Annotated in this window: 184 protein-coding genes, 16 tRNA genes, 2 other RNA genes, 8 pseudogenes and 1 riboswitch; of the genes and pseudogenes, 106 read left to right on the top strand and 104 right to left on the bottom strand. The window is 41.4% G+C overall.

Annotated features, from left to right (window positions below; translation table 11 throughout):
- The 3 genes and pseudogenes from E0H81_RS15990 to E0H81_RS03335 form a co-directional block, all read left to right on the top strand.
- Positions 1–191 (top strand): annotated as a pseudogene (locus E0H81_RS15990) (transposase); the annotation flags it as partial.
- Between the two features lie 175 nt (positions 192–366).
- Positions 367–528 (top strand): annotated as a pseudogene (locus E0H81_RS03340) (endonuclease domain-containing protein); the annotation flags it as partial.
- Positions 529–620: 92 nt separating this feature from the next.
- The gene (locus tag E0H81_RS03335) at positions 621–2,588 is read left to right on the top strand and encodes an ATP-dependent nuclease (RefSeq protein WP_086192577.1); all 1,968 of its coding nucleotides are present in this window, start codon (positions 621–623) and stop codon (positions 2,586–2,588) included.
- 57 nt (positions 2,589–2,645) lie between these two features.
- Here the strand turns inward: E0H81_RS03335 and E0H81_RS03330 are convergent, their stop codons facing one another.
- A complete protein-coding gene (locus E0H81_RS03330; RefSeq protein ID WP_131316490.1) occupies positions 2,646–5,537 on the bottom strand; it encodes a valine--tRNA ligase in 2,892 nt (963 codons plus the stop codon).
- 185 nt (positions 5,538–5,722) lie between these two features.
- On the opposite strand from E0H81_RS03330, the gene E0H81_RS03325 reads away from it, so the two are divergent.
- From E0H81_RS03325 to E0H81_RS03315, 3 genes and pseudogenes are all read left to right on the top strand, one after another.
- Positions 5,723–6,385, top strand: coding sequence for a hypothetical protein (locus E0H81_RS03325; RefSeq protein WP_131316488.1), 663 nt, complete (start codon positions 5,723–5,725; stop codon positions 6,383–6,385).
- Positions 6,386–6,465: 80 nt separating this feature from the next.
- Complete coding sequence (locus E0H81_RS03320; protein ID WP_131316486.1) at positions 6,466–7,272, top strand: SDR family oxidoreductase; 807 nt, start codon at positions 6,466–6,468, stop codon at positions 7,270–7,272.
- A gap of 11 nt (positions 7,273–7,283) precedes the next feature.
- Positions 7,284–7,760, top strand: a pseudogene (locus tag E0H81_RS03315) (SDR family NAD(P)-dependent oxidoreductase); the annotation flags it as partial.
- 151 nt (positions 7,761–7,911) lie between these two features.
- Here E0H81_RS03315 and E0H81_RS03310 read toward each other — a convergent pair.
- The 8 genes from E0H81_RS03310 to sdsA form a co-directional block, all read right to left on the bottom strand.
- Positions 7,912–8,346: a YbjQ family protein gene (locus tag E0H81_RS03310; RefSeq protein WP_131266922.1), complete on the bottom strand. Its 435-nt coding sequence runs from the start codon at positions 8,344–8,346 to the stop codon at positions 7,912–7,914.
- Positions 8,347–8,349: 3 nt separating this feature from the next.
- A complete protein-coding gene (locus E0H81_RS03305) occupies positions 8,350–8,706 on the bottom strand; it encodes a YbjQ family protein (protein WP_131266920.1) in 357 nt (118 codons plus the stop codon).
- A gap of 117 nt (positions 8,707–8,823) precedes the next feature.
- Positions 8,824–10,281: a multidrug efflux RND transporter AdeIJK outer membrane channel subunit AdeK gene (gene adeK / locus E0H81_RS03300; RefSeq protein WP_131267051.1), complete on the bottom strand. Its 1,458-nt coding sequence runs from the start codon at positions 10,279–10,281 to the stop codon at positions 8,824–8,826.
- Positions 10,281–13,463 carry an efflux RND transporter permease subunit gene (locus E0H81_RS03295; RefSeq protein ID WP_131316484.1) on the bottom strand — a complete coding sequence of 1,061 codons (3,183 nt, stop codon included), beginning with the start codon at positions 13,461–13,463 and terminating at the stop codon, positions 10,281–10,283. The genes adeK and E0H81_RS03295 overlap by 1 nt, the downstream gene beginning before the upstream one ends.
- Positions 13,464–13,475: 12 nt before the next feature.
- Positions 13,476–14,741 (bottom strand): efflux RND transporter periplasmic adaptor subunit, encoded by a 1,266-nt coding sequence (locus tag E0H81_RS03290; RefSeq protein WP_131266916.1) that lies wholly within the window; start codon positions 14,739–14,741, stop codon positions 13,476–13,478.
- 32 nt (positions 14,742–14,773) lie between these two features.
- Positions 14,774–15,379: a phosphatase PAP2 family protein gene (locus E0H81_RS03285; protein WP_131316482.1), complete on the bottom strand. Its 606-nt coding sequence runs from the start codon at positions 15,377–15,379 to the stop codon at positions 14,774–14,776.
- Positions 15,380–15,527: 148 nt separating this feature from the next.
- A complete protein-coding gene (locus E0H81_RS03280) occupies positions 15,528–17,582 on the bottom strand; it encodes a site-specific recombinase (protein WP_131316480.1) in 2,055 nt (684 codons plus the stop codon).
- A 34-nt stretch (positions 17,583–17,616) separates the two neighbouring features.
- Entirely contained in the window at positions 17,617–18,594 is a 978-nt protein-coding gene (gene sdsA / locus E0H81_RS03275; protein WP_131266910.1) for an All-trans-nonaprenyl-diphosphate synthase, read from the bottom strand.
- A 430-nt stretch (positions 18,595–19,024) separates the two neighbouring features.
- Here sdsA and rplU point away from each other — a divergent pair, with 430 nt between their 5' ends.
- The 9 genes from rplU (at position 19,025) to E0H81_RS03225 (ending at position 27,193) form a co-directional block, all read left to right on the top strand.
- On the top strand, positions 19,025–19,336 hold the full coding sequence (gene rplU / locus E0H81_RS03265) for a 50S ribosomal protein L21 (RefSeq protein ID WP_067723976.1): 312 nt from the start codon (positions 19,025–19,027) through the stop codon (positions 19,334–19,336).
- 18 nt (positions 19,337–19,354) lie between these two features.
- Entirely contained in the window at positions 19,355–19,609 is a 255-nt protein-coding gene (gene rpmA / locus E0H81_RS03260; protein ID WP_067723977.1) for a 50S ribosomal protein L27, read from the top strand.
- A 215-nt stretch (positions 19,610–19,824) separates the two neighbouring features.
- On the top strand, positions 19,825–20,523 hold the full coding sequence (gene lolA, locus E0H81_RS03255) for an outer membrane lipoprotein periplasmic chaperone LolA (protein WP_131266904.1): 699 nt from the start codon (positions 19,825–19,827) through the stop codon (positions 20,521–20,523).
- A gap of 293 nt (positions 20,524–20,816) precedes the next feature.
- A complete protein-coding gene (locus E0H81_RS03250; RefSeq protein ID WP_244926491.1) occupies positions 20,817–22,313 on the top strand; it encodes a carotenoid oxygenase family protein in 1,497 nt (498 codons plus the stop codon).
- A gap of 130 nt (positions 22,314–22,443) precedes the next feature.
- The gene (locus tag E0H81_RS03245) at positions 22,444–23,235 is read left to right on the top strand and encodes an RsiV family protein (protein ID WP_131316478.1); all 792 of its coding nucleotides are present in this window, start codon (positions 22,444–22,446) and stop codon (positions 23,233–23,235) included.
- A 119-nt stretch (positions 23,236–23,354) separates the two neighbouring features.
- Complete coding sequence (serS, locus tag E0H81_RS03240) at positions 23,355–24,626, top strand: serine--tRNA ligase (RefSeq protein WP_131316476.1); 1,272 nt, start codon at positions 23,355–23,357, stop codon at positions 24,624–24,626.
- A 91-nt stretch (positions 24,627–24,717) separates the two neighbouring features.
- Positions 24,718–26,094 carry a siroheme synthase CysG gene (gene cysG / locus E0H81_RS03235; protein ID WP_131316474.1) on the top strand — a complete coding sequence of 459 codons (1,377 nt, stop codon included), beginning with the start codon at positions 24,718–24,720 and terminating at the stop codon, positions 26,092–26,094.
- Positions 26,095–26,131: 37 nt separating this feature from the next.
- Positions 26,132–26,611: a tRNA (cytidine(34)-2'-O)-methyltransferase gene (locus E0H81_RS03230; protein ID WP_131316472.1), complete on the top strand. Its 480-nt coding sequence runs from the start codon at positions 26,132–26,134 to the stop codon at positions 26,609–26,611.
- 123 nt (positions 26,612–26,734) lie between these two features.
- Entirely contained in the window at positions 26,735–27,193 is a 459-nt protein-coding gene (locus tag E0H81_RS03225) for a hypothetical protein (RefSeq protein ID WP_244926490.1), read from the top strand.
- Between the two features lie 58 nt (positions 27,194–27,251).
- Here the strand turns inward: E0H81_RS03225 and E0H81_RS03220 are convergent, their stop codons facing one another.
- From E0H81_RS03220 to rpoD, 6 genes are all read right to left on the bottom strand, one after another.
- Positions 27,252–28,649, bottom strand: a complete 1,398-nt coding sequence (locus E0H81_RS03220) for an APC family permease (protein ID WP_131266894.1) — start codon at positions 28,647–28,649, stop codon at positions 27,252–27,254.
- 264 nt (positions 28,650–28,913) lie between these two features.
- Positions 28,914–30,098 carry an iron-containing alcohol dehydrogenase gene (locus E0H81_RS03215; protein ID WP_131316470.1) on the bottom strand — a complete coding sequence of 395 codons (1,185 nt, stop codon included), beginning with the start codon at positions 30,096–30,098 and terminating at the stop codon, positions 28,914–28,916.
- A 1-nt stretch (position 30,099) separates the two neighbouring features.
- Positions 30,100–30,633 carry a hypothetical protein gene (locus E0H81_RS03210; protein WP_131316468.1) on the bottom strand — a complete coding sequence of 178 codons (534 nt, stop codon included), beginning with the start codon at positions 30,631–30,633 and terminating at the stop codon, positions 30,100–30,102.
- Positions 30,634–30,710: 77 nt separating this feature from the next.
- Entirely contained in the window at positions 30,711–31,370 is a 660-nt protein-coding gene (lipB, locus tag E0H81_RS03205) for a lipoyl(octanoyl) transferase LipB (RefSeq protein WP_131316466.1), read from the bottom strand.
- A gap of 162 nt (positions 31,371–31,532) precedes the next feature.
- Positions 31,533–31,820, bottom strand: coding sequence for a YbeD family protein (locus E0H81_RS03200; protein ID WP_165492585.1), 288 nt, complete (start codon positions 31,818–31,820; stop codon positions 31,533–31,535).
- Between the two features lie 116 nt (positions 31,821–31,936).
- Positions 31,937–33,823 carry an RNA polymerase sigma factor RpoD gene (rpoD, locus tag E0H81_RS03195; RefSeq protein ID WP_131316464.1) on the bottom strand — a complete coding sequence of 629 codons (1,887 nt, stop codon included), beginning with the start codon at positions 33,821–33,823 and terminating at the stop codon, positions 31,937–31,939.
- 371 nt (positions 33,824–34,194) lie between these two features.
- Here rpoD and E0H81_RS03190 point away from each other — a divergent pair, with 371 nt between their 5' ends.
- Together E0H81_RS03190 and E0H81_RS03185 are read left to right on the top strand one after the other, a co-directional pair.
- Entirely contained in the window at positions 34,195–34,404 is a 210-nt protein-coding gene (locus E0H81_RS03190; protein ID WP_067863182.1) for a PA3496 family putative envelope integrity protein, read from the top strand.
- 69 nt (positions 34,405–34,473) lie between these two features.
- Positions 34,474–34,998 carry a YecA/YgfB family protein gene (locus E0H81_RS03185; protein ID WP_131316462.1) on the top strand — a complete coding sequence of 175 codons (525 nt, stop codon included), beginning with the start codon at positions 34,474–34,476 and terminating at the stop codon, positions 34,996–34,998.
- A 159-nt stretch (positions 34,999–35,157) separates the two neighbouring features.
- On the opposite strand, the gene E0H81_RS03180 is transcribed toward E0H81_RS03185, so the two are convergent.
- The 4 genes from E0H81_RS03180 to trhO all read right to left on the bottom strand — a co-directional run bounded on the left by E0H81_RS03180 (position 35,158) and on the right by trhO (position 37,716).
- On the bottom strand, positions 35,158–35,571 hold the full coding sequence (locus tag E0H81_RS03180; RefSeq protein WP_131316460.1) for an ABZJ_00895 family protein: 414 nt from the start codon (positions 35,569–35,571) through the stop codon (positions 35,158–35,160).
- A gap of 29 nt (positions 35,572–35,600) precedes the next feature.
- On the bottom strand, positions 35,601–36,218 hold the full coding sequence (locus E0H81_RS03175; protein ID WP_131316458.1) for a DedA family protein: 618 nt from the start codon (positions 36,216–36,218) through the stop codon (positions 35,601–35,603).
- A gap of 85 nt (positions 36,219–36,303) precedes the next feature.
- On the bottom strand, positions 36,304–36,588 hold the full coding sequence (locus tag E0H81_RS03170) for an FUSC family protein (RefSeq protein WP_131316456.1): 285 nt from the start codon (positions 36,586–36,588) through the stop codon (positions 36,304–36,306).
- Between the two features lie 195 nt (positions 36,589–36,783).
- Complete coding sequence (gene trhO, locus E0H81_RS03165; protein ID WP_131316454.1) at positions 36,784–37,716, bottom strand: oxygen-dependent tRNA uridine(34) hydroxylase TrhO; 933 nt, start codon at positions 37,714–37,716, stop codon at positions 36,784–36,786.
- A 204-nt stretch (positions 37,717–37,920) separates the two neighbouring features.
- Here trhO and E0H81_RS03160 point away from each other — a divergent pair, with 204 nt between their 5' ends.
- Both E0H81_RS03160 and E0H81_RS03155 read left to right on the top strand, forming a co-directional pair.
- Positions 37,921–38,406, top strand: a complete 486-nt coding sequence (locus tag E0H81_RS03160; protein ID WP_131316452.1) for a DUF1289 domain-containing protein — start codon at positions 37,921–37,923, stop codon at positions 38,404–38,406.
- A gap of 59 nt (positions 38,407–38,465) precedes the next feature.
- Positions 38,466–39,083 carry a LysE family translocator gene (locus E0H81_RS03155; protein WP_131316450.1) on the top strand — a complete coding sequence of 206 codons (618 nt, stop codon included), beginning with the start codon at positions 38,466–38,468 and terminating at the stop codon, positions 39,081–39,083.
- 61 nt (positions 39,084–39,144) lie between these two features.
- Here E0H81_RS03155 and ribB read toward each other — a convergent pair whose 3' ends face one another.
- From ribB to E0H81_RS03095, 12 genes are all read right to left on the bottom strand, one after another.
- The gene (gene ribB, locus E0H81_RS03150; RefSeq protein ID WP_131316448.1) at positions 39,145–39,804 is read right to left on the bottom strand and encodes a 3,4-dihydroxy-2-butanone-4-phosphate synthase; all 660 of its coding nucleotides are present in this window, start codon (positions 39,802–39,804) and stop codon (positions 39,145–39,147) included.
- Between the two features lie 94 nt (positions 39,805–39,898).
- Positions 39,899–40,060, bottom strand: a riboswitch (FMN riboswitch).
- A 147-nt stretch (positions 40,061–40,207) separates the two neighbouring features.
- The gene (gene panD / locus E0H81_RS03145; RefSeq protein WP_067723997.1) at positions 40,208–40,588 is read right to left on the bottom strand and encodes an aspartate 1-decarboxylase; all 381 of its coding nucleotides are present in this window, start codon (positions 40,586–40,588) and stop codon (positions 40,208–40,210) included.
- 145 nt (positions 40,589–40,733) lie between these two features.
- Complete coding sequence (pth, locus tag E0H81_RS03140) at positions 40,734–41,315, bottom strand: aminoacyl-tRNA hydrolase (RefSeq protein ID WP_131316446.1); 582 nt, start codon at positions 41,313–41,315, stop codon at positions 40,734–40,736.
- An 18-nt stretch (positions 41,316–41,333) separates the two neighbouring features.
- Complete coding sequence (gene rplY, locus E0H81_RS03135) at positions 41,334–41,630, bottom strand: 50S ribosomal protein L25 (RefSeq protein WP_131266865.1); 297 nt, start codon at positions 41,628–41,630, stop codon at positions 41,334–41,336.
- Between the two features lie 99 nt (positions 41,631–41,729).
- Positions 41,730–42,683 carry a ribose-phosphate pyrophosphokinase gene (locus tag E0H81_RS03130; RefSeq protein WP_067863211.1) on the bottom strand — a complete coding sequence of 318 codons (954 nt, stop codon included), beginning with the start codon at positions 42,681–42,683 and terminating at the stop codon, positions 41,730–41,732.
- 36 nt (positions 42,684–42,719) lie between these two features.
- Positions 42,720–42,794, bottom strand: a tRNA-Gln gene (locus E0H81_RS03125).
- A gap of 91 nt (positions 42,795–42,885) precedes the next feature.
- Positions 42,886–42,960 (bottom strand) — tRNA-Gln (locus tag E0H81_RS03120).
- 42 nt (positions 42,961–43,002) lie between these two features.
- Positions 43,003–43,077: transfer RNA gene (locus tag E0H81_RS03115), tRNA-Gln, on the bottom strand.
- 27 nt (positions 43,078–43,104) lie between these two features.
- Positions 43,105–43,179 (bottom strand) — tRNA-Gln (locus tag E0H81_RS03110).
- 1 nt (position 43,180) lies between these two features.
- Positions 43,181–44,011 carry a 4-(cytidine 5'-diphospho)-2-C-methyl-D-erythritol kinase gene (gene ispE, locus E0H81_RS03105; protein ID WP_131316444.1) on the bottom strand — a complete coding sequence of 277 codons (831 nt, stop codon included), beginning with the start codon at positions 44,009–44,011 and terminating at the stop codon, positions 43,181–43,183.
- A 23-nt stretch (positions 44,012–44,034) separates the two neighbouring features.
- Entirely contained in the window at positions 44,035–44,616 is a 582-nt protein-coding gene (gene lolB, locus E0H81_RS03100; protein ID WP_131316441.1) for a lipoprotein insertase outer membrane protein LolB, read from the bottom strand.
- An 8-nt stretch (positions 44,617–44,624) separates the two neighbouring features.
- The gene (locus tag E0H81_RS03095) at positions 44,625–46,337 is read right to left on the bottom strand and encodes a tetratricopeptide repeat protein (protein ID WP_131316439.1); all 1,713 of its coding nucleotides are present in this window, start codon (positions 46,335–46,337) and stop codon (positions 44,625–44,627) included.
- A gap of 78 nt (positions 46,338–46,415) precedes the next feature.
- Here E0H81_RS03095 and hemA point away from each other — a divergent pair, with 78 nt between their 5' ends.
- Positions 46,416–47,705, top strand: a complete 1,290-nt coding sequence (gene hemA / locus E0H81_RS03090) for a glutamyl-tRNA reductase (RefSeq protein WP_131316437.1) — start codon at positions 46,416–46,418, stop codon at positions 47,703–47,705.
- Positions 47,706–47,772: 67 nt separating this feature from the next.
- Here the strand turns inward: hemA and E0H81_RS03085 are convergent, their stop codons facing one another.
- Both E0H81_RS03085 and E0H81_RS03080 read right to left on the bottom strand, forming a co-directional pair.
- Positions 47,773–49,710 carry a DNA primase gene (locus E0H81_RS03085; protein WP_131316435.1) on the bottom strand — a complete coding sequence of 646 codons (1,938 nt, stop codon included), beginning with the start codon at positions 49,708–49,710 and terminating at the stop codon, positions 47,773–47,775.
- 203 nt (positions 49,711–49,913) lie between these two features.
- A complete protein-coding gene (locus tag E0H81_RS03080) occupies positions 49,914–50,945 on the bottom strand; it encodes an outer membrane protein assembly factor BamD (protein WP_131316433.1) in 1,032 nt (343 codons plus the stop codon).
- Positions 50,946–51,016: 71 nt separating this feature from the next.
- On the opposite strand from E0H81_RS03080, the gene rluD reads away from it, so the two are divergent.
- Genes rluD through E0H81_RS03065 form a run of 3 tightly spaced genes read left to right on the top strand, consistent with a single transcriptional unit; the run spans position 51,017 to position 53,440 of the window.
- On the top strand, positions 51,017–52,069 hold the full coding sequence (gene rluD, locus E0H81_RS03075) for a 23S rRNA pseudouridine(1911/1915/1917) synthase RluD (RefSeq protein ID WP_131316431.1): 1,053 nt from the start codon (positions 51,017–51,019) through the stop codon (positions 52,067–52,069).
- Between the two features lie 39 nt (positions 52,070–52,108).
- The gene (gene pgeF, locus E0H81_RS03070) at positions 52,109–52,849 is read left to right on the top strand and encodes a peptidoglycan editing factor PgeF (RefSeq protein ID WP_131316429.1); all 741 of its coding nucleotides are present in this window, start codon (positions 52,109–52,111) and stop codon (positions 52,847–52,849) included.
- 39 nt (positions 52,850–52,888) lie between these two features.
- On the top strand, positions 52,889–53,440 hold the full coding sequence (locus E0H81_RS03065; RefSeq protein ID WP_131316427.1) for a flavodoxin family protein: 552 nt from the start codon (positions 52,889–52,891) through the stop codon (positions 53,438–53,440).
- 79 nt (positions 53,441–53,519) lie between these two features.
- On the opposite strand, the gene smpB is transcribed toward E0H81_RS03065, so the two are convergent.
- Entirely contained in the window at positions 53,520–53,996 is a 477-nt protein-coding gene (gene smpB, locus E0H81_RS03060; RefSeq protein ID WP_067863237.1) for an SsrA-binding protein SmpB, read from the bottom strand.
- A gap of 141 nt (positions 53,997–54,137) precedes the next feature.
- On the opposite strand from smpB, the gene coaD reads away from it, so the two are divergent.
- The 4 genes from coaD (at position 54,138) to E0H81_RS03040 (ending at position 55,453) form a co-directional block, all read left to right on the top strand.
- Positions 54,138–54,629 (top strand): pantetheine-phosphate adenylyltransferase, encoded by a 492-nt coding sequence (gene coaD / locus E0H81_RS03055; protein ID WP_131266845.1) that lies wholly within the window; start codon positions 54,138–54,140, stop codon positions 54,627–54,629.
- 1 nt (position 54,630) lies between these two features.
- Entirely contained in the window at positions 54,631–54,894 is a 264-nt protein-coding gene (locus E0H81_RS03050; RefSeq protein WP_131266843.1) for a YfhL family 4Fe-4S dicluster ferredoxin, read from the top strand.
- Positions 54,895–54,920: 26 nt separating this feature from the next.
- Positions 54,921–55,303: RNase P RNA component class A (rnpB, locus tag E0H81_RS03045), an RNA gene on the top strand.
- A gap of 73 nt (positions 55,304–55,376) precedes the next feature.
- Positions 55,377–55,453: transfer RNA gene (locus E0H81_RS03040), tRNA-Met, on the top strand.
- 66 nt (positions 55,454–55,519) lie between these two features.
- Here E0H81_RS03040 and E0H81_RS03035 read toward each other — a convergent pair.
- Entirely contained in the window at positions 55,520–55,927 is a 408-nt protein-coding gene (locus tag E0H81_RS03035; RefSeq protein ID WP_165492582.1) for a hypothetical protein, read from the bottom strand.
- 180 nt (positions 55,928–56,107) lie between these two features.
- Here E0H81_RS03035 and E0H81_RS03030 point away from each other — a divergent pair.
- A tRNA-Met gene (locus tag E0H81_RS03030) sits at positions 56,108–56,184 on the top strand.
- A 99-nt stretch (positions 56,185–56,283) separates the two neighbouring features.
- Here E0H81_RS03030 and E0H81_RS03025 read toward each other — a convergent pair.
- Positions 56,284–57,309: a hypothetical protein gene (locus E0H81_RS03025; RefSeq protein WP_244926489.1), complete on the bottom strand. Its 1,026-nt coding sequence runs from the start codon at positions 57,307–57,309 to the stop codon at positions 56,284–56,286.
- Entirely contained in the window at positions 57,302–58,927 is a 1,626-nt protein-coding gene (locus E0H81_RS03020) for an NAD+ synthase (protein WP_131266840.1), read from the bottom strand. The genes E0H81_RS03025 and E0H81_RS03020 overlap by 8 nt, the downstream gene beginning before the upstream one ends.
- A 246-nt stretch (positions 58,928–59,173) precedes the next feature.
- Here E0H81_RS03020 and E0H81_RS03015 point away from each other — a divergent pair, with 246 nt between their 5' ends.
- On the top strand, positions 59,174–59,659 hold the full coding sequence (locus tag E0H81_RS03015; RefSeq protein WP_131316423.1) for a type IV secretion protein Rhs: 486 nt from the start codon (positions 59,174–59,176) through the stop codon (positions 59,657–59,659).
- Between the two features lie 123 nt (positions 59,660–59,782).
- On the opposite strand, the gene gltA is transcribed toward E0H81_RS03015, so the two are convergent.
- A complete protein-coding gene (gene gltA, locus E0H81_RS03010) occupies positions 59,783–61,060 on the bottom strand; it encodes a citrate synthase (RefSeq protein WP_131266836.1) in 1,278 nt (425 codons plus the stop codon).
- A 1,030-nt stretch (positions 61,061–62,090) separates the two neighbouring features.
- Here gltA and sdhC point away from each other — a divergent pair.
- From sdhC to pgaD, 13 genes are all read left to right on the top strand, one after another.
- Positions 62,091–62,489: a succinate dehydrogenase, cytochrome b556 subunit gene (gene sdhC, locus E0H81_RS03005; RefSeq protein ID WP_165492581.1), complete on the top strand. Its 399-nt coding sequence runs from the start codon at positions 62,091–62,093 to the stop codon at positions 62,487–62,489.
- Positions 62,489–62,854 carry a succinate dehydrogenase, hydrophobic membrane anchor protein gene (gene sdhD, locus E0H81_RS03000; RefSeq protein WP_131266831.1) on the top strand — a complete coding sequence of 122 codons (366 nt, stop codon included), beginning with the start codon at positions 62,489–62,491 and terminating at the stop codon, positions 62,852–62,854. The genes sdhC and sdhD overlap by 1 nt, the downstream gene beginning before the upstream one ends.
- 12 nt (positions 62,855–62,866) lie before the next feature.
- Positions 62,867–64,765 carry an FAD-binding protein gene (locus tag E0H81_RS02995; RefSeq protein ID WP_067863311.1) on the top strand — a complete coding sequence of 633 codons (1,899 nt, stop codon included), beginning with the start codon at positions 62,867–62,869 and terminating at the stop codon, positions 64,763–64,765.
- 14 nt (positions 64,766–64,779) lie between these two features.
- Positions 64,780–65,490 carry a succinate dehydrogenase iron-sulfur subunit gene (locus tag E0H81_RS02990; RefSeq protein ID WP_131266828.1) on the top strand — a complete coding sequence of 237 codons (711 nt, stop codon included), beginning with the start codon at positions 64,780–64,782 and terminating at the stop codon, positions 65,488–65,490.
- Positions 65,491–66,320: 830 nt separating this feature from the next.
- Positions 66,321–69,161 (top strand): 2-oxoglutarate dehydrogenase E1 component, encoded by a 2,841-nt coding sequence (locus tag E0H81_RS02985; protein WP_131316421.1) that lies wholly within the window; start codon positions 66,321–66,323, stop codon positions 69,159–69,161.
- On the top strand, positions 69,161–70,378 hold the full coding sequence (gene odhB / locus E0H81_RS02980; RefSeq protein WP_131316419.1) for a 2-oxoglutarate dehydrogenase complex dihydrolipoyllysine-residue succinyltransferase: 1,218 nt from the start codon (positions 69,161–69,163) through the stop codon (positions 70,376–70,378). The genes E0H81_RS02985 and odhB overlap by 1 nt, the downstream gene beginning before the upstream one ends.
- A 60-nt stretch (positions 70,379–70,438) precedes the next feature.
- Complete coding sequence (lpdA, locus tag E0H81_RS02975; RefSeq protein WP_131316417.1) at positions 70,439–71,872, top strand: dihydrolipoyl dehydrogenase; 1,434 nt, start codon at positions 70,439–70,441, stop codon at positions 71,870–71,872.
- A gap of 172 nt (positions 71,873–72,044) precedes the next feature.
- A complete protein-coding gene (gene sucC / locus E0H81_RS02970) occupies positions 72,045–73,211 on the top strand; it encodes an ADP-forming succinate--CoA ligase subunit beta (RefSeq protein ID WP_131316415.1) in 1,167 nt (388 codons plus the stop codon).
- A 13-nt stretch (positions 73,212–73,224) separates the two neighbouring features.
- Positions 73,225–74,115, top strand: a complete 891-nt coding sequence (gene sucD / locus E0H81_RS02965) for a succinate--CoA ligase subunit alpha (protein ID WP_131316413.1) — start codon at positions 73,225–73,227, stop codon at positions 74,113–74,115.
- A gap of 362 nt (positions 74,116–74,477) precedes the next feature.
- The gene (pgaA, locus tag E0H81_RS02960) at positions 74,478–76,964 is read left to right on the top strand and encodes a poly-beta-1,6 N-acetyl-D-glucosamine export porin PgaA (protein ID WP_131316411.1); all 2,487 of its coding nucleotides are present in this window, start codon (positions 74,478–74,480) and stop codon (positions 76,962–76,964) included.
- Entirely contained in the window at positions 76,964–78,820 is a 1,857-nt protein-coding gene (pgaB, locus tag E0H81_RS02955; RefSeq protein ID WP_131316408.1) for a poly-beta-1,6-N-acetyl-D-glucosamine N-deacetylase PgaB, read from the top strand. Before pgaA ends, pgaB (E0H81_RS02955) begins: the two co-directional genes overlap by 1 nt.
- Positions 78,817–80,088 (top strand): poly-beta-1,6-N-acetyl-D-glucosamine synthase, encoded by a 1,272-nt coding sequence (gene pgaC, locus E0H81_RS02950; RefSeq protein ID WP_131316406.1) that lies wholly within the window; start codon positions 78,817–78,819, stop codon positions 80,086–80,088. Before pgaB (E0H81_RS02955) ends, pgaC begins: the two co-directional genes overlap by 4 nt.
- Positions 80,081–80,587: a poly-beta-1,6-N-acetyl-D-glucosamine biosynthesis protein PgaD gene (gene pgaD, locus E0H81_RS02945; RefSeq protein ID WP_131316404.1), complete on the top strand. Its 507-nt coding sequence runs from the start codon at positions 80,081–80,083 to the stop codon at positions 80,585–80,587. Before pgaC ends, pgaD begins: the two co-directional genes overlap by 8 nt.
- Here pgaD and pgaB (E0H81_RS02940) read toward each other — a convergent pair.
- Entirely contained in the window at positions 80,553–81,779 is a 1,227-nt protein-coding gene (gene pgaB, locus E0H81_RS02940; RefSeq protein WP_131316401.1) for a poly-beta-1,6-N-acetyl-D-glucosamine N-deacetylase PgaB, read from the bottom strand. The two genes, pgaD and pgaB (E0H81_RS02940), sit on opposite strands and share 35 nt — an antisense overlap.
- 627 nt (positions 81,780–82,406) lie before the next feature.
- Positions 82,407–82,682: pseudogene (locus tag E0H81_RS02935) on the bottom strand (flotillin domain-containing protein); the annotation flags it as partial.
- On the opposite strand from E0H81_RS02935, the gene E0H81_RS02930 reads away from it, so the two are divergent.
- Positions 82,620–83,186 carry an LbetaH domain-containing protein gene (locus E0H81_RS02930; RefSeq protein ID WP_378235353.1) on the top strand — a complete coding sequence of 189 codons (567 nt, stop codon included), beginning with the start codon at positions 82,620–82,622 and terminating at the stop codon, positions 83,184–83,186. The pseudogene E0H81_RS02935 and the gene E0H81_RS02930 overlap by 63 nt on opposite strands.
- 317 nt (positions 83,187–83,503) lie before the next feature.
- On the opposite strand, the gene E0H81_RS02925 is transcribed toward E0H81_RS02930, so the two are convergent.
- Entirely contained in the window at positions 83,504–84,439 is a 936-nt protein-coding gene (locus E0H81_RS02925; RefSeq protein ID WP_131316396.1) for a LysR family transcriptional regulator, read from the bottom strand.
- Positions 84,440–84,559: 120 nt separating this feature from the next.
- Between E0H81_RS02925 and E0H81_RS02920 the strand changes: the two genes are divergently transcribed.
- The 4 genes and pseudogenes from E0H81_RS02920 to E0H81_RS02905 all read left to right on the top strand — a co-directional run.
- Positions 84,560–85,888 carry an MFS transporter gene (locus E0H81_RS02920; protein WP_131316395.1) on the top strand — a complete coding sequence of 443 codons (1,329 nt, stop codon included), beginning with the start codon at positions 84,560–84,562 and terminating at the stop codon, positions 85,886–85,888.
- A 33-nt stretch (positions 85,889–85,921) separates the two neighbouring features.
- On the top strand, positions 85,922–87,451 hold the full coding sequence (locus E0H81_RS02915; protein WP_131316393.1) for a M81 family metallopeptidase: 1,530 nt from the start codon (positions 85,922–85,924) through the stop codon (positions 87,449–87,451).
- A 172-nt stretch (positions 87,452–87,623) separates the two neighbouring features.
- Positions 87,624–87,833 (top strand): annotated as a pseudogene (locus E0H81_RS02910) (IS6 family transposase); the annotation flags it as partial.
- Between the two features lie 29 nt (positions 87,834–87,862).
- A pseudogene (locus tag E0H81_RS02905) lies at positions 87,863–88,069 on the top strand (transposase domain-containing protein); the annotation flags it as partial.
- A gap of 8 nt (positions 88,070–88,077) precedes the next feature.
- Here the strand turns inward: E0H81_RS02905 and E0H81_RS02900 are convergent.
- A complete protein-coding gene (locus tag E0H81_RS02900) occupies positions 88,078–88,722 on the bottom strand; it encodes a YqiJ family protein (protein ID WP_131316391.1) in 645 nt (214 codons plus the stop codon).
- 315 nt (positions 88,723–89,037) lie between these two features.
- A complete protein-coding gene (locus E0H81_RS02895) occupies positions 89,038–89,580 on the bottom strand; it encodes a hypothetical protein (protein WP_131316389.1) in 543 nt (180 codons plus the stop codon).
- Between the two features lie 342 nt (positions 89,581–89,922).
- On the opposite strand from E0H81_RS02895, the gene cysD reads away from it, so the two are divergent.
- Together cysD and cysN are read left to right on the top strand one after the other, a co-directional pair.
- Positions 89,923–90,831 carry a sulfate adenylyltransferase subunit CysD gene (gene cysD, locus E0H81_RS02890; RefSeq protein WP_171458564.1) on the top strand — a complete coding sequence of 303 codons (909 nt, stop codon included), beginning with the start codon at positions 89,923–89,925 and terminating at the stop codon, positions 90,829–90,831.
- A 131-nt stretch (positions 90,832–90,962) separates the two neighbouring features.
- Positions 90,963–92,579 (top strand): sulfate adenylyltransferase subunit CysN, encoded by a 1,617-nt coding sequence (gene cysN / locus E0H81_RS02885; protein ID WP_131316384.1) that lies wholly within the window; start codon positions 90,963–90,965, stop codon positions 92,577–92,579.
- Between the two features lie 47 nt (positions 92,580–92,626).
- Here cysN and E0H81_RS02880 read toward each other — a convergent pair whose 3' ends face one another.
- Both E0H81_RS02880 and E0H81_RS02875 read right to left on the bottom strand, forming a co-directional pair.
- On the bottom strand, positions 92,627–93,181 hold the full coding sequence (locus tag E0H81_RS02880; protein WP_131316500.1) for a macro domain-containing protein: 555 nt from the start codon (positions 93,179–93,181) through the stop codon (positions 92,627–92,629).
- Positions 93,181–94,287: a PD-(D/E)XK nuclease family protein gene (locus tag E0H81_RS02875; protein WP_165492579.1), complete on the bottom strand. Its 1,107-nt coding sequence runs from the start codon at positions 94,285–94,287 to the stop codon at positions 93,181–93,183. The genes E0H81_RS02880 and E0H81_RS02875 overlap by 1 nt, the downstream gene beginning before the upstream one ends.
- A gap of 306 nt (positions 94,288–94,593) precedes the next feature.
- On the opposite strand from E0H81_RS02875, the gene E0H81_RS02870 reads away from it, so the two are divergent.
- The 3 genes from E0H81_RS02870 to E0H81_RS02860 all read left to right on the top strand — a co-directional run bounded on the left by E0H81_RS02870 (position 94,594) and on the right by E0H81_RS02860 (position 97,062).
- Positions 94,594–95,586: an NAD(P)H-quinone oxidoreductase gene (locus tag E0H81_RS02870; RefSeq protein WP_131316380.1), complete on the top strand. Its 993-nt coding sequence runs from the start codon at positions 94,594–94,596 to the stop codon at positions 95,584–95,586.
- A 234-nt stretch (positions 95,587–95,820) separates the two neighbouring features.
- Positions 95,821–96,021, top strand: a complete 201-nt coding sequence (locus tag E0H81_RS02865; protein WP_131267046.1) for a hypothetical protein — start codon at positions 95,821–95,823, stop codon at positions 96,019–96,021.
- 135 nt (positions 96,022–96,156) lie between these two features.
- Positions 96,157–97,062 carry a helix-turn-helix transcriptional regulator gene (locus E0H81_RS02860; protein ID WP_131316378.1) on the top strand — a complete coding sequence of 302 codons (906 nt, stop codon included), beginning with the start codon at positions 96,157–96,159 and terminating at the stop codon, positions 97,060–97,062.
- Positions 97,063–97,170: 108 nt separating this feature from the next.
- Here E0H81_RS02860 and E0H81_RS02855 read toward each other — a convergent pair.
- Together E0H81_RS02855 and E0H81_RS02850 are read right to left on the bottom strand one after the other, a co-directional pair.
- Positions 97,171–97,256 (bottom strand) — tRNA-Leu (locus E0H81_RS02855).
- Positions 97,257–97,268: 12 nt separating this feature from the next.
- A tRNA-Cys gene (locus E0H81_RS02850) sits at positions 97,269–97,342 on the bottom strand.
- A gap of 153 nt (positions 97,343–97,495) precedes the next feature.
- Here E0H81_RS02850 and folD point away from each other — a divergent pair.
- Entirely contained in the window at positions 97,496–98,344 is an 849-nt protein-coding gene (folD, locus tag E0H81_RS02845; protein ID WP_131316376.1) for a bifunctional methylenetetrahydrofolate dehydrogenase/methenyltetrahydrofolate cyclohydrolase FolD, read from the top strand.
- 106 nt (positions 98,345–98,450) lie between these two features.
- On the opposite strand, the gene E0H81_RS02840 is transcribed toward folD, so the two are convergent.
- Positions 98,451–99,677 (bottom strand): transposase, encoded by a 1,227-nt coding sequence (locus E0H81_RS02840; protein WP_131269528.1) that lies wholly within the window; start codon positions 99,675–99,677, stop codon positions 98,451–98,453.
- A gap of 191 nt (positions 99,678–99,868) precedes the next feature.
- On the opposite strand from E0H81_RS02840, the gene E0H81_RS02835 reads away from it, so the two are divergent.
- Positions 99,869–100,537 carry a class I SAM-dependent methyltransferase gene (locus E0H81_RS02835; RefSeq protein ID WP_131316374.1) on the top strand — a complete coding sequence of 223 codons (669 nt, stop codon included), beginning with the start codon at positions 99,869–99,871 and terminating at the stop codon, positions 100,535–100,537.
- A gap of 35 nt (positions 100,538–100,572) precedes the next feature.
- Here E0H81_RS02835 and E0H81_RS02830 read toward each other — a convergent pair whose 3' ends face one another.
- The 3 genes from E0H81_RS02830 to E0H81_RS02820 form a co-directional block, all read right to left on the bottom strand.
- Positions 100,573–101,001 (bottom strand): hypothetical protein, encoded by a 429-nt coding sequence (locus E0H81_RS02830; RefSeq protein WP_131266778.1) that lies wholly within the window; start codon positions 100,999–101,001, stop codon positions 100,573–100,575.
- Positions 101,002–101,154: 153 nt separating this feature from the next.
- Entirely contained in the window at positions 101,155–102,474 is a 1,320-nt protein-coding gene (locus tag E0H81_RS02825) for an MFS transporter (RefSeq protein ID WP_131316372.1), read from the bottom strand.
- 267 nt (positions 102,475–102,741) lie between these two features.
- A complete protein-coding gene (locus tag E0H81_RS02820; protein ID WP_131316370.1) occupies positions 102,742–104,049 on the bottom strand; it encodes an MFS transporter in 1,308 nt (435 codons plus the stop codon).
- Between the two features lie 311 nt (positions 104,050–104,360).
- Here E0H81_RS02820 and glpD point away from each other — a divergent pair, with 311 nt between their 5' ends.
- Positions 104,361–105,881, top strand: a complete 1,521-nt coding sequence (glpD, locus tag E0H81_RS02815; protein WP_131316368.1) for a glycerol-3-phosphate dehydrogenase — start codon at positions 104,361–104,363, stop codon at positions 105,879–105,881.
- Positions 105,882–106,013: 132 nt separating this feature from the next.
- Here glpD and E0H81_RS02810 read toward each other — a convergent pair whose 3' ends face one another.
- Both E0H81_RS02810 and E0H81_RS02805 read right to left on the bottom strand, forming a co-directional pair.
- Entirely contained in the window at positions 106,014–106,376 is a 363-nt protein-coding gene (locus E0H81_RS02810; protein WP_131316366.1) for a hypothetical protein, read from the bottom strand.
- A 98-nt stretch (positions 106,377–106,474) separates the two neighbouring features.
- Complete coding sequence (locus E0H81_RS02805) at positions 106,475–108,307, bottom strand: phosphoenolpyruvate carboxykinase (GTP) (protein WP_131316364.1); 1,833 nt, start codon at positions 108,305–108,307, stop codon at positions 106,475–106,477.
- 417 nt (positions 108,308–108,724) lie between these two features.
- Here E0H81_RS02805 and E0H81_RS02800 point away from each other — a divergent pair, with 417 nt between their 5' ends.
- The 4 genes from E0H81_RS02800 to groL all read left to right on the top strand — a co-directional run bounded on the left by E0H81_RS02800 (position 108,725) and on the right by groL (position 112,585).
- Positions 108,725–109,663: a diacylglycerol/lipid kinase family protein gene (locus E0H81_RS02800; protein ID WP_131316362.1), complete on the top strand. Its 939-nt coding sequence runs from the start codon at positions 108,725–108,727 to the stop codon at positions 109,661–109,663.
- Positions 109,644–110,417 carry a metallophosphoesterase family protein gene (locus E0H81_RS02795; RefSeq protein WP_131316360.1) on the top strand — a complete coding sequence of 258 codons (774 nt, stop codon included), beginning with the start codon at positions 109,644–109,646 and terminating at the stop codon, positions 110,415–110,417. Before E0H81_RS02800 ends, E0H81_RS02795 begins: the two co-directional genes overlap by 20 nt.
- A gap of 186 nt (positions 110,418–110,603) precedes the next feature.
- Positions 110,604–110,894: a co-chaperone GroES gene (locus E0H81_RS02790; RefSeq protein WP_067863388.1), complete on the top strand. Its 291-nt coding sequence runs from the start codon at positions 110,604–110,606 to the stop codon at positions 110,892–110,894.
- A gap of 56 nt (positions 110,895–110,950) precedes the next feature.
- A complete protein-coding gene (gene groL, locus E0H81_RS02785; protein ID WP_131316358.1) occupies positions 110,951–112,585 on the top strand; it encodes a chaperonin GroEL in 1,635 nt (544 codons plus the stop codon).
- Positions 112,586–112,653: 68 nt separating this feature from the next.
- Here the strand turns inward: groL and E0H81_RS02780 are convergent, their stop codons facing one another.
- Positions 112,654–113,409, bottom strand: a complete 756-nt coding sequence (locus tag E0H81_RS02780; protein WP_165492578.1) for a copper resistance protein NlpE N-terminal domain-containing protein — start codon at positions 113,407–113,409, stop codon at positions 112,654–112,656.
- Positions 113,410–113,585: 176 nt separating this feature from the next.
- Positions 113,586–114,080, bottom strand: coding sequence for a copper resistance protein NlpE (locus E0H81_RS02775; protein WP_131316354.1), 495 nt, complete (start codon positions 114,078–114,080; stop codon positions 113,586–113,588).
- Between the two features lie 343 nt (positions 114,081–114,423).
- On the opposite strand from E0H81_RS02775, the gene E0H81_RS02770 reads away from it, so the two are divergent.
- Positions 114,424–115,011, top strand: coding sequence for a 1-acyl-sn-glycerol-3-phosphate acyltransferase (locus E0H81_RS02770; protein ID WP_131316352.1), 588 nt, complete (start codon positions 114,424–114,426; stop codon positions 115,009–115,011).
- Positions 115,012–115,199: 188 nt separating this feature from the next.
- Here E0H81_RS02770 and E0H81_RS02765 read toward each other — a convergent pair whose 3' ends face one another.
- Both E0H81_RS02765 and E0H81_RS02760 read right to left on the bottom strand, forming a co-directional pair.
- Positions 115,200–115,529 (bottom strand): hypothetical protein, encoded by a 330-nt coding sequence (locus E0H81_RS02765; RefSeq protein WP_131316350.1) that lies wholly within the window; start codon positions 115,527–115,529, stop codon positions 115,200–115,202.
- 186 nt (positions 115,530–115,715) lie between these two features.
- On the bottom strand, positions 115,716–116,450 hold the full coding sequence (locus tag E0H81_RS02760) for a sulfite exporter TauE/SafE family protein (protein WP_131316348.1): 735 nt from the start codon (positions 116,448–116,450) through the stop codon (positions 115,716–115,718).
- A 243-nt stretch (positions 116,451–116,693) separates the two neighbouring features.
- Here E0H81_RS02760 and E0H81_RS02755 point away from each other — a divergent pair, with 243 nt between their 5' ends.
- A complete protein-coding gene (locus E0H81_RS02755) occupies positions 116,694–116,897 on the top strand; it encodes a hypothetical protein (protein WP_131316346.1) in 204 nt (67 codons plus the stop codon).
- Positions 116,898–116,984: 87 nt separating this feature from the next.
- Here the strand turns inward: E0H81_RS02755 and rsmD are convergent, their stop codons facing one another.
- Both rsmD and mrdA read right to left on the bottom strand, forming a co-directional pair.
- Positions 116,985–117,542 carry a 16S rRNA (guanine(966)-N(2))-methyltransferase RsmD gene (gene rsmD, locus E0H81_RS02750; RefSeq protein WP_131316344.1) on the bottom strand — a complete coding sequence of 186 codons (558 nt, stop codon included), beginning with the start codon at positions 117,540–117,542 and terminating at the stop codon, positions 116,985–116,987.
- A gap of 3 nt (positions 117,543–117,545) precedes the next feature.
- Complete coding sequence (gene mrdA, locus E0H81_RS02745; RefSeq protein ID WP_131316342.1) at positions 117,546–119,579, bottom strand: penicillin-binding protein 2; 2,034 nt, start codon at positions 119,577–119,579, stop codon at positions 117,546–117,548.
- Positions 119,580–119,813: 234 nt separating this feature from the next.
- Between mrdA and E0H81_RS02740 the strand changes: the two genes are divergently transcribed.
- The 4 genes from E0H81_RS02740 (at position 119,814) to E0H81_RS02725 (ending at position 122,734) form a co-directional block, all read left to right on the top strand.
- Positions 119,814–120,332 carry a hypothetical protein gene (locus tag E0H81_RS02740; protein ID WP_131267043.1) on the top strand — a complete coding sequence of 173 codons (519 nt, stop codon included), beginning with the start codon at positions 119,814–119,816 and terminating at the stop codon, positions 120,330–120,332.
- 63 nt (positions 120,333–120,395) lie between these two features.
- On the top strand, positions 120,396–121,712 hold the full coding sequence (locus E0H81_RS02735) for a DUF445 domain-containing protein (RefSeq protein WP_131266750.1): 1,317 nt from the start codon (positions 120,396–120,398) through the stop codon (positions 121,710–121,712).
- An 83-nt stretch (positions 121,713–121,795) separates the two neighbouring features.
- On the top strand, positions 121,796–122,455 hold the full coding sequence (gene adk / locus E0H81_RS02730; protein WP_131266748.1) for an adenylate kinase: 660 nt from the start codon (positions 121,796–121,798) through the stop codon (positions 122,453–122,455).
- A 96-nt stretch (positions 122,456–122,551) separates the two neighbouring features.
- On the top strand, positions 122,552–122,734 hold the full coding sequence (locus tag E0H81_RS02725) for a hypothetical protein (RefSeq protein WP_131316340.1): 183 nt from the start codon (positions 122,552–122,554) through the stop codon (positions 122,732–122,734).
- A gap of 2 nt (positions 122,735–122,736) precedes the next feature.
- Here E0H81_RS02725 and nth read toward each other — a convergent pair whose 3' ends face one another.
- The gene (gene nth / locus E0H81_RS02720) at positions 122,737–123,432 is read right to left on the bottom strand and encodes an endonuclease III (RefSeq protein WP_131316338.1); all 696 of its coding nucleotides are present in this window, start codon (positions 123,430–123,432) and stop codon (positions 122,737–122,739) included.
- 3 nt (positions 123,433–123,435) lie between these two features.
- The gene (locus E0H81_RS02715; RefSeq protein ID WP_131316336.1) at positions 123,436–124,230 is read right to left on the bottom strand and encodes an RnfABCDGE type electron transport complex subunit B; all 795 of its coding nucleotides are present in this window, start codon (positions 124,228–124,230) and stop codon (positions 123,436–123,438) included.
- A gap of 346 nt (positions 124,231–124,576) precedes the next feature.
- Here E0H81_RS02715 and gdhA point away from each other — a divergent pair, with 346 nt between their 5' ends.
- Positions 124,577–125,923, top strand: coding sequence for an NADP-specific glutamate dehydrogenase (gene gdhA, locus E0H81_RS02710; protein ID WP_244926488.1), 1,347 nt, complete (start codon positions 124,577–124,579; stop codon positions 125,921–125,923).
- A 72-nt stretch (positions 125,924–125,995) separates the two neighbouring features.
- Here the strand turns inward: gdhA and E0H81_RS02705 are convergent, their stop codons facing one another.
- From E0H81_RS02705 to rlmH, 3 genes are all read right to left on the bottom strand, one after another.
- Positions 125,996–126,763, bottom strand: coding sequence for an META and DUF4377 domain-containing protein (locus E0H81_RS02705; RefSeq protein WP_131316332.1), 768 nt, complete (start codon positions 126,761–126,763; stop codon positions 125,996–125,998).
- A 139-nt stretch (positions 126,764–126,902) separates the two neighbouring features.
- Complete coding sequence (locus tag E0H81_RS02700) at positions 126,903–127,679, bottom strand: dioxygenase family protein (RefSeq protein WP_131316330.1); 777 nt, start codon at positions 127,677–127,679, stop codon at positions 126,903–126,905.
- Between the two features lie 215 nt (positions 127,680–127,894).
- On the bottom strand, positions 127,895–128,377 hold the full coding sequence (gene rlmH, locus E0H81_RS02695) for a 23S rRNA (pseudouridine(1915)-N(3))-methyltransferase RlmH (protein WP_131266736.1): 483 nt from the start codon (positions 128,375–128,377) through the stop codon (positions 127,895–127,897).
- 156 nt (positions 128,378–128,533) lie between these two features.
- Here rlmH and E0H81_RS02690 point away from each other — a divergent pair, with 156 nt between their 5' ends.
- The gene (locus E0H81_RS02690; protein WP_131316328.1) at positions 128,534–129,490 is read left to right on the top strand and encodes a M28 family peptidase; all 957 of its coding nucleotides are present in this window, start codon (positions 128,534–128,536) and stop codon (positions 129,488–129,490) included.
- 236 nt (positions 129,491–129,726) lie between these two features.
- Here the strand turns inward: E0H81_RS02690 and lon are convergent, their stop codons facing one another.
- The 3 genes from lon to E0H81_RS02675 form a co-directional block, all read right to left on the bottom strand.
- Entirely contained in the window at positions 129,727–132,153 is a 2,427-nt protein-coding gene (gene lon, locus E0H81_RS02685; protein ID WP_131316327.1) for an endopeptidase La, read from the bottom strand.
- Between the two features lie 146 nt (positions 132,154–132,299).
- Positions 132,300–132,887, bottom strand: a complete 588-nt coding sequence (locus tag E0H81_RS02680; protein ID WP_131316323.1) for a 5-formyltetrahydrofolate cyclo-ligase — start codon at positions 132,885–132,887, stop codon at positions 132,300–132,302.
- A 48-nt stretch (positions 132,888–132,935) separates the two neighbouring features.
- Positions 132,936–133,316 (bottom strand): MerR family transcriptional regulator, encoded by a 381-nt coding sequence (locus tag E0H81_RS02675; protein WP_131316321.1) that lies wholly within the window; start codon positions 133,314–133,316, stop codon positions 132,936–132,938.
- Between the two features lie 83 nt (positions 133,317–133,399).
- On the opposite strand from E0H81_RS02675, the gene E0H81_RS02670 reads away from it, so the two are divergent.
- From E0H81_RS02670 to E0H81_RS15885, 3 genes are all read left to right on the top strand, one after another.
- A complete protein-coding gene (locus E0H81_RS02670; RefSeq protein ID WP_244926487.1) occupies positions 133,400–136,441 on the top strand; it encodes a heavy metal translocating P-type ATPase in 3,042 nt (1,013 codons plus the stop codon).
- 134 nt (positions 136,442–136,575) lie between these two features.
- Positions 136,576–136,854, top strand: coding sequence for a hypothetical protein (locus E0H81_RS02665; RefSeq protein ID WP_131316319.1), 279 nt, complete (start codon positions 136,576–136,578; stop codon positions 136,852–136,854).
- A gap of 317 nt (positions 136,855–137,171) precedes the next feature.
- Positions 137,172–137,312 carry a hypothetical protein gene (locus E0H81_RS15885; protein WP_165492577.1) on the top strand — a complete coding sequence of 47 codons (141 nt, stop codon included), beginning with the start codon at positions 137,172–137,174 and terminating at the stop codon, positions 137,310–137,312.
- A gap of 356 nt (positions 137,313–137,668) precedes the next feature.
- On the opposite strand, the gene ssrS is transcribed toward E0H81_RS15885, so the two are convergent.
- The 3 genes from ssrS to E0H81_RS02650 form a co-directional block, all read right to left on the bottom strand.
- Positions 137,669–137,852: non-coding RNA, 6S RNA (gene ssrS, locus E0H81_RS02660), on the bottom strand.
- A 100-nt stretch (positions 137,853–137,952) separates the two neighbouring features.
- Complete coding sequence (locus tag E0H81_RS02655) at positions 137,953–138,237, bottom strand: cell division protein ZapA (RefSeq protein ID WP_131266722.1); 285 nt, start codon at positions 138,235–138,237, stop codon at positions 137,953–137,955.
- 2 nt (positions 138,238–138,239) lie between these two features.
- A complete protein-coding gene (locus E0H81_RS02650; protein WP_131316317.1) occupies positions 138,240–138,791 on the bottom strand; it encodes a hypothetical protein in 552 nt (183 codons plus the stop codon).
- Positions 138,792–138,855: 64 nt separating this feature from the next.
- On the opposite strand from E0H81_RS02650, the gene E0H81_RS02645 reads away from it, so the two are divergent.
- The 7 genes from E0H81_RS02645 (at position 138,856) to E0H81_RS02615 (ending at position 145,865) form a co-directional block, all read left to right on the top strand.
- On the top strand, positions 138,856–139,485 hold the full coding sequence (locus E0H81_RS02645; protein ID WP_131316315.1) for a UPF0149 family protein: 630 nt from the start codon (positions 138,856–138,858) through the stop codon (positions 139,483–139,485).
- A 79-nt stretch (positions 139,486–139,564) separates the two neighbouring features.
- The gene (pepP, locus tag E0H81_RS02640; RefSeq protein WP_165492583.1) at positions 139,565–140,896 is read left to right on the top strand and encodes a Xaa-Pro aminopeptidase; all 1,332 of its coding nucleotides are present in this window, start codon (positions 139,565–139,567) and stop codon (positions 140,894–140,896) included.
- Between the two features lie 216 nt (positions 140,897–141,112).
- A complete protein-coding gene (locus E0H81_RS02635; protein WP_131316311.1) occupies positions 141,113–142,063 on the top strand; it encodes a GGDEF domain-containing protein in 951 nt (316 codons plus the stop codon).
- A gap of 240 nt (positions 142,064–142,303) precedes the next feature.
- The gene (locus tag E0H81_RS02630) at positions 142,304–142,540 is read left to right on the top strand and encodes a DUF378 domain-containing protein (protein WP_131266712.1); all 237 of its coding nucleotides are present in this window, start codon (positions 142,304–142,306) and stop codon (positions 142,538–142,540) included.
- A 453-nt stretch (positions 142,541–142,993) separates the two neighbouring features.
- Positions 142,994–144,202: a 2-octaprenyl-6-methoxyphenyl hydroxylase gene (gene ubiH, locus E0H81_RS02625; RefSeq protein ID WP_131316309.1), complete on the top strand. Its 1,209-nt coding sequence runs from the start codon at positions 142,994–142,996 to the stop codon at positions 144,200–144,202.
- A complete protein-coding gene (locus E0H81_RS02620) occupies positions 144,199–145,440 on the top strand; it encodes an FAD-dependent monooxygenase (RefSeq protein WP_131316307.1) in 1,242 nt (413 codons plus the stop codon). Before ubiH ends, E0H81_RS02620 begins: the two co-directional genes overlap by 4 nt.
- Positions 145,441–145,616: 176 nt before the next feature.
- Positions 145,617–145,865 carry a hypothetical protein gene (locus E0H81_RS02615; protein WP_131266706.1) on the top strand — a complete coding sequence of 83 codons (249 nt, stop codon included), beginning with the start codon at positions 145,617–145,619 and terminating at the stop codon, positions 145,863–145,865.
- 80 nt (positions 145,866–145,945) lie between these two features.
- On the opposite strand, the gene rsmI is transcribed toward E0H81_RS02615, so the two are convergent.
- Positions 145,946–146,785 (bottom strand): 16S rRNA (cytidine(1402)-2'-O)-methyltransferase, encoded by an 840-nt coding sequence (rsmI, locus tag E0H81_RS02610; RefSeq protein ID WP_131316305.1) that lies wholly within the window; start codon positions 146,783–146,785, stop codon positions 145,946–145,948.
- 12 nt (positions 146,786–146,797) lie between these two features.
- On the opposite strand from rsmI, the gene E0H81_RS02605 reads away from it, so the two are divergent.
- From E0H81_RS02605 to E0H81_RS02590, 4 genes are all read left to right on the top strand, one after another.
- Positions 146,798–147,733, top strand: coding sequence for a penicillin-binding protein activator (locus tag E0H81_RS02605; RefSeq protein ID WP_131316303.1), 936 nt, complete (start codon positions 146,798–146,800; stop codon positions 147,731–147,733).
- An 11-nt stretch (positions 147,734–147,744) separates the two neighbouring features.
- Positions 147,745–148,164, top strand: a complete 420-nt coding sequence (locus E0H81_RS02600) for a YraN family protein (protein ID WP_131316301.1) — start codon at positions 147,745–147,747, stop codon at positions 148,162–148,164.
- 65 nt (positions 148,165–148,229) lie between these two features.
- Positions 148,230–148,913: a BON domain-containing protein gene (locus E0H81_RS02595; RefSeq protein ID WP_131316299.1), complete on the top strand. Its 684-nt coding sequence runs from the start codon at positions 148,230–148,232 to the stop codon at positions 148,911–148,913.
- On the top strand, positions 148,903–149,790 hold the full coding sequence (locus E0H81_RS02590) for an alpha/beta hydrolase (protein WP_131316297.1): 888 nt from the start codon (positions 148,903–148,905) through the stop codon (positions 149,788–149,790). Before E0H81_RS02595 ends, E0H81_RS02590 begins: the two co-directional genes overlap by 11 nt.
- A 1-nt stretch (position 149,791) precedes the next feature.
- Here the strand turns inward: E0H81_RS02590 and nudC are convergent, their stop codons facing one another.
- The 3 genes from nudC to dnaQ form a co-directional block, all read right to left on the bottom strand.
- The gene (gene nudC / locus E0H81_RS02585) at positions 149,792–150,565 is read right to left on the bottom strand and encodes an NAD(+) diphosphatase (protein WP_131316295.1); all 774 of its coding nucleotides are present in this window, start codon (positions 150,563–150,565) and stop codon (positions 149,792–149,794) included.
- Complete coding sequence (locus E0H81_RS02580) at positions 150,565–152,208, bottom strand: chemotaxis protein (RefSeq protein WP_131316293.1); 1,644 nt, start codon at positions 152,206–152,208, stop codon at positions 150,565–150,567. Before E0H81_RS02580 ends, nudC begins: the two co-directional genes overlap by 1 nt.
- 127 nt (positions 152,209–152,335) lie before the next feature.
- Positions 152,336–153,748 (bottom strand): DNA polymerase III subunit epsilon, encoded by a 1,413-nt coding sequence (gene dnaQ / locus E0H81_RS02575; RefSeq protein ID WP_131316291.1) that lies wholly within the window; start codon positions 153,746–153,748, stop codon positions 152,336–152,338.
- 219 nt (positions 153,749–153,967) lie between these two features.
- Between dnaQ and E0H81_RS02570 the strand changes: the two genes are divergently transcribed.
- The 6 genes from E0H81_RS02570 to E0H81_RS02545 all read left to right on the top strand — a co-directional run bounded on the left by E0H81_RS02570 (position 153,968) and on the right by E0H81_RS02545 (position 164,151).
- Positions 153,968–157,264 carry a LysM peptidoglycan-binding domain-containing protein gene (locus E0H81_RS02570; protein WP_131316288.1) on the top strand — a complete coding sequence of 1,099 codons (3,297 nt, stop codon included), beginning with the start codon at positions 153,968–153,970 and terminating at the stop codon, positions 157,262–157,264.
- Positions 157,265–157,293: 29 nt separating this feature from the next.
- On the top strand, positions 157,294–159,132 hold the full coding sequence (locus tag E0H81_RS02565; protein WP_131316286.1) for an extracellular solute-binding protein: 1,839 nt from the start codon (positions 157,294–157,296) through the stop codon (positions 159,130–159,132).
- Between the two features lie 32 nt (positions 159,133–159,164).
- Positions 159,165–160,229 carry a microcin C ABC transporter permease YejB gene (locus E0H81_RS02560; protein WP_131316284.1) on the top strand — a complete coding sequence of 355 codons (1,065 nt, stop codon included), beginning with the start codon at positions 159,165–159,167 and terminating at the stop codon, positions 160,227–160,229.
- On the top strand, positions 160,229–161,242 hold the full coding sequence (locus tag E0H81_RS02555; RefSeq protein WP_131316282.1) for an ABC transporter permease: 1,014 nt from the start codon (positions 160,229–160,231) through the stop codon (positions 161,240–161,242). Before E0H81_RS02560 ends, E0H81_RS02555 begins: the two co-directional genes overlap by 1 nt.
- Entirely contained in the window at positions 161,217–162,806 is a 1,590-nt protein-coding gene (locus E0H81_RS02550) for an ABC transporter ATP-binding protein (protein WP_131316496.1), read from the top strand. Before E0H81_RS02555 ends, E0H81_RS02550 begins: the two co-directional genes overlap by 26 nt.
- Before the next feature lie 100 nt (positions 162,807–162,906).
- Positions 162,907–164,151 (top strand): NADH:flavin oxidoreductase/NADH oxidase family protein, encoded by a 1,245-nt coding sequence (locus tag E0H81_RS02545; RefSeq protein WP_131316280.1) that lies wholly within the window; start codon positions 162,907–162,909, stop codon positions 164,149–164,151.
- A 5-nt stretch (positions 164,152–164,156) separates the two neighbouring features.
- On the opposite strand, the pseudogene E0H81_RS16375 reads toward E0H81_RS02545, so the two are convergent.
- The 12 genes and pseudogenes from E0H81_RS16375 to pyrC form a co-directional block, all read right to left on the bottom strand.
- Positions 164,157–164,417, bottom strand: a pseudogene (locus E0H81_RS16375) (glutathione binding-like protein); the annotation flags it as partial.
- Between the two features lie 66 nt (positions 164,418–164,483).
- Positions 164,484–164,867: a glutathione S-transferase N-terminal domain-containing protein gene (locus tag E0H81_RS02535; protein WP_131316278.1), complete on the bottom strand. Its 384-nt coding sequence runs from the start codon at positions 164,865–164,867 to the stop codon at positions 164,484–164,486.
- A 132-nt stretch (positions 164,868–164,999) separates the two neighbouring features.
- Positions 165,000–165,075: transfer RNA gene (locus E0H81_RS02530), tRNA-Glu, on the bottom strand.
- A gap of 12 nt (positions 165,076–165,087) precedes the next feature.
- Positions 165,088–165,163 (bottom strand) — tRNA-Glu (locus tag E0H81_RS02525).
- A gap of 127 nt (positions 165,164–165,290) precedes the next feature.
- Positions 165,291–166,184 (bottom strand): alpha/beta fold hydrolase domain-containing protein, encoded by an 894-nt coding sequence (locus tag E0H81_RS02520; protein WP_131316276.1) that lies wholly within the window; start codon positions 166,182–166,184, stop codon positions 165,291–165,293.
- Positions 166,185–166,265: 81 nt separating this feature from the next.
- On the bottom strand, positions 166,266–167,684 hold the full coding sequence (locus E0H81_RS02515) for an amino acid permease (RefSeq protein WP_131316274.1): 1,419 nt from the start codon (positions 167,682–167,684) through the stop codon (positions 166,266–166,268).
- A gap of 111 nt (positions 167,685–167,795) precedes the next feature.
- Positions 167,796–167,871 (bottom strand) — tRNA-Glu (locus E0H81_RS02510).
- A gap of 156 nt (positions 167,872–168,027) precedes the next feature.
- Complete coding sequence (locus E0H81_RS02505; RefSeq protein WP_131316272.1) at positions 168,028–169,452, bottom strand: amino acid permease; 1,425 nt, start codon at positions 169,450–169,452, stop codon at positions 168,028–168,030.
- A gap of 134 nt (positions 169,453–169,586) precedes the next feature.
- Entirely contained in the window at positions 169,587–169,748 is a 162-nt protein-coding gene (locus E0H81_RS15880) for a hypothetical protein (RefSeq protein ID WP_165492576.1), read from the bottom strand.
- A gap of 402 nt (positions 169,749–170,150) precedes the next feature.
- Positions 170,151–170,226: transfer RNA gene (locus E0H81_RS02500), tRNA-Glu, on the bottom strand.
- A 20-nt stretch (positions 170,227–170,246) separates the two neighbouring features.
- The gene (gene rnt, locus E0H81_RS02495; RefSeq protein ID WP_067724098.1) at positions 170,247–170,906 is read right to left on the bottom strand and encodes a ribonuclease T; all 660 of its coding nucleotides are present in this window, start codon (positions 170,904–170,906) and stop codon (positions 170,247–170,249) included.
- Positions 170,891–171,925 (bottom strand): dihydroorotase, encoded by a 1,035-nt coding sequence (gene pyrC / locus E0H81_RS02490; RefSeq protein ID WP_131316270.1) that lies wholly within the window; start codon positions 171,923–171,925, stop codon positions 170,891–170,893. The genes rnt and pyrC overlap by 16 nt, the downstream gene beginning before the upstream one ends.
- Before the next feature lie 154 nt (positions 171,926–172,079).
- On the opposite strand from pyrC, the gene E0H81_RS02485 reads away from it, so the two are divergent.
- Positions 172,080–173,339, top strand: coding sequence for a GGDEF domain-containing protein (locus E0H81_RS02485; protein WP_131316268.1), 1,260 nt, complete (start codon positions 172,080–172,082; stop codon positions 173,337–173,339).
- Positions 173,340–173,400: 61 nt separating this feature from the next.
- On the opposite strand, the gene argG is transcribed toward E0H81_RS02485, so the two are convergent.
- The gene (argG, locus tag E0H81_RS02480; RefSeq protein WP_131266664.1) at positions 173,401–174,744 is read right to left on the bottom strand and encodes an argininosuccinate synthase; all 1,344 of its coding nucleotides are present in this window, start codon (positions 174,742–174,744) and stop codon (positions 173,401–173,403) included.
- Positions 174,745–175,526: 782 nt separating this feature from the next.
- Here argG and lldP point away from each other — a divergent pair.
- The 6 genes from lldP to E0H81_RS02450 all read left to right on the top strand — a co-directional run bounded on the left by lldP (position 175,527) and on the right by E0H81_RS02450 (position 183,773).
- Positions 175,527–177,191, top strand: a complete 1,665-nt coding sequence (gene lldP, locus E0H81_RS02475) for an L-lactate permease (protein WP_131316266.1) — start codon at positions 175,527–175,529, stop codon at positions 177,189–177,191.
- A gap of 20 nt (positions 177,192–177,211) precedes the next feature.
- Entirely contained in the window at positions 177,212–177,955 is a 744-nt protein-coding gene (lldR, locus tag E0H81_RS02470) for a transcriptional regulator LldR (RefSeq protein WP_131316264.1), read from the top strand.
- Positions 177,956–177,957: 2 nt separating this feature from the next.
- The gene (gene lldD, locus E0H81_RS02465; protein ID WP_131316262.1) at positions 177,958–179,112 is read left to right on the top strand and encodes an FMN-dependent L-lactate dehydrogenase LldD; all 1,155 of its coding nucleotides are present in this window, start codon (positions 177,958–177,960) and stop codon (positions 179,110–179,112) included.
- A 529-nt stretch (positions 179,113–179,641) separates the two neighbouring features.
- On the top strand, positions 179,642–181,339 hold the full coding sequence (gene dld, locus E0H81_RS02460; protein ID WP_131316260.1) for a D-lactate dehydrogenase: 1,698 nt from the start codon (positions 179,642–179,644) through the stop codon (positions 181,337–181,339).
- Between the two features lie 213 nt (positions 181,340–181,552).
- Entirely contained in the window at positions 181,553–183,586 is a 2,034-nt protein-coding gene (locus E0H81_RS02455; RefSeq protein WP_131316258.1) for an NADPH-dependent 2,4-dienoyl-CoA reductase, read from the top strand.
- Positions 183,587–183,683: 97 nt separating this feature from the next.
- Positions 183,684–183,773, top strand: a tRNA-Ser gene (locus E0H81_RS02450).
- Positions 183,774–184,078: 305 nt separating this feature from the next.
- On the opposite strand, the gene E0H81_RS02445 is transcribed toward E0H81_RS02450, so the two are convergent.
- From E0H81_RS02445 to E0H81_RS02435, 3 genes are all read right to left on the bottom strand, one after another.
- A complete protein-coding gene (locus E0H81_RS02445) occupies positions 184,079–185,050 on the bottom strand; it encodes a methyltransferase (RefSeq protein ID WP_131316256.1) in 972 nt (323 codons plus the stop codon).
- Positions 185,051–185,417: 367 nt separating this feature from the next.
- Positions 185,418–186,116 (bottom strand): pirin family protein, encoded by a 699-nt coding sequence (locus E0H81_RS02440; RefSeq protein ID WP_131316254.1) that lies wholly within the window; start codon positions 186,114–186,116, stop codon positions 185,418–185,420.
- 232 nt (positions 186,117–186,348) lie between these two features.
- A complete protein-coding gene (locus E0H81_RS02435) occupies positions 186,349–187,581 on the bottom strand; it encodes a L,D-transpeptidase family protein (protein ID WP_131316252.1) in 1,233 nt (410 codons plus the stop codon).
- Between the two features lie 203 nt (positions 187,582–187,784).
- Here E0H81_RS02435 and hemE point away from each other — a divergent pair, with 203 nt between their 5' ends.
- The 6 genes from hemE (at position 187,785) to E0H81_RS16070 (ending at position 194,693) form a co-directional block, all read left to right on the top strand.
- Positions 187,785–188,855 (top strand): uroporphyrinogen decarboxylase, encoded by a 1,071-nt coding sequence (gene hemE, locus E0H81_RS02430; protein WP_131316250.1) that lies wholly within the window; start codon positions 187,785–187,787, stop codon positions 188,853–188,855.
- Between the two features lie 39 nt (positions 188,856–188,894).
- A complete protein-coding gene (locus E0H81_RS02425; RefSeq protein ID WP_171458563.1) occupies positions 188,895–189,695 on the top strand; it encodes a DUF817 domain-containing protein in 801 nt (266 codons plus the stop codon).
- A gap of 143 nt (positions 189,696–189,838) precedes the next feature.
- Positions 189,839–190,309 carry a DUF3015 family protein gene (locus tag E0H81_RS02420; RefSeq protein ID WP_131316246.1) on the top strand — a complete coding sequence of 157 codons (471 nt, stop codon included), beginning with the start codon at positions 189,839–189,841 and terminating at the stop codon, positions 190,307–190,309.
- A 76-nt stretch (positions 190,310–190,385) separates the two neighbouring features.
- Complete coding sequence (locus tag E0H81_RS02415) at positions 190,386–192,272, top strand: Lnb N-terminal periplasmic domain-containing protein (RefSeq protein ID WP_131316244.1); 1,887 nt, start codon at positions 190,386–190,388, stop codon at positions 192,270–192,272.
- Positions 192,273–192,414: 142 nt separating this feature from the next.
- On the top strand, positions 192,415–193,818 hold the full coding sequence (locus E0H81_RS02410) for a diguanylate cyclase (RefSeq protein ID WP_131316242.1): 1,404 nt from the start codon (positions 192,415–192,417) through the stop codon (positions 193,816–193,818).
- Positions 193,819–194,285: 467 nt separating this feature from the next.
- Positions 194,286–194,693 (top strand): hypothetical protein, encoded by a 408-nt coding sequence (locus E0H81_RS16070; protein WP_131316240.1) that lies wholly within the window; start codon positions 194,286–194,288, stop codon positions 194,691–194,693.
- Positions 194,694–194,778: 85 nt separating this feature from the next.
- On the opposite strand, the gene E0H81_RS02400 is transcribed toward E0H81_RS16070, so the two are convergent.
- The 6 genes from E0H81_RS02400 to E0H81_RS02375 form a co-directional block, all read right to left on the bottom strand.
- On the bottom strand, positions 194,779–195,138 hold the full coding sequence (locus E0H81_RS02400; RefSeq protein WP_131316238.1) for a cupin domain-containing protein: 360 nt from the start codon (positions 195,136–195,138) through the stop codon (positions 194,779–194,781).
- Positions 195,139–195,235: 97 nt separating this feature from the next.
- A complete protein-coding gene (gene folE / locus E0H81_RS02395) occupies positions 195,236–195,784 on the bottom strand; it encodes a GTP cyclohydrolase I FolE (RefSeq protein WP_171458472.1) in 549 nt (182 codons plus the stop codon).
- A gap of 94 nt (positions 195,785–195,878) precedes the next feature.
- Positions 195,879–196,565 (bottom strand): Smr/MutS family protein, encoded by a 687-nt coding sequence (locus E0H81_RS02390; protein WP_131316236.1) that lies wholly within the window; start codon positions 196,563–196,565, stop codon positions 195,879–195,881.
- A 15-nt stretch (positions 196,566–196,580) separates the two neighbouring features.
- Positions 196,581–197,387 carry an indole-3-glycerol phosphate synthase TrpC gene (gene trpC, locus E0H81_RS02385; protein WP_131316234.1) on the bottom strand — a complete coding sequence of 269 codons (807 nt, stop codon included), beginning with the start codon at positions 197,385–197,387 and terminating at the stop codon, positions 196,581–196,583.
- 21 nt (positions 197,388–197,408) lie between these two features.
- On the bottom strand, positions 197,409–198,455 hold the full coding sequence (trpD, locus tag E0H81_RS02380) for an anthranilate phosphoribosyltransferase (protein WP_131316232.1): 1,047 nt from the start codon (positions 198,453–198,455) through the stop codon (positions 197,409–197,411).
- Positions 198,456–198,463: 8 nt separating this feature from the next.
- Positions 198,464–199,048, bottom strand: a complete 585-nt coding sequence (locus E0H81_RS02375; protein ID WP_131316230.1) for an anthranilate synthase component II — start codon at positions 199,046–199,048, stop codon at positions 198,464–198,466.
- A gap of 963 nt (positions 199,049–200,011) precedes the next feature.
- Here E0H81_RS02375 and glnA point away from each other — a divergent pair.
- From glnA to E0H81_RS16065, 5 genes and pseudogenes are all read left to right on the top strand, one after another.
- Entirely contained in the window at positions 200,012–201,427 is a 1,416-nt protein-coding gene (glnA, locus tag E0H81_RS02370) for a type I glutamate--ammonia ligase (RefSeq protein ID WP_171458561.1), read from the top strand.
- 88 nt (positions 201,428–201,515) lie between these two features.
- Positions 201,516–201,791, top strand: a complete 276-nt coding sequence (locus E0H81_RS02365) for a hypothetical protein (RefSeq protein WP_131316227.1) — start codon at positions 201,516–201,518, stop codon at positions 201,789–201,791.
- Positions 201,792–201,904: 113 nt separating this feature from the next.
- Positions 201,905–202,405: a chorismate--pyruvate lyase family protein gene (locus tag E0H81_RS02360; RefSeq protein ID WP_131316225.1), complete on the top strand. Its 501-nt coding sequence runs from the start codon at positions 201,905–201,907 to the stop codon at positions 202,403–202,405.
- Positions 202,406–202,438: 33 nt separating this feature from the next.
- Positions 202,439–203,317: a 4-hydroxybenzoate octaprenyltransferase gene (ubiA, locus tag E0H81_RS02355; protein WP_131316222.1), complete on the top strand. Its 879-nt coding sequence runs from the start codon at positions 202,439–202,441 to the stop codon at positions 203,315–203,317.
- A gap of 189 nt (positions 203,318–203,506) precedes the next feature.
- Positions 203,507–203,623: pseudogene (locus tag E0H81_RS16065) on the top strand (ABC transporter permease); the annotation flags it as partial.
- A gap of 8 nt (positions 203,624–203,631) precedes the next feature.
- Here E0H81_RS16065 and E0H81_RS02350 read toward each other — a convergent pair.
- The 7 genes from E0H81_RS02350 to E0H81_RS02320 all read right to left on the bottom strand — a co-directional run bounded on the left by E0H81_RS02350 (position 203,632) and on the right by E0H81_RS02320 (position 206,935).
- Complete coding sequence (locus E0H81_RS02350; RefSeq protein WP_131316220.1) at positions 203,632–204,075, bottom strand: DUF2726 domain-containing protein; 444 nt, start codon at positions 204,073–204,075, stop codon at positions 203,632–203,634.
- Between the two features lie 55 nt (positions 204,076–204,130).
- A tRNA-Asn gene (locus E0H81_RS02345) sits at positions 204,131–204,206 on the bottom strand.
- A 103-nt stretch (positions 204,207–204,309) separates the two neighbouring features.
- Entirely contained in the window at positions 204,310–204,561 is a 252-nt protein-coding gene (locus E0H81_RS02340) for a hypothetical protein (protein WP_228139732.1), read from the bottom strand.
- 254 nt (positions 204,562–204,815) lie between these two features.
- Positions 204,816–204,891: transfer RNA gene (locus tag E0H81_RS02335), tRNA-Asn, on the bottom strand.
- A gap of 5 nt (positions 204,892–204,896) precedes the next feature.
- A tRNA-Asn gene (locus tag E0H81_RS02330) sits at positions 204,897–204,972 on the bottom strand.
- Positions 204,973–205,129: 157 nt separating this feature from the next.
- Positions 205,130–205,756, bottom strand: a complete 627-nt coding sequence (locus tag E0H81_RS02325; protein ID WP_131316218.1) for a superoxide dismutase SodB — start codon at positions 205,754–205,756, stop codon at positions 205,130–205,132.
- A 420-nt stretch (positions 205,757–206,176) separates the two neighbouring features.
- Positions 206,177–206,935, bottom strand: a complete 759-nt coding sequence (locus tag E0H81_RS02320) for a Nif3-like dinuclear metal center hexameric protein (RefSeq protein WP_131316216.1) — start codon at positions 206,933–206,935, stop codon at positions 206,177–206,179.
- A gap of 171 nt (positions 206,936–207,106) precedes the next feature.
- Between E0H81_RS02320 and E0H81_RS02315 the strand changes: the two genes are divergently transcribed.
- Positions 207,107–208,288, top strand: a complete 1,182-nt coding sequence (locus E0H81_RS02315) for a trypsin-like peptidase domain-containing protein (RefSeq protein WP_131316214.1) — start codon at positions 207,107–207,109, stop codon at positions 208,286–208,288.
- Between the two features lie 198 nt (positions 208,289–208,486).
- Here the strand turns inward: E0H81_RS02315 and E0H81_RS02310 are convergent, their stop codons facing one another.
- Complete coding sequence (locus E0H81_RS02310) at positions 208,487–209,161, bottom strand: hypothetical protein (RefSeq protein ID WP_165492575.1); 675 nt, start codon at positions 209,159–209,161, stop codon at positions 208,487–208,489.
- Positions 209,162–209,380 lie beyond the last annotated feature (219 nt).

The raw sequence follows: 209,380 nt of genomic DNA, 5'->3' as shown, positions 1-209,380 counted from the left end.
AAGATGAACAAAATCAGAAAATTCGTATATTTCTGGCCCGTCTTTCAGGCCGACAGCAGAAGAGAGGTAAGTTGGAAAGTGCACCTGCAATATTGGCAGGACTTTCGATTTTACTGAACACTCTTCAACTGCTCTCAGAATATTCAATAGATGAACTGAATGAAATCGCAACAATTGCATTAGGTACCTAAAGATGTGTAGATACCTATGCCCTTTGGTAGAGGGTCGGGGTGAGGGTTATTTTCTAGCTTCACCTCTCCCTAGCCCTCACTTGCGCTTCGTTTTAAAGCAGTGCTTTAAAACTTGCTCAGGAGAGGGAACTCCATTGTGTATCGTATAATATGAATAAAATTAAGAAAAAATAAAATGAAAATAGATCCCAAACTTTTAATCTTCGCCAAATCCATGCGCCATTCCTCCACAAATGCAGAACAGCACATGTGGCAAGTTCTTAGAGCAAAGCATTTCATGAACTTAAAATTTTGCCGTCAGCATATAGTTGCGCCGTATATTGTGGACTTTTTCTGTATTTATATATCTATAGACATTTAGTTTACTAGTTTTACACTATTAGTTATGTTAACTTTATAATAATTATACAAATTTTATTTTGGGGAATTATGTTAGTTGGTGTCTTTCTTCGTCACTTTAAAATTTATAAGGGGGCTAGATATATTCCATTTGGCTTAAATGAATTAGAAAATTTTAATTTATTTATCGGTCAGAATGGTGCTGGTAAAAGTTCAATTTTGGAATCATTAGACTGTTTCTTTAACAGTAGTGAGTTTATTGTACATTTCTCAGAAAAAAAGAGTGAAGCTTTTGTAGCACCTTGTTTTTTAATTAAAAAAGAAGATTTAAATAAGTTTGATAAAAATGTTCAAAAAATTATTCCTATAATAAGTGAGCTATTTTTTAATGTCGATCAAACAAAATCGGTCAATTATAATTCGTACAATAATTTTTTTGATCAAAGAGATAATTTTCTAAAGCATAGGGAAACTCATTATTTTATTACTTATGCTTTTTTCCCATTTCCTGAGCGTGATACCAATAGCATTTTTTTTACGTTTGATAGCTATATTAAAAAAGGTTTAAAAGAAAGTCAGATTTTAAAAGATGAAAGAGAGCTTAATAAAGTTTTAATGACTTTGAAAGTTGATCTTTTAAAAAATTATTCATTCCAATATATACCTGTTGAAACTTCATTAAATGACTTTTTGAGGCTTGAATCGAAAGGTATGCAGGACTTAATGAGTGAAAATATTAAAAAAAGAATTGAAGAAATGCTCAACTCGAAATTACAGATTAAAGGTGAGAGGACAGTCAACAAAAGTACTTTAGATCTCTTAAATTCAAATCTTGAAAAATTTGTTGAAGAAGTTCAAGAAACTATTAAAAAAATTGATAGGAATTATTCTTTTGCTAGAGAATACAAGTCAAAATCAAATCTTACTGCAAATCATTTAACAGATATTATTATTGAAACATTTTTTGATAAAAGAAGGCTTAAAATCGATAAAAAGCCTATAGAGCACTTATCTGCGGGTGAGAGAAAAAAAGCTTTGATTGATATAGCATATGCTTTTTTAACTCAAGAACGTGATACGTCACAAAATATTATCCTAGCAATTGATGAGCCTGAGGCATCTTTACATATATCAATGTGTTATGGCCAATTTAGTAGGTTGCATGAATTGGCAAAAAAATTTAATGTTCAGATGCTAGTAAGTACACATTGGTATGGTGCATTACCAATATTAGATAAAGGAAACTTATTTCATATACATGATAAGAATAATTCTGTGCAAATTAATCAATATTCATTTAAGAATTATTTTCAAGAAAATGGAAGTCATCCAGATGACATACATTTTAAAAGCTTTTTTGATTTAGTTTCTTCAATTGTAAGTTCATTAAGGCTACATAGAAAACATTGGTTAATAGTAGAAGGTGAAGAAGATAAAAATTATATTTTAAATTATATAAGTAAAGATAAAGCTGAAAATTTGATAGTTTTACCAGTTGGTGGCTGTGCAATTATTTTGAATTTATATAATTATTTGTATGCACCGCTTTCACAAAATAATGAATCTAAAGAAATTAATAGTAAGGTTTTTTGTTTAGTTGATACTGATTTTCAGGCGCTTAAAATTGATGATAGTTTTAGATCTCAAACAAAGAAAAATGAATTAGTGATCCGAAGACTACAATTTAATAGAGATAAAATTGAATTATGCAAATTAGAAAATAATAATAGATCACCAACCGAAATTGAGGAGTGTTTAAATGCTTCTACTTTTTATAAGGCATTAAGCCAAGCTATTGATTCTGTTGGTGATGAGAGTATTCAAAAAATATTTAGTAATTTTGAATTTGATGAGCAAAAGACATATAGCTTTATACAAGGTGATAACTCAATAATTTATCCCAAAAGAGACTTTGACCTAGAAGGAAATCCATCTAATTATAAGGATTTAATTTTCAATTTTGTTGATAAGAATAAAGAGTTAATTTGTAATCTTTATTGTAAGCAAGAAAATGAAACTACTCCTCCATGGATTTCTGAGTTAGAAAGTTTTTTATAGAATGTCTTATAAAAAATCCCCTCACTAAGAGGGGATTTTTTAAATCAAATTACAGCATTAAAGCGCTGCAATCTGATCCATATTCGCTTGAATTTTCACTAACTGGTCCGCAAATTCAGCCAATTTCACTTTCTCGCCTTCAACGACAGCAGCAGGTGCTTTTGCCACGAAACCTTCATTGGCAAGTTTTCCTGCAATCTGGTCATGTTGCTTTTGAACTTTATCAAAGTCTTTCTGCAAACGGCCCAATTCCGCTTTAGGGTCAATTAAACCCTTCATTGGAACGAATACAGAGGCATGACCGACTACAGAAGATGATGACAATGGAGGTTGTTCACCATCTGCCAGGTAAGTGATGCTTTCCACTTTCGCCAATGCTTTAAACAAAGGCTCGATACGTGAAATTTGCGCAACTTCAGCATCAGTAATGTTTTGCATCAACACTGGAAGTAAACGTGCATTACCTAAGCCCATTTCACCACGAATGTTACGTACAGCACCAATCAAACCTTGCAGCCATTGCATATCTGCTTCAGCTTGGTCATTGATGAGCGCTTGATCCGCAACAGGATAAGCCGCAGTCATAATGGTTTCACCGCCTAGACCAATCATCGGCGCAAGGGTTTGCCAAATTTCTTCAGTCAAGTACGGCATGATTGGGTGTGCAAGACGTAAAGATGCTTCCATTACCGCAAGAAGAACACGACGAACTTCCGCTTTACGTTCTTCAGAAACATTTTCATCATTCAGAACTGGTTTGGTTAATTCTACATACCAGTCACAGTATTCATTCCAGATGAACTCGTAAATCGCTTGTGCAGCCAAGTCTAAACGGTAGGTTGCAAATGCTTGATGAACCGCTTGTTCCGCTTTTTGTAAACGGCTCACGATCCATTGTTCAGGCAATTCCCAAAGATCAGGACGTGCAGTTTGACCTACAGTTTGACCTTCAACGTTCATTAGAACGAAACGGGTACCATTCCAGATTTTGTTACAGAAGTTACGGTAGCCTTCAACACGTTTCATATCGAACTTGATGTCACGACCGGTGTTCGCTAAAGCACAGAAGGTGAAACGAACTGCATCTGTACCGTAAGACTGAATGCCTTCCGGGAATTCTTTACGGGTTGATTTTTCAATCTTCGCCGCCTGTTTCGGGTTCATCAAGCCTGTAGTACGTTTTTGTACCAAAGTCTCTAAATCTACACCATCAATCAGGTCTAAAGGATCAAGCACGTTGCCTTTAGATTTAGACATTTTCTGACCTTCGCCATCACGTACCAAACCATGTACATACACAGTTTTGAAAGGTACTTGTGGCGTGCCGTCTTCATTTTTCATGAAGTGCATGGTCATCATGATCATGCGGGCAACCCAGAAGAAGATTATGTCAAAACCAGTCACCAACACATCAGTCGGGTGGAAGGTATTTAGGAAGTAGTTTTCTGCATCTTTTTTCGCGTCGCCAGTCCAACCTAAAGTTGAGAATGTCCAAAGACCAGACGAGAACCAGGTATCCAAAACGTCTTCGTCTTGATTCAGTTCTACATCAGCCGCAATGCCATTTTCTTCGCGTACTTCAGCTTCAGAACGACCCACGTAAATGTTGCCATCTACATCGTACCAAGCCGGAATGCGGTGACCCCACCACAATTGACGTGAAATACACCAGTCTTGAATGTTGTTCATCCACGCCATGTACATGTTGCTGTACTGTTCTGGAACAAATTTGATGTCGCCGTCTTTCACCGCTTTAATTGCAGGTTCAGCTAGGGGTGCAATTTTCACGTACCACTGGTCAGTCAATAACGGTTCAACGATTACGCCTGAACGGTCACCGCGAGGTGCTTTCAAGTCGTACGGTTGAATTTGATCTAGCCAGCCTTCAGCTTCAGCTTGTTCAACCAGTTTTTTACGTGCAGCAAAACGCTCTAAACCAATGTAGTCCGCAGGGGCAGCAATGGTTTTAGAAATCTGTTCGCCAGCTTTGGCAATGTATTCAAACTCAGCCAACACTTCAGCGTTTTTGTTGAAGATGTTAATGATTGGCAAGTTGCAACGTTTACCTACTTCATAGTCATTAAAGTCGTGTGCAGGAGTGATTTTTACACAGCCTGTACCGAAGTCTTTTTCAACATATTCATCGGCAACAACAGGGACCAAACGGCCTGAAATTGGCAGAACGATGTTTTTACCGACAAGATGTGCATAGCGTTCATCTTCAGGGTGTACTGCAACAGCCGAGTCACCAAGCAACGTTTCAGGACGCGTTGTAGCAACAACCAAGAAGTCATTGCCATCTTTGGTACGAAGGTCTTTATCTTCAAAGAAATATTTGAAATGCCAAAGTGAACCTTTTTCTTCTACTGATTCAACTTCAAGGTCAGACAGGGCAGTTTGCAGTTTCGGATCCCAGTTCACCAGGCGTTTACCACGGTAAATCAAGCCTTCTTTATGTAAGCGTACGAAGACTTCTTTTACTGCGTTGGAAAGACCATCATCCATGGTGAAGCGTTCACGTGACCAGTCTACAGACGAACCGAGGCGACGGATTTGACGGGTGATGTTACCGCCAGACTGTTCTTTCCATTCCCATACTTTTTCAATGAACTTTTCACGGCCCAAGTCATGACGGCTGATTTCTTGTGCTGCCAATTGACGTTCAACCACCATCTGGGTTGCGATACCGGCATGGTCAGTCCCCGGTTGCCACAAAGTGTTTTTGCCAGACATACGGTTGTAACGGGTCAAGGCATCCATAATGGCATTGTTAAAACCATGACCCATGTGCAAGTTACCAGTGACGTTTGGTGGCGGAATCATGATACAGAAGGAGTCGCCTTTTTGAGACGGCTTAAAGTAGCCGTTCTCTTCCCAGGTCTTGTACCATTTTTTCTCGATCTCGGTAGGATCGTAGGTCGTAGCAATATTTTGCGCAGAATCAGTCATAGTCAGAACAGATCAAAAGTGAATAAAAAATTAGGACTATTGTAGCAAAAAAATTACCGAATGAGGCAGCTTCACCAAATGCAAACTTTATGCAATTGGCATACACTGAATAAGAACTTATGATAAGAGTTAAATAAAAACAGCGCGAATGATCGCAATACAATTCTAAAAAGGATGTTATCGCTATGAGCTATTTAATTTCTTTAAAACTAACCCGAGAAACCCATCAGCGCTTTCAGCAGATTCATCAGCAATTGAATCAGGGTGAAACTCAAAGTTTAGCCAAGCCTTTAGGCGAGGTGCTGGCAGATATTTCCTGTGAAGTTGTCGATCAGGTTTTTGGTGAAATTGCGCGATTGTCGACTACAGCCGATCGGGAATCTGAAAAAATGGTGCAGCAAATTTTAGATACCGTACGCAAATATATGCCATGGTCGGTTTCTTTCTTTGGCAATGATCGTTTGATCCCGATGGTGAATTATCTGAAAGACAAGGCCTATGAGGAACATGGTCAGAATTATATTTCTTATAGTGTCGATCATGTCTTGGTGGTGGAATTGCTGGAATGTGTCGAGCAACTCAAAAACGGCAATACGCATTATGTTTCGCCAGGCTTGAAAGCATTTACCCAGATGATCGATCAAGGGGTGACCAGTCTGGTCCGTGAACCCAAAAGCATATTGAAATTCAATGTGGTGGTGGATAAAACTTTAAATGGCGTGATTCATTTGACCACCCAGATGGGCTATAAGCGTTTAGAAAGACTGGGTACCCAGTATGATTCGCAAATGACCCATCGTTATTTTGACCATTTTTTGAGGTTTTTGAATCATGAGCAAAAACATTAATAAGGTATTCATGCATTAAGATATCCATGCATTAAGGTCTCAACGCATTATTAATCGTAAGTGTAATTAGGAACAACAATATGGCGAAGCAGGACAGTTTAAACAATAAAGTGGTATGGATTACAGGGGCATCTTCAGGCTTGGGTAAGGCACTTGCGCAAGAATGTGCCTTACAAGGCGCACAGATTGTACTGACTGCCCGTCGTAAGGATGAACTGGAAAATGTCCGCCAAAGTTTAGCCAATCCCGATCAGCATATTTCTGTTGTTGCCGACATTACCGATGAAACTCAAGTTCGCCATGCTTATGAACAGGTTTTAAATGAGAAAGGGCGTATTGATTGGCTGATCAATAATGCCGGTTTAAGCCAGCGTGCATTGATTGCCGATACCACCATGCAAACTGAACGCGCCATTATGGAAGTGGATTATTTTTCACAGGTGTTCCTCACCAAAACCGTATTACCCACTTTCTTAAAACAAAAATCAGGACGAATTGCCTTTGTTTCCAGTGTTGCAGGGTTATTGGGTACGCAATACCGTGCATCGTATTCGGCAGCGAAAGCCGCAATTCACATGTGGGCCAACAGCTTACGTGCTGAAGTGGCGGATGAAGGTGTAGGCGTTTCGGTCATTTTCCCGGGCTTTGTCAAAACCAATGTTTCATTTAATGCTTTAAATGGCGAAGGCAAAGCACAGGGTCATCAAGATGAAGCGATTGAAAACGGCTTGCAGCCGGAGGAATTCGCGAAAACTGTAGTCAAGTCTCTGCTAGCAGATGAAGAATATATTGTGGTTGGTGGTACTAAAGAAAAACTGGGCGTTTTAGTTTCGCGTTTGTCACCATCTACACTGTATAAAATGATCCGCAAGATGAAGGTGAAGTAAGCAAAGCTCCATCCTTTATGGAAGTGGATTATTTTTCTCAGGTGTTCCTCACCAAAACCGTATTACCCACTTTCTTAAAACAAAAATCAGGTCGAATTGCCTTTGTTTCCAGCATCGCAGGGTTATTGGGTACACAATACCGAGCATCGTATTCGGCAGCCAAAGCCGCAATTCACATGTGGGCCAACAGCTTAAGGGCAGAAGTGGCGGATGAAGGCGTGGGTGTTTCGGTCATTTTTCCGGGCTTTGTCAAAACCAATGTTTCATTTAATGCTTTAAATGGCGAAGGCAAAGCACAGGGTCATCAAGATGAAGCGATTGAAAATGGCTTGCAGCCAGAGGAATTTGCCAAAATTGTAGTCAGATCTCTGCTTGCAGATGAAGAATATATTGTGGTTGGTGGGCGTAAAGAAAAACTGGGCGTTTTAGTTTCGCGTTTATCGCCACCTACACTGTATAAAATGATTCGCAAGATAAAGGTGAAGTAAGCAAAGCTCCATCGTTTTTTAAAGATGAATACACTCGCAATATATTTTGAGTATAGAAGGGGAAAGTGACAAACAATCTCCCTAAATCCCTCTTTATTAAAGAGGGACTATGCTTTTCTCCCTCCTTTATAAAAGGAGGGCTGGGGAGGATTTACGATTGAATCGCTGTGCCATACGCAAACACTTCAACCATCCCGCCTTGCATTCCCAGTTCAGTGGTACTTAAACGCAAGCCCATAATATGGGTTGCGCCCATTTTTTCCGCTTCCAGTTTTAAACGCACAATGGCTTCACGCCTGGCACGTTCAACCACACTTTCATATCGGGTCAAACGCCCACCAAAAAAGTTTTCGATATTGGCAATCACATATTTGAAGTAATCATGTGAAATGACCACATTGCTACTGATCATTTGCCCCAAATGTGGAGAGGTCTTAAAACGGCTATTATCCAGTGTGATATAAGCCAGACGCTGTTCCTGTTCATCCAGTTCATTTAAATGCTTTCTTTCGGTATATCGGCCAAAGCCCCAGCCCACCGCAAATAAAATCACAAAGATGGCTATTTTAAATATCAAGGCATCCATAGCTTAGCCTTGAGTCGGGAAGGGATCAGGCAGTTTTTGTGTATTTGCTTCAACCACCACGGCAGTGCCATAAACAAAAAGTTCAGAAGCGCCTTGGGCAATATTTGAAGTTGAAAAACGAATACCCACTACAGCATTTGCACCCATAGATTGGGCTTTTTCAATCATGCGGCTCATGGCTTCCTGACGTGACTCTTCAAGCAATTCTGTATAGGCCGTCAGTTCACCACCGACTATATTTTTCAGGCCTGCAAGCAGATCACGTCCAACATGTTTGCTGCGCACGGTGCTGCCATACACCACATCAATTTGACGGAGAATAGTATGTCCCGGCACAGATTCTAGATTACTTAAAAGCATGTTTTGAGATTCAAATAAAGGTACTTGTACTGAAGATAGGAAATCGAGCCTTAAAAAGCAATAAAAAAGCCTGCATAGAGCAGGCTTTTTAACAACGCTTAAAATTAATGCTTAAAATTATTGAGCGCTGTTTGCAGCTTTTTGTTCAGCAGTAGACGCTGGCTGTAGAACGGCATCACTGGTGTTGGCTTTAATACCTCCACCGAGTGTTTTATAGACTTCAACCTGGTTATTCATGTTGGCTTGTTCAAGCAACAATAAACCTTGTTCAGCCGCATAAGATGCACGTTGCGCATCCAGTACCGTCAAGTAACTGTCAATACCGGCACGGAAGCGGGCATTAGAAAGTCGGTAGGTGGTATTGGTTGCATCAACCAGACGGCGCTGCGCCGCTAAACGGTCGCCAATATTTTGACGTACTGCCAAGGCATCATTCACTTCGCGGAAAGCGGACTGAATCGATTTTTCATAGTCAGATAACGCAATTTGCTGATCTGTTTCTGAAATCTTGATGTTGGCTTGACGTGTTCCCCAATCGAAAATTGGAAGATCAATACTTGGACCAATAGACCAGACAAATCCACCTGATTTAAACAGGTCACTTAAGCTGGTTGACGCATAGCCTGCATTACCGGTCAAACTGATGGTCGGGAACAAGCGTGCCTTAGCCGCCGCAATATTGGCACCTGCAGCAGACAATTGGTATTCCGCAGCACGTACATCAGGACGATTGGTGAGCAAGTCACTTGGTAAGCCTGCAGTAAGTGCATTGTTGGTGGTAATACGCGTTACACGTTGAGTTGGCAGCAAGTTTGCAGGAACCGCTTGCCCTACAAGCAGATTAAGCAAGTTCTGTGCTTGAGCAATCTGGGTCTTGTAATTGGCAACATCGTTACGCGCAGTTTCTACAGAGATCTGTGCCTGACGAACAGGAAGTTCACTGTCGATCCCGACATCAAAACGTTTCTTGTTGAGGTTATAAGACTCAAGCTGAGCTTTCAGTGTTTGATCTGCAAGTCTTAAATTTGCATTGGCGAACGAGTAGTTCAACCATGCTTGAGCAACCTGACCCACTAATGCAATTTGAGTAGCATCACGTGCGCTTGACGTTGCTAAATAAGTATCTAAAGCATTGTCTTTTAAGCTGCGTACACGACCCCAAAAATCCAGCTCATAGGCAGTGACGCCTAAGCCAACATTATAGCTGGTCATGGCACCGGTGTTGAGCGTGTCTTGACGCAGCACACTACCGCTAGCACCAATAGTTGGCAGCTGGTTGTTCTGGGTAATTTGATACTGTTGCTGCGCACGTTGAATATTCAATGTCGAAGTACGCAAATCACGGTTATTGGCTAATGCCAGATCAAGCACTTGCAATAAGCGTTGATCGGCAAAAAAGTCTTTATAACCTTGTTCAGCAATTGAAGGACCAGAACTGGCAGTTAAATAACCTTGTTCTGGAATATTCGCTTGAGCTACGGGCTCTGGGCCACGCATGCTTTGACAAGCTGTCAAAGCAAGCGCAAGTGCAGATACCGCAATGCTACGACCTGAAATAGACCATACCTTTTGCATCACGATGCTTGCTCCTGATTATTTGGTTTTTTAGGTTTAAATTTAAAGATACTTCGAATCCAGACATAGAACACAGGAATAAAGAAGATACCCAATAAAGTCGAACTGATTACGCCACCGAGTACACCATAACCGACCGAGTGCTGGCTACCTGCGCCGGCACCTGATGAAAGGGCAAGCGGAAGTACACCGAAACCGAAGGCTAAAGTGGTCATAATGATTGGACGTAAACGCATTTTTGCTGCATGAAGGGTTGCTTCAAGTAAAGGCTCGCCTTTATCTTCTTGCAGTTCCTTGGCGAATTCTACAATCAGGATCGCATTTTTTGCAGCCAAACCAATGACGGCAATAATCGCCACCTGGAAGTAAATATTATTTGACAGGTTTGGATCTTTCAGAAGCACCATGCCCAAGAAAGTCAGACCTACTGCACCGACAATACCCAGTGGAATCACCAGCATGACAGAGAATGGAATTGACCAGCTTTCATACAATGCAGCAAGACACAGGAATACGATCAGCATTGAAAGTGCATACAGGCCAAGCGTTTGCGAGCCAGATTCACGTTCTTCTAAAGATAAACCTGTCCACTCGTAGTCAAAGCCCTGCATACCCATTTCAGGCAATTTGGCAATGATTTCTTCCATGGCAAGCATCGCATCACCCGAGCTGACACCCGGAGCAGGCGTACCCTGAATGTTGACTGATGAAATACCGTTATAACGTTCAAGACGTGGTGAACCGTAAGTCCATTCACCTGTAGCAAAAGCAGAGAATGGAACCATTTGACCAGCGTTGCTGCGTACGTACCACTTGTTGAGATCTTCCGGCATCATACGTGCATCAGGAACGGCTTGAACATAAACTTTCTTAATACGACCACGGTCGACGAAGTCATTAATGTATGAACCACCCCAAGCAATACTCATGGTGCTGTTGATTTCTGCAATGCTGACGCCCATAGCACTGGCTTTTTCGTTATCTACATAGATCTTGTACTGTGGCGTATCTTCCTGACCATTCGGACGGACACCAGCAAGACGTTTATCTTGTGCAGCCATACCCAAGATCATGTTACGCGCAGTCAGCATTTTCTCATGACCATTACCCGCAGCATCTTTCAACATCAAGTTGAAGCCTGCAGAAACACCCAGTTCAGGCATTGCAGGAAGCTGTAAAGGCATGACATAAGAGGCATCTTTGGCAATCACGTTAAGCGCCATACCACGTTGAATAATGGCACCCACAGTAGATTCTTTAGTGGTACGTTCTTCCCAGTCTTTCAGCTTAATGAAAGCTAGACCGGCATTTTGACCGACACCGGTAAATGAGAAACCAGCGACACTAAATACCGAGTCGACATTGGCTTTTTCACCTTCCATAAAGAAGCCAGTCATTTGATCAATAACTTTTTCAGTACGGTTCAGGGTGGCATTCGGTGGAAGCTGAACCAGGGTCATGACTACGCCTTGGTCTTCATCCGGCAAGAATGAACTTGGCAAGCTTTTGAACAAGAACAATAGACCGACAATCACGACCGCATAAATCGCGCCGGCAATGAATTTATGAATCAGCAGTTTTCCAACCCAGTTTTGGTAGCCTTGGGCCATACGGTCGAAACGACTGTTAAACCCACGGAAGAAACGGGCAAAGAAACCATTGCTCTGATCTTTGTCTTTATCATGCTGCTTTAATAAAGTCGCACACAGTGCGGGGGTGAATGTTAATGCCACAATCAGTGACAGAACCATTGCGGTCACCAGGGTAATCGAGAACTGGCGGTAAATCACTCCGGTGGTTCCGCTAAAGAACGCCATTGGGACGAATACTGCAGACAATACCGTGGTAATACCAATCAGTGCACCAGAGATCTGAGTCATCGACTTTTCAGTCGCTTCAACAGGCTCCAGATGTTCTTCTACCATAATACGTTCAACGTTTTCGACCACCACAATCGCATCATCGACCAGTAGACCAATGGCAAGAACCATGGCAAACATCGTCAGCGTATTAATCGAGAAACCAAACAGGTTGATAATCGCGAATGTACCCAATACCACCACAGGCACGGCCATGGTTGGAATAATGGTTGCGCGCCAGTTCTGCAAGAACAGGAACATCACCAGGAACACAAGAATAATCGCTTCAACTAAAGTGTGAACTACACTTTCAATTGAAAGTTTAATAAATGGGGTTGTATCAAACGCCAGCTGATCTTTTAAACCAGTTGGATAATTTTTACGTAACTGTACTAAACGTTCTTCTACAGCAGTTGCTGTATCTAATGCATTTGCACCAGTGGCCAGTTTAATCGCTACACCGCCCGCAGGCTTGCTATTAAATTTAGAGGTAAACTGATAGTTGTCCGAGCCTAATTCAACTTTGGCAACATCACCCAAAGTGACTTTTGCTCCAGTTCCAGCACTCTTTAGATAAATTCCGCGGAACTGATCTACTGTTTGTAATAAGCTTTGCGCATTTACGGTCGCATTTAAAACCTGACCTTCAACGGCAGGAGCACCACCCAATTGTCCCACAGCAACTTGCGCATTTTGGGTACGTAAGGCAGCCACGACATCACTTGGAGAAAGTTGGTAGCTGGCTAGTTTGGCAGGATCAAGCCAAATACGCATTGCATATGAACCACCAAAGACCTGAACTTCACCGACACCGGCAACGCGGCTAAGTGGTTCAGAAATATTCGAGTTCACATAGTCTTTAATGTCGGCATCGGTCAATTCACCATTCGGTGAGTAGAAAGCCAAAACCTGCAAGAAGCTTGCACCAGATTTGGTGACTCGAAGTCCTTGACGTTGCACATCTTCAGGGAGTAGCGCCGTTGCTGACTGTAATTTGTTTTGGACTTGAACTTGGGCAATATCAGGATCGATACCTTGTTCAAAGTTCAATGAAATGGAGGCTTGACCATTACCCGCACTATTTGAAGAAATATAGCGTAAACCATCAAGGCCATTCATTTGCTGCTCGATGATCTGGGTCACTGTATTTTCTACAGTTTCGGCAGATGCACCTGGATAAGTCGCAGAAATGCTGACTGTTGGCGGAGCAATGGTCGGATATTGCGCAATCGGCATTTTGCTGATGGTTAAAATACCCGCCAGCATGATCACCAATGCAATCACCCATGCAAAAATCGGGCGATGAATAAAAAATTGAGCCATCTAGTCTACCCCTTATGTATTTGAAGTAGATTTTTGTTCAGTTTTGGGTTGTGCTTGCTGCGCAGGCTGAGCTGCTTTATTGGCTTGTGCGGCAGGTTGACCGGCACCCTGAGGCGCAGCTTGAGGCTGGTAAGGCTTGGCAACGACAGTTGCGCCTTCTTTCACCTTGGCAATACCATCAACAATCACTTTTTCACCTGTCTGTAAACCTTTGGTCACAATCCAGTCTTTACCTTGAACACCAGCAGTTTCCACCGGGCGTGTTTCAACAGCGCCTTTGGCATTCACGATCATCGCAATCGCCTGACCGGTTGGAGTACGGGTAATCGCTGCTTGAGGAATCAAGATGGCATTTGGAATCACACCTTGTACAATTTTAGCAGTGGCATACATGCCCGGAAGCAACAAATGATTCGGGTTCGGGAACACAGCACGTAAAGTTACAGTACCGGTTTCCGGATTAACACTGGCATCAGAGAATGCAAGACGGCCTTCCACAGGGTAGTCGCTACCATCTTCAAGCTTAAGTTTGACTTTGGTATTGTTACTGCTGTCTAAACTGCCTTGGCTCAATTGCTGACGTAAACGTAATAATTCAGCACTGGACTGGTTAATGTCGATATAGATTGGATCCAGACGCTGAACAGTCACTAAAGGTTCTGCCTGGCTTGCAGTCACTAAAGCACCGACAGTCACTGTTGAACGGTTAGTCTGACCAGAAATTGGCGCGCGTACAGTTGAGTAGCCCAAATTAATTTCGGCATTTTTCAAGACTGCACGGTTCGCACTCAAAGTGGCTTCAGCCAATTTTACTTGCGCAGCGATGTCGTCATATTCTTGTTTTGAAATGGCGTTTGAACCGACCAATTGACGGTAACGACCTTCTTTCACACGCAAAACATTCAGGTTTGCTTCAGCGCTTGCAATCGCAGCGCGGGCATTATCGACATTCGCACGGTTGGTGCTGGAATCAATTTGATAAAGCGCCTGACCTTCACGGACATAACTGCCTTCAGTGAATAGACGTTTTTGAATCACACCACTGGTTTGTGGACGGACTTCAGAAATTTCAAATGCCGTGGTACGGCCTGAAAGTTCAACCGATTGCTCTACGCTTTGTGGTTGAGCAACAATGACACCGACTTCAGTCGGTGGCATTTGTTGGGCTGCTGCAGCTTGCTGCGCATCCTTAGGATCTTTGCTACAACCAACAAGTGCAATACTTGTTGCTAATGCGCAAGCGGTAAGGGCGGGTGCCCATAGCTTTGCAGACATCATTGTTCCACCTCGATTAGATTTTTATCTAAAAATTAATTTGTTTTCGCCCTACTGAATTTGGCATACAGCATATAAAGTAGTGTGATCCAAATAAAACTTATGCTCCAACCAGCCAAGACATCAGAGGGGAAATGTACACCAAGGTAAACCCTTGAAATTCCCATAATTAACAACCATATAAAAGCACACAGACAAATCAGTGTGTGCTGTGGATGTTTTTGACTGAGGTAAATTGCAAGACAGCCCAGGGTGGCGGCATAAATACTATGCGCACTGGGAAATGAAGCACCATAGCTGTTGACCAGATGATACATTTCGGGTGGACGGGGTCTTGAAATTATATATTTGAGCAGCCAAACCGTGGCAATGCTTCCTATAAGCCCTAAACTTGTAAAAACAATATTTGTATATTTTTTACACCATGCTTGGTGTAAACACCAGATTGTGGTTAAAAATAGCACAAATGGCATGCCGCCCATAACAGAAAGTGTGATAGATATCGTATTTAATTGCACTGTACGATGCTGGCTCATCCATTCAACCATCACCAGATCGAAGTGATGAAGTGATGGGATAAAAAGCATTAATACACTGAAAATAAATAAGAAAAATCCTACGCCAAGCAATAGGTACGGCATGTAAGGAACCTTTGTTATCTTAGCCGATTGGAGCATGACTATTAATGGTTAAAGTGTACTCATCAGTACACTTTATTTCAAGTATGTGTAAATTATGCTAATTTCTTTTTACCGATTTTTTAACATGAAGTAAAACAAAAATAACCAATTACTTATAAGCCGATTTTTGTGATGTTGATGATTCATCCACCTCTAATGGAATTTTCGGCGGCCAAAAAAAGTCACTTGGACGGGTTAAGAAATGGGTGAGCACCAGTTTGGCCAACGGCTTCCACTGTTCAAAGCGAACCCTGCGCGCGCGCAGTGCTACAATAATGGTCAGACTAAAACTCACAAACAAGTTGGTCAGGCCAATTAACAACACCCCTAAAAAGGATACAAAAATCAGACCAATTTCAGCGCTGCCATTAATATCGATCAAGCCTTGAATAAAATTGGCTGAGGCAAAGGCAATATGCCGGATATCCAGCGGAAGACCCAAAATAAAACCAATGGTTCCCATGCTTCCAAGCATAATCCCAAATAAGAAGTTCCCTGCCAAAGCCCCTAAATTCCGCTCAATATATGCAGCAAAATGATTTAAGCGTTCCTGACCCAATAACAGTTTTAAGTGAGCATGCGCTTTCAGACGCGGACCGACCTTACGGTATACCGCCATATTATCGAAATAACCCGCAATCAGCCCCGAGAAAAACAGGCAAACCCCAGCAATTGCAGCATGGGGAATGGCCAGTGAAGTAAACGGATTGAGTGAGTTTAGGGTCGTGGTCGCCTTGGCATGGGTCAGCAATGGCTCACCCATTCCGTATTGCCAGAGCAGGGTGATGATTGCAGCGGTAGGAATGGCAATGGAGATATTGCCGAGGATGGCAATAAACTGGGTCCGGATAATATTAATGATCAGGGCGGCAAGTTCCGCAATTTGTGCAGTTTTAGAACCTTTTTGATGCTGTACCGTAGCTGCAAGCGCGGCTGCCGTCATGGCTGGCTGTTTGGTCGCGACAGTAAAATGCAGCACGTGAATCAGCATGAAACCGAGTGAATAGTTCATGCTAAACATAAATGCCTGCATCAAGGGGGCCATGACCAGACGTGCTGTCAATATTTTCAAGGTCGACATGGTGGCAATAATGACGCCAGCACCTGCTGCTGCCTTGTACATCGACCAAAAACCTTTTTTGTCGGTACTTACATAATGCTCGCCGGTTTTACTGGCATTTTCGGTTACTTGTAAGGCAACTAATTCACTGTTATTGGCCAGTAAAGAACGAACACTGCGTTCGCTATAAATGGCGGAGGTAATATCGACCAGTAACGCACTGAGCGATTCATAACGAATTTTGTCTTGTTCAACAATTAAATTAATTAACAGCTCGATCCGATCGAGACACTGTTCCAGAAGCGATAATAAATAATTCAGGCTGATACTTACGCCAATGCGCTTGATGGCACGACGAATTTTTAAAACGACATTTCGGCATTGCTCGATCATCACCAAGGCTTGCGAAGCATCGGGTGGGACCATGACTGCCAGAGGGTCGGTATTTTGATGCAGTTTTTTATAATGCTGAATGAATTCGACAATTTCCCGGTTCTGTACCAGAAAAGGCGATTCGTATTCGGTTAAGTCGGGCTGTGCATTGATAAATTCCGGATACAGTCCAATCCCGCTAATCCGGTAAGACAGAACGGTAATGGCTTTAATCAGCTCACTGTTAATTTTAAGTTTTTCAGCCTGATTGCTATGACCTTGATTAAGCAGGGCAAATAGCTTTTGCCAATCCTCACTGGAAATGCTGTCCAACCAGTACTTATCACTGCGTTGATAAAACACGCGACGCACTAAATCTTGCAGTTGGCTTTTGTCATTAATCAGGGGTAAAAAATGCGCGCCTACACGTTGTGCAAGCTGATTCCAAAAACCATCGAGGGATAAAATGCCGGTATCGGCATACAGACTGGTCTGTTTATATTGGCTAATCAGTTTTAAGACAAAATTTTGTAAAGTAGATACAGCATTGGGGGTAATCAGCAGAGCTTGTATGAGTGCACGAAATTTACAGTTGATTTCTTCAGTATTGGTTGAGTCATCTGGTCGAATCCGGTTAACCAGTTCAATTAACAGTGAATCATCAAAAACAGCTTGATTCGATTCAAGCTGTTCCTGCATTTTTAAAAATAGATCATTAAAATTTATATGCATAGGCGAGGGTTAAGTCTATTTTTTTCAGAATCCATTATTGAATCCGATTTAAGGCAAGTTGGGTCAGGTTAATCAGGGCTTGGCGATATTCACTATGAGGAAGCGCATCTAGAGCTTGCAGCGCAGATTCAGTTTCTTCTGTTGCACGTTGGCGGCAATAATCCAGCGCGCCACTATTTTGCACAATGGCAATGACACGTTCTAATTGTGCTGTACCACCAGTTGCAATGCTGCGGCGAACAATTTCATGTTCTTCATCGGTGGTTTTTTGCAGTGCAGAGATTAATGGCAAAGTGGGTTTCCCTTCCATTAAATCATCACCAATATTTTTACCTAATGTTTCAGCATCAGAGGTGTAGTCTAAAATATCATCAATAATTTGAAAGGCATTACCAAAGTGACCAGCAAAAATGCGCAGGGGTTCACGGTATTGCGGGGTGCCGGATAAAATGGCAGCACCTTCAGTCGCCAGTTCAAATAAACGTGAGGTTTTACCATGAATAATATCAAGATAAGTCTGTTCTGAAGTTTCAGGCTGATGCTGTGCTTGCAGTTGTAGAACTTCACCTTCAGCAATTTCACAGGTTCCGGTCGAGAAATCTTTAAGCAAGGTCATATCGTTTAAATCGACCAGTAAATCGAAAGCACGTGAAATCAGAAAATCACCGACCAGAACGGCAGTTTGATTATTCCAGGTCGCATTGGCGGTTGGACGACCACGACGCAAGCCTGATTCATCGACCACATCATCATGTACCAGCGTCGCAGTGTGCAGCATTTCAATAATGGCTGCGAGTTTACGATGACTTTCCAGATCGGTTGCGCCGCAGGCTTTTGCCGCCAATAAACACATAATCGGGCGCATACGTTTACCGCCTGCTTCGACCACGTGTTTACTTACTGCCATGACTAAGGCAACTTTCGAAGTAATCCCTTCATTAATAAACGTGTCCATCGCAGCAAAGTCTGAAGCAACTGGAGCGAGAATATCTTGCTTAAAGTCGATGGCCATGTGAAGAGAAACCTCTAAAAATTGAATTGCTTATTCTATAGTGTAACAACTATATCGGATGATATAGCTAAGATATTAATATAGTTGCTTAAATCCTGACTAGGCAAATGGTTTTAAGCGAGCGCCTGTGCTAACAACTCATCTCATAGGTGACTGAGCGGACATTGCGTAGTCTATAGTAGCGAATTGATTTTAAAAATCTATTTGATTTTATAAAATGTAAAATTGCGATGTAAAAGTCATTTATTTTCTAGATTTTGATCGTTTATAAAATAAACATTCGATCAGCGCAAAAAAACACTGAAATGGCTTGTCGTTTGATTTATTATCACTTAATATGTTTGCCCTAATATATACCCCAGTGGCGCTCGTATTAAGATCGGTATATTCCTTTATCGGCACGACGACACGGGCATGTTTGGAGTACATTATGTACGCAGTAATCCAAAGCGGTGGTAAACAGCACCGTGTTATTGAGGGTGAAACCCTTAAAGTAGAATTGTTGAAAGCTGAAACTGGTACAACTATTACGTTTGATGACGTATTAATGCTTGTAAACGGCGAAAGCATTCAAATTGGTGCTCCAGTTGTTGCTGGTGCTACAGTAACTGCTGAAGTAGTTAGCCACGGTCGTCACGACAAAATCCGTATTGTTAAAATGCGTCGTCGTAAACATTACCGTAAACAACAAGGTCACCGTCAATGGTTTACCGAGTTGAAAATTACTGCTATTTCAGGCTAATTACGAGGATTATGAAACATGGCTACTAAAAAAGCTGGTGGTTCGACACGTAACGGTCGTGACTCGAACCCTAAAATGTTAGGTGTTAAAATGTACGGTGGTCAATCTGTGACTGCTGGTAACATTATTGTTCGTCAACGTGGTACAGAATTCCACGCTGGTACAAACGTAGGTATGGGCCGTGACCATACTTTATTTGCTACCGCTGACGGCGTGATCAAATTCGAAGTGAAAGGCCAATTCGGTCGTCGCTACGTATCTGTTGAAGCGTAAGCTTAAATAGAAAAAAGCCCACATTTGATGTGGGTTTTTTTATGCCTGTAAATTCGTCAAAAACAATCTGGGTTCTTCATCATGATGTAGAAAAATCTACATTGAGCATTAATAACAATACAAAACTTCTTATTTTCTCAATTATTAGCTATAAAAATTGGTTTAAGATGGGGACATTGAAGAAATTGCGATACAGCAAATAAAAAGGTGATGAGATGAAAATGCTTCGTAAAACCCTATGTGCTATGACATTCGGTGCCGCAACGCTTGCACCGGTAATAAGTACTACTGTTTTTGCTGCGCCTGTTGCAGCGTCGGAGCAACAAGCAACCAATAATTTGGTCAAACAGTTAACTAATATCCGAAGTTTGTCAGCAAATTTTGAGCAAACTACAAAAGCCACTTCTGGCAGTAAAGCTCCACAGAAAAAAGGCCTCACTGGACAACATATGAATCAGACCTTTAAAGGTGTGATGAAAGTTGCCCGTCCTGGTAAATTTTTCTGGGAAACTACGACTCCTTCAAAACAAACCATTGTGACTTCGGGTAAAACCGTCTGGATTTATGATCCTGACTTGCAACAGGCGGTCCGTCAGAGCCTGGATGATCAAGTGGCAAATACGCCAGCTTTGTTATTGTCGGGAAATACCAGTCAGATCATGAAGTCATATCGTGTGACTCAACCGGATAAAGGCAAGACCTATTACACCTTGCTGCCTAAAGACCGTGATGGGGCATTCCAAAGCTTGACGATTAGTTTTGGGGTAAACAAGGCACCAAGTTTGATGATCTTGGAAGATTCACTCGGTCAAACTACTTATGTTCGATTCAATAACGTGAAAGTGAATCCTTCAATTCCAGCCTCTACCTTTAATTTTACTCCGCCTAAAGGCACCGATATTATTGATCAATAATGAATTGATTTATAATTAATTAAATCATAAAGTTTATTTAAAAGCAGTCATACGTGGCTGCTTTTTTCGTTTATATTCTGCTAAAAATATAGCGATGCTTTGAGAGGGAAAGTACCACTATGCAAAAATAGCGCTAAGCTGCAGAATAAGTGCTACAGCTCACAATACATAAAGATAAGAATTTAGTGATCAAAAGTGAGTGGCAAAATAACCAAGATCCATGCCCCCTAAGACATAGAAAAAATAACAAAGACTAAAGCAACAAAGAAAAAAGCTCAGGAGAATTAAAAAAAGTGGAAAATAACAATATAGTGACCTTATCCGTGGATTATCCGCGGTTCACACGATTTAAATCAAAATTTAATACTTATCGTCAAAAAGTCATGGGCTTGGGGGTGAATTGGCTGCAAAGAAGATCAAAAGATTCAGCTAAAAACCTCTCTAAAGCCAAGGCAGAAAATCCTTATCTACATGGGATATTTGGTCCGGTCGATGAGGTGGAAAAGCGCGAATTTAAAGTCATTGGGGAAATTCCGCAGCACCTCACCGGACTATTGTTAAGAATAGGGCCAAATCCGATTTATGTTGAAAATCCGGATTGCTATCATTGGTTCACCGGCGATGGAATGCTGCATGCTCTAAAAATTGAACAGGGCCAAGCCGTGTGGTTTAAAAGTCATTATATTGAAACGGATGCGGTACAGAAGCAAAAGAACAAGGCGGTCAAAGCGGGATTTCGCCGTGGTCCTGGTGATGTAGTGAATACCAATGCTTTTTATCATGCCAATAAAATTTGGGCGAGTGTGGAAGCGGGCACTTTGCCGGCACGTTTAGACTTAAACCTGAACACGGAAGAACACTGCCTTTTTAATACAGATGCCGACCTGCCTTTTACTGCACATCCGCATAAGGACAATAACACAGGGCATCTACATGCGGTTTGCTATGATGCGCTGGATATCAAACATGCCTATTATGAAGTGATTGATGAGCAAGGACAGTTACTACATTGGGCTAAAATTCCTGTACAGCATGGCCCGATGATTCATGACTGTGCCATTACCGAGCAAGACGTTTTAATTTTTGATTTGCCTGTCACGTTTTCTTTTAAGCAGCTCCTTAAAGGTAATCTATTGCCTTATGAATGGAATGAAAAGCATGCGGCACGTATCGGGATTTTACCCAAATATGGCCATGCCGATGAAGTACAGTGGATTGGGATAGACCCTTGTTTTATTTTTCATGCTGCAAATGCTTATCGAAATGATCAACAGCAAATTATTCTGGATGTCGTGGTTCATCGCCACATGTTTAAAAAATCCCATCAAGGTCCATTTGAACAGCAAAATACACAATTGCAACGCTGGACAATTGATCCGAAGAAAAATACCGTGGACCGACAAGTGTTAGATACACAGGCACAAGAATTTCCAAGAATTGATGAGCGATATACTGCTGAGCAGCATCGTTATATTTATAGTGTCAGTTTTGATCCTGTGACTATGAACAAAGCCAATCACTTGATTTGTCACGACCTGCAAACGCGTGAAAAAACCACATATGAATTTGGTGATCAATGGGTGACGGGAGAAGTGGTCTTTATCCCTGAATCAGCGGATGCCGCTGAGGGGAATGGCTACTTGTTATGCTATGTACATCACATCCATCAAGAAAGTTCGAAAGTGGTGATTTTAAAAGCTCAAGGTTTAAATATTCAGCCTCAAGCTGAAGTTTTACTTGGTGTGCATGTGCCATTGGGCTTTCATGGAAATTGGGTCGATTTATCTTAAAATCATGAGGTCTTTGATTCATATCTATAAGACTAAATATTTTTAAAGATACATATTTAAAATTTCATTCAGTGAGCGAGCTTTGTATAGTGCAGGGGCATTATAAAAGGTCTTAGGTTGTAAAAATAAAATGGAAATACGCAAGAATAAACAATGGCTCTGGGCACTTCCTGTTTCTTTGGCGGCACTGGTCACGACGGGTTGTCAGGAGCGGGCTGTACCGAAAAGTGAACAGACAACAACGACGCAGCAGCAGGAAAAGTCTGAGTCCATTGCATTAATTCAAGCCAAGGTTGTTCCGGTCAAACTGACCAAGCCAGAAGCTTGCGATGCAAATGGCTGTATGCAATATGATATTCAGAGCGTAAAGACCAATCTGAAATGGATTGATGATTATTTTATCGATCGAATTAAAAAAGCCGATCCGATTGCATTTTCAACTGCACCCAATCAAAAAATTAATACTGCTGAGGGCGCTGAGCCGAACTTAAGTCAAAGTTCGACCTATGTGCGTTTTATTGCTCAGCAATATGACCAGGCGACATTTGCCATTCAGACTTACAATTATTCATCTGGTGCAGCACATGGCATGCACCATCAGGAATTTGTGAATTTTGATTTGAAAAACAAAAAACGTTTGGCGCTACAAGACATTCTGGTGAAAGGTACAGAACAGCAAGTATTGAATGCTTTGTATGACTCAAATAGCATCTGGTTAGATCAACATACTATTGAGCGCAGCCAGCTCAAGTTAAGTGATAATTTTTACTATGGCGCGAACGGCATTGTGTTTGTTTATCCTTTATATGAACTGGCTTCATATGCAGAAGGCATGACTGAACTCACCTTACCGTATGTTGCACTCAGTAAACTGGTTAAATCGCAATATCTGCCAAGTTTGCCGCACTATCCGACACCTTGATTTTGAGTTAATTTGGTTGAATTTGCTTTAATAAGGCACAGCTGTAAGCTCGGTCACTGTCTTTTTTAGCGTTTAGCGCTTACACTATAGCCAGTTTTTTTCTTTGCAAAAGATTGGCTATGATCGACCCGAAATTAATCAGAAATAATATTGAGGCTGTAAATTTAGCCTTAGCAAAACGTGGTGTACAGCTGAATGTAGAAGAGTGGGCTTCACTTGAAGCTCGCCGTAAAGAGCTTCAATCGAAAACTGAAGCTTTACAAGCAGAGCGTAATTCGGGTGCTAAACAAGTTGGCCAAATTAAAAAATCTGGTGGCGATGCATCTGAAATCATGACGCGTATGGCTGCGATTGGTGATGAAATCAAGGCAGCAGAAGTTGCGCTTGCTGAATTGCAAAATGAAATTGAAACCAAGTCTCTCAGCATTCCAAACATGCCGCACGAATCTGTACCTGAAGGTAAAGATGAAGACGATAACGTTGAAATTTTAAAATGGGGTACACCGCGTCAATTTGATTTTGAAATCAAAGATCATACTGACTTGGGTGAATGGATGGGCGGTTTGGAGTTTGAAACTGCGACCAAATTGACCGGTACGCGTTTTAGTGTTCTTAAAGGACCATTGGCGCGTCTGCAACGTGCGCTTACCCAATTCATGCTCGATACCCATACCTTGAAAAATGGTTATACCGAAGCTTATGTACCGTATTTGGTCAATGCAGATTCTTTACGTGGTACAGGTCAGTTGCCTAAATTTGAAGAAGACTTGTTCAAGCTTCAAGGCGAAAAAGAACTTTATCTCATTCCGACTGCGGAAGTGCCTGTGACCAATTTCGTGCGTGATGAAATTGTTGATCCAGACCGTTTGCCGCTGAAATATGCAGCGCATACGCCATGTTTCCGTAGTGAAGCCGGTTCGTATGGCCGTGATACCCGTGGTCTGATTCGTCAACACCAGTTCGACAAAGTTGAGATGGTGCAAATTGTTAAACCTGAAAATTCTATGCAGGCTTTAGAAGAATTGACGGGTCATGCAGAAGGTATTTTGCAAGCCTTGGGTCTTCCATATCGTAAAATCATCCTGTGTGGTGGCGATATGGGCTTTGGCGCAATCAAGACTTACGATTTAGAAGTTTGGGTTCCAAGCCAAAATACTTATCGTGAAATTTCAAGCTGTTCATGCATGGGCGACTTCCAGGCACGCCGTATGAAAGCACGTTACCGTGTAGACCAAAAGAAAACTGAATTTGTCCATACCTTGAACGGTTCTGGTTTGGCAGTCGGTCGTACCTTGCTTGCGGTAATGGAAAATTATCAACGTGCAGACGGTTCTATTGAAGTTCCTGAAGTGCTTCGTCCATATATGGGTGGTGCAGAATTTATTGATTAATCTCCGGATTGATCAATAAATCATCAAATAGCACAATTTTGTGCATGAAAATTGCTTAAGACAGTCAGATTTAAAAATACTGAGGTAATTCGTGGATATCTTTCCAATCTCTTTAAAGTTGCAACAGCAACCTTGTCTGATTGTCGGTGGTGGACATATTGCTTATCGTAAAGCGGTACTTTTGGCAAAAGCGGGTGCAGTCATTCATGTGATCGCACCGGAAATTGAAGCCAATCTTCTAGAGATTGTTAAAGCTTGCCAAGGGCAATATGTCCAAGCACCTTTTAGTCCAGATATTCCGTTACGAAATTATCGTTTAGTCATTGCTGCAACCAATGATAAAGCCACCAATATCCAAGTTTTTGAAGCCTGTGAAGCTGAAAAAATATTGGTGAATAGTGTGGATGATCCACCGCATTGCCGTTTTATGGTTCCCGCGATTATTGACCGTTCACCACTGGTGGTTTCGATTGCCACCAATGGCACATCACCGGTTTTATCCCGTCAAATCCGGACTCAGCTTGAAGCAAGCATTCCACATGGGATGGGCAAGCTGGCAGATTTTTCCGGAAAATGGCGTGCTGCAGTTAAAGCTAAAATTGAAAATCCAGATGAGCGCCGTATTTTTTGGGAAGACTTATATGCAAGTCCACTCAAGGAACAGGTGTTTAATGACAATATTGCAGAAGCTAACCGTTTAATTGAACAAGCGTTAATTGAATGGAAAAAACCGAAAGGTGAGGTTTATCTGGTCGGTGCAGGTCCGGGTGATCCGGAATTGTTGACCTTGAAAGCTTTACGCCTGATGCAACAAGCCGATGTGATCATTTACGACCGTCTGGTATCGCCACCGATTTTGGATTTGTGTCGCCGTGATGCAGAAAAAATCTATGTCGGTAAGGCGCGTTCCAATCATAGTGTTCCTCAAGATGGCATTAATGCTTTGTTGGTGGAATACGCCGCGCAAGGTAAGCGAGTTTGCCGTTTAAAAGGCGGTGATCCATTTATCTTTGGTCGTGGTGGTGAAGAGATTCAAGAACTTTTTGCTGCGGGTGTAGCTTTTCAGGTGGTGCCAGGAATTACCGCAGCATCGGGCTGTTCAGCTTATGCCGGTATTCCTTTAACGCACCGTGATTATGCGCAAAGTGTCCGTTTCCTGACTGGACATTTGAAAGAAGGTTCACCTGAATTACCATGGAATGAACTGGTCTATGAAAACCAGACCCTGGTGTTGTATATGGGCTTGGTCGGACTGGAAAAAATATGTGCACAACTGATTGCACATGGCCAGCGTCCTAATATGCCGGTGGCACTTATTTCTAAAGGCACCACGCCAGACCAGAAAGTGGTGGTGGGAACTTTGGCAGACATTGCATCGAAAGTGACAGAACATCAAATTCAAGCGCCTACCCTGACTATTATTGGTGAAGTGGTAAGTTTGCGCGATCAGTTACAGTGGCAAGGCTAATTCAAGCCGTGTTGCATTGAAAGAGTAGAGAAATCCTGTGATTCATGTTGTTTTATATGAGCCTGAAATTCCTGCAAATACCGGGAATATCATTCGTTTATGTGCCAATACCGGTGCACAATTGCACTTGGTAAAACCGCTGGGTTTTGAGCTGGATGACAAAAAGCTCAGACGTGCAGGTTTGGATTATCATGAATGGGCACATATGAAAGTTTGGGAAAACTTTGAACAATGCGTTGCTCATTTAAAAGAGCAGGGCATTGAAAATGATGCGATTTATCCATTAACCACCAAAGGTTTTGAAACCCCGCATACGTCAAATTTAAACCGTCCGGTCGCATTGTTGATGGGACCTGAAACACGTGGTTTGCCTGAAAATGTGCGGATGATGTTCCCTCAAGAACACTGGATTCGTTTGCCAATGGCAGCGACTTCACGCAGTTTAAACTTGTCTAATGCGACAGCGGTGATCTTGTATGAAGCATGGCGTCAGCAAGACTTTCAGGAATTAAACTAAGTCGTTCAAGATGTATGAAAACCACCGTCAGGTGGTTTTTTTATGTAAGTTCGATTGATTTTTCCTTCATAAATTGACGAATTTTAGTTATAAAAAGTAAAACATAGAAATAAGATCAGCAATATGTCGAACTTGATAAAAACAGTAAAACTTCAAAGTATCTTGAGTGGCTTAATTAAGATTGTGGCAGTGACTGCTTCTGTATCGATTTTTGCCAATCCGACAGTAGAGAGCGTGCCTGAAAAAGTAGAACCGCTGACCCAAGCGGAAATTCAACAAGGCTTAAAAAATATGCAGCAACGTATGAACCTGCAGATTGAAGCGTGGGGCAAGACCTTAAAAGCGGATGATTTTGAGCGAAGCTGGACTGGACGAACGTTGAAAAAGACCAAGCGTCAGGAAGTGTGTGGAATTTACCAAAATATCATTAATGATATCTATCGGATGGCGGTTGATAATAAGGCGCGCTTAACAGAGCAGGATCAAAAACTGCTGCAGGACCGAAACGCTTTTATTCAGAGCTTGGGTTATAAGGACAATATTGTAGAGACCCAGATGGATTTTAACTGTCGGATTAAATAAGAACTATATAAATAAAAAAGACGCATAAAGCGTCTTTTTTATTGAGTGTATGAACCTATTAATGAGAATCATCAAACTCGTTATGTTGTGGAGCAGGGTGTTTAAAACCTTTGGTTTTATAACCCAGGTATAAAATACCGAACATCGCCCACCATAAGCCATATTTCAATGATGTTTCTTCAATTTCTAACCACAGTGCAAACACACTAACGAAACCGAGTAAGGGCACAATCACAAAGTTTAAAATATCTTTAAAGTCTTTGGTTCGTCCATCACGCAAGGCATAGCGTGAAATGACTGACAGGTTGACAAAGGTAAATGCAGTTAAAGCACCGAAACTGATCAGTGAAATCACTGTATCAAGATTCATAAAGCCAGCAGTTAAAGCCACAGCACCGACAATTAAAATATTGTATGAAGGTGTGTAGTTCTTTGGACTAATATGACCGAAAATCTTCTTGTTGATCACGCCATCACGACCCATGGCAAACATCAAGCGTGATACGCCAGCATGTGCTGAAATACCTGATGCCAACACCGTCACAATCGCAAAACCAAGAACATAAGATTGGAATAGTGAGCCACCCACAAGCATTAAAATATCTGGCTGAGTCGCTGCAATATCCTCAAAGTATGTTTTCGGATCGTTCGGGAAGTAAATTTGCATGAAGTAGGTGCTGATAATAAAAATCACACCGGCAATCAACGCAGTCAAGAAAATTGCTTTAGGCAATGTCTTTTCAGTATCTTTGGTTTCTTCAGCAAGCGAACTCAGTGAGTCAAAACCCGTGAATGAGAAGCACAGTAAAGTTGCACCGGTAATCAGTGCACCGACTGAAGTCAGCTCGTTCCAAAACGGTTCCAGGCTCCAAAGCTGATAGCGCTGCTCTGCAGAGATTGGACCATCTGCATTAAAGCCCGCTTGCAGCTTGGTGTAAACCAAATAGGTAAATACGGCAATTACAACCAGCTGTATCAACACAATCATACTGTTGAAGTTCGCAACAAAGCGCGCACCACGTAAGTTAACACCCGTCATGAATGCCGTAAGTACAACCACCCAAACCCAGTGGTTTACATCCGGGAAGAGTGCTTCAAGGTAAATCACGGCAAGAATGATATTGACCATTGGTGATAATAGATAATCTAACCAGGATGACCAGCCCACCATAAAGCCGACATTGGGGTGAATCGATTTTTGAGCATAGGTATAAGCCGAACCCGAAGAAGGGTAGCGACGAATCATATGACCATAACTCAGGGATGTTAATAAAATTGCAACGAGTGCAAATATGTAGGATGTCGGTACGTGAAAATGACTTTCTTCCGATACTAGGCCGAAAGTGTCAAATAACGTCATGGGCTGTATATAAGCTAAACCGATAATAATGATGTGCCAGAGTCCCAGCGTTTTTTGCAGTTTAGCTGCCGATGGAGTCCCAGAGATATTTGTCAACGGCGTTATCCTCTTAATCGTTGATCAAGGATCAGTCATGTTTTAAGGACCGTTTGAGACGAACGATCCCCCCTATACGAATAAAACAAAAGTGCGCCAATCTACTCTAGTTTGGTACCTTTTGCCAGTATCTTTATGAATTTTTAATGCAGAAAATATGCCATTCGATATAAAAATTTAGCTTTAACTTTCCACAAAGCAAAAGCCCGATGCTTAAAAAAACATCAGGCTAATTTTTAGCTATATTCGCTTACTTTTCAATATTTACCAAGCTTTTTTTAGAATCGCTTTTAAATCGCTTAAGCTGGCTTCTTTAGGGTTGTAAATAATAGAACCATCATTTAACGCTTTTTCTGCCACTTCATCTAGCTGTGCTTCAGATACCTTACCTGTTTCACGTAATGTACGCGGCAACTTGGTGAGGGTATTCAAGCGATCACGCATGGTCAGAATGGTTGCAATGGCTTTATCTGCACGTAAGTGAGCAGGTGTTTGGGCGTAAATATCGGCACCCGCTAAAGGAAGCAATAATTCTGCAATTTTGTCGCCATTCACTTCTTTGTTGTATTCGAGTACATAAGGCAGGAACAGGTTCATGCACAACCCATGCGGCAGGTGCGCAACCGCCCCTAATGCATGGCCTAATGAATGCACCAAGCCCACCATTGAGTTAGAGAAGGCGATACCTGCCATGGTGGAGGCTTGAGCCAATTCAAGACGACCAAACTCATCAGTTGGGTTATCCAGTACATGGAACAAACAGTTGCTGACTTTTTTGATCGCAGCAGTAGCATAAGCATCACTAATTGGATTTGCAGCCATACAGGTATAAGCTTCAACCGCATGGGTCAATGCATCCATTGCCGTCATTGCGGTTAAGTGTGGCGGCAGTGTCTGTGTCATACGCGGATCAAGAATCGCTGCATGCGGCATCAGGTAATAAGATGCAAATGGCATTTTGACATTTTTTTCAAGGTCAGAAACCACGGCAACCATGGTGACTTCAGAACCTGTGCCTGAAGTCGTTGGAATTACGAAAAATGGTTTTAACGGTTTTGGAAGATTATGCGCACCTGAATATTTCAGTAAGTCATCACCGCCTTCAGTCACCAAAATATTGGTCGCTTTGGAAGTATCAATCACTGAACCGCCACCTACCGCAATAATCGCATCACAATTATTGTCGCGATACGCTTTTGCTGCATTTCGAACGGTTTGTACGCTTGAATCGGGGGGAACATCATCAAAAATATAACCAATCACGGCATCGGTAGATTCAAATGCAGCTTCGATCGGAGCCAGTAAATGATTTGCGCGTACGCCTTTATCGGTAATGATCAGCGGGCGTTTTGCACCCAAGGTCGCAAGTTCAAAGGGAATGTGTTCTAACGCGGCATGACCTGCGATGACTTTTACTGGACAGAAAAATTCGTAATAAGGCTTAGCCATGTTATGCACTCCGTTTAAAATAGGATTGAGCTAGTTTCAAATAAATATTTGCAGCTCCGGTGAGTTTTTGTTTTAGGCTCAATTCAGTTGGATATTGTTTTACAGCAAGCTCGGCCAGGAGTTTAGGTAAAATCAGCGATTCCATTTTATTTAAGCAACGGACCAGACGAATGGCGTTTGACACATCACCATCTGCAATCATGCGGTCGTGAGCAAAGGCTTGTGCAGTACTTTCCTGGAAAGAAAAGACTAAAAAAGCATGGGTTAAATGCTTAAAAGTAATGGTTAGATCAGGCTTGATGTCTACTGATTTTAGTAATTTTAATTGATGGTCCTCCGTGACTTTCGCAATAAAAGCCGGGCCATGGGGAAATACTTTCATCGATAGAACAAAACCGACAGGGAAGCTAGCGACTTCCTGTTTTACTTCGTCATCGACTTGACTCGCCATTACCAGACCTCTGCCAATCACATCCATCATGAGTTTGACATAGGTCAGTTGTAAAGCGGGCTTTACGGATTTGGTTGAAATCACTCGCGCATCCCTTATCTAAAAAATATTTTATTAGTTTAGAGTAAATACTCTAATTTATTTTTATGTCAAAAGCAAAGTTATTGTTGCATGACTTGAACTTGATTAAAGTAACCGCTGTTGTTTAAAGTTTCAATGATATCGACGCACAAGTTATCGAATTTTGGATAGTCCGGAACCAGGTCCATGACACGAACCATTTCCAGCCCTGCATAACCGCACGGGTTAATGGTATGGAAGCCAAACAGATCGCAATCAATATTTAGAGCCAAGCCGTGATAGCTACGTCCTTTACGAATTTTAAAGCCTAAAGAGCCAATTTTACGTTCTGCGACATATACACCCGGTGCATCCGGTTTGGCATAGGCTTCAATGCCGTATTTTTTCAGCAGTTCAATCATGAGGTTTTCGGCATAAGACACCAAAGTACGCACATTCCAGCCTAAACGGTTTAAGTCAAACATGAAGTAAGCCACCAGTTGACCCGGACCATGCCAGGTGACTTGTCCACCACGATCAGTTTGCACTACGGGAATGTTGCTGGGCATCAGAATATGTTCAGGTTTTCCGGCTTGACCTTGCGTTAAAACCTCATGATGCTGCAAAATCCACAGTTCATCGGGAGTGTTTTCATCCCGGCTCTCCGTCAGGTTTTTCATGTCCTGAAAACGATCGAGATAGGGGGTGAGCTGGTTGAACTGACGAATAATCAGGGTTGGTTTTAGAACAGCAGCAGTCACGTAAAGTGCGTCCTTAAAAATTGAAAATATTATAAATGATTATAATGAAATCATGCTGGGATAGGGGTAATACCCAGATGATTTGCCATTTTTATTGAAAAGGATTCCATGATTTTTTGTAGATATAAAAAACACGCCTCGAAGCGTGTTTTTTAATTTGTCTTAAAGCGCTGTTTTAATCAATGGACAAGCGGCTAAATCGGCATAAAGCGCATGAACTTGTTCAAGCTCCAAGAAAAGCAGTTGTGCAGTTAAAGAGTGATATTTACCTGTGCGAGATACTTGAATTTTAATACTCGTGCTATCAAAGTCAGGAAAGTGTTTCACTAAAATCTCTACAACAGCGACATGTAAATCATCACTTGCTTCACCAATCAGTTTGATTGGATAATCCATAGGGAAAACCCATAGATCTTCTTGAAGTTCGCGAGATGGCGTACGGTCTAACATGGTCATAGTCGTCCCCTTATATCAAACGCCTGCATAAATGCAGGCGTTATATGTCTTATGAATACTAGATGGAGATACTCGATTATTTTTCAAGTCTCCATCCGTATCATCAAGAATTAGTCATTTTCTAGGAATGAACGTAAGTGTTCAGAACGAGATGGATGACGTAATTTACGTAATGCTTTGGCTTCAATCTGACGAATACGCTCACGTGTTACGTCAAACTGTTTACCGACTTCTTCCAAAGTGTGGTCAGTTGGCATATCAATACCAAAACGCATTTTCAAGACTTTGGCTTCACGTTCAGTCAAGTTCTCAAGCACTTCACGAGTCGCTTCTTTTAAGCCTTCTGAAGTTGCAGCATCAATTGGAGATGTGATGTTGCCATCTTCAATGAAGTCACCCAAATGCGAATCTTCATCATCACCAATCGGCGTTTCCATGGAAATCGGCTCTTTGGCAATTTTGAGTACTTTACGCACTTTAACTTCATCCATTTCCAGACGTTCGCCCAATTCTTCAGGAGTCGGTTCACGACCCATTTCTTGAAGAAGCTGACGTGATACACGGTTGATCTTGTTAATGGTTTCGATCATGTGTACTGGAATACGAATGGTACGTGCCTGGTCGGCAATCGAACGGGTAATCGCCTGACGAATCCACCAAGTTGCATAGGTCGAGAATTTATAACCGCGACGGTATTCAAACTTGTCTACGGCTTTCATCAAACCGATGTTACCTTCTTGAATCAAGTCAAGGAATTGCAAGCCGCGGTTGGTGTATTTTTTCGCAATCGAAATTACCAGACGCAAGTTTGCTTCAACCATTTCTTTTTTCGCGCGGCGTGCTTTGGCTTCACCAATCGACATACGTTTAGAAATGTCTTTAATGCCTTTAACATCAAGACCCAGTTCTTTTTCGATGTCTGCAATCTTTTGTTGGAATGCAAGCACATCTGGACGTACTTTTTCTAAATAAGCTTTTTGATCAGCAGGCGCTTTGGTAATTTGTTCATCTAACCAGGCTGGATTTGATTCCTGACCCGGGAACGACGTACGGAAGTGGTCGCGGTCCATACGACCACGACGTACTGCGTAACGCATAACTTCACGTTCAGAAGTACGAATTTGTTCATGCGTACCCCGAATCATTTCTGAAATGATGTCAAATAAACGTGGGGTAAATTTAAACATCATAAACACAGTTGCAAGTGCTTGCTGTGCTTCTTCAGCCTGTTTGCTGCCACGACCATACTTTTCAATCGCGATTTTGGTTAATTTCCAGGCATCTTCCAATTCGGTGAAACGAATGCGGGCAATTTCTGGATCTGGACCTGACTCAACTTCAGAATCATCATCACTTTCAGCTTCTTCATCCTCGTCATCATCCAGTTTTACATCTTTGGTTGTTTTAGTTGCAGCTTCAGGTTTTTCAACAACAATTTCAGCTTCTTCTATAACTTCTGGAATTTCTTCATTAGATTCTGGGTCTAAATAACCAGATAAAATATCAGCAAGACGACGTTCGCCTTCGGCAACATCGCTATATTCTTTTAATACAACTTCAACCGCATTTGGCCAGTACGCAATAGAGTGAAGAACGTCACGAATACCTTCTTCAATACGTTTAGCAATGCTAATTTCGCCTTCACGGGTTAAAAGTTCAACCGTTCCCATTTCACGCATGTACATACGTACTGGATCCGTGGTACGACCAGGTTCGCTTTCAACTGAAGCAAGAACAGCTGCCGCTTCTTCTTCAGCGACTTCATCGGTTGCTTCTGTATTGTTACCGTCGAACATGGTGTCATCAGATTCAGGAGCACGTTCATGCACAGGAATACCAACGTCTTGAAGCATTTGAATAATGTCTTCAATCTGTTCGCTTTCCGTAATCGAGGCTGGGAGATGATCGTTAACTTCAGCGTAAGTTAAGTAACCTTGCTCTTTGCCTCGCTTAATCAGAGCCGCTACTTGCGAAGTAGGGGAAGTTATATCGCTCATCTTTGCTTACTCTTCATTGAATCTGTGGCGGTGAAAAACCATGCATGATAGCACAATTCGCTTTAAATAGTTCTGAATTGATTGCTCAAGTCTCATTCGGAAAGATGACTTTGATTTAACAATTGTTTTCAATATTGGGTTGGAATTTTATTTTTCAAGTCTGTTTGCTGGAATGTATTCAAAATATAATACGTTTCTGCATGTGTCATGAATAAAATTCTACATCTTTATGAATACACAATTTTAGGGTCAAAAAACAAGATTAAATTGAGTTTGTTATATAAAAAATTAAAAAAAACTTGACAATAATTCGGAACAAAGATAAATAGCGCCTAGACCCATTCACTTTTTTTCACCATGAGGTAGTTTTAGTGTCTTCTACAGATTTTGAACTAGATGATAGCTTCAGTGAAGATGATGTTAGCTTTGATGAAGCCTCAAGCAAAATTAGTGCTAAAGAGTCTTTGGAGAAACGTCGTCTCATTGATGACCTGCTCGCACAACGTCGTTTGGAGCGTGAACTGAAAGATTTTGATTATGATCTGGATGATGATGACGACTTTGACGATGAAGAAGACTAAATTGTGATTTAGCATAGCCGGCTAAAATGCTATGCTATGCGCAGTTATTTTACTGAACTTGGATTTTAAATGAGTGCTTTAGATTTAGACCTATTGAGCGAATATCTAGATGGCGACCAAAATGAACATGGTCTAGATTTTGCGGCAACTCATGGTTTTTTATGTGCAACGGCTGTTGGACCAACTTTTGATAAATGGCTCGATGAACTTTTCGATAACAATCAAAAGAAAGTTCCTGCTGAAATGATTGCACAGGTAAAAGCATGGTTAGAAGCAATTCGTCAAAACTTGGCCAATGAAGAAGGGATTACATTCCCATTTGAAATTGAAGAAGCTGATGTTGAATCAAGTTTAGGCGACTGGAGTGTTGGCTTCGTTGACGCAATGTTCTTAAATGAAGATGCTTGGTTCACACCTGAACATGAAGAACAGGTGGTCGATTTAACTTTACCAATGATGGTCTTTAGTGGTGTGGATGACGAAGACCCACAAATGGAATCTTTCCGTCGCAATGGTCAGCTTATGGACGAAATTGCTGAAGAAATTCCAGAAAACTTAAATGAAATTTATTTGATGTATCACACTCCCGCGTGATGTGAGCTCTTGTGCCGCTATAATCGCGGCTCATGGATCACATATCAAACTCGTTTAAAAAGTTTTAAAAAAGCACCTTTTTAGGTGCTTTTTTTTATGTGCAGATTTTTCATTTCTATACTGAGAATAGAGAGTTGTATACTGAGAATAGAGAATTCATCATGAAAATTTATTTAAAGTATATCGGGCATAGCCATTATAGGCGATATGAAAGATCAGCCCATGTAAAGCAATGACGCCCGCCACCAGGAAGGAATTTCCTGCTCTCCCTGCATAGCCCATGGTCATCAAAACTTCCTCAGTATGTGGATGCATAAAAATCAGCACAAATATCACGATAAAGCCCATGCCCATGGCAATGACTGTTGATCCCCAAACCAGTGTGTTTTTTTCTTTTTTGGTGGGTAAGCGCTGTTCTCTTTTGATAAAATGTCTGGCACTTAGAAAGGCCGAAGCAATCAGGCCGGGCAGCAAGGTAATGGCACCGAGCTTTAGCCCATAAATCAATATACTGACCAGCAGGATCAGGGCAATACTATAAACGGCTGCAAAATATTTAAGATAATGCGACATCGTCTTAGTCTCCTGGTGAGGACCTGTCATCAGGATGGACGATTTTTACGTTTATGTCTACGGTATAGAATCCAGATGATAATGGCGATTACGATGATGATAATAAAATAGCTGACTTGGCTAAAAATATTCTGCATCAAAGCTTGGTTTTCGCCAAAATAAAAACCGACACAGGCTAGGAAAGTGGTCCAGATAATTGTACCTAGACTACTGAAAAACATAAATTTCCAGAAGGGCATATGGCTCATGCCAGCAGGAATACTAATCAGTGAGCGAACTGCTGGAATCATGCGACCGAAGAAAACAATCCGGTGACCATATTGCTCAAACCAGTCGAGTGATTTTTTGACATCTGGAGATTTGATAAAAAGATATTTGCCGTAGCGATCTACGAAACGGAAAATACTGTCGTGATTAAACTTATAGCCAATCCAATAGAGTATAGCGGCAGCGAGCAGAGAGCCTATACAACCCGCGATAATCACGCCAACAAGAAGTAGCTGACCTTGTGATGCAGAATAGCCAGCGGACGGCATAATGATTTCAGAGGGAATGGGAGGGAAAATATTGTCGAGGAACATGAGCAGGGCAATGCCCCAATAGCCCAATTGTTCCATAATGGAAATAATCCATTCAGTCAGATTCATAAGCTTATAAAAATAATAATGATATCTGAACTATCCTAAAGTTTATTTATTGCAGGGTAAAGTATAGCCAAGTAATCAAATTGGTTTATTCCTGGCTATGTACCAATGTGTGAATGTAAACCTTTCTTAAGCTGTACGACAGTGCAAAAGGAATCACACTCAGTACTGCATACTCCAGCAGGTTAGGTTCTAGGTGATACGCAATAAAGATAGATAAAATGCTTCCAATGACAGCACCCAGGATCACAATAAAAAGATGTGATTCTTGTTCTAAAGCCATTTTTATTTCTGCTAGTTTTTGATGGTTTTTTTCACGAATAGTGTGAAAACGTCTCGCATAATTGGCTGAACGGCTAATCGATCTTGGCATAATTTAATTCCTTTTCACGTTATAAATGAATAAGTTAGCTATTTATTTTACCTTGAATACCAGATTATCAAATATTGAGTGACTTAATAAGCATTAATGGTGAAACTTGGTGATCTTTTCTTATCTATTGTTTATTTTAGGTAAATAAAAAGCCCTCGAACGAGAGCTTTTATATATAACTTTACAAATTAGAAATTACAGACGTTTACGTTTAGCCGCTGCAATTTGAGACTGACGCATGCGGAAACCGGCTTTTTGTTGCTCTGTGGTTTTTTCGATGCAGTATTTACAAGATACCCCATGCTCATAACTTGGCAGTTCAGCTTCTTCGGGAAGTAAAGGCCATCCACATGCATGACATTTAATGTTCTGACCTTCTTCAACACCATGGGTCACGGCAGTACGGCCATCAAATACGAAACATTCGCCTTCCCACATGCTTTCTTCAACTGGGGTTTCTTCGAGGTATTTTAAAATACCGCCTTTCAGGTGATACACCTCATTAAAGCCTTCTTGAAGCAATAACGAAGTTGATTTTTCACAACGAATCCCACCAGTACAGAACATCGCAATTTTCTTGTCTTTATGTTGGGCAAGGTTCTGTTTTACGTATTCTGGAAATTCACGGAAGGTTTCTGTTTTAGGATCAACTGCGCCTTTGAATGTACCGGCTTTATATTCGTAGTCATTACGCGTATCTACCAAAATTACATCATCACGTGCAATCAGTTCGTTCCATTCTTTAGGATCGAGGTAGTGACCCACTAAGTCGCGTGGTTTAACTTCCACACCTAAAGTCACAATCTCTTTTTTGAGCTTGATTTTCATTTTACGGAAAGGTTTTTCATCGCTATGAGATTCTTTGTATTCCATAGCGTTAAAGCCTTCATTCAGAAGAAAGGCATGAATTTGATCAACCGCTTCCCGATCCCCAGCCACAGTACCGTTAATCCCTTCACCAGCTACAATTAGAGTTCCACACAAGTTAATGCTGTTGACTAGGTCTAAAAGACGTTGCTGAAGATCGGCAGGATCTTGAACTTCTTTAAATTGATATAGTGCTGCAACAACCCAACTTGTGGTCGCTTGCTGTTCTACAGGTGCAAGCTGTTCTACAGTAGCGTTCATGGATAACTCCAAATGTATTATGATAGGACAAAATTCAAGGCGCGTATTTTAACGTGAATTGTATGAATAAGCGAGAAAACCATAACTAAAATATGGTTATTAAGCGAAAGATGCCGCTATAGGTTGTCCTTTATCAAATCGATCTTGAATTAAAAGCGTTTGATAAATGATTTTATTGATTTCTCAGTTGTGTAGGAGTGTGTTTTGAGTACTGACCGTCGAATTGCTTCTTTGACCCCATGTGCAGGGCGTTGTTCTACGGTATTCGGTGATTCGGTATGCCGTGGCTGCCGTCGCTTTAACCATGAAGTGATTCAGTGGAATACCTACACACCTGAACAGCACACTGCGGTATGGAAGCGTCTGGATGCGCAACTGGATCAAATTTTAGTACCGATGTTGCCGCATGCAGATTTGCGTCATGTGGAAGGATTTGTCTTATCTAAACGCGTTCGTTTACGTGATGATGCCTCCAAAGGGCGCAAGCTTTATCACGCACTTAAAATCTGTGAGAAAAATAAAAATTTAGCTGAAGACAGTGGTTTAGGCATTCAAGATAAACAGGTAAAACCACTCTGGCAGGAATTTGAACGTCGGGTACTGGCTTTGGCTACAGCAAGTTACGATTTCGCTTTTTTACGTGCAGATGGCATTAGCCATAATTTATTACAACTGGTGGAAGAAGATTAAATACATTATTTATATTTGAAATTTAAAAAAATAAATATAATTGCTAGAGAACTGGAAAAGTGAATATCGCAGAATACTTGTTGTATTGCATGGCTGTCGTCATCATGATTGCGACACCTGGACCCGTGATGATGCTGGTCGCCAGTGCAGGGCTTAAAGGTGGTTATCGTAAAGCTTTACAAACGATATTTGGCACCAACTTTGCCTCACTCATTTTAATTACTGTTTCCATTTTGGTTCTGAAAGGTTTTCTGGATATTGCTGAGCAGTGGTTTAACAGCATTAAAATTCTAGGCTGTTTGTATATTGCCTATTTGGGCGTTCAGATTTTAAAAGAAGTATTGCTTTCTAAACAAGATGAATCGCCTTCACAATTAAACTCCAAGTCAATGAATGGTGGTTTTAAACAGGGATTTTTGGTCGGTATTTCCAATCCTAAAGATATTATTTTCTTTGCTTCATTTTTCCCGCAGTTTGTGCAAATCACACCTGATTTGAATATCAGTCTCGGGATTTTGACCTTAAGTTGGATTGTTTTGGACTTTGCCACTTTATCAATGGTTTATTTAAGTTTTAATCATTTATCCAAATCTAGGCTTTACAATAAATTGCTCGGGGCTTGTGGCGCAGTTCTTATTTTAATTGCTGGATATAGTTTGTATTCGACCTTATTCTAAATATTTCATTCAAAGTGTTTCGAAGAATAAAAGCCCTAGATTAGGGCTTTTATTTTTTAACTTAAAGATTATGCGCTAAGCGATACTGTGCAATTTCTTCAATGGTAATCACGGTTAAATGATGGGTTTGTGCATAAGATAGAACTTGAATGCCTGATGCCATGGTGCCGTCAGGATTGGTCAATTCACACAAAACACCTGCAGGTTTTAAACCGGCTAGACGTGCTAAATCAATCGTACCTTCAGTATGTCCACGACGGGTAAGTACTCCGCCATTACGGGCGCGTAAAGGAAAGACATGACCGGGACGATTCAGGTCACTTGCAACTGCGCCATCTTTAATTGCAGCTTTAATTGTGGTGGTGCGGTCTTTGGCTGAAACACCTGTGGTTACGCCTATCGCTGCTTCGATGGTTACGGTAAATGCAGTTTTAAACTGGCTTGAGTTATCCGCCACCATCGGTGGAAGTTGCAAATGATTGGCCAGTTCATCGGTTAGGCATAAGCAGACAATACCTGAACCATCACGAATCATACGTGCCATGGTTTCAACGTTTAGTGTCTCTGCAGCAACAATGAGATCGGCTTCATTTTCACGGTCAAAATCATCCATCACCAAAACTGGTTTGCCTTGGCGGATATCTTCTAATGCTTTTTGAATACGTTGTTCAGCTGGAGGAAGGGCTGAAAAGAAAATTTCGGGTTGAATCAAACTAGACATTGAAACGCTCTCGTAAAATAAAAATACGGTTGAACATTTCAGGACTGATGCAGAAATGGGGTCGCAGCGATATATCAAATCTAAATATCCGTTACGTCGTCTTCTTTCATCCGGACTATACCGTCGGCTTTGGTTTCTCACCAAATCTGCGAGTCAATCTTAAACATTGACAGGCTCGTGGGCTGATTAAATCTTAGCATTTTTGCTCAGTCTAACTTACCACCGGTGGGGAATTTCGCCCCGCCCTGAAGCGATGTGTAATGATTATAGACCTGTTTTTAATCTCGGGCGCAGCTTTCTATAGATCAATCAGTCATATGGATATTATTTATGTGAATAATAAAGTGAAAATTGGCAGGCAATAAAAAAGCCCGCATATGGCGAGCTTTTAATATTTTTAACTTTAAGCCACTTGAACAGGAATACAGTTCGCAGTGTGATTAACAGTATTGTTTGGATTGGCATAAACCAGACGTGGTTTGTGGGCATTGGCTTCAGCTTCAGTAAAATCGCCAAATGTTGCGATAATCATCAGATCACCAACATCAGCTTGAAGGGCAGCACCGCCATTGACTGAAATAATGCCTGAGTTTTCTTCACCACGAATTGCATAAGTGGTAAAACGCTTACCATTAGTCACGTTCCACATATGAATTTCTTCATATTCGCGGATACCGGCTAAATCCAATAATACGCCGTCAATTGCACAAGAACCTTCATAATGTAATTCTGCTTGTGTAACGACACAACGGTGAATTTTAGCTTTTAATAAACGAGATAGCATGGCTAGCGTCTCCTTAGTGGGCCTAAGATTTTATCTTATGGTTAAATCAAATCACTTCTTACTGGATCAGTAATCCGCAGAAAGCGCATTTTGCTCCGAAAAAAGCAACATGGCAAGCAGGATTTTTCAACAATTTATGGAATGATCAGTTTGGTTTATAAGCATTGATTTGATTCATGGCTTGCTGTATGTCACCGTTTACCAGCAATTGAATGCGAGATAAAGCATGTGCAATGGCATCATCCATTAAATCCTGTTCGCTGCTCGGCGCTTTGCTGAGGACATGTCCGGATACACGTTCTTTTGCACCAGGATGACCAATACCAATACGCAGGCGATGGAAATTAGAACCTAGATGTGGAACGATATCGCGTAAACCATTATGACCACCGTGACCGCCGCCTGTTTTTAGGCGAATGACACCAGGATTCATATCCAGCTCATCATGCGCAATCAGCATCGTTTCTGGGGCAACTTGATAGAATTTTGCGAAGGGCACAACACTTTTGCCAGAGGCATTCATAAAGGTTGTGGGTAAAAGCAGACGAACGTCTTGACCTTCAATATTACCGCGACCGCTGATTCCGTAGAATTTAGGATCGGCTTTGAGGGAAATGCCATAAGCTTCAGCAAGGCGTTCAACAAACCAGAAGCCTGCATTATGGCGGGTTTGGGCGTATTCCTTACCAGGATTGCCCAAACCGACAATTAGCGAAAGTTTTGACACTAATTATACCGTTAACACTTATGCGCGTTTAAAGTCAGCGTGCATAGGCGTGTTTTTAGCTGGGTGACGTTGTAAAGCTTGGATTTTAACGCTTTCAACTTTGTCGCCCACTTGAATTTCAATTACTTCTTCAAAGAAAGAATTGTCTTCAAGAAATTTAACAAGTTGACGAAGTTCTAAACTAACAGTTACAGGAGCAGCTTCGCCACCGTAAATGATTGCTGGAACTTTGTTTTCTAGACGAAGGCGGCGGCTCGAACCTTTCCCTTGTACTGATTCGTCACGAGCTACTGCATTTAATACGAAGTTTGCCATGATGACATTTCCTCATTGAGTTTAATGGACTGAACCTTCGACCAGTTCAGTGATAGAAAGCCCTACCATAGGGCAGGGCTTTTAAAATTTAGCGCTGTATTATAGATAACTATCGAACATTGCGCTAATAGATTCTTCGTTGTTAATACGACGAATTGTTTCAGCAACCATACCAGCGACTGAAACTTGGCGAATCTTACCAATTTCTAATGCTTCTTGAGATAAAGGAATCGTATCTGTGACGACGAGTTCGTCGAGTACAGAATTCTTCAAATTCTCAAGCGCTTTACCAGAAAGTACAGGGTGTGTTGCATAAGCAACCACACGGCGAGCACCGAATTGTTTCAATGCTTCAGCAGCTTTACACAAAGTACCGGCAGTATCCACCATGTCATCCACGATTACGCAGTCACGATCTCGCACATCACCAATCAAATGCATCACTTGTGATTCATTTGCTTTTTGACGACGTTTATCAATGATTGCCAGATCGATATCACCCATTTGCTTAGCTACAGCACGCGCACGGACTACACCGCCAACGTCTGGAGAAACAACCATAAGATTATGGTGTTGCTGTTGACGAAGATCAGCAAGTAATGCAGGAGTACCGTAGATATTGTCTACAGGGATGTCGAAGAAACCTTGAATCTGGTCGGCATGAAGGTCGATCATTACAACGCGGTCAATACCTACAGTTGTCAGCATGTCTGCTACAACTTTTGCAGTGATTGGCACACGGCTTGAACGAGGACGACGATCTTGACGAGCATATCCGAAGTAAGGGATGACAGCAGTAATACGACCTGCGCTTGCACGACGTAAAGCATCGGCCATCACGAGGACTTCCATAAGGTTGTCATTCGTTGGGGCACAAGTAGGCTGTACGAGAAATACGTCTTTACCACGAACATTTTCAGTAATTTCGACAGCAATTTCACCGTCAGAAAAATGACCTACAGATGCTGCACCTAAAGGAATGTGCAGGTGGCTTACGACTTTTTGGGCGAATTGTGGATGTGCAGTTCCACTAAAAACGACAAGATTGGGCATGAAGCACCCTTGGCGGTTGGAATGTTTGAAAATAGATGGCAGGGGTAGCTGGATTCGAACCAACGGATGCCGAGATCAAAACCCGGTGCCTTACCACTTGGCGATACCCCTAATGCGGCAGAACTTTAATATTTTTGCGGGTCTATGTCAAGGTAAATTAACAAATGAACCGGCAAACTCTGTTCTGTCTTTTTTGAGAAAATGGCAGGGGTAGCTGGATTCGAACCAACGGATGCCGAGATCAAAACCCGGTGCCTTACCACTTGGCGATACCCCTAAATTTGATCACTGTAAGGTTTATTTAAACGATGGGTTTAAATGGCAGGGGCGGCTGGATTCGAACCAACGGATGCCGAGATCAAAACCCGGTGCCTTACCACTTGGCGACGCCCCTAATACAGCAATCTACAGATGAAATGAATGGCAGGGGTAGCTGGATTCGAACCAACGGATGCCGAGATCAAAACCCGGTGCCTTACCACTTGGCGATACCCCTATCATATAACCTTGAAATGACGTAATGGTGATTCATTTAAACTATTGACCAAGTAAGCTTTACAAGGTGAATGCGCTAAAATCTCATCAATATTCATATCAGGAGTTACTTCAGTAAAAACACAAGCACCTGTACCTGTAAGTTTTGCAATACCGAACTGGTCTAAATACTGCATCGCTTCATTCACTTCAGGATATAGGCTTCTTGCCAAAGGCTCAAAGTTATTTCCAAAGTTAAATGGCGTTAACTGATAGGCGCAAAATTTAGTAGGCTTCGTGTCTCTTGTCAACGTTTTTTGTGAAAAAAGCAGTTGAGTGCTGATAAAACAGTCAGGTTTTAACACAATGTACTGTTTTTGATCTAAGTCTATGAATGTTAAGTGTTCGCCAATGCCTTCAGCCCATGCATTACGACCATGTACAAAAATTGGAACATCGGCACCGAGTTTTACCCCCAGCTCAGCCAGTTGTTCAATATTTAGACCGCATTGCCACAATTGGTTCACCACAATCAGGGTGGTGGCAGCATTGGAAGAACCGCCTCCAAGTCCTGCACCCATCGGAATGTTCTTTTCGATGGCAATTTTTAAACCCGTTGGCTTGGTGGCGAAGGGTTTTAAAATTTGTGTGGCCTTATAGATTAGATTTTGTTCTAAGTCGACACTGCTCAAACCAGCAATTGAAATCGTTCGGTCATCCGTTTGAGTAAATTCTAACCAGTCAGTTAAATCAATCAGTTGGAAAATGCTTTGCAATTTATGATAGCCATTGTCACGACGACCTGTGATATGCAAAAAAAGATTGAGCTTGGCAGGAGAGGGAACACGAATCATAGAATTTTGAACTTTTTGAAAATTTAGCGATTTTGAATGACCATTGTAATACGGTTTTCCTGACCGGATTCAAATGTCTGCTTTAAAATCAGTTTATTCGGTAATTGCGCTTGATCGTTATAGCTTAAATCAACCGTCCAGCCATCTTCCACAAACTGGATAGGGCGGTTTTGCCCATCTTTACTAATTTTTGCTTGTGTGGTTGCTGGTTTGGCTTGAACCCAATCCACCAGATGGGTGATCGGTGCTTGCCAGCCAGTGGCGCGTTGCAATAATTCTTCTGGGGTAGCAGCTTGAATGAGTCCGGTTTTGGCACTGTTTAAGGTGACCTGACCTGGCGTACCTGAGATTTGCGTTTTACCCACACCCAAAATTCCGCTTAACTCGATGTCGAATTCATCCTGTTGTTGAACCCAGGTGAAAAATGCACTACCAGACTGTCCCGGTGTTTTTACCCCGATTTTACCTTGCAGGCTGAAATTATTTGCAGCTGCTGGTACTTGGGAAATGCTCGGAGCTTGAGGCTGGGTATATCGTTGACAACCTGTCAGCACCAAGGTGCTTGTGGCAATCAGGATTAAGCTGAATTTTGAAAAAATACGCATAAAGATCATTAACTCTTTTTCAGGTGTGGCGGTAACAATAACGATTTCAGTTGTTCTAATTGAGGATCATTGGGGTGTTTTTTTTGTAATTGTTGTAACACATGATTAAATTTTGTCAGGTCGCCTTGCATGTATAGGGCTTTTGCATAGCGCACCCCAATTTTGACACTTTGACTCATCTCATATGCTTTTTCTAAAACCCGCGCGGAGGTTTTAAAGTCATTCTGTAAAAAGGTGATATAGCCGAGCGTATCCAGAATAGACGCTTGTTCTGGTGCAAACTCCAAGGCATGTTCAACATACTGTCGGGCTTCATCCAAACGTCTATTTTGTAGCGCCAGCGTATAGGCATAAGCATTCAGGTAGGTTGGACTGTTTGGCTCAATTTCGAGTAATCTTTTCAACAATTTATCAAGCTTATCCTGATCTTGATAAGCGTCGAGCAAGAGTACTTCTGAATAGATCAGTTCAGGGTCGTCAGGGATATTTTTGATGGCTTCATCGAGCAGGCGCATGGCTGCTTTTTTATTGCCCATACGTTTTAGAATGTCGGCCTGAGCCTGATAGAGGAAACTGGCATGTTGCGGATAATTCACCCGTTCCTGGGTTAAAAACCGCAGTGCATCACTCAGCTGTTTTTGCTCTGAAAAAATATTAATCATGTTGCGGCGTGAAACCGTGTACAGGCTGCCGTCTACTAAGCGGTAATAGGCTTTTGCTGTTTCAAAATGCTGTTTTCTTTCAGCATTTACCGCCAAGTAATAATAGGCTTCATTTTGATACTGGTTAGAATATCGAAGTTCAACCAAGAACTTTTCTGCCTTGTCGTATTCTTCTAAATCGATACTGGTTAAGCCTGCAATGAAAAGAGCTTCTTCCTCATGCGGCCATTTCTTCAAAATATTTTCGAGTTTATCCAGCGATTCTTTAGATTTGTTCAGTTTAATCAGATATTTAATTTCAGCTAAGCGAACTTCTAGATTGGATTTATGTTTGCGACTGGCTTTGTCATACCATTTAAGCGTGGCTTCTTCATCGCCTAAAGCACTGAGCAAATTGGCTTTCATTAAAATAAAGCCAGTGACTTTGGGACGTTTTCTAAGTGCACGGTTAACCGTACTCAGCGCTTGCTCTAACTGTCCATTTTGTGCTTCCAGGCCTGAAATCAGTACCAAGACAGAGGGGTTGTCCCGTTCTTTACTGTTGCTTAAAGCATCCAGTAGAATTTCTCGGTCTTCAGGTTGTTCTGGCACAATTCCGACCAGAATCTTTTCCAGGTCTGCATCAGGATCAATATTTAAAATTTTATCTAACGTTTCAGATGCCAGTTCATATTCATGCGATTTCAGGGCAATATGTGAAAGATAAAATAAAGCCGGAACATCTGTGGGTTCCTGAACCACCCAGTGTGTCGCAATATCGAGTGCAGCTTTCAGGTCATTTTGTTCCAGAGCAACATTTAAAGCGCGCTGTTTAACCGTGGTTGAACTGCTTTTAATTGCAAGCACGGTATAGTTATGTAATGCTGTTGGAATGTCGTGATAGGCCAGTGCAAACTCGGCAATCATGCTTTGTTTTATGGCATTATAGTTTGAATTGACATGATAAATTTCTCCGGATGCTCTAATATGAGCACTCGAAACCATGCTACCCACAAGTAAGAATGTGGTAGAATATTGCTTAATTGTCGCGCCGCTTATTCGGCTATTTGTTTGACGCAATTTTTCTTGATCCAAGTAATGCTTTTTATGACACCAATATTGCACAATAGCATAAATTTAGCGAAATGATGATCTGATATGTCTTTCTTTGCACTGGGTGTCAACCATCAAACCGCTTCTGTAGAACTGCGTGAACAGATTGCTTTTAACCCTGAAAAGTTAACGCAATTGCTTGCCGAGCAAAGCCAAAACCATGACTTGAATGATATGGTCGTGGTGTCTACATGTAACCGAACTGAAGTTTATGCGATGTCTGAAAATGCAGACATGGTAATGAATTGGCTCGCCCAGGCAAATGGCCTGGATACTAAACAATTATTAAATCATGTATATCGCTATGAAGATGCACAGGCTGTAACACATCTGATGCGGGTCGCCAGTGGCCTTGATTCCTTGATGCTCGGTGAGCCGCAAATTTTGGGACAGGTAAAGTCTGCGCTTTCTATGGCGAAAGATGCCCATACCGTTTCTCCCAATTTAAACCGAATTTTTGAATATGCTTTTTACGCAGCCAAGCGCGTTCGCTCTGAAACTGCGGTAGGCAGTCATGCGGTTTCCATGGGTTATGCGGTTGCACAACTTACGCTTCAAGTCTTTAGCAAACCTGAAAAATTGACAGTAATGGTGGTTGCGGCTGGTGAAATGAATAGCTTGGTCGCGAAGCATTTAGCCGAAATGGGTGTCGGAAAAGTGCTGATTTGCAATCGAACTCGTGCTCGTGCTGAAACACTGGCGCAGGAAATTGCCCATCGCGTAGATGTTGAAATTATCGATTTTTCCGAGTTGGCTGCAAATTTATACCGTGCCGATGTCATTTCAAGCTGTACCGGAAGTTTGCATCAAGTCATCGCTTATAGTGATGTTAAAACGGCATTAAAAAAACGTCGTTATCAGCAAATGCTGTTGGTAGATTTGGCTGTTCCACGTGATATTGATCCGAAAGTTGAATCATTAGATGGCGTGTATTTATATGGCGTTGATGATTTACAAAGTGTCATTAATGACAATCTTGCCCAGCGTCGCCAAGCGGCTGTCGAAGCGGAAGTGATGGTCAATCAGTTGGCTACAGAATTACTAACCCAGCAAAAAATCAACAAAGCGGGCAGTACCATTCATGCCTATCGGGAACAGGGCGAAATCTTAAGACAAGAAGAGTTGGCTTTGGCGATGTCCCGAATTGCAGCCGGTGAAAATGCCGAGCAGGTTCTACAAGAGTTTTCGCATCGCTTAACCCAGAAACTACTCCATCCAACCTCTATTTTATTACGACAAGCCGCCAAAGCTGAAGATCCAAGCTGTTTTGAATGGATGCGTGATGATCTGAATGAAATTTTTGCCAAGCGTCGTAAAACCAAACAAGAAAAATAAGGTCTTGGTTTTTAATGTTCTAGTTTTTAAGGTGTTGGTTTTTAAGGTCTTAGTTTTTAGCGCTCGATTATTCGTCGATGAGGGTCAGTGAGCGTTTGCGATCAATTTCATAAATTCGCTGTTTCAAGTTGCGCATTTCGGCAATACTGGTAAATTTCTTCGATTTCAATTTTTGCTGCAAGCATTGGTATTGCAGTTTAATCGAGAAATCTTCCGCCAGTTTATCTGCCTGCTCAGGAGATGAGGTGTAATCACTAATATTGGTTTGCAGTAAAATATGCTGTAAATCATGGTGAAAGTTTGCACATGCACCCAAGACATAATATTGCGATAATTCAGGATCATCTGGTAAATCATCAAAAATCGTATTGAAGATATTTAGAATCTTAAACAGCAATTGATCATGCAGAATCAAGGCGCGTAACGGTTCAAAATGAATATACAGATAAGGATGATTCATTAGAATTGCAAGCACATATTCTTCAGCATCGATTTTGGTACTAAAGCTTAAAGACGCGTCATTGTTGACTTGCGGTTGCCATTTACGGCTATAACCGAGCTTTTCACGAAAATATTGCTGCAGTAAATAACGGTAAGAGCCATGTTTCGGCAACAGTTCAGTGAGCTGTTTTAACTCACCCATGACCTGACTTTTACCTTCAGGCGATGTGCTGTTATGATTTTGAGTTAAATGCGCAAAAATAAACTCGGACAATAAAGGCGCGGCTTGCAACATGCGCTGGAAGCTTTCTAAACCTTCACGGCGAATCAGGGAATCCGGATCGTGGTCATTCGGTAGTACAAAGAACTTAAGTTCGCGACCATCATTTAATAATGGCAGGGCAATTTCTAAAGTACGACGTGCCGCTTTTTGACCGGCAGCATCACCATCAAATGCCACTGTAATACGGCTATTTTGCTTAAATAAAATATTCAGATGGTCAGTATTGCTGGCCGTACCCAAAGTGGCAACCGCACCGAAAACGCCATATTGCTGTAAGGCAATGACGTCCATATAGCCTTCAACCATCAGCCAGTCTTGGGCTTTTTGTTTTCGGCCTTCGTATAAACCATACAGCAACTGGTTTTTATGAAAAACTTCAGAGTCGGGTGAGTTGATGTACTTGGGTTTGATTTCGTCATTTAAAGCACGACCGCCGAAGCCAACCACACGACCTTTAGAATCACGAATCGGGAAAATCACCCGGTCACGCAGCAGGTCGAAATCTCGACCTTTGTCACTGGTACGAATTAAGCCCAGTTGTCTTAAGCCTTCTATATCTTGAGGGAAGGCTTTTTCAAGGTGCTGCCAGTCTTCCGGCGCATAACCCAAACGCCAGTATTGAATAGTTTCTGCACTTAAACCACGCTGTTTGAAGTATTGCTGAGCAGTCTGACTATGCGGTAATTGCTGTTCATAATACAGCGCAATATTTTCCAGCAAGTCGTATAAGTTACCGTCTTGAGGCGTATCTTCAAATGCTGCTGGGGCTTGATCAAACGCTGCAAATGGATCATTGCCATAGAAGGCATCTCCCTGCATTTGAAATTCTGCAAAAGGGTCGTGATCCATTGCCATCGGCGTAAGTGCATTAGCATTTTGCGCTAAATTCGCTGCAGCATTTTGAGTATTTGGTTCAATTTTTTTCGCAGCCGACTGAGGCTTCACGGCTTCATTTTTTTTATATTTGATTTTATTTGAATCGTGATTGTCTTTGGGTAGCTCAATACCGCTTCGACTCGACAGGTCTTTCATCACATCGACAAAATTACGACCGTCGATATCCATTAAAAAGCGAATGGCATTACCGTTGGCTTGGCAACCAAAACAATGGAAATACTGTTTATCTCGATAGACATGGAACGATGGCGATTTTTCCTGATGAAAAGGGCAGCAACCTGAGTATGTGCGGCCAGTTTTCTTAAGTTTCACGCGCTGACCAATCAGATCGACAATATCTGTGCGATCTAGTATTTGATCAATCGTGTGTTGAGGAATAGCCATAGGTATGCAATCGGGTTGTGATCTATCTATTAAAAAATGGCTGACAAATAGGCTGTCAGAAGTTAGCTATGTTAAAAGTGCAGCAGTTATTAAAAGTTAATTTGTATACCTTTTGCACAAAATGATCAATATGATCGGTTAAAATAACAAAAGGGCAAGTATGATAACTTGCCCTTCATGAAAATGCGACCAGTAAGCTTGGCTTATTTGGTTGCTGGTGCTTCTTCAGCAGTCGGTTCTTCAATCGTTTCCTGATTCGGTGCAGGAATGCTGCTTTCAGTTTGTGGTCGATCTAACAAACCAAAACTTAAACGGTTGGTGATGCTGCGTTTTTCGCCATCTTCAGCGTTTTGTTGTTGCTCAGCTTCTGTTGAAGTCTGCGCTTCACGTCCAAACACACCCAAAGTTGCGCGGTTAATCCAGCTGCCTTCACTGCGTGCAGCACGAAGATTCACATTGCCATCAGCTTTCACTAGGTTTGGATAATTGAGTTTTAACACTTCAATATATTGCTGTGAAGTTTGCTGATCACCTAATTTGTCATAACCATAGGCAATTGTGGCTAAAGCTTCAGGCACTTGCGGGGTTTGTGGATAATGTTCCACCACCCATTGTGAACGTTCAACCGCAGCTAACCATGCCTTACGTTTGATATTGAAACGCGCAGCATTCATCTCGGCTTCAGCCAGCTCTGTGCCAATAAACTTCATGCGCTGTGCTGCATCGACTGCATAGGTGCTTGATGGGAAGCGGCGGATGAAATCGACAAAGTTCTGATAAGCCACTTTTAAATAGCTGACATCACGATGTGCCTGCTTTAATGAGGTATATCGTAATAGACCATCATAGTTTTGTTCCATATTCGCCACGCCACGAACATAGTAAGCATAGTCCACATTTGGATGCTGTGGATTTAAACGAATAAAACGTTCGGCAAGGGCAATTGCACCTTCATAATCTTTTTGTTGAAATTTAACATACAACAATTCTAATTGTGCTTGTTGCGCATAATCACCTGTAGGGTAATAGGTATCTAGCGCTTCAAGATGCTTAGCCGCGTCGGTATATTGACCACGTTCAAGGGCTTTTTCAGCTTTTTGAATATAAACTTGCTCGCTAGATTGTGGCCCTGTGTCCACAACTTCTTTCTTTGGATTACTGCTACAGCCCGCTATTGCCGACGCAACGCCTAACGATAAAGCAAGCATTGTCATTTTATAACGTGGTAACGACATAAAAATTCCTCTGTTAATACGGGCAATGAGCTACAATTGCACTATTAAACCACTTTTGTCTGAATGAGCAAATGAGTCAAGCACAATCTTCTAATTCTAATTTCCCTGAAACTGATTTCAATTTACTTGAAGATTCTGAGGATGCAGATAACCATACTTCAGACTCAACTGCAACACGTTTATCGTTGCAATTTCAATTGGATGAAAGCTATTTGGGGCAACGTATCGATCAGGTCGCAGCGCTGGTTTGGAACGATTTTTCTCGTGAAAAACTGAAGCAGTGGCTGAAAGATGGCCATTTGTTGGTAAATGGTAACACTGTCAAACCCAAGTATAAATGTGAAGGCGACGAGCTTTTAACCCTTGATGTTGAGCTGGAAGTTCAAACCAAAAGCTTGCCTGAAGATATTCCATTAAATATTGTTTATGAAGATGACGACATTATTGTCATTAATAAACCGGTTGGCATGGTTGTTCATCCAGGTGCTGGTAACAGCTCGGGTACCTTGGTGAATGCCTTGTTGCATCATTATCCTAAATCGGCTGAGTTGACCCGTGCGGGCTTGGTACACCGTATTGATAAAGACACCAGCGGTTTGCTGGTGGTTGCGAAAAATCTGGAATCTCAATTTTCATTAAGTAAGCAATTGGCCAAGAAAAGCGTCTACCGTGTTTATGATCTGGTGGTGTACGGAAAAATTATTGCCGGTGGCACCATTGATGAGCCGATTAAGCGTCATCCGGTGGATCGTATTAAGATGGCTATCTTGCCAGGTGGTAAGGATGCGGTAACCCATTACAACGTGAAAGAGCGTTTCCAGCATTTCACCCGTGTGCAAGCACGTTTGGAAACGGGGCGTACCCACCAAATTCGTGTGCATTTTAGTTATTTGGGCTTTGGTCTGGTCGGTGATCCGGTTTATATGAGCCGTATCCGCGTTCCTGCCGGTGCATCGGACTTACTGGGTGAAACTTTACGTGGCTTTAAACGCCAAGCCTTACATGCATCGAAACTTGGTCTGGTTCACCCGCGTTCAGGTGAAGAAATGATGTTTGAAGCGCCTTGGGCAGATGACTTTGCTCAATTGGTTGAAGTGTTACGTAGCGAAAACCAAGCCTACTAAGTTGTTTTATCGCGCGCTATGAATCATAAGGAAATAGACATGCAATTTGTTCAAGGGCTTCCACAAGGCGTATTTGTTGGGCAGACACGAGTGCATCATCAAAAAACTCAACCTTCTGCTCAACCTAAACTTGTAGGATTTAACCTGGCATTGCATGTCTATGATAATGCAAAGCGTGTACAGCAGCATCGTATGGCGTTACTACAGGAGTTTGCTGAATTCGGCGTCGATAAAGTCACCTGGATGACGCAAACCCACAGTACCATTTGTCATACCATCAATGAAGAAATTGCTTTTCAGGCACTGGAAGGTGATGGCCTGGTCACTCAGCGTAAAGCCCATGCTTTGATGATGATGACTGCGGATTGCCTGCCTGTCGTGCTCGGCAATGCAGATGGAACGGAAATCGCGAATCTGCATGCCGGCTGGCGAGGACTGGCGGGTGGTATTGTTGAAAATACCATTGTGAGCATGCAAACTCAGCCGACTTGGGCATGGTTAGGTGCTGCGATCAGTCAGCCCTGTTTTGAAATTGGTGAAGAAGTTAAATTGGCTTTCTGTTCAAAATATCCTGAACTGGAGAGTGCTTTTAAAAACAGTGAAAAAGCCGCCAAGTTTTATGCCGACTTATATGCCATTGCCCGTTTCATTCTGAAGCAACAGGGGATTGAGCTTGTGCTTGGCGGTGACCAGTGCAGCTACCAGCAAGCTGAAGAATATTTTTCCTATCGCCGTGAAGCAAAAACAGGACGCATGGCTACATTCGTGTTTATGGCTTGAAACTGTTAAACTCGATTAAAATTTACTGCTTTTATTGATATGTCTTTATCTTCGAAATCACTTGTCATCGTTTATCACAGCCCCTATGGACATACTGCAAAAGTAGCCTCTTTCATTGCTCAAGGTGCGAAACAAACAGGCATTGATGTGCATTCTATGGACATCGAACATGTAGACTGGGATCTATTAGATCAGGCTGATGCGATTGTTTTCGGTTGCCCCACCTATATGGGAAGCCTAACTGCTGCTTTGAAGTTGTTTATGGAGCAGTCTTCCAAACGCTGGTTGGCACGCACATGGCAAGGCAAAATTGCAGCCGGTTTCACCAATGGTGGCGGGTTAAGCGGTGATAAGCTGGCCGTGTTGCAGCAGATAAATCTGTTTGCCATGCAACATGGCATGTTGTGGACAGGCTTGCCGATGATGCCCACTGGGCGTGGTACGCAAGATCTGAACCGGATGTCGAGCTTTTTAGGTTTAATGACACAGTCGGATAATGCGCCGGTTGAAATCACTCCACCACAGGGCGATTTAGATACAGCCATCTGGTTTGGTGAATATATCGGCTTATTGTTAGGTAGACTGAAATAAGCACAGATTGATGTGAATATTAAAAATTGATGTAAAAAAAAACCTCCAGATGGAGGTTTTTTGTTTTATAGATAAAAACTTATTTATGGAAAATTCGGGCTTTATCACGTTGCCAGTCACGATCTTTTTCTGTGGCACGCTTATCATGTAATTGCTTACCGCGAACCAAGGCAATTTCAATTTTGGCTAAACGACCTTTCCAGTAACAAGCAAGAGGAACACATGAATAGCCTTTTTGATTGACTGCACCCATCAGCTTTTCAAGTTCACGACGTGAAAGCAGTAATTTTCGGGTACGGGTCGCTTCAGGAGAGACATGCGTAGAAGCCGACAACAGCGGTTGGATCTGTGCGCCAAACAAGAATGCTTCGTTGTCTCTAAAAAGAATATAGCTTTCAGTAATGGTCATACGTCCAGCGCGCAAAGACTTTACTTCCCAGCCTTGTAATGAAAGACCAGCTTCAAACTTCTCTTCAACAAAATAATCGTGACGTGCGCGTTTATTCTGCGCAATGGTGCCACCAGTATTTTTTTTAACTACGATTGATTTCGACATAATACGAATATTCCCAAGTTAACTATATTTTGCCTCAAACTGGCCGCAAGGTGAAGTTTTTTCAAAATTAAGGAGATTCTTCACTAAAAAAACAAGTTTTTGTTAAAATAAGCATCTACACAATAAACTGAGTACAAATGGATGTCTAAAACTCGCGTCATTTATCCGGGCACATTCGATCCGATTACCAATGGTCATATCGATTTGGTGTCACGTGCGGCGAAAATGTTTGATGAAGTGGTGGTTGCCATTGCCATTGGTCATCATAAGAATCCAGTCTTTAGTTTAGAAGAGCGAGTGGATTTGGCACAGAGTTCCTTAAGTCACTTGTCCAATGTTGAATTTGTGGGTTTTGACGGCTTGTTGGTGAATTTTTTCCGCGAACAAAAAGCTACAGCAGTGCTGCGTGGTTTACGTGCAGTATCTGACTTTGAGTACGAATTTCAATTGGCCAATATGAATCGTCGCCTTGATTCAAATTTTGAAGCGGTGTTTTTAACCCCTTCAGAGCAATATTCTTTTATTTCATCTACCTTAGTACGTGAAATAGCGCGTTTAAATGGTGATGTAAACCAGTTTGTACCGCAAGCTGTGGTTGAAGCCTTTAAACGGAAACAGCAGCAAGGTTGGTAGCGTGTCTTTATATATTACAGATGAATGCATCAATTGTGATGTGTGTGAGCCGGTGTGTCCGAATGAGGCCATTTTTATGGGTGAAATCATATATGAAATTCATCCAGATTTATGTACCGAATGTGTCGGACATTTTGATGAACCACAGTGTCAATTATTCTGTCCAGTTGATTGTATTCCGCATGACCCAGAACATGTGGAGTCACAAGATCAATTGATGGATAAGTATAAAAAACTGATTGCTCAAAAAAGCACAAGCAATTAGTGCAGAAGTTTGATAAGATGCGCCCCGAAGTGAGCTAGACGATCGCTGCTGTGTAGATCTTCGTGATTGAAACAGGGGAGGAAAGTCCGGGCTTCATAGGGCAGGGTGCCAGGTAACGCCTGGGCGGTGAAAGCCGACGGCAAGTGCAGCAGAGAGTAGACCGCCATCTTTGCAATTTTCCTTCGGGAAGACCAAGAGAGATGGTAAGGGTGAAAGGGTGCGGTAAGAGCGCACCGCGTGTCTGGTAACAGTTCACGGCAAGGTAAACCCCACCAGAAGCAAGACCAAATAGGAATCCTGAGGCACGGCCCGTGCTGGATTCGGGTAGGTCGCTTGAGCGTACGAGTGATTGTGCGCCTAGAGGAATGATCGTTCACGACAGAACCCGGCTTATCGGCTCACTTCACCAAATATATTACAATTATTGTGTGATATTTCTTGACATATAGTATATGAAAATAGATAATACGCGCACAGTTTTAGGCTATGTAGCTCAGTTGGTTAGAGCATCGCACTCATAATGCGGGGGTCACAGGTTCAAATCCCGTCATAGCCACCATTTTCATAGGTCACGCTTCTATAAGCGTGACCTTTTTTTATGCTTAAAATTTATACATAAAATTATTTATTCACATTGAATAGCGCTGGCTGCCAGTTTAATTTGTGGAAATTCTTGGGCATATTTTTTTAAAATAGCGTCTTTCTTATCTTGGCCCAATACCATCGCTTGTAACTGTTTAATTTTATGTTCACTTAAGTGCTGATAGGCACAATGCAATGCGATCTGGTTTTGTTTGGCAACCGCCAATTTTTGGTTCTCTGGAATTTGTTCAATTCGATACAATTTTTGCTGTGCTTTACTGAGCTGCGCCAGACTGCGTTTTTGTTGCATGCTGAGCAGTTGCTGATTGTTGATCCAGCGTGCTACATCCATACGTACGCCATTGTAGTCCACAAATAGAGGGGAAATCACTTGGCAGCCTGTAATTAGAATAGCAACCAGGCTTATAGCTGTTAATTTGAATGGGTTCATATGCTTCTCGCTCTATGGAGACTTTTATTTTGAGAGAATAATGGGAAAAATATCATGAATAAAAGCAGGTTTTGTTTAAATATTAACTGAAGTTTTTTAAATCGATTAAAGTCTGAACACTTGTAAAATAAAGGGCTTGACGCTACCTACTGAAATTTAGATAATGCGCACACAGTTTATGGCTATGTAGCTCAGTTGGTTAGAGCACCGCACTCATAATGCGGGGGTCACAGGTTCAAATCCCGTCATAGCCACCATTTTTATAGACCACGCTCTCAGCGTGGTCTCTTTTTTTGTGGGTCAAGAATTTTGGCTTAGATAAAAATACGAAGAAATATAAAAATACGAAACAAGAATTACAAATTATCTTGAATATACTGCTCAATAAATTGATGTGTGGTGTCGCTTAGATAAAAAGGCGAGATCAGTTGCTTTAGAATCCCGTCTAACAAGCCTTGTTGTTCTAGCGCCTGAATGGTATGCGGCAAGAAACGCAGCGCTTCCTGATGCAAATCATCTTCATCTAGCCCAACAGACTGCAATAATTCTTGTAGGCTATAGTCGGCAAAATAATCATAAAAAACGGCGACCACATCCAAAATCAGCTGTTGTAAATATTCGCCTTGTCGCAACTGTCGCCATGTTTCATAAACCAGGATGAAAAACTCTTCAAAGTCGATCGCCTGGAATTGAGAAAAGGTTTCTTTCAGCGTTCGCTGCTTAATATCATCCCATAAATGCAGGCTGATATCGGCCAGTTCTTCATTGGGCAATAAAATGATGTTGCCCAGTTGTTTAACTAGAGCTTGAGCCAGCTGTTGTTCAAGTTTGAGTTCAATATTTTGTTGTTGATCTTGAATAAAGCTGAGTATTTTAGAACCTAGACCATATTCATGAGTATTGAGTTTACGCAGGTGGTCAAGCCAAGGGGTATTGCTTTCAAGGATTTGATTGGCGAGTTGCAAACTGACATGCTGCACTTGAGGGTCATGCAGTAAATTGCTATGGATGTAATGACGTAACTGGTCTAATTCAAGGATCTTATACAGCCACAATTCAAAAGATTCATCTGACAGCAGCTCACTAATTTGAGTCTGGCTATTGAGGGCAAGATGATGGATTTTTTGAGCAGCCATCCCAATAAATTCTAGAATTTCCGCGCCTAAATTCAATTCAAATGCGTATTTTTGCACCACATCTTGTAAGGATTCAAGTTGAATACACTGTTTTAATGAAACTTGATCTGAATGGGTATAAAGATGATGAATAAATTGTTCGATATAGGGATTATTTTGTTGTGCTAATAATTGTTTTTTAATAAAGCGAGTCTGCTCAAGCATAAGCGCTTGAGCAAACTGTTGAGCAAAGTCCTGTTTAGGCACCCGGTGTCCATCCATTAACGATCGGATAGCGACGTTCGCGGCCAAATGAGCGTGGACTAATGCGTGGACCAATTGCAGCTTGACGGCGTTTGTATTCGTTACGGTCCACCAGACGAATAACTTTCTCCACCACTTCTTTTTTAAAGCCTTTGGCAATAATGACATCTTGACTGCAGTCTTCTTCAATATAAGCATAAAGAATTGCATCTAGAATGTCATAGGCAGGTAAAGAGTCTTGGTCTTTTTGATCGGGACGAAGCTCTGCAGAAGGTGGGCGGGTAATGACACGTTCAGGAATCACTGGGGTTTCTGAAATGCTGTTACGGTATTTAGCCAGTTCAAATACAATGGTTTTATAAACGTCTTTGAGAACGGCATAACCGCCGACCATATCGCCATATAGGGTACAGTAACCGACAGAAAATTCTGATTTGTTCCCGGTAGACAATACCAGATTACCGAATTTATTCGATAACGCCATCAACAGGGTGCCACGTGAACGTGCCTGTAAATTTTCTTCAGTGGTATCTGCAGGGCTGTCTCCAAAGAATGGATACAGGGTTTGCATGAAGCCGTTTACAATTGGATTAATTTCGGCAATCCCGAAAGTTACACCCATATTCTTCGCTTGTGCAGCGGCATCTTCCACACTGATTTGAGCAGTATAAGTATACGGCATCATCACAGCCTGGACTTTGTCTGCACCAATCGCATCAACTGCAATTGCAAGTGTCAATGCCGAGTCAATCCCGCCAGACAAACCTAAAATCACACCAGGAAAGCCAGAGCGTTGAATATAGTCACGCGTTGCCAGAACCAGACCTTGGTAAATTTCAGCCATGGTGTCTAAAACAGGCGTCACTGTTGCAACTTTATAAGCCTGTTGTTCAGCTTCATATTCAGCGTAATAAACATCTTCTTTAAAGCTTGGCGCCTGTAAAGCAATATTGCCGTCTTTGTTAATGACGAAACTGGTGCCGTCAAAAATAAGATCATCCTGGCCGCCGACCTGGTTGGCATACACCAAATTAATGTGCAACTGTTTAGCAAGCTCGCTCATGGTGGTAAGACGATGTTGCGGTTTACCTACTTCATAAGGCGAAGCATTGAGGACTAAAGCAGTTTCAATATTCAATTGCGATAATTGCTGTACGGTAGTGAGAGACCAAATATCTTCACAAATCAAAACGCCAAATTTATGACCTAAATATTCAAACACGAGGTGCTGATGTCCTTCGCTGAAATAGCGTTTTTCATCAAATACGCCATAGTTTGGCAAGTTTTGCTTGTTATAAATACCCAGTACTTGACCATCTTTCATGACAGCTGCAGCGTTATAGCGGTGACCATCTTCAGTTTGATTGACAAAACCAAAGACCATCACAATATCTTTCACTTGGCTGAGTTGCTCAAATGCTGTTTGAGTACGTTTAGCAAGACTAGGACGGAGTAATAAATCTTCCGCAGGATAGCCAACAGTTGAAAGCTCAGGGAAGATAATTAAATCAGCTTTTTGTTTTTTGGCTTCATTTACCTGTTCAAGCATTTTTTGAGCATTTGCTTCGATATTGCCAGTATGCGGAGAGAATTGAGCAAGGGCAATTTTAAAACTTTTCATTCCAACTTAATCCTATACCTATAGGGATATATACACAGACTTATGATTTATTATGGCTATTGGTTCAACGCTGTGTACGCGACGACAAACAAATAGATGTTTAATCAATAATTAGCAATTCGATACTATATACGAATTGCGGCATTTATTGAGAAAAAAACAAAAAAAAATCCGAATTTAGACAAAAAAACTACAGCATTAATGGGAGAATAAGAACGCTAAAATGCATGATTATTGCCCGATCAGATGACATTATTTATGAAACCTATATTGCATGCTTTGAATCAGTTTTTTGAGGTTAAAAATCGCAAATTAACTCAAGGCGAAAGACAGCTTGCGCAGTCTGTTTTTGGTCCACATTTGCAGCTGGATAAGATCAGAATTGTGGCGCATCGTGGGGTGATGAAAAATTATGCCATTAGCCCGAATGGCAATATTTATTTCCATCCTCAAAGCTGGAGCGAAGACTTCTCAAAACTGTCATTGGCCAAGCAGTCATGGTTAATTCATGAGCTGACCCATGTCTGGCAAATACAGCAGGGTTTGGCTGTGGTGCGTAAAGCGCTATTTGACCGTAAGTATCGCTATGTCTTGGAGCAGGGTAAGCTGTTTTTGCAGTATGGCATTGAGCAGCAGGCACAGATGGTACAGGACTATTTTATTAAAAAATCGCGTGGTCAAGAGTGCCAGGCCTATGAGGACTGCATTCCATTCTTGTCTCAAAAAGCGTGATTTTATGCTGAGCTTAAAGCGACAAGGTAGTTCATTAGGGTATTTTGAATAATGAAAGTATTTTTGAGCCATAAAAAAACCGCCCAAAGAGGCGGTTTTTTAAATCATTAAATTCTTAAAGAATTAACGACCTTGGATGTCACGTTGAACTTCACCAGTGTAAAGTTGACGTGGACGACCAATTTTGTAAGGGCCGCTGTGCATTTCTAACCAGTGGCTAATCCAGCCAACTGTACGTGCAAGAGCGAAGATTACAGTAAACATTTCAGTCGGGATACCAATCGCTTTAAGAATGATACCTGAGTAGAAGTCTACGTTAGGGTATAGGTTACGTTTGATGAAGTATTCGTCAGACAACGCAATACGTTCAAGTTCCATAGCCAAAGCAAGTTGTGGATCGTTGATGCCTAGAGCAGCAAGAACTTCGTCACAAGTTTCTTTCATTACTTTCGCACGTGGATCGAAGTTTTTATAAACTCGGTGACCGAAGCCCATAAGTTTAACTTCTTTAGTTTTCACTTTTTCCATGAAGCCAGCAACGTTTTCTACAGAGCCGATTTCATCAAGCATCTTAAGAACAGCTTCGTTCGCGCCACCGTGAGCAGGACCCCAAAGTGCAGAAATACCCGCAGCGATACATGCGTAAGGGTTAGCACCAGTAGAACCAGCTAAACGTACTGTAGAAGTAGACGCATTTTGTTCATGGTCAGCATGAAGCGTAAAGATACGGTCCATTGCTTTCGCAAGAATTGGGTCAACTTTGTAATCACGGTCTGCAGGAGTAGCAAACATCATGTACAGGAAGTTTTCTGCGTAAGTCAAATCGTTACGTGGGTAAACGAACGGTTGGCCAACTGTGTATTTGTAGCTCCAAGCTGCAAGCGTAGGAACTTTAGCAATCAGGCGGATTGCTGTAATTTCACGGTGATCAACATTTTCGATGTCTAGGTTGTTGTGATAGAACGCAGAAAGCGCACCCACCACACCAACCATGATTGCCATCGGATGAGCATCACGACGGAAACCATTGAAGAAGCGGCTAACTTGATCGTGAACCATAGTATGGTTACGAACTTTAGCATCAAATTCTACTTTTTGTTCAGCTGTTGGAAGTTCGCCGTTTAACAATAAGTAGCAAGTTTCTAAGTAGTCTGCTTTAGTTGCTAACTGGTCGATTGGGTAACCACGGTGTAAAAGAACACCTTTACCGCCATCGATGAATGTGATTTTAGATTCACATGCAGCTGTTGCCATAAAACCAGGATCAAAAGTAAAGTGACCTGAGGTCAACACATCTTTAACGTCGATTACATCTGGGCCCAATGTGCCGCTGTAAATTGGTAATTCAATTTCTTTGCCATCAAGCTGTAAAACGGCTTTTTTGCCAGTTGCTTCAGACATTCAATAGATCTCCTGTCCTGGTGAATGTTTTATCCGACTCGTAGTACTAATCTTTTAATGCGCGAATCAGATGGATCAAAAATTTGCTATAAGATTAGTGAGTACTGAAATTTTGTCAATTATACTTATGGATAAAAAATGACGTTTTCACATGGATTTGGTCAAAAAATAATCCCATAATGATGAGGAAAATTGCAGCACCGACACACTATAATAAGTCAAATTGTGACTGAGGTGCAGAAAAAAATAATGCTACTGCTTTAATTGTAAGCAAGTTCTAATTCTTAAAAACTCTAGGTGGTTTAGGTTTCATAAATGCTCTTTTTGACTAAACTATTATAATTCTCGCAACTTACCGATATTGCTTTAAAGAAAGTGTCGCTTTCTTATTCATAATAAAAAGCGATTAATCATCTGCGAAAAAGCGTGCGTTTGTATAGAAAATAGCTTGTTTACCCCGGTTAAAATGCTGATTTATTGATCAATTGGGTAATAAAAAGCCAACTTTTGGTCTATATAGTGAGCTAGATAAGGAGAGGGTATGGAGTTATGCACAGACTAAGTTGTTATTTCGTTTCATGATGTTACTACTATGTGCTTTTGTATAAATACCTTATATTTATTTAATAAATACAGGAGCTATTCCTGCAATTACGCATTATATAAAAAGATAGCGAGACATTCGGATGATTTGTTCATCTTTAGTCTAAATAATCTAAATAAATTGATTTAATTATCAAAGCAAAAAGCGATCAATCAAATAATGTTTTAATTAATAAAAACCAAACATATAGCTATGTTTTCTTAGATCTATTTTGTCTACTTTAATCAGATAATTTATGTTAATGATTCTTATTTAATGCTTTTTTGCAGAAAAGGTAAATGTGATTGTTTGTGTTTTAATAGTCGACGTTTTATAATTCCCTGTCGTTTTAAGTTTAGGTATTGCTGGATAGTGCAAATACCTAACAATGCTAGCTTTCCTTCGAATTAATTCCAACAAACTCCGGATGGAGTTTTTACTTACAGGATGCCCGCTGTGAAAAGCAACAGACCTGTCAATTTGTCCATGGGTCAAGTTTTAGAAGTAAACTTAAAATCCCCTGTGGCTATTGCATCAATTCTACACCGTCTTTCTGGTGTCATCGTATTTTTACTCGTACCGGTACTTTTGTGGCTTTTAGACAAATCATTGTCTTCGGCTGAAGGTTTTGCTCAAGTTCAGGCAATCTTCGGTAGCTTCATTGTGCGTTTCATCGTATGGGTATTTGTAGCCGGTTTAATATTCCACTTTATTGCGGGTGTTAAACATTTACTTGCAGACATCGGTATTGCCGAAGAACTGCAAAGTGGTCGTATAGCAGCTACTATTTCATTGATCTTGTCTGCAATCGGTATTGTTGCAGCATTTGTATGGATTGTTCTCTAATGAAAAGTGCTACAGGTTTTACGGGTTCAGGTTCTCGCGATTGGTTTATCCAACGTATCAGTGCTGTGGTATTAGCTGTTTATACTGTTGTGGTATTGGGTTGGATCCTCATTAATGGCGGATTTAACTACGAACAATGGTTTGGCTTTATGATGACATTACCAATGAAGGTTTTATCTTTGTTGGCAGTCTTATCTCTTGTCGCACACGCTTGGATCGGCATGTGGCAGGTATTCACTGACTATGTGACTACTCGTCAAATGGGTCCTTCAGCTTCAGGTTTACGCCTCGTGTTGACGTCAGCAGTCATTATTGCTGTATTTGCATATGCAATCTGGGCGATCCAGATTTTTTGGGCGAATTGATAGGAAAATATCATGGGCGCAATAACCCCTAAAGAAGATTATACAAACATTCAACACCTCACTTTTGATGCAGTCATCGTTGGTGGTGGTGGTTCAGGTATGCGTGCTTCTTACCAACTTGCTCAAGCTGGTTTGAATGTCGCAGTGCTGACTAAAGTATTCCCAACACGTTCGCACACTGTTGCAGCGCAAGGTGGTATTGGAGCATCTCTTGGTAATATGCAAGAAGATAACTGGCACTACCACTTCTATGACACCGTAAAAGGTTCGGACTGGTTAGGTGACCAAGACGCAATCGAGTTTATGTGTCGTGAAGCGCCTAAAGTTGTTTATGAACTTGAACACATGGGTATGCCGTTCGACCGTAATGCAGATGGTACGATTTACCAGCGTCCATTCGGCGGTCACTCTGCAAACTATGGTGAAAAACCGGTTCCACGTGCATGTGCTGCTGCCGACCGTACAGGTCATGCGTTGCTTCATACGCTTTATCAAAGCAACGTGAAAATGGGTACTCAATTCTTTGTTGAATGGATCGCACTTGATCTGATTCGTAACGAAGCTGGCGACGTACTTGGTGTAACTGCAATTGACCAGGAAACCGGTAATATTGCGGTATTCCAAGCAAAAGCGACATTGTTTGCAACTGGTGGTGCGGGTCGTGTTTACCGTGCATCTACAAACGCTTATATCAATACTGGTGACGGTCTTGGTATGGCGGCGCGTTCTGGTATTCCACTACAAGATATGGAATTCTGGCAGTTCCACCCTACAGGTGTAGCGGGCGCAGGCGTATTGTTGACTGAAGGTTGTCGTGGTGAAGGTGCAATCCTTCGTAATAAAGACGGCGAACCGTTCATGGAACGTTATGCACCGACTTTGAAAGACTTGGCGCCACGTGACTTCGTATCACGTTCTATGGACCAGGAAATCAAAGAAGGTCGTGGTTGTGGTCCTAAAGGTGATTATATCTTGCTTGATATGACACACTTGGGTGCTGATACGATCATGAAGCGTCTTCCGTCTGTCTTTGAGATTGGCAAGAAGTTTGCAAACGTCGACATCACCAAAGAGCCAATTCCTGTAGTGCCGACAATCCATTATCAAATGGGTGGTATTCCAACGAATATTCATGGACAAGTTGTTGTTCCTGAAGGTGCTGCGGATACTAACTTTGAAGCAGGTTATGATAAAAGTGGTGACGTTTACTCAAGCAATGGTGGTGAGCGTAACTATACAAAACCTGTTAAAGGCTTCTATGCAATTGGTGAATGTTCTTGTGTGTCTGTACATGGTGCAAACCGTTTAGGTACCAACTCACTGCTTGACTTGGTGGTATTTGGTAAGGCTGCCGGTGAACACATCATTGATTACGTGACTAAACATCATGGTGATGAGTATCAACCGCTTCCGACCACTGTATTTGAAAATACAAGAAAGCGTATGCGTCACTTGGATGAATCAACTGCGGGTGAAAATGCTCAAGAAGTTGCTGATGCAATTCGTGATATCGTTCAAGACCATGCCGGGGTATTCCGTACTCAAGCATTACTTGATGAAGGCGTGAAGCAAATTCTTGCGATTGAACCCCGTGTTCGCAACATTCATTTAAAAGACAAATCTAAAGTATTTAACACTGCACGTGTTGAGGCTCTGGAAGTTGAAAACTTGTATGAAGTTGCTAAAGCAACCTTAATTTCGGCTGCTGCTCGTAAAGAATGTCGTGGTGCACATACTGTTGTTGATTATGAATTGCCAGCAGATCACCCAACTTATTCTTACGGCCGTCGTGATGATGAATGGATGAAGCATACTTTGTGGTTCTCTTCAGACAATCGTCTTGAGTACAAACCAGTCCGTTACAAGCCAGTATCGGTTGATGCGATTCCACCAGCACCACGTACATTCTAATCAGGAGAATAAAGATGAGTAGAGGTATCCGTACATTCCATATCTACCGCTATGATCCTGACAAGGATAAAGCACCGTACATGCAAACTTTTAAACTTGAGTTGACTGACAAGCATCGTATGTTGCTTGACGCTCTTCTTGCGTTGAAAGTACAAGACGAATCTTTAACGTTCCGTCGTTCATGTCGTGAAGGTATTTGCGGTTCTGATGGTGTAAACATCAACGGTAAAAACGGTTTGGCTTGTTTGTGGAATCTTAACGATTTACCAAATGAAATCACCATCCGTCCTTTACCAGGTTTACCTGTGATTAAAGACTTGATTGTAGACATGAATCAGTTCTACGATCAATTCCATAAAATCCAGCCATTCCTGATTAACAATCAGCCAGCGCCAGCGAAAGAACGTTTACAGTCTCCAGAAGAACGTGAGCATTTGAACGGTCTTTATGAATGTATTCTTTGTGCATGTTGTTCAACAGCATGTCCATCATTCTGGTGGAACCCAGATAAATTCTTGGGTCCTTCAGCATTGTTGAATGCATACCGCTTCATTATTGACTCGCGTGATTCTGCAACTCAAGATCGTTTGGCTCGTCTTGACGACCCATTCAGCTTGTTCCGTTGTAAAGGCATCATGAACTGCGTATCAGTTTGTCCTAAAGGTTTGAATCCAACTAAAGCGATTGGTCACATTCGCAACATGTTGTTAGACCAAGCAGGTTAATCTGTATCAGTCAAAAAAAGCACGCTTTAGAGCGTGCTTTTTTTATGCTTTGAATATCAGGATGATTGATAGAATCATGCAAAAAATGTATGGGGGAGGTGAACCTATTTACTATTTGTGTCGATTCAAAGCAGTGGAATTGCTTAAAATGGGCGCTAAATTGAATTATGGTTTCGTTGAATTGTAGTTAAGTTGTTCGAATTGATAATTAAAGCGCCAATCTCAAGCTTGAGTCTGCAAAGTTGAGATTAAAATGTTAAGATATGAGTTAAATAAAGAGGGCCAATTTAAATGTTGCGCTCTCTTTTGTTGTATTGGAATTGTTGGCTTGGGACTATGGTCTACATTGAATCCAATTATTAAATAAAGCACCATAGCTTAGATGAAAATAGTCACTATGTATTTCGCTAATTTATGAGAGGTATGTGTCAAAAAAATCAATTGTAACGAGATATCATGTTACGATTTGACACATCGTTATATTTAAAAAAAGAGCCTTGTTTATGTACATTTTTTCAACATTTTAGAAGGTGTATAAGGTTTATAACTAGAGAACAATCGTTTTAGAAAAAACAGGTCGCGTAGTTGTTTTTTCTAAGTCGATTTGCAAAAAAATTGCTCGGTTTCGGTCGAGTATTTAAATGAGTGATGATGCCAATAAGGGCGTTATGATTCATTATTTACATTGGGTTATTCCTGATGTAGTGATAACGCCTCATGGCTTATGCCTGCTGGGGACTAATGTCATGTTACCAATTTGACATTATTAATCATGGGTTCGCTTAAAAAGCATCCTGAAAATGTTTTTGCAATAGGAAATGGGTCCACAAATGCAAGAAGTTGCTGACGCACTGCGTCTTGACACTGAACTAAGCGCTGACAGTGCAGCGTATATTGAAGAACTTTATGAACATTATTTGACGTCACCAGACTCTGTTGGAGCTGACTGGCGCGAATATTTCGATAAATTCCCTAAAGGTGATCAACCACATAGCAATGTACGTGAGCAATTCCTTTTATTAGGTCGCAATTCAAGCCGCGTACAACCTGTTGTTCAAAGTTCTGTAAGTTCTGAGCATGAACGTCGTCAAATTGGCGTTTTACAACTAATTGCTGCCTATCGTAACCGTGGTCATCAAAAAGCAAAACTGGATCCATTAGGTTTGGCAAAACGTGAAGACGTGCCTGATCTTGATCTTGCTTCGCACGGTTTAACTAAATCTGATCTTGATACTGTATTTAATACAGGCAACCTTGCACTGGGTAAAACACAAGCGACGCTTGGTGAAATGGTTGAAGCAATGGAAGCCGTTTATTGCGGTTCTGTTGGTACTGAATACATGCATATTGTTGACACCAAAGAGAAACGTTGGATTCAACAACGTCTTGAAGGTGCGAAGGGTCAATTTAACTTTAATGCAGAACAGAAAAAACACGTTCTTGAGCGTTTAACTGCAGCTGAAGGCCTGGAAAAATTCCTCGGTAACAAATACGTTGGTGCTAAACGCTTTGGTGTTGAAGGCGGTGAATCATTTATCCCGATGGTAAATGAAATTATTCAACGTGCAGGTTCTGTAGGTTGTAAAGAAGTTGTGATTGGTATGCCACACCGTGGTCGTCTCAACCTTCTAGTTAATATTATGGGTAAAAACCCGGCAGATCTTTTTGGTGAATTTGAAGGTAAATCAATTCATAAAAAAGGTTCTGGTGACGTTAAATACCACCAAGGTTTCTCATCTAACGTAATGACTCCAGGTGGCGAAGTTCACTTGGCATTGGCGTTCAACCCATCACACTTGGAAATCGTTGGACCTGTAGTCGAAGGTTCTGTACGTGCTCGTCAAGTGCGTCGTAAAGACATTGGTGGTGATGATGTATTGCCAATTATTGTACATGGTGATGCAGCATTTGCAGGTCAAGGTGTAAACCAAGAAACCTTCCAGATGTCACAAACTCGTGGTTATACAGTAGGTGGTACAGTTCACATCGTGGTAAATAACCAGGTGGGCTTTACAACATCTGATCCACGTGATGCACGTTCTACAGAATACTGTACTGATATCGCGAAAATGATTCAGGCGCCGGTATTCCATGTGAATGGCGATGATCCAGAAGCTGTGATTTTCGTGACTCAATTGGCGCATGACTTCCGTCATACTTTCCGTAAAGACGTTGTGATTGACATGTTCTGCTACCGTCGTCGTGGTCATAACGAAGCGGATGAGCCAGCAGCAACCCAGCCAATGATGTATCAAGTGATCAACAAAAAAGTCACTACACGTGCACTTTATGCAGATCAACTGGTTAAAGAAGGTGTGGTTGACCGTGCCGCTGCGGATCAAATGGTTGAAAATTACCGTTCAGATCTTGAAGCAGGCAAACACGTTGCCAATGCATTGGTGCTCGAGCCAAATACAAAAATGTTTGTAGACTGGAAACCTTATTTAGGTCATGAGTATACAGATGTTTGGGATACCACTGTCCCAATCGAACGCTTGAAAGAACTTGGCACAAAAATGCGCGAGCTTCCTGAAGGTTTCGTGATGCAACGTCAAGTTTCTAAAGTGATTGATGAACGCTTGAAAATGCAAACCGGTGAAATGCCATTAAACTGGGGTGCGGCTGAAACTTTAGCCTATGCAACCTTGCTTGATGAAAGCTACATGGTTCGTATTACCGGTGAAGACGTGGGTCGTGGTACTTTCTCGCATCGTCATGCAAAATTGCATAACCAGGTGGATGGTTCAACTTACATTCCATTATGTAACTTGAAAGAAAATCAACCACGTACTGCAATTTATGACTCATTGTTGTCAGAGATGGCGGTGCTTGCGTTTGAATATGGTTATGCAACCACCATTCCGCATGGTTTGATTGTTTGGGAAGCACAATTTGGTGACTTCGCGAACTGTGCACAGGTTGTAATTGACCAGTTCATCGCTTCAGGTGAAACCAAATGGGAACGTGTATGTGGTTTGACCATGTTGCTTCCACACGGTTATGAAGGTCAGGGTCCAGAGCATTCATCTGCACGTTTAGAGCGTTTCTTACAGTTATGTGCTGAAGACAACATGCAAGTGATTACACCGACCACGCCTGCACAGATTTTCCATGCATTGCGTCGTCAAGCAGTTCGTCCAATCCGTAAGCCATTGATCGTGACTTCACCGAAGTCATTGCTTCGTCACAAACTTGCAACCTCTACTTTAGATGAGCTTGCGACCGGTACATTCCAAACCGTGATTGATGAAGTAGATCAAATCAACCACGCTGACGTAACTCGTTTAGTTCTTTGTGGTGGTAAGGTTTACTACGATTTACTTGAAAAACGTCGTGCAGAAAACCTAAATAACACTGCAATCGTTCGTATTGAACAATTGTATCCATACCCAGAACAACGTATTGCTGAAGTACTTGCTTCTTATCCAAACCTGAAAGAAGTGGTCTGGACTCAAGAAGAGCCGAAAAACCAAGGTGCTTGGTTATTCATCGCTCCACGTCTATATGACGATGTGATGAAATCTGCTAAACAAGTCCGTATCAGTTACGCAGGCCGTCCAGCTTCTGCTGCGCCAGCTTGTGGTTCACCATATTTGCATGCAAAACAACAAGCTCAGCTAGTAAATGACGCATTGGCGATCGTAGCTGAACAATCAGGAGATTCTAAATAATGGCAACCGAAATTAAAGCACCGGTATTCCCAGAGTCAGTTGCAGACGGTACGATTGCAACTTGGCACAAACAACCAGGTGAAGCTGTATCACGTGATGAAGTGATCTGCGATATCGAAACTGATAAAGTTGTTTTAGAAGTTGTTGCTCCTGCTGACGGTACAATCGCAACCATCATTAAAGGTGAAGGCGAAACTGTTCTTTCTAATGAAGTGATTGCACAGTTTGAAGAAGGTGCTGTTTCTGGTGCTGCTCAAACTCAAGCAGTTCAGTCTGAAGGACAAGTTGAACAAGCTGCGTCTCAAACTGAAGCGGGTGCTGCACCTGTGGTTGAACGTGCTCAACCTGTTGCTGACCAAGCGCCTGCGGTACGTAAAGCATTAACTGAAACTGGTATTGCGGCTGCTGATGTTGCGGGTACTGGTCGCGGTGGCCGCATCACGAAAGAAGATGTTGCAAGCCATCAAGCTAAACCAGCGGCTCCTGCTGCTGCACCTTTAAGCGTGGCAATTGGCGAACGTATTGAAAAACGTGTTCCAATGACTCGTTTACGTAAACGTGTTGCTGAACGTCTGCTTGCTGCTACACAAAGCACTGCAATGTTGACTACGTTTAACGAAGTGAACATGAAACCAATCATGGAAATGCGTGCTCAATACAAAGATGCATTCGAGAAGCGTCATGGTGCGCGTCTTGGCTTTATGTCATTCTTCGTTAAAGCGGCAACTGAAGCACTTAAACGCTACCCAGCGGTAAATGCTTCAATTGATGGCGATGATATCGTGTATCACGGTTACTATGACATCGGTGTTGCAGTATCTTCTGAACGTGGTTTAGTGGTTCCTGTACTTCGTGATACAGACCGCATGAACTATGCTGAAGTTGAAAACGGCATTCGCGGTTTTGCTGCTAAAGCACGTGACGGTAAATTGGGTATTGAAGACATGACTGGCGGTACATTCACCATTACTAATGGTGGTACTTTCGGTTCATTGCTATCTACACCTATCTTGAACACGCCACAAACTGCAATCTTGGGTATGCACAAAATCCAAGAGCGTCCTATGGCTGTAAATGGTCAAGTTGAAATTTTACCAATGATGTACTTGGCACTTTCTTATGACCACCGTTTAATCGATGGTAAAGAAGCTGTAGGTTTCCTTGTAGCAATTAAAGAATTGTTAGAAGAACCAGCTCGCCTTATCCTTGACCTTTAATTCTAAAGAATAAATCCATGGGCTTAGGGCGATCCTCTAAGCCCATTTTTGGAGAGAATAATGTCTCAACAATTTGATTTAGTTGTAATTGGCGGTGGACCAGGTGGTTATGAAGCGGCGATTCGTGCTGCTCAACTTGGTTTTAAAGTTGCTTGTATCGAAAAACGTATTCATAAAGGCAAACCCTCTTTAGGCGGTACTTGCTTAAACGTGGGTTGTATCCCTTCTAAAGCTTTGCTTGATTCTTCACATCGTTATGAAGATACCGTTCAGCATTTAGATGACCATGGTATTACCACAGGTGAAGTTAAATTTGATCTTTCTAAAATGCTTGGTCGTAAAGACAAAGTTGTAGATCAATTGACTGGCGGTATTGCTCAGTTGCTTAAAGGCAATGGCATTGAATGGTTACAAGGTACCGGTAAGTTACTTGCGGGTAAAAAAGTTGAATTCACGCCATTTGAAGGTGAAGTTCAAGTTTTAGAACCTAAATATGTGATTCTTGCGACGGGTTCTGTTCCTGTAAATATTCCTGTAGCTCCTGTAGATCAAGACTTAATCGTTGATTCGACCGGTGCGCTTGAATTCCAAGAAGTACCTAAGCGTTTAGGTGTGATTGGTGCCGGTGTAATCGGTCTTGAACTCGGTTCAGTATGGCGTCGTTTGGGTGCAGAGGTTGTTGTATTTGAAGCAATGGATGCATTCTTACCAATGGCTGATAAAGCTTTGGCAAAAGATTTCCAAAAACTGTTGACTAAGCAAGGTATGGATATCCGTATCGGTGCGAAAGTTGCGGGTACTGAAATTAACGGTCGTGAAGTGACTGTTAAATATAACCAGGCTGGTGAAGACAAAACTCAAACTTTCGATAAATTGATTGTTTGTGTAGGTCGTCGTGCATATGCTGAAGGTTTATTGGCTGATGATTCAGGCATTAAATTGACTGAACGCGGTTTGGTTGAAGTAAATGACTGGTGTGCAACTTCTGTTGAAGGTGTATACGCAATTGGTGACTTGGTCCGTGGTCCAATGCTTGCACATAAAGCAATGGAAGAAGGCGTAATGGCAGTTGAACGTATTCACGGTCATGCTGCTCAAGTGAACTACGACACAATCATCTCAGTTATCTACACACACCCGGAAGCGGCTTGGGTAGGTTTAACTGAACAGCAAGCGACTGAAAAAGGTCATGAAGTTAAAACTGGTCAATTCGGTTTTGCTGTAAATGGTCGTGCTTTGGCTGCTGGTGAAGGTGCTGGTTTCGTTAAGTTTGTTGCTGATGCGAAAACTGACCGCCTACTTGGTATGCACGTGATTGGACCTGCTGCGTCTGACATCGTTCACCAGGGTATGATTGCACTTGAATTTGTATCTTCAATTGAAGATCTACAGTTGATGACTTTCGGTCACCCAACATTCTCTGAAGTGGTGCATGAAGCTGCACTGGCAGTGGATGGACGAGCGATTCACGCGATCCAACGCAAGCGTAAGTAATTCTTGAAAGAGCGGCTCCGGCCGCTCTTTTTACATTTGGTGGTTGTTTTTAAGTGAATAATCATCTAAAAATAAAGATAAGAAAGATTTTAAAAAATGCCAATACTGCTTTGATGGATGTCTGGGTATTGGTGGGTCATAACAAAGCGAAAAAGTAATAAAAGGTTATTCGATGAATTTACATGAGTATCAAGCAAAAGCGTTATTAAAAAAATATGGTATGCCTGTTCAGGAGGGTGTACTTGCCACGAATGCAGCAGAAGCGGTAGCAGCGTTTGAGCAACTTGGCGGTAAATTTGCCGTAATGAAAGCTCAAGTTCATGCTGGGGGGCGGGGTAAAGCCGGCGGGGTAAAAGTCGTAAAATCAAGCGATGAAGCTGCCGAATATATAAATGGTATTATTGGTACCCGCCTAGTGACCTATCAGACCGATGCCAATGGGCAGCCGGTGAATAGTGTTCTGGTGTGTGAAGATGTCTATCCGGTTGAACGTGAACTGTACCTTGGTGCAGTGGTGGACCGTTCAAGTCGCCGCGTGACCTTTATGGCATCCACAGAAGGTGGTGTCGAAATTGAAAAAGTCGCAGAAGAAACCCCTGAAAAAATTATCAAAGTCGAAGTTGACCCACTGATCGGTCTTATGCCGTTTCAGGCGCGTGAAGTCGCATTTGCACTCAATTTAAAAGATGGACAAATCAACCAATTTGTCAAAATTATGACGGCTGCTTATCAGGCATTTATTGAAAATGATTTTGCCCTGTTTGAAATTAATCCACTTTCAGTTCGAGAAAATGGCGATATCCTTTGTGTTGATGCCAAAGTGGGCATCGATTCAAATGCACTGTATCGCTTGCCTGAAATTGAAGCAATGCGTGATAAATCTCAGGAAAATGAGCGTGAATTGAAGGCTTCAGAATTTGATCTGAATTATGTTGCACTTGAAGGTAACATTGGCTGTATGGTCAATGGTGCCGGTCTTGCCATGGCAACCATGGACATCATTAAACTCTATGGTGGCCAACCTGCGAACTTCCTTGATGTGGGCGGTGGTGCAACCAAAGACCGGGTCATTGAAGCATTTAAAATCATCCTTTCAGATGCTTCTGTGCAAGGTGTCTTGATCAATATCTTTGGTGGAATTGTACGTTGTGACATGATTGCAGAAGCAATTATTGCAGCGGTTCAGGAAGTACATGTCAATGTGCCTGTAGTTGTTCGCCTAGAAGGCAACAATTCAGAGTTAGGGGCAAAATTACTCGATGAATCAGGTTTGAAATTAATTTCTGCGAATGGTCTGGCGGATGCCGCAGAAAAAATTGTTGCTGCAGTGAAAGCGTAAGGGAGTATCAATCATGAGCGTATTAGTAAATAAAGACACAACCGTGTTGGTACAAGGGTTTACCGGTAAAAACGGAACTTTTCATTCAGAACAGTCAATTGCTTATGGAACCAAAGTAGTTGGTGGAGTAACACCGGGTAAAGGCGGTCAAACACATTTAAGCCTGCCAGTTTTTAATACCATGAAAGAAGCGGTACGTGAAACAGGTGCGACTGCAACCTCTATTTATGTGCCTGCACCTTTTGTATTGGATTCAATTATTGAATCGATTGATTCGGGTATTGAGCTAATTGTAGTGATCACAGAAGGCGTACCCACTCTGGATATGCTTAAAGCCAAACGCTATTTAGAAACTTATGGTAATAACGCACGCTTAATTGGTCCAAACTGTCCGGGAATTATTACCCCAGGTGAATGTAAAATCGGCATTATGCCGGGCCATATTCATCAGCCGGGTAAAATTGGTATTATTTCACGTTCAGGAACTTTGACTTATGAAGCTGTGGCGCAAACCACTAAGCTTGGCCTGGGCCAGTCGACTTGTATCGGAATCGGAGGTGATCCAATTCCAGGTATGAACCAGATTGATTGCTTAAAACTGTTCCAGGAAGATCCGCAAACAGAAGCCATTATTATGATTGGCGAAATTGGCGGAACAGCAGAAGAAGAGGCTGCGGAATATATTCAATCGAATGTGACCAAGCCTGTGGTCGGTTATATTGCGGGTGTAACTGCACCTAAAGGTAAACGTATGGGACATGCGGGTGCGATTATTTCAGGCGGTAAAGGCACAGCAGAAGAAAAATTTGCTGCCTTTGAAAAAGCTGGAATGGCGTATACCCGTAGTCCAGCAGAATTGGGTTCGACGATGTATCAGTTGCTGAAGGATAAAGGTTTAGCTTAATTTTTAGCAAAATAAAAAAGCTCTCATTAGAGAGCTTTTTTATTGAGTTGGATTTTAAAATTATAAAAAATAAATGATGACCAGTTGGAAATTAACTCTGGTAGTCATTTGAAAAATTTAATCTAAAAATTATCGGATGGATAAGTAAATATAAATCGGGCTATTTATTAGAATAGAAGATGCTCTGATAAGAAAAATATAAATAAATATTAGATTTTTCATGGTTATTATAAAGTGATAAATATCACATTAATATCTAAAAACACAAAATTAAACACAAATAATTTTGATCTGATTAGGTTTGAGGGTATTGTTTATAGCATTGCAATAATTAATAACAATGAATTGTGAATACTTTGAAAATGAATAAAATAAATTTTAAATTAAACCTACTTGCACTCTCTTGTGGAACTTTACTTTTTTCTACATTCTTGCATGCAGAATTATTGTATAGGGACTCTATAGATCCGCAACGTGAAAAAACAGTAGGGTTGATTAAGCAAGGACAAGTAGATGCGGGCTTGCAAAAACTCAGACAATTATTGCGTCTCCAACCCAACAATCAGAAACTGATTGCTGATTTTGTAGTGATGTCATATGAACATCAAAAATTTACTGAGCAAGATATTAAGTATCTTGCTGGGATACAAAATAAACAATTTCCGGAATATGCAAAGATTGATGTCCTTAAAGCATTGCGTGATTTAAGAAAATTTGAATTGGCAGAACAATGGGCAAAAAAATTCGCTCAGACCGATCAAAATCAAAAGTGGGTGGTGTGGACAGGTGTGTTGCAAGCAGAAGCTGGAAAAACGCTTGAATCGAAAAAAACATTCTCTTCGCTTGATATCAACTATATTGACTCGGATTATTTAGCGCAGCTCTCTTATGCATATCGAATGTTAGATATGCCGGTTGAGGCATTAAATGCAGCCAGCCTAGCCTTTGAAAAAAATCCGGATAGCAATACACAGGAACAGTATGGATTGGCACTTATGGCAAATGCTGATTATGCTCGGGCTGAAAAGTATCTCCAAAATAATGAAATACTCAAAAGACAACCTCTACTTAGAGCAAATGCCAAAATTAGCGAATTTACTCAGCGTATTCAAAATGCTGAACAATATTCTAAATTATATACTTATCAAGATCTTGGAACTAACCAACCTTATCAAAAACTTGATCAAGTCATTGCAGATATGGAGAAGTATGAATCCCAGTTGCCAAATAATCCTAGCATAAAGCGACAATTTTACTATGAATATATTTATGCATTAAATGCGAAAAATAGTTCCAAAAAATTGCTTGAACAAATACCAAAAATTGGCTTACCTATCGAGCAAATGCCACCTTATGTGCGCCAATCGATTGCAGATGCATATTTAAATACTGAACAACCCAAAGTAGCTGAAAAGCTCTATAAAAATTTGTTGCAAGAAAAAAACTATCCAAGTTTTAGGCTCTACTCAAGCTTGTATTATTCCTTAATTGAACAGGAAAAATTTAAGGAAGCGCAACAATTATTATTAGATATGGACAAATTATTGCCTACTTTTCGTTATAGCAATGCAAAAGGAGTAGATAAAGTGCCACATGATGATCGCAGTGAATATTTGTCACTAGTCGGTCTTAATTATGTATATCGAAATGAATATGCTAAAGCGGAAAATTACTTTGAAAACTTGGTTGCTAAAGCACCTAATAATGTGGTTTATCAAAATAATCGTGCATTTGTTCAACGCTTGCGTGAAAAGCCACAAAGCTCAGAATGGATATTAGCTCAGTGGGATGGGATAGAGCCTGTAGATAATGGGATGCAAATTAGTCATTTAGAGAATATGCAAGCCTTAGGGGATATCCAGCAATGGCGTACCCAAAATGCTTATCTTATGCAAACAATGCCTGAAGATACGGGATTAATAAAAAGTAAAAAAGAACTCGAAGATCGTAATCATGCATCTATTCAACATCAAAGTACTTTTTCAGAAAGTGATTCTGATAACTCAGCTTTGCTTAACCGCTTGAAAGGGAATCGCGAACAGGATCACTTAACCCGGATTAATAGCCCGTGGTTTTTTGATAATTTCCGCAGCTATGTCGATCATAGTATTCGTTCAGCTGAATATGATACGGGCAAAATTGATGATCAACGCATAGGTCTTGGACTTGAATGGGAGTCTCGACGTAAAAATGCCAATATCATGTTGTCTCAAAGTATAAATAATGAACAAGATCAAGATCGTTTTGGGGTACAGGTGAGCTGGTCGCAATGGCTAAACGATCATTGGCAGTATGGCTTAGGATTTAATAGTCAGGCAGATATTCCATTACAAGCCATTAAAAATGGAAATGAAGGTCAGTCATATACTTTTGATGTCCATTGGCGGCAGCATGAATCTCGTGAAGCAAATGTAATGTATCAACTGACTGATATTGATGATGACAATATGCGCCAGGAGATTATGGCATTCTTCAGACAACAGATTTTTCAGGCGCCCCATCATATTACCAGTTTGACTTTAGCAGGGTATTACGGTCAAAACGATGATGTGAGGGTAGATTATTTCAATCCTGAAGAAAGTTATAGCGCCGAACTTACTCTACTGCATGACTGGACGACTTGGCGCAAATATGAGAAGGATTTCACACAACATTTTGAAGCAATGATTGGCACTTTTGGACAAGATGGAGTTTCTTCAAAGCCAATTTATAACGTGTTCTATCAGCATGATTGGCAATTCTCTAGAACATGGAGTTTGAACTATGGAATAGGGTGGGGTACACATCCTTACGATGGTGAAGATGAAGAAAAAACTTATGCAACAGTGGGCTTTAAAGGAATTTTTTAATGAAACAAGTTATAAAAACTTTACTTTCTGTTGTAATGATGACTGCTCTGGTTATTCCAGCTGAAAGTTTTGCTCAGAATGTAACTAAAACAACAAATGTGACTAAAACCACAAATGAAGTAGCTGATAAATTATTTGTCACTGTGACTTTTCACGATGTGCGAGATGATGTTGCCCAAGTTGGTGATCGAGATATTTATGCAATTAGTACTAGAAATTTAGGACGTTATTTTGCATGGCTTGAGCAAGAGGGATGGCATCCCATTCGTTTGCAAGATGTTTGGAATGCGCGTCAAAAGAAAAAAAGTTTACCTGAAAAATCAGTATTATTAACATTTGATGATGGTGCATTAAGTAGTTACACGCGGGTTTTCCCTTTATTGAAACAATATAATTTCCCTGCAGTATTTGCCATTCCAACGAGCTGGATTAATGGTAATACCAAAGATGCTTATGAAGCTTATGGTAAAAATAATCTGATGAACTGGGATCAAATGCGTGAAATGCAACAATCAGGTTTAGCCGAATTTGCTTCACACTCAGACAATTTGCATAAAGGGATACTTGCTAATCCACAAAAAAATATGCAACCTGCTGCAATTACACGCCAATATTTGCCTAAATATCAACGTTATGAATCAGATCAAGCCTATCAGAAACGGATAATATCAGATTTAAAAAAATCTAAGGGAACTTTAGACACTGAGCTAGGAATAAATACCATGGCCATATTCTGGCCCTATGGTGCTGTGACTAAAGAAAGTGAATTACTTGCAGCAAAAGCTGGGTTTCCCATGTCATTTAGCTTAGGCAGCATGTCGACCCTTGCTGATTCTGGAGCAACTTATCAACGTGCTCTTGTAATGGGCAATCCAACCCCTGAAATATTGCATGCGGAAATGGTAAATTTTTTGACTTTTGCCCGTGATGAATACAAAAAAAAGCGCAATATTATCCGTTTCGATTTAACTGAAATGGTGAGTCCAAATAATCAAGTTTTTAATCAAAAACTCGGACAGTTTTTAGATCAAGTTAATGCGTTGAAAACCGATACCATTTTATTAAAAGTCGTAGCCGATGAGAATGGTGATGGAAAAATTGATGCTGCCTATTTCCCTAATCGCCAATTGGGAATGCGCCAAGATTTGTTGAATCGTACAGTGTGGCAGGCACGTACGCGTATTGATAATAGTGTATATGTTGAATTGCCGATTAGTTTGGAGACAAAACAGGGAATAAATCTTGCGGAATTAACAGTTGAATTAGCCAAAAATAACTCTTCAATTAAAGGCTTAATGTTAGAAACAGGTGATGAATTCGTATGTGCGTTAAAAAATAAGACTTGGGATGCTGCCTGTACCCAGAAAGTGAAGAAAGTTCTTGAAATTAAAGAACGTACTAAAGTAAAGAGCAAATATCACACAAACATTAGTTATAATTATCAAACTGCTTTAAAAATGAGTTTGACAGATAAACATGTAGATGGGTTAAAACCATTAATTGAACAGAGCTTAACTGCGAGTGATTTACTCTATATTGAATTTGATCCGGTTAAATATCCTGAAATATTTAAGGCTGTGCAAAAACAATTGCAACAGTTGAGTGATGCACAAAAGCAGCGTTTAATTTTTAGTTTCACAGTGAATCAAAATGCCAAAAAAGGTGAGTGGAAAGAATATCAGCAGTATTATCAAACTTTAAAAAAATCAGCCATACAAAAAATTGGTATTAACAATTATCACTTGGAAACTGGACAGCAGATTCAGGAACATCTCTATCAGGAACTCAGCACCAATAGTAGTCCTTTAACTTATCGTAATCCTTATGAAAATAACACTGCGAAGGGGGCGAAATGATGGAAGGCTTAAGTTTACTTCAAATCAGTGATTTTTATTTTGGCTTTGCTTTTTTCTATCCCTTATTTATGGCATGGATTTGGATAGTAGGTGGCATATGGTTTTATTTAAAGCACGAGTTTAAACAACCAGAATTACCAAAACCGAGTGAACATGCCTGCAGTATTATTATTCCTTGCTTTAATGAAGAAGGACAGATTCGAGAAACGATTAAATTTGCAATGCAATCGCAGTATCCAGATTTTGAAGTGATTGCAGTGAATGATGGCAGTCAAGATAAAACTGCTGAAATTCTAGATAGACTTTTACAGCAATACCCACAACTGAGAGTCGTGCATTTGGCCGAGAACCAGGGTAAAGCGTATGCATTACGCGCAGGTGCGATGGTTAGTCAAAATGAATATCTGGTTTGTATTGATGGCGATGCCTTGTTACATCCGCATGCTGTGTTATGGATGATGCACCATTTAACCCGATTCCCGAGAATTGGTGCTGTAACAGGCAATCCCCGTATTGTGAACCGTTCTAGTATCCTCGGTAAAATTCAAGTGGGTGAATTCTCCTCCATTATTGGATTGATCAAACGGGCACAACGAACCTATGGCCGTATTTTTACCGTGTCGGGGGCGATTGCAGGTTTTCGTAAAACTGCCCTAGACCGCATTGGTTATTGGCGTGATGACATGATTACAGAGGATATCGATGTGTCATGGCGTTTGCAGTTCGATCACTGGGATCTGCAGTATGTGCCCAAAGCACTCTGTTATATCTATATGCCAGAAACCTTGAAGGGTCTATGGAAACAACGCTTACGTTGGTCACAAGGTGGAATTGAAGTACTCGGGGCTTATTTCCATAAATTATTTAAATGGAATTTGCGCCGGATGTGGCCAATCGCACTGGAATCCATTATCAGCGTGGTGTGGGCATATGTGATGTTCGGTATTATTCTTTTGTATTTATATGGTCTGTTTTTCTCTTTACCAGGCGAGTGGGCAATTCAATCTCTCTTTCCTCAATGGTATGGGGTCATTCTAGGAATGACTTGTCTTGTTCAATTCTTTGTCAGTTTGTGTATTGATAAACCCTACGATAAAGACCGAATCTTCAGGAACTATTTTTGGGTCATTTGGTATCCTTTGTTCTTCTGGATTCTCACTATGCTGACTACGGTCGTTGCATTACCTAAAACAATTTTCAAAACTCAAAAACGTGCGCGATGGATCAGTCCAGACCGTGGATTTAGAGGAGAAGCGGAAAATGACTAATGTAAATAAATATTATCTTATTGAAGATGAGTCGAAGTTAGAAATTCCTGAATATATTGACAGACCAGAATATGTGCGAAATAAGAGCATGGGTTACAGCTTGCAAATTGCGGGGTGGTTTATTTTTATGTGGTTGTTTATGCCAGTGCTGACAATGTTCTTTTGGTGGGTTGAAGGCAAAACAATTTATCAGCAAATGGTGATACAGGCCGCACCCGATAGCCAGTTAAGTCTAATGAATATGATCATTATGATTGCTATCTTTACTGGTGCGCTGCTGCTTTGGGCAACTTACAACTGGATTCGCTTTTATAACCGTGAACGCCGTAGTACTCCTTTAGCTATAGGTGAACAGCAACTTGCCTCAAGTTTTAAAGTCAATAAAACAGATATTTTAAATATGCAGCAGGCAAAGAACCTAACCCTTTATTATGACAACCAAGGAAATTTAGAATTTATTGGGATTAATCATCAGTTGAAAAAGCGGATTTCAGCTTAGCTGGTTGAGGATGTTCAGTGACAAAATCATCGGGGTAATAACCAATGTGTTTTACCCCGTGTTTTTCTAAAAACTGCATAGTTTCAATTATTTCCTGGGTTGAAAGTTTCTGATTGTTTTTCCAATTTACGGCTTGCAGTTCAAAAATAGTACGATCCAATTCTGGATCGTATTTTTTTGACTGTTGAATTAAGTCTAAATAGAATTGCTGGTGATCATTTGCTTCTTCCATATAAGGCATCGCCATGATGGCATTATAGTCATAGTGTTGATAAGTACTTGGCATTGACTGACTAAACCAGTTTTCGCTGATTGGATTTAAGACTACCGGTGCATACATATTTCGAGCGGTGAGAATGTTCGGCTGTTGCTGCTTAATAATTTTGGTTATACCTTCTGCAAACTGGTCCAGATAAGCAGTCTTTAATTGAGCCAATTGGGATTGTTTGGGATATTTAGGCAGTTGTGATACTTGATCTGGATTAAATCCCCAAGATTGGTACATGCTTAAGGCAGGAGTAGAGATATCTTCATAATCACTCATAGTGATATCATCATGATAAAGAACCCCATCGACTGAATTGGATTTCATAAAGTCTAAAAAAATTTCAGAAACGTATTTAAGGTTTTTTTGATCAAATGGAGAAACCCGAATATAGCCTTGTTTTCCGCCCTCACTATGTGAAATATAAGGAATCTGGTAACTCTTGGGAAATTCCCAAGCCATTAAAGGCAGCCAAGCATATATATGTTTCACGCGAGTCTTGTTCCGAATCTGCTTTACTAATAGTGGAAAAAGATTGTCTCTTAATGGGATGTGACGGTTTTTAAAATAAACTTGATCTGCCGACCCATTCGCATCTGGATCTGCAAAAGCCTGTAAGAAAATAGTATTGGGTTGGATCTGTTGAATTCGTGCTATTAAAGCTTGAATATTTACTTGTTGCTGTTTTTTGTCTTTGTCATATACGTAGTCGATATCGATATGCATAATCCGCATCTGATCAATTTTGGTGATTTTCTTTGCAGATGGAATGGGTTTTTTGACGGTATTCTGCTGAACTATTTCATCAATGGGATGATGTTTAATTTGAGTTAACTCTGCAGCGTTTGCAGAGAAAGGCAGGCCGCCTAAACTTATATAAAGGCAAGGGGTAAAAATTTTTTTATATAATTTTCTTAAATTTCTCATTTTTATACTCATTTTTAGCTGATTATTCACTGTATAGTCCATTATTGTTTTAAAAAATCAGAAACCAGTTGTGACTATATTGTTATTAGATTTTGGTTGATCAAAGTCATTAAAATTGGTCCAAATTTTGAATCGAAACTTTTTTATTTGAATATAATTTTTAAATTATATGCCAGCTAAAATCATATAGGTCTGGTCGCTAGCCCTAATAATTACTCCATAGATATTGATTTAATCCATCAGTGTAGAATCACAATTAATCGCTTCCAAAATCCGTCAATTTCACAATGACTTTCGAAAATCACTCTAAAAAAATAGAAGAATAGGGTGGGAGTAGAACTACTATTAATACCCACGAATGGGACACATGCAAATTATGCTCTTAACGCGGTGTTCAGTTGTTGAATCTTAATATACCAATACAGCCTTGGTATTTTTTAAAGTGTGAGGCGAAGTAAATAGAGTGAGACATCATTATGCTCTATATATTTAAGATTAAAAGATAATGTAGCGTTTTACAGACTTAACTCAAGTGAGTTTATGCAGATAAATTGTATAAAATTTATTCGAATTGAGAAGAAAAATGCAGCCGACTTAGACTGCATTTTTTGGATTTTGAACACTTATTTAGATGAAGTCACTTGAGACTTTAAACTGCGTTAAACCATTAATATCTCCACCTTGAATACCCAATTCATTCATCAGGCTATCAATGAGCGGGGCTTGAGTGCGATAACGTAAGGCGCTGTTCACCACTTGATCAGACAAGGCAATTTGCCCTTGATCTGAGTAACCTTCACCTGATGCACTGCTACCCCCAATCCCACCTAGACCATTGAATTGCAGAATTTTAATATCATCAATATTTTCCATCGGTTTAACGCTTTCACGGATAATCTCAGGCCCGGAGTCTATGTTGGTCCTTTCGCGGCCTTAAGAGCCGATTTTGGTGGAATTCGTATTCACAAAAATGCCAATGTTCAAGACTCATGCACCATTCATGGTTTTCCAGATAGTGTGACCTTAGTGGAAGAATATGGTCATATTGGACATGGCGCAATTTTACATGGTTGCATCATTGGGAAAAATGTTTTAGTTGGAATGAACAGTGTCATTCTGGATGAAGCAGAAATTGGTGAAAATACCATTATTGGTGCCAATAGCACAGTAAAAGCCAAAGCCAAGATTCCTGAAAATTCACTGGCACTCGGTAGTCCCGCCAAGGTAATCCGTAGCTTGGATGCAAAGGAAATTGCCTGGAAAACTAAAGGTACCGAGCAATATATTGAATTGACACAGCGCTGTTTGTCTTCCATGCACGAAATTTTACCATTGTCGGAAGATTCAGCAGATCGGCTCACATATCAACACTTCAATGCGGAACATGTCATCAAGCCTAACAGTTGATTTTTAAGAGCAGCGAAAACAACATTTCAACAGAGATATTTTGTCAAGCTGCCCGGATTAACTGACAACCTGGGTATAAGGTCTGCCTAATGGGGTTAATTTATTCAGGATATAAGCTTCATTAGAACGAAGCTGTATGATTATCATTGCTCTAACTTGAAAAGCGTCTCTATGGTCATTGATCACTTTATTCTTTGAGACCATGCATCTTGGTTTCCCTCAAAAGCCTTGGGTGATGATCTGATATTTTTTCTTTTATGGCCTTAAAGATCTGAATACTTCAAGGCTGATATAAAGAATAAAGCGATTTTTAAGCATTAAGTCAGATTGAAACTGGAACGAATACGCTCAATCAACAAATGATTTGATTCAGACAAATGCGTGTTCTTCCGCACCATCAGCTGAGTTTGTGCAGTATTACAGAGTTCTGAATCGATGGTGAGTGACACCGCCTGACCATCTTTTATTGCATCTGCGATATCTGCATAGCGCATGGCGGAAATGCCATGTCCAGCTACAACATAATTTTTTAAGGCATAGATAGAATTGGTGGTCAGACCAATATTCAGACTCACTTGTAAACGTCCCATTTCACTGTCGAGTAACTGACGAAATCCATGGCCTACGGGCATTAAAGCAAATTTATAGGCTGAAATTTCGGACAGACAAACGCTACGTTTTAGTTCAGCCAAAGGATGACTAGAGGGCACAGCTAAAATAAATGGTTCTACTTTATGGGCAATGGTGCTGATGTCTGCATGAAATGGAGGATTATAGGCCAGTCCCATATGCGCCAGACTATCAACAATATGTCTTACGACATGATTGCCACTCATTAATTCTAACTGAATTTCAAGATTTGGATACTTATGATGCACGTGTCGGAGTACATCATAAATCATGTGTTGCATATAACTTTCACTGGAGACAAGGTTGACTTTGCCGAGTTGAGAAGATTGCAACTGAAATAAACTGTCAAATAACTCATTTTCACGGTTTTTATTTTCTTTGAAATACTCAAGCACCAAATAGGCTGCATCGGTTGGAATAATATGTCGCCCTTTGCGCTTAAATAATTGTATTTTTAATTCGGCTTCAAAGAGTTGAATTTGTCGGCTCATGGCTGACTGTTCAATATTCAATATATCTGCAGCTTTACGCATAGAGCCAAACATCATAACTGTATAGAAATAACGCAAACGTTTTTCATTGATTCCGTTCAAGGGCGCAAGGAATTGCAAGTTTCTGTCCATAAAACTACTGATGCCTTAAAAGCATCAGTATGCCTAATAAATTACATTGTTATCAAGTTAACTGCATGTTTACATGACTTTGGCAAGAATAAAAAAGATCTGGATAAAAAGGAGTTTTTGATGGACTTAAATAAAGCTGACCCAAAGCGGTTAGATACAGTTTATAAAAAAGTGACCTGGCGTTTACTGCCATTTCTATTACTGTGTTACTTTTTTGCCTACCTGGATCGAATCAACATTGGATTTGCAAAATTACAAATGCAGCAGGAGCTGGGTTTTAACGATGCTATTTATGGCATGGCAGCCGGAATCTTTTTTTTAGGCTATGTGCTGTTTGAAGTGCCCACCAACCTCTATTTTGAAAAAATAGGTGCAAGGAAAACCATTACCCGCATCATGATTTTGTGGGGCCTAACCTCAATGTCGATGCTGTTTGTCACCACCCCGCAGATGTTCTATGTCTTACGATTTCTGTTAGGTGTATTTGAGGCTGGATTTGCTCCGGGCATGATTTTCTATCTGACCTACTGGTACTCTGGCGCACGCATGGCACGGGTGATGGCGATTGTGATGCTTGCCGGGCCTTTGGCTGGCATGTTAGGTGCGCCTTTATCAACCCAGATTATGGGTGCTTTCCATGAAAGTCAGGGCCTATCCGGCTGGCAATGGTTATTTTTGTTAGAGGCTATTCCTACCGTAATGTTGGGCATCGTGGCCTATTTTTACTTAACCGATCATCCCTCGCAAGCAAAATGGCTTTCCCAAGAGGAAAAAGCCTTGTTAGTGAGAGAGATTTCCCAGCATCAGGCTGCAACCAGTCATAATAATTTTAAGGCCGTATTAAAAGATCCATGGATCTATTTCATGGCATTGGCCTATTTCTCGATCATTTGTGGAATTTACGCCATTGGTTTCTGGCTTCCCTCTTTATTGAAATCGGCTGGTATACAGAATTTGCAAATGATTGGCTGGTTGGTTGCGATCCCTTATTTATGTGGTGCCATTTTCATGACCATTTTTGCCCGCAGTTCGGATAAATGGCAGGAACGTAAATGGCATAGTGTGGTACCGACTGTATTAGCAGGAATTAGTTTAATTTTGTCAGTCATCAGCGGGAATTTTATCCTGTCATTTATTGCGATCTGTACCGCGACCGCCTTTATGTTTAGCGCCTATACCATTTTCTGGTCTATTCCATCCAAATATTTAACCGGTACAGCGGCGGCGGGGGGAATTGCACTCATTAACAGTATTGGATTGCTTGGTGGCTTTGTCAGTCCCAATATTATGGGCTTGGCGCAAACGATGACTCAATCTTTACTTGCAGGCTGGATCGCCATTGCACTGATCATGATTTTGGGCGGTCTCATCTTAATTTATGCTTTTAGCTTAAAAAAGGAGAGAGAGCCTGAAGCGATAACATCAGCCAGTCTCCTCACAGATGAATAAAACTGATTTTTATAAGATGCAGGACGATAAATCATGAAGAAAATTATCATTGCGGGCTTTCAACATGAAACCAATACCTTTGCACCGACTAAAGCAAGGTATCAGGATTTTGTACAGGGTGGAGGATTCCCCCCGCTCACTCGAGGTGCAAAAATCCTAAAATTTCGTGAGCAAAATATTCCAATTGGTGGCTTTATTCAGGAAGCAGAACAGTTAGGTTATCAACTCTTACCGGTGATCTGGGCAGCTGCTTCGCCCTCAGCACATGTAGAACAGGACACTTATCAACGTATTTGCGATGAAATAATAGCTGCCATTCATAATATCACTCAGGTTGATGCGATTTATCTGGATCTGCACGGCGCTATGGTGGCTGAACAGGTAGATGATGGTGAAGGAGAATTGTTAAGGCGTATCCGTGAAGTAGTAGGTCTGGACATTCCTGTTATTGCTAGCCTGGACTTTCATGCCAATGTGACTCAAGCGATGTTTACACAGAGTGATGTACTCATGTCATATCGCACCTATCCGCATGTCGATATGGCAAAAACCGGACAACGCTGTGCCCAATTGCTGGAGCAAATATTTCAGGGTAAAAAACTCCATAAAAAAATGTATAAGCTGCCGTTTTTGATCGCCTTAAATGCGCAATGCACTGAGCTGGAGCCGACTCAGTCCTGTATGACTTTATTAGAACAGCTAGAACAAAATGCGAAGGTATACATGAATTTTGCGCCAGGTTTTCCAGCAGCAGATTTTGCTGAATGTGGCGGAAGTATTTGGGGATATAGCGAAAGTTTCTCTCAGTTAGAACAAGCAATGCAATGCCTGATTGAGCAGGTTCTAGAAAATGAAAAACAATGGAGCATGGATTTTTTATCACCCGATGCCGCAATTCAGCAAGCACTCAAATTAATTCAACAAGAGAATAGCGTAGCAAAGCCTATCGTGATTGCAGATACTCAGGATAATCCGGGTGCTGGTGGTGATTCTAATACCACGGGTATGTTATATGCCTTGTATCGTCATCAGGTTAAAAATGCATTGATTGGCTTAATTGCTGATCCAGTGCTGGTGCAGCAAGCTTATCAGCTTGAAGTTGATCAGCACTTTCATACGCAATTGGGCGGAACATCGGGTATCACAGGAGATTTTCCATTCGCAGGTGAATTTAAAATCAAAGCCTATAGTGATGGAAAATTCAGGTATGCCGGACCCATGATGCATGGGGTTGAGGCGGATATTGGTCCGAGTGTATTACTGGAAATAGCAGGTATTGAAATTGCGGTCAGTTCCTATAAAGCCCAGTTACTGGATCGTAATATGTTTAAAATTTTTGGCATCGTACCTGAAGAAAAATCGATTGTAGTAGTAAAAAGTTCTGTACATTTTCGTGCTGATTTTCAAGACATAGCTGCTGCCATTTTAGTCGCGAAATCTCCAGGCGCTATGAAAGCAGATCCGAATGATCTCCCTTGGAAAAAGATTAATCCAGACATACGGCTAGTGCCTTTGGGAGAAAGTTTGGCGCAACATGATCAGCCATTACGTCGGACTGTTTAACGCAAAGCTATTTAACAGGCTAAATCTACTATGATTTAGCCTGTTTCTCGATAAGATCCATGTTCTTGAAGTGGCGCACTGTTGCAAATAACCACTCATGGTAAGCTGAATGCTCTTTTAGCTAAAAGTGCAGCATATGAATCCCTTCCATGGTCGGCATTTTTAGGGTGAAATCATTCTTTGGGCTGTGTGCTGGTATTGTAGATATGGCATTAGTTATCGTGAGCTGCAGGAAATGCTGGCCGAAGCTGGTGTGAATGTTGATCACACGACTATTTATCGGTGGGTTCAACGTTATGTTCCTGAAATAGAAAAACGTTTACGTTGGTATTGGCGTAATCCTACACATCTGAGCTCATGGCATATTGATGAAACCTATGTGGGGTAACTGCGTCTGACTACCCGACAACCAGGATGCGCCCCTGGGCCTTGGGAGGTAAGAACTGGCTATTTACTGGCTCGCTGCGCAGCGGCTAGCGAGCTGCCAATATCATGACGCTGATCCAGTCAGCAAAACTGAATGGGCTGGATCCGTATGCCTATTTAAGTGATGTGCTGAAAAGGTTGCCGACACATAAAGTGACCCAAATAGAAGAATTACTGCCACTGTTTTATTAAAAGTAAAATTAAAGAATCATGGCTTGAAAGCCAATTTTGGTTCTTTGGGTCAAGACCACGGACTGACCTTGAGTAAATATTTCGTCTTGTTCGGGTTCAACTAAAACATAATGCGTTTGTCCAAACTGATCTTGAACTTTAGCTTGTGCAGGTGAGTTGATTTTGGCTTCCCCTAAAATAATCACCGCCGTGCGTCCAATCAATTCTTCACTATAAATAGCTGTGCTTTCATCATGCGGTAAAATTCTTGCAATGATCATGGCGCTATAACGGACTAAGGGCATGCTCAAGAACAGGCAGGCAGGTGCAATAATCCAGGCGCTAAAAAATTGTGCAGTAAAGTGATGGAAAATGCTTTGGATGATAAATCCAGTTAAACCATAAATGGTTAAGAAAATAATCAGCCAGACAAAAAGTGGCACACGACCCAAATACAACCAGTCTAAAACTTGGGTAAAAATACTCTGATCAGCATCGATGCCAATTTCAGCATGTTGTGTATTGCTTAAATCATCCGGCAAAAACTGCTCTAAGAATCCTTGAGAGCCACCGCCCAGTAGAAGCAAAATCAGTTCTAAAATACCCAATAGCAACATCAGGCAAATACAAACGCTGAAAATGAGGTTGGAAGGATGAGTAATGAGTTCCCACATTATTTTTATCTCTATATTTGTTCGCGTAAATTATTCAAGTTATTGGTTTTTGTTTAAAAATTAAACTTAATTAAAGATAGTATTGCAGGATAAATTTGTCTAAAAAAATAAATGAATTCATGCTGATATAAATGTGATGCTAGTTGTTGAGCAGGCTCATTATTTTATAAAGTCTATTTTTAATAAAGTCTAAAGAGGATGATTTAAATTCCCCATTCTGTAAAAAACAGAAATGCGGCAAAAGCTTAAGAGATACCGATCATCAATATTTTAACTATATTATTTGAATGAAGGGTATCTCAAAATAAGCAGATTTTAGTTCAAACAGGTCTGAATCCGAACTTTCATGTCCAAGGCTTGTTGCACAATAAAGCTTTTCATCCAGTTGACTTGCTGACCCATCGGATTGGTTTTAATGGCAGTATTCAGAAAATCTAATTGGGGCTGATTGAATAACTGGCTTTCAATCGCTTCTTCTAGTTGTATGCTATTGGCTGCAAGGGGAAGACTGACCAAATAGAATGCTTTGGGAAAATTATAAAATGCATAGAGCAAGTTAAAGGCTTTTTGATCTGCCTTTAAATTCCCCGGACTAATTTCATAGCTCCGGTCCTGATTGCTATGAGTTACGCCTATCAAAAAATCAAATTTATTGTCCAAAAGTCGTAGACCAAATTGTAGCCCGATTTGATCCGCGGTGAGTTCATGCTGAACAAAGTTATTCAAGATAGAACCATCATCATTTAAGGGTTCTTGAAGCACCAGTAATTGTGCATTGTGCTGATAGATAAAGCCAGCGAGTTGTGCGTATTCCAGGCTGGATTTAACAGTGTCGATAGTATGGTCTAGCTTAGGCATAATTTAAAAGAACAGAGGAGATGGGAGAGAGTTTGGCTACTGTATGAAATTTACAAGCCGAATAAAATATGTGTTTTAGATAAAAAATCGATCAGCTTAGATTTTGTACATTTTAATGCAGGGTTGTTGTAGCCGCTAGGTCTGGATAAAATAATAGAGCAGGATTTAAGTGAATCATTAATAAAAACTTATACTCGTTATTAGTTAAGTTCTATATGACAAATATGCATATTAATATAATAAAACAAGCAATAGTTGGGATAACTAAATCTTTATAATGAATATATATATTTTTAAAAGTGTAATAGTACACGTCGATCTGAGCTGGTGTTGTCAATGTCCATAAATGAGGAAAGACTTACTCATCTTAAACAGCTTGAAGCTGAGAGTATTCACATTATCCGTGAAGTGGCTGCCGAATTTGAAAATCCGGTCATGTTGTATTCCATTGGTAAAGATTCTGCAGTGATGCTGCATCTTGCTTTAAAAGCATTCTATCCCGCAAAACTCCCATTCCCGCTACTGCATGTAGACACGGGCTGGAAGTTCAAAGATATGATCAAATTCCGCGACAATATGGCTAAAACCCATGGTTTCGATTTGATCGTGCATCAAAACAAAGAAGGTAAAGACGCAGGGATCAACCCGTTTGATCACGGTAGTTCTAAATATACCGACATCATGAAAACCCAGGGCTTAAAACAGGCTTTGAATAAATACAAGTTCGATGCTGCTTTTGGTGGCGCACGCCGTGATGAAGAAAAATCACGTGCTAAAGAACGTGTCTATTCTTTCCGTGATACGAAGCACCGCTGGGATCCGAAAAACCAGCGTCCTGAGCTTTGGAATCTTTACAACGGTAAAGTGAACAAAGGCGAAAGTATTCGTGTGTTCCCGTTATCAAACTGGACTGAGCTTGATATCTGGCAATACATCTATTTGGAAAGTATTCCATTAGTACCACTTTATTTGGCTGCAGAACGTCCTGTGGTTGAACGTAGCGGTACGCTGATTATGGTTGATGATGAACGTATGCCTTTATTCGAGGGCGAAGTTCCACAAATGAAATCGGTACGTTTCCGTACTTTAGGTTGTTACCCATTAACGGGTGCGGTTGAATCAACTGCCAACACCTTGCCGGAAATTATCCAGGAAATGCTTTTAGCCACCAGCTCTGAACGTCAAGGTCGTATGATTGACCATGATGAAGCAGGCTCGATGGAGAAGAAGAAGCAGGAAGGCTACTTCTAAGAATCTAGAATCTCTCCCGACCTCTCTTTAATAAAGAGAGGAGAAAAGTCCCTCTTTCATAAAGAGGGATTTAGGGAGATTAAAAGAGATTCAAAACAACCGATTTCTAAAGAATGTGTGGAGTTTGAGCGATGTCTCATCAATCAGAATTGATTAGCCAAGATATCTTGGCGTATTTAAAACAGCACGAAAATAAAGACTTATTGCGTTTCTTGACTTGCGGTAACGTGGATGATGGTAAATCGACTTTAATTGGTCGTTTGCTTTACGATTCAAAATTGATCTATGAAGATCAATTGCAAGCCGTAACCCGCGACTCTAAAAAAGTGGGTACCACAGGCGATGCACCTGACTTGGCATTACTTGTAGATGGTCTGCAAGCTGAACGTGAGCAGGGCATTACCATTGATGTGGCGTATCGTTATTTCTCTACAGAAAAACGTAAGTTCATCATTGCCGATACTCCGGGACATGAGCAATACACGCGTAACATGGCTACAGGTGCATCTACCTGTGACCTTGCGATCATCTTGATTGATGCGCGTTATGGTGTTCAAACACAAACTCGTCGTCATACTTATATTGCAAGCCTGCTTGGTATTAAGAACATTATTGTTGCAATCAACAAAATGGACTTGGTTGAATTCTCTGAAGCGCGCTTCAATGAAATTCAAGCCGACTATGCAAACTTCGTGAGCCAATTGGGCGACCGTAAGCCAAGCAACATCATCTTTACACCTATTTCAGCATTGAATGGCGATAACGTGGTGAACAAGTCTGAAAATACACCGTGGTATACCGGTCAAACTTTAATGGGTTCACTAGAATCTGTTGAAATTAACCGTGATACCGCGAAACGTGATTTCCGCTTCCCTGTGCAGTATGTAAACCGTCCTAACCTCGACTTCCGTGGTTTTGCGGGTACGATTGCGCTTGGTGAAATCAGCGTAGGTGATAAAATTGTAGCTTTACCATCGGGTAAGTCTTCAACAGTTAAAGAAATCGTAACCTTTGATGGCAACCTTGAACATGCATTTGCAGGTCAAGCGGTAACATTGACGTTAAACGATGAAATTGACGTTTCACGCGGTAATATGTTGATTCGTGCGGATCAGGGTATTCCTGCCATTTCACGTTCTGTAAAAGCGACCGTGGTATGGATGGCGGATCAACCGCTTGTGCTTGGCAAATTGTATAACATCAAAATTGGTACGCAAACGGTTCCTGCCAAAGTGACTGGCATCAACTTCCGTACCAATGTGAACACGCTTGAGCAAATGCAAGTGGATCACCTTGAGCTGAATGCGATTGCCAATGTTACTGTTGAATTCGATGCGCCAGTGGTATTTGATCGTTATCAAGACAGCCGTTATACAGGTTCGTTTATCTTCATTGATCGTTTGAACAACGTAACGATTGGTGCGGGTATGGTGGAAGACACTGTTGAATGGTCTGCACATAGCAATCCTGTAACAGCGGAAGACCGTGCGGCACGTTTAGGTCAAAAACCTGCGTCTATCACCGTGTCGAACAAAGCATTGGAAAATGCTCAAGCGCTTGAAAACTTGTTGCTTCAACAAGGTATCGTAGCGATTGCGAAAGCTGACCTTGATGCTGCTCAAGTTGCACTTCTTCGTGAAACAGGTATTGCAGTCATTACTACTGTTGCGGAAGGTACAGATGTAAGCTTCACGCAAGAGTCGGTTGAAGAATTGGCTGAGAAGATTGTGGAATTGGTTCGTCTATAAGACTGCGCTGATTTTAAAAAAACCCGCTGAAAAGCGGGTTTTTTATTTTAAACAATATTAATTTGAATTTTTGGGTCATCCAAGTTGGATAAAATGGACTTATAAATATTGTAATTTTCTTGATCGTAGCAGACAAAATAAACCTGCTCGATATGTTCAAAGCTAGGTAGGCTTGAGAGCACCGTACCAATTGCGATTTCAGCTGCTTTCAGTTTCGGATAGTTATAGACACCCGTTGAGATATTAGGAAATGAAATGCTTTTTGCTTTGATTTCATTGGCTTTGACTAAACTATTGAGATAAGCATTACAAAGTTCTTCGGCTTCATTTTTTGAGCCTCCTAGCCAGCGAGGCCCAACTGTATGAATCAAATATTTGGCAGACAGATTTCCCGCCATAGTAACTACAGCTTGGCCATTTGGAAGACTACCACCAATATTATAATGGATACGTCGGCACTCATTTTGCATTTCAATACCGGCTTTCTTTTGAATAATATAATCTAGACCACCGCCACCAAGCAGGGATTTATTAGCTGAATTTACAATTACATCGACTGTAAACTCAGTAATATCTGTATTAATGAGAGTAACGGATTTCATCATTGGATGGAGTTTGATTTACATAGTTGGTTAATAGTGAAATGGCTTAGTTCTAAAATTTGTTCAGTCACAATATCAATATCAAGTGATGCATATTTCCAAGTAAATCTTTTGTATTCGATATTTTTTGCAAAAAACCAAGTTGATTCTTCACTATTATTGAATAACTCTGATTTTTTAAAAGTTGAAATAAGATTTTGGTGGTTTTTTGGATGTTGAATACAAAAATGAACTTTGCATGGTAAACCTGATTTATCTTGTTCTACTTCAAGAGTAGGGCAAATCCAATCATCAATTTTGTAGTTTCCAAACCAATATTCTGGATTATTATTGTATTTTCCTGGATCGGATCTGCGTTTAAATTGAGATTGTAAATTATCTTCTAATTTTTGAAAAATATGATTTTGCAAATCTTGAAATACTTGATTGTGCAGTTGAAGTAAATGAGCTATTTCGTTGCTATTATTTTTGATGAAAGAAAAATTTTCTAAATTCATTGAATCCTCGTAGTAATTTTCTAAGTGCAGAATAAACTCGCGTGCAAACAAAAACCATTTATTATAAGGATTTTCAAAAGATTTTTTTGCTAAATTAAACTTAAAATTCTTTGTTAAATCTTGATATGAAATCCCGGTCCATTGATTAAAATCACTTAAACCATCTAAGCAAAGAACTACTGGAACAATTGTTTTACTATTTTTTGCTCGATCCTTTGCATACTCAAGATAGCTGTCTATAGGGTTGTTTTGATGATGATGAATTTTACATTCGATGATAAATAGATGGTCTTCAGTTTCAATGAGTAAATCAATACGTTTTAAATCATGTGTGCTGATCTCTGTTTCGATTTTCAAAGGTGAGTTGTAATTGTTTAAATCAATATTATGTTTTAGCTTGAGGCTTTGAATAAAACTTTCGAAAAAAAGATCACCTAGACCATGTTGATTATTGGGATTTAAAAAGAAAGCTAATAGTTCGGTTGTAGGGTTTTCATAGTGTTTTCTAGCAGCAGTATCAAAGAAAGTTAGTTCTCTTTCTGTAGGTTTGTATTGTCTGGATTTTTCTAAAAGTTCTTTCAATGCATCAAGTGAGTATTGATCTGCCATGTAGTAGCTAGCCATAAGTCTATAATATTATATGAAAGATATTCTTTTATTTTAATTTTAAATGCAAGGAATAGGTTAAGACTGAAATAGAAATAAAAATTTAAATTAAAAATATGATAAGAAATCTCTAGAAAGAGCTAATTGTGTAACTCTCTTAGTTAAATTGTGCAACTTAAAAACTCAACAGGGTATTTTTCAGGGTAATGAACCCTATTAAGACATAAGTCAGACGTGGCTTTAAACCTATCCTTATCTATGTTCAAATACATAAAACTTGAAAAGTATTGAATAGATCAGGAAAAAATTATGTCACAAGCCAACATGCAGCAAGTCATCATTACAGAACCGGGCGGGGTGGATAAACTTGCCTATGAAACTGTTGCTGTACCCACCGCAAAAGCAGACGAAGTATTAGTTAAAGTCCATGCTTTTGGTATTAACCGCCCAGACATCTTGCAACGCCAAGGCTTGTACCCAATGCCTAAAGGAGTAACACCTGTACCGGGTTTGGAAGTTGCAGGTATTGTTGAATCTGTAGGTAGCGATGTCACCAAATTTAAAGTTGGCGATAAGGTTTGTGGCTTAACCAACGGCGGCGGTTATGCAGAATATTGCGTTGTACCTGAAAGCCAGACATTGACCATTCCTGAAGGCGTAAGCTTTACTCAAGCGGCAGCCATTCCTGAAACCTTCTTTACCGTGTGGGCTAACGTGTTCCAGATGGGTAAAGCCAAAGCAGGGGAAACGGTACTGGTTCATGGTGGTGCAAGCGGGATTGGTACGACGGCATTAATGTTGTGCAAATCACTTGGCATCAAAACTTTTGCAACTGTGGGTACTGATGAAAAAGTTGCGGCTATTTCAGATTTAACCACGGCCATTAACTACAAGACTCAAGACTTTGAACAGGTCATTAATGAACAAACCGACAATGGCGGTGTAGATGTCATTTTGGATATGGTCGGTGCGCCATATTTGGAACGTAATTTGAATTTATTGCGTCGTGATGGCCGTTTGGTCTATATCGCCTTCTTGGGTGGTGCAAAAGCCAAAGACGTGAAACTTGGTCAAATCATGATGAAACGCTTGACCATAACCGGCTCAACCATGCGTGCACGTAGCACCGCTGAAAAAGCGGAGATTGCACAGGGCTTGCAAGAAACTGTTGCACCATTATGGGCAAAAGATGAATGCCTGCCGATGATCTATAAAACATTTAAGTTTAACCAGATTCAGGAAGCGCATGCGGCTATGGATACAGGCGAACATGTAGGTAAAATTGTGGTGGAAATCATCTAACTATTCTTCTATTAAATAAGATGAGCCAACATGTGTTGGCTTTTCTTTTACATAAAAAAGATAAGTAATTCAAATTAATTAGTTGAAAAATAGTGAGGATATTTTAAAAAATGGTAAAAAGTGTCGAATGTTCGACACAACCTGTCAAAACCAAGGCGTACATTAGCGTTTAAATTTAATCTGACTAAATTGTTAGGTTTTAGTTGAAAATTCACGCAATAGAGGCAATGTATGATGAAAATAGTGTCAGCTCCATATACCCGTGCCCATAGCTTCCGTGCGTTAAAGCGCCTGCATAAAGCGATTATTCGTAATCAGGTGCTGAATTCCGATTTGCATAAACTTTATCAAGCCATGCTTCATTTAGAGCGTTATGTAGAACGCCTCAATCGTAAAAGTCATAAAAACCGTTCAGCACAACGTGTTAAAGCGTGATTTAAACTTTCTCTATTAGCCTTAAGTTGAAGTAAATATTTGAAATCTCATTTTTGTTAGGCTGTATAATTTTTTTATAATTTAAAAATTTTAAGCATTTTATGCACTGTGCTGAAAAGTACAAAGAGGGGATTTATGAAGGGTATTCCTTCAACACATGAGCGCCTTGCAGAGCGTTTGGCATGTATTTTAACTAAATTAAATGGAGGGTATCAGCTAAGCGTGCAGGAGCTGGCACGTGAGTTTCAGGTCAGTAACCGGACCATTGAACGCGATTTTGACCGGCTAAATTCCTATCTCCCTTTAATACAGGATGCAAAAACCAAAAAATTCTATCTGGAATCTTCTTATCTTGGGCGGTTCAAATTACAGGATATTAAAAATTTTGCGCAATTGTCAGGAATTAATGACCTTTATCCGTCATTGGATATCTCCTTTTTAAGAGAACTGTTTGATAACCGCGCCAATCTGGTCTTTTCTGCTAAAGGCTATAATTTTGAAGATGCGACGCAATATGCTGAACATTTTAAGGTGCTGACTGGAAGTATTCAAAAAAGACAGCAAATTGCTTTGCTTTACAGAGATCAGATACGAATAGTAAAACCATACCGGTTAATTCATCACATGGGCAACTGGTATTTGGCGGCTGTGCGCAAGCAGGAGCTGCGTGTTTACCGTCTGGGTCGTATTGAGAAAATTATCTGTAGCTATCGGCTTGCACAATTCAAACATGATCAGGCTGTTCTGCAGCAATTAAAAGATGAAGATGGCATTTGGTTTCAGCACGAAAAACAGGAAGTGATTTTATCTGTGCATCCCGATGCTGCGATTTATTTTAAGCAACGCAGAATTTTTCCGGAACAGGTAATTTTGGATGAATCGGAAAATGGGGGATTATTGATTAGCTGTCAGATACGGCATCAGAAAGAATTGAATCCACTGGTACGTTACTGGATTCCTCATCTGAAAATTGTTAAGCCTGAACATTTGCAGCAAGAGCTGGATAATAGCTTGCAAGGTTATTTGAAAGTAGGTCAGTAAAAAATAACTGAAAAATGAAATACAGAAAAGTCGGGAAGAAATTCCAGACATAAAAAAAACCAGCATTAAGCTGGGTTTTTTATTGCACCATTTTAAGAAGTATTAAAATGGTGCCCGAGGCCAGACTCGAACTGGCACGCTTTGTGGGCGGGGGATTTTAAATCCCCTGTGTCTACCGATTTCACCACTCGGGCATTTTACAAGATTGGAGGCGGAGGTCGGAATCGAACCGGCGTACACGGAGTTGCAGTCCGCTGCATGACCACTCTGCCACCCCGCCATCTCTTGGTGATGCACATATTAGCAATCTTTCAAAAAAAAACAATACTATAAATAGTGTATATGCGCATAAAATCGGCATATAGAATAAAATTGGCGAAATAATCATGTATTATTTGCAAAATTGATTCATATCAACACTTGGAGATGTGCCGTGGCATTAGTTTTAGATGGTCGTGCATTGGCGAAGCAAATTGAAGCAGACTTGTTAACTCGCGTTGAAGCATTAAAAGCGAAAACAAATCGTACCCCTATTCTTGCGACTATTTTGGTCGGTGACGATGGTGCATCTGCAACGTATGTACGTATGAAAGGCAATGCTTGCCGCCGTGTCGGTATGGATTCTTTAAAAGTTGAGCTACCTTCAGAAACCACAACTGAACAGTTACTTGCTGAAATTGAAAAATTAAATGCAAATCCAGATGTTCACGGTATTTTGTTGCAACATCCAGTGCCGGCACAAATTGATGAACGTGCTTGTTTCGATACAATCTCATTAGCAAAAGATGTGGATGGTGTCACTTGCCTTGGCTTTGGCCGTATGGCAATGGGCGAAGCAGCTTATGGTTCTGCGACTCCTGCAGGCATCATGACGATTCTTAAAGAAAACAACATTGAAATTGTAGGTAAACATGCGGTGGTTGTCGGTCGTTCTGCGATTTTGGGTAAACCAATGGCTGCAATGCTTCTTGAAGCCAATGCAACCGTAACGATTTGCCATTCACGTACGCAAAATTTAGCTGACTTTGTTAAGCAAGCGGACATTATCGTGGGTGCGGTAGGTAAAGCTGAATTGATCCAAAAAGACTGGATTAAGCCAGGTGCAGTGGTTGTAGACGCGGGTTTCCATCCACGTGATGGCGGCGGTGTAGGTGACATCCAACTTGCAGGTATTGAAGAAGTTGCTTCTGCGTATACGCCTGTTCCAGGTGGTGTAGGTCCAATGACCATTACAACGTTGATTCGTCAAACTGTTGAAGCTGCTGAAAAAGCTTTGGGTTAATGCTTTTGTTTCTTCTCCCTCTGGGAGAAGGTTAGGATGAGGGATTTAAAGTAAATTAAAACCTCTCCCTAACCCTCTCCTAAAAGGCATAGGTATCTACACATCTTTAGGTACCTAATGCAATTGTTGCGATTTCATTCAGTTCATCTATTGAATATTCTGAGAGCAGTTGAAGAGTGTTCAGTAAAATCGAAAGTCCTGCCAATATTGCAGGTGCACTTTCCAACTTACCTCTCTTCTGCTGTCGGCCTGAAAGACGGGCCAGAAATATACGAATTTTCTGATTTTGTTCATCTTCAGAACGCTGTATTCGCCAAGTCAGCACACACGCCATACTGCTGATCAGGAGCCGTCTTAAAATCGCTGCAGGTGTGGTCTGAAGCCATGATTCAACGTCATGGCCTGCCTGCTTGAGAAGCTTGAAATAGCACTCAATTGTCCAGCGCCAGTAATACCAGGTGGTTAGTTCTACCGCATCAATCTCTGAAGAAACATTGCTGATCAGCGACCATCTCGCGACTGTTTTACCTTGAGCATCTTTCACCACAGCAACAATTAATCTGGCTGCAACCGCCTTGCCTGGCTGGGGAGCAACCCGTTGGCCTGAATCATCTTTTCTCTTCGGTTTTGCTGCACGCGTTATCCGAATATCGGTTTCTCCAACATGCAGCATATGCCGGTTTCCTTTATAAGCAATCGGCTTAACCTGCTGAGTTACTACTTTTTCTGTGGCTTCTGCAACTTTGCAGGTTTCCCCTTGATGCTCAATCCGATGGCTTTCTTTAGCTCGGATCAACCATTTAAAACCATGGCTGCTGATTTCCCTCAAGTGGGCAATCGAGTCTCCTTCACGGTCAATGATATGGACTTTTGTTTTCTCAATCGGATACTGTTCAATCATTTTGATTTGTTCTGCGAGTGAGTCCAAATGGGACTTGCGCTCGCTGTATTGTTCACTGAATGTGGAATAACAGCCGGATGCATCTGTTATCGTCTGAGCTAATGGCGCAATCGGGAGCCCTGATGACGCATCGACAAGTAAACTGCTTTGCAATTCATAGCCTGAATTCGCCTGTGTTCTTTGAAGACGCTGAACCTTATGATTGTGCTTCACATACTGCAGTTGAGACCAGTCATGAACGATTAATGCATACTGATGCGATGATGTCTTGATCTGTTCGCATGCAAGAAGCTTAATCGGCTGGTTTAATTGACTAAAAGAGATTTTATCATTATTCAGGAATCGCCAAACTGCCTGTGTAGTTGAGAAACTCGACTTTTGGGTAGAGGCCAGGTCTTTGATTGCGGGAGCAAGTGAAGCAAGAGGAGTCATATTGAGTTTTACAAGGCTGTTATAGCGTTTGACAAGACGCTGATCCAGGCCAGAGATGTTAAATTGAAGAGCATGCTCTTCAATTTAACGCAAAGCTCGGAAATTGTGTAGATACCTATGCCTAAAAGGAGAGGGAACTTCTTGTCTAGACAAGTATTCATTTCTTAAATCTAAAACGAATAACAAATCTAATGAGCTGTACTTTTCAATTTCCTAAAGCGCCTGAGCATCTTCTTCAAGCTTTGCATGATGTGATTCCTGGTTGTGAGCTGCTGGTGCAGCAATTGCCTGAAACACCTATTTCACTTTGGCTGATTCCACCTGTATTTCCAACCGATCGTCTAGATGATGAAGTTATTCGTCGCATCTGGAACGATACACCGTACTGGATTTTCTGTTGGGCATCTGGGCTTGCGATGGCGCAGTGGTTGCTTGCAGAGCAGCATCAGGTCAAAGACAAGGTCGTCCTCGACTTTGGTGCAGGATCGGGTGTAGTCGCGATTGCAGCGAAAATGGCAGGGGCTAAACGTGTGATTTGTTGTGATATCGACAAAGTCAGTCTGGATGCCTGCCGTGCCAATGCTGAATTGAATGATGTGGAACTGGAATATCTGGATGACTTGTATAAAGCAGAACAAGTCGATGTGCTGTTAGCAGCGGACGTTTTATATGACCAATGCAATCGTTTTTTCCTGGATGAGTTTTTAAAATTTTCATCTGAGGTGTGGGTTGCAGACAGTCGAGTGAAAAATTTCAGTCATCCAAAATATCAAAAATTAGATGAACGAAGTGCCACGACTTGGCCAGACTTGGATGAATCTAAAGAATTTAGAAATGTGAGTTTTTATAAGACGCTGTAAACAACGTCTTTTTATTTACACGTCATTTAAAGCGATTAAGAACAAGTATAACGAACCACACTTAAGGTTGTTGGACGCGCTTCTAAAGCTTCACGGGTCGCCATATTTTCTCGGTTGTGTAAGTCAGGAGTATTACTTAAGCTCAGACTGGTGCGACTTTGACCCAGTTGACGGCCATATTGTGGTGTCTGTATTGCCGGGTTGGCAATTTCACTAATGCTTAAAATATCTACTTTGTATTGTTTATTTAAACCCAATACTTTTTGACAAGCGCGTTGTAATTTTGTCTCATCGACTGTCTGGTTTTTACGACCTGACAAAGTATAAGCCAAGGTTGCCGAGTTAGCTGACTGGCTTTCAATCTGATAGCCGACATTACCATTATATTGACGCGGTGTGCTTTGACACGCAGCGAGTCCAAGCGCCATAAAACCTAAGCCAAGCAATTTATAGGTATTGTTCATCTTCAAAAGTTCCAAGCCTTATTATTGTATTTAGTATGCCATAAGCCTGCTTTTTTAACGATGTGATCAAGGCGTATATTCAATAAAAAAGCTTTCCAATTGTGACAACTTGGAAAGCTTTTTTAGATGATTATTCAAATAATTACATTGGAATTAGTCGTCGGTAATCATGCTGTGTTTTTTGGTGTCTTTCATAAATACATAGGTAATGAGAGACAAGCCAATCATGAAAGTAATGTAGTAGAAGAAGTAGTTTTCATGTCCTGCATTTTTAAAGCTAAGCGCAACAAGTTCTGCTGTACCACCAAATAGGGTATTGGCAATGGCATAAGGTAAAGCGACCCCCAATGCACGAATATGTGCAGGGAACAGTTCCGCTTTTACTACCGCATTAATGGCAGTATAGCCAGTGACAATCACCATGCCACTCATACAAAGCATGAATGCAGTGGTTGGATTTGTTGTTGATCCCAAGCCATTAAAAATTGGAATGGTAAACAATACACCCAATACACCAAAGGCGATCATAACCGGTTTACGACCAATTTTATCGGATAACGCGCCCACCGCAGGTTGAAGCAACATGAAGATAAAGATGGCAGCAGTGGTGATTTCGGTTGCAGTAGTTTTCTCAAAGCCAGACGTATTGACCAGATATTTTTGCAAATATGTCGTAAATGTATTGAAAGCAAGCGTACCGCCGGCAGTCAGCATAATTACCGTAAAGGCTTGTTTTGGATATTTGGTAAATAAAGCCAGTGCACCTGATTTAGGTCCACCATTTTTTGCCTGTTCCTGAACTTCTTTAGAGGATTGAGTTTCAACCAGACCGCGACGAATCCAGAATACGACAATGGCCAGTAAGGCACCAATTGCGAAAGGAATACGCCATCCCCATTCAGACAGCTGACCTTCAGTAAGTGTGCGTTGTAAAACGATCAGCACACATAGCGCAAGCAACTGACCTGAAATTAAAGTCACATACTGGAAACTTGAGAAGAAACCACGATGTTTTTTACCCGCCATTTCAGTTAAATAGGTTGCACTAGAACCATATTCACCGCCTACACTGAGACCTTGCAATAAACGCGCAAACAATAATAGGGCAGGTGCAAGCATACCCACAGATGAATAGGTGGGCGCACAGGCAATAATCAGTGAGCCGACACACATTAGTGAAACTGAAAGGGTTAAACCTGCTTTACGGCCTTTGCGATCCGCATAAATACCCATAATCCATGCGCCAATCGGACGCATAAGGAAACCGAGTGCAAATACCGCTGCTGCTTGGAGCAGTTTGACAGTATCATCGCCTTCAGGGAAAAATTGGGAAGCAAAGTACAAGGTGAATGCGGCATAGACATACCAGTCATACCATTCAACTAAATTCCCTGCGGAGCCGCCAAGGATAGATTTGAAACGAGTTTTTCCGTCAAGTTGCGGAGCTGCAACCTGAGAAGATGAATCTGTCACAACAATTCTCCAAAAGAATGTTGGCAAAACACATCCTTTTAAATTCTTCAAAACGAAAAAAATTTAAAAACATATATTTTGTTGTGGGAGATAGAAATAAATTTTTACAGGTACCTTATACGCTCATGGTTTGGCTTCTTCATTCGACTTTAGTCTAGGTGTTGTTTTGATTTTGACCGTTTAGTACATCTAACTCATTATTTTTATTCAATACAACAGACAAATAAAAAAGCCTTTCAGAGAAAGGCTTTTAAAAGTGAAGGTGGATTAGTGTTCTTTAATTTCTGAATGATGTTTGGTATCTTTCATAAAGATATAAACAATCAATGAAATCGAAATTAAGATAGTGACATAAATAAAGAACCACGATTCATGTCCAGCTTCCTTGAAGCTCAGTGCAAAAAACTCTGCTGTTCCGCCAAAGAGCGTATTGGCAAGTGCATAGGGAAGCGCGACGCCTAATGCACGAATATGTGCAGGGAATAGCTCGGCTTTCACCACGGCATTAATGGAAGTATAGCCTGTGACAATGACCAGTCCGGCTAAACAGATCCAGAATGCGGACCAGTAGTCTTGGGTCTGGCCTAATTTATCGAACAGGAAGTAGGTAAATAAGACACCGAGTACCCCAAAAGAAATCATCAGCGGTTTACGACCAATTCTGTCTGACAATGCACCCGCAGCTGGCTGCAAACACATGAAAAGAAACAGCGCCAAGGTGGTGATTTGCGTGGCTTCAGGTTTACTAAACCCGGAAGTATTGACTAAATATTTTTGCAGATAAGTGGTGTAGGTATAGAAGGCCACCGTACCGCCAGCGGTTAAAAACAGCACCGTAAATGCCTGTTTGGGATAATGCTTAAACAGCGCAAACATACTCGATTGAGGCTGGGTTTTATCTTGTTGTGCGTTTTTAAAAGATTGGGTTTCGAGCAGTCCACGACGGATATAGAACACAACAATCGCCAAACATGCACCAATAAAAAATGGAATGCGCCAACCCCAGTCATGCAGTTGTTCTTCAGTCAGTACAAACTGCAAAATTAGTAGCACGCAAAGTGCGGTAAGCTGACCGGCAATTAAAGTAACGTACTGAAAACTGGAAAAGAAACCACGCCGGTTTCGTTCTGCCATTTCACTTAAATAGGTGGCACTGGCACCATATTCTCCACCGACGCTTAAGCCCTGAATGAGTCGGGCAATCACTAAAATAATGGGCGCAAATATTCCGATTTGATCATGGGTAGGAGAGACCGCAATCATCAGGGAACCAATACACATCAGCGTCACAGAAAGAGTGAGACCTGATTTTCGTCCTTTTTTATCCGAGTAGATGCCCATAATCCAGGCACCAATCGGACGCATTAAAAAGCCGACTGCGAAAATGGCGGCAGCTTGGAGGAGTTGTGCGGTTTGACTGCCTTTGGGGAAGAATGCATGAGCAAAATATAATGTAAATGCCGCATAGACATACCAGTCATACCATTCAACCAGGTTACCTGCTGAGCCACCCAGAATGGATTTGACCCGTGTCTTGGTGTCCAGATTTACTTGAGGAACGTTTTGTTCAATCATGTATCAAAGTCCATTTTGTTATTGCTTTTAGATATTAAACCTATTGTTTTGACGGCATAAGCGTAGCGGTTTCCAGTTTTGTATAAAAAGTGTGCGAAATTTAACTGCTTGAAAGTGAAGTAGTTGAAATAAGAGTTGGATTGATGATTTATATCCTGAGTTTATTTTTGATCTGACAACCCCATTATTATTTTATATTCATTCCATTCACCCCTGATTTCCAAGTGTCATTTCACTTTGAATAGTGTTAAGTTTCCTGGAACAACAATAAATTTAAGTCAGCTGTTTTAATATAATTAGAGGAGGTGATCATGCAAATGAGTCATCCGGTCTATGATGTGGTCGTGGTTGGTGGAGGCATCAATGGCGTTGGTATTGCAGTTGATGCAGCAGGGCGAGGGTTGTCTGTATTTTTATGTGAAAAGGATGATTTGGCCAGCCATACATCTTCTGCAAGCAGCAAGCTTATTCATGGTGGTTTACGTTATCTTGAACATAAAGAGTTTCGTTTAGTGCATGAAGCGCTGGTTGAGCGCGAAGTTTTATTGGCCAAAGCACCGCATATTATTCGTCCCTTGCGTTTTATCATGCCTCATCAGCCCTATTTACGTCCTGCATGGCTCATCCGGACCGGTTTATTTGTTTATGATCATCTGGGTAAACGAGAAAAATTAGCCGGTTCGAAACAGATTGCTTTTGATGCCGCAACCAGTCCTTTAAAAGAAGAAATAACGCAGGGTTTTGAATATTCAGACTGCGCTGTAGATGATGCGCGTCTGGTGGTCTTAAATGCGCTGCAAGCCCATGAGCTGGGTGCGCATATTGTTACTCAAACACAATGTAGCGCTGCATACCGTGAAAATGGGTTGTGGCTGGTGCAGTTGGAAAATGCGCAAGGTGCTTACCAAATTCAGGCTAAAGTATTGGTGAATGCTGCGGGGCCGTGGGTCGCGCAATTTATTCAACAGAACTTGAAACAAAAATCACCTTATGGGCTTCGACTCGTTCAAGGCAGTCATATTATTGTGCCGAGAATATATGAAGGCGATCAAGCTTTTATTCTGCAAAATGATGATCAGCGGATTGTTTTTGCGATTCCTTATCTGGAGCAATACACCCTGATTGGAACCACTGATCATGAATACCAAGGCGATTTAGATCGGGTTCAGATTACCCCAGCTGAAATTGATTATTTGCTGGATGTTTATAATGATCATTTCAAGCATCAGTTAGGTGTTGAAGACATTTTATGGACTTATTCAGGGGTTCGGTCTTTATGTGACGATGAGTCTGATAATCCATCTGCGATTACCCGCGACTATACATTGGCAATGTCGCATGAGCAGAAAGATGATGCGCCTTTGCTTTCAGTGTTTGGCGGAAAGCTGACGACCTATCGAAAGCTGGCAGAATCTGCAGTTGCACATTTGCAACCTTTCCTTCCGAACATGAACAAGCCCTGGACTGAAAAAGCCTTATTGCCCGGCGCAGAAAATCTGGTTTCGGTTGAACGCTTAATTCAGAAAATTATGCAAAGCATCGAAGATGCGCCGTTGCAGTTGGCTTCGCGCTGGGCGCATGCTTATGGTTCACGGGTATGGAAATTTATAAGTGATATTACGGCGAGGGATGAACTTGGTGATGACTTTGGACATGGCTTATTTGCCAGAGAAGTCGATTATCTGGTAGATCAAGAATGGGCCAGAACCAGCCAGGACATTTTATGGCGCAGAACCAAGCTAGGCTATCAATTTACGGATGAAGAGATTCAGGTATTAGATCAATATCTTTCGAAGTTGCTGGTGAAGAGATCGCAGGATACTGCAGCTTAAGTTTTTAAACATGAAATAAAAGACCGTTAAGACGGTCTTTTATTTGAGTCAAATTGCAGTATTGATCTTCAATATTGATCTTCAATTAAATTTTTAGCTGAGACTGCATTTAGCTTTATATTTTAAACTGTTTTAAATTTCAACGCCGCCCATTGCTGTACAGTTGACAGGGGTATTCCATTTAACTGCAGTACCCAAAATCACTGGACGTACCATGCGCCAAGGCCAGAAACCAAATCGTTGGCTGGCATTGTAGTTAATCACCACGTTACCGCCGACCTGATGTGCACGTTCTGCAAAACGTGAATACAGCTCTTCTACGCTACCATAAGTACCTTTAGCAACTTTAATGCGTTTTTTGACCTGAAATTGGCTTGAGTCAGGCGTGCCTTTGATGGCACAGATGTGAAGAGCCGATTGTTCTGTAGTCTCTTGAGCCAGGGTTAGGCTAGATAAACCGAGTAGGTAAGTTGTAAGTGCGAATGTTTTTAACATGAGATTTTCTTCTTTTATTGTTATAGAGTTATTTGCGGGCTTATATTAGCGTAAAAAAAAGGCCACCGAAGTGACCTTTTATCAATTAATTCAAAAAATTAAGCAGATTTTTTAACAGCTTCTAAAAGCTCGTTTTGACGTGCTTTAAGTGCAGCCGGTAAACGTTCACCCAATTTAGTGAACAATTCAGTGTGGCTTTCCAACTCTTTGATCCATTGATCTTTGTGTTGTGCCGTAACAGTTTCGAATTGCTCTTTAGAGAAGTCGATACCCGTCCAGTTCAATTGTTCATAAGTAGGAACCAAGCCGATTGGAGTTTCAGTCGCTTCAGCGCGGCCTTCACAACGATCAATCATCCACTCAAGAACACGCATGTTTTGACCGAAACCAGGCCATACGAAGTTGCCTTCAGCATCACGGCGGAACCAGTTTACGTTAAAGATCTTAGGAAGTTTGTTGCCAGCAGCTTCAGCTTTAACTGCTACTTGTTCACCCATTTCTAACCAGTGAGAGAAGTAGTCAGCCATGTTGTAGCCAGCAAATGGAAGCATCGCAAATGGATCGCGACGAACTACGCCTTGTTGACCAACAGCAGCAGCAGTAGTTTCAGAACCCATGGTTGCCGCTTTATAAACGCCATCAACCCAGTCGAAAGCTTCAGAAACCAAAGGCACGGTGTCTGCACGGCGACCACCGAAGATGAACGCAGAAATTGGAACACCCGCTGGATTTTCCCAGTCAGCGTCAATAGAAGGGCATTGACCGGCAGCAACAGTGAAGCGAGCATTTGGATGAGCCGCTTTTTCTTCGCCAGTGTGTGGTTGACCTTTCCAGTTGGTCAGGTTAGCAGGCGCTTCTTTAGTCAGACCTTCCCACCATACTTCACCGTTATCAGTCACAGCAACGTTGGTATAAATCACGTCTTTGTGCATGGTTGCCATACAGTTCGGGTTGGTCTTGGTATTTGTACCAGGCGCTACACCGAAGAAACCAGCTTCAGGGTTGATTGCATATAAGCGACCGTCTTCACCAGGTTTGATCCAGGCAATATCGTCACCTACAGTTTCAATTTTCCAGCCTTCATAGCCTGCTGGTGGAATCAACATGGCAAAGTTGGTTTTACCACAAGCAGAAGGGAATGCAGCTGCGATGTAGTGTTTTTCACCTTGTGGATTAGTCACACCAAGGATCAGCATGTGTTCAGCTAACCAGCCTTGTTGACGACCCATTGAAGATGCAATACGTAAAGCCAGGCATTTTTTACCCAACAATGCGTTACCGCCGTAACCAGAACCGTAAGACCAGATTTCACGAGTTTCTGGATAATGCACGATGTATTTTTCAGGGTTGCAAGGCCATGCAACGTCTTTTTGACCTGCTTCAAGCGGAGCACCTACAGTGTGTACGCAAGGAACGTATTCGCCGTCAGTACCAAGAACGTCATAAACAGCTTTACCCATGCGAGCCATTTTAGACATGCTTACCGCAACGTAAGGAGAGTCAGTTAATTCGATACCGATGTGTGCAATATGAGAACCTAAAGGACCCATAGAGAAAGGAACAACGTACAAGGTACGACCTTTCATGCAACCATCAAACAAACCGCTTAAACGCGTACGCATTTCAGCAGGTGCTTCCCAGTTGTTTGTCGCGCCTGCATCTTCTTGTTTTTCTGAGCAGATATATGTGCGACCTTCAACACGAGCAACGTCAGAAGGATCAGAATTAGCTAAGTAAGAACCAGGATGTTTTTCTTGGTTCAGCGCTTGCATAGTGCCGTTAGCGATCATCAAGTCGATATAACGTTGATATTCTTCTGCGCTACCGTCACACCATTCAATTTTCGCTGGCTTCGTTAATTTTGCAATTTCTTCAACCCATGCAATAAGCTTAGGGTGACGAACGAATTCTGGTGCGTTCACTTGGGTCATGGTGAGGCCTATCTCAAATGTGTACAATTTGAATGTACAAAGTACAATCCAAGCAATGGGATACATCGCCTGGATGAAAATATAAAAAAAAGTGGCTGTATTAAAGCATAAAATCGTAAAAAAAATAAGACTAAAGAAGTATGTGAAATAGGTTGGAAGATTATGCTTATGCTTATTAAAGACTTATAAAAACAATAACTTATGATATTTATTTTTCCCTGTTTTTAATATTTTTAATTGTGATGGGTGTTATTTATTTAAATTATGTATTTTAAAAACAACAACTTAATGTTATTTTTTTTATGAGAATTATTATTGATTAAATAAATGGTTGTCATTCGAATTTTACATAAACATGCTTTTAATTGCCGATAAATTGGACAAGATTAGAGCAATTGCTTCAAAAAAGTATAGAAAATGTCAGAACCTTTAAAGCCCTTGTCGCTTATTTATAACGAAAAGTCGGGATTTCATGCTGCAGACAAAGATGAAGTCTATGAACAACTTATGACATGCTTAACGGCTTATGGTTATGAAATTCAAGCCTTTGAAATTGGTACAGAAGCAAATTTCAATCATTTGATGGAAAAAGTTATTTTACGCCATCAACAGGCGAGTGAAGCGGGTGTTGTGGTTGCCGCGGGTGGTGATGGAACCTTGAATGCTGTTGCGGCACAGCTGATGGGGACGGATATCCCGATGGGTATTTTCCCTCTGGGAACCTTTAATTATGTGGCGCGATTGCTCAATATTCCTCTGGATTTACTAAAAGCTGCTGAAACCATTGCGACAGGCAAAATTCGTGAAGTACATGTTGCGCAAATCAATGATCATATTTATTTAAACAATGCCAGTTTGGGGCTATATCCTTTATTTATTCAAAAACGTGAATTATATAACCGGCGCTTGGGCCGTTTTGCTTTAAATGCCTATACCTCTGGTCTGGATGTGCTGATTCGTGACCGTAAAGAGTTGAAACTTGAAATAGAAGTGGATGGAAAACAGTATCCTGTGAAAACGCCACTAATTTTCTTTGGCAATAACCAGTTGCAACTGGCAGAGATGAATCTGCGTATTGCTGAAGCTGCTGAAAAAGGCAAGGTCGCAGGCATAGTGGTCGCCAAAAGTGACAAACGCACATTGTTTAAAATCTTATGGCAACTGATAAAGGGAAACTTGGACAAAGCACCAGATGTATATAGCTTTTCTGGAGATGAAGTCGAAGTGCATTCGAAACGAAAAAAATTAACGGTTGCACTGGATGGTGAAATTGTTGAAATGCAGCCTCCGCTTAAAATTTCAGTCCGTAAAAATGCATTGAAAATACTGGTGCCTCATGATTCTGCATCTGTCTGATTTACATTTTGGGACGGAAAAGCCCGCCTGTATGGCTGCAATCCGTCTCTTTTGCCAAGAGCACCCAATAGAGGCCATCGTGGTAAGTGGTGATTTAACCCAGCGTGCACGCTATAGGCAGTTTTATGACTGTAAACAGTTTTTGGAAAGCTTAAATCTGCCGTATTTGGTGGTGCCAGGTAATCACGATATTCCGTTGTATCAGTTGTGGAATCGCATTTTTAGTCCATTTACCCGTTATAAATTATTTTTTGGCAACATGGAAACGACTTTAGAGACTGCACATTTTTATATTATTGGGGTAAATAGTATTCGACGTCGTTATCACACCCGCGGTCATATCTCGTTGGAGCAAATCCAGCAGATTGACCAGTCGTTAATGATCGCACCTGAAGATAAAATCAAACTGATCGTGGCGCATCAGCCTTTTTATACGCCACCGAATAATCCGCATGGGGTCAAAGACTGTCCGATGCTGGGACGGATGGCTTTGGAGTCCTGGAGTCAAAGTGGCTTGAATGGATTATTGCATGGACATTTACATCAATCGGCAGTTTACGATTTAAACCAGATTTATCATTTAGGCGTCGCACACCCTGTACTGGATATTCATGCTGGAACGGCGACTTCATATCGGCTGCATCGTGGCTTACCCAACAGTTTTAATGTCATTTATGCGAATGCAGATGTAGAGCATTATTACTTTGATGGGAAACAAAAAGAATTTGTATTAAAAGAAGAAAATGCTGAATAAATGAAGAAACATTGAGAGTTGATTAAAAAAAATACAAAAACGGCACTTTTTTTTCGTTTGCCCCTTGAAGCGTTTTTTTCCATCCCCACCAAAGTGTCATCGAAATTATTTTTTTGATGATGACCGATGGAATAACAAAGTCATCATTACTTCACTAATAAAAGACTTAGTCTGATGGAGTTTCCAATGAGCAATATTCGTCCATTACATGATCGTGTAGTTATTCGTCGTGTTGAAGAAGAAACTAAAACTGCTGGCGGTATTTTACTTCCAGGTTCTGCTGCTGAAAAACCGGCTCAAGGTGAAATCATTGCAGCAGGTAATGGTCAGATTACTGACAATGGCGTACGCGCTTTAGACGTTAAAGTAGGCGACAAAGTATTGTTCGGTACTTATGCAGGAACCACTGTAAAATTTCAAGGCGAAGAACTTCTTATTATGAAAGAGTCTGACATTTTAGCCGTTTTAGAAGACTAATTCAGACCTTTTCAGTTAATCAAATTTTTTGAAAATTAAAATATTTGGAGTAAAGCATGTCAGCTAAAGAAGTAAAATTTGGTGATTCAGCGCGCAGCAAAATGATTGCAGGCGTAAACATCCTTGCAGATGCGGTAAAAGTAACTTTAGGTCCTAAAGGTCGTAACGTTGTCATTGACCGTTCTTTCGGTTCACCACACATCACTAAAGATGGTGTAACGGTTGCCAAAGAAATTACGCTTAAAGACAAGTTTGAAAACATGGGCGCGCAATTGGTTCGTGAAGTATCTTCAAAAACCAATGACATCGCAGGTGACGGTACAACCACTGCAACTGTATTGGCTCAAGCAATTTTGAACGAAGGGATCAAATCAGTTACTGCCGGTATGAATCCAATGGATTTGAAACGTGGTATCGACCTTGCAGTTCGCGCTGTAGTTGAAAACATTAAAGCAACGGCTAAACCTGCTTCTGATACGAAAGCGATTGAACAAGTTGGTTCGATCTCTGCTAACTCTGACACCACTGTAGGTAAACTTATTGCGCAAGCAATGGAACGTGTGGGTAAAGAAGGCGTAATCACTGTTGAAGAAGGTTCAGGCTTTGAAGATTCGCTTGACGTTGTTGAAGGTATGCAGTTTGACCGTGGTTATATCAGCCCGTACTTTGCAAACAAACAAGACACGTTAACCGCTGAACTTGAAAACCCGTTCATTCTTCTTGTTGACAAGAAAATTGGCAACATTCGTGAATTGATCAGTGTATTAGAAGCGGTTGCTAAAACAGGTAAACCACTGCTTATTATTGCTGAAGATGTTGAAGGCGAAGCATTGGCAACTCTTGTAGTAAACAACATGCGCGGTATTATCAAAGTATGTGCGGTTAAAGCACCTGGTTTTGGTGACCGTCGTAAAGCAATGCTTCAAGACATCGCGATCTTGACGGGTGGTACTGTAATTTCTGAAGAAATTGGCATGTCACTTGAACAAGCGACTTTAGAAAACTTGGGTACAGCGCATAAAGTAACTGTTTCTAAAGAAAACACAGTGCTTGTTGATGGCGCAGGTAATGCAGCTCAAATTTCAGACCGCGTTCAACAAATCCGTGCGCAAATTGAAGAATCAACTTCAGAATACGACAAAGAAAAACTTCAAGAACGCGTTGCTAAATTAGCAGGCGGTGTTGCAGTGATCAAAATCGGTGCTGCAACTGAAGTTGAAATGAAAGAGAAAAAAGACCGTGTTGACGATGCACTTCACGCAACTCGCGCTGCGGTTGAAGAAGGTGTTGTTGCAGGTGGTGGTGTTGCGCTAGTACGTGCAGCTAAAGCACTTGATGGTGTTGTGGGCGCAAACGATGACCAAAATGTCGGTATCAACATTTTACGTCGTGCGATTGAAGCACCGCTTCGTCAAATCGTTGCAAACGCAGGTGATGAACCATCTGTAGTGATCAACGCTGTTAAAAATGGCGAAGGTAACTTCGGTTATAACGCAGCGACTGGCGAATATGGCGACATGCTTGAAATGGGTATTCTTGACCCTGCAAAAGTAACGCGTTCTGCACTTGAACACGCTGCTTCTGTTGCTGCTTTAATGTTAACAACTGAATGCATGATCACTGATCTCCCAGAAGACAAACCTGCAATGCCTGATATGGGCGGCATGGGTGGTATGGGCGGTATGATGTAATTCATACTGATCATTCGATCTAAAAAAATCCCCGCTTGATGCGGGGATTTTTTATATCTTTTTTCAAATTATTTAATGTTGATATAAGCCGCTTGATAGGATTCAGGATAAATAAACGATATCAGCTCATGTTGGGTTTTATTCGCTTTAATCGGTGAAATTGGATTATTTTCAAATGTAGAAACATGTTCGTTATTCTTGGCATCTATTAAAACAATATCGCTGTCGCGTAATTTAAGCGCTCGATCTGAGTGATTATTAATTTCAAAAAAATACGTCAATTTGGTGCTTTTAATGCCATTCGATTCTACTTTTTCTGATTTAAATAAATCCGCCTGAATATCTACATATTTGAGTGCATTATTCACTTCAATATTTTGTACTTGAGGAATTTGGTACTGCTCAAAATCTTTGAATTGGTTTTTATTCTGATCAAGTGGTTCTATTGAATGATCATGCAAAGAAAAATAACGGTTCTGCTTGGTTTTATCGTCAATTAATTGCAATAAATTTGAATTTTTCTCATCGAAAACGAATGTGCCTGAAGACTCTTTTTGTTTCATCTTTTGTTTAAAAAGACTCGCTTCTTTTAGCGTGTAGGTTTTGTCTTGATGAAGTCGCAGTGAAACAAGTTGTTTTTCACAAGCAGCACAGGGAATAAATGCTTTGTAATGGCCCACCCAATTTGGAACTTGAACCGGTACAGGTTTTGAAGGTTGTTCAGCTGGTTTAACTTTTTCATTCAGGGATGAGGTACTCGTATTATCGCAGCCACTTGAAAATAACATGGCAAAAAAACTAAGTGTAATCATCGCTTGTTTCATAATGATCATTTAATTAGAAAGATATTTTTTAACCATAAGCATAAGTGATTAATCTCGCTAGTATTAAGCCGTCAAATAAATGATTTATTTGTAGCAAATCGTGACGAATGGATAAGAATAAAGAGACTAAAAAAGCCCTGTTTCAGGCTTTTTGTGTAGAGAAGAAAGGCGTTAAATTAATTCAGATCTTTCTGTAATTTGTAGTTCAGCTTTGAATCAATCACTTTGCCTGTATTGATATCGCGCGCTTCAACAAAATTCTCACCTACAAAAAATTTACGATTTTCACCTGCCTTATCTAAGCGAATGACCGATGGATGATCGGGATCGAAGCTAAAAGTGCCTTTTACTTTAGATTCATTATTTTTTCCTTTGCCCAAGTATTCTTGCGTTAATTCATAAGTCTTGTCTGCTTTTAACTCAAGTTCGGTTTCAATGCCTTGACAATCCGCGCATGGGAAAATGCCCTTATATTCACCAATCCAATCCAGTGAGGTTTCTGCAGTATCACCGACTTGCGTGGTGGGCTGTGTATTGGTGGGCTGCATAGATTGCGTTTGAGCCGCCGTGTTTTCAGGTGCCTGATTAGTTTCATGCGTATCGGTATTCGGTTTACTGCATGCAGCTAAAGCGAGAGTGATCAGAGGCAGGATTAATATTGTTTTTTTCACGATTTATTTCCTTTTATATGACAACGTAACTTTTAAAGCTACCTATAAAATTAGGTAGAAAAGGATCTTTATTAAAGAGTGATATTGTTCGCGCTTTGTTATTGTTTGCCTTGTTTTTAAAATAGATCTTGCTGTTTTTACTTAACCTTTGAAATATAAATTCAATCCTGCATTAAAAAAGAATAAATTTTTCACGGTATATCAGGGTAAAGTAAAGATAGATTTTATTTAAATTCCAAGTTATACATTTATATATTAATTGAGCATTAATTATACGTATTGAGCTATCTTATTTTAATGACCTTGTTAAAATCTGCGCACTTTATTAGGGTGTGGTGTTTTTGTGTTCGAAAAATTAGCTGAACAAAGTTTAAAAATGATGGGCTGGGAAATTGATAATCATTGGCCACTTGATTTAGATCAGTGCGTGATGATTGCGGCACCACACACCAGCAATTGGGATGCTTTATATGCTCGTTTAGCCCTAAAAGCTTTAGGGGTAAATGTTCGTTTAACCATTAAAGACAGCTATATGAAGTTTCCATTTGGGCCATTTGTACGTGCTTTGGGTGGGATCGGGATTGACCGTACACCAAAAGCAGAAGGCGAGCCGCGCCCAAGTATGGTTGAGGTCATGACCGATTTATTCAAAGAGCATCCGAAGTTAGTGATGCTGGTGACTCCTGAAGCAACACGTGCAAAACAGGAACAATGGAAGACCGGGTTTTATCATGTGGCAACGAGTGCAGGTGTACCTATTGCCTTGGCCTACATGGATTATGCCAAGAAAAAAACCGGTGTAGGTAAAATTGTATATCCTACAGGGGATTATGAAAAAGATATGGCTGAAATCATGGACTTCTATTCAAAAATCAACGCCAAATTCCCAGAAAACTTTAGTGTCGACAAGCGTTATTACACTGAAGCCTAAGGTTTACAGGACAGGGAACATCTCCCTGTCCTGCTTTAAAAACGTGGATTGTATTTAAAAACTTGGATTGCATTTAAAAAGCATAAAAGCATTGCCTCGAGATTTCAGTATTTATCAGTGTTATGGGATTAAGCACTTTTTAGTGAGGATCAGAGCCATAGAGCATTCACTTAATGAGAGAAATAGGCTCATTTATTTGCTGCCGGATTAATTCCACCTAAATGCTGGCAAGCCTCTTGGTAAATAAAATATTGTTCCTTAATCACATCACTTAATGGAACATCAAATAACTCTTCACCTTCCTTATAACTTTGCACATAAGATTCGGCTTTTTGACGGCTAGAAGCCAGTGCTTGTTCGTGATATGAGGTAATGGAACTATGCGTCATTTGTGCACTTTCAATTTTATTACACTGAAAATATGAAAGCATTTTTTCGGCATGTTTAATATCGCGAGATGTGCCTAAGCTACAGCCTGTTAGCAGCATTATTCCTGCTAACAAAATCAAGATTTTCATTTTGAGAAAAACTAATGGAGGGGATAAGTTATTGTATAAAACTTTCTCTTTCATTAATGGAATATGAAATATCAAGTGAGTGTTTTTTGATTAAATGAGATTTATCCTACTTTTTAGATTGTCTTTTCAAAAAAAATAATCCTGATTCTCGGCATATGTGTTTTAAATATTTCATGCTTCATCAGTTTAGATCAAGGTACTGAAAATTAAAAAGCCGCCTGAAGCAAATAACAGACTTAACACGGTATGTTTAAATTGCCGTTCTGAAATTTTATAAAATAATTTTGCGCCCAAGATTGCAGGGAAACTGACACTGACCAGCAAGATGGCCATGTAGGGCAGCAGTTGTATTTCCAGTGTGCCTTGCAGCAAATAGGCAACTAAAGTAAATAACTGAATGCCGAAATTGAAATGCCGTAAAATATAACGCTGCTCTTGTTTGGATAAGTTTTTCAGCATGACCCAAGCCGAAGGCAGTGAACCACAAAATCCGCCTAAACCACCCAGTATTCCTCCTACAAATCCCACCAGACTATCTGCAAATTTGCCTGATTGTTGCAGTCGAGGAAATTGCGGATTAAAGAACATGATCGGACACCACAGCACTAAAAATAAACCTAAAACCAATTTAAAAGTTTCTGGCTGAATAATATGCAGCAAATAAGTACCTAAAGGCACGCCAATCAGTCCTGCAATTAAATAGGGTAAAACCAGCGATTTATTGAGATGAGGATGCTTTTTCTCATTGGACAAGGAGATGATGTGACTCCAGACCGAAGCAAACACCACCAGAGGCGCAGCAATTTGCGGAGACAGAACCCAGACCCAGAAAGACATGGCAATTAAGGCAAAAGCAAAACCTGTGAGTCCCTGTACAAAACCTGCGACCATCGCACCAAGAATAAATAACAGCCAAGTCATAGCGATCAGGTCAAAAGGAAAGGCAGCAGTATTCTAAAGATTGCTGCAAAAGCCAAGCTTATATTTATCTGTATTTCTGCAAATCTAAGTAGAACTTTTAATAAAAGGATTTAAAAAGATGCAGATTGGATATTTTAACTATGAATAAAAAATGAATAAATCCCTACAAGAGTGCAACAATGAATCCGTTTACTCTTCATTAAATCGTTTGATAATAAATGCATGCAGTGAGAGGTGATCAATATGATGAAAAAAATGATATTACTTTCTGTATTGGCAGTGTCGTTAACTGGCTGTGTGGTTGATCCTTATGATGACGATTATCGTGGTCATCGAGACCGCGACGGACATTATGACCGACAACATGGTGACCGGGATTGGAAAAATAAAGACCGTCCAAACTGGAACCATAACAGAAATGACCGTGATCGACACGATCATCGTTAACAGGTCGATAAGCTGACCTTAAATTGACAGACTACATTTGACTAAAAAGGATTCCATTTGGGAATCCTTTTTTATTGCTTCTAATAATTAAGCCGTATTTTTTTGATACAGCCCGGCGCGAACGGTTCCTGCCTTGGTCTGTTTAATCTGTTGCCATGAAGATGGAAGTTTCAGCTGGTTTAAATCACGATCGGCTTCAACATAGATAAAAGCCTTGTCCTTAAGTAAAGGATCGGCAAGTTGCGCCAGTTCTTCCCATAAGTCCAAACTATAAGGTGGATCTAAAAACACCAGATCAAATTGTTCTTTAAGCGTTGGCAAGACCTGTTGAGCCGTGGCGACTTTTAATTTTGCGTGTTGGCTGGTGACTTTAAGCAATTGCAAATTATCTGTTAAAAATGCCGCTTGAGTCCGATTCGGTTCAATCATCACCACTTGTGTCGCGCCACGTGACAAAGCTTCAAAACTTAAGGCACCCGAGCCAGTACAAAGATCTAAAACATTCGAGTTTTGAATGTCCCACATCAACCAGTTAAACAAGGTTTCACGGACTCGATCTGGCGTAGGACGTAAACCATCAGCACTGGCAAAAGCAAGTTGGCGACGTTTCCATTCACCACCAATAATGCGGAGTTGATTTTTCATTGATCATTCACTCTCTACGGGTTGTGAGTTGGTTGATAGTGATGTACTTGGTGATGTATTAGGTATTGCTTGGCTTGCAGGCTGTGCTGATTGTGCAGCATGAGCATCGGCTGCCACGGGTGTTGTACCGCTGGGTAATTCACCCGGTTTAATGCCTGCAGTCATTAGGCCGCCACTAATTTGATGGCCGGCTGGACGAATTGGATCTTTTTTACGTTTGAGCAGCCAATAATCAAACATGGGACGCGCCAATTGCGCTGCTGAACCACCGTGTTTACCATTTTCCCAAACAATCGCAATGGCGATTTCAGGGTTTTCAGCAGGAGCAAAACCAACAAATAAACCATGGTCAAGTTGACGCTCGGTCAATAGTGATTCGTTATATCTTTTACCCTGTGCAATACTTTTAACCTGTGCTGTCCCGGTTTTTCCTGCAATTTGATACATTGGGGTGCGAATACCGCGACCGGTACCACTTTCAACCACATCAACCATGGCATCGCGCATTTTAATCCAGTCTTCAGGTTTACCATTAAACTGAATGACTCCATCTGGAGCATTGTGGGTTACATGCGGTTTTGCACCATGACTTTCACGCAGTACGTGAGGAGTGATGTGGGAACCCTGATTGGCGGTAATGGCAGTGGCCATGGCGAGTTGCAATGGTGTGGCAGTAAATGCACCTTGCCCAATACTGACGGAAATGGTTTCACCCTTCAGCCATTTGCTTTTACGGGTACGCATTTTCCAGTCCGGGCTTGGGTATAAACCGGTACTTTCACTGGGTAAATCTACACCTGTTTTTTCACCAAAACCAAACTGACGCATCCAGGCATTCATTTTTTCAATGCCCATACGATAAGACAGAACATAAAAGTAAGTATCGCAAGACACCACTTGGGCTTTATGCATGTTTACAGAACCATGACCTGTTTTTTTATGGTCACGGAAACGGTGACTGTCACCCGGCAAGGTAAAATAGCCAGGGTCAGATATGGCTGTTGCCCAGTCGACATAACCATAATGAATGCCGCCTAAACCGAACATCGGCTTAATGGTTGAACCAGGAGGATAAGCCCCTTGTACGGCGCGGTTGTAAAGCGGTTGGTCAAGATTATCGCGCAGGGCGCTATAGTCGGTATTGCTAATTCCGGTAACGAACAGATTTGGGTTAAAACTTGGACTTGAAACCAGCGCTAAAATTTCCCCGGTTTTAGGGCTCAATACCACAATCGCGCCACGACGTCCGGCCAGTTGTTCAGTTGCGATCACCTGTAAGCCATAATCAATCGACAGATATAAGTCATTGCCGCGAACAGGATCTTTACGGCCTAAATTACGCAGTACATTACCGTGTGCATCGGCTTCAACTGATTCATTGCCCGGCACACCGTGTAAAAGGTCTTCATAGGATTTTTCAACCCCAATTTTCCCAATCAGGTTGGTGCCTGCATATAAATCTTTATCAATCGATTTTAATTCTTTGTCATTAATCCGGCCCACATAACCAATCACATGCGCAAACAATTCACCATGCGGATAATAGCGGGTCATTTGGGTTTCTATATTGACCCCGGGGAACTGAAATTTTACTTCACTAAATTTGGCGATATCGGTTTCAGTTAAATTTAATTTAAGTGCAACACGTTCGGTCTTTTTGGACGTTTTGATTCGACTGCTAAAACGGTCTATATCTTCTTCAGTTAAGGCCAAAATAGGGATTAAACGCTTAACGGTATCATCAATATCCTGAACATCAGCCCGTGAAATGGTCGCTGAAAACACCGGATAATTGTCTGCAAGTAAAATGCCATTACGGTCATAGATATAACCACGTGCAGGCGCTAAAGGTTGCAGTCGAATCCGGTTCTGATCTGAGGCAGTGGAAAATTCGTCGTAATGGGCAATTTGTAAATACGCATAACGCGAAACGAGCAATAGAAGAAAGAAGGCAACAATCCCGACCGCGATAAACACCCGATTGCGATAAATGCGCTTTTCTTGTTGGACATTTTTTAAAGGAAAGTGCTGCTTCATATGCGATCGACTTACATCTGGGGGAGTGGGAAAAACTAGCGGGGTATTCTAACGCATGTCATGATTTTTTGATATTTGTTCAGGAGAAGCCTTGGACTGGTTTAGCTTAAACTTTGACTTTACAGACATTAAAATTGTAAAGTGCAGTATATAAGAGTTCTGATAATTCTGCTAAAGTCAAAATTGAAAAAAAGGACTGTATTAAAAATAAAATTAGGGATAACCATGAAAATAATCACAAAAGCATATTCTTTGCTGGCATTTTTTGCGCTCGCAAATGTAGCTCATGCACAAGACAATCCATATTTACCAGAAGCAAAATTGACATTAGACAGTGCTAAAACATGGAATGTAGGCGCCGGTTTTACCCAAAAATTAATCCATGTAAATGCAGAATGGGTGAATCCCTATGGAATAGCCTATGCAAAAGCCGGGGTGTTCCTGAATGATGACAAAAATCCGGGGGCGCAAGTGGGCTTTCGATATCCATATCATCTGACAGGTAAGGATAAAAATGGTTATTATATCGGGGTTTATGCAGGACATATTGAAAGTAAACCTGTCGATAATGAATATGAAGCCAGACTGGGTGCCGGGGTAGATCTCGCCTATGTTCTGTTAAGCAAGGAACGGATTAGTAGTTTTAGTGTCGGTATTGGTGCCGGTGAAGAGCTAGAAGATAGAAATGGCAATGTAGTGGCTGAAACAGAGCCGAGAATACAATTCTCCTATACTCTAAGCATCGGTTTATAGTGAAAATGTTCAGTTTTATACGATTTAGTATTTTGTGATTAAAAATTAAAATGGATATTATGCATGCTTGAGTACGTCAACGAATTGTGGCAAGCCTTCTTGAAACGCCCAGACTTTTGGGCAGTACTTAGCATTATTCCTGTAACTGCTTTTGTCACTTGGGCGCATGTGTGGATGGCGCTTAAAATGGTCTTTTATCCCATTACATTTTGGGGATTCCATTTAGGTCCATTACCCGTCGGCTGGCAGGGCATTGTGCCACGTAAAGCCGGCCGTATTTCAGGGATTATTACTGACAACACCTTGTCAAAACTGGGTTCATTGCGGGAATTTCTGGATGCGATGGATCCGGAAGATATGGCGCGCATCATTGGTGAGCAGGTTGGCTTTGAACTTGAACACATTATTGATGAGATGATGCTCGAACGTAATGCGGTATTTTGGGAAAACCTACCTTATTCGATTAAGCGCCGTATTTATGCTCAGGCACATAAACAGTTACCAGGTATCTTAAGGGAACTTGTGACCGAACTGACCATGAACGTCGAGTCACTTGTGGATATGCGTGAAATGGTGGTTCGCCAAATGGAAGGTGATCGCCGTTTAATGGTGAATATGTTTCTTAAGGTTGGACAGAAAGAAATCAACTTTATTTGGCATATTAGCGCGTTAATCGGGATGTTCTTTGGTATATTCCAGATGATTGTCTGGTTTGTTGTACCTTGGCATTGGACTGTACCGTTCTGGGCAGCGGTTTGGGGTTTTCTGACCAACTGGATTGCGATCTGGATGGTATTTAATCCGCTTGAACCGCATTATGTCCGCTATCCACAATTTTTTGAATTAACCAAAAACCGTAAGTTTCCTTGGGTGAAACCCGTGATTCCACGTATTGGCACCTACAATATTCAGGGCGCATTTATGAAACGCCAGGAAGAAGTGTCAGATGTATTTGCACGAGTAGTCACAGAAGACCTAATTACGTTAAAATCGATTATGACCGAGATGATGTATGGCGGGAAGAAAAACAAAACTCGCCGTATCGTTAAACGCCATATTAATGAAATTATGGAAACACCGCTGGTTAGAACATCTTTACAGCTCTCATTAGGTCCAAAAGAGTACGCAAAACTCAAGACAGACTTGATCGATCGCTCAATTGAAATTACGATGGTGCCTGTATGCGACCCTGCTTTTAATGCGAGCCGTGCACAGAAAATCTATCAAATGTTTAGAGACCGTATTCTAGAGCTGACCCCAAGAGAGTTTCAGAATTTACTCCGTCCTGCTTTTCAGGAAGATGAATGGATTTTGATTCTGCTGGGTGGCGTAACTGGATTTATAGCGGGTACAATCCATTTGTTTGTGGCTTTCTTATAATTAGATGCTGGACTGAGGGTTAAATCAATTAGATTCGACCTGAACGAAGTGTCATATACATTGTTAAATGAGGATGTTTTTTTATGCGCATTATATTACTCGGACCACCTGGAGCAGGTAAAGGTACACAGGCTCAGTTGATCTGTAAGCGCTACAATGTCCCACAAATTTCAACCGGTGATATGCTCCGTGCTGCAATTCGTGAAGGTACTGAATTAGGTCTTAAAGCTAAAAGCGTGATGGAAAGCGGTGGTCTCGTATCTGACGAACTCATCATCGGTCTGGTTAAAGAACGTATTGCTCAGCCTGATTGTGTAAACGGCTGCATTTTTGATGGTTTCCCACGCACGATTCCTCAAGCAGAAGCTTTGGAAGGTGAAGGGATTAATATCGACCACGTGATCGAAATAGATGTTCCTGATGAAGAAATCGTACAGCGCCTTTCAGGCCGTCGTCAGCACGCAGCTTCTGGTCGTATTTATCATCTTATTTACAATCCGCCTAAAGTGGAAGGTAAAGATGATGAAACTGGCGAAGATTTGGTTCAGCGTCCAGATGACCAAGAAGCAACGATTCGTAAACGTTTAGCTTCATATCATACTGAAACTGAACAATTGGTCGGTTTCTATCAAGGTCGTGCAGCTTCTGGCGAAAATGCACCGACTTATGACAAATTGAATGGACTGCGTCCGATTGAAGAAGTTCAAACCGATTTGTTCGCGATTTTAGATCAATCAAAATAATTCGCATGCCTTAGTACGGCGAATGTTTTGACATTAAAAGAGTCCTAAGTCATATTAGGGCTCTTTTAATTTGTACGCTCTTTTGAGGACCGACCCTTGCTAAAAATTGGCTTAGTGGCATTGATGATTTTTTTTGGTATTGTGGTATTGGCTTTAATGGTTCAAAGTTTTAAATACTTGCGCCGCGTGGAAAAGCAAGAAGCTGCAGAAAAGAAAAATAGCCAGCCCGAGCGTCAGCTCCATCCTAAATTACAGCAGAAAAATAAAGACAAACACTGAATTTAGATTTTATCTTCAATCATTTTTACCGGAATACTTTTCGCTGCGCCAAATTCAAAACGGTCTGGCCATTGGCATACATCTGCGACCACACATTCATAACATTTCGGCTTGCGGGCAATACAGGTATAACGGCCATGTAAAATCAGCCAGTGATGCGAGTCAATCATAAATTTTTTAGGAATTACCTTGACCAGTCGATGTTCAACTTCTAGCACATTTTTGCCAATGGCCAGACCCGTCCGGTTACTTACGCGAAAAATATGGGTATCTACGGCCATAGTCGGCTGACCAAAGGCTGTATTCAGTACTACGTTTGCGGTTTTACGTCCAACACCGGGCAATGCTTCCAGATCGGCACGGTTATCCGGTACGACGCTGTTATGCTTCTCTATCAGTATTTTGCAGGCCTTGATGACATTTTTAGCTTTAGCGTTATATAGGCCAATGGTTTTAATATATTGCTTCAAGCCATCAACACCGAGTGCATAAATGGCTTCAGGTGTATTGGCAACAGGAAACAATTTGTCGGTGGCTTTATTCACGCTGACATCGGTTGCTTGCGCAGAAAGTGTCACAGCCACTAAAAGTTCAAAAGGACTGGTGTAATTCAGTTCGGTTTTCGGGTGGGGTCTTTGCTCACGTAATCGCTCAAAAAATACCTGAATTTGTTTTTTAGTCATATTCTTTACAGGCATTCTTTATGCTCCTTGCAAAATATTAAGCTGCTGGTTGAGTTCATCTAATTGCAGACGTTTTTTTGCATCTTCCCGCACACCAAGCTGTTTTTCCAGTTTTTTGATTTGTGTACGAATTTTTGCAAGTTCGATGGTGGATTTGGCATCTAAATGAACAGTTGGTTTGGCTTCAGTCTGGGTAATCACGATGTCTGGAACACTGTCATTTTGTGCTGAAAACTGAGCAAATAATGCAGTATCGATATTGGCACGCACCACTGGACCTTTACGGTTTAAACCTCGTTTTTCTTCACGCTGAATATGTGAATAGTAACGATTTCGCAAGTCGTTTTGTTCCGCAATCCGCATGGTTTCATCGGGCACTGCATGATGGTCTGCAATCAAATCAATACAGTCGACCGGGCAAGGGGGAATGCACAATTCACAGCCTGTACACAGGTCGGTCAAAATGCTGTGCATCAGTTTACCCGAGCCAATAATGGCATCCACAGGGCAGGCACTAATACATTTGGTACAACCGATACATTCATCTTCACGAATAATGGCTTTCATGCGTTGTGGACGTCCATCACTCTGAATTGGCCAAACACTTTCTTCGGCTTTTAGCTTGGCACGACCCAATAAACTGGCTAAGGCATCGGCAACGGGCTGACCGCCAGGGACACATTTATTGGCTTCTTCACCCTCACTGACTGCTTTTGCATAAGGCAGACATCCATCCCGATGACCACATAAGCCACATTGGGTTTGAGGAAGAAGAGCATCAATATTTTGGATGAGAGCAAGTTGCGAATTCATGAGTAGACCATGCCTGCTGAAGAAATAGCAGCATACAGAAAAGAGAATTAAAACGATGGAAACAATTTTAGCATGATTTCTCGCTTTAATCTTATGCACGAAAATGGCACTATAAGCGCATTATTATCGGGCGAAAAGATAGCTAAATCAGTAAGGTTACAGCATTTCGTTGATAAGATAAAAAATAGTTATAATTAAAATAAATATATGTTATTGAATATTATTTTAGTTTTTTTAACAAAAGGTATTGTGCTATTGTTACAAAAGCTATTTAATATTTTGCGCCAAAAATTATCATTTTTTGAAAATTTGACCAATTTTGATCCATCTTTCTGCTGAGGATTAAGTGTTGAAATATAACAGCCTTAACGATTTTCTAGATTACGTTAAATCACGTGATGCACATCAACCTGAATTTCTACAAGCTGTAGAAGAAGTAATGACTAGCCTTTGGCCGTTCATTGAGAAGCACCCGGAATATGCTGATCATGGTCTACTTGAACGCTTAGTTGAACCAGAACGTGCGATTCAATTCCGTGTTTCTTGGGTTGATGACAAAGGCCAAACACATGTCAACCGTGCATTCCGTGTACAGTACAATTCAGCAATCGGTCCATTCAAGGGCGGCATGCGTTTCCACCCATCGGTGAACCTTTCAATTCTTAAATTCTTAGGTTTTGAACAGACTTTTAAAAATGCCTTAACTACACTCCCTATGGGTGGTGGTAAAGGTGGTTCAGACTTCGACCCTAAAGGTAAGTCTGAAGGCGAAATCATGCGTTTCTGCCAGGCACTCATGATCGAGCTTTATCGTCACCTAGGCTCAAATACAGATATCCCTGCTGGTGATATCGGTGTGGGTGGCCGTGAAGTTGGCTACATGGCCGGCATGATGAAAAAATTAAGTAATGACACTGCTTGTGTATTTACAGGTAAAGGTCTGACTTTCGGTGGTTCATTGGCTCGTCCAGAAGCAACAGGTTACGGTACAGTTTATTTCGCTGAAGAAATGCTGAAAATTCGTGGCGAAAGCTTCAAAGGCAAAGTAGTGACCATTTCTGGTTCTGGTAATGTTGCACAGTATGCTGCTGAAAAAGCAATGTACCTGGGTGCGAAAGTAGTTTCACTTTCTGACTCTGCCGGTACTGTTCACGTTAAAGACGGTTTCACTGAAGAACTTCTTGCTGAAGTGATGGAACTTAAAAACATTAAACGTGGTCGTATTTCAGAATTTGCCTCTAAACACGGTTTTGAATACCTTGAAGGCAAGCGTCCTTGGTCAATCAAATGTGATATCGCGCTTCCATGTGCAACTCAAAACGAGTTGGATGCTGATGATGCGGCTCAATTGATTGCAAACGGCGTGATCTCTGTTGCTGAAGGCGCAAACATGCCATCTACTTTAGGTGCTGTTGAGAAATTCGTTGAAGCGAATATTCTTTATGCTCCAGGTAAAGCATCGAATGCCGGTGGTGTTGCAACTTCTGGTCTTGAAATGTCTCAAAATGCGATTCGTTTAGGCTGGACTTTTGAAGAAGTTGACGAACGTCTACATGCAATCATGAAAGAAATTCACCGCAACTGTGTTAAATACGGTACTAAAGAAAATGGTTCTGTAAACTATGTTGATGGTGCAAACATTGCTGGCTTCGTAAAAGTTGCCGATGCGATGTTGGCTCAAGGCGTATTCTAAGTCCGACTTGGTTTAAGCTTTAAAAAAACCGAGGCGATCGCCTCGGTTTTTTTATATTTGAAATAAGCAGAATTATTTTACTGTGGCACGTTCTACAGTCATGTCATGCACATAGGCATATTTAGAATGATCGGCTGCCGGATTTTTAATTTCATAACGCTTGACCCGAATCACCTGGCGCTCAGTAGGATTATGCTCAAAACCTTCAATCTGGTCGTAAAATAAAGTCCAGTCTTTATCCACTTGGGTTTTTACCCCACTGTCGTTATATTTGAGTTCACGGACTTGTAAACAGGTTTGCGCTGCTACACCGGTACATGGTTTAGTTTCAGGTGAAATTTCCAGGAAAATGACATCAGCTTGAGCATTATATTTTGTTTCAGGGGTCATTTTTCCAGTGAAAACGTATTTTTGACCAGTAGCGGAAATGACCGTGAGCGTTGGATTTTGCGGATCGTTCAGATCTAAAACGAACGGTGCCTTGCGATGATCAAATAAATCTTTAGCGACATTTTCCTGTTCCATGGCTTTGGTTTCACATGCCATTTGGGTCGCCATTAAATTATCTGTCACGATCTGATTATTTTCAACTTTCCAGCTGGCTCCCATACCATTGCAGCTGGTGGCAATACCCAGACGTCCTTTGTCATCAAAATTGAGTACCAAGGGTTTAGGTGCAGTACCGGTGCGGGTGCTCCATTGATACGAAGCTAGGGTCTTATCTGCATTTTGTTGTTGTAATACGGACACGGCAACATCTCCAACTTTTTGAATATCACCAGATTGGCAAGCTGCAAGCGTGAGAGGGAAAAGGGCAATCGCTAAAAATTTAAGTTTCATTTGAAAAGTACTTGGTTTTGAAGAATTTTTAGTAGAATAACGTATAGGCTTTCAAAAAATATGGATACATTCTGATGAATTAAGTATCAAAATGTATCCATAACTATTTTTTTGTTCACTATTGATAAAAAGTTATGAGTTAGTCGAAACGATAGATATCCATACCGAGCGAACCCATACTGAAACTGCTATGCACGATACTAAATCGATGACCTGTACCCATGGCAAAGAACAGTGGTGCAAAGTGTTCTAGGCTTGGATGATTGCGTTGTACATAGGGAATATTTCGCCAATCCAGTACTGCTTGATAATCGCTGTGGCTCAGTTTGCTAACCACATAATTACGGAAGCTTGATGCCCATTCGGGTACATCAGCAGGTTCACCACGCCAAGCAAGCTCTGCCAAGTTATGGGTAATGCTACCCGAACCAATGATCAAGACCTGTTTTTCACGTAGTGGCGCCAGGGTTTGACCAATTTTATAAATATCTTCAGCAGACATGTTGATTGGCAACGAGATCTCAACCACCGGGATATCTGCCTCAGGATACATATGCAGCAATGGCATCCATACCCCATGATCACGCGGTCGAGTGCTATTGGCATGTGCAGTCAAGCCTGCATTGGCTAAAAGATGCAGGATTTCTTCAGCCAGTTCGGGCTGCCCGGGCGCAGGGTAGCGCATTTCATAAAGTTCAGCGGGAAAGCCACGAAAGTCATGCCAAGTTTCAGGACGTATACTGCTACTGACTTCTAGGGCATTACTTTCCCAGTGTGCCGACATCACAATAATTGCTTCAGGTTTAGGCAAGTTTACACTTAAACGCTCTAACGCCGGCCCGACCTGCTCTGGATTAAGCGCAAGCATGGGCGATCCATGTGAAATAAATAAACCGGGTAAAGTTTGTAAATTCATGACAATGCGCCTAATTCAAATAATATCGACTGGGGTAGTGATGGTTATGATGCCAAAAAGGAGATATAGAATAAATAGAATTTATTTCAACATATTGTTGCATAAATGCAACGATGAGAAAACGTACTCAATCACCTCCTTAGCAAGACCAAGCGCTGACCATAACGCTATTTCAGTTTTGTAAAAAACTAAAATGAATCATTCAAGCTAGTGATTTACCCTGCACGATGGTAAGGATGATTATTGTTAATGCTCATTGCGCGGTATAGCTGCTCGATCAGCATCACTCTAACCATCGGGTGAGGCAAGGTCAGCTTGGACAATGACCAGTGCCATGCAGCGGCTTTACGCACCGCTTCCGAGTGACCGTCTGGACCGCCAATTGCTAAAACCACATCATTGCCTTCAAGCATCCATCCTTTCATGGTTTCAGCCAGTTTTTCAGTGCTGAACTCTTTGCCACCCACTTCAAGTGCAATCAGGGTTTCATTGTGCTTCATTGCATTTAAAATGCTGTCGCCTTCAATTTGGCGATATTTTAAAATATCCGCTTCCGAATCATTCTTCCCGCGTTTTGCCATGGGTAATTCAATAATCTGAGTCTGCACAAAAGGCTGAATACGTTTGAAGTAATCTTCAAAACCAGTGAGTACCCAGGCTGGCATTTTTTGACCGATGGTAATAATACGGATTTTCATAAGATTCGATGATTTGAAAGTCATCTTTATTATAAACATTAAAACCGGTTTTACTTATTTTGCGCAACAAATTGAAATTGAAAAGTCGTGCGAGATGCTGCATTAATCTTCAGTAAGGGATTAAACATGAATAATAAAACAGGAATAGACAATTAAATGAGATTAAAGAATGGTCTAAATTTAGGCTTAGGGTTGAGCACTTTTATTGGCACTGTTTTTTTAACCACTTCGACATGGGCATTGCCTAACGTGACGCCAGCCAGTAGCGACAATTTAAAAATCTATATGGAGCAAATTATAGGCCAGCAAGGACATCGCAATTATAAAAATATAGCAGAATTACAACGTGTTTCTGCATGGATTAAGGAACAGATGCGCCTGTTTGCTATTCCATGCCACTATCAAAACTATTCGGTGAATGGTTTGGGTTATCGTAATGTGGTGTGCACTTTAACAACCGGCCATTCTGACAAAGTGATTGTCGGCGCGCATTATGACGTATTGGGTGAACAGCAGGGCGCTGATGATAATGCTTCGGGTATTGCAGGCGTGATTGAGACAGCACGCATTTTAGCGCAGCAGAAATCGCAACTCGCATATAATGTGGAATTTGTATTTTATACCTTGCAAGAACCGCCATTTTTCAAAACCGAGCAGATGGGAAGTTATATTCATGCCAAATCGGTACAGGCGCAAAAGGATCAAATTCAGGGGGTTTATATCCTGGAGATGATTGGCTACTACGATGAAAATCTTGTGCAGCAGTATCCGGTGGGTTTGAAGTGGATCTATCCAAGCCATGGCAATTTTATTGCGGCAATGAGTAATCTGCAATCTTATGAGTTGGGGGCGAAGTACTGCCAATCCATGCAGCTACTCAACCGTTTGGAGTGCCAAAGAGTGGTTGCTCCATCTTTTGTATCCGCAATGGACTTTTCTGATCATATGAATTACTGGAAGTTTGGAATTCCAGCAATGATGATTACCGATACCACTTCTTTTCGAAATCGGCATCATCATAGTAAGGGAGATACTTTGAAAACACTGAATATTGGAAAAATGGCCCATGTTGTAGACGGGCTGGTTTATAGTCTAATGGCTCAATCTGAATAATAAAAAACGCAGTCCCTTAAGTGACAACTGGAACTGCGATCAAAAGGTCATCCACCTGGAGATGTAGATGACCATTCACATAACTTGTTGATTAGAAACTTACAGCCAATCTGGGTCTCTATATTAATAATTGAGGGTCAGCGGTACATTTTTCAAGCCTATGGTTTATTAATATAGTAAAACTTTTCACTATAAAAAAAGAGAGCCGAAGCTCTCTTTTTTGTATCCAAATGCGATTAATGACGTGCAGCTTTGCTTTCTTCAACCGGTTTTACAATCGGATTTTTGGGCAAAGGTTTCGGTGTTTCAATTAAAGCAGATAGCAAGATATCATCGATACTTTTCACTGCTTTAATTTCCAGACCTGCTTTCACGTTATCCGGAATTTCCACCAAGTCACGTGCGTTTTCTTGAGGGATGAAGACCAGTTTAATGCCACCGCGATGTGCAGCTAAAAGTTTCTCTTTTAAGCCACCAATACGCATTGCACGACCACTCAGGTTGGTTTCACCCGTCATGGCAATATCCGCACGAACTGGAATACCTGTGAAGGCAGAAACCAGGGCAGTGGTTAATGCCAAACCTGCAGATGGACCATCTTTCGGCGTTGCACCTTCAGGTAAATGCACATGGATATCGGTTTCTTCAAATCTTGAAGCTTCAATACCTAAGGCATCTGCACGGGTACGAACCACAGTCATTGCCGCGGTAATGGATTCTTTCATGACATCACCGAGTGAACCGGTGGTAATGAATTTACCTTTACCTTTTACAGCTGCAACTTCAATGGAAAGCAATTCGCCACCGACTGAAGTCCAAGCCAAGCCATTTACACGGCCCACTTGCGCTTCCTCTTCGGCCATACCAAAGTCGAACTTATGCACGCCCAGGTAATCCGGCAAGTTTTCAGCAGTCACATCGATATGCAAGTTTTTGGCTTTTTTGCTTACCGCTTCTTTCACGACTTTACGCGCAATTTTAGATACTTCACGTTCAAGGCTACGCACACCGGCTTCGCGAGTATAGCGACGCACGATGTCACGAATCGCTTCTTCATGAATAGTCAGTTCTTTGCCACGCAAACCGTTGTCCTTAATGGCTTTCGGAACCAGGTAACGTTCAGCAATATTGACTTTTTCCTCTTCGGTATAACCCGGCAGACGAATTACTTCCATACGGTCAAGCAAGGCTTCAGGAATATTCATGCTGTTTGCAGTACAGATGAACATCACTTCAGACAGGTCAAGATCAAGATCTAAATAGTGATCGTTAAACTTGCTGTTTTGTGATGGATCAAGTACTTCAAGCAGGGCAGAAGCAGGGTCACCACGGTAGTCTTGTGCCATCTTGTCAATTTCGTCGAGCAAGAACAGCGGGTTCTTCACGCCTACTTTTGTTAAAGACTGCACCACTTTACCCGGCATCGCACCGATATAGGTACGACGGTGACCACGGATTTCCGCTTCATCACGCACACCACCTAAAGCCATACGTACAAACTCACGGCCTGTTGCTTTGGCAATCGATTCACCCAGTGAAGTTTTACCTACCCCTGGAGGACCAACCAGGCAAAGAATTGGACCTTTGAGTTTTTTCACGCGTGATTGAACAGCCAGGTATTCAACAATACGTTGTTTAACTTCATCTAGACCATAGTGGTCAGCGTCCAGAATCTCTTGTGCCTTGTTCAGGTTAATGCTGACTTTGCTGGCTTTATTCCAAGGCGTATCTAAAATCGCCTCAATATAATTGCGCACCACAGCAGCTTCACTTGAAGCAGGTTGCATTGCTTTGAGCTTACGGAATTCAGATTCCGCTTTTTTGCGTACGTGTTCAGGTAAATCAGCTTCTTCAAGACGACGTTCAATTTCAGCAACGTCATCTTCAGCACCGCCGTTCATGTCAGAAAGTTCGCGCTGAATCACCTTCATTTTTTCATTCAGGAAATATTCGCGCTGGTTTTTCTCCATTTGGCGTTTTACCGAATCATGCAAGGTTTGTTCAATCTGTTGTTCTTCAGATTGTTGTAACAAATAAGTCATGAGTTCAGTCAAATGTGCTTCAAAGTCATCATGTTCCAAGAACTTTTGTTTTACATCAATGTTCAGCGGGACACGGGTGGCCACAAAGAACAACAGTTGCAGTAAATCATCGATTTTATTTGCAGCAGTAATCAATTCACGTGCATTACGTAATTTTGCTTCTGCATATTGTGCAAATAAAGCGCGCAGTTCCTGTACACGTGTTTCTTGAGAGTCAGCTTCGACATTGACTGTCATTGGGCTAACTGCATGTTCTGCTGATAAATATTCATCATTGTCGATGATTTTTACCAGTTTAGAACGCTGCAAACCCTCAATTAAAACTTTTATACAGTTTTCATCATTTTCATGATTCACAACTTGTACGATCTTCGCGACAGTACCGTATTGATATAAGTTGTCGTGATCAATTTCTTCTGTAAGAGAATCTTGTTGTGCAACTACAAATACGAGATTGTCACTGTTACGAGCCACGTCAACTGCTTTGATCGATTTTTCACGACCTACAAATAACGCAATTTGCATGTGAGGATAAACCACCACATCTCGTAGCGCTAAAAGCGGTAATACGCTTGGAACCTGTGTAGCTAAGGTTTCTTGATTCATAATAATTTCAGACATGAGCACTCCTAATGAGTAACAACGGTGTTGCCATATTTTTATAGTGAAGTGTATTTCAAAAATTACAAGGGCAGGGTCAATGAAAATGTATAAAAAATGAGTAAATGTGTGATTTTAAAGTGTTCATGAGTGTCAAAAATACCAGTTTAACGTTTGAAATGTAAATATTTTGAAGGTGTAATTAAGCCATCCAGCGGCTGATCCCAAGTTTCACGATGTAAGCGTTGCTGAATCAGCTGGAAGTCATGGGCAATTCCTAAACGGAAAGGTTTTTTGCAGGTACTGGCCAAGGTTTTATCATAAAAACCGCCACCCATGCCGATGCGTGTGCCATAGATGTCACATGCGAGTAAAGGCATGATTAAAAAGTCGAGTGTAGATACATGTAAGCCACGATTTGCCATCGGTTCTTTCATGCCCAAGGGATGATGTGAAAACCGATTGTTTCGGTATTGTTGTTGGGTGATTTTGACCCAGTGCAATTGCTGGTTCATATTGCAAATCATCGGCAGATACACTTCTTTATGCTGCTTAAAGCAGTATTCAATGATGTGTCTGGTCTGAATTTCACCAAAGGCATGCAGGTAAACGCCAATTTTTTTTGAATGTTGAAATGCTTTAAGGCGTAATAGCTGGTTTAACACCTGTTGTTGAGCCTGCTTTTGGGCAAAAGGGGAAACGGCTCTACGTTGATGTCGAAGTTGTTTGCGTAAAATTTTTAAATCCACTGACATCGCTTATGTGTCCCCAAAAAATACAAAAATATTCATCGAAAATGCAGTTTACCTGTTTTTAAGTTCTTTCAAAATCGGGCAAGCGCTTTCATGGGTGGTTTTACATTCATCGACCCAACTGCTTAAACGGGTTTTTAAAGCCTGCAATTCCTGAATTCTTTGATCGATTTTTTCTAATCGTTGCTCAATGACCTGCCGAACCTGTTCCCGATCATCGAGTTGAAGTTGCAGCAATTCCTGTATTTCACTGAGCTGCAGTCCTGCATCTTTACCTTTTTGAATAAAGCTCAAAGTTTCCATGTCTTTGTCATTGTAATAACGATAACTCTGCGTGGTTTCCGGCACCCGCATTAAACCAATGCGTTGATAATAGCGAATGGTTTCGACATTGACCTCACATTGTTTGGCAAGTTTTCCTATGGTAAGCATAAAAGCTCCTCAATATGACTTGACTCTGTACCTAGGTACAGACTTTATGCTAGCACAATTAAAGAACAAAATAGGTGAGTCTGATGAATGAGCAACAAAAATCTCCTTGCTGTAAAAAACAGGATTCAGCCTTTGAATTAGTGAAAGTTGATCCTGTTTGCGGGATGAATGTATCTGAAGATTCAGCGCATTCTTTTGCCTATCAGGGAAAAAACTATTTATTTTGTTGCGATGGCTGCAAACAGAATTTTGTCAGCGATCCTGAAAAATATCTTGCACCAGACAATAAGCCTGTTTCCGGCTGTGGCTGTGCGAGTAAAGCCAAAGTGGCTGAAAAAACAAGCTCATGCTGTGGCAGTCAAAAAACACAACAGCCGCAATATATCGATCCCGTCTGTGGCATGAGCGTGACGGATTTATCCAAGCCGCATACTGAATATTCAGGGCAGACTTATTATTTCTGCTGTCAGGGCTGTTTAAATAAATTTCAGGCCAATCCTGAACAGTATTTAGAAAAAAATAAATCTAAAACTTCGGGCTGTGGCTGTGCATCGAAATCCAAAGTAGAAGAAAAAAACAGTTGTTGTGGCGGAGCAGAGCAAACAACTAAAGATGTTTTAACAGTTACAGATCTGGTCTGCGGTATGCAGGTTAAAACAGATTCGAAATTTCATCGCCAATATGAAGAACAGGACTATTACTTCTGTTCGGAGAGCTGTCTGAATAAATTTAATCAGCAACCTGAACAATATCTGCAAAGCAATCAGAAAACCACGAGCTGTTGTGGTTCACAAGCAAAAGCAGCAGAGGAAGAAAAGAAATCCAGCTGTTGTGGTGGAGCGCATCCCTCATCACCTGGTTCAGAGATTGACCCGGTGTGTGGCATGTCGGTAGATACGTCAACCGATTTAAAAACAGATTATCAGGGTGAAACTTACTATTTTTGCAATCCCTCCTGCCTAGACAAGTTTAAGGCTGACCCTGAATTTTATCTGCTTCCTGCGGATCAGCGACCTGTACCCGAAGGTGCCGCGGATATGGATTATACCTGTCCTATGGATCCTGAAATTGTGCAAAAAGGACCGGGAACCTGTCCCATCTGCGGGATGGCTTTAGAGCCGATGCAACCGACTTTAAATGATGCGCCTAATCCTGAACTGGTCGATTTTAGTCACCGTTTCTGGATGACTTTGCCGCTGACTTTAATTGTCTTTGTATTGGCGATGGGTTCGCATATTCATGCCTTTATTCCGCAACATATTCAGCCGTGGATTGAACTGGTTTTATCCATTCCTGTCGTACTCTGGGCGGGTAAGCCATTTATCGAGCGTTGCTGGATATCCTATAAAACCCGCAATTTGAATATGTGGAGTTTGATTGGTGTCGGGGTACTCGCAGCCTTTATTTACAGTGTGATTGCGACCGTTTTCCCATCCCTGATTCCTATGCAAGCCAAAACGGGTCATGGAGTTGCCGTGTATTATGAGGCGGCCTGCATGATTGTGTCACTAAGTTTGCTTGGGCAAATTATGGAGTTAAAAGCCCGTGCCAAGACAGCCGATGCATTAAAATCATTGCTGAAACTGCAACCGCATACCGCAAGACTGGTGCAGCATGATCAGGTGGTTGAAGTTGATATTGGTATGGTGAAACAAGGGGATATTCTACAAATTTCTTCAGGTGATCAAATTCCACTGGATGGTATTGTGGTGCAAGGCAAAACCTATGTGGATGAAGCGATGATGACTGGTGAGCCTGTACCGGTTAAAAAAGAAATAAATGACCGGGTGATTGGCGGTACGGTGAATCAGCAGGGCAGTATTCGCATTCAAACCACGGCAGTGGGTGCCAATACTACCTTAGCGAAAATGATTCAAACTGTGGCAGAGGCACAGCGTTCCAAAGCGCCATTGCAACGTCTCGCCGATGTATTTGCCAAGTATTTTGTTATTGTGGTTTTAGCCATCAGTATATTGACCTTTATCGCCTGGATGGTCTTTGGCCAAGCACAGTTTGATTTGGCACTCATGTGCGCAGTGGCTGTACTCATTATTGCCTGTCCATGTGCTTTAGGTCTGGCAACGCCGATGTCGGTGATGGCAACCACAGGTCGCGCAGCACAAAAAGGCGTATTGTTTAAAGATGCTGAAGCGATTGAAGCCTTAAGCAAAGTCACCACGCTAATTATTGATAAAACTGGAACCTTGACCGAAGGTAAACCGAGTCTGAACGAGATTAAACTGCTTTCAGATACAGTACAGCAAGCGCAAGTTGAACAATGGATTGCATCAATTGAGCAATATTCAACTCATCCAATTGCACAAACTTTGACTAAACTGGTTCCGAATTATCGACTGATTAAGGTGGATGATTTTGAAGATGTCACTGGTTTTGGTGTCAAAGGGCATATTGAAAATCAAATCCTTTACGTGGGCAGCCAAAAACTGATTGACCAACTGGGTTTAAAGCTCAATGAAACGATTCAAACCCGACTTGATCAGCAAAGATCGAAGGGAAATGTGATCAGTTTCTTGGCCAATGAGCAAGAAGTTTTGGCCTATATCTCGATTCATGACGCGGTTAAACACAATGCACACCAAGTGATTGATCAGCTGATTGCCGATGGTATTGATGTGGTAATGGCAACAGGTGACCATGAACAGAATGCCAAACTGGTCGCGGCAGAATTGGGTATTCAGCATGTTTATGGCAACTGTACTCCGACTGAAAAGTTAGACATTGTGAAAAAATATCAAGCTCAGGGGAAAGTGGTGGCAATGGCAGGGGATGGCATCAATGATGCACCCGCACTTGCGCAAGCGAATGTCGGAATTGCGATGGGTAATGGTACCGATATTGCCAAACAAACTGCTCAAGTGACCTTAGTCAAAGGGGATATTCGCGGTGTGGCAGATGCCCTTCATATGGCGAAACTTGGCGTGAAAAATATGAAGCAAAATCTGGCCTTTTCTTTTGTTTATAACGGCTTGGGCGTGCCTGTTGCTGCCGGTATTTTCTATCCATTGACGGGTTTGTTATTAACCCCAATGCTTGCCGCTGTGGCGATGTCACTCAGTTCTTTATCTGTGGTGATTAATGCACTACGTTTGCAAAAGTCTGAATAGTACTGAAAAGTGAAGCATTGATATAAAGTACCCAAGATAAAAATCTTGGGTACTTTCACCTATTTTATTGAAATTACAGGCTTTGGATTGGATGTGTGCCATACTGCAGACTCAAAAAATACTCAAAGGTTAAAATGCCCAATACAAATTCACTGGTAGCGATAGAACAAATTTATAATTTTTTAAAAGTAACGCCTGATTATAAAATGAATAACCAGTTTGATAAGTTAAAAGATTTTTTCTTCGAACTGAATGATCATAAGATTGGCGATTTTGAATCTCCTGCGCCATTAAAATTTATATTTAATTTTAATAAATCCTGGATATCCATGGATGCTGTGGCAGCTCCAGATTTTAACAATAAAACATTATTTCTAAATTGGGTCACTGCAAGATTAAATATTATGGCTTAAAAAATGCCTATATTTAGCTAGAGAGCATTGAGTTCCAGATATAGTGAAAACCGGCTCAAGCGGTGCATGCTTTTATGCAGTAATACTTGCTGCTCATGATCAGGAAATACACTCTGAGCAAAATTTTACCAAACTGTCATTATCACAATGGCAGTTTTTTTATAATATAAAATTTTAGCTAATACAGCAGTCGAGTACCAATAGTCATTAAGGAAAGAGTCAGGTGTCGGGTGTATCGTGAATACCGAGCTGCACTGGATGACTGAAAGGATGACTAAAAAAGTAATTTTTCATAATTATTGATAAATGGAGTGCATATGACTAACCAGCAGAAGAATGAATCAAATCCACAAAAAGAATCTAATCGGGATAAAGGTAAAAAAGATCCCAGCCAGCATTCTGTTCCCCCGAAAAAACCAAATGAAGAACCTGAAAATCCGATCAAAGAGCAAAAATAAATTTTTATAGATACGCTAGGCTCTAATTCAGATTAGGGCCTATATTTTTGCCTATATATTTTGATCTTTAAAAACAGATGATGAGCTTAGAGCATAGATTCTGGTCTTAAATTCTAGTTTCTAACAAAATTCTAGTCTCTAACAAAACTAAGGTAATTGAATTGAGCGAATAAAAGTCTTGTTTAGATTTCTTTATAGGGCGTGAATTAGGCTTTATAGCAATGTACTACAGCATGTAGCCATTTTTTACGAATTACTAAGGGTATATTTTTAGAAAATAAGGAACAAGTTTTTTATAATTTATCTAAATTCTATACGTTATTATTTTCTATATATTGTTACTTGAAAATTAAATAAACACTCCGAAGATGCCGCTGCATGTCATTACCCTTGAACCCTAAAGTTCAAGGTGGACGCGGCGCATACTTGCTGGGTTTCCTACCCGAAGGTAGGCATACACTCTAAATATACAGAACGCATCCGGGGGTGTAGATATCGGCTCAGGGGAATCTGACTCGCTGGCGAACATCTCAGAGATGAAGTAAGTATAACCAATAATCACGTATTGGCAAATCATCCGTGTGCAGGAACTGTAAACTAACCTTTCAACTGTCGATACTTTGCCCAATTTTAACCAAAATTAAGCCAAATCATTCACATCTTCTAAAATAGTCGCCAGTAAGCGTTCGCAGTGGGCATACTCTTGCAATGATTTGTTCATCGCGAGCACCTCTTGCATCAGCTCCAAAGCCACCATAATGATCAGTTTAGTCGGCTCTAGACGTGGGGCTTTACGGCGGAAATCATCATATTTTTCATTTAACAATTCAGCCGCACGTTCTAAATCCACTTTTTCGGTTTCAGTGGTGGCTAAACGAAAATTATGTCCCAATACACGCAACTCAACCGCAATTTGTTCACTCATGATTAAATGTCCTCATTGGCTTCTGTTGGGTGAGCAAGTTGTTGAATTTCTTGCGCGTCCTGATCTTGAGCAGTGCCTAAAATAGACAAGCGTTGAATAATCGCTTCCACCTTGGCCTTGGCATGTTCATTTTTTTGTAACAATCTTTCTCGTTCTTGCTGCAAACCTTGAATTTCCTGTTGAGCAAGACGCTGTTCATTTTGCATTTTTTCTTTAATGATACGTAATTCATTACGTTCAGCCAGAATTTCCTGAAAACGATTTTTAAGATCGGTACAACTTTTTTCCAGGCGACTATAACGATCCGCTAAAGAGGTTGCATCGGTATTCAATTGCTTGAATTGGGACCGCGCATCGCTTAATTGCTCGCTAAGATCGTCTATTTCTTCTTGTTTCTTGGTAATGATGCCGTTCTTTTGCACAATTTGGGCATGATGATGCTCGGCAGAATTTTCTTTTGCCGCGGTGAGTGCACTATTTTCACTTTCATAATGCGTAAGTCGCGTTTTTAAAACGCCAATATGCGCCTGTAGACGCTGTAATTCTTCTAACATATGGTAGTCGCACAGTATTGCAAACAAAGGTAATATATACGAAGTATAGAGATTGGATAAACGAATGCAAGACGATATTTCAGGTTGGTCGGAATGGCACCACAATTTTTCAAAAATTGAAGAGATTTCAAGCCCAAGTGAGTTACATGGATTACTTACGGGTATTGTTTGTGTTACTCAGGCACCAACCAGCGATGAATGGCAACAAATTTTAGCAACCCTTGAAATTCCAGCATTGGATGAACAAGTGCTGAATTTGCTCGCAGATGAAGCGGAAGATATTTCTCATGCTTTATCAGACGATGAACTGGACTATTTACCACTGCTTCCGGATGACGAACACGTTCTTGCGGATCGTGTACAAGCGTTGGCAGATTGGTGTGCCGGGGTTGTACTTGGTTTCGGTTTGGCTTCAGGTCATATCCGTCCAGATGAAGTCGAATGGATTGAACATCTTCAAGATGTTGCAGCAGTCGAGTTTGAAGAATCTGACGATGATGAAGAGGGCGAAGCAAGCTATCAGGAACTTTATGAATTTGTGCGCTTGATTCCTGTTAGCCTGTCATTGGGACGCAAGAAAGTAGAAATTGCAGAAACGCCGTTGCTGAAAAAGCTTCAGCCACAATTGAAAAGTGCAGCTTCAACAGAGGCAAGCAGTATTGTAGAAATGTTTACACCACATCGTCCGAGCTAATTCGGGCGATTCTGGTTCAACAACAGGCTATTTAAAAAGTTATAACCTCCACTCATAAAAGACAAAAGTAAACTTAATGATGAAACTGACTCAAGCAGATTTTCAGGAACGTCGCGACCGCCTGGCAGAAGAAATGGGTCCGCACAGTATTGCGATTATTGCCACCAGTCCGGTTGCTATGCGTAACCGTGATGCAGATTATAAATTTCGTGCGGACAGCAGCTTTTTCTACCTGACGGGATTTGCAGAACCTGAAGCAGTGGCTGTCATTGAGACATTTGAGTCGATTGATGAAGGTTATACTTATAGCTTGTTCTGCCGTGAACGTAACCGTGAAATGGAAATATGGAACGGTTACCGTGCCGGTGTAGATGGTGCAGTAGAGGATTATGAGGCTGATGAAGCCTACGCGATCGATCTGTTAGATGAAGAAATTATCGAGAAATTGCTCGATAAACAGAAATTGTTCTATCGTATTGGTCAGCACGCTGATTTTGATGCGCGTGTAGCCAAGTGGATTGCTGAGGCCAACGGTGAATCACGTCGAGGTACCTCTGCACCTGCAAATGTGATTCAGCTGGATCGTATTTTAGATGAAATGCGTTTGCACAAATCCGAAAAAGAAATTAAGTTGATGCAACTTGCATCGAACATCAGTAGCGAAGCGCATACTCGTGCCATGCAAACTGTACGTCCGGGCATGATGGAATATGCACTTGAAGCTGAAATCAATTACATCTTCGGTAAAAATGGTTGTGTGCCTGCCTATAACAGCATTGTTGGTGGCGGAGCAAATGCCTGCATTCTGCATTATGTGGAAAATGACAAAGCGCTAAACGATGGGGATTTAGTCCTGATTGATGCAGCTTGTGAATATCAACTGTATGCATCGGACATTACCCGCACTTTTCCTGTCAATGGTAAATTTAGCCCTGAACAGAAAGCTTTATATGAAGTTATATTAAAAGCACAACTTGCAGCGATTGATGCCGTACGTATCGGCAATTCTTACAAAGAACCACATAATATTGCTGTTCGCATTATGGTTGAAGGCCTACTTGAACTTGGCTTAATGAAAGGCGACATTGATGACATTATCCGGACTGAGTCTTTCCGTCAGTTCTACATGCATGGTACGGGGCACTGGCTGGGTATGGACGTGCATGATGTCGGTTCATATAAAATTGATGGTGAATGGCGTGCCTATGAAGAAGGCATGGTCGTCACCGTTGAGCCGGGGCTTTACATTGCACCAGATGATGAAACAGTCGATGCGAAGTGGCGTGGTATTGGCATCCGTATTGAAGATGATGTGGTCGCAACTGCAAATGGTCCATTGGTACTGACCAAAAATGTTGTGAAAACGGTAGAGGACATCGAAATGTTAATGGCAAAAGCAAAAGTAGCCTAAGCGATTTTTTAGGATGAAAAGCCGGTCAGATGATCGGCTTTTTTATTATTTTATATTTACAATAAACTCCAAGAACTCTATCACGTGAACATGAAATGATTTCGTAAACTATCTACGCTGATTCAGCAGAACAGGGATTATTTTGAGTCCAAATATTATATGATAACTTTTTAAATCTCCTGCTTCGTGTCATTTCGAACATTATGGGCTGTGTTCATGCATAACATTAAATTTCAAAACTTTGTGGAAGCGGCTAAACAAGTTCTTGAATATCTTCATGAACACTTAGGTTTTGGCTTGTGGATGATCACCCGTGTCGAGGGCGAAAACTGGATTGTGTTACAGGCAGAAAATAAAAAATATAATGTTAAAGCGGGGGATGTATTTCGTTGGGCTGATTCATTTTGCTACCATATGGTACAAGGCAAAGCGCCAAATATTGCTCCATGTGCGAGTGATATTTCACTGTATGCATCAGCACCGATCAATCAAGATTTATTGATTAAATCTTATATTGGTCAGGCATTATTTAATGAAGATGGCTCTGTGTTTGGCACCATTTGCGCCATTGATACTGAAATTAAGCCCAATGATATTTTAAAAGCTGCGCCTTTGGTGGAGCTATTTGGCAGTTTATTAAGCTCTATCCTGCAAAGTGAATTACGTGAAAATCAGCAACGTCGATTACGTGAACGTTTTGAAGTGGAAGCTTTAACTGACGGGCTAACAGGATTATATAACCGTCGTGCCTGGAATCGTCTTGTTGAGGCAGAAGACGGCCGATGTCAGCGTTTTGGTTTGCCTGCGACAATTTTTAGTATCGATTTAAATGACTTGAAACAGGTCAATGACCAATTTGGTCATGAACAGGGTGATCATCTTATTCAGATGACAGCAGAACTGTTGTTGAAAACCACGCGAAGCAATGATGTGGTTTCGCGTTTAGGTGGTGATGAGTTTGCTATTTTATGCCCTGAAATGTCGCTGATCGATGCAGAAGCTTTGTCCAAGCGTCTTATTAATGTATTTTTAGAGAACAATATTCATGTTGCAATCGGTTATGCGACTCGACAATTAGATGCCGATTTACATGAAGTGTTTATTAAAGCGGATACAAATATGTATGAACATAAGCGGCAAATGAAGCTAGAAAACGCGACCGTTTAGGGACTCATACTGATATCAATAAATCTCAGTAAAAGCCGGTCAGTTGATCGGCTTTTTTATTTACGTTTATCTCGAATAACTTAAATAAAACTAACCAAGTTAAAATTTAAAGCTTAAAAATTGACACGAATTCAACATAGAAAATCGGTTTTTAGCATCAAAGCAACATATTAAATCTGCTTTGCTTCTCATACTTTCTCTGATCCTCAAATAAACTTAAACAAGAGCGGGAGAAAAATTATGAGATTAAATACTGTAGACTGGATTGCCTATGCTTTAACCATTATTGGTGGCATCAACTGGGGCTTAATTGGCGCATTTGATTTCAATTTGGTCGCTGCAATTTTTGGTGAAATGAGCACGCTATCTCGAATTATTTATATCTTGGTTGGTTTGTCTGCATTGTACCTGATCTATACAGGCACGAAATTAGGCAGAACGGTACATCATACGGACTCTCCAAATATTGTGCGTTAACAGCCTATGATCAAAGAGATAGAGTAATATAAATTCGCATGAGTCGATTGTTTGGCCATCCATATAATCGACTTATTTTGATGAGCTATAATTGCCCTAATCGATAAAAACGGAGCTTGAGCTCCGTTTTTTTATGGTGATGAAGTAGATGACGCATTAGAAAATAGAGGTGTACCGGTTGGATGTTTTGCATAAATCCAGCATTGAGTCCCCATCGCATCAATATATTTTTTCAAGGTCGAAACTTTTTAAAATCGAAGTTTTCAGCTCATTCATACGCTTTTAGGTGCTGAAATTAAGTACTGAAAATCATCTGAAATTTACCCATCTTCCTATATCACTTACAAGCAAAGTGCTAATTCATTATAAAAATAAAAATTTTTGAGCTAATATAAAATCAATCAAGATTAGACGTATCTAAACTTTGTAGATACCGCAGATAAGGATCAAAACATGCAACAAGAGGTCATCATTGTTGGTGGTGGTATGGTGGGGTTGAGCCTCGCTTTGATGTTAGCCAAAGCAAATATTGCAGTTAAACTGCTCGAAGCCATCAAATACCCAAATTATGATGATGCCAATCTTGCGCCGTATCACTCCAGTTTCGATGCGCGAAACAGCGCATTGTCACGCCGCAGCGTACAGATCTATCAAGAACTTGGACTTTGGAACGCCTTGCAAGAACATGCCACGCCTATTTTTGAAGTTCATATTACCGAACAAGGCAGTTTTGGTAAGGCTCGACTAAAAGCTGAACAAGAAAAGGTCGAAAGCTTTGGACAGGTGATTGAAAATGCCTGGCTCGGCCGTGTGCTACTCACAGAAGTCCGAAAACAGCCATTGATTGAACTCATTGCTGGCGTACAAGTCACTTCACTCAAGCAAGATGCTGATCAGGCCCATATTGAAGCTGTACGCGGTGAAGAAAACTTGTCTTTACAATCAAAACTGGTCATTGCTGCTGATGGTCGTGACTCTTTCTGCCGTAAAGCCTTGGGCGTTGGCGCAGATGAGCATGATTATGATCAAGTTGCCATTGTCACCACGGTACAAACCTCTAAGCCACATCATCATGTCGGTTTTGAGCGTTTTAGTCCGCTTGGGCCTTTGGCACTTTTACCTTTACCGGGGGAATACCGTCGTTCAGTGGTTTGGCCGGTAAAAAAAGGCACTGAAGCTGAATGGCTCGGTGAACAAAATGATCAACACTTTCTAGATGCCTTGCAGGAAACCTATGGTGACCGAGCAGGTAAATTCCAAAAAACCGGTCGCCGTTTTAGTTTTCCATTGTCACAAGTATTGGCAGAGAAACAAGCCATTGGCCGTGTGGTGCTGATGGGTAATGCGGCACACACGATTCACCCCGTTGCAGGACAGGGCTTTAACTTATGTATGCGTGATGCTTATGTCTTGGTGCGTTCGCTTAAAGAGCAATTATCCAAATCTGCAGATATTGGTGAGCCAAGCATGTTACTTGCTTACGAGCAGGCACGATTAACGGATCAGCAACGGGTGATCAAGTTCTGCGACACTGTGGTACGCGGTTTTAGTAACCAAAACCCGCTGCTTAAACTGGTCCGTAATACCGGATTACTTGCTTTTGACATGATTCCGGGCGTAAAGCCATTGGTGGCAAATTACGCAATGGGGTTAAAAGCATGAGTGATGTTTTAGATGTGCTAGATGTTGTGGTTATTGGCGGTGGCTTGGTTGGTGGTTTGACTGCATTGCTGCTGGCTCAAGGCGGTGTTCAGGCGACTGTACTCGATGCTGCACCAGTTTTAGATGAACAAAAAGTTCTTTCTGTGGCAAATCCACGTGTTTTGGCACTCAGCCAAGCCACCATTCATTTGCTCAAGACAGTGCATGTTTGGGAGACGCTTGCCCGCCAGATGCCCTATAGCGGTATGCAGGTGTGGAATAAAAATGGCTATGGTGAAATCAATTTTGGACAATCCAGCCAAAGTACACCCAGTGCTGAACATACTTTAGGTTCGATGGTGGAGCCGAGTGTTCTAAATCTGGCCATTCAGCAAAAAATGCTGGAACAGCTGCAAGATTACCGCACCCAAGTCAAAGTCACACGCATAGAACAAGGTGTGGGTGTTTGGCATATCCATCTGGCAGATGGCACGCAGCTTAAAACCAAACTGGTGATTGGTGCAGATGGTGCAAATTCATTTGTCCGTGAACAGGCCTTTATTGATCTGGATATCCTCGATTACAAGCAAGCAGGTTTGACTTGCGCCATTCGTACTGCACAGCCGCATCAACATGTAGCCCGCCAGATTTTCCTGGAAACCGGACCTTTGGCGTTTTTACCGATGGCCAGTTTAAAGGCAGAACAAGATGGCCATTGGCAATCCATTGTCTGGACCTTGCCTGATGATTATGCGGAAGAATATGCTGCTCTAGATGATGCCGCGTTTACTGCACTTTTAACCCGTGAAAGTCATCACATGCTGGGTGAGGTCTTGCAAGCTACACCACGGGCGCAGTTCCCGCTTAAAGCACGTGCTGCACAGCAATATGTGAAAGCGGGCTTGGCCCTGATTGGCGATGCTGCACATGTAATTCATCCGCTCGCTGGGCAAGGGGTCAATATTGGCTGTTTAGATGCGGCCATTTTATGTGATGCATTGCTGCATGATAAAAAGCGTGGCGTATGGGCACATGAACAAACCTTGCAGCGCTATGAACACCGTCGCAAAGGTCAAAATGATGCCATGATGCACAGCATGTCTGCGATTGGCTGGATGGAAACCACCGGACTTTTCCCTGTGGTTTGGGCGCGAAATTTTGGCTTAAAACAGGTTGAGCAACACACTGCCTTAAAAGATGCCTTTATGTCTCAAGCCAACGGATTGCAGGCCTTAAAAGACACTTGTTATGCAGTTTGAAACTGAACAGCTGCTTTTTGTACAAATATTCATATAAGTTTACTTTTTTGATTAAAAAAGATACGATTTTTTCGTATTTGCCTCTATGCGAAACGATCAGAGATTGCTAAATTTCTTCCTAATTCAAAACCAATTCACATTGGAACGATAGACGTCATTTGTGGGGAGAAATAGAGATGACAGATATGAATGATTACGATGAAGTAGAAGAAACTGCAGTCGATGAAGATGAAGCGAAAGCTGCTGAAAAAGGGGCATCTGACAGTGAACCTACGCCAACTGATGGTGATGTGGCTGAAGCAGAAACTTTAACCATCACTGCTAAACTCAAACAGCGTCAGGCTCTGGAAGATGAAGTTGCTGCGTTCCTTGCACGTGGTGGCCGCATTGTCGAAGTTCCAGCGGATGAGTCTGCTAAAGATTAATCATACCTTTACTCGGTTTTTGTAAGGGATAAAAAAAGCATCACTTCTGTGATGCTTTTTGAGTTTTTACTGGTTGATTTTTAATCTTTATGGGTGAGTTCCAAAGCACGTTGATAAGCCACTTTCTTTTTGATGCCTGTCAAATCTGCTGCCAATTGTGAAGCGGCTTTTACCGATAAATCCTGCAACAAGCGAGTCAATAACTGATCCAGTTTTTCTTGATCTAAATCTTTTTCTACTGTCGCGCCACCAATGACTAAAACAATTTCACCTTTTTGCTGGTTATGATCAGATTCAATTAATTGAATCAACTCGGCCAAAGTCATTTTCTTGATGGTTTCAAAGGTTTTGGTAATTTCACGGGCAAAACCCACCGGACGGTCTGCACCAAAAATATCGGCCATGTCTTTGACTGAATCTAAAATACGATGCGGTGCTTCATAAAAGATTAAAGTTTGCGTTTCATCTTTCAATTTTTCTAACTGAATTCGACGCTGGGACTGGCGCGAAGGCAGAAAACCTTCAAAGCTGAAACGGTCGCTTGGCAAACCGACGGAACTGAGCGCGGCAATTGCAGCACAGGCACCCGGTACAGGAACCACACGGATATTATGCTCTTGCGCGGCACGAACCAGCTTAAAACCCGGGTCACTAATCAGCGGTGTACCGGCGTCACTAATCAGGGCCATATTTTCGCCGTTCAGTAACCTCTGGATCAATATATCAATTTTGTTACTTTCATTATGCTCATGACACGCAGTCAGTGGAGTTGATATATTATGGTGCTTTAATAATTGAGCAGAAGTACGCGTATCTTCGGCCGCGATAATACTGACTGACTTTAAAACATCAATCGCACGATAAGTGATGTCATCTAAGTGCCCAATTGGGGTCGCTACAACAAATAACTGAGCACTCATAAGGTTTCTCCAATGTTGAATAATAAAAATAATTTGATGGGCTTGATGCTGTATTGCATTTTTAACCAGGCACAAGCCGAAGTATTGGTCATTTTACCTGAATCGGGTCCTATGGCGCGAGCCGGATTGAGCGTCAAACAGGGTTTTATGAGTGCTTATCAAGCATCAGACCAGAAAACCCCGATTAAATTTGTAAACTCGGATAAAAAACAAATTGCCCAGTTGCTAAAAATAAATGTCAATAAAAAAACCCAAATGGTGATTGGGCCTTTAGCGCGTAATGAGGTGGAAGGGTTAATTAAGAGTAAACCCAAAGTGCGTGTTCTGGCTTTAAATGAAGTGACGGATCAAGCAGACAATGTCTGGCAATTTAGCTTGTCCAAGAAAGATGATGCTTATGCGCTGAATCAAATTCTGCAGAAAGACAAAATTAAGCAACTGTATGTTTTTCGCCAGCCGGGGGCAGAAGTCGACAGTGAGCTTTTTCTCATGTCTTTGGTGTCACAAATGGATTATCCCTTAACTTTTGTTGAGGAAGTGCCTAAAAAGTTGAATAAAAAAAGCAGTTTATTGCTGCTCGGAAATAATCAATGGATCAATAGCCTGACCAAGCTGCCAAATAAAAATGTTTATGTACTGGCGAATGCTATTGAGCAGCAGCAACCAATCCCCAAAGGCGTGAAGTTTTGTGATGCACCTGCTTTATATGATCTGGCATGGCCGGATGTAATCAGGGCCTATCAACAAAATCCTGTTTCCATGCCGTATCAACGGCTACTGGCTTTTGGGGGTGATGCCTGGCATATTGCTCAGCAATATCTAGATGAACCGAATTTGAAAAGCATTGAATTTCAGGGGCGTACCGGGCTAATTCAAATCAGTAATAATCATATCCAGCGTATTCCACATTGTTTTGAGAGTACCCAAAAAGGTATTAAGACCTTGTAAAGGCAATGAATATGCGAGCAAATTTAAATTTAGGACAATGGGCGGAACAGCAGGCTTTGGAATTTTTACAGGCTCAGGGTTTCATGCTGATTGTCATGAATTATCATTGTCGATATGGGGAAATTGATCTGATTGTACAAAAAAATCAGGAATTGATCTTTGTGGAAGTGAAAGCACGCTCCGCGACTCAATATGCACAATCCTATGAAACAATTTCATTCTCCAAACAAAAGAAGATCATGAAATCTGCATTATGCTTTTTAAATACTCATCCACAATTCCAACATTTTTATTGTCGTTTTGATGTGATTTGTTTTGATTTTTTTCAACAATTTGCAAAAACAATACAGCAAGATTTTTCTAAATTCACTTATGATCAACAATGGATTGAAAATGCTTTTACTTTTGAGCAAGAGTTTATTAATCTTTGAACAAAATCAGAGCATAAATGCTGAAATAAAATAGAATTGAAATTAACGATTAGGAGTCTTGCTGAGTGTTTAACCGTATTGCAATGACGTTACTGTGTGTAGCAAGTTTATCTGGTTGTGCAAGTTTCATCTCTGGTGGCACAGGCGCCGCCCCGGTAGGAACAGAAAGTGGTGCTCGTTCACTTGGACAAGTATTTATCGATTCATCTATAGAACGTACCGCTAAAATTAATTTATATAAATTGGATGCACGTTTTAAGCAATCGCGCGTCAACATTGAAAGTTTCCATGGCAATGTTTTATTAACAGGCCAAGTGCCAGATGCCCATTTAAAGCAATTGGCTGAAGATAATGTGCGTGCGATGACCGATGTCAAAACTGTACATAATTATATTACCGTAGGCAATCAAATCGGTTATGCCACCATCATGCAAGATACTACGGTCACAGCCAACACACGTGGGCTGGTGATGAAAGCCGTGGTGGTATCGGATAGCAAACTTCGCATTCATACTGAAGATGGCATTTTATATGTAATGGGGCGTTTAAATAGTGCCGAGATTAACGATCTGAATCAGGTGCTTGAGCAAGTCGGTAATGTCACTAAAATCATTACCCTGATTGATAATGTTGAACAATCACGTGCAGTAACTTCAAGTTTTAGCAGTCCTGCGGTGTATGCACAACCCGTTGAACAAACCCCTGTAGCGATTGATCCAGACCAAGCTGAGCCTACGAATGCTCAATAATGTAACGCAAGTGGTCAAAACGAAACTGGAACAAAACCTTGCATTGGCGAAAATGTTTTACAAAGATTTTCGCCTTTACGATTTTGGTAGTTATGCCCTGAATCGTTTAACCCCTAAAAAAGGTTATTCGGTCGTTGAAAACATTGCTTATGGCTTAAGAGCACGACAACGCCTGGATATTTTTACTGCCGAAACACCACGTGAACAGCGTCCCTTAATTGTATTTGTACATGGCGGGGCGTGGTTACACGGGGATAAAAAAGATTACCGTTTTGTCGGTGAAGCCTTTGCAAAAGAGGGCTATGACGTAGCAGTAATCAATTATCATCTGGCACCCGAACATGTGTTTCCCAGCTATATTGATGACTTGAGTCTGGCATTAAATTATCTAAGCCAGCATCAAGCTAAACTGAATATTCGGACTGAAAAAATTGTGTTGATGGGACATTCAGCCGGTGCATTTAATGTCATGTCGGCGCTGTATCATCCAAAGCCGTATACCTTGCACTGCCGTGCCCAAATTCAAGCGATTATTGGATTGTCTGGGCCTTATCATTTTGATTATAAAGATGATCCTGTATGCGCCGATGCGTTTGATCAGAATATCCCTTATCAACATGTAATGCCCTATTATTTTATTGAACCGAACACGGTAAAACATTACCTGTTTCTGGCAGCCAATGATCAAATTGTCAGCCATACCAATTCAAGAGATTTGCATCGTATTCTGCAAGAAAAGGGCAACCATAGCCAGATGATTACCATTCCGGGTACCGGACACGTTTCGATTATGGGATCGGTTTCGAGTTTGTTTAGTCGCTATTTTCAGACCAAGAAACAAATTTTGACAGTTTTGGATGAAGCCCTAAAACCTTAACTTATAACCATTCACGGGTGTCATCTGCAACAGGATGACCTTCGGTAATGTGTTTAATCATGGCGTATGCAATGCTGCCTTTAAAAGGAATTTCGGGCAGTTGATCCAGTTTAAAAAACTGCGCATCGCTAATTTCTTCTTCCTGAAGCTTGATTTCTCCGGAAGCATATTCAGCACGGAAAGCCAGCATTAAATTGCTTGGAAAAGGCCAGGGTTGGCTGGCAAGATATTGAACATTTTTTACTTTTAAACCGACTTCTTCAAAAGTTTCACGGCGTACTGCTTCTTCTAAAGTTTCTCCAACTTCGACAAAACCGGCAATCAGACCATACATATTAGTTTTATTTTTCGCATTTTTAGCCAGCAGGATTTCATCATCACCCCGTGTAATGACCGTGATCACGCAAGGTTGTACCCGTGGATATTGGTGATAACGGCAAGCCGGGCAAATCATGGCATAGTCAGTTGGATGTGCTTGGGTCTGATGCCCACAGTGACTGCAGAATTTATGGTTTTTACGCCATTCAAGCAGCTGAATTGCGCGGCTGGCCTGTTCGAATTGCTTGGTATCCCAAAGCGTCAATAACTGACGGATAGGAACCAGTTGTAAGCCTTGAGGAATAGGTTCATCTTCGAGAAGATCACGGGCAATCACTTGATCACCCGTGTTGAAGTGAAGATCACTTGCCAAACGTTCTACTTGAGGCAGTTGAAAATTTTCATCTACTAACAGTTGATGTTGATGAAAGATATAAGCAAGTGATAATTCAGACATTAGGCTACAGTTTTCAGTTTTTCGCTACTTTGCAATGCTACATTAAACATCGACTGCAATACAGGCTGTTTGTATTTTAAATTGTCAATCATCATATCGGCACTGGCTAAAGTATCGAGGGTGTGATTGATTTGCTCAACACTAATTAATGTTGAACTTTCAACTTGCTGCTGAATAAAGTCTGCTGCGGTTTTTAAGGCAGTTTGACCTGCTTCAGCATTTAAGAACAACAGTGCACCACCAATTTCACGTAATTGGGTCGGCAAATTCTCTACAGTTGCCAAATTGTTGTCTTGTAAATATTGCATTAAGGTTTGGCTAGCAAGATCAATTACAGCTTTCGACTCATTCAGCAAAGCCGCATGCGCTTCATCTAAACGGTCTAAAGAGATATTCATGTTATGCACACGAAGCTGTAAACGGCTTGATGTATGATGACGCTCCAGTACGCCAATTGAATTCATCGCAGATAGAATGCAATTCATCAGCTGCTGTGCAAAACCTTCATCTTTTAGCACTTCCGCACTGCTGAGCAAGCTGGCCTGGCGCGACAAGTCATTAAAGGCTTCATTCAGATTTAACACTTTGAAAATATTAGCAAGACTGCGGAGCTTATCTTGTAATTCCTGGGTTTTTTCTGGGGTCATATTTTGATAGTTGTATTCGATGTCGTTGCGAATTTGTGTCATTTCCGTGGTTACAAGTTCACTAATCGTATGCATGGTATCAAAATCGGGACCATAAAGATGACGGCTGAATACCTGTAATTGTGTATCGGTCAGATGGTCTTCACCCAGATTAAGCTGGCTGCGGATATGCTCTGAAGTCTCGTCTTCCTGGCTAATGCACAGGCTTAAAATATTGGCCAAATCGGCCAGGCTTGGTTTGAAACGGTCTGGCGTGTTGAAGTATTGCGCCATATTGCGTTCAATGCTGACCAAAGTGCGTAAACGCGGATCGTTGAGAAGCAAATGATCAATCTGTTCAAATGCAACATGGACCAGATTCCAGTATTGCTTGCTGGGTGTATTCTCAGCAAGACCGGCTAAATATGTCCCGGTTAATTTAATCGCTTGCAGGTCAAATTCTGTTTCTTCCTGCTTAATCAGCTTGTTTAAAGACAGTTTATACAGGCGATGCACATATTTAGATTTCTCTAAACTCGGTGCTTTAGGCAGCTGAAAGTCAGGGGTAATAGAGTCAATCAATGACTCGATATGCTGACCTTCATGGGTAACGGGTTTACCCAAGACAATCTCAAGGCGATTCAGGGTATCGAGCAAGAATTGCGGAATTTTAACTTCACGCAAGCAAATAAATTCGATATAGCGCTTCATCATGGTGGTGCCTTCACTTAAGGCGATCACCTCCTGCGTGTTAATTTGCGCAGGATTCCCCATAATCTTGCGCATTAACTCGGCAGAATATTGAGCGATTTGAGCTAGGGTAGGTATATTAATCAGTGCCAGTACCTGGGCACATTGCTCAAATTGATTCAGTGCATCATCAATACCAAAAGGTAAGGTTTGATCTTCTGCTAAGCTGCTAACCGCTGATTCGACTAGTTTAATTGAGTTATCAACCTCATTTTTTATTATCAGTAATGCAGTTGGGTCAAAATGAATAGAGGTTTGGTAAGACATGGATCTGCACCTTTCCTAGTGTTTTATCTGTTTATGAGCAGCCTGTTTAAGGGCGAAACTTCTTTACATTCAACTATAACTTAACTGTTAAACGTTTAAATACAAAAAACCACTAGAAATGTAGATTTTATTTTGCAAAAAGACAAGCTGTTCCATGTTTTTCTTCAAATTCCTTGACCCATGTCTCATGTGCCTCAAGTTCCTGTTCTGAAGGCAAGATTACAGGAAGCTCGACTTGTACGCTTAGACGTGCTGTCTGGGCCTCTTGTTGTTCACTTTCGGTCAAGGTGTCCATGTCGAAGGAAACCTGACCACCGGTCATGGCTAAATAGACATCTGCCAGGATTTCAGCATCGAGTAAGGCACCGTGGAAAGTACGGTCGCGTTGTGGAATTTCATAACGGCGCACCAAGGCATCCAGGGAGTTTTTTTGCCCCGGATGTTTGCTTTTCGCCATGGCCAAGGTATCGGTAACTTCGCACACTTCAGACAAGGCCACAAAGCCCGCACGTTTGAACTCCATGTCCAGGAAGTTCATATCGAAGCTGGCGTTATGCGCAATAATTTCTGCACCTTTTAAGTACTCAAAAAGTACATCGGCAATTTCTGCATAAACGGGTTTATCTTGCAAGAATGCATCTGAAATACCATGGATGTTTTCAGAATCACCCACCGGCTTTTTCGGATTGATATAAATGTGAATCGAGCTGCCGGTCAGTTTACGGTTGACCATTTCAATGGCGCCGACCTCAATAATCCGGTCAGTGTCCTGGAAATAGAAACCGGTGGTTTCGGTATCCAGAATCAGCTGGCGTGGACCATGAACCTGCTTGGTTCGTGGCGTAATCGCAATATGTGGATGTTCTACATTGATTAGATCAGGCGCAGCATTTTCTATCATTTCATCTTGAACTTCAGCTTCATCATTTACATCTTCAGACTGAAGCATGTCTTGTTCTAAATTTTCTAATGCTTCGCTGTCATCCTGCAGATCAGATTCGATTAAATCGAAACCAAAAGGGTCATCTAGCAACCAGTCCTTTTCCACTTTTTTTTTATCTAAAACCGTCGCTTCTGCTGAGGGCTGTTCTGCTTTTAATGCTGGATTTTTCATGGCTTTTAAGGTTTGGTCTGCACCCAAGTTGGCAAGCTGATCTGCCATTTCATTGCCCGGATGTCCGGCATGACCTTTAATCCAGTTCCATTCAATTTCGCGGCCCTGGCAGGTTGCATCCAGTAGTTTCCACAGGTCTGGATTTTTAACATCTTTCCAGTTTTTCTTTTTCCAGCCATGAATCCACTCGGTAATCCCTTGTTTTACATAGTTGGAATCGGTCCAGATAATCAGTTTGGCATCGCTGGGGCAGAATTTAATCCCTTCAATTGCCGCGCTGAGTTCCATGCGGTTGTTGGTGGTGTCCGGTACGCCGCCATACAGTTTATGCTCTTCAGTTTCAGTAATGACATATGCACCCCAACCGCCTAAACCTGGATTGCCACGACAAGCGCCATCGACATAGAGTGTGATTGTTTGAGCCATATAAACCAAATCCGAACGAGTGAGAGTCAAATTGAAGCATGTGAATGGTGTATTGTATAACGCAAATGTGCTTTTGAACTGTATAACATGCTTATTTTTTAATTTCTTGTAACATTTACAGTGAAATCGCGCTAAATTAATCTCTTGTGTCAGCGACATGCTTCACTACAATGGCATATCTAAAAAATAAATTTTATACGAGTTGTCTGGATTTTCTTTATGTATAAACCAACCGCGATTTTGTGGCAGCCTTTGTTACCCAATTTTTTTAAAATTACAGTATTGGGCTCAGCTTTAGCTGCGCTAGGTTTGACGGGTTGTTCCTCGAGCCAAAGTGCAACGCATGGATCAAAATCGAAACTGGTGGGTTCTGCATATCTGGACGCCAACAGCTTGGACTCTTTGGAAGATTTGCTCTCTGCAACAGATATGCGCGCGGTAGAAGGCGATCGTCTGCTCATTTTAAAACATGGTGATGTCTGGAAACGCATGACCGTCGGTTTTAAAATGGATCAAACCCATTGGGACTCTCGTATTGAAGCCCAGCGCGGCTGGTTTATTTCACGTCAGCCGTATTTGGACCGTTTGAGTGCACGTGCTTCACGTTATCTTTATCACACCGTGAAAGAAGCAGAGCGTCGTGGCTTGCCGACTGAACTGGCTTTGTTGCCGATTATTGAAAGTTCCTATGACCCTGCAGCAACCAGTAGTGCAGCAGCAGCAGGGATGTGGCAATTCATTCCAAGTACCGGACGTATTTATGGTTTAAAACAAACCAGTTTATATGATGGTCGCCGTGATGTGGTTGAATCGACACGTGCAGCGTATGAATTTTTAGGTGCATTGTACAATCAGTTTGGCTCGTGGGAACTGGCTTTGGCGGCATACAATGCAGGTCCGGGGCGTATCCAGCAAGCGATTAACCGGAATAAGGCAGCGGGTTTGCCGACCGATTACTGGTCACTGAAACTGCCACAGGAAACCATGAACTATGTGCCACGTTTCCTGGCAGTTGCACAAATTATTAAAAATCCGGCTGCATATGGAGTGTCTTTACCTCCAATTGCCAATCGTCCGCACTTTAGAGAAGTGCCAGTTGGACCGGTGAGCCTGAATGAAATTGCCTCAATTACTGGCTTAAGCCGTGCTGAGTTATATCAGTTAAATCCAGGGCACCGCGGCGATCGTATTGATAGCGAAAGCCCAATGCGGATTATTATTCCTGCAGATTTAAGCCCATCAATTGATGCTCGAATTAAAAAACTATCACCAAATTCAGGTGGTTTATGGGCAAATACGGCAAAACCTTTTACCCCGGAAAAGTCTAATCCGCCTGAATTAAATACCCGGGTGATGAGTCCGGTAAAAACGGCACCTCCAGTATTAACCACAACGACTACAAAAAATTCTCAAACAACAGCAGCAGTTAAACCTGCCAATCCTGTAACGACAACCCAAGCCTCCAATTCGCGTACATCTACACCGCAAGGTTCAGCAGCGTTGGCATCGTTTGCAGCGAATAGTGATATTCCAAGTGCGCCACGTATTCCAGTTGCTGTAACTCAAGTCGCAAATGTTAAGCCGGTAACAGTTGAGCCGCCTTTATCTACGGTTGAGCGTGAGCAAATTTTGGCGGCAGTAAAAGCTGAAGGTGCCAATAAAACAGTCGAGCAGGTGCTACAACCGGTCGCAAGCAAGGCTGAACAGGACAAAGTGGTTGCGGAACTGAAAGCCCTTGCACCGCAAGGCACAGAAATTACCGATCCTTTTGACGGTAAAATTAAACTCACTGCGATTCAAACCAGTCAGTCTGTGGCAGAGCAACAAGGTAAAGAGCTGACCAAAGGTTTCTCTTATCCTAAAGGGGTAGCTGAAAATACCAAAGCTGATTCTGACGAAGCAAGACGTAACCAGGGCAAAAACTACCTGAAGACCGATTCAGAAGTTGTGGTGGTCGCGCCTAAAGGAAAACGCAGTACTTATACCGTTCTTCCGGGTGATACCTTAACCGTTATTGCAATGAAAAATGGCTTGAACTGGCGTGATGTGGCGAAGTGGAATCAGATCGATCCAAATTCACCGCTGTATGTAGGAACCAGTATTTATCTATACGATGCTAAACCGCAAAGTACAGAAACATCTGCAACGACCAAGGCAAAAACACAACCTGAAACTTATGTGGTTCAAGCCAATGACAGTTTGACTGGACTGGCTAGCCAGTTTGGCCTGTCGGTGAAACAACTTGCAGACTACAATAATTTATCCGTCAGCAGCGGTTTGCGTGTAGGGCAAAAACTGTCCTTAAAAGAAACGGCTCAAAGCAATTCTAATACTGCGGATAACAAGACCAATAACGCAACACAAGCCGCTAAAGTGAAAACCAAGTCCTATGTGGTCAAGCGCGGCGAATATTTAAAACTGATTGCTGATCGTTATGCCTTGTCTAATCAGGAACTGGCGGATTTAACCACGGGTTTAACTTCGGGCAGCAGTTTAATGGTGGGGCAAAAAATTAATGTGCCATTACATGAAGTCGAAAACAAGCTAGAGACCAAGCAGGAAGAAAAAGCCACTGCTGTTAAAGCAGAAACGGCAGTTCCAGAAGCTTCCTATAAAACTGAAAATTATCGGGTACAGCGTGGTGATACCTTATCCAGTATTGCTGCACAGTCGAAAATTTCTTTAACTGAATTGGCCCAGCTTAATAAATTATCCAACAGCAGCGGTTTACAGGTGGGTCAAACCCTTAAAATCCCTACAGGTTCAACTGTTCCTGAAAGTTATACCGTGCAATCTGGCGACAGTTTGTCGGCTATTTCGGCCAAATATAATTTGGGCATGGATTATATTGCCAATATTAACGGCATTAGCCGTAATACAGGCTTGCGTGTTGGACAGCGTTTAAAACTCAGTGGTGAAGCTGAACCTGCAGTTCAGCCTGTAAATGAAACAGTCATCGACAAGACTGAAAGAGCAGTTAAAGGCGTGAAGCCAAGTGTGCACGTGGTGAAATCAGGTGAGACTTTAAGTTCGATTGCACGTCAGCATTATCTACAGCTACAGTACTTGGCCGATCTCAATCAGATTCGTACCAACAGCACTGTACGTGTTGGACAGCGGCTAAAAATCAGTTTACCGCCTGAAATTGAAGAAAGAGCGAACAGTATTCGTCCTGTCGCTGCAAGTCAGATAGAAACCAAATCTTCATCTCCTAAAGGCACTGATAGCTATACGGTAAAATCAGGTGAGTCTTTAAATGCAATTGCGAATCGGGTAGGGGTATCGGTTGCAGAACTGGCAAGCATGAATAAACTCAGTAGCAGTGCCGGTTTACGCGTGGGTCAAAAGATTGTGCTTCCTAAAATAGTCATAGAATACAAAATCAAGCGCGGTGATACCCTGATCGGTTTAGCTAACCGTTATGGACTGGATACAGATAAACTGGCGGAAATGAACGCGATTCAACCCAATACTCAATTACGTATTGGTGATGTGATTAAAGTGCCGAACTTATAATTATAGGCAAAGACAGGGAGTCATTTTAGATGTCATTTGCTCTAGCAAAACACTTGAGTTTTGCCTGCGGGGTTAGTCTTTTGATGCAAGGGCTGTGGGCTGCTGTGCAGACCACGCCTTATATTGCGGTACATAGCCAGCCGAAATATGCTGGCTTAGCCGTCATGCCTTATGCAAATGCCCATGCCCCCAAAGGGGGTTATTTAAGTACCGCAAGTAATGGCACATTCGATAACCTGAATAGTATGAATGGCAAAGGCAGCTCAACCGATGGTGTGGAATATCTGTTTGACTCGCTGATGTCGAATTCGCTGGATGAGCCGGGGGTGATGTATCCCTTGCTGGCGGAGAAAGTGACTTATGATCCCAAACAAACCAAATATGTCATTTTCCATTTAAATCCCAAAGCACGCTTTAGTGATGGCAGTGCGGTGACTGCCGAAGATGTGAAATTCAGTTTTGATGCTTATCAGACCAAGTCTAATCCGGGTTTGCAGATGTATCTGGCGGATTTGGATAAAACCGAAGTGTTGTCCAAATATGCGGTCAAGATGAGTTTTAAGTCTGACAATAATGCTGAAATGCCGCTGATCTTGTCGCAAATGCCGATTTATTCAAAACGCGATTGGCAGAACAAAGATTTCACCCGGGTCACCATGCAACCGATTCTAGGTTCAGGGCCGTATCTGATTGATCGCATTGATGCCGGTCGCAGTGTTACCTATAAGCGTAACCCGAATTATTGGGCTAAAGATTTACCGGTCAATAAAGGGCGTTATAACTTTGACCGTTTGAAGTATGTTTATTACCGCAGTCTGGATATTGCTTTTGAGGGTTTTAAGTCGGGTCAATATACCCTGCATGAAGAGTTTACTGCGCGTAAATGGGTCACGGAATATCATTTTCCTGCGGTAAAAACAGGGATGGTGGTGAAATACAAGTTTCAGCACAACAACCCGATTCCGACACAAAGTTTTGTCTTTAATACCCGCCGTGCACCTTTTCAAGACATCAAATTCCGCCAAGCCATTAGCTATGCCTACGATTTTGAATGGCAAAACAAGGCGCTATTTTATGGGCAATATCGACGCTTACAGAGTTACTTTGCCAATAGTGAACTGGAAGCCAAAAGTGTTCCAAATAGTGCAGAACTGGCAATTTTAAAACCGTATTTATCTAAATTAACTCCAATTCAACGTCAGGGTGTTTTAAAGGACTGGAAATATCCAGTTTCTGATGCCAGTGGTTTTAATCGGAGTAATTTGCTGACTGCACGCCAGTTACTGATCAAGGCAGGCTATACCTTTAAGGATGGCCGTTTGCTGGATACCAAAGGCAAGCCGATTCGGATTGAATTTTTAATTCATCAAGATGGTTTACAACGCACGCTGATGCCGTTTATACGCAATATGAAACGTCTGGGTGTGGATGTTGCCATTCGCCATGTGGATGTGCCGCAGTACATTGAACGTATGCGCAGCAAGGACTTCGACATGACCACCAATGTGATGCCGCAATCACTCAATCCGGGCAATGAACAGGCACAGTTCTGGGGTAGCGCATCGGCAGATCAGCCGGGCAATTATAATTATGCCGGCATCAAAAATCCGGTGATTGATGAGGTGATCCAGCAGATCATCCGTGCGCCTGATCGTGAGCAATTGGTCATCAGAACCAAGGTGCTGGATCGTTTATTGCGTGCCGGCTATTATCAAATTCCGACCTATGGTAAAGGTGAAAACTGGTTTGCCTACTGGAACATGTATCATCAACCCAAGGTTAAACCCAAGCTTTCAACAGGAATTGACTATTGGTGGAGTGATGCCGGACAAGCCAAAAAAGTCACCCATTATTTAGGTCAACAATAAGCAAGAGCAAAGGCACAAGGAATGTCATTTCGATGGGCATATATATACTAAAAAGACTGCTGCTGATTATTCCGACACTGTTTTTCATTTTATTGATTAACTTTGTGGTGATTCAAATCGCACCCGGGGGTCCTGTCGAGCAAGCCATTCAACAGGCGGAAGCTTTTCAGGGCATGGGCGCCACGGGAGGTGAAACCGCGTCAGCTAAAAGCAATTATCAGGGTGCAAAAGGCTTGAGCGAAGAAATGGTCGAGAAGATCAAGGCGCAATATGGTTTTGATCAGCCGGCACCCGAACGCTTCTGGATGATGCTGAAAAGTTATGTGACTTTTGATTTTGGCACCAGTTTTTTTAAAGATAAGCCTGTGACCCAGTTGCTCTGGGAAAAAATGCCGGTGTCCTTGTCATTGGGACTATGGAGCACTTTGCTGATTTATCTGGTCTCTATTCCTTTAGGCATTAAAAAAGCCCGGCAACATGGCATGCTGTTTGATAAATCCACCTCCATGCTATTGGCGATTGGTTATGCCGTACCGTCTTTTGTCTTTGCCGTTTTGCTGATTGTGTTTTTTGCTGGCGGTTCATATTTTCAGTGGTTCCCACTACAGGGACTGGTTTCAGAAAACTTTAGTGAACTGAGCTTATTAGGCAAAATTAAAGATTATTTCTGGCATATGACCTTGCCTTTGCTTGCGATGGTGATTGGCGGTTTTGCCAGCCTTACCTATTTAACCAAATATTCGTTTATGGAAGAGTTGAGCAAGCAGTATGTGCTGGCGGCACGTTCTAAAGGCTTAACCGAATCAAGGGTGTTATATGGTCATGTCTTTCGTAATGCGATGCTGATTGTGATTGCAGGTCTGCCTGAAGCCCTGATCGGCATTTTCTTTGTCGGCAACCTGTTTATTGAAATCATTTTCAATCTGGATGGTTTGGGATTGCTTGGTTTTGAAGCGATACAACAGCGCGACTATCCTGTGATTTTTGGAACATTGTTCCTGTTTACCTTGCTGGGTTTGATTCTGCGTTTAATCAGCGATGTGTTGTATCAGGTGATTGACCCGCGTATTAATTTTGATTCGCGAGGTGTTGAATAATGTCACCTTTAATGCAGACACGCCTGAAACGTTTTAAGGAAAACAAGCTCGGTTTTGGCTGCTTAATCGTCTTTGCCGTGATCTTGGTTTTATCGCTTGCTTCTGAACTAATCGCCAACGATAAACCGCTTTTGGTGAGCTACGATGATTCACTTTATCTGCCGGTTTTTAAATCCTATCCGGAAACGGCTTTTGGCGGGGTATTCGAAACCGAAGCAGATTATAAAGATCCAGTGGTACAGCAGCTCATTAACGATAAAGGCTGGGCAGTCTGGCCACTGATTAAATATTCCTACCAGACACCGAATCTGGAACTGGCGGTTCCTGTGCCTTCTGCACCGACTTCACAAAACTGGCTCGGCACCGATGACCAAGGGCGTGATGTACTGGCGCGTATCCTCTATGGTTTGCGCGTATCGCTGCTGTTTGGATTTGCTTTAACCATTGCTTCAGCCATTCTAGGAATCGCTGTCGGGGCGGTTCAGGGCTATTATGGTGGATGGATTGATTTGCTCGGTCAGCGGATTTTAGAAGTGTGGGGTGGTCTGCCGATGCTATTCATGGTGATGATTCTGGTCAGCATGTTTACCCCGAACGTCTACTGGCTGTTTCTCATCATGCTGCTGTTCGGCTGGACCACTTTGGTGGGATTGGTTCGTGCTGAATTTTTAAAGGCACGTAACCTGGATTATGTTCGAGCCGCACGCAGTTTAGGGGTGGAAGATCGAACCATTATGTTTCGGCATATCTTGCCCAATGCCATGAGTTCCAGTTTGTCGCAGCTACCTTTTATGCTGACGGCCAATATCACCGCACTGACTGCCTTAGATTTCTTGGGTTATGGTTTACCGCCAGATGCCGCATCTTTGGGTGAATTGTTATTGCAAGGCAAATCCAACCTGAATTCACCGTGGCTGGCGCTCTCTGGCTTCTTTACCTTGGCCATTGTCTTATCTTTATTGATTTATATCGGGGAGGCGACACGTGATGCATTCGATCCAAGACGCCAATAATCCAGAAGTGGTATTAACTGTAGAACATTTAAATATTCAGCATGAACAGCAGGTTCTGGTGGATGACCTGAACTTTAAGCTGCATGCAGGTGAAACCATTGCCATTGTCGGTGAAAGCGGTTCAGGCAAATCGATCAGCAGTCTGGCTTTACTTGGGCTTTTGCCAAGTACCTTAAAAATAAAAGGTCAGGCTAGGCTGGGGCAACACGATTTATTGACAATCAAAACTGAGCAGCTGAGACAAGTTCGTGGCCAGAAAATTGCCATGATTTTTCAGGAACCGATGACGGCTTTAAATCCACTCCATCGGGTGGAAAAAATTATTGGCGAAACTTTGTTGCTGCAAGGCTGGTCAAAGCAAAAGACTCAGGCACGCATTATCGAATTGCTGAATGATGTCGGGATTGGCGAGCCTGAAGATAAATTACGCCGTTATCCGCATGAGCTTTCTGGTGGACAGCGTCAACGGGTGATGATTGCCATGGCCTTGGCTTTAGATCCGGATATTCTGATTGCCGATGAGCCAACCACCGCTTTGGATGTGACTTTGCAGGCACAAATCTTACATCTGCTTAAATCATTACAACAAAGCCGAAATATGGCCATGATTCTAATCAGCCATGATTTAAATCTGGTGCATCGCTATGCCGATCAGGTGATTGTAATGAATAAAGGTATGGTTGAAGAACAGGGTAGCGTTACAGAAATTTTTAAAAACCCGAAACAAGCCTATACCCGGGATTTACTGAATCATGATTTTGGTGAAGCCATTCAAATTGCAGAGCGTCCCAATATATTGGCTTTACACAATGTCGCGGTGAAGTTTCCCATTAAGCAAGGTTTGTTAAATCGGGTCAAAGACTACTTTATAGCGGTTGAACCCTTAGACTTAGCGTTGGCCCAAGGGGAATCGATTGGCATTGTCGGTGAAAGCGGTTCGGGTAAAAGCTCACTGGCCTTAGCGATTACCCGCCTGATTAAAAGTGACGGTGAAATTGTGCTGCTTGGCACAGATTTAAACCAGTGCAATGAAAAGCAGTTACGACCGTTACGTGCCGAATTTCAGATTGTATTCCAAGATCCGTTTAGCAGTTTAAATCCACGCTTGAATGTAGAACAAACCATTGGTGAGGGATTGGGCCTAAAAAAACTGGCTAGCGCGGAAATATCACAGCGGATTGATGAAGCCTTGGAAAAAGTCGAATTGCCGATCAGCTTTAGAACCCGTTATCCGCATGAACTTTCGGGTGGGCAGCGTCAGCGTGTAGCTTTGGCTCGCGCACTGGTATTACGGCCTAAGTTGCTTATTCTGGATGAACCGACCTCGGCACTGGATCGTACCACTCAGCGTGCGATTGTGAAATTGCTCAGACGCTTACAACAGGAACATCAGATCAGCTATGTATTTATCAGCCATGACTTGCAGGTGGTGAAAGCCCTATGTCAGAAAGTGCTGGTGTTACGTCGTGCTCAAGTCATGGAATTCCAGAGCACGGAACAATTATTTTTAAATCCACAAACTGAATATACCCGGCAACTGATTGAAGCAAGTCAGTATGTTTAAAATTACTGACAAGTCATATTGTCAGAATAGCCATTGACGGATTACAGAATAAGGTTAGGGTATTAACTCTAAATAAATACAAATAAACCAGGATTGAAATATGAGCCATCTTGCTGAAGCCATTTCCATTCGAAATATCACCTTTAAAAATAGAATTATCAAAGCCGCGATGAGTGAGGCTTTGGCAAATGATGCAGGTCAGCCCAGCCAGCTACATTTTAATCTGTATGAAGCCTGGGCCAAAGGTGGCTTGGGCTGCGCGATTACCGGCAATGTGATGGTGGATTTTCGTGCCAAAAACGAACCGGGCGTGGTGGTGATTGAGTCGGAACGTGATTTGGCGAAGCTACAGCAATGGGCAGAGATTGGTAAACAGCATGGCATGGTGCAACTGATTCAATTGTCCCATCCAGGCCGTCAGTGTCCTAAGGGCTTAAACAAGGAAACGGTTGCACCGTCGGCAGTTCCTTTTAGTCCAGTGCTTGCCACCACGTTTGGCACACCGCGTGAATTACGTGAAGATGAAATTCTCGACATTATCCAGCGTTTTGCCACTTCTGCTCAAATCTGTGAAAAAGCCGGTTTTGAAGGCGTACAGCTGCATGGTGCGCATGGTTATCTGATCAGCCAGTTTTTATCGCCCTTGACCAATAAGCGTCAGGATCAATGGGGCGGCTCGATTGAAAACCGCATGCGTTTCTTGCTGGAAATTTATAAGGCAGTCCGTGCGGCAACTTCGGATCAATTTATCATTTCGGTGAAATTGAATTCGGCAGATTTTCAGCGTGGCGGCATTACAGAAGATGAAGTCATTGCAGTGTTTAAAGCGATAGATGCAGCAGGAATTGACCTGATTGAAATTTCGGGCGGAACTTATGAAGCCCCGGCAATGGCTGGAGCAAAAGCAGATAAGCGTAAAGTCAGCACCATTGCCCGTGAAGCGTATTTCCTCGATTTTGCCGAGAACATTCGTAAACAAGTCAAATGTCATTTAATGGTGACAGGAGGTTTTCGTACAGTCGCAGGGATGAATGCAGCGCTGGATAGTGGTGCATGTGAATTTATCGGGATTGCCCGTCCGTTGGCGGTGGAAACCGATTTAACCGATCGCTTGATTGAAGGACAGGATGTGCGTTACGCAGTAGATAAAATTAAGACCGGTATCCCGATGGTCGATAAAATGGCGATTATGGAAATTATCTGGTACGCCGCACAGTTTAAAGAGATCGCGCAAGGCAAACGTCCCAATCCGAAACTGTCACCGCTAAAAGTGTTCTTGAAATATGCCACAGGCAATATTACCGCCATCATTAAAGGCCAGCTTAATTCACGTCGTAGTGCTTAAGCGGATTACCATGCTTTAGACCAATACAACTCAAACTCCAAAGCAGACCATTGTCCTTTTTCCGCTGCACGTTGAAAGGCTGGTCTGTTTTGGATTTGTTGTAAATAACATTGAATATGCTGTAGCGATTTAAATGCTGTATTGGATTGCGTACAAGCCAGTAGCGGAAACCATAATAAAAGATCTGCAATGCTAAAGTGATTGCCTGTTAAATAGATGTGGTTTTTTAGATGCTGATCAATCGCGAATAAATGTTGATTAAGCGCATGATTTAAATAACCACGATCGAAACCAAACTTTAGAAAACTACCAGAAGTAGCTGACGTTTCTTTCTAGGCCGTGCCTTGTGCTGCGAACAAAGCAGTGCTTTGTTCTTGCTCAGGCATAAAGGTCGCTTCAGCAAAATTTTTCCAATAATAATAGGACTGTATTTCTTGGCGAAAGAGCTGGGATATGCCTAAAGCATTCAATTGATGACTTAAGTACTCGGCAATTGCAGCTGTTTCAGATATTACAATGCTCTCTGCTGAATCATCATGAAAAATTTGTACCGTCGGAAATTTGAGTGAAGAAGGATGACTGGGTAATTTTTCCAATTCTTGAGTCGGGATGGGATGGTTACAATAGATCACTTCATAATCGAGATGTAATTCTTCTAATAGCCAGAGGATTCGTTGAGAGCGTGGATTGGTTTTGTGAAATAGGCGAATATGCATACGTTTAAGTTTATTATTTTACTGTTGTGGAAGTATAAAACAGAAAACTATTTTAGGTTCAAGAATCTTAAAAACAAAAAAGCCTGAGTCAAAATGCTCAGGCTTTTTTATGAGATTTTTCAATCTCGAATATGGCGACCCTACGGGGATTCGAACCCCGGTTACCGCCGTGAAAGGGCGATGTCCTAGGCCTCTAGACGATAGGGTCATCTATATGAATTGGCGTCCCCACGGGGATTCGAACCCCGGTTACCGCCGTGAAAGGGCGATGTCCTAGGCCTCTAGACGATGGGGACGTTTCAGAGGTGGGCGTATAATAGGGTGGATATTAATACCTGTCAAACCTTTTTCGGAGATAATCTTTAAAAACCCAATCAAGTGAATAAAAATAAAACAAATATGTGAAATATACTTTGAAATTCGCTATTTTTTGCATTTTAAGGCCTCCACAATGCTTTTGATGATCGCGGGATGCTGTAAATAGCCGCTAATGCTATGTGGATTGTTGGTGGGCGTTCTGATTGCCTGATTAATAATCGGTGGTTCAAAATTGAAGGGGGCATTACACAAAGGGAAGGCAGTTAAAAAATCATCAGGTGAATAAAAGTTGAACCAGTCGCCATAAAGCTGAGGTGGTCTGGAAATAGGGGTGACAAGTTTTTCCTGAATGACTTTAAATGCCAGAGGCGAGCCTAAAGTAATAAAGCGCTGAATTCTGAAATGCGGATATTGATGCAACAGGTTATAGGTAATGACCGACCCGAGTGAATGCGCGACAATAATATGATCCAGCTCTGGATGAAGATAAGACATGATCCGCTGATGAACTTCCTGCATAAAATCCGGGTTGGAGAGATATAAGTAAGTTTCAATTAAGAATTTATGAATTAATGTTTCATGCAGCTTGGGATAATGGTTGAGAAACAGAACCAGCTCTTTAAAGGCATGATCTCGGGTCAATTCTGTAAACACGGCCAGGCGCTGGGTCAGTGACTTGGCGTATGCTGGATTAAAATCCGGTAATGCGCTGACACAGGGATGAGGCTCCGGGGCGATGGTGCTGTTATGCCTTAAATGAAAGGGTAGATGTAAATGCGCAATAGACTTGGGTAATAAAGTATCTAAATCCAGGTTGTTATACAGTTTATGTTTGCTGAGTAAATCACCATAAAAGGGTAACTTGATATCCAGTGAGTTTAGTTCAAGATCGAGATGTGAATGATTTAAACCGGACTGAAAGGCATTTAACCAATGTTGTCTTAATGAATCTGCATCATAGCTTTGCTGATTCATGCCGTGAATAAAAATGATTTTCATACCGGGTCAGACTTTTTATAGAGGTTATTGTCTTTATTGAGCTTAAAAAAAAGAGTGGTACTTGACCACTCTTTTTATGTGTTAGTTTTGCTTTCGATAGAAAACATAATAACTGAGATAACACGCGGCAATAAAGATCAAACAACCAATAAAGCCCGGTAGCATTTCAGGGTCAGTTGCCATACTGATACAGGTAATAAAACAGAATACAAAACCTAAGATCGGCACGATTGGAAACAAGGGTGCGGCAAAGCCTAATTCTTTTGCAGTATGACCTGCTTTATACCATTGACGACGGAAATTGAACTGGCTCAGGCAAATGCTCATCCAAACCACAACCATGGTAAATGCAGCCACACCCAGCAAATTTTTGAAGATGGTTTCAGGTGCAAACTGTTCTGAAAGCAAGCCCGGCAAGGCACCCAGCATGGTGACCATAATGGCAATAAATGGAATACCGCGATGGTTCACTTTAGAGAATACCGCAGGGAGTTGTTTTTTGTCAGATAACGACCACATCATGCGTGAAGCAGCATATAAACCCGAATTGGCTGCAGATAACAGCGCCGTAATAATTACAAAGCGAATAATATCTTCTGCATGTGGAATACCAATATAGGTAAAGACAGTAACGAATGGACTGCTACTGACACCTTCAGCACCCAAGCCTGCCAGCTGATGTGGCAACAGCGCACTAATCACGATAATGGTGCCGACAAAGAAGATTAACAAGCGCCAGATCGCTGCATTGATCGCTTTAGGCACATTCTTGGCAGGGTCTTTGGTTTCACCGGCAGCCACACCAATCAGTTCGGTGCCCGAGAAGGCGAAGTTCACAATCAGCATGGTTGCAAAAATAGGGAACAGGCCTTGAGGGAACCAGCCTTGAGCGGTCAGGTTGCTAAATAAAGGCGCAGATGAGTAGCCCTGGAATGAAAATATCCCAAAGATTGCCAATAGACCCAAAATAATAAAGCTGATCACCGTGATCACTTTGACAAGTGACAGCCAAAATTCAGATTCTGCAAATAATTTGGTTGAACTCATGTTGAGTCCAAAAACAATGGCTGCAAAACCAATGGTCCAGATCCAGACTGAAATTTGAGGAAGCCATTCCTGCATCAGCAAGGCTGCCGCAGTAAATTCAGTTCCCAGTGTGGCTGTCCAGGTTAGCCAATACAACCAGGTAATCATATAGCCCGTACCCGGACCAATGAATTTGTGTGCATATGTGCCAAAAGAACCCGATTCGGGCATATGCACCGCAAGCTCGCCTAAACAAAGCATGACAGCATAGGCAATTAAACCACCTAATACATAGGCGATGATGGCACCTACAGGCCCCGTTTGTGCAATGACTTCACCCGAACCTAAAAACAGACCTGTTCCGATTGCGCCACCAAGCGAAATCATGACCAGATGTCGAGTACTCATAGCGCGTTTTAAAGGCGCAGAATTGCCCTGATGCGAAGCATCATTCGGAGTATGAGATGACTGCATAAGAGAAAAACAAAAAAGAGAAATGAAGCAAGCTATTGTAGTGAAAAACTACAAATCTGCAATGTAATAATGAGAACTGTTGAAGCTTGAATGATCGTATGAAACGATATATGGCGACCCTACGGGGATTCGAACCCCGGTTACCGCCGTGAAAGGGCGATGTCCTAGGCCTCTAGACGATAGGGTCGTTAGGAGGTGATGCGTATATTATGGATTTTTAATGGGACTGTCAAACCTGTAATTGCATTATTTTTAAAATATTGAATTGATTGCATAAAAAATGACAAATCTCTGTAAAAAAGCACAGTTTTAAACTGCGCTTTTTTCATATAGCAATCACGAACTAATCTTTATGGTGATACAACCAATAATAACTGGCATAGCAGCCCGCCATAAACAGCAGGCAGCCAATAAAGCCAGAAATCATTTCAGGATCTGCAGCCATGCTTAAACCTGTCGCTGTACAGCAAATAAAACCGAGAATCGGTACTAGCGGAAACCATGGGGTACGGAATTTAAGTTCTGCAACCTGATGACCCTGTTTGAGCCATTGACGACGGAAATTAAACTGGCTCCAGCAAATACTCATCCAGACAATGACCATGGTAAATGCAGCCACACCGAGCAAGTTTTTAAAGATGACATCTGCGCCAAACTGTTCTGAAAGCAGACCCGGTAAACCGCCAATCATGGTAACCAGCACTGCCAGTACAGGAATACCGGATTTACTGACTTTGGCAAATACACGAGGCAGCTGGTTTTGTGCTGCTAACGCCCACATCATGCGGGAAGCGGCATACAGTCCAGAGTTTGCAGTGGAGAGTAATGCGGTAATAATTACAAAACGGATAATATCAACCGCGTAAGGAATGCCCATCAGGTTAAACACGGATACAAATGGACTGCTACTTAAGCCATGACCCGCATTTAAACCTGCATCTTGATAAGGAAGTAGTGAGCTAATCACGATAATCGTTCCCACAAAGAAAATGATTAAGCGCCATACCGCAGCGTGAATGGCTTTGGGGACATTTTTTTCCGGATTTTGGGTTTCGCCCGCCGCGATCCCGATCATTTCGGTACCATTAAATGCAAAATTGACAATCAGCATGGTGGCAAAAATAGGGAAGATGCCGTTGGGTAACCAGCCATGTTCGGTTAAATTTGCAAATAGTGGGGCAGATTCATAACCCTGAAAAGGAATAAAACCAAAAATAGCGCCAAAACCTAAAACAATGAAAACCAGAACCGTGGCCACTTTAATCATGGAAAGCCAAAATTCAGATTCGGCAAACGTTCGGGTGGAACTTAAGTTGGACAGCAGAACCCCACTGGCGAAAATCAGTGTCCAGATCCAGATAGAGGTACTGGGAAACCATTCCTGCATCAGTAATGCGGCGGCAGTAAATTCAGTTCCTAGCGTTGCTGACCAGCCGAGCCAGTACATCCAGGACACCATATAACCTGTACCGGGTCCAATATAATTGGATGCAAAGGCACCAAATGAGCCAGATACGGGTAAATGTACGGCAAGCTCGCCTAAACAAAGCATGACCATGTAGGCAATTAAACCGCCAATAATATAGGCAATGACTGCACCCAGCGGACCTGCTTGTGAAATGACTTCACCAGAACCCAGAAATAAACCGGTACCGATTGCACCACCAAGAGAGAGCATAATGAGATGACGCTTGGTCATGGCTCTTTTTAATGAAGTGGTTTGCCCCTCGGCAGCTGAATGCTGCGAAGGCTGAATAGGAGATTGCATAATCTAGAAAAAGAGTTGAAAGAATTATTTTAATTGCTGATTGCGTGAATATTCATATAAATCGTTTTTTTCTGACTCATTACTCAATTTAATAAGAAAACCAGATAAATAAAAAAATGACTTAAACCGCGCTTTTAATGATCCGGTGTTTGATATTTTGGTGATTGTTGCGCAGGTACCTGTTTAGGTGCAGCAAAGGAAGATTCTTGGGCAGGTTCGGCATCTTTGCTGGAAAGATAAATATATACGGCTGAAGGCAGTAGAATCATGAACACAATAAAAACGTTTTTCAACATCATCGAAGCAGTATTGATGGGGGGCTTAACCTTAGCATGCAAACTGAGATAAAAAAAGAGCACCAAAGTGCTCAGGAGTTAAACTTTTAAAATTAGAACTTAAAAGTAATATCGGCAATAAATTGGCGAGCAGTTTTTAGCGTTCGTGGTTCCATCATTATTTACATTGCTATTTTGTGGACTAATCAGATGATTCACCATTAGACCTAAGATGGGTACAAATTTCTGGAAATTGAAAATATCGCTTTGGAATTAAATAGAATAAAAGCTGTTTTAATCGAAACTAAAACAATGAATAGAATCTGAAATAATGAATAGAATAGAGGGTATTTAAAAAGAAGCAAAATCTAAAAGAATAGAATACTTTTAATAAATTGAATGAAAGCGAGGAGAAAGAATAAATGGCGTCCCTACGGGGATTCGAACCCCGGTTACCGCCGTGAAAGGGCGATGTCCTAGGCCTCTAGACGATAGGGACGTTTAGAAGATGGCGGTATCTTATTGATCCGCCACCAGAGTGTCAAGTAGATGAGGTGCGAGTTTGTTCAAAATATAGCAAAACAGTTCAGCAGTCTTTTGAGTATCGTATAAAGCAGAGTGTGCTTCCTTACCATCAAACTCAATTCCAGCGTGAATACACGATTTTGCCAGTACGGTTTGACCAAACATGACCGCACTTAAAGTCACGGTATCGAACACAGAAAAACTGTGAAATGGATTTTGATTTTTAGTTCCAGTACGTGCAATGGCTGCTTGTACAAAACCTAGATCGAAATGCGCATTATGACCAACCAAAACGGCGTGGGTACAATTCTGCTGGCGACGAACTTCATTTACAGATTTAAAAATACGTTTTAAGGCACTTTTTTCATCTTCCGCCATGGCCATGCGCATCGGATTAAATGGATCAACCCCAATAAAATCCAGTGAACGGCGGTCTAAATTCGCCCCTTCAAAAGGATTAATATGTGCATGATGGGCTTCACCTGGCACAAATTGACCTTCTTCATTATAAATAATGGGAATTGCTGCAATTTCCAATAAGGCATCGGTCTGTGAGTTAAAACCTGCTGTCTCGACATCGACAACAACAGGTAGAAATCCACGGAAACGCTGACCAATTATTGGTTGGGTTTCATCTGTCACACTTTTCTCCATTGGATGGTATTACCCGCATATAGTGGGATAATTTTTTCACCATCCAAGTAGTCTAAACTTGTCGGAATAACTTGCTCTTCTTTTACCAGGGTAATGGTATTGGTATTACGCGGCAGACCATAGAAGTCAGCACCGAAGTGGCTGGCGAAACCTTCCAGACGGTCAATTTTACCGACTTGGTCAAAAGCTTGAGCATATAATTCAATTGCGGTTGGTGCACTATAGCAACCTGCACAGCCACATGCATTTTCTTTAGCATCTTTTGAATGCGGCGCGCTGTCTGTACCCAAGAAAAATTTAGGATTCGAGCTGGTCGCCACTTCAAGTAATGTTTGCTGATGGGTTTGACGCTTTAAAATCGGCAAACAATAGAAATGCGGCTTCACGCCACCGACCAGCATATCATTACGGTTAAACAATAAGTGCTGCGGGGTAATCGTTGCAGCAACATTGCGGTCTTGTTCGAGTACAAAATGTGCAGCTTCACTGGTAGTAATGTGTTCAAGCACCAGTTTAAGCTTAGGGAACTGTTTTAAAAGCGGAGAAAGCACTTCATCGAGGAAGCGTTTTTCACGATCAAAAATATCGACATGGTTATGAGTAACTTCACCATGCAGCAATAAAGGCACTTGATGCTCTTCAAGTTGCTCGATCACAGCATAAACTTTACGAATATCGCTGACACCATTGTCTGAATTTGTCGTTGCACCGGCAGGGTATAGCTTGATGGCATTTACATGTTCAGATTCTTTGATTTTTTTAACTTCACTCGGTTGGGTGAAGTCCGTAAAGTAAAGCACCATACGCGGATCAAATGAGATGCCTTCAGGCACATGCGCCAAAATACGTTCACGATAAGCAATCGCTTCTTCAACTGTTTTCACAGGAGGAACAGTGTTTGGCATACAGATTGCGCGTGCAAACTGTTTGGCTAAATCTGGAACCGTACGTTTTAAAGCAAGACCATCACGAAGGTGAGCGTGCCAATCATCTGGCTGGAGGAGAGTGATTGTATTCAAGGCCATTTCAATCGAGGAAATAAAACAAATGATAATCTATAAAGTGTGAAAATGGTAACGAGAATTAAAGACAAATGGTGATATATATTTAAATATAAACCATAAAATTGTGTTACTTTTAAGTAACTAAAAAATAACTACATAATGCTTGCGAATGGAATACAAGTATAATCTGGCTAAATTACAGTATGATAAAGAAAAAGTAGAAGAACTGATTACGCAGCAAAGTCACCGCGTAGGACAAGTTTTTCCAAAAAAATTAGAACAGGAATTTTGGTCTAAAAATTTAGAACGCGCGCGTAAACATATTGAAAAATACTTTTGGGGTGGCGTTTTAACCTATTTTGTTTTTATGGTGGTCATGATTCCAAGTGACTACTGGATTATCGACCAGCAATATTTCGTCCATGATTTCGTGCGCTGCATGTTAGGACTGGTGAATGGCGGCTCTTGTTTAATGGTCTTGTTCTGTTTTGCTTATTATCCTAAATTACGTCCATATTTTGCCCATGCTGCGATGGGACTCAAGTTTTGGGCAATTGTTTCCATGTCATGGTTGACCATGACCGTAGATACGGTTGTGCTGCAGCATCAGGCCATGGCGATATTATGTATTATTTATATTCTTGGTTATATTCTGACCGGGGTAAAACCCTTTCACATGTTGGTGACAGGCGTATCGGCAGCACTGTTCACAATTGTCCTGTTTTTAGGGCTGCAAGTTAATTTTGATGCGATGGTACTGGGGCGTATTCTCACTGGAAGCTGTGTACTTGGTTATGTAATTAGTCATATGATTTTTGCACGTGAACGGATGATTTATCTGTATTCAATGCGCGCCAGAATTAGTGAAAAAATTCACCGTATCCATAATTCGGAATTATTGCATTTGAGTCAGCATGATGAACTGACCAAAATTTCAAATCGGCGTACTTTTGATGAAATGATGGAAGTTTTTTATCAGCAAACTCGCCTAGAGCACAGCTCTTTATCCATTTTGTTTATTGATGTCGATTTCTTTAAAAACTATAACGATTTTTACGGCCATCAAAAAGGCGATGATGTCATTTTTTCCATTGCCAAATCCATTAAAAATGCCATCCGGCATATGGACTTTGTCGCACGCTATGGTGGCGAAGAGTTTGTGGTGTTATTGCCAGAAACAGATGCCCATGGCGCCTATGCGGTCGCGTCGAATATTTTTAAGGCCATAGAGCGTCTGGAAATTCCGCATGCCCAATCATCGGTGTCGAGCTATATTACGATTAGTTTGGGGATTACCGTGTATCGAGGGGAAAATGAGCTGAGCAAAGAAGAATTGCTCAAGATTGCCGATCAAGCCTTGTATCGGGCCAAACAGCTTGGACGCAACCAGATTTATTATCAATCTATTCGTGCGGCCAATATTGCTTAGCGTCTTCAAATTCAGCGATAAAAAAACCGCCTAAATGGCGGTTTTTTGACATCAAACAAACTTATTTGTTTTTGTCTTTTAATTGAGGCACTGCAGAACCTGTACCCACTGCAAGAAGACCTGCGTTGGTATAGATGCCGAGTTTCGCACGTGTATCTGTAATGTCCAGGTTACGCATGGTTAACTGACCAATACGGTCCATAGGCGTAAACATGGAATCACCTTTCTCCATCGTCAAACGTTCAGCTTCATAAGTGAGGTTTTCAGATTCAGTGTTCATGATGGTGAAGTCATTACCACGACGAAGTTCTAGCGTTACGGTACCAGTCACTGCTTTAGCCACCCAACGCTGAGCGGTTTCACGAAGCATAAGCGCTTGAGAATCGAACCAGCGACCTTGGTAAAGCAGACGACCTAAACGTAAACCGTTGATACGGTATTGCTCAATGGTATCTTCATTATGAATACCGGTTACAAGGCGTTCATAGGTGATATGAAGAAGCGCCATACCTGGTGCTTCATAGATACCGCGAGATTTCGCTTCGATGATACGGTTTTCGATTTGATCCGACATGCCTAGACCATGACGGCCACCGATACGGTTCGCTTCAAGAATCAATTCAACTGGATTGTCAAAACGTTGGCCGTTCAATGCAACTGGAGTACCTTCTTCGAAAGTCACGGATACCAGTTCAGGTTTAACCTCAACTTCGTCTTTCCAGAAGGCAACGCCCATGATTGGATCTACGATTTTGATACCCGCATTCAGGTATTCAAGATCTTTGGCTTCGTGAGTCGCACCCAACATGTTTGAATCAGTTGAGTAGGCTTTCTCTTTTGACATTTTATAGTCAAAGCCGTTGTCGATTAAGAATTGCGACATTTCGGCACGGCCACCCAATTCATCAATAAACGTTTGGTCTAACCAAGGTTTATAGATTTTAAGGTTCGGGTTGGTCAGCAAACCATAACGGTAAAAACGTTCAATGTCGTTACCTTTATAAGTTGAACCGTCACCCCAGATGTTTACGTCGTCTTCTTTCATTGCGGTAACAAGCATGGTGCCTGTTACTGCACGACCCAATGGAGTCGTATTGAAATAAGGAACACCGCCAGTGCTAATGTGGAACGCACCACATTGAATAGCAGCAATACCTTCAAGTGCAAGCTGTAAACGGCAGTCAACTAAACGAGCTTTTACTGCCCCATAAGCTTCAGCTTTCTTAGGAATCGCATCGTAGTCTTCTTCATCTGGCTGGCCCAAGTTTGCTGTATAAGCATAAGGTTCAGCACCTTTTTGTTTCATCCACAATAAAGCAGCTGAGGTATCAAGGCCACCAGAGAAGGCAATCCCGACTTTTTTGCCTACTGGTACATTCTGCAAGATAGTTGCATTGTCAGTCATTGTAAGTCCTAACGATATAAAATAGGCACCACGATAATTGGTAGCCGAGGAGAATCTATAGTTGCTTCAATTGTAGCACTTTTAGGTAAAAATTTTTTCGTAAAAATAAACAATCAAAAAAATATCTGTACTTTTTAAGCGGATCGTATAGTGAAAGATCATTAACAGATGATTTAAGGCCAGAGAAAAGGAATTTAATTAAATAATTTACCCTGTAAATTAAAAGTGAGCAGGTGGAGCTTAGAACCTCTTTATGGACTTGGTAGAGCACAAAAATAAGAAGAGTTGAGTAAAGCCAGCATTTACTTCATTGTCATCACGTTCAAAACGGTAAAAAATTATAGTCCAATTTATGAGCTAATGAAGCCTCTTAATGCCTGCCAAGTTGAAAGGCTGGAGGAAACGGAGCAGGGTTATTTTGAGGGTTAAAATATATAATATGGAACAGTAAGTTAGAGGGATTAGACTAAAGTTGCATACATATATACAAGTCAAAATATAATTTAAAAAAATTAAATAAAAACAAAGCTAAAGTTTCTGCTGAATCACTTTTAGCACATTTTAAAAAACAGTCTCTGATTTAAATTCCTGCATTTATTGGTCTGACCAATATTATTTTATTTAGACCGCTATTGATCTTTAATTAAACAAAAACTAGTATATTTGCTTAAATATGAATTATTTTTTTGTTTTATTTGTTATTGGTCATACCAATATTGATTTAATCTTTTAAATAATCAGACCAATTCTAATCGCGCCGTGAGCATTTCAAGGAGAAGACAATGCTTCAATCTTGGCAACAGATTTACGATCCTATGGGGAATATCTGGATTTCCAGTGCAATTGCCCTTATTCCCATTATCTTTTTCTTCCTCGCATTGGCGGTTTTTCGATTAAAAGGGAGTGTGGCGGGAACCATTACAGTTGTTTTAGCACTGCTGGTTTCTCTTTTTGCTTATAAGATGCCTGTTGCAGTCGCTTTTGCCTCCATGATTTATGGCTTTTTCTACGGCTTGTGGCCGATTGCCTGGATTATTATTGGGGCAGTGTTTTTATATAAAATTTCAGTAAAAACCGGTCAATTTAATATTATCCGTTCTTCAATTTTATCCATTACCGAAGATCAGCGTTTGCAAATGCTGCTGGTAGGTTTCGCTTTTGGTACCTTTCTTGAAGGTGCGGCAGGCTTTGGTGCACCGGTCGCTATTACGGCTGCCTTGCTGGTCGGACTGGGCTTTAAACCGCTATATGCAGCAGGCTTATGTTTAATTGTAAATACCGCACCAGTTGCCTTCGGCGCGATGGGGATTCCTATTATTGTCGCAGGGCAGGTGTCTGGCGTGGATACCATGGAAATCAGCCAGATGGTGGGCCGTCAGTTACCGTTTATGGTGCCAATCGTCCTGTTCTGGATCATGGGGATTATGGATGGCTGGCGTGGTATTAAAGAAACCTGGCCTGCGGTAATTGTGGGTGGTGGCTCTTTTGCAATTGCACAATACTTAACCTCTAACTTTGTCGGTCCAGAACTACCGGATATTACTGCAGCGATTGCATCTTTAGTGACCTTAACGATTTTACTTAAATTCTGGAAACCCAAGCACATTTTCCGTTTCAGCAATGAAGACGGCAATGTAGATGAGAGCTTAGAGGCCGATAAGCAAAAAAAATACACACTGCCACAGATTGCCAAAGCTTGGTCGCCATTCATGATTTTAACCGTGATGGTGACCATTTGGAGTATCAAACCCTTCAAGGATTTGTTCACCAAAGATGGTGCATTACATGACTGGGTGTTTTCAATCAAGGTGCCGTATTTGCATCAACTGGTGCAGAAAATGCCGCCGGTGGTTCCAGAAGTTAAAGATTACGATGCCATTTTTAAATTTGACTGGCTCTCTGCCACAGGGACAGCCATTTTTATTGCAGCGGTCATTACTATTATTTTCTTGAAAATGAAGCCAAAAGAGGCGGTTGTTACTTTTGGTGAAACGCTTAATGAATTAAAAACCCCGATTTATTCCATTGGTATGGTGTTGGCCTTTGCGTTCATTGCTAATTATTCAGGCATGTCGGCAACATTGGCATTGGCGCTGGCACATAGCGGTAAAGCCTTTACTTTCTTCTCGCCATTCTTGGGCTGGATCGGGGTGTTTTTAACCGGTTCCGATACTTCAGCCAATGCATTGTTTGCAGCGCTGCAAGCCACCACTGCTCAACAGATTGGGGTGCCGGAAGTGCTGCTGGTTGCCGCCAATACCAGTGGTGGGGTCACCGGAAAAATGATTTCGCCGCAATCCATTGCAATTGCCTGTGCTGCGGTAGGACTTGTAGGTAAAGAATCTGATCTGTTCCGTTTTACCGTTAAACACAGTATCGTCTTTACCATCATGATGGGTATTATTATTACCTTACAAGCTTATGTGTTCCCGTGGATGATTCCATAACACGCAATTGAGGTCAGCAAATGAAAGTCTCCGACAAAGTCGTACAAAGCCTGCGCATATTGATTGAGCAAAATAATATGCACGTTGGAGACCGTTTGCCTGCTGAACGGAAATTATGTGAACAACTGGGCGTATCTCGTTCCTCTTTACGTGAAGCCATTCAGCAACTGACCAGTCGCGGAATGTTACTGAGTAAAGTGGGGGCAGGTACTTTTTTGCAGCAATTGCCGATCAACTGGTCGCAACATCAAATCGTGCAGCCTTTAAGTGACTTGATTGATCAAGATCCTGCTTACCGCTTTGATGTGCAGGAAGCACGAACTATTCTGGAAGGTGGGACAGCGTGGTATGCCGCAGAGCGTGCCACCCCTGAAGATCTGCAAAATATTCGAGATTGCTATGCACAGATTAGCCATTTTCAAGCCATCGGTGATGATGATCAGGCGGCACAGGCCGATGCCAGATTTCATCTTGCCATTGCTGAAGCCTCGCATAATCTGGTGTTGATCCAGATGATGCGTGGCTTATTTGATTTGTTGCAATTCAACGTGGTGCTGGGGCGCCGAAAAGTATATTCAGAACCGCATCGTTTTGATCAGTTGCATTTACAGCATCAACAAGTGATAGATGCGATTGAACGTCGAGATCCAGAAGCTGCCAGACAGGCAGTCTGTGGACATATTGAGTTTGTTATTCAACAAGTGCGCTCGATTGATGAGGAAGATGCCCGTCGTCAGCGTGCGAGTCGATTAAATAGGATTTAACCATGATTATTTCTTCTGCTAATGATTACCGCGAAGCCGCTAGACGTCGCTTGCCACCTTTCCTGTTTCATTATATTGATGGGGGAGCATATGCGGAATATACGCTCAAGCGTAATGTAGAAGACTTATCCAAAATTGCCTTAAGACAACGTGTTCTGAACGACATGTCGTCTTTAAGTCTGGAAACCAGATTGTTTGATGAAACCTTGTCGATGCCTGTGGCTTTATCACCGGTCGGTTTGACCGGGATGTACGCGCGTCGCGGTGAAGTGCAGGCGGCAGTCGCGGCAGATAAAAAAGGCATACCTTTTACTTTATCGACAGTGTCAGTGTGTCCGATTGAAGAAGTAGCACCGGCCATCCAGCGCCCAATGTGGTTTCAGCTTTATGTGCTACGTGACCGCGGTTTTATGAAAAATGCCTTGGAGCGTGCCAAAGCGGCAGGTTGTTCAACTTTAATCTTTACCGTAGATATGCCCGTTCCAGGCGCACGTTACCGTGACGCGCATTCTGGAATGAGTGGTGCCAATGCCGCCATGCGCCGTTATTTGCAATCAGTATTACATCCGCAATGGGCGTGGGATGTGGGATTGCATGGCCGTCCGCATGACTTAGGCAATATTTCTAAATACTTGGGTAAACCGACTGGGCTTGAAGATTATATTGGCTGGTTAGGCAATAACTTCGATCCGTCTATTTCCTGGAAAGATCTGGAATGGATTCGGGAATACTGGGATGGACCCATGGTCATCAAGGGGATTTTAGACCCTGAAGATGCCAAGGATGCTGTACGTTTCGGGGCAGATGGGATTGTGGTGTCGAATCATGGGGGACGTCAGCTGGATGGTGTTTTATCCAGTGCTCGTGCTTTACCGCCAATTGCCGATGCAGTTAAAGGCGAGATTAAAATTCTGGCCGATTCCGGCATCCGTAATGGTCTGGATGTGGTGCGTATGCTGGCTCTGGGAGCAGATACCTGCATGCTCGGACGTGCCTTTATTTATGCTTTAGGGGCATCAGGTGGAGCAGGTGTAAGTAACTTGCTTGAGCTGATTGAGAAAGAAATGCGTGTGGCGATGACTTTAACCGGTGCGAAAACCATTGCGGATATCACCTCGGATTGTTTGGTGAAGTTAAATAAAGAGTTGGCAGGCTGAGATATTCAGCAGTTTTGAACTGTTAAACGATTTTAAAACTTAGACATTCATTAATTTATATATTGAGAAGTTCCTTCTCTTGCGCCAAAAATTGCTCAGGGAGAAGGTTAGGATGAGGAGGACTTTAAAATGAAAAATATGTTTTGCCAGAAAATAACCAAAGAAAGAAGCTTTTTAATTGTCAGATAAACCTCTCCCTGACCCTCTCCTAAAAGGAGAGAGAACGTCCATTTCCTCTATTAAAACTGAACGATAAAGTTGATACACGGAAATGTCATCTGCAACTGTTCGAGGCAGGACTTCTTAGGATAGGGAACGTTTCTGCGAAGCAAGTGCTAAAAGAGGGTATTTGGCGAGTTTTGCGGATGACAATGCCTTTGGTTACTTTGGGCGTAACCAAAGTAATGGACGAGCTCCTTGTATTTAACGTTTAAATGGTAAGACTCCGCAGTGATATATCCTAAATATTTAGTGTATTCATACAAAAATGTACTTGCTCTAAAGCTTAAATTTAATAAATAAGGTTCGTATGAAAACTCAATCAGCTGTACAGCAAACCATTCAAAAGCTCATCAACATTGTCGGCAAGCAACATGTATTAATAGATGACAATGACACACGATTATACCGTCAAGGTCGACGTTATGGATCCGGTCAGGTTCTGGCAGTGGTGGTGCCCGGTTCTTTGGTTGAGCAATGGCAGGTATTACAAATTGCTGTTCAGGCTGACAGTATTGTGATTATGCAGGCAGCCAATACTGGACTCACAGGAGGTTCAACGCCTTTTGGTGATGATTATGATCGTCCTGTAATACTCATCAACACTCGGCGTTTAGTTGGCATTCAAGTGATTAATGATGCAAAACAAGTGGTTTGTTTGCCTGGGGCAACTTTGGATAAATTAGAAAAGCAGCTGGCACCGTTTAATCGTGAACCACATTCCGTGATTGGTTCATCCTGTATTGGAGCTTCGGTGTTAGGTGGGGTTTGCAATAATTCGGGTGGCGCTCTGGTTCGCCGTGGGCCGGCTTATACCGAACTGGCGCTGTATGCACGTGTCAATGAATCTGGACAACTGGAACTGGTCAATCATTTAGGAATCAATCTGGGTGTAACACCAGAAGAAATTTTATCGACCTTAGAAAGTCAGCAATATCAGTTGAATGATATTCAAGATGATTCCAATTGTTGTGCTTCTGATCAGCATTATGCACATGATGTAACACAGGTCGATGAAGATACTCCGGCACGATTTAATGCCGATCCATCGCGTTTGTTTGAAGCTTCCGGTTCGGCAGGAAAAGTCTGCGTGTTTGCGGTACGCCTGGATACTTTTGAAAAAATTCCCAGTCAGGTGTTCTATGTCGGAACCCATACCCAAGAGCATTTAACCGCGATTCGGCGTTTTCTTTTGAAAGATTTGCCACGCCTGCCAATTGCAGGCGAGTATATTCACCGTGTCGCTTATGATATCGGGGCCGAATACGGCAAAGATACTTTCATGTTTATCGAGAAATTCGGGACTGCCAGAGTGCCGGCTGCTTTTGCCATGAAAGATAAAGTCGACGGCTACTTGGACAAAATCGGCATGAAAGGGCTGTCAGATAAAGCTTTGCAACTGCTGACCAAATTTTTGCCTTCACATTTGCCGAAACGAATGAATGAATTTCGTGATTTGTATGAGCATCATCTGATGCTGCGCATCGAAAATCAGGACGTAGAGCAGGTTCAGCAATTTCTACAACAGTATTTTGCCGCTCATCCCACTGGAGATTATTTTCTGTGTAGCGAGGAAGAAGGCCGGAAAGCTTTTTTACACCGTTTTGCCGTTGCGGGTGCAGCTATTCGTTATCGCGATACCCATCGTAGTGAAGTGGAAGATATTGTGGCTTTGGACATCGCTTTACGCCGTAATGACCGTGAATGGGTGGAAACTTTACCCAAGGAAATGGATGATTTGATTATTCATAAACTGTATTACGGTCACTTTTTATGTCATGTTTTTCATCAGGACTATATTGTTAAAAAAGGCGTAGATCCTTTGGCGATGGAGCATCAAATGTGGCATTTGTTGGATCAGCGTGGTGCAGAATATCCAGCAGAACATAATGTCGGACATTTATATGTGGCCAAACCGGCTTTAAAAAATCATTATCAAAAACTCGATCCGACCAACAGTTTTAATGTCGGGATTGGCCATACTTCCAAATTAAAACATTGGAATTAAACCGCTGTAATTAAAACTCAGTAATTAAAATTCTGTAATTAAAATAAAAAATAATCATGGGTTCTATCTCTGGTGCAGCTTAACCACTGCACCTTTTTTATGGCAAATTGACTGTTTCGTCATACAATGTTGAAAAGATGTCATAAACAAATAAATAAAAATAGGTAAAGTAGTATGCAACAAGTTGCAAAGCCAATACATTAAGGATTCATCATGACAACAAGCTATGCAAATATTTTAAAACCGCTACATTTGGGCTTTACGACCATTAAAAACCGTGTCGTGATGGGTTCTATGCATACCGGTTTGGAAGACCGTTTTTACAACTATCCAAAACTGGCGGCATATTTTGGGGAACGCGCAAAAGGTGGTGTGGGGCTGATTATCACCGGCGGGATTTCACCAAACCGCCAGGGCTGGTTACTGCCAGCTGGTGGTACCATGAATCATTTGGGGGATGTTGCACCACACCGTTTAGTGACTCATGCGGTACATAAGCATGGCGCAAAAATTTTGATGCAGATTTTGCATTCTGGCCGATATGGTTATCAACCTTTTGTAGTGTCTGCAAGTCCAATTAAATCGCCTATTTCACCTTTTAAACCTCGTCAAATGAGTGAAAAACAGATTCTGGATACCATTGATGATTATGCTCATACCGCCACTATTGCCAAAAAAGCTGGCTATGACGGTGTGGAAATCATGGGTTCAGAAGGCTATTTGCTGAACCAGTTTTTAAGCCGTCATGTCAATCAGCGCGATGATCGCTGGGGTGGTGATATTCTAAACCGCATGCGTTTTGCAGTGGAAATTGTACGCGCGATTCGTGCAAAGGTCGGTGAGAAATTTATTATCTGTTTCCGCCTGTCGATGCTTGATCTGGTTCATGACGGCAATACCATGCAGGAAGTGATTACTGTGGCTCAAGCTTTGGAAAAGGCAGGGGTGACTTTGCTGAATACCGGTATAGGCTGGCATGAAGCGCGTATTCCAACCATTGTCACTTCAGTACCGCGTGCTGCATTTGCAGATTACACAGCAGAAGTGAAAAAGCATGTCGCTATTCCTGTGATTGCATCCAACCGTATTAACATGCCGGAAACTGCCGAAGCCATTTTAGCGGCCGGAAAAGCAGATATGATACAAATGGCCCGACCGCTGTTGGCAGATGCTTTCTGGGTCAATAAAACTGCGACCAATCGGGTGGATGAAATTAATACCTGTATTGCCTGCAACCAGGCCTGTTTAGATCATACTTTTAAAAATAAACGCGCAACCTGTCTGGTCAATCCACGCGCCGCATATGAAACAGAACTGGTGTATTTAAAAACTAAAAATCCTAAAAAAATTGCTGTGATCGGTGGTGGTGTAGCAGGAATGTCTGCTGCGACAGTGGCTGCCAGTCGTGGTCATAAGGTCACTTTATTTGAAGCGGCAACAGATGTCGGTGGGCAATTTAATTTAGCCAAAGTCGTTCCGGGTAAAGAAGAGTTTCACGAAACTATTCGTTATTTTAAAGTTCAGATTGAAAAAACCGGAGTAGAGCTTCGATTAAATACCAAGGTAAATCGTGAACAACTTGAACGTGAAGGTTTTGATGAAGTGATTGTGGCAACGGGAGTTGTACCACGTGCGCTTAAAATTGACGGTAGCGATGCACCGCAAGTTTTGTCATATGCAGAAGTATTGCGCGGTGCGCCAGTCGGTCATAAAGTTGCTGTTATTGGAGCAGGCGGTATTGGTTTTGATGTGTCGGAATTTTTATTGAGACCAGAACATCAGTCACAACCGCAACCATTAGAAGACTGGCAACGCGAGTGGGGCATTGACCCAAATCCGAACTATATCTCTGAAGGCGGCATACAGCCTGCCGAAGTAGATCCACCTGTCCGCGAAATTTATTTGTTGCAACGTAAAACCACGCCGCTGGGTATGGGTTTAGGCAAGACCACTGGTTGGGTACATCGTGCACAATTGAAAAAGCATGCAGTGAAGATGCTACGTGGTGTGCAATATAAATCTATTAACAATGAGGGTTTATGGATTGAAACCAATGGCTATGACCAACTTTTGCGTGTAGACACCATTGTGGTGTGTGCGGGGCAAGAGTCAGTGAAAGATATTATGCCGAATGAAGGTGAACATACCTTGGCGAATTATCATATTATTGGCGGCGCAAAACTGGCAGCAGAGCTTGATGCGAAGCGCGCGATCCGTGAAGGTGCTGAATTAGCAGCCAAATTATAATTTTTTAAGTTAATTTGGTGAAACAATATTCATTTGAATGGTTTGGTTGTAGTTTTTGCTTGTCAGTTTTTAAAAAGATCCGTATTATGGCGCACATGGAAGCGTGGCAGAGCGGTTTAATGCACCGGTCTTGAAAACCGACGAGGGTGCGAGTCCTCCGTGAGTTCGAATCTCACCGCTTCCGCCAAATTCAAAAACCCCGATCAATTGATCGGGGTTTTTTATTGTCTATTGTTTTTAGATATTCTCTCTAAGCGAACTTATAGAGGGTTTACTGAGTGAATAAAGATAATCTGCTAAAACACCCGTTGCTAGAATATTTACCCCTATACTCATTTAGATTTTTTAAATTTGGCCCAGTTTAAAATTGCTGAAATAGATTAAAGTTTTATAAGTTTGATATTTTTATTCGAAAATAGAAGGCGATGCCTAATTTGAAGCGCATAGGCCAAAAATTAGTTCATATTGATCTGTTCTTTATCTCAATAATTTTTAACCCATCATTTCCAATTTCATCAAAACCAAAGCAATCCTTTCTATATGTTGATAAGCCGGCTCATCCAGTTCTTCGCCAAAAACATCGGGGTCAATTTCTTCATAAGACCATTTTATATTTGAATAAGGGTTAAGCAGTTTTTGTAAGTGTTCTAAAAATGGATTACCGTTTGGTCTTATTGCGACACCCGTATATAAAAATAAGCATCCCTGAGCATTCAGACGTTGCATAGCTTGTTTTACGATATTAAATGATAACTCATTACCATCTAGCTCATTGCCCCCATGACGATATTGACGCTGATCTGGATCGATTAAATAAGGTGGATTGGCAAAAATAAGGTCAAACTGTCCTTTAATATTCGTAAATAAATTGCTGTAAACCGGAAGGATATGATTTAAACCTGCAAAACTCGCATTGATCTGGCTATACAACAATGCTTTCGGATTAAGATCGGCCACCATCATTTCATTAAATTCTGGAAAATGTTTGGCAATGCTAATCGCAGTAGCAGAAGTGCCACAGCACAATTCCAGACCTCGTTTGAAGGGTTGAGGTTTACCGGCCAAATACTGTTTTAAATGATAAACAAAGCGATAAGTATCCGGTCCAAAAAAAACCGCATCTTGTTGGACTGTTGGAAAACTCGAGTGAATAAACAATTGATCATCTAGGGAAGCGACTCGGACATGAGTGAACCACTGGCCATCTTGAAAACGGATAAGCTGATTTTTTTCTAAAATTGTAAAGAGGCTGGGTTCAAGATCCGTTTCTGCAAATGCTAAATTCCAGCCGAATATATCGCGGAGAGTAATATCTTTGTTTTTTGTATTGTTGTTTCGGTCCAGAATACGCTGATGGGAAAGAGGAGTGATTACTGTAAAGTGATAGTCTTTTTGTTTTAAATAATCCAATAAAAAAAGCAAGGCCTGCTGCTGCGTAGTCTCAACATCCAAAATTTGGTTCATATGGATTTTCTCTTCCTGATGATTAAGAAACAATTTAAGCTCTATAAATTTAAGCGCTATAGATGTTATTTAAGCCTTTCTAATGCAATGACCAAACCAGCCCTGATTCATTAACTCAAATTTCCATTTGATGATTTAAAAAATAAATAAGATTGATATTCTCTTAAAAGACAATTTATTTGGGTAAAAATATGATGTTTATTGGTTTGATTTTTACTTTTTATAAAAGTGGATTCAAAAAGATATAACGCTAATTTTTAGCGTGAATAGACGGTCAAATGTATTTTTAATATTTAATGTCTAAATCTCTGTTGAGATGATTATTGGACAATAATCATCTCAAGTCGGGAATTATCAATAGATAGGGTTAATTTTTCGCCTGGGGTAAATCAAACCAGATAAATTGGCTGTCTTCTAAGGCCTTAATCTCATTATTTTCTGCAAAAAGTAGCGCATCGCCTGCTTTCACCACTTGATCTTCAATCTGAATTGCACCTGAAATGACATGCACATAATTGACTTGCTGGGTCGCTTCAACAGCAAGCAGGTGATCTTTTTTCAAGACGGCAGTTTTTACTTCAGCCTGTTGGCGAATATGCATCGCTGCATTGTCATTTGGTCCAACAATTAAGTGCCACTGATTTGGCTGCTGATGCGGATTACACTGAATCTGTTGATAATTGGGTTCTGCATCTTGCACATCCGGGTGAATCCAAATTTGCAACATATGCACAGGGGTATCGCCATTGTTCATTTCGCTATGTTGAACTCCCGTACCTGCACTCATGAGTTGCCATTCACCCGCAGTAATCTGACGTTCATTGCCCATGCTGTCTTTATGTGAGATGGTGCCATCAAGTACACAGGTTAGGATTTCCATGTTTTCATGGGGATGGGTGCCAAACCCATGATGAGCAGCGATGGTGTCATCATTAATGACGCGAAGTACACTCACTCCCATATATTTTGGGTCATACCAGCTCCCAAAAGAAAAACTATGTTTGGTGTCTAGCCAGCCAGCTTGAACATGACCTCGATTTTCAGCATGATGTAAAAAAGCATTCATTTTTGATGCTCCTTATTATTTGAAATTAGCATAATAATAACGTGCTATAAAATTGATAAAAATAGTATAAAAGCGACATATCATTCTATTTATGCAACATTGAATTTTTATTGTTCATATTTATAATATGTAGACTGGATCACATTATGGGTAATTCAAAGATAAATGGCATTTTATTTTTTGTAAAAAAAAGCCCACATAAATGCAGGCTCTTTGATTATCACTACTTTGATTATTCTAGGAATTTAACGGTTACGCCAGATTTCACTTTTTTACCTAAGTCATTGGCATCCCAGTTGGTTAAACGGATACAACCATGCGATGCAGTTTTTGAAATTGCAGACGGGTTTGGTGTACCGTGAATACCGAATGATTTTTTACTTAAACCAATCCAGATGTTTCCAACAGGACCATTTGGACCCGGTGGCAGTGAAAGCGGTTTGGTATTTTTACCCTGCACAAAATTGCTTGGTGAATAGCTATACCAAGGATTTGGTGCTACGCCAGTGACTTTATAAGTCCCGGTCGGAGATGGGGTATCCGAGCTACCAATGGTGGCAGGGAAGGAACCAATCATCTGGTTGCGGTTGTTAAACAAGTACAGTTGTTTGGCACCTTTATGCGCAACGATCAGATGAATATCTTCTGGTACTTCATTGCGGATGTTGGCGACAATGATTTTCTCACCCGCTTTCTTGAAAGTTGCTTTAGGATTTAACTTTTTCAAAAAGTCTTCATCCATATGAAACTTTTCACTCAACATTTCGGTGACACGCGTGTAATACAGACCTTTCATTTTTGCCTGTAATGCATAATCGCGAGGAATAGATGCGGCATAAGGACCTTTCAGGTCAGCATCGGTAACGGTGTATTCAATAAATGCAGGTTTAGAACCTTGTTTAGCAACTAAAGCATCCCATGTTTCCTGGGTCAAAGTTCCTGTAGGTTTAATACCGCTGATTTGCTGGAAGGATGCAATCGCTTTCAGGGTGTTTTTACCACTTGAACCGTCAATCGCACCCGGTGAAGCATGGGCATTATTTAACATGACATGGGCACGCGCATAGACAGGGAACTGGCCTTTACCGATATTTTCATACCATTGGGCCTGGTTCATGCCATCTAATGTCCATGAGGCTTTGGCTGCTGCAGCACTGTTATTGGTGGTGCTTGGTGTTTTTGTGGTCGGTGAAACGCCAATCGCAGCATTATCATCTTCACTATTTTCAAGATCTTCTAAGGTTTTCGATGCCTTATTCAAGTCTCGCTGTTCTTGTTGTGTAATATGGGCTTCAGTGCTTTGAGCGCTTGATGCCGCTTCGGTTGCAAGTGGATCAATCGGATCCTGAACTGCAGTATCAGCAATCTTTTGGGGATTTAAAGGCTGTTCAGCAGTAGATGCGGCAAACGCTGTACCCGCAAAAATGCAACTTAAACTCATAGCGAGTAATGTGCGAACGAACATGGAATTCAACCTTAAAAAATATTCATTAACAATTTGATAAAACTACACAAGTATTGCAGAAAAAATGAGGAGATGCAGTAGTTGTTTTGTGTAAAAATTATTTTACATTTCCCATGATTGATTTTTAGATGCGAGAGAAGTTACTAAATTTTCTGGGTTTTTGCTATGATGGTTCGAAGACTAAAAATGAGATGGGAAAGTAAATGACGACGCTAAAAAACGATCGTTTTCTGCGGGCCTTATTGCGTGAGCCGGTAGATACCACACCAGTTTGGATGATGCGTCAAGCCGGGCGTTATTTGCCTGAATATCGCGCAACACGTGCCAAGGCAGGTGATTTCCTTTCCTTATGCAAAAATAATGATTTTGCATGCGAAGTCACTTTGCAACCTTTGCGTCGTTATGACTTGGACGCCGCGATTCTATTTTCAGATATTTTAACTGTACCGGATGCTTTGGGGCTAGGCCTGTATTTTGAAGCAGGTGAAGGTCCAAAGTTCCATAAAACCATTCGTACCGAACAAGATGTCGCGAATTTACCCAACTTTAATGCCAAATCTGATTTAGATTATGTGATGAATGCAGTAAGCACCATTCGTTCGGCATTAGGCGGTCAAGTGCCATTGATTGGTTTTTCCGGCAGTCCGTGGACGCTTGCAACCTATATGGTTGAAGGGGGATCCAGCAAGGATTTCCGTTATACCAAACAGATGATGTATGCCCAACCTGAAGTATTACATGCCTTGCTTGATCGATTGGCCATTGCCGTGATTGATTATCTAAATGCGCAAATTGATGCCGGTGCACAAGCCATTCAGATTTTTGACAGTTGGGGTGGGGCACTTGCTCACCGTGAATATGTCGAATTTTCATTAAACTACATGCAGAAAATTGTTGCCGGTTTAAAACGTGAAAATGAAGGCCGTAAAGTGCCGGTGATTTTATTTACCAAAGGTGGCGGTCAGTGGATCGAGCCGATGCTGGCAACGGGTGCAGACGCCTTAGGTCTGGATTGGACTACACCATTGAATGTAGCCCGTCAAACGGTCAATGGCCGTGCTGCTTTGCAAGGTAACCTGGATCCAGCCACTTTATATGGCACACCAGCATCCATTGCAAAAGCCACCAAAGCCATGCTGGATGATGCTTATGCAGGCGGTGAAAAGACCGGTTATATCGCCAACTTAGGTCATGGTATTACCCAATGGGTCGATCCTGCGAATCCTAAAGTATTTATTGATACGGTGCATGAATATAGCGCCAAATATCTTTAAGTACATGTGAGTAAACTCATTTTTTAGGATTCAACCTTGATCAGTCTTTTTAAATCATGTTTTGAGTTCTCATTTAAGGCAGCTTCGGCTGCCTTATTTGGGATTTTACTGCTGATTGCTTTTGTACTTACCGCCTCTATGGGCAGCCAAGAGTTTTATGGCTTTTTTCGCTATGACTATTTGTTGTTTTATGCCCTCATTATCCAAGTTTGCTTGCTGTATTTAAAGCTGGAATCATGGTCAGAAGCCAAAGTCATTGCCTTGTTTCATATCATGGCAATGGTGATGGAAATTTTCCTGACGCATCCGCAAATTGCTTCATGGCAGTATCCACAGCCCGCAGTATTTAGAATATTGACCGTGCCATTATTCGCCGGATTTATGTATTCGGCAGTGGGGAGTTTTTTTGCCCGCTCATTAAGGCTGTATCAGGTGTCGTTCGAGAAGCTGCCTAGTTTTCCCAATATGATTGTTTTGGCCGTACTCTCCTATATTAATTTTATGAGTAAATTTTTTGTTCCAGATATACGTTTTCTGCTGTTTGCCTGGAGTGTCATCATTTTCTGGAAAACTAAAATTCACTTTCAGCTACAACAGCATCAAATCCAGCTCCCGATGTTACCTGTGCTTGCAATTTTAGCGTTCATCATTTGGATTGCAGAAAACATCAGTACCTTTTACAAAATCTGGCTCTATCCAAGTCAGGTCGATGCCTGGCATATGGTCGGTTGGGGCAAGCTGGGTTCTTGGTATCTACTGTTATTGCTGAGTCTGGTTCTGGTGCTGAAAATTTTAGGCACACGACATTCCGAAGGCAACTGGACGCTTAAAAATCATTAGAACAGCAGGTATTTATCGTTAGCTAAAGCATACATTTTTTCCATTGCACCGCACTTGACTTCCCGCTAATCTGCTAAGTGTGTAATTTAAATTACATGACTAGAGTAATAACAAGATTGCATGAGAATAATTGGAGAATAAGCATGTTGAAAAAAATAATGCTGGCCGCTGTACTGGTCACAGGTTCAGGTATGGCCATGGCCGATAATGATGTCGGTTGTGGTATTGGTAGTCAAGTATGGGAAGGTCAGTCCGGTATCATTCCTAAACTTCTGGCAGGTACAACCAACGTTCTTTTCACTAACCAATGGATCGGGATTACTTTTGGTACTTTAGGATGTAGTCAAGGCGGAAGAGTCACCGCTCAGGTGGTTACTTTCACCAATGAAAATTCCGAAACTCTCGCGCGCGACATGTCGGTAGGTGAGGGTGAAAGCCTGAATGTGCTGGCTGAATTGCTCAATATCAAAGCTGAAGATAAACCACGTTTCTTTGCGGTATCCAAGCAGAATTTTTCTGAAATTTATTCTGATAAAAATCAGGATACTCTTCAAGTATTAAGCTCTCTACAAACTGTTATGGCGAAAGATGATGTATTAAAAGCTTACATCTAAGCCCATGTCTGAAAACCCTGTCACCCCGGCAGGGTTTTCTTATGAATACAAGAATTAAAGAGAATAAGATTACTGAATGAAATATGCCCTTTTACTGCTTGGTCTGACCTGTACCCATTTAAGTCATGCAACCGAAATAAAGCCGGACATCCAGACCTATCTAGATCTGGCTGAGACGAAACAGCTGGATCAGGCGCGTACCTGGCAACGTCTCATGTATGCCAATGCACAAGGTAAAAGCGAGGTTGACTATGCAGGTTATTTTCTGGCCGAGCACGGATCAATCGACCTTAAAAAGGAAATGCAGCAGAATATACAGGCTTTATTTACGGCAGCAGAACCGAATCAATCGATACGGTGTAAATTTCCGGCACGCAGTCACTGGCTGATGCAGCAACTGAACCTGTCTGAACAGCAATTACCCGCCGTGAGCTGCCCTGAGTTTGAACAGTGGATCGGTCAGGTCAAACCTTATAAAGCTACCCTGATCTATGCCACAGATTTCATGGGCAATCCCAGCTCGATGTTTGGTCATACCTTATTGCGTCTGGATCCAAAAGATCAGCAGCAGTTAAACCTGATTTCCTATGCAGTCAACTATGCCGCTACAGTAAATAGTAATGACAACTGGTCTTTTGCCTGGAAAGGTCTAACCGGACAATATCTCGGTGAATATTCCCTGATGCCTTATTATCGTAAGGTTAAGGAATATGGCGACTTTGAAAGCCGTGATTTATGGGAATATGAGCTGAATTTAAATCCGGAAGAAACGCAGTTTCTGGTTCAGCATCTGTGGGAAATGCAGAAAGTCAGTTTCCCTTATTATTTTATCAATGATAACTGTGCTTACCGTTTGCTCGGGCTTTTTGATCTGGCACGTCCCGAGCTGAATCTTCAGCAACAGTTCAACGCTGCGGCTATTCCCATAGAAACCCTGAAAGTTGCTGAACAGCAAGGTCTGATCAAGAGCAAAATATATCGACCTGCTCTGGAAACACAATTATTGGCGCAGGCTAGACAGCACGGCAAAACTTTAGCTAAAACTGCCCATCAGGTGGCATACGCAAACACAGATACTCTGCCTTCAATGCTACAGAAGTTTTCGGTGCAAGATCAGGCTAAAATTCTGGAAATGGCCTATGATCATTTATATCTGGATTTTCTTAGACAAAAAGTGGATAAATCTTTTGCCCAGCCCCGTTTTCGTCAGTTACTGGGCCTAAGAAGCCAAATTGATATAGAAAAGCAGCGTAAACCGCCAGTACCTCCAGAAACAGATCCGACCCAGAGTCATAACGCACAGCATATTTCAATTCAGGCTGGGGAAATACAGGGTGAAAAATTTATCGAGCTTAATCACCGGCAGGCCTATCACGACTTGATAGATCCCCAGAGCGGTTTTCGTACCGGCACACAGCTGTTATTTTTCAATACTGCAATACAGTACCGTGAAGATGAGCTGAAATTCGAACAATTTGATCTGATGACAGTCAATTCCTATAACCCGATTACACCGTTTAAAACACCACTGAGTTGGGGTTTTAACTTGGGCTGGCAACAGGAAGCATTAGAGCACGATGGTCAGTTTAGTGAACACAAGCAACATGGCGTAGCCAATTTAAAAGTACAAATGGGCTATAGCTATGCCGATCAGGCACGTGAGCATTTATGTTATGCGCAGCTGCAAAACCATATTCAAGCCGGCAAGGCATTAGAGAATGGCTGGCGCGTTGGAATGGGGCCCACCATAGGCTGCCAAAATATCTGGTCAGATAAAATCAATAGCTTAATACAAGTAGAATTACCGTATTGGCATGACTCACAGCAATGGCAATTGAAACTGAATACCCAGTGGCAATATGTATTAAACCAGCAAAATGCCATTCGTTTCGATTGGCAATATCAGCAACAAGACAGCAAAGACTGGATGAAAACCAGTCTGGGATATGTGCGTTTCTTTTAGAGCAAATCATCTAATAAATGTAGGTTTTCGCTCATTATTTATATAAAACAACTATCAGTTAACACAGTATTTTTTGTAATCTTTTGTTATATTAATAACGTAATTTTCTCCCTTAAATTTTAAAGTTGTTGGAATCAAGTATATGAATACAGAGAGTATTGCCATGCTGGCGGAGCAATGGAAATCGATTTGTGATGGTTATTCTACAACTGATTTAAATGACACTTTTCAATTTATTCAAGCGCATTCCCAGACACTGGTTTATGAATTTTATAAAAATATGATGCAGGAAAAGGAAGCTTCATATTTTTTATCGGATGATATTGTTCAAAGCCGCTTGAAAGCCACGTTAAATCAGTGGTTAATCGATTGCTTTCAGGTACCGCTGCATCAGAACTTCGAACCGATTGTGCAAAAGCAGTTAATGGTCGGCAAAGTCCATGCACGTATCGGTATTCCATCCTGGTTAATCATGCGGGGGATCGGTGAAATTGAAAAAAAAGTCTTTGTACTTCAGGCAGCACAAGATCAAGAAAATAGTTTGCGCATGATCTCTTATATCGTACAGATATTGGGCTTTGCATCAGAAATTATGTGCCGCTCATATGAAGTCAATCTGGAAAAAAATAATGATATAAAACATACCTACCGTTTATTTTCCGCGATGCAGGATGTGGCTGCGCAAAAGGACAAGCAGCGCAGCTCATTATTAAACTGGGAAAATGAGCTGATGTTCAAGGTATTTTCCCATGAGCCGAAATTTACTCATCCCTTGTTGTCAAAATCTGAATTTGGCTTATGGTTTATCCATAAAGCCGCTTATGCATTTACCGGGTCGGAGCAGGTTAAGGCCATTGTTGATCGTATTTACCAGATTGATACGCTGAGTCAGCAGGTTTTAAATGCTGCCGAAAAAGATGAATCCATCCGGTTGATTCAGGATATTCGTGAAAAGAATAGAGAGATTCAGCATCTGGTCGATCAACTTTTTCAGGTGGCAGACTATATCGACTCGGGCAGTGATTCACTGACTCAATTGCTCAATCGCCGCTATCTCAATACCATTGTTTCGCGTGAAATTAATTTTTCGCGTAAAAATAATGTGCCGTTGTCTTTGCTGGCCATAGATGCAGATCACTTTAAACGGATTAATGATAAATTCGGGCATGCAGCAGGTGATTCGGCTTTACAGTTTATTGGTGAAGCATTGCTAGATTGCATTAAGGGCAGTGATTATGCTTTCCGTGTGGGTGGAGAAGAGTTTTTATTATTGCTGGTCGATAGCGATTTGATTCGTGCACAAGAGATTGCAGAACAGATCCGTAGCCGGATTCAGGAAACCACCATTGGCACCCGACCGGGCAGCAGCTTTAATTTTACTGTTAGTATTGGCTGTGCACTGTATGATGGCCATCCAGACTATCAGCGTTTTATAGATGCTGCAGATACTGCACTGTACGCAGCCAAGAATAGTGGCCGAAATCGTGTTTATTTGGCTAAAAACGAGTTAAGAAACTCAAACATTGATTTGACTGTACAGAGCTAATCAAGCACTAGGTATTCAACTGCTGAAGCCAGGCTTTGAATCTCTGTTTCTGTGCCATATATTCGGGATGGGCATGGGCTGCATCCTGTTTTTAAAAAATGCGATTTATATCTGCACCGACAAAATCGTTCTGTTGTAAATAGCCTAAGAAAAGCAGATAACTTTTTTCTCTAATCATCTGGGACAGATGGCGAGCGGAAGGAATGATTGGTGTAATGAAATCTAGTGAGCCAGTGAGTTCGCTACTGCTTTAAAATTACGTTATGCGACTCAGATGTTGTTATTTCCAGTAATTTGAATCCAGTAAGCTAGATACCATTACGGCCCATAATGTCATTAGGCAACGGCACAACCAATGTCATTTTTAACATTCGCGACACAGCCAATGTCATTTCCTGAAAAATGAATTCCGATCTGAGTGTTGCTATAGTACTAATACTTATCGAATAAATAAGAGAATTAAGTTTGTGCAATATACAAAAGAAAAAATAGTGAAAGCTCTATTACTTGCTCCTTTACCTTTACTTTTTTTCACAGCATTGCTGTTTATTATAATGAATCATGAATACAGTCTATATTCGATTTTCGTGGTTTTTGCGGGGCACGGTCTTGTTTACTTGGCTTATTGTATTTTGACTGTACCTTTTAGCTTCATGATCTCAGTTCTTTTAAATCATTATCGCATCCTCAACTTGCTAACCGTTTGTATAAGTTCTCTCATTATTGCTATGCCATTTTTTATTGTTTTTGGATGGAGTCATACCGGAGAGCTTTCTAAAGAATGGTGGAAAATCTATACCGATATACCCACCATTCTTCTGGCTCTATTTCCTGGCTTATGTTATTGGTTATTTTTGATAAAATTAAAACTTTAATAGTGATTTTTTATGAATGACAACTTATATGTCGCGTGACGAATTTTTATGAAAGTCCCAAAGAAGAAACCTGTAGACACAGATTTTAGACTTCAACCACGACAAAATATTTTCGAACTGCTTCAACCACTTCAAATTTTCCAGTAAAGCCGGGTGGAATAATGCCAGCATCACCCGCTTTAATTTCGACAAAACTCTGCGTGTTGGCTTCATGTAAACGTACCAGACCTTCAATCACCTGAAAGAATTCCTGTTTATTGACAGCAAATTGAATATTCCATGTACCCACTTCACAGGTCCAGATGCCACAGTTCATATTGGGATGCTCATATAAACTTTGGGTTATACGTTTAGGCTTGCCTGCAACCAGACGATCGGGACGGGGATAATCGATCGTGGATTCACTCTGAGTTAAACTGTGGCCTGCTAACCAAATCGATGACATGATTCCTCCTTGAAATTAAAAGTTTCATAAATACAATAGGTTAAATTCTACATAAAAAAGCCCCGAACAATCGGGGCTTTTCAAAATCTGAAGAATCTTAGAGGCTTTCTGGTAAAGCACTCAAAAACTCACGACGTTCTTCTTTATTGGTTTTAAAATCTCCAACAAAAGAAACCGTACGTGTGGTTGATTCCTGCTTGCCGACACCGCGCATCATCATACACATATGTGCAGAATCAATCATTACGGCAACACCACGTGCTTTAGTCACTTCAGCCACAGCTTCAGCAATTTGCTGAGTCAGATTTTCCTGGATTTGCAAACGGCGCGCAAACATTTCAGTAATGCGGGCAAATTTGGATAAACCTAAAACATTACCTTCCGGCAAATAAGCAATATGCACACGACCGTAGAAAGGTAATAAGTGATGTTCGCATAAAGAATAGAATTCAATATTCTTGACCAAAACCATTTCACGGTTGTCAGAAGGGAAGACCGCATTATTGGTCACTTCTTCTAAGGTTTTGCTATATCCAGACGTTAAATACGAAAAAGCTTTAGCAGCACGCATTGGCGTATCTTTTAGACCAGGACGATTAAGATCTTCACCAACGGCAGTCAGAATGTTGGTGTAGGATTGCTGCATAGACATAAGACGTGTTCACTTACACTGATATCGAACAAGGACGGCATTGTAGCAGAAAACCGCTACAATGCCCTGTTTTGAGGAAAAATTCCGCTTACTGTTTAAATTTAGGGTTCTTTTCTGCGCGTTTTAATAAAACCAAAACGGCACCCGTGCCACCTTGTTTTTCAGGCGCACTGACAAAGGCTAAAACATCACGGTGTTGACGCAGCCAGCCATTCACATAGGTTTTTAAAATGGCTTCTGGCCCTTTGCCGTGCACAATCTTAATGACATTTTGATTTTCATCTTTTGCCATCTGAATGATCTGTAACACTGCAGCTCGCGCATCTTCAACCGTACAACCATGCAGATCCACCGCTTCAAACCAGCGCAGGTTACCGGCTTTTAAATCTTCAAACACTTTGTGCTGCAGGGTGCCGATGCGGTAGCTTAATGTGGCTTGACTGGCAACAGGATTCAGCATGGCTTGTGTATCTGAAAGCTCTGCATTGTCGGTTTGCATCGGACCAGTGGCTGCTGCACGTTTTGCTAGAGTTTGCGCATCAATTTTTTTCTTCTTGTCCTTTTTAATCTTTGCAATATTGCTGGTGTCCATTTTTTTGACACCTTGCATGGATTTCTGGAACAAGTCGAAATCATCTTCCGGTTCTTGCTGGGCGGGAGCTTTAGGCTCAGGCTGTTTGGCAAGGGCAGTCGAATGCGGATTGGTGATTTGCTTTTTAAAGGCTTTCAGTAAGTCGAACTGACCTTTAGAAAGCGAAGAATCATGTTTACTCATAATCTTAATTATTCATTAAACAGTTTCAGGCTGACCAAATAATGCAGTAAATGCATGATCTGGACGAGGCTGTTTCATAAAACTTTCACCCACAAGGAAGGCATGAATGTCATGCTCTTGCATCATGTGGACATCATTTGGGGTGGCAATACCACTTTCAGTTACCAATAAACGTGAAGGCTCAAGCAATTTTTTCAAGCGTAGTGATGTGTTTAAATCGACATCAAAGGTTTTTAAATTACGGTTATTCACGCCTAACAGGCAACGCTCTGAAAGTCGAAGTGCACGTTCAAGCTCATGTTCATCATGCACTTCAACTAGTACATCTAAATTGTGTTCAAAAGCAGTTTTTGACATTTCTTCCAGTTGCTGGTCAGACAGGCACGCCACAATCAGAAGAATACAGTCGGCATGCAAGGCACGTGCTTCAATTACACCATAAGGATCGATCAAGAAATCCTTACGCAGCGCAGGAAGGGCACAGTGTGAACGAGCAATGGCGATATTTTCATCTGCACCCTGGAAAAAGTCTACATCCGTCAGTACCGATAAACAGGCGGCACCCGCTTGCTCATATTGCTGTGCAATTTCAGCTGGATTAAAATTTTCACGAATCACGCCTTTAGAAGGAGATGCTTTTTTAATTTCAGCAATCACTCCCGGACGTTTGCCTAACAGGCTTTGGGCAAAGCCACGTACAGGTGTTGCTACCTGCGCGAGTTCTTCAACATCCTTTAAGCTATGTTGTTTTAAACGCGCAGCAAATTCTACCTGTTTACGGTCAACAATTTTACCTAAAATCGTATTTGCGATATCGAGCATGACAATATTTCCTTTATAGCCTTAAGCTTCGTATTCTTTGAGGGTTTTGGTGAATTCAGACAAAACGCTCATTTTTTCTAAAGCTTGTCCACCGTAAATAATGTCATGTGCCAGTGCCACGCCTTGCTTATAGCTGGTGGTTAAACCGGATACATAAATGCCTGCACCTGCATTGAGTGCAATCATGTTGGCCGCTTTTTCACCTTTAGCCGATTTTTTCTTGCCCAAAGCATCTTTAATTAAAGCCAGGCTTTCAGTGGAATCTTCAACCATTAAACCGGTCAAAGTCTGTGATTCAATGTCGACATCTTCAGGGTTAATCATCCATTCCGTGATTTCGCCATTTTTGAGTTCAGCGACATAGGTTGAAGATGCCAGGCTGATTTCATCTAGACCATCTTTGGAATGCACCACCATCACATGCTCAGCACCGAGTTGTTTCATCACTTCGGCAATCGGGCGGCACAGTTCATTCGAGAATACACCCAGTACAAAACGCTGTACTCCAGCCGGATTAGTTAATGGGCCAAGCAAGTTGAAAATACTGCGAATACCCAATTCACGACGTGGACCGATTGCATATTTCATGGCCTTGTGATGATTTGGTGCAAACAGGAAACCGACCCCCATTTCACGAATACAACGTTCAGTTTGCTGCATATTCAGGTTCAGGTTAATGCCGGCTTTTTCCAGCAAGTCAGATGAACCTGATTTTGAAGACACACCACGGTTACCGTGCTTGGCAATGGTTGCACCGGCAGCAGCAATCACAAAACTGGATGCCGTAGAGACATTAAACAGGTTTTGACCGTCACCGCCGGTACCGACGATATCGACCAGATGTGGAATATCGCTGACATCAATTTTAATCGCAAATTCACGCATTACACGTGCAGCAGCAGTAATTTCGTCAATGCTTTCGCCTTTTAAACGCAAGCCCATCATTAGCGCCCCGATTTGCGCATCGGTTGCTTCACCGGACATGATGCTGCGCATCACATCTTCCATTTGCGGCTGAGTCAGGTGAATCTGTTTGGTAATGTTATTTAAAGCTTGTTGAATATTCATTGTGTTCACTATGCATAAATTTCTAAAAAGTTCTGGAAGATTTGATGACCATGCTGGCTCAAAATTGATTCAGGGTGGAACTGCACGCCCTCGACGGCCAATGTCTTATGTTTTACACCCATAATTTCTTCCATGCTGCCATCGGCTTCATTGGTCCAGCAGGTGACTTCCAAACAATCGGGTACGGTCGCCTGATCAATCACCAGTGAATGATATCGCGTTGCCGAAAATGGAGAGGGTAGATCGCTAAAAATCCCTTGGTTGCTGTGATACATATCGGACAAACGACCGTGCATGACGTTCTTTGCGCGAATAATATTCCCACCAAAAGCCTGGCCAATAGCTTGATGACCTAAACACACGCCAAGCAATGGAATTTTGCCGGCAAAGTGCTGAATCGCGGGAATCGAAATTCCTGCTTCACTTGGTGAACACGGGCCAGGGCCAATCACCAAATACTTGGGTTGCCATCGCTCGATATCTTCCAATGTCACGGCATCATTACGGACTACTTTTACCTCTTGATTTAACTCGCCAAAATATTGGACGATGTTATAGGTAAAAGAGTCATAATTGTCGATCATTAAAAGCATGAGCTAACCTATTGAAAATTACGCACTTAAATGTGCTCGAATAGTCCAGGAATACTCACATGATTGCTGTTTTTACTGACTTGCTTGATATAAAGCAGGCTAAGTAAAACAAGTCAAAAATGGAGTGCGAATAATCATAGCAAAAAATAAGCATTTTCTGCTGAACTATTTCTATGATAATGATTTTAGAGGAATCGCAGGATGAGAATAAGCTGATTTATTTACACTTTATATTGAATCAAATTCATCGATATTTATTTCAATGCTTGAAAGCAACTTTAAATAATATGAAGGCTTTATTTAGATTTAAAAGTAATGAATGAGTTGAGAAAGTTGAATTTAAGTAATAGGCTAACTATAAGTAAGTATAATTACATTCATATTGGATTAGTTGAAGCTGAGCTTCATAAAGGAGCATTAAAAGCAGGAAATAATATTTCGCAATTATCACCAAAATGGCGCAAGGTCTTTCTTTATCCAATTACTGAAAAAATCTGCGGGTTAAATTGGGTAAATTATAAAATGATGAAAAAATAATGAGATAACAGTACCTAAAATTTAAATTTATAAGAGCGGTTAAAATTCAATAGTTGAAATATTAAGCATTAAAATCATCAACATGGTTGAAAATTTATTTTTAAGTATTTATTTTAATCGCAGGTGATGATTATTAAGCCAAATAATGAGAAAAAAAGATCATTTACTATTTAATAAAAATAAATTCGCACCATTTTGATACAATGAAAATGGCTTTTTAAGCAAAAGTAATGAAGAGTGTTTGAATATGGTGCATTTACATTTACACACAGTATAATAGTCTCAAACTAAAGTATCTAAATCTTCTATTCTGATAAAGAATTCAATATTTTATCTTTATTTTTTAAAGTTGGTATGAGATTTGCTTAATAACTGCCAACTACTAACACGCACTTAGCAGGTGCAACAAAAAATCATCGGAGCACAATGAGCATGGCGAACAAGGTCCTTCAACTCATCCAAGAAAGTGGCGCAAAATGGGTCGATTTTCGCTTTACTGATACTAAGGGTAAAGAGCAACATGTAACTTACCCAGCAGATACGATTGACGAAGATACATTTGAAGACGGTAAAATGTTTGATGGTTCTTCAATCGCCGGTTGGAAAGGCATCGAAGCATCTGACATGATTTTACGTCCAGATGCTGCAACATGCTTCCTTGACCCGTTCTTTGCTGAAGCAACGGTTGTTGTCACTTGTGACGTGATTGAGCCTTCAACTGGCCAAGGTTACGACCGTGACCCACGTTCAATTGCTCGCCGTGCAGAAGAATATTTAAAATCTACGGGTATTGGTGATACTGCATTCTTCGGCCCGGAACCAGAATTCTTCGTTTTTGACGAAGTAAAATGGGAAATCGATATGTCTGGCGCGCGCCATACATTAATCGCCGAAGAAGCTGCTTGGTCTACAAACAAAGACTACGAAGGCGGTAACTCTGGTCACCGTCCACGTGTTAAAGGTGGTTACTTCCCAGTTCCTCCTGTAGATTCTTCACATGATATGCGTGCAGAAATGTGTGCGAAAATCGAAGACATCATGGGCCCTGGCCGTGTAGAAGTACATCACCACGAAGTTGCATCTTGCCAGTTAGAAATTGGTGTGAGCTTCAATACCATGGTTCGTAAAGCGGACGAAGTTCAACAGTTCAAATATGCGGTTTGGAACGTTGCGCACCAATATGCAAAAACTGCAACCTTTATGCCTAAACCAATGGTTGGCGATAATGGTTCTGGTATGCACGTTCACATGTCTATCTCTAAAGATGGCAAGAACCTGTTTGCTGGTGATGAATATGCAGGCTTGTCAGAAATGGCGCTTTACTTCATTGGCGGTGTGATCAAACATGCTCGTTCATTGAATGCAATCACAAACCCTTCTACAAACTCGTACAAGCGTTTGGTTCCGCATTATGAAGCGCCGATTATGCTTGCTTACTCAGCACGTAACCGTTCAGCTTCGATTCGTATTCCTTACGTTTCTAGCCCTAAAGGCAAGCGTATTGAAGCACGTTTCCCAGATCCAATGATGAACCCGTACTTAGGTTTTGCAGCATTATTGATGGCTGGTCTTGACGGTATTCAAAACAAGATCCACCCAGGTGAAGCTGCTGATAAAAACTTGTATGATCTTCCTCCTGAAGAAGAAGCGAAAATCCCAACAGTTGCTCATAACCTAGAAATGGCGCTTGAAGCACTTGAAGCTGATCATGACTACTTGTTAAAAGGTGGCGTGTTCACTAAAGAAATGCTTAATGCCTATATCGAACTTAAAACTGAAGAAGTACGTCGTCTTAACACGACTACTCACCCAGTTGAGTTTGACATGTACTACAGCCTATAATTCGTACGCGAATTTAAGCTTTAAAAACCCGCTCATGTAGCGGGTTTTTTTTGTATCATTGTTTTTGAAACTCATTATTGTAAATATTATGGCGCAACGTAAAAAACACACCAGTTTTTATCCATGGATTGATCCTAAAGATCATGACAAAGGCTTTAAAATGAATTTTTCTGCCGTGACCTATGTAGAAGTTGGACGCACTGTGGAAGGCTATAAACAAGCTGAATTTGTGGCATTAAAAAATCCAGAAATGGCACTCGATTTTGACTATCCACAAAGTTTTTATTTGAGTGCTGAAGGTTTTATTTTGATTAAAACCCCGCAAGGCAAATATGAAGTGATTGCCAAAACAGATAACTGTTAATCGCATTTGATTGGATATGATGGGGAAAGGGTGATGGCTGAGTTAACTCGGTTATTGCCCACATGATGTATGTATGAGATTAAAATTGATCAACTTAAACGAGCAGGGGACGTATGCAAAACAAGCGAGCATGTAAACGACAGGATAAACAGATTCCTGCTGAATTACGTGAATGGCTGTATGCATCGGGTTCACTCACGCAGCAACTGACAGATTTAGCGGATGGAGAATTTAAAGTACAGCCCATCCAGGAGCATTTTTTGCGTTTAAGCTTTGCAGACAGCCAGTGGATGAATATGCCGCATCAGCATACCTCATGGGTGCGTGAAAGCTATTTATACGGCTGTGAAGCGCAGCCTTGGGTCAAAGCAAAAAGTATCTTTCCGATTTTAAGCCTGCAATCCCGTGCACGGATCTTTCAGCATATTGGTAAAAAGCCGATTGGCTGGTTCTTGTTTCAACGCACCAATCCACATTGCGAGCGCCGTGTGATTCTGCTTGAAGATGGCTGGACACGGCAAAGTTGCTATACTTGGCATGGTTGTAAATTTATTGTTCAAGAGACTTTTTTAGCTGCATTTGAACAATTTATTCAGCAAAATACTTCACAATAAAATATTTAACAGAAATCGGGTTAAGGGACAGTCATGGACACTGCGCAACAAACTACATGGCGTGAGCGTTTAGCAGCGTATTACTATTTATGTCGTTTTGATAAGCCCATTGGCACAGAGTTGGTGTTTTGGCCAACCATGTGGGCATTGTGGATTGCAACCAAGGGCATTCCTGACTTAAAAATACTGTTGTTGATGATCTTGGGTGTGGTTTTTATGCGTGCAGCGGGCTGTGCCATAAATGACTTTGCAGACCGTAAAGTAGATGGGGCGGTTGCCAGAACCAAAGATCGGCCTTTAGCGACGGGTGTGATTAAGCCCATAGAAGCCATCTGGGTGTTTTTGATTCTGGTTGCTGCTAGTGCTTGCCTGTTGTTCTTCTTACCGATAGAAAGCTTTTACTGGTCATTTGGAGCGTTGTTTTTAGCATTTATATATCCCTTTATGAAGCGCTATACCAACTTGCCTCAGCTTTTTTTAGGTGCGGCATTTTCATGGTCCATTCCGATGGCCTATACCGCAGTCGGGCAAACCCCTGATCTGACCTGTTGGCTTTTATACTTTGGTAATTTGGCTTGGACAGTGGCCTACGATACGCAATACGCCATAACCGACCGCGAATACGATTTAAAAATCGGGGTGAAATCAACAGCGATTTTATTCGGAAAATATGACATCGAAATCATCTCGCTATTACAGGCAGTAAGTGTGCTGCTGATAGGTGCAGCTTTGTTCCGAGAGGCTTTACTTGTACCTTTTGGATTAATGGCTTTGCTTGTGGTGGTGGCTGACTTTCTTTATCAGTGGACAAAAACCAGGAACAGAAATCCGCAACTCTGCTTTTGGGCATTTCGTCATAACCGTTGGGTGGGGCTGATTATTTTTGCTGGAATCTTTATTGCACTGCTTTAATGATGAGCTGGTCTGAAAGTTGAATTTTATAAAAAGCATCTACTAAATTATATTTAGCCAGATGCTTTTTTATGCTTGATTAAAATGTCATGGTGCGGACATACAGCAAAATAAAAAAAAGGTGCATGAGATTCGAATAACAAAACAAGTAGTTGTGCAAATTATCCCATCTATCACAAGCATAGTGAACTGTATTTGGAAAGTGCGAGTTTTTCTCAGATTAAACTGGATTTCATTGCACGGATTGTTTTAGCGTTGATTACGCTACCTTTAGTGGTTTGGCTATTTAGAAATAGACTTTCATAAATAGCTTGTTAAAGAATATCTTTATGCAGTTGTTTGACATTTGGAATTTCAGTGTAGCGTAATACGCGATATCCCGCTTCATGCAGCATATGGTCGCGAAATCTATCTTCTTCAACTTTGTATAAATGGGTTGGGTCATCTAACTCAATAATTACTAAAACTTGTAGTGATTCATTGAGTAAAACGAAGTCGGTCACTTTGCGATTGAACTGATTGCGAATTTTAAGATTATGACTGGTAATTAGCGCACTAAAGGCAACTTGTGCCAAGACATGATATTGCGGAAAGGCTTCTTTTAAACGAACGTACATTCTGCATTCATAAGGCGTAATGACACGTTTGGGATAAAACTTCTTTTTGGTTTTGAAATATTGCTGAGCACACAGGATGATCAATGCAAGACTGGCAATAATACCAATCACAAGAAAGGTGGATGAACTTGAATTAAACACGATACGAATCTACAGATAAGAAAAAACCCACTCAAGTAGAGTGGGTTTTAGAATTTGGCTCTCCAACCTGGGCTCGAACCAGGGACCTGCGGATTAACAGTCCGTCGCTCTACCGACTGAGCTATTGGAGAATCTGATACGCATTCTATGTATCTAAGCTGAAGGGGTCAAGGGCTTATGCTTAAAAAAACCATGAAAATGAATTGAATGTTTTAAAAATAAACTTATTGCTTATTATTTAAGTGATTTTATGAGGTCTATATAATTTTCTTTACTTTGTAAGGGGTGTGCTTTACGGCATTCGTTGATCAATTGCATCAGCTCGGCTTGGGTAAGCTCAGGCTTGAGCTGTTGTTGAATGTGTTTTAAAACCTCTGGGTTCTTTTGGGGTAAATTACGGGTGCAATGAAATAAGCGTTCATACATGAGCGCGGAAGCCTGCTTTTTATTTTCAGAATTTTGACTGCATTGAAACACTGCGAACATGACAACAATCAAAATAATCCAAAAAATGAGAGATTTTAACCAGGTTGCATTCATAGCGGCTTATTAAAATATTTTTATTAGAATTAACATAACTAAATTTTAATAAGCGAACAATAGATAGGGGAATGATCTAGGATTTAAATCAAGCGTGCTGATGAAAGATAACAGATTAAAAGTATCTGTCGCATAAGAAGTAAATGGAAATTTGGCAGATAAAAAAAGCCCACTTCATGATGAGTGGGCTTTTTAGAATCTGGCTCTTCCACCTGGGCTCGAACCAGGGACCTGCGGATTAACAGTCCGTCGCTCTACCAACTGAGCTATGGAAGAATAGATGGCTCTCCAACCTGGGCTCGAACCAGGGACCTGCGGATTAACAGTCCGTCGCTCTACCGACTGAGCTATTGGAGAATCTGATGCGCATTTTAGGGATGAAAAGCTAAGCCGTCAACACGTAAATATAAACAAATGAATCATTTGCCTTATAATTATGCAGATATGCCCTAAAAATAAAAAAACCACCCATAAAGGGTGGTTTTTTATGCGTAAATAAAATTTATTTTAAATCTTATTTTTCAACACCAGCTTCTTGGCCAGCATATTTCGCATTTGCATAATCCCAGTTTACCAAGCTTTCTAGGAAAGTTTTGATGTAAGCAGGACGTGCATTACGGTAGTCGATGTAATAAGCATGTTCCCAAACGTCAATTGTCAACACTGCAACTTTGCCGTGAGCAAGTGGAGTATCAGCATTTGAAGTTTTAAGAATAGATAAGTTGCCATTTACTTCGTCAGCAACCAACCAAGCCCAGCCTGAACCGAATTGAGTTGTTGCAGCAACCGCAAATTCTTCAGCAAATTTTTCGTAAGAACCGAAAGCTTCATCAATTTTAGCAGCTAAAGCACCAGTCGCTTTACCACCACCGTTTTTAGTCATACAGTTCCAGTAGAATGTATGGTTCCAAACTTGAGCAGCGTTATTGAAAACACCCGCTTTAGAGGTATCACCAGCAACAGCTTTAATGATTTCTTCTAAAGTTTTACCTTCAAGGTCAGTACCTTTGATCAGGTTATTCAAGTTTACAACGTAAGTGTTGTGATGTTTGTCGTGATGGTATTCTAAAGTTTCTTTGCTGATGTGTGGAGCAAGATCTTCGTAACCGTATGGAAGTGCCGGTAAAGTAATCGTTGTCATGTTTTCAATTCCTTGCGTTTTGCTGGGTTTTGACATTAAGTGGCCTTATTGTAATGGATTCTTTGCCTAAATTGCGCATTGCTTATAAATAACAATACAGAATAAAGCCTGAATTTATACGTATAAAGAAAATGTCAAACCTTTAAATTAAGATCAGGGTTTGTTGACACTTCATCTATGTTTGCGACAAGCATATTTTTTAGCTGATATGAGGCACGGAGCAGGATTTTTAGTCACTCTAAATGACTGCTTCGTAACGATGGAGCAGCAAAAAATATGCTCGTCCCATAGGGCTGTGGCTAAAATTATCTCAGATTTCGTTATGAAACTTGAAAATAGTCACGCTATTATCTTCGTTTCATGCCTCATCTGCTCAATTTTAGCCTACAGCGCAAGCCATTTATGAAATGTAAACAGACCCTAAATCGGATTGTTTAATTCGAAGTAACTATACTCAATATCGAACTGTTCTGAAATAGCTTTTGCAAGGCGTTGTACGCCATAACGCTCGGTTGCATGATGTCCGCACGCGTAATAATGCACATTCAATTCTTTGGCTTCATAATAGGTACGCTCACTGACTTCACCAGAAATATAAGCATCACAATTTTGCTCCGCTGCTTTGCCAATATAATCTTGTGCACCACCAGTACAGAAACCGATTTTTTGGATTGAAGTTTTAGCAGCAGGAAGATGAATGGCATTAAAATCTAAACGCTGCGACACATACAACTTAAACTCTTCAGCAGACACAGGCTGTTTTAAATAACCAATATTACCAATCGGGTTGCGTTCGCCTGGATCTAAGGCTTCAATATTTTCTAAGGCTAAAATATCTGCAATCGCTGCATTATTACCTAAAGTCGGGTGACTATCTAAAGGTAAATGATAACCGACCAGTGAAATATCATGCTGAATGAGGCTTTTGATGCGTTTACCGCGCATGCCGGTAATCGGGTAGGGTTCGCCTTTCCAGAAGTAGCCGTGATGGACCAGCAGCAAATCTGCACCTTGTTCAATCGCAGCTTCAATTGCATCTTGCGATGCAGTTACCGCACACAATATTTTATTTACATCAGGTTTACCTTCAATTTGCAGACCATTTGGTGCATAGTCTTTAAATTCGTGTGATTTCAGGGTTTGGTTGCACCACTGAATAATTTCATTGAGCTTTGCCATAAATTTCTCAAAAGCCTAAATATTTAACATCATCAAAACACATTTTGAATTGTAACTAAAGCATGACAAAACTCTTGCGCTATTTTTATGTTTCCTGCTGTATTTCATTTTACAATGGCGCATAAATTACTTAGTCATCAACGAATTAAAATATTGTTAGAGGAAATTAACGTGCGTCGCACATTTACATGGTTACCTTGGATTTTACTCATTTTGGTCACGCTCGGTTTTCTTGCATGGCAACAATACCAGCAGCCTAAAGCACCTGTTGCGGCTGATGGCGTAAAAATGCCGGTAGAAAAAGTAGAGCCTTTAGTCAGTACCTCAAGAACAGGCGGTGTTGATTCTTACAATGCTGCTGTTAAAGTTGCTGCGCCTGCGGTGGTGAATATTTTCACCACACAAAAAGTGAAGCAAACTGAACATCCTTTGTTAAATGATCCTGCATTTCGTGAGTTTTTTGGTGATCAGGTACCGGATCAATTCGGTCAGGAACAAAATGAAAATAGCCTGGGCTCGGGTGTTATTGTTCGTGCGGATGGTTATATCCTGACCAACAATCATGTGATTGCGCAGGCTGATCAAATTGTGGTTGGATTAAATGACGGGCGTCGCGCTGTCGCAAAAATTATTGGCACAGATCCAGATTCAGATCTTGCCGTGATTAAGATTGAACTCGACAAGCTTCCTGTTTTGCCATTTAAACTGAGTGGTAATGAAGTAGGAGATGTGGTTCTTGCCATTGGTAATCCGTTTGGTGTGGGGCAAACCGTGACTCAGGGGATCATTTCTGCGACCAATCGTTCAGACTTAGGCATCAATACCTATGAGGACTTTATTCAAACCGATGCTGCGATTAATCCAGGTAATTCGGGTGGTGCACTGATTGATGTTGCGGGTAATTTGATTGGTGTGAACACGGCTATTTTCTCTCAATCTGGAGGATCGCTAGGTATTGGTTTTGCCATTCCTGCGAAAGTCTGTCAGCAAATCCTGAATTCAATTTTGAAAGATGGTCGCGTGGTTCGTGGCTGGTTGGGAATCAGCCTGATGCCGGTGCAACAGGAAAACATTCTTGAACCTAAGCAAACGGGTGTTGTGGTGGCAGATGTGCTTCCTCAAGGTCCTGCAGCTAAGGCGGGAATTCAAAAAGGCGACAAGATTATTCAGGTCAATGGCGAGCCGATTACCTCTGCTTCACACTTGATTAATTATGTTGCTTTGCAAGCCCCAAATAGCACCGTCAAAATTGAAGTGGTTCGAAATGATAAACCATTAACCCTGAATGTAGTGGTGAGTGAGCGTAAGGCACAGAATAATGCTTCGCAATATATCCCTTTACCTCAGCAATAAAACAATCTTTATCCATCCAATGTTGAGATAGGATAAATAAGGAAAAAGCGCATTTAGATCAAGCCCCTCTGAAAACGTGTTGATTTTTGGAGGGGCTTTATTTTTATGGATTTAAAAATACATATAACTTCAATTATTTATGTTGGTTTTATTGTTGAATTCTTTATTGAATATTTGCGGATTAATTTAAGTGATGTTTCATTCTGCCTTTATCCATACCCCTTGTTCACTTACAAAGAAAGTATGAGTATCAGCAACTTCAATATTATATACCGTAGTGGTAACAGGACCTTCACCTTCAGCCCACTCTATGCCAGAAGCCTCTTGCCAAAACCCATGTCTAAAGCCATAAAATTCTGCATGATCACGGTGTTCTACCGGGGTTTGTGCTAATAATTTCTCACGCCAATTTGAATCTTCAATAAATAATTTTCTAAAGACTGGATCATAGCTACCATAATTTAAAAACTCCCCAGTTTCTAAATTAATGAAACAACCACTATTTGTATCACTGTTAAAATCAGGAATGTAACCGGTATCTTTTTGATCAGTTCTAAATACAACATCAATTTTACGATTTTCCGACATTCCTCCTCTAAAATAAGCATGCGTGCCGTCTTTTAGTAATATATAGTCCTTAGGTTCTAATTCATTAGCAGCTAACCATCCTTTATCTTTTACCCATAATGGATGGTTGTCAGTACATAGCATATTGACATAAAGCTTTGGATTACGTCTTTCACTGAAACGCAATGAGTCTACAAAACTTGGCGTGAATCTTGAAAAATAGACTGGGACATTTTCAGTCACAATTGTTCTTAAAACGGGTTTATAAACCAGTTCACCTTCATGGTTATTCTGGTCTTTAGACAAGACCAGATCCCCGACTTTAATATCACTAATCTTTACCAAGCCCTTATCCGTGTGAACTAATGTCCCTCCGGTAATGCCCCCCGCAAATAATTGGACTTAAAAGTAGAAAATCGAATACCCTTGATTTAAGGAGATTTTCTATGAAAATATCTAAATATTCAGACAGCTTAATTATGAGTATTTTGAAACAAGCTGAAGCAGGAACACCTGTTCCAAACC

The organism is Acinetobacter terrestris (assembly GCF_004331155.1).
In the GTDB taxonomy this organism is placed as follows: Bacteria; Pseudomonadota; Gammaproteobacteria; order Pseudomonadales; family Moraxellaceae; genus Acinetobacter; species Acinetobacter terrestris.
The sequence above is the reverse complement of the archived record's forward strand: the minus strand, read 5'-3'. Positions and strand labels throughout refer to the sequence as shown.

Excerpts from the sequence above, each read along its gene's own strand:
- E0H81_RS03335 (WP_086192577.1), top strand. The coding sequence starts at position 621 with ATGTTAGTTGGTGTCTTTCTTCGTCACTTTAAAATTTATAAGGGGGCT.
- E0H81_RS03330 (WP_131316490.1), bottom strand. The coding sequence starts at position 5,537 with ATGACTGATTCTGCGCAAAATATTGCTACGACCTACGATCCTACCGAG.
- E0H81_RS03325 (WP_131316488.1), top strand. The coding sequence starts at position 5,723 with ATGAGCTATTTAATTTCTTTAAAACTAACCCGAGAAACCCATCAGCGC.
- E0H81_RS03320 (WP_131316486.1), top strand. The coding sequence starts at position 6,466 with ATGGCGAAGCAGGACAGTTTAAACAATAAAGTGGTATGGATTACAGGG.
- E0H81_RS03310 (WP_131266922.1), bottom strand. The coding sequence starts at position 8,346 with ATGGATGCCTTGATATTTAAAATAGCCATCTTTGTGATTTTATTTGCG.
- E0H81_RS03305 (WP_131266920.1), bottom strand. The coding sequence starts at position 8,706 with ATGCTTTTAAGTAATCTAGAATCTGTGCCGGGACATACTATTCTCCGT.
- adeK (WP_131267051.1), bottom strand. The coding sequence starts at position 10,281 with ATGCAAAAGGTATGGTCTATTTCAGGTCGTAGCATTGCGGTATCTGCA.
- E0H81_RS03295 (WP_131316484.1), bottom strand. The coding sequence starts at position 13,463 with ATGGCTCAATTTTTTATTCATCGCCCGATTTTTGCATGGGTGATTGCA.
- E0H81_RS03290 (WP_131266916.1), bottom strand. The coding sequence starts at position 14,741 with ATGATGTCTGCAAAGCTATGGGCACCCGCCCTTACCGCTTGCGCATTA.
- E0H81_RS03285 (WP_131316482.1), bottom strand. The coding sequence starts at position 15,379 with ATGCCGTACCTATTGCTTGGCGTAGGATTTTTCTTATTTATTTTCAGT.
- E0H81_RS03280 (WP_131316480.1), bottom strand. The coding sequence starts at position 17,582 with ATGCATATAAATTTTAATGATCTATTTTTAAAAATGCAGGAACAGCTT.
- sdsA (WP_131266910.1), bottom strand. The coding sequence starts at position 18,594 with ATGGCCATCGACTTTAAGCAAGATATTCTCGCTCCAGTTGCTTCAGAC.
- rplU (WP_067723976.1), top strand. The coding sequence starts at position 19,025 with ATGTACGCAGTAATCCAAAGCGGTGGTAAACAGCACCGTGTTATTGAG.
- rpmA (WP_067723977.1), top strand. The coding sequence starts at position 19,355 with ATGGCTACTAAAAAAGCTGGTGGTTCGACACGTAACGGTCGTGACTCG.
- lolA (WP_131266904.1), top strand. The coding sequence starts at position 19,825 with ATGAAAATGCTTCGTAAAACCCTATGTGCTATGACATTCGGTGCCGCA.
- E0H81_RS03245 (WP_131316478.1), top strand. The coding sequence starts at position 22,444 with ATGGAAATACGCAAGAATAAACAATGGCTCTGGGCACTTCCTGTTTCT.
- serS (WP_131316476.1), top strand. The coding sequence starts at position 23,355 with ATGATCGACCCGAAATTAATCAGAAATAATATTGAGGCTGTAAATTTA.
- E0H81_RS03225 (WP_244926490.1), top strand. The coding sequence starts at position 26,735 with ATGTCGAACTTGATAAAAACAGTAAAACTTCAAAGTATCTTGAGTGGC.
- E0H81_RS03215 (WP_131316470.1), bottom strand. The coding sequence starts at position 30,098 with ATGGCTAAGCCTTATTACGAATTTTTCTGTCCAGTAAAAGTCATCGCA.
- E0H81_RS03200 (WP_165492585.1), bottom strand. The coding sequence starts at position 31,820 with ATGTTAGACCGTACGCCATCTCGCGAACTTCAAGAAGATCTATGGGTT.
- rpoD (WP_131316464.1), bottom strand. The coding sequence starts at position 33,823 with ATGAGCGATATAACTTCCCCTACTTCGCAAGTAGCGGCTCTGATTAAG.
- E0H81_RS03185 (WP_131316462.1), top strand. The coding sequence starts at position 34,474 with ATGAGTGCTTTAGATTTAGACCTATTGAGCGAATATCTAGATGGCGAC.
- E0H81_RS03180 (WP_131316460.1), bottom strand. The coding sequence starts at position 35,571 with ATGTCGCATTATCTTAAATATTTTGCAGCCGTTTATAGTATTGCCCTG.
- E0H81_RS03175 (WP_131316458.1), bottom strand. The coding sequence starts at position 36,218 with ATGAATCTGACTGAATGGATTATTTCCATTATGGAACAATTGGGCTAT.
- E0H81_RS03170 (WP_131316456.1), bottom strand. The coding sequence starts at position 36,588 with ATGCCAAGATCGATTAGCCGTTCAGCCAATTATGCGAGACGTTTTCAC.
- trhO (WP_131316454.1), bottom strand. The coding sequence starts at position 37,716 with ATGAACGCTACTGTAGAACAGCTTGCACCTGTAGAACAGCAAGCGACC.
- ribB (WP_131316448.1), bottom strand. The coding sequence starts at position 39,804 with ATGTCTAGTTTGATTCAACCCGAAATTTTCTTTTCAGCCCTTCCTCCA.
- panD (WP_067723997.1), bottom strand. The coding sequence starts at position 40,588 with ATGCTATCTCGTTTATTAAAAGCTAAAATTCACCGTTGTGTCGTTACA.
- rplY (WP_131266865.1), bottom strand. The coding sequence starts at position 41,630 with ATGGCAAACTTCGTATTAAATGCAGTAGCTCGTGACGAATCAGTACAA.
- E0H81_RS03130 (WP_067863211.1), bottom strand. The coding sequence starts at position 42,683 with ATGCCCAATCTTGTCGTTTTTAGTGGAACTGCACATCCACAATTCGCC.
- ispE (WP_131316444.1), bottom strand. The coding sequence starts at position 44,011 with ATGATTCGTGTTCCCTCTCCTGCCAAGCTCAATCTTTTTTTGCATATC.
- lolB (WP_131316441.1), bottom strand. The coding sequence starts at position 44,616 with ATGCGTATTTTTTCAAAATTCAGCTTAATCCTGATTGCCACAAGCACC.
- hemA (WP_131316437.1), top strand. The coding sequence starts at position 46,416 with ATGTCTTTCTTTGCACTGGGTGTCAACCATCAAACCGCTTCTGTAGAA.
- E0H81_RS03085 (WP_131316435.1), bottom strand. The coding sequence starts at position 49,710 with ATGGCTATTCCTCAACACACGATTGATCAAATACTAGATCGCACAGAT.
- E0H81_RS03080 (WP_131316433.1), bottom strand. The coding sequence starts at position 50,945 with ATGTCGTTACCACGTTATAAAATGACAATGCTTGCTTTATCGTTAGGC.
- rluD (WP_131316431.1), top strand. The coding sequence starts at position 51,017 with ATGAGTCAAGCACAATCTTCTAATTCTAATTTCCCTGAAACTGATTTC.
- pgeF (WP_131316429.1), top strand. The coding sequence starts at position 52,109 with ATGCAATTTGTTCAAGGGCTTCCACAAGGCGTATTTGTTGGGCAGACA.
- E0H81_RS03065 (WP_131316427.1), top strand. The coding sequence starts at position 52,889 with ATGTCTTTATCTTCGAAATCACTTGTCATCGTTTATCACAGCCCCTAT.
- smpB (WP_067863237.1), bottom strand. The coding sequence starts at position 53,996 with ATGTCGAAATCAATCGTAGTTAAAAAAAATACTGGTGGCACCATTGCG.
- coaD (WP_131266845.1), top strand. The coding sequence starts at position 54,138 with ATGTCTAAAACTCGCGTCATTTATCCGGGCACATTCGATCCGATTACC.
- E0H81_RS03035 (WP_165492582.1), bottom strand. The coding sequence starts at position 55,927 with ATGAACCCATTCAAATTAACAGCTATAAGCCTGGTTGCTATTCTAATT.
- E0H81_RS03020 (WP_131266840.1), bottom strand. The coding sequence starts at position 58,927 with ATGAAAAGTTTTAAAATTGCCCTTGCTCAATTCTCTCCGCATACTGGC.
- E0H81_RS03015 (WP_131316423.1), top strand. The coding sequence starts at position 59,174 with ATGACATTATTTATGAAACCTATATTGCATGCTTTGAATCAGTTTTTT.
- gltA (WP_131266836.1), bottom strand. The coding sequence starts at position 61,060 with ATGTCTGAAGCAACTGGCAAAAAAGCCGTTTTACAGCTTGATGGCAAA.
- sdhC (WP_165492581.1), top strand. The coding sequence starts at position 62,091 with ATGCCCGCTGTGAAAAGCAACAGACCTGTCAATTTGTCCATGGGTCAA.
- sdhD (WP_131266831.1), top strand. The coding sequence starts at position 62,489 with ATGAAAAGTGCTACAGGTTTTACGGGTTCAGGTTCTCGCGATTGGTTT.
- E0H81_RS02995 (WP_067863311.1), top strand. The coding sequence starts at position 62,867 with ATGGGCGCAATAACCCCTAAAGAAGATTATACAAACATTCAACACCTC.
- E0H81_RS02990 (WP_131266828.1), top strand. The coding sequence starts at position 64,780 with ATGAGTAGAGGTATCCGTACATTCCATATCTACCGCTATGATCCTGAC.
- E0H81_RS02985 (WP_131316421.1), top strand. The coding sequence starts at position 66,321 with ATGCAAGAAGTTGCTGACGCACTGCGTCTTGACACTGAACTAAGCGCT.
- odhB (WP_131316419.1), top strand. The coding sequence starts at position 69,161 with ATGGCAACCGAAATTAAAGCACCGGTATTCCCAGAGTCAGTTGCAGAC.
- lpdA (WP_131316417.1), top strand. The coding sequence starts at position 70,439 with ATGTCTCAACAATTTGATTTAGTTGTAATTGGCGGTGGACCAGGTGGT.
- sucC (WP_131316415.1), top strand. The coding sequence starts at position 72,045 with ATGAATTTACATGAGTATCAAGCAAAAGCGTTATTAAAAAAATATGGT.
- sucD (WP_131316413.1), top strand. The coding sequence starts at position 73,225 with ATGAGCGTATTAGTAAATAAAGACACAACCGTGTTGGTACAAGGGTTT.
- pgaA (WP_131316411.1), top strand. The coding sequence starts at position 74,478 with ATGAATAAAATAAATTTTAAATTAAACCTACTTGCACTCTCTTGTGGA.
- pgaB (WP_131316408.1), top strand. The coding sequence starts at position 76,964 with ATGAAACAAGTTATAAAAACTTTACTTTCTGTTGTAATGATGACTGCT.
- pgaC (WP_131316406.1), top strand. The coding sequence starts at position 78,817 with ATGATGGAAGGCTTAAGTTTACTTCAAATCAGTGATTTTTATTTTGGC.
- pgaD (WP_131316404.1), top strand. The coding sequence starts at position 80,081 with ATGACTAATGTAAATAAATATTATCTTATTGAAGATGAGTCGAAGTTA.
- pgaB (WP_131316401.1), bottom strand. The coding sequence starts at position 81,779 with ATGAGAAATTTAAGAAAATTATATAAAAAAATTTTTACCCCTTGCCTT.
- E0H81_RS02925 (WP_131316396.1), bottom strand. The coding sequence starts at position 84,439 with ATGGACAGAAACTTGCAATTCCTTGCGCCCTTGAACGGAATCAATGAA.
- E0H81_RS02920 (WP_131316395.1), top strand. The coding sequence starts at position 84,560 with ATGGACTTAAATAAAGCTGACCCAAAGCGGTTAGATACAGTTTATAAA.
- E0H81_RS02915 (WP_131316393.1), top strand. The coding sequence starts at position 85,922 with ATGAAGAAAATTATCATTGCGGGCTTTCAACATGAAACCAATACCTTT.
- E0H81_RS02900 (WP_131316391.1), bottom strand. The coding sequence starts at position 88,722 with ATGTGGGAACTCATTACTCATCCTTCCAACCTCATTTTCAGCGTTTGT.
- E0H81_RS02895 (WP_131316389.1), bottom strand. The coding sequence starts at position 89,580 with ATGCCTAAGCTAGACCATACTATCGACACTGTTAAATCCAGCCTGGAA.
- cysN (WP_131316384.1), top strand. The coding sequence starts at position 90,963 with ATGTCTCATCAATCAGAATTGATTAGCCAAGATATCTTGGCGTATTTA.
- E0H81_RS02880 (WP_131316500.1), bottom strand. The coding sequence starts at position 93,181 with ATGAAATCCGTTACTCTCATTAATACAGATATTACTGAGTTTACAGTC.
- E0H81_RS02875 (WP_165492579.1), bottom strand. The coding sequence starts at position 94,287 with ATGGCAGATCAATACTCACTTGATGCATTGAAAGAACTTTTAGAAAAA.
- E0H81_RS02870 (WP_131316380.1), top strand. The coding sequence starts at position 94,594 with ATGTCACAAGCCAACATGCAGCAAGTCATCATTACAGAACCGGGCGGG.
- E0H81_RS02865 (WP_131267046.1), top strand. The coding sequence starts at position 95,821 with ATGAAAATAGTGTCAGCTCCATATACCCGTGCCCATAGCTTCCGTGCG.
- E0H81_RS02860 (WP_131316378.1), top strand. The coding sequence starts at position 96,157 with ATGAAGGGTATTCCTTCAACACATGAGCGCCTTGCAGAGCGTTTGGCA.
- E0H81_RS02840 (WP_131269528.1), bottom strand. The coding sequence starts at position 99,677 with ATGACTCCTCTTGCTTCACTTGCTCCCGCAATCAAAGACCTGGCCTCT.
- E0H81_RS02835 (WP_131316374.1), top strand. The coding sequence starts at position 99,869 with ATGAGCTGTACTTTTCAATTTCCTAAAGCGCCTGAGCATCTTCTTCAA.
- E0H81_RS02830 (WP_131266778.1), bottom strand. The coding sequence starts at position 101,001 with ATGAACAATACCTATAAATTGCTTGGCTTAGGTTTTATGGCGCTTGGA.
- E0H81_RS02820 (WP_131316370.1), bottom strand. The coding sequence starts at position 104,049 with ATGATTGAACAAAACGTTCCTCAAGTAAATCTGGACACCAAGACACGG.
- glpD (WP_131316368.1), top strand. The coding sequence starts at position 104,361 with ATGCAAATGAGTCATCCGGTCTATGATGTGGTCGTGGTTGGTGGAGGC.
- E0H81_RS02810 (WP_131316366.1), bottom strand. The coding sequence starts at position 106,376 with ATGTTAAAAACATTCGCACTTACAACTTACCTACTCGGTTTATCTAGC.
- E0H81_RS02805 (WP_131316364.1), bottom strand. The coding sequence starts at position 108,307 with ATGACCCAAGTGAACGCACCAGAATTCGTTCGTCACCCTAAGCTTATT.
- E0H81_RS02800 (WP_131316362.1), top strand. The coding sequence starts at position 108,725 with ATGTCAGAACCTTTAAAGCCCTTGTCGCTTATTTATAACGAAAAGTCG.
- E0H81_RS02795 (WP_131316360.1), top strand. The coding sequence starts at position 109,644 with ATGATTCTGCATCTGTCTGATTTACATTTTGGGACGGAAAAGCCCGCC.
- E0H81_RS02790 (WP_067863388.1), top strand. The coding sequence starts at position 110,604 with ATGAGCAATATTCGTCCATTACATGATCGTGTAGTTATTCGTCGTGTT.
- groL (WP_131316358.1), top strand. The coding sequence starts at position 110,951 with ATGTCAGCTAAAGAAGTAAAATTTGGTGATTCAGCGCGCAGCAAAATG.
- E0H81_RS02780 (WP_165492578.1), bottom strand. The coding sequence starts at position 113,409 with ATGAAACAAGCGATGATTACACTTAGTTTTTTTGCCATGTTATTTTCA.
- E0H81_RS02765 (WP_131316350.1), bottom strand. The coding sequence starts at position 115,529 with ATGAAAATCTTGATTTTGTTAGCAGGAATAATGCTGCTAACAGGCTGT.
- E0H81_RS02760 (WP_131316348.1), bottom strand. The coding sequence starts at position 116,450 with ATGACTTGGCTGTTATTTATTCTTGGTGCGATGGTCGCAGGTTTTGTA.
- E0H81_RS02755 (WP_131316346.1), top strand. The coding sequence starts at position 116,694 with ATGATGAAAAAAATGATATTACTTTCTGTATTGGCAGTGTCGTTAACT.
- rsmD (WP_131316344.1), bottom strand. The coding sequence starts at position 117,542 with ATGAAAAATCAACTCCGCATTATTGGTGGTGAATGGAAACGTCGCCAA.
- mrdA (WP_131316342.1), bottom strand. The coding sequence starts at position 119,579 with ATGAAGCAGCACTTTCCTTTAAAAAATGTCCAACAAGAAAAGCGCATT.
- E0H81_RS02735 (WP_131266750.1), top strand. The coding sequence starts at position 120,396 with ATGCTTGAGTACGTCAACGAATTGTGGCAAGCCTTCTTGAAACGCCCA.
- adk (WP_131266748.1), top strand. The coding sequence starts at position 121,796 with ATGCGCATTATATTACTCGGACCACCTGGAGCAGGTAAAGGTACACAG.
- nth (WP_131316338.1), bottom strand. The coding sequence starts at position 123,432 with ATGCCTGTAAAGAATATGACTAAAAAACAAATTCAGGTATTTTTTGAG.
- E0H81_RS02715 (WP_131316336.1), bottom strand. The coding sequence starts at position 124,230 with ATGAATTCGCAACTTGCTCTCATCCAAAATATTGATGCTCTTCTTCCT.
- E0H81_RS02705 (WP_131316332.1), bottom strand. The coding sequence starts at position 126,763 with ATGAAACTTAAATTTTTAGCGATTGCCCTTTTCCCTCTCACGCTTGCA.
- E0H81_RS02700 (WP_131316330.1), bottom strand. The coding sequence starts at position 127,679 with ATGAATTTACAAACTTTACCCGGTTTATTTATTTCACATGGATCGCCC.
- rlmH (WP_131266736.1), bottom strand. The coding sequence starts at position 128,377 with ATGAAAATCCGTATTATTACCATCGGTCAAAAAATGCCAGCCTGGGTA.
- E0H81_RS02690 (WP_131316328.1), top strand. The coding sequence starts at position 128,534 with ATGAGATTAAAGAATGGTCTAAATTTAGGCTTAGGGTTGAGCACTTTT.
- lon (WP_131316327.1), bottom strand. The coding sequence starts at position 132,153 with ATGTCTGAAATTATTATGAATCAAGAAACCTTAGCTACACAGGTTCCA.
- E0H81_RS02680 (WP_131316323.1), bottom strand. The coding sequence starts at position 132,887 with ATGTCAGTGGATTTAAAAATTTTACGCAAACAACTTCGACATCAACGT.
- E0H81_RS02675 (WP_131316321.1), bottom strand. The coding sequence starts at position 133,316 with ATGCTTACCATAGGAAAACTTGCCAAACAATGTGAGGTCAATGTCGAA.
- E0H81_RS02670 (WP_244926487.1), top strand. The coding sequence starts at position 133,400 with ATGAATGAGCAACAAAAATCTCCTTGCTGTAAAAAACAGGATTCAGCC.
- E0H81_RS02665 (WP_131316319.1), top strand. The coding sequence starts at position 136,576 with ATGCCCAATACAAATTCACTGGTAGCGATAGAACAAATTTATAATTTT.
- E0H81_RS15885 (WP_165492577.1), top strand. The coding sequence starts at position 137,172 with ATGACTAACCAGCAGAAGAATGAATCAAATCCACAAAAAGAATCTAAT.
- E0H81_RS02655 (WP_131266722.1), bottom strand. The coding sequence starts at position 138,237 with ATGAGTGAACAAATTGCGGTTGAGTTGCGTGTATTGGGACATAATTTT.
- E0H81_RS02650 (WP_131316317.1), bottom strand. The coding sequence starts at position 138,791 with ATGTTAGAAGAATTACAGCGTCTACAGGCGCATATTGGCGTTTTAAAA.
- E0H81_RS02645 (WP_131316315.1), top strand. The coding sequence starts at position 138,856 with ATGCAAGACGATATTTCAGGTTGGTCGGAATGGCACCACAATTTTTCA.
- pepP (WP_165492583.1), top strand. The coding sequence starts at position 139,565 with ATGAAACTGACTCAAGCAGATTTTCAGGAACGTCGCGACCGCCTGGCA.
- E0H81_RS02635 (WP_131316311.1), top strand. The coding sequence starts at position 141,113 with ATGCATAACATTAAATTTCAAAACTTTGTGGAAGCGGCTAAACAAGTT.
- E0H81_RS02630 (WP_131266712.1), top strand. The coding sequence starts at position 142,304 with ATGAGATTAAATACTGTAGACTGGATTGCCTATGCTTTAACCATTATT.
- ubiH (WP_131316309.1), top strand. The coding sequence starts at position 142,994 with ATGCAACAAGAGGTCATCATTGTTGGTGGTGGTATGGTGGGGTTGAGC.
- E0H81_RS02620 (WP_131316307.1), top strand. The coding sequence starts at position 144,199 with ATGAGTGATGTTTTAGATGTGCTAGATGTTGTGGTTATTGGCGGTGGC.
- E0H81_RS02615 (WP_131266706.1), top strand. The coding sequence starts at position 145,617 with ATGACAGATATGAATGATTACGATGAAGTAGAAGAAACTGCAGTCGAT.
- rsmI (WP_131316305.1), bottom strand. The coding sequence starts at position 146,785 with ATGAGTGCTCAGTTATTTGTTGTAGCGACCCCAATTGGGCACTTAGAT.
- E0H81_RS02605 (WP_131316303.1), top strand. The coding sequence starts at position 146,798 with ATGTTGAATAATAAAAATAATTTGATGGGCTTGATGCTGTATTGCATT.
- E0H81_RS02600 (WP_131316301.1), top strand. The coding sequence starts at position 147,745 with ATGCGAGCAAATTTAAATTTAGGACAATGGGCGGAACAGCAGGCTTTG.
- E0H81_RS02590 (WP_131316297.1), top strand. The coding sequence starts at position 148,903 with ATGCTCAATAATGTAACGCAAGTGGTCAAAACGAAACTGGAACAAAAC.
- nudC (WP_131316295.1), bottom strand. The coding sequence starts at position 150,565 with ATGTCTGAATTATCACTTGCTTATATCTTTCATCAACATCAACTGTTA.
- E0H81_RS02580 (WP_131316293.1), bottom strand. The coding sequence starts at position 152,208 with ATGTCTTACCAAACCTCTATTCATTTTGACCCAACTGCATTACTGATA.
- dnaQ (WP_131316291.1), bottom strand. The coding sequence starts at position 153,748 with ATGGCTCAAACAATCACACTCTATGTCGATGGCGCTTGTCGTGGCAAT.
- E0H81_RS02570 (WP_131316288.1), top strand. The coding sequence starts at position 153,968 with ATGTATAAACCAACCGCGATTTTGTGGCAGCCTTTGTTACCCAATTTT.
- E0H81_RS02565 (WP_131316286.1), top strand. The coding sequence starts at position 157,294 with ATGTCATTTGCTCTAGCAAAACACTTGAGTTTTGCCTGCGGGGTTAGT.
- E0H81_RS02560 (WP_131316284.1), top strand. The coding sequence starts at position 159,165 with ATGGGCATATATATACTAAAAAGACTGCTGCTGATTATTCCGACACTG.
- E0H81_RS02555 (WP_131316282.1), top strand. The coding sequence starts at position 160,229 with ATGTCACCTTTAATGCAGACACGCCTGAAACGTTTTAAGGAAAACAAG.
- E0H81_RS02550 (WP_131316496.1), top strand. The coding sequence starts at position 161,217 with ATGCATTCGATCCAAGACGCCAATAATCCAGAAGTGGTATTAACTGTA.
- E0H81_RS02545 (WP_131316280.1), top strand. The coding sequence starts at position 162,907 with ATGAGCCATCTTGCTGAAGCCATTTCCATTCGAAATATCACCTTTAAA.
- E0H81_RS02535 (WP_131316278.1), bottom strand. The coding sequence starts at position 164,867 with ATGCATATTCGCCTATTTCACAAAACCAATCCACGCTCTCAACGAATC.
- E0H81_RS02520 (WP_131316276.1), bottom strand. The coding sequence starts at position 166,184 with ATGAAAATCATTTTTATTCACGGCATGAATCAGCAAAGCTATGATGCA.
- E0H81_RS02515 (WP_131316274.1), bottom strand. The coding sequence starts at position 167,684 with ATGCAGTCATCTCATACTCCGAATGATGCTTCGCATCAGGGCAATTCT.
- E0H81_RS02505 (WP_131316272.1), bottom strand. The coding sequence starts at position 169,452 with ATGCAATCTCCTATTCAGCCTTCGCAGCATTCAGCTGCCGAGGGGCAA.
- E0H81_RS15880 (WP_165492576.1), bottom strand. The coding sequence starts at position 169,748 with ATGTTGAAAAACGTTTTTATTGTGTTCATGATTCTACTGCCTTCAGCC.
- rnt (WP_067724098.1), bottom strand. The coding sequence starts at position 170,906 with ATGGAGAAAAGTGTGACAGATGAAACCCAACCAATAATTGGTCAGCGT.
- E0H81_RS02485 (WP_131316268.1), top strand. The coding sequence starts at position 172,080 with ATGGAATACAAGTATAATCTGGCTAAATTACAGTATGATAAAGAAAAA.
- argG (WP_131266664.1), bottom strand. The coding sequence starts at position 174,744 with ATGACTGACAATGCAACTATCTTGCAGAATGTACCAGTAGGCAAAAAA.
- lldP (WP_131316266.1), top strand. The coding sequence starts at position 175,527 with ATGCTTCAATCTTGGCAACAGATTTACGATCCTATGGGGAATATCTGG.
- lldR (WP_131316264.1), top strand. The coding sequence starts at position 177,212 with ATGAAAGTCTCCGACAAAGTCGTACAAAGCCTGCGCATATTGATTGAG.
- lldD (WP_131316262.1), top strand. The coding sequence starts at position 177,958 with ATGATTATTTCTTCTGCTAATGATTACCGCGAAGCCGCTAGACGTCGC.
- dld (WP_131316260.1), top strand. The coding sequence starts at position 179,642 with ATGAAAACTCAATCAGCTGTACAGCAAACCATTCAAAAGCTCATCAAC.
- E0H81_RS02455 (WP_131316258.1), top strand. The coding sequence starts at position 181,553 with ATGACAACAAGCTATGCAAATATTTTAAAACCGCTACATTTGGGCTTT.
- E0H81_RS02445 (WP_131316256.1), bottom strand. The coding sequence starts at position 185,050 with ATGAACCAAATTTTGGATGTTGAGACTACGCAGCAGCAGGCCTTGCTT.
- E0H81_RS02440 (WP_131316254.1), bottom strand. The coding sequence starts at position 186,116 with ATGAATGCTTTTTTACATCATGCTGAAAATCGAGGTCATGTTCAAGCT.
- E0H81_RS02435 (WP_131316252.1), bottom strand. The coding sequence starts at position 187,581 with ATGTTCGTTCGCACATTACTCGCTATGAGTTTAAGTTGCATTTTTGCG.
- hemE (WP_131316250.1), top strand. The coding sequence starts at position 187,785 with ATGACGACGCTAAAAAACGATCGTTTTCTGCGGGCCTTATTGCGTGAG.
- E0H81_RS02420 (WP_131316246.1), top strand. The coding sequence starts at position 189,839 with ATGTTGAAAAAAATAATGCTGGCCGCTGTACTGGTCACAGGTTCAGGT.
- E0H81_RS02415 (WP_131316244.1), top strand. The coding sequence starts at position 190,386 with ATGAAATATGCCCTTTTACTGCTTGGTCTGACCTGTACCCATTTAAGT.
- E0H81_RS02410 (WP_131316242.1), top strand. The coding sequence starts at position 192,415 with ATGAATACAGAGAGTATTGCCATGCTGGCGGAGCAATGGAAATCGATT.
- E0H81_RS02400 (WP_131316238.1), bottom strand. The coding sequence starts at position 195,138 with ATGTCATCGATTTGGTTAGCAGGCCACAGTTTAACTCAGAGTGAATCC.
- folE (WP_171458472.1), bottom strand. The coding sequence starts at position 195,784 with ATGCAGCAATCCTACACCAACATTCTGACTGCCGTTGGTGAAGATCTT.
- E0H81_RS02390 (WP_131316236.1), bottom strand. The coding sequence starts at position 196,565 with ATGAGTAAACATGATTCTTCGCTTTCTAAAGGTCAGTTCGACTTACTG.
- trpC (WP_131316234.1), bottom strand. The coding sequence starts at position 197,387 with ATGCTCGATATCGCAAATACGATTTTAGGTAAAATTGTTGACCGTAAA.
- trpD (WP_131316232.1), bottom strand. The coding sequence starts at position 198,455 with ATGAATATTCAACAAGCTTTAAATAACATTACCAAACAGATTCACCTG.
- E0H81_RS02375 (WP_131316230.1), bottom strand. The coding sequence starts at position 199,048 with ATGCTTTTAATGATCGACAATTATGACTCTTTTACCTATAACATCGTC.
- glnA (WP_171458561.1), top strand. The coding sequence starts at position 200,012 with ATGAGCATGGCGAACAAGGTCCTTCAACTCATCCAAGAAAGTGGCGCA.
- E0H81_RS02365 (WP_131316227.1), top strand. The coding sequence starts at position 201,516 with ATGGCGCAACGTAAAAAACACACCAGTTTTTATCCATGGATTGATCCT.
- E0H81_RS02360 (WP_131316225.1), top strand. The coding sequence starts at position 201,905 with ATGCAAAACAAGCGAGCATGTAAACGACAGGATAAACAGATTCCTGCT.
- ubiA (WP_131316222.1), top strand. The coding sequence starts at position 202,439 with ATGGACACTGCGCAACAAACTACATGGCGTGAGCGTTTAGCAGCGTAT.
- E0H81_RS02340 (WP_228139732.1), bottom strand. The coding sequence starts at position 204,561 with ATGTTCGCAGTGTTTCAATGCAGTCAAAATTCTGAAAATAAAAAGCAG.
- E0H81_RS02325 (WP_131316218.1), bottom strand. The coding sequence starts at position 205,756 with ATGACAACGATTACTTTACCGGCACTTCCATACGGTTACGAAGATCTT.
- E0H81_RS02320 (WP_131316216.1), bottom strand. The coding sequence starts at position 206,935 with ATGGCAAAGCTCAATGAAATTATTCAGTGGTGCAACCAAACCCTGAAA.